The sequence below is a fragment of the Mucilaginibacter hurinus genome, assembly GCF_003324525.1.
Lineage (GTDB): Bacteria > Bacteroidota > Bacteroidia > Sphingobacteriales > Sphingobacteriaceae > Mucilaginibacter > Mucilaginibacter hurinus.
Genome location: NZ_QGDC01000001.1, coordinates 115,343 through 346,028 on the forward strand (window position 1 = coordinate 115,343; position 230,686 = coordinate 346,028).

Here is a 230,686-nt window from a genome sequence, read left to right on the forward strand (position 1 = left end):
GCAGCACCGCGCCCATTGAAGCGGCCATACCGGTGCAAATAGTTGCTACGTCATTAGATATAAACTGCATGGTATCATATATACCCAAACCTGCGTAAACAGAGCCTCCGGGTGAATTGATATATATCTGTATATCACGTTTGGCATCAGCAGATTGCAGGAACAATAACTGGGCCTGGATAATGTTGGCAATACTGTCATAAATGGCATCGCCCAAAAAGATGATACGGTCCATCATCAGGCGCGAAAAAACGTCCATCTGCGCTACGTTAAGCTGGCGCTCTTCAATGATATACGGCGTCATGCCGGTTGGCACATTACTCCGGTCAACCCCGGCAATAAATTTATCTACATAAAGGCTGTTAATGCGATGATGCTTTACAGCGTATTTTCTGAATTCATTTTTATCTGGTATGCTGCTCATGTTATTTTGTTTTTACGGTTTGCGCAAGGCGGTTGGCGTTAGCTCATCCCTGCAAATAGTTTATCTATCTATGTTAAAGCTTAGCAAATCAATTGAATTTGTGTACTCAACCGACTATACAATTATTTGTTTATTTATTATCAAATATCTTTTGAAAGATATTTCTGAAAGCTATTAATCTTCCGGGCTAATTTATTTAATTCCTCTAAGAAAAAAGTCAGTTGTTCATCAGAAATATACTTCCTTAGGTGAAGGAGAAACAAAATGTTCGCATTTTCAAAAACTGAACGGTGTGCATAATCTAAAAAACGAGAAAAATCTTTCTTTGAATTTGAGCCGCTGCCTTCAGCTATGTTATTAGATATGCTAAGAGCAGCCCCATTGAGCTGCTCTGCAAATCTGTATTTCTTTTTCGCCTCTAAAGCTTCGGCAATCTCGCACAACTGACTTCCTAACTCTATGGCCAACTGCCATATCTCCAGGCTTTGAAATCTGAATAAGTTCATGCGGCAAGATACTTTTTTCGATTAAAAAATCTTGAAGCATTCTGTTATGTTCAACACAACATGCACCGCGCGCCGCGCGCCAACCAACGCTATTATGCGTTCATCTTTGCAAACTCGGCATTAGTAGTCTCTTTATCATCTAAAGTGATAACACTTTTAATGTAATCGAAAACTTTCAATGCTTTAACCTCTTCAAATATCTTGTTAGCGGTTTCCTTGTTTTGCAGGTACTGCACCGTGTACTGGCCCAATTGCTCTTCTGTTAAGGGCTGCGGACTGTACATCCTGAACTGAGCGTCTAACCTTTGTTTAGCAACCGCGAAAACCTCGTCGTACTTAATTTCGATGCCGTTATCCCGGATGATTTTGTTGCTTATCAGCGTCCATTTAAGGTTTTTAGCAAAATCAGCATACCCATCGGCAAGTTCTTCATCGCTCAACTTTTCGTTAGTAGCTTTTAACCAGCGCTTTAAAAACTCGTCAGGCAATTCAAACTGAGCCTTGCCTGTAGCATAGTTATAAATATCGTCCTGCAGCTTACGCTCGGCATCCTGCTGCATCATACCTTCCAGTTCTTCAGTTATTTTCGCCGTAAAACCTTCTTCGGTAGTGACGTTACCTTCACCAAATAATTTATCAAAGAACTCCTGGTTCAGATCACTTTCTTCCAAACGATTAACATTTTTAACCGTCAGGCGGAATTTTGATTTAAGATCAGCGGCTGTTTCTTCGTCAACCTTTAACAGGCCGGCAATTTTCGCAGCATCGCTGCCGTATGCTTTCTGAATATCCAACTCTACCACATCATCTTTTTTCAGCCCTATTAGTGATGCCTTAACATCTGCATCAGTTACCTGGTCTAAACGTACCGAAGTGGTTTCGCTAATTCCACCCTCAAAAACACTACCATCCGGCGAAAGCTGCTCCAATTGCGCATAAAGCACATCGTCATCTGCCGATACGTCAGGGTTTGTCATTTTGCCATAAGCACGGCGAATATTTTTAGTACGTTCTGCCAATGTATCGGCATCCACTTTTATAACATAACGGGTTAGTTTGTCTTTCGATGAAAAGTCGACATCAACTTCAGGCGCCAGGCCTACTTCATAGTTAAATTCAAAGTTATCAGCAAAATCCCAGTTATACTCCCTGGTGTCATCTGTTTTTGGCAGTGGCTGGCCCAGCACTTCTATCTTTTGTTCTTCCAGGTAATTGTTCAAACTGTCTGACAGCAGGTTGTTTATCTCATCAACCAATATGCTTTTACCGTACATTTTTTTAATATGCGCGGCAGGTACCATACCCGGGCGGAAACCCGGCAGCTTCGCTTTTTTAGCATGGTCTTTTATCGCTTTATCAACACGTGGCGTATAATCGGCCGGCTCAATATTAATTTTCAGAATCGTGTTCAGGTTGTCAACTTTTTCCTGGGTGATGTTCATCGTTACTGCGGATATTTAATTAATCACTAAAGGCACTGTAAATAAAAAGCGCCTCAATTTGAGGCGCAAAAGTATGAATTTTATTTGAAATTGAACGGCTTATTGTTTAACCTGCTGATATTTCACAACCGGGTTACTAATAGGTTTAATTGTACGTAAATAAGCGTACATCGCCTCCAGGTCAGATACCTTCATGCCGCCATATTTCCACCAGGGCATAATGGTTTGAAACTCATTTGGCTTAACCGGATAAGCCTGCGCGGTACCATCAGCATACTGCCTGAAACGGGCAACAAACTGTTCTTTTGTCCAGGTACCTATGCCGGTATTTTTATCGGGCGTAATATTGGCTGAGCGTAACTCGCCGCCCGGCATCGGGAACATCCTGCCCCCGCCAAACTCCATACCGGGTACCAGCTTGCCTTTATCATCCTTAGTGTGGCAATCAATACATGCCGCTGCGGTAACCAGGTACTCGCCATACTTCAGCGTATCGCTTTCGGCAGGCCGCTTACCCAAAGCAGCCGGCTTTGGAAAAGTATTTACGAGCAGGTTAAGCGGAAAATCGAGCTTGTGCGGCGGGTAATTTTTTCCGTGAGGCTTTAACGAGCGTATGTACGCGATAATATCGTAAATATCTTCACGATCCATTTTAGAATAGTTTTGCCACGGCATAATGGGGAATATGGCGGAGCCATCTTTTTTTACGCCGGTGGTAATTGCGCGAAAAAGTTCGCCATCTGTGTATCGCTCAAGGTTTACCGGGGTAATGTTAGGTGTGTAAATTTCACCGGGTATCCCTGCGCGGAAGTCAAATAATTCGCCGCCTGCACCTATTACATCGTTGTTAATGGGGCCGGCAAACTTGGCCCAGTCGCGGGTTGAGTGGCAGTCAACACATACAGTTACGTGGTTAGCCAGGTATTCACCGCGGGCTATGCGTTCGGGTGTACGTTCTACTTTAATGTCTTCAGGATCGCCTACATCAGGCAGTGCAAGGCTTACGTAAGATACGCCTGAGATAACAATTACAACAACTAAAATCAGGATAATAGCTATCCATTTTTTGAACTTTTTCATTTTGTGATGGGTGGTTAATTCGTGTCAATTATATCTACGATACGCATATCATAGTGTATACGATACACGCACCTGAAAAAAAATCTACTCAATCTTTTTTATAGATGAGGCGCCCGACTCATCGTTTTTTACGGTTCGGGGATTTCCACGATACTGAATTGAAGAAGAACCGCTGGTTTTCACGATCAGGCTGTTTAGCACATTGATGCTGCTCTCGCTGGCGCCGGAAGTATTTATAGTATAGTTACCTACCACAAAATCAAGAGCTTCCACCTTACCTGAGCCGCTCATCTCTATTGAATGAGCGGTAGCCTGGCCTCTGAGTTTAAGTTCTGTTGCCCCGCTTGCCTCAGTGTAAACGTTAGCGGCATTCAAATCAAGGTCAACCTTACCCGATCCGGATAGCGATATAGACAGGTTGCCCGTAGTGAGCTTGCCCGCTGATGCGAAATCGACCGCGCCCGAACCGGCTATCTTTTCCAGGTTACGCACCCCGATAACCAACGTGCTGCTTTCAGTGGCGCAAATATTTTTGTTAGGTTTAATTGTTAAAGTACCGCCGCTTACCGATGTTTTTATATCATCAAACAAGTTATCGTCAGTAGTAATAGCTATTGATAAGGAGCTATCCTGTTTTAGTGTTACTTTGTAACCTCCACTTACTTCAATCTTGGTAAAGTCTTCAACTTTGCGGGTATCAGTGGCTATATTACCTGAGCCCTGCTTGCACGAGTTATTACATGAAGAGAATGCGGTGACAGCAATGCTTGCAATAAAAGGAATATATAAATAAGGTTTCATGAGTTTAGTTTGTTTTTTTTAGACGCCTATAGTTAATATGAAGTTACAATAAAAAATGAAAAGCCATCATGTATAATGATGGCCTATCGCAGAATATATGATGGACTTTTGCAAGTAATTGACTATAATATCGCCAGCTCTTCGCCGGTAAATATTTCGTTATTGCCCTTTTTTACGATATGCGAGCTGCCTGCAACTAAATTGGTATAGTTAACACTGGTTGAGCAGCCGTAGTTTAATTCATATTCGTTTACATTACCTCCAAGGTCGGCTTTGGCATTATCATTTACAGTAATGCTGGCATTGTAAGCAGCCAGGTTTAATTGCGCTGACGCATTATTATTCAATTGTACATCAAGGCTGATGGCTGAAAGTTCACCAAAGGATTTTATTACGGCGTTGTCATAAACTTTAATGCTGCGAAGGTCAGCTGCGGTTACCCAAACAACCAATTTTTTATCGGTGTATGATGTAATACGCAGCAGGCCCTCCTGGTTTTGTACCAACGCGCTTTCGGCGTAGTAGCTATTGTATACCTTCACCCTATCCTCAGCGCCGCCTGATACATATAACTCAACGTTACCGCGAACTTCAATTTTATTAATATTGGCGACGTCAGTAAGCACTGTAGCGGCAGCGTCAGTAGTGTTTTTTGCTGCTGATTCGGTTACTGTAGCAGTAGTTAATGAACAGATGGTTGCGATGGTGATGATGACAGTTTTCATGATTGTAATATTTTGACAGTTAATTATTTGCGTTATGTGTTCTTGTTTTTTAATACATCAATAAGACCATCATAACACAGCAAACGTTACAGGGATATGGCCGGTAATAGGTGTACAGTCGGGTATTATCGGCGAAGAGATGAAAATTGTCGGTGAAAACGGAATAGACTGACTAAATCAAACATTAATGAGTCACAAAACGAAATAGTTATGTGTGATACAGTGTGAAAAATTGGATTAAATTACCCCATCGAAAAATTCACGCAGCCGGTAACGGTATGATTAAATACAACACAGAAGGGAAATCTACAAATAGTACAACTCGCCGTTAGCCTTTATCCTACCGCTGTCCAACAAGGCACGTATGGCCTCTATCTTTTGGTTATCAGTTCCCTTCCTGATAGATGATACGAGTTGATTAAGCGCGAGCGGCTCAATGCTAAGCAACTGCGTGATATCGTCGCTGATGGAATCTACAATATTTTCGGCGTCGCGTAGGCGACGCTCGTCCAGGCATACATCGCATTTGCCACACTTGCGGGCGTTATATTCGTCAAAATATGCCAGCAGCATCTGGCTGCGGCATTTTTGGTGTGTGGCATATGCTAATACGGCTTCTATCTTGTTTTGATAAACCGTTTTACGCTGCTGTATATAGCGGTTATTAATATACAGTTCGTTGGCGTTAAGGCGGGGTTTTAAATAAGTTACCTGCGGTTGGTCGGTTTGTTGCAGGTAGGTAACAACGTTAAAATTTTGTAACTGCTGCAGGCCCTGTATTACCTGCTGTACACTCATGTTGGTACGGCGCGCTATATCAAACTCCTTAATGCGTACATAACTATCAAACGCCCCGCCGTATGACCGGAGCAGCGTTTTTATAAAAAGGTCCCACCCGGGGTTGGCTATCTGGAACTTGTATAACTCTTCGTTAACAACTTCAAACCTAAGGCGTGAGGGCAGGTACACACTTTCGTTAAATGAAAGGTACTCATCCTGCTCCAAAAACTTAAGGGCGTTTAAAGTTTTAAATATATCCAGTTTAAAACGGTTACAAAAACTGGTTACATCAAAATCAAAGCTAAGGCCGGCACCGGCGCCATACGCCAGCTGGTACAAATTGGCCAACTGATGGTAAACGAGTTTTATCTCATCAACCGACGGAAAGTTGGTAACAATTTTTCGCTCCTGTTTAGCCCTGTCGGCCGGATGGTACAATAATACAGCGTATGCCTTTTGCCCATCTCGCCCGGCCCGGCCCGCTTCCTGGTAATATGCTTCAAGGCTTTCAGGAATATCCTTATGTATCACAAAACGCACATCGGGTTTATCAATACCCATACCAAATGCACTGGTAGCCACCATTACCTGTACCTTGCCGCTCTTCCAATCGGCCTGGTGCCTGGCACGTTCCTCCATGGTCATACCGGCGTGGTAATTAGCCGCAATAATGCCGTTGTCATCATAAAAACGGCATATTTCAACGGTCTCTTTACGGCTGCGTACGTAAACTATGCCGCTTCCTTTAACTGCCTTTGCTATGCTCAACAGTTTGCGGTGCTTATCTTCCGTGTGCTGTACCACATAACCAAGATTTCGCCGCTCAAAACTTTGCTGAAATAGTTTGTAGCCTGGCTTAAACTCAAGTTTCTCAACAATATCATTCCTAACATCTATGGTAGCCGTCGCGGTGAGGGCCATTAACGGCACCTTGGGATGTATGGCCCGCAGGTCGGCTATATGCAGGTACGGGGGACGGAAATCATAACCCCACTGCGATATACAATGCGCCTCGTCGATAGCAAAAAGGTTTACCTTCATATAGGCTATCCGCTCGCGTACCAGGTCGCTCAACAGGCGTTCGGGAGATAAGTATAAAAACTTTACCGGACCATAAATGCAGTTATCAAGCGCGATATCTATTTCGCGTTTGCCCATGCCTGATACAATGGATACTGCTTCAATGCCCCTTGACTGCAGGTTTTCTACCTGGTCTTTCATCAATGAAATAAGCGGGGATACCACGATGCAGATACCCTCCATTGCCATAGCAGCTACCTGGAAGCAAATGGACTTGCCGCCGCCGGTGGGCAATAACGCAAGTACGTCGTCCCCGGCAAGTACCGTATTGATGATTTCCTCCTGTAAAGGGCGAAAGCTATCGTGCCTCCAGTACTGCTGTAAAATGCGGTGAATTGTCATTTAAATGTGGCAATCTCAAAACTATTAAAATGCATCAATATATTTAACTTCGTGCTGTAAACATTTTACCTGATGAAAAAAGTTTATCTGTTCATTATAACTGCCTTTATAACTACACACATCTATGCCCAGAAATGGAACGTTGAGAACACATCCGGCACTCCTAAAAAAGTAAGTATTACTACGGACGAAGGTACCTGGATGAACCTTGATGTAAGCCCCGACGGTAAAACCATTGTGTTTGATTTGCTGGGCGACATTTACAGCATGCCGATTACGGGTGGCAAGGCAACCATACTGGCTGGCGGCCGTGCTTTTGAAGTGCAGCCCCGGTTCAGTCCGGATGGCCGCTACATATCTTATACGAGCGACAAAGATGGTGGTGATAACATATGGATAATGGAGCGCGACGGCAATAATAAACGTGCTGTCACTAAAGAAAACTTCAGGCTGCTTAATAATGCTTCATGGTCGCCTGATGGCGATTACCTGGTGGCGCGAAAGCATTTTACAGGCACACGCTCATTGGGCGCTGGCGAAATGTGGTTGTACTATAAATCGGGTGGCGAAGGCATACAGCTTACCAAACGGAAAAACGATCAGCAGGACGCGGGTGAGCCTATTATCTCGCCTGACGGGAAATATGTTTACTGGAGTGAAGATGTTACCCCCGGCCCTATCTTTCAATACAATAAGGACCCATACGCGGGCATTTATGGAATAAAACGGCTAAACCGCGCCACGGGCGAAATCGAAACGGTTACCGGCGGGGCCGGCGGCGCTTGCCGTCCGCAATTATCTCCCGATGGCAAATTGCTGGCATTTGTAAAACGGGTGAGGCTTAAAACCGTGCTTTTTTTACATAATATGGATACCAACGAAGAGTGGCCCGTTTATGACGACCTATCGCACGACCAGCAGGAAACCTGGGCACTTTTTGGCGTATATCCAAATTTCGACTGGACACCGGATGGCCGAAACATCATTTTTTATGCAAAGGGTAAAATACGTAACCTTGATATTGGCACTCTTAACACTGAAGAGGTTCCGTTTGAAGTTACTACGCAGCAAATAGTATCAGAGTCGCTGCACTTTACCCAAAGAGTTTACCAGGATGAATTTCCGGCGCGGATGATACGCCAACTTACTACTTCGCCTGATGGCAAACTTGTGGCTTTCAACGCCGCGGGGTATATTTATATAAAGGAGTTACCAAACGGGAAACCTCAGCGGATAACCACAACGCCTGATTTTGAATATGAACCGAGTTTCAGTCCTGACGGCCGCTACCTGGTTTACGTTAACTGGACCGATGAACTGAAAGGGGCAATCAATAAAATAGACCTTACAACTAAGCTTGTTACACGGCTTACTGTTGAAAAGGGCTTTTACTATTCGCCCAAGTTTTCAAACAAAGGAGATGTTATTGTTTACCGCAAAGGGGAAGGCAACCCCGAAACTGGTTATGCATACGGCGCCAACCCGGGCATTTATACATTGCCGGCCAATGGCGGTACGCCGCGCCTTATTATCAACAGCGGAATAAGGCCGCAATTTTCGGCTGATGACACCAAGATATTTTACCAGGGCACCGAAGGCGACAAGAAAGCTTTTAAAGTAACGGATATAACAGGCGCGAATAGACGCACCTTATATACTTCAACTTACGCTACGCAATTTTGCCCCAGCCCCGATGGTAAGTACATGGCTTTTACGGAGCTTTACAACTGCTATATTACCCCTATGGCCACCAGCGGGTCGGCACAGGATTTATCGGCAACCAATAAAGCTTTGCCTTTAAATAAACTAACCCGCGACGCAGGCACTTACCTTCATTGGAGCAAAGACAGCCAAAAACTGATGTGGACGCTGGGACCCAAATACTATGTAAGGGACATCAAAAATGCTTTCCCTTACACTGACGGCATACCCGACCGAACACCTGCCCCGGATACCAACGCTACCGCGGATATTGGCCTGCGTTTAAAAACCGATGTCCCGCAAGGCAAAATAGCTTTCACCAACGCCCGCATAATTACCATGAAGGGCGAAGAAGTGATAGACAAAGGCACTATTTTGGTTACCGGCAACAAAATAACTTATGTAGGCAAAGTTGCCGATATACCAGTACCCGCCGATGCCAGGGTGTATGATATGGCAGGCAAAACCATAATGCCGGGCATGGTTGATGTACACGCGCACCTGCGCAGCAGTCCCGACGGTGTATCACCACAACAAAGTTGGAGCTATTATGCTAACCTGGCGTATGGCGTAACCACCGCGCATGATCCGTCTGCCAATTCTGAAATGATATTCAGCCAGGGCGAAATGCTGAAGGCGGGTAATATGGTGGGGCCGCGCGTGTATTCTACCGGAACTATATTGTATGGCGCAGATGGCGACTTTAAAACAGTAATCAATAGTTTAGATGATGCGCGGTCGCACCTGCGGCGGCTTAAGGCGCTCGGTGCATTCTCGGTAAAGAGTTACAACCAGCCACGCCGCGAGCAAAAACAGCAGATTATTGAAGCTGCCCGCGAGTTACAAATGGAGGTAGTACCCGAAGGCGGGTCAACTTATTTCCATAACATCGCGATGTTGCTGGACGGGCACACAGGCATTGAACATAATTTACCTGTTTGGCCTTTATACAAAGATGTAAAAGCTTTATGGAACGCTACGCGCGCTGGGTATACCCCTACCCTTATTGTTGCGTATGGTACCCAGTTTGGCGAAAACTATTGGTATGACCGCACCGAAGTTTGGAAGAATGATCACCTGCTAAGCTTTACGCCTCCGTCGGTTATTGATGCCCGGTCGCGCCGCCGTATCACATCTGAGTATGGCGATTACGGGCATATTGATGTAGCCCGAAGTGTAAAGCAGCTTGCTGATGGCGGCACCAAAATAAATTTAGGCTCGCACGGTCAGCTACAGGGTCTTGGAGCACATTGGGAACTATGGATGCTTGCACAGGGTGGCATGTCAAACTTACAAGTGTTGCGTTGCGCTACCATGAATGGAGCGGCTTACCTGGGGATGGATAAAGAGATAGGCTCACTGGAACCAGGTAAACTGGCAGACCTGATTGTATTGAACGAAGATCCGCTGGAGGACATACGTAACAGTGAAACCATAAAATATGTAATGGTAAACGGCCGCCTGTACGACACCGCTTCAATGAACGAAATTGGTAACACCGAAAAGCCGCGCCTGCGTTTCTGGTGGCAAATGGCCCGCGGCGGCGATATGATAAACCTGCCGGTTAATAATACCGAAACGTATTTATTTGGCGTGCAGGAAGGCGATTAAGCCGCTTGCTCTTATCTAATCGTCATTGCGAGGCACGAAGCAATCTCTGAACTTACATAGCATGACGGGATTGTTTCGTCGTTCCTCCTCGCAATGACGCATCGATTAATAAGGATTACTGAAAGCCTCATTGTAAGGCACCAAGCAATTTCTAAATTTGAAAGGCGTAATCACCTAACCAGATTGCTTCGTCGTTCCTCCTCGCAATGACGCAATGGGATGACTAATCCCTGATTTACAAAGCCCTGATCCCTACTTTACCACCCACTCGTAAAATCCGGGGAATGAACCGTTCCACTGCTTCTCGTTATGCTTCTCTCCCTTTAATACCAGGTAGGGAGACTGTGCTGCTGACCCGCCCTTAGCTTTTATCAGCGCGGCCATCTTTTGCATGTCGGGTACCATTTCCTTGTTTTCTTCATCGCCGCAGGCAAAGTAAAACCGGTTATAATCATTTAGCCGCTGCTTTTGGGCATAGGCAAAAATATCGGGTGCAAGCCAGTAAGCAGGCGAAAATACGCCCGCGGTGCCAAATACATCAGGATAGGTTAACACTGCATAGGTGGATATCAAGCCGCCCATAGAGCTGCCTGCAATTATAGTATGCCGCGCATCGCTCAAGGTACGGTAATTGTCGTCGATGTATGGTTTTAAGTTTTTCACCAGGAAATCAACATAAAGGCCGCCCTTGCCCTTACCATACTTGGAATCATAAGGATTGTACTCCGATATACGCTCGTTTCCGCCATGATCAATGCCTACAATAATGCATTGTTTAGCTACCGGGAACTTGTCCATAATCTCGTCAACACCCCACTCGCCGTAACCCGCTGTTGTTTGGTCAAAAATATTCTGCCCGTCGTGCATATACAGCACGGGGTATTTACGGCCGGATGTTGTATAATCTGCCGGCAGGTATATCCATATCCGTCGCTGGCGCATTAGTTGCGGCATGTTAAACCTTTCGGTAAGTATTTTTACATTCGGACTAATGGTATGCACCACAGGCTCGGGCACAAAACCATCCTTCCAGCCGTCGATATTTAAAACGATGGTAGTATCTTTACTTATGGTATACTCACGATTGCCTACCTCGCCGCCACGGGCGTTTGACTCTACGCCGTCCCAATCTCCTTTAGTTACCTTTAACTGATGGTTACCGGGCGTGAGCTTTTGAGTAAGCGTGTACCCCTTTCCGTCGGCTTTTAGCTGCCAATTTTTATCGCCGGGGTTCCAGTTATTAAAATCGCCTGCTATGTACAGGCCCGGCACAATACCTTCAACTTTAGGGAGTTTACCTGTTTTGAACGTAACATTTACCTGGGCGCGAACAACGTTCGACACAAATACCGATACGATGGTTAATAATATTATCTTTTTCATGTTTCCTGGAAATAAAAAACCCGGAGGATATCCGGGTTAAATATAAATGAAATATTATGCTTTAAAAGTTTACCTCTATCCGCTTTTTGAGGGCAGGCGAGGCTAACTATCTCTTGTCTATGTCCACATATTCCCTGTTTACCTCGCCGGTATATATTTGGCGCGGCCTGCCAATCGGCTCTTTATTCTCCTTCATTTCCTTCCACTGCGCTATCCAGCCGGGTAAACGGCCCAGTGCGAACAATACGGTAAACATGTCAGTAGGGAAACCTAATGCGCGGTAAATGATACCTGAATAAAAATCGACATTAGGATATAACTTACGTTGAACAAAGTACGGATCCTTTAAGGCTACTTCTTCCAGTTTTTTTGCAATTTGCAGCACTTCGTCGTCTATACCCAGTTTCTCTAATATATCGTCGCAGGCTTTCTTTATGATCCTGGCGCGCGGGTCGAAGTTTTTGTAAACCCGGTGGCCAAAGCCCATCAGGCGGAAAGGATCGTTTTTATCTTTGGCTTTAGCTATCCATTTATCAGTATCGCCACCATCCTGCTGTATTTTTTCAAGCATTTCAATAACGGCCTGGTTGGCACCACCATGTAACGGCCCCCACAGGGCCGATATACCTGCAGATAATGAAGCGTAAAGATTTGAATCAGACGAACCCACTATGCGCACCGTTGAAGCCGAGCAGTTCTGCTCATGGTCGGCATGCAGTATCAGCAACTTATTCATGGCATCTACTATCACCGGGTCTATCTCAATCTCCTCGGTACGCTGCCCAAAGGTCATGTACAGGAAATTGGTAACATAATCGTATTTATTACGCGGGTAGATATACGGATGACCGAGAGATTTTTTATATATCCATGATACCAGGGTCGACATTTTCGCCAGCGTTTTTACAATGCTCAGGTTTACTTCCTGCGCTGTTTGATTAGGCTTTAATGAGTCGGGGTAAAAAGCCGACATGGCACATACCAACGACGACAACTGCCCCATTGGATGAGAACCCTGCGGGAAACCGTCAAAAAACTTTTTCATATCTTCCTGTACCAGGGTATGGCGGCTAAGTTGATATTGAAAGTCCTTTAACTGCTCGGCAGTAGGCAGGTCTCCATATATCAGCAAATATGCTACCTCAATAAAGGTTGATTTTTCGGCAAGCTGCTCAATGGAATAGCCACGGTATTTCAAAATACCTTTTTCGCCATCCAAAAAAGTTATCGCGCTTTTGGTGGCGCCGGTATTTTTGTACCCGATATCAAGGGTAACATAACCGCTTTGATCCCTGAGCTTAGAGATGTCAATTGCTTTTTCATCTTCTGTACCCGTTATTACCGGAAGCTCGTATGTTTTATCACCTATTATTAATTGTGCAGTATCAGACATAGGAAAATTTAAGTGTATTGCAACAAATGTAAATAAATCTGCGTATTAAATGGCCTACAAACCCTTTGCTTTTGTAAATTTTATAGTGAAAAACACCACCAGTTTAGTTTCAACCACATATTTTTGACCTGCAACACATGTCATTCAATAGCCGCCTTGTTTTACTGATACATACCGATCACAGTATCTACAGACTGCTGCTTATTGCTATGGTAATTGCAAGCCCGGCGTTATATTTTTTATGTCATAATCAAACTTTTACCTCTTTTGACTCTTTCGCTCTTCGCATTATCAGCAGCCTGCTATGTCTGGTAACGCTGGCACTTTCATTTTTGCCCAACAGGGTGTTTTATAAGGCAGCACTTTATATTACTATTGCATCTTTTATAGTGGTAAACAACCACATATTGCTCCGCGAAAATGCTTTCGCCCCTATTTATACATTCAGTTCGCTAATCATTTTCATGGGCATGGTGTTTTTTTGCAAACGGCGTTATGAATTTGCCGGCTTAACCATACTCAATACCGCTGCGGTGTTGCTTGCTTATTTCGCGGCTAAGCGGCCCGATATAGGGCTTGCATCATTAGGCATATTACTGGCAACCTTTACTACTATAGCTTATATAAGCTTTATAGTACGCAAGGTGTACCGGCTAAAGTTTAAAAAAGCTGTTGCAAACTTAACCCAGCTCAACCATTCGCTGATGCATAATCAGCAAAAGTTACAGGAAAGCCGCAACCAGTTACATGCCGTTATCAACTCAATAAATGATATTGTTTTTGAAGTTGACGAAAACCGCACCTGCATTAATGTTTGGTACAATGAGCAAAACCCGTTACATTTTAACCCTAAAGAACTGGTTAACAAAAGGTTGCAGGACGTTATCGGCAAAGAAAAAGCCGAGCCTTTTATTGTTGCCTTTGATTATGTAGCAATGCATAAAAAGCCAACCTCCTTTGAGTTCCATTCAGTTTTTGGTGCTGATAAATGGTTTATGGCGCGGATGACCCCTCTTTTTGATAAGGAAGGACGTTACACTAAAAAGGTGTGCATAGCCATATCAGATATATCAGGGCAACGAAAATATGAACAGGCATTAAAACAAAACGAAGACCTTTTACATGAAGCACACTCAATAGCCCGTATAGGCAATTGGTGGTATGATGGCGATACCCGCGAGTATTATTGGTCAAGCACCCTTTACTCTCTGCTTGAGATAGACAACGTGCCCGATGGAACCGATAAATTCAATTACTACTTAAACCTGGTTCACCCTGATGACCTGGAAAATACAAAAAACTACTTCTCCAGCAAAAACACCAGTGCAGCACCTACGTTTGAGCATAAGCTGATAACCCCGCGTGGCAATTTAAAGTACATAAAAGTTATAAGGGGCGAAGTTGTACATCATAATAGCGGGCGTTTTAAACGTATATCTGGCATTATGCAGGATATAACTGAAATCAGGCTTTCAGAAAAGTCGGCCAAGGTTAGCCAGGCGGAATTGATTGAGGCCCAAACAATAGCCAGAATAGGCAACTGGAAGTGGGATGTGGTGCAACGAACGCTTTCATGGTCAGACGAGTTAAATAATATATATGAAACCAGCCATGTAAAAAACCACGCAAATAATTTTGTTAAGGTGTTTTTAAAATTTGTGCATCCGGCTGACAAACACATTCTGAAAAAACTTATTAAAAGCCCTGCCAGCGTAACCAACACCTCTTACGAGTACCGCATAATAACACCTAAGGGCCATATAAAACATTTAAGCATTATAGTGGGCAAACTACTTACCAGGGATGGCAGCATCCGTAAAATAATTGGCACCATACAGGATATAACCGAACGTAAAAAGGCCGAACTTGAGGTAAAAAGGAGCGAAAGTAAGTATAAGCTGGTGTTAGAGAGTGTTAAACTTGCGGCCGTAACCGTTAGCGGCGATGGAGTTATAATGTTTTGCAACCGCTACCTGGCGGACCTGCTTGGCTATGAGCAGCAAGAAATAATTGGATTGCACTGGATAGATAATTTTATACCTGAAAATTTCAAAGAACTGCTGCGTAACTCGGTAAGCAACAGATCGGTACGTACACATTTTACTAACCCTGTGATTTGCCGTAATGGCGAGCAGCGTGTGATACGATGGCAAAATACCCTAAGTTTTGACGAATTTGGTAATATAAGAGAAATAACCGCCATTGGCGAGGACGTTACTGACCAGCAGAAGGCCACGCAGGAATTAATATCAGCAAAGGAGCACGCCGAAAAATCATCCCGTTTTAAATCGGAGTTCCTGTCAACCATGAGCCACGAAATACGCACGCCCATGAATGCCGTGATAGGTACAACTAACCTGCTGCTGAGCGAAAATCCAAAACCTGAACAGCTTGAATACCTCAATACACTTAAATTCTCTGGCGAGAACCTGCTGGCGATTATTAATGATATATTAGATTATAATAAGATAGAAGCCGGCAAACTTGAATTGAATAAATCCCCGGTAGATATCAATCAACTTGCGCAAAAAATAAAGCGTTCGTTTGAGTTACGCGCCAGGCAAAAAAACATCGAGCTCAAGTTATCAACCGATAACAATTTACCGCAATTTGTATTAGGCGACCAGGTGCGTATAAGCCAGATACTTAACAACTTAATAGGCAACGCTGTAAAATTTACCGACAGAGGCAGTGTAGGCATAAATATTGACAAAACCGGCGAAGGCTTTAAGCAGGCCAGTATTAAGTTTACCATTACCGACACGGGAATAGGCATATCACCAGAAAAACTGAACGTAATTTTTGATCCTTTTGTGCAGGAAGCCCAACTGCACAACTACGGCGGCACCGGCCTGGGCCTGGCTATTACCAAGCGGCTTGTGGAACTGCACGAGAGCCGGATTGGTGTATTTAGCGAACCGGGTATAGGTACACGTTTTACGTTTACGATTAACTTTGAAATTGCCGAACAGCCCGACAAGGCGACAATGATACCAGCAGAGACGCTGAAAGACTTATCAGGGCTAAGAATACTTGTAGTTGACGATAATAAAATGAACCTTTTTATAGCGACCAAATACCTGCGTAAATGGAATGCTAAGGTTGATGAGGCACTTAACGGCCAAGTAGCGCTTGATATGGTTGAAAGCAATAACTACCACCTGATTATTATGGATTTGCAAATGCCGGTGATGGACGGGTTTGAAGCTACCAGCGTTATCAGGCAAACCAATACCACTATACCTATTATTGCGCTTACAGCCGATGCTATGCCTGATACCCACGCCAAAGCGTTTGCCGCCGGCATGAATGATTATCTTACCAAGCCATTTTTGCCCGAAACGTTATTTGAAAAAGTATCAAAACATACTGTTAAACCCTCGGATGTTGGGGTAGTACAGCGTTAGTTTTTCAACACTTCTTTAACTACACCACACTCTAGCATCGCATCGCCAAAATAAGGGTTACGTATCTCCTCTTTATCTGATAGCCAGTAACCGCCTTTATTGTCATTAGCCATAGGACAATATGCAACGTAGGTAGTTGTATTTGTTTTTATGCCTTTGGCCAGTGTTATCACCTCTTTGCTCAGGGTTAAAAATGCCTCGCGCTGCTCATCAACATTGGTGGTAGCGGCAATTTGCCTGGCCATATTTGCGGCTTCAGCACATCCTTTTACATCTATAAGTTCCTCTTCAAGTACAGCCGCCGCTTTTTGCCCGGCAGCGCCGTCAGATTTTACCAATTCGTTTTTAAGGGCTATGTAAGAGCTTAAAACTTTGCTAACATTGCCCGAATCCGGTAATGCCGCGTCGGCCTGTTTCGCGGTATCGGTAAGCGCGTCGGTACTTTGGTTGGATGATGGCTGGTTACAGGCCGTAGCTGCAAATAATGCGGTGCATACTGCAATGGTGAATATTTTTTTCATGATAGTAAAGTTAAAGTTAATTAGAACGTATTGCATCAACAGGCTTAAGTCTTGATGCGCCATACGCAGGTACTATCCCCGAAATTATGCCTATTGATACAGATATCAAAATACCCTGGATAATATTCTGCGTGCCAAGTATGATTTCGAGATCTGAAAATCCGCTAACAGCCAGCGTACCTAAATACACAAAAAACAGCCCTATAGCGCCTCCCATCAGGCAAAGCACAACTGCTTCAATTAAAAATTGCAGTAAAATAAAATAGTTTTTGGCACCCAGAGATTTTTGTATGCCTATAATGTTGGTACGCTCTTTAACAGAAACGAACATGATATTGGCTATACCAAAGCCGCCTACCAGTATTGAGAAACCACCAATAACAACCCCTGCTAGATTAACTATGCCAAAAAGCTGATCTAACTGGTTTGACACCAATGTTGATTTATTAAGCGCAAAGTTATCTTCTTCACCCGGTTTTAATCGCCTTATCGAACGCATCAGGCCCTGCAATTCGCTTTCAACCTCTGCCTCCGGCACCCCTTCTTTTCCCTTTACCACTATAGATAAATGATAATTTGGGTTTTTAAGATCAATAAGGTTGCGTACAAAGTTTATGGGCAGCAATATCTGCTTATCTGCCGATGTTTCCAGCAAATCCTGCCCCTCCTTTTTAAATACGCCGATAACCGATACGTTACGGCCCATTATCTTTATCTTTTTCCCGATAGCGTTGCCCGCCGGAAAAAGATGCGCCGCTATATCATGGCCGATGATGGCCGCGGGTGCGCCCGTACGCGATTCTACTTCGGTAAAAAAACGCCCCTCGGCGTACTCATAGGTCCAGGTTATGTTATGATCGTGCGATACGGCGTAAAGTACGGCACCGCTAACGGTATTACTTTTATATTTTACCTTACGCTGCTCAATAAATACCTCAAAGGATACGCCCGCCGCGGTTTGACTGCGCCTTTTCAATTCTTCAAAATCACGCTGGCTCGGCACGGGGCGCTGCATATACTTCCACCATGGGTAATCATTGCCAAACATCCACGGCCATTTTTGTATGTAAATGCTGTTGTTACCTAATTTATCTACACTGGCTTGTAAATTGCTGCGCAACGTATCAACAGCCGAAAACACAGCGATGATGGTAAATATGCCGATGGTTACGCCCAGTAACGACAAAATGGTGCGCAGCTTATTTTGGGTAAGTGCATCATAGGCAAACAAAAAGCTCTCGCGCAGAAGTTTTAAAAATATCATACCGGCAACTGTTAATTTTTAGACAATGTTGTTACCGTTTGGTTACATTGTTTACAAATTAAATATTTAACAAGGTAACACAAAGCGCCCTAATACCTGTTAAATATTACTAATAAATTTTTCGTACATTTGCGCCCTGAAAATCCAATAATATTAATATGAAATTATCGCAGTTTAAATTCAATTTACCTGAATCATTAGTAGCTAACTCGCCGGCAGAAAGCCGTGATGAGTCGCGTTTAATGGTGCTGCACCGCGACACTGGCAAAATTGAACATAAAATATTTAAAAACGTATTGGATTATTTTGATGATAAGGATGTGATGATCCTTAACAACACAAAGGTATTCCCAGCCCGCTTATATGGCAATAAAGAAAAAACCGGTGCCACCATTGAGGTTTTTTTGTTACGGGAGTTAAACAAAGAGCTTCGTTTATGGGATGTTTTGGTTGATCCGGCACGTAAAATACGCGTGGGTAATAAGCTTTACTTTGGCGATGACGACCTGCTGATAGCAGAGGTTGTAGATAACACCACGTCACGCGGCCGTACCATCCGTTTCTTGTTTGACGGCACCGACGAGGAGTTTCGCCGCAACGTAGAGATATTGGGTGAAACACCGTTGCCAAAATATATAAAACGTAAGGCTACGGCTGAAGATAAAGAGCGTTACCAAACCATTTTTGCTAAGCACGAAGGCGCTGTTGCCGCCCCTACTGCCGGGTTGCACTTCAGCCGCGAACTGATGAAACGCCTGGAACTGAAAGGTGTTGAATTTGCTGAGGTTACACTGCACGTAGGTTTAGGCACTTTCCGTGCGGTTGAGGTTGAAGACCTTACTAAGCACAAAATGGATTCGGAACAGTTTATTATCGAAGAGAAACAAGCCAACATTGTAAACCGCGGCATCGAGCGTAAAAAACGCATTTGCGCGGTAGGCACAACATCTATGCGTGCTATTGAGTCGGCCGTTTCTGCTAATAAAACGCTTAAGGCAGCTAATGACTGGACCAGCAAATTTATTTTCCCGCCGTACGAGTTTAGCATCGCTAACTCCATGATCACCAACTTCCATACCCCTGAGTCGACGTTGCTGATGATGATTTGCGCTTTTGGCGGCTACGAAAATGTGATGAACGCTTATGAAGTAGCCATTAAAGAAAAATACCGGTTTTACAGCTATGGCGACGCCATGTTGATTATATAAGCCCGGGTTTTAAACTAGTTATAATGAGATGTGAGCCCCGATAGCTATCGGGGTTCTTGCATCTCTTTTTTTTGTTCACCCCGCTTGTTAAGGATTTGATGCATACTGCAAATCGATTTAAATCCTTTACTTTGCACTAAAAATAACTTCAGCACCAAAACTGGTTAAGGTATACCGCATACCGGCAAACTTGCCTTAAGTGGTCGTTGAAAAATTTAGTATGACCTACAAACTTCATGTCTGATAGTTCAAATCTTAAGTTTAAAACAAAAGCTATTATTGTAGCGGGCGGCACAGGTACCCGCATGCAGACCGCAGTACCTAAGCAGTTTTTACTTATCAACAACCGCCCGGTATTGTTTTATACTATTGAGGCTTTTTATCAAAGTACTTATAAGCCCGAAATATTACTGGTATTGCATGCAGACTTTCATGACTACTGGAAGAGTTTATGTGTAGAACATAACTTTAATATACCTCATCATTTAATTGCAGGTGGGGAAACCAGGTTTCACTCAGTTAAAAACGCGTTGGACACCATTACCGAAACGGATAGTGTTGTCGCCGTGCATGATGCGGTGAGACCGTTGACTGATAAAAATATAATTGATGAAAGCTACCGCCATGCTGCGGAACATGGTAATGCCGTAACAGCCGTAAAAAGCCGCGATTCGGTTAGGCAGGTTAGAGATGGTTTATCAACCGCGCTGGTGCGCGACGATATCTACCTGGTACAAACCCCGCAAACCTTCGTCGCTACACAATTACACCAGGCATATGAGCAGCCTTTTGACAACGCATTTACCGACGATGCCAGCGTAGTTGAAAAAGCCGGGTTTAAAATAAACCTTACAAAGGGCGACTACACAAACCTTAAGATTACATTCCCGGAGGATATGGCAATTGCCCAGATGCTGCTAAACAAAAAGCCATCCTGAGTAAACAGAATGGCTTTTGTATTTTGTAAAAGGGTCACGCTCGCCTGATAACGCCTAATAGTAAGGCAACAATTGCTATAACCAATAAAACGTGGATTAAATTTCCTGCATTGTTAAAGAAAAATCCAAATATCCAGCCGATGACCAGGATAACAGCGATAATGTACAATAAACCTCTCATGTTGCAAAGTTTTTAGTTGATAAATGTTTAGTCAAACATCAACTAAAATCATTCCAAAAAAATCTAAATGTCGAAAAAACGGCCTATTGTAAAATTTATATCGCTACACGATTTTAATATTCGTCTTCGTTAAAAAAGAAATCATCCTTTGTAGGATAATCAGGCCAAATCTCTTCTATATTTTCATACGGTTCACCGTCGTCCTCTAAGGCTTGCAGGTTTTCAATAACCTCAACAGGTGCGCCTGATCTGATTGCATAATCAATTAATTCATCCTTAGTTGCGGGCCATGGTGCATCTTCTAAGTGTGATGCCAGTTCGAGTGTCCAATACATATGTTTTAAATATATTTAGTCGGTAAATTACTTTTTCGCAAAAGTATAATATTTTAAAGTTGATTATCAATATTTTTTTTCACATTGCTACACCCTCGGTACCCACTCATTTTCAGGCACTTCACTATCCGCAGCCAGCTTTCGAGCCAATGTAAAGAGGTAATCGCTCAGCCTGTTAAGGTAAATTATCACCTTTTCGTCAACCGTGCTCTCCTGGCTAAGGTGCACAACAATACGCTCAGCCCTCCGACACACGCAGCGCGCCACATGGCAAAATGATATACTGTTGCTGCCGCCTGGTAATATGAAGCTGCGCAATTCGGGCAACTGCAGGTTCATCTCGTCTATCTCCTTTTCAAGCAAATCTACGTCGGCTGTGTTCAAATCCGGTATTACCATACGCGACTTTTCGGGGTCGGCAGCAAGCGACGCACCTATTGTGAACAACCTGTCCTGAATATGCTTCAAAACATCCTTGTCACGTACGCTTAAGCCCTGGTCACGTATCAGGCCGATATATGAATTAAGTTCGTCAACCGTACCATAACTTTCAATACGCACGTGATGTTTTGGTACACGCATTCCGCCTATCAGCGAGGTATAGCCTTTATCGCCTGTTTTAGTATAAATTTTCATTTCATCGCAATTAAACAATTTCGGCGTTGTTATTATTAAAATGTGAGTAAATTACCAAATGTTTACATTTAAACAATTAGGTTTTGGCTATGATACTATTTAAAAAATACTGCCGGGTGTTAATACTGTTTACAATTGCATTTATGCTTTTTGCCTTTAAGTGCGGTAATGGCAAACCCGTGCATCAGCAACAAGACTTGCCGCAAAAAACCGTAAGGGACATCTTAACTGAAACGCACTATAATGAGCTGTTCCCGTTACGTGATAAATTTTATAGTTACAGCGCCTTAATGCAGGCCGTTAGCGAGTTAAGTGATATCAAAATAAAGATCACTAAAAGGGCCTACGAGGCGTTGCAAATACAGCGCATTGATAAAAAAACAGGTAAGGCCAGCATAGTACGACAGGACGAAGGCTTTAATGAAGATTGGGCCCGCTCAAAACCCGACAGTGTTTATTACATAGACTTTGCGCTGTTTTGCACCGAAAAAGATGTACAAACCAATAAAAAGGAATTAGCAGCCTTTTTTGCTCATATTGCTCATGAAACCCGTTTCGGTGAAAATGGCAAGTTTAACGATGGCCTGATGATAAGGCATGAGGCCGACACGAATTTGCAGTATATTGTACCCAACGACGAGTATCCGCCTGTACCCGGCAAAAAGTACTATGGCAGGGGACCCATGCAATTAAGCTATAATGGCAACTACGGTTATGCATCGCACTGTATTTTTGGCAATAAAGAAAAGCTGCTTAATAATCCCGAACTTATTGAACAGGATGCTGTTACCGCCTTTAAAACCGCTATTTATTTTTGGATGACCCCACAGTCGCCCAAACCATCGGCACATGATGCTATAACTGGCAACTGGAAGCCCAATGCAGCCGAGATAGCAAAGGGACGCGTGCCGGGCTTTGCCAGCACTACCAACATAATTAACGGCGCGCTTGAGTGCGGCAAAGGCGATGATAATGCCAACATGCTTGACCGCATAGGGTTTTACAAGCATTTTTTAACGCAACTGGGCACTAAAGATGATAACTGTGGCTGCTCATGCGGTAAGATGGTAGCTTACGCTTATTAATTTAAAAGCAACACAATTAATGATGCAGCGCCGGTGCTTAAAAAGTTAACTATATTATTCCCTATAATGCCCTTGCGCTCCAGCGTGGCCCCCAGTACCGAATCGGCAAGGTTTCCTACGGTGGCAGCAACTATAATGGTAACAAGGGCATAATTGTTTCCGAAGCCTATAACGTATATGGTAGCAATTATGGCACCGCCCCACGCCCCTATCAATGTTCCCTCTACACTTACTACGCCATCCATTCCTTTCTTATCGCGCTTAAAGGTGAGTATATTATAAGCGCCGCTGCCGTAAACCATGCCCAGTTCTGATGATAAGGTATCAGAGGTAGCCGAGGCCAGCGCACCCGCCATCATCAACTGAAATACTGACGCATGTGCAGGAAGGGCGTATGCAAGTACTCCCATCAGCGCCGCTACACCTGCGTTAGCCAGCACCTGTGATGTACGCCGCGTAGCGTCGGCGCGTTCAACCAGCTTCATATCCTCTTTTAATGACTTTTGCCACATGGTGGCGGCACTTCCCATCATAAAAAAGGCCGTAAGCATACTCACGCCTGTAAACCCGGCACCGATGAATACGGCAAGGCCGACGATCCCGCCAACGAAAGCGGCCCAAGGTGTAAGTTTATGCGTACGTATCGCAAAAACCATCCCCGATAACACTATAAGGCATAGTACTACATACTTGAAAGGCATTTAACCGGAAGCGTATTGGTTTGTACATCAAATATATATAAATGGCATACCTTTGCAAGCAATGGTTGATATTTTAGGACAGGCTGTTGATAACTATTACAGGCGCAACAGGCGTAAAAAATTGTGGATACATAATCGTTACGGCCCTAAGGAAGAAATGCCTGTAGCAACGTATTTCAGGGATGAAGATGATATGCCCGATCTTGAGTGGGCTGCGCTTGAACGGTGCCATGGCAAAGTGCTGGATATAGGCGCAGGCGCAGGCAGCCACGCGTTGGTATTGCAGGAGCGCGGTATTGACGTGACCGCCCTTGAGATATCGCCGCTGGCAGCTAAGGTGATGCTGCAAAGAGGCGTACAAAAAGTAGTGGTAACAGACATATTTAACTACCGCGCCGGGCAGTACGATACATTGCTGCTGTTAATGAATGGCATTGGGCTGGCCGGAACTATTGAGAACCTGCGCACTTTACTCCGCCATGCCAAAATATTACTTAAGCCCGGGGGGCAGCTGCTGTTCGACTCATCAGATGTGGCGTATTTGTATGAAGGCGACATGCCGGATGAAGAGTACTACGGCGAAATATGGTATCAATACGAATACGACGGGCAAAAAACCGAGTGGTTTAAATGGCTGTATATCGATGAAGCCACCCTGTTAAAGATAGCCGCGGGAGAAGGCTGGCAGGCTGAAGTATTGATTGAAGATGAGTTTGGCCAGTATTTAGTTAGGCTTAACTATTAACATTGTTAAACCGCATCGACATAAAGCATCTTTAAAAACCCATCAAACCGTTGGCAGAATCCGCCTTTTATCTAAAATATTTCGATGTGTTGGTGAGTCAAATATTAACTTTTTATATAAGTTTACGTAAACATTTTATCACCAAACCAGCGGTTTAATCTGCAATTAATAATTTCCTGTTCCTTAACATATGTCGACTAAAATACAGCCTCTGATTGATAAGCTTATAGGTAAACCCGCTGCTTTCGGCATGGAAGCAAGGGTGTTTCATGCTATATCCGTCATCACTTTAACAGGTCTGTTTTTTAACGTCTTTGTTAACTATCTCCTTAACAACCCGCTTCTTTCGCGATTGATGCTAGCCGGCTTTTTAATGATATCAGTATGCTACTACATTTCGCGGTTTAAAGGTCAGCTTAATATAAGTATCGTAATTTTCAACCTACTCAGTAATGTACTGCTAGTCGGCAACTTCTGTTATCACTCCGGTATTAACGGGCCCACGCTGCTTATTTTTTTATTATCAAGTTTTATTAACATATCTGTAGCACCAAAAAAGCAATATATTTACTGGATAGCACTTAACCTGCTTATCGTGGTATCATTATTGGCCTATCAGTATAACGATGCCGCAAATATTGTCTATTCCTATCGTGACAATCTAAGCCGGTATGTGAATCATGGCTACTCATACGTAGCAGCGGCGGTTATCCTGGCTGTTATTACTACCTATATACGCAACAGCTACCATGATGGCAAATCGCAGGTTGAACAAAAAGCACGCGAACTTAAACATGCCAATATCACTAAAAACAAGCTATTTTCTATACTGGCACATGATCTGCGCTCGCCGCTAAGTTCCATCCAGAATTACCTGGAGATACTTGCCGAATACAGGCTGGACGAAGCGGAGCGAAAAACACTTAACAATGATTTACTTAAAGCCACGCATAACACCCAACAAATGCTGTCAAACCTACTTATGTGGACAAAATCGCAAATGGAAGGCGTAAACGCCAACCTGGCGGTTGTAAACCTCAGGGATGTTTTAAATACCACCCTGCAGGTAAAAAAATCATCAGCTGACGAAAAAGGAATACAACTTACCAATAATTTAAAAAATAATGCACTGGTGATTGCCGATCCGGATATGCTGCAACTTACTGTACGCAACCTCATCAACAATTCAATTAAATTCACGCACCCGGGAGGCGAGATCGAAATATCATCGAACACGTCAAGTGAGGGAGAATGCCGCATTATAATAAAAGACACCGGCATTGGCATCCCCTACGCTATTCAGCAGGAAATATTTTCATTAAAAGTAGGTTCAACCTTTGGCACCCATAATGAAAAGGGCGTAGGCCTTGGCCTTATTTTGTGCAAAGAGTTTACCGAAATGCAAAACGGTAAAATATGGTTTGAGAGCGCCCCGGGCTGGGGTACCACGTTTTACCTTAGCCTAAAAACATTCAGGGATAATACAACTTTTAAAACCGAATTGCAGATAGCCAATAACAACTAGGGGGCAACGTTTATTGCTACGTTCCAAAAACTTCCGAACCGCCTCGCCGCCCTTTCAACCTCTGATAAGCCGGCAGGATTAAGGGGCTTAAACGTGTGCAGGTTTATACTCATTTTATTTTTAGTTACTGTACGTTTCCAGTTGCCGGCAATTTTGCCATTAATTACTACAGCAGGATCAAATATCAGGTATTTTGCCCGCCCATTTTGGTTCGTGTTTATATATGCGCTTCGGTCTTTATAGGCAACTGTTAACTCATCATAGGCCGGCAACAGGTAAGTGCCTGCGGCCGGCAACTTGGTATCTGGTAAGTGAGCCGCCATAAAATACTCAACACCTTTAATATCTACAGCTATCATGTCCTGCTTAATACCTTCAATACCTATTCTCGCATCAGTTATAGTAAGGCCGCTCCACCATGCAAAATCATGCACCGTAGCCGGCCCCCGGCTAGTAAAATATCTGCCGGCTAATTTAATTACCGCCTCTTCTTTGCTTAATGCCTTCGCAGCAGGCACACGATCGTCAAACAGCGCGTAAGTAAATTGCTTATCCTCACGGGCTCCACTGGTTATTACGCATTTCAGCTCGGCATATGCCATCAGGTGCATCATACGTTCGGTACCCGTTGACACACCGTTCTGTTCAAGTATTTCAGACAGTTGGTTGCGGGTAAGCTGCCGGCCGGCCAATGCTGCAGCAAGTATGTCATTACTTTTTTTGTAGGTGGCAGGGTCCAGCTTAAGCTCACGATTGCGGCCGGCACTTATCTGGTGTATACGCGGTGCAGTAAGTTCTGTCATCCAGCGTATATCATCGGGCACAACAAAATGCCAGGTGGGGCGTAATACATGTGTTCGCAGTATATCACCATCGGCCAGGGCTTTCTCAACAACATCGTCATTTGATTTGTTCAGCCGCATACCTAAAGCCCATTTGGCACCAGCATAATCCTGCGCCTGCACTGCACCCATATAGCTTACTATATCCCGCGGATTTTTGTATTGCCGGCGTGATAAATGCTGGTTAAACAGCCGTAAACGGATGATGTCCTTCTCTGTCATGCCATTTACTTCAGTATAGCCTTAGTAGCACCGTAGCCAAATTTTTCTTTTCGGGCGTCCATAAAAGTTTGCACTTTGCTGTGTTTGCTCAAAAGCTTATGTAGTTCATGCCGTAAAATACCATTACCTGCCCCGTGTATAAAAACAATCTCGGGCAGCTGTTGAACAACGGCCGCATCAAGCGTTTTATTAAAATGGTTAAGTTGTATATTCATAATATCCGCGCTGCTTAAAAACTGGTAGTCATCGCGCAGTTTCTCTATATGTAAATCTACCTCGCTCAATGGCTTCTCAATAGTGGTTACCTTTTCATTGGCAGCGGTATAAAAGCTTTCTTTTAACTTACCGGCATCTAATACCAGTTCTGGCTCATCTAACCGAAACAACCAACCCTGCTGCCCCAGTACCGGCAGTTTTGTTTTCGCTCCGGCGAAATCTTTTGCCTTAAACTTTTCGCTGTACAGCAGCGGCTCCGGGGGCTGTATGTTTTGGGGCGTATGGTAAATTATGTGCAGCGTTATTTTTGGCCAAAGCTGCAGGTCGGCTAATTGGGCTGAATATACCTGCGTAGCCGATTTCGGCGCTATAATACCTGAAAATTCACCTTTAAACTTTTCGCCGGCAACCGTAGTAAGCGAGACTAATAACTGAAAAGACGTTTGATTAAGTATATTAAAATGCACTACTGATGGAGCTTTGGCATCAGGCATAGCGCCTAAATAAACCCCTTTTAAAACAAACTCCGCGTCGGGTATAGTAGTTTCGGTTGACTTTTGCGTGTTTCCCTCGGGCTGTCCGCCGTTGTAGCCATGTACGGTAGTTACTTTGCTGGCCAACACCGGTATCTCAAAGTCGTCATCGCCGGTTACTCCTATCATTTGCTCGTCAATAATCCGGGTAACAAAGCCCTCCATCTTTTCATCTACAAACCTTACAAAATCGCCTAATTTATATTTCATGGTACTAAGGTAACCGTTTTAAAAAAGAAAAAGTTTAATTGTGATCGCTGTATACAAAAGGCCGTCTCTACAGGTGGATGATTTACTTGATAAAATAATTTACTTCACACAAAACTATATTAATTAACAAATCAAAAATCACTGCAAATGCATTGTAAATAACACTCCGTGGTTTATTTAAATTATTTTTATTTCCGTAATTATCCTCTTGTTAAACTTACTGCAACTACTCTATTGTAAAACAGATGACTGCTACCAACAAAGTTTTAAACGATGAGTTACTAAGGCAAGTGTTTATACACAACCTTGACAGGCTATACTTTGGCAAACATTACCTTGTTACACATATTGACGATCTTGTACGCAGGGCTTCGTTCAGGTCGCTTAAACTCGCATTAGATGAATTTGCAGACGATATAAAGTTGCAAATAAAACGTATGGACGAAATATACCGTTTATTGAACGTGTCGCCATCCGATGCAAATTGCAATCCGATAAAAGCAATTGTGCGCGATAATTTTTGCCTGGACGAACCTAAGTCGCTTGATATATTAACCGATACCGACATTATCCTGTATATACAAATACTGGAACATTTGAGCATTACGGCATGCCGGCACTTAAAAACTATTGCGGTTTCGCTTAACTTTAAAGAAGCCGACCAGCTACTTACCGAATGCTTTGATGAATCAGTTGATAACGATAACCTTTTTATGCTGATCAATAAAGAATACTACAAATCCTAAGTTAATACTTGACTGCGCTATCATAAACTTTTGCTTTTTTATAACTACCTTGGTAGTTAATATAACTGACCCTCATGAATTTTAAAAAAGTTATCCTCGTGGCTTTTTTAGCCACCGCTTTTGCAGAAACAGAAGCTCAAGGCTTATATATGCCACGTGATATTAAAGCTGCATATAAAAAAGAAACCCGCTCGCCCAACGGTAAACCCGGTAAAAATTACTGGCAAAACCGCGCCAAATATAATATCACTATTACCGCTATCCCGCCGGACAGAAATATAAAGGGCACTGAAAAAATAGTTTACTACAATAACAGCCCTGATACGCTAAAGGCGTTGAATATAAAAATGATAATGAATATTCATAAGCCCGGCGCAACCCGATCATTGCCTGCAAGTGAAGAATACCTGGCAACCGGTATTAAAATTGACAGGTTTTTGGCCGGTGGCCAAAGCGTTTCATATACTAATACCTCGCCCAGCACTAATAAAATTATAAAGCTTCCCTCTGCGCTATTACCCAAAGATTCCGTAGTACTGGACATCGACTGGCACTTTCAGCTATCTGTTGAAAGCGGACGCGAAGGTATGCTGGATCCTACCACTTATTTCCTGGCGTACTTTTATCCGCGGGTATCTGTTTATGATGATTACGCAGGCTGGGACAATATTGAGTTTATTGACCGGCAGGAGTTTTACAATGACTTTAATGATTATGTATTAAATGTAAAAGTGCCTAAAAACTTTGTTGTATGGGCAACTGGAACGCTGCAAAATACCCGCGAAGTACTGCAACCCGAATATGCCAAAAGGCTCGAAAAATCGTACACCAGCGACGCTACCATACGCATTGCAACCCCAAAAGACTACGAAAAGAAAAACATCACCGCGCAAAATGAGCTAAACACCTGGACCTGGACAGCTGATAACATCAGCGATGTTACGTTTGCCCTTAGCGATCATTATAACTGGGACGGCGCAAGCGTGGTTGTTGATCCAAAAACCAGGCGTCGTGCCAGCATGCAGGCGGTGTATGCAGATAGTGCCGCCGATTTTCATCAGGCAGTGCAATTTGGCCGCCAGAGTTTAAGGCTGCTGTCAAACACATGGCCGGGTATACCCTACCCTTTCCCTAAAATGACAACTGTGATGGGGCTTGCTGATATGGAGTACCCCATGATGTGTAATGACAGCCATAACGACGACCCTGATTTTACGCGTTTTATACAGGACCATGAAATTGCGCATACCTATATGCCGTTTTACATGGGTATAAATGAAACACGCTACGCGTTTATGGACGAGGGCTGGGCTACTACGTTTGAATATCTTATAGGGCAGCTTATATCAGGCAAACCTAAGGCCGACTCCCTTTATAAAAAATTCAGGGTGGAACGTTGGATTCACAGTACGGCTACGCACCAGGATTTACCTGTTATAACACCAAGTAACGAGCTAACCAGGGGTTACGGTAACAATGCTTACGTAAAACCGTCATTAAGTTACCTGGCCCTTAAGGATATGCTTGGCGACGATCTGTTTAAAAAATCATTGCATGGATTTATGGATCGCTGGAATGGTAAGCACCCTATCCCGTGGGACTTTTTTAATTCCATGAGTGATGTTTCGGGACGCGACCTCACCTGGTTTTTTAACAATTGGTTTTTTAGCAACCATTACATTGACCTTAGCGTGGAAAACGGCACTAAAACTAATAACGGATACACTATCAATGTACAAAATTTAGGCGGGTTTGCTATACCTTTTGACGTTAAAGTAACGTTTACTGACGGCACCACGCAAACCTTGCACCAGACACCTGCAGTATGGCAGGCTAATCAAAAAAAGGTATCGGTAACTGTACCCACTGCAAAAAATATCAAAACCGTGATTATTGACGGCGGCATATTTTTAGATGCAGACACAAGCAATAACAGCTTTACCATGTAAAACTGTAGTATTTTCAAATAAAAAAACCGGCTATTGCAGCCGGTTTTTTTGTTAGTATATAGTTTGCCTTAAGCGCCCTGCACTCTGTCATTTACGTGGTTAGCGCCGCTTCTTACAGCATCTTTGGCGTCCTCATATTTGTTTTTGGCCCTGGCAATGGTATCACCGGCTTCAGACCGCACAGTATCAACCAGCGTATCAGTATAGTCGGATGCATTGTCTACCGCGCCGTTAAACTTTGATTTAGCCTTATCCACAATACCGCTACCGTACTCTTTTGCATCGTGGGCAACAGTCCGGGCTTTTTCCTTGGCACCGTCTACCAGGTCGCTTAAATAATCTGCTATTTCGTCGCGTGTTGCTTTACCACTATCGGGGGCTAATAATAAAGCCGCTGTGGCGCCCGCTGCTGCACCTATTAAAAGTGCCGCAATTAATTTTGTCTGATCTTTCATGTCTTCTTCCTTTTATGTAGATGTTCCTATGTGTAACAAGATAATATAGTGTTGGTTTAGATTATTTTACAAAAACAGAACGCGGTTGTGAGATCGGGGGCGCTTATCATTTTAAAAGCCATACATAACCCATCATGGAGCGTCACGGACAATATCGCAACTAAGTTTAAAAACGCTGTAAATAGCCCATATGCGTTATTGACCAACCCGTGTTATTCAGATTCCTTTGCAACTATAAATCAAACAACAATTATCGTTATGACGAAAAAATTTACCTTAGCCGCATTACTGGCTCTAATTTTATTTGGCTGTTCAAAAAACAACAACAACCCCGGGCCCGAGGAAGAAAACCCAACCGGCGCCAACTCGACTGTTTTTTACGCCGACACCTTCAGGGTTTATAAAACTGATATGGCAGGCGGCGATCGCAAACTTGTTGTTGATGAGGACATCAAATCAGGCAATAATTATATTGGTTACTTAACCACTATTCCGGGTAAAGGTAAAGTGGTTTATACATATACCACCGGATACCAGGATGGCACAAGCATCCGCATTGTAAATGCCGATGGCAGTGAGAAAAAAATACTTAAAACGATACCTGCAGGCACCACTATTCTTTTTATTAAAGGTGTTGGCAACCAGATTTTTTACCGCACGGGTGTATATAACGGCACATCAGTTACCACCAAAACATATGCTATGGATGCCGACGGCAGTAATGATAAAGAACTGACTGGCATACCTAATGGCGGGTCGATTACTGAAACGCAAATAAGCAGCGAGGGCAAAGGCATTTTAAGCGACGATGGTTATTTTATGAAACTTGACAATGGCGTATTTAAGGAAGCAGAAAGTTTTTACGCCTTTAAAGCAGCCGACAAAACCGACATGTATGATATAGCAATTTCTGCCGATGCCAGCAAAGGGGCTTTTCTATATAAAATAACTGATACTAAATACGAAATACGGATTAAGGATTTATCCGCAACGTCGTCATTCAGTACGCTGTATACACTTAATTTACCGGCGGCCGCTTCCCGTTCAGTTAATATTTTGTGGGTTAACGGTAACAAAAACGTTATGGTTTACTGGGGCAAGTTCACAATTCCCACAGGTTCTCCGGACGATTACACCCAGTGTGAACTAATTGACGCTTCTACAGGTAAAGCAACCATCTGGAAATTTACCGGTGATGAAATAGGAAATGTAGTTGCAGACTAACTTTTTTATAGCTGCAAAGCTAAACACACCAAGCGCAAAGCTTTCTGCTTTGCGCTTGGTGTTATACCAGAACGACGGGATTTAATCCCACACAATATACCATTTGCCGTCGTCGGTTTTGGCGTAGTTTAACCCGTCGGTCATTTCATAAACATCACGCGCCTGCACGGCATCGTAATAATTCCGCTTCTCATAAACACGTATACCATTATTTTCGGCGGTAAGATGTACCATAAGCGCGTTTAGCGTTGGCGCCACATCTTCAAGCCTACGGTACTCTCCTTCTTTTACAAATGCTGAACTCATACTCTTCAGCATTCAAACAACGTACCAACATTTCAATTGATTAATTTTCAGGCTTCTAATTGTATAATCCAAAATATATACTGCTAAAGGTTTATTAGCTTTGAAAAAAAGATTTCAATATGGCAAAGCTTGTTACGGGGTTTGGTGGTTTTTTCTTCAGGGCTAATGATGCGGCGACACTAGGAAAATGGTACGAAGAACATTTTGGCATAAACAGTATGCAAAGCACCGATGTATGGCGGCAGGCTGAGGGCCCAACTGTATTCGCACCTTTTAAAAAGGATACTGATTATTTTGGTAATATGCAGCAGCAATTTATGCTTAACCTGCGTGTTAGTGATCTGGACGTCCTGTTGCAACAGCTTAGGGCCGCCGACGTGCGTATTGATGAAAAGACACACCAGGACGAGATAGGTAAATTTGCTTGGGTATATGATCCTGAAGGCAATAAAATTGAGCTTTGGGAGCCTGGCGAAAAATACCGTTAAACCACTCCTTCCTGATAACCTGGCTAACCTATAAGCCTCTGCTGACTTACCGGTTATAGGCAATCAATTAAGGGCTTATCAAAAAGATATTTATCCTGACATTATAACCGCATTATCAGCGTTATAGGCGTATACTTTTATTTTTTTTACTTTTGCCGCGCATGCAAAACAAATATATTTTCAATCTATTTTTCCTTATCGGCATTTTACTTACCCTGCCTGCCCAGGCTCAAAAACGTCATACCATAAGTGGTACGGTACGTGATGGGGCAACAGGCGAAACACTGATAGGCGCCAGCGTTCGTATCCAGGGTAATGCAGGCCAGTCTGTTACTATTACCAACAGTTATGGCTTTTATTCCCTTACCCAGCCGGATGGCGAATATGATTTGGTGGTAACTTATACAGGCTATCAAACCTATACCAAAAAAGTTAGCCTGGCGGCAAGTTCAACCATTAACATTGAGCTTACGGCCGGCTCAGAATTGCAGGAGGTGGTAATTTCAGCCAGCGACCGGAAAAACGAAAATGTACGCAGCCCGCAAATGGGCCTCGACAAGCTGAATATGAAAGATCTTGATAACGTGCCTGTGATATTTGGTGAAAAGGACGTATTGAAGACCATACAGCTGCTGCCGGGCGTAAAATCAGGCGGTGAAGGTACAACCGGTTTTTTTGTACGTGGTGGCGCGGCCGACCAAAACCTTATATTGCTTGATGAAGCAACGGTATACAATTCATCGCACCTGCTGGGTTTTTTCAGCACCTTTAATGCCGACGCTATCAAGGATGTAAGCCTGTATAAAGGCGGCATGCCATCGCAATACGGCGGTCGCCTTTCGTCAGTACTCGATGTAAAAATGCAGGACGGTAACAATAAGGAGTTTGGCTTTGAAGGTGGAATAGGCCTCATCGCGTCGCGCATAAAAGCCGAGGGTCCGCTGGTTAAAAACCGCGGATCGTTTATGTTTAGCGCCCGGCGCACTTATATCGACCTTTTGCTGCAGGCCTCGCCAGACTCGGCAGTTAAGGGTAACAAGTTGAATTTTTACGACATCAATGCTAAATTGAATTATAAGTTTGACGACAAAAACACCATTTATTTATCAGGATATTTTGGACGGGATAATATTGGTATAAAAAACCTTTTTGAAAACAACTGGGGTAATACTACTGCTACCATACGCCTTAACCATGTGTTTAACAGCCGCCTGTTCTCCAACACCTCATTCATTTATAACAAATACAACTACGCTGTAAGCCTGCTTGATGAGGATAACAATATCAACGTCACCTCGCTCATTCGTGACTTTAACCTAAAACAGGATTTCCAGTATTTTAGCGATAAGCACATACTCCGCTTCGGCTTCCAGGGCACGCATCATCGCATTGCCCCGTCAGATATTACTACATCAGGTAAATCCAGCTTTAACCCGCTAACCATTGAAAACCGTTACGGTATCGAGACAGCGCTATATCTTTCGGATGAATGGAAAGTTAGCGATCAGCTGCATTTTTTATACGGTGCACGTCTCAGCGGTTTTTCATTGTTAGGGCCGGGTACGTTTGACACTTACAATGCAGAGGGCGAAGTAACTTCGTCAAAAACATATAACAGCGGGCAATTTGTTAAAAGCTATTTTTACCTCGAACCGCGCTTTTCGGCCAGCTACAGTCTTAATGATGAAAATTCCATAAAGGCATCGTACAATCGGAACACGCAAAATATACACATACTTAGTAACGCTAACACCAGCTCACCTACCGACCAGTACGTGATGAGCAGCAACAATATCAAACCTGAAATTGGCGACCAGGTAGCTATGGGTTACTTTAAAAATGCAAAAGATAACACGTTTGAATTTTCTGCCGAGGTGTATTATAAATGGCTGCAAAACCAGATTGAGTATAAAAATGGCGCAGAGCTGATTGCCAATGCCAATGTTGAGTCTGAACTGTTATATGGTACAGGCAGGGCTTACGGATTGGAGTTATATGCCAAGAAAACAAAAGGCCGGCTTACCGGCTGGATAAGCTATACGCTGTCGCGTACAGAGCGTAAGTTTGATGAGCTGAACGGGGGAAACTATTTTGCAGCCCGGCAGGATCGCACGCACGATGTTGCGCTGGTAGGCATATTTAACCTTAACAAGCGTTGGTCTTTTTCAGCAAATTACATATATAATACGGGTAACGCGGTTACTTACCCGGCCGGTAAATATAATTTGGGCGGGCTAACAACCTATTATTACACCGAGCGTAACGCCAACCGCATGCCGCATACCACCCGTTTAGATATAAGTGCAACGCTTAAGGGAAAAGAAACGAAGAAATTTAAATCAAGCTGGTCTTTCAGCTTATACAACGCTTTAAACAGGCATAATCCTTACGCCATACAATTCCGGGATAAAAAGGACGACCCCAGCCGTACAGAAGCGGTGCAGATTGCCTTGTTCGGTATAATTCCATCAGTAACCTGGAACTTTAAGTTTTAACAGATGCTAAAGAAAATAATATATACGCTTTTTATGGCCGGCAGCGGCTTACTCTTTACCTCATGTGAGAAGGTGATAGACGTAGATATAAAAGAGCCGCCTAATCAGCTTGTAATTGAGGGAAATATTACCGATGTATCCGGCACACAAACCATAAAACTCAGCCAGTCTGTGCCGTATACCGACACCAACATTTACCCGCCGGTAAGCGGTGCCGTTGTAACCGTTAGTGATGATACCGGCAACACCTGGACGTTTACGGAAACTGAACCTGGCCAATATACTTTTGGCCCGCTGCAGGGCGTAGCAGGCCGTAAATACACTATGACTGTAACGTTAGACAACAAAACCTATACAGCTACATCAATCATGCCCCAGGCTGTGCCTGTTGACTCATTGAGCATTACGAAAATTAGCTTTGGCAGCACTGAAATAAAAACGGTAGCTGTACATTACACCGACCCCGCGGGCATAGCCAATCAATACAGGTATGTAATGCGTATTAATGGTGTTTTAACCAAACGCATATATGCGAGTAATGACCGGCTGCAGGATGGCAAACCTATAAAAGAACAGCTATTTTACGGAAGGGATGATGACAATAAGGAGCTTGAATCGGGCGATGTAGTTGAGGTAGAAATGCAGGGAATTGATATGCCGGTGTTTAAGTACTGGTTTACACTAAGCCAGCAAACTCAGCGTGGTCCGGGTGGCGGTGTAACCCCGGGCAACCCGCCATCAAATATAAGCGGTGGTGTGCTGGGTTATTTTAGCGCCCACACAACTCAAATAGAGAGCATTACAGTAGATTAAATGCCATAAAAAAAGCACCCTGCTAATAACGGGGTGCTTTGTACGATTTTAATGGTATATTATGATTATAATACTTTTACATTTACCGCATTAAGGCCTTTTCTGCCGTTCTCAACTTCAAATTCTACTTTGTCGTTTTCACGGATCTCGTCAATAAGACCTGTTGAATGAACAAATACGTCCTGGCCACCAGCATCCGGTGTAATAAAACCAAAACCTTTTGTTTCATTAAAAAATTTAACTGTTCCTTGTTTTTGCATTATATTATTATTTATTAAAGCGTGCAAGGTAGGTATAATAATCCGTATAAAAGCAAATATTAAATTATACTTGCTTTACTGCCTAACTCGCCGGGAGTGTTACGCCACAATTGACAAATGGCTCTGGATGGTTTCTTCGGAGTCTTTTACTATCATGCGTATCTTTTCATCAAGCTCATTGATGGTAGTTTGCATAATGCCCAGGTACTCCTGCTCGTTTTTTATATTTTCAGCCTGGTCAAGCTTTATCAGCTCCATAATACCCAGTAAGGAGGCTACCGGTCTTCGTAACTCATGCGATTGAATAATGGCAATGCGGGTAAGAGCTTCGTTCTGGGCTTTTATTTGTTCCTGGTGCATCTTACGTTCAGTAATGTCTACAGATGTAATTGCTGCGCCGATGATCTCGCCCGCGCCATTACGTATAGGAACAAATTTTATTTCGCGCCAGCCTGCATATTCAGTACCGGGCCTTATCATCAGCTCCTTTTTTAATGACCGACCGGCCATAGCCGAAAGCAGGCAGCGTGTTACCTGCCATGATACGTCCTCATCAATAAAATCTAAAATATTGTCGCCCAGTGTTGGCGCCTTTTTATAAATGTTATAAAAATACCCGGCCGCTGATTTATTAAATGCCAATATTTCAAAGTGTTTGCCTATCAGCATGTGCAAATCGTTGCTGCTATCAAACACAGCTTTAAGCTTTAACTCCGAATCGGCTATCTGCATAGCCTGCTGTATAGATTGCTTATGATGTATTTCAAGACTTTGCAAGCTCACATTCAGCTGCATAAGGTTCATAACTTGTTTTGACAGTACCTTTAAAGTTTTCAGCTGAAGATCATTAAGCGTTTTAGGTTCAAAATCAACAACACACAAACTGCCTACTGCGTATCCGTCATCAGTTATCAATGGCGAACCAGCGTAAAACCTCACAAAGGGCGCTGACGCTACAAGCGGATTGGCTGAAAACCTGTCATCAATTGACGTGTCAGGCACAATTGTCAATTCCTCTTGCTCAATGGTATGGTTACATAATGCTATCTCACGCGGGGTGTCTGTCATATCCACACCGGTACTGGCCTTAAACCATTGCATTTCTGCCCCTAATAAAGTAACCAGGGCTACCGGAGTTCCGCACACCTGGGCTGCCAGGTCCACAATGTCTTTTAAGTCCTGGGTGATGGACGCGTCCAGTTGTGTAAACCTGTCTACGGCTCTAAGGCGGCTATACTCGTTGTTCATTTAATATTTGTGTCGGTTAAGATTATTGACAGTCTTGTATATACAACTATACGTTAAATATATGTAATCAGATGTTATATCACCGATATCATATAAAATTTGCCCGATTCCTTTAAGGATAAATTAATAATTTCCTTTTTATCACAAAGAACTCCAGCTTGTAAACCCCTAACACTAATTTAGTTTAAATGTTTGGCTGACGCTTGTAATAAGCGGCGATACTGTTAGTGTTCTGAGTAAACGCTAAGTATCCTGTCTCTTAAATTATAGCCAGATGCCATTACTTCACCATAGGCACCAGCAGTGCGTATGGCTATCAGGTCGCCCCGTTGCGACACCGGCAACTCAACATCTTTACGGAAACAATCTGTGCTCTCACATATCGGCCCTACAACATCATATTTTGTGCCCGGTGCTTGTGCGTTATCCCGCCGGCTCAAATTTTCGATGGCGTGGTAGGCTTGGTATAGCATAGGGCGCATCAGCTCAGTCATGCCTGCGTCTAGTACTAAAAAGTTTTTCTTCTGCCCGTTTTTTACGTATAAAACGCTTGATATTAACGCCGCGCTTTGGGCCACAAGCACCCGCCCCAATTCAAAATGTACCTCTTGGCCCGGCTTTACATTTAAAAAGTCTTTAAACACTTTAAAATAACTTTCAAAGTCGCCAATGGTGTTGGTATCGGGGTTATAATAGTCTACACCTAAACCACCGCCGGTGTTAAGCACCTTCACTTTAAAGCCATGTTCTTCAAACCAATCCTGCATTTCGTTAATACGCAAGCAAAGGCTTTTATACACTTCCAGGTCTGTTATTTGTGAGCCTACGTGGAAGTGTATGCCTACAAACTGAATATTTTTAAGTGTACGCAAGGCGGTAGCCACATCATTCAGCTGCCATGTATTTATGCCGAATTTGTTTTCATCGAGCCCGGTAGTGATATAATGATGCGTGTGCGCGTCAACATTAGGATTAATCCGGATGGCTACGTTAGCTACTTTACCCTTTGCTGCAGCCAAATCGTCAATCACCTCCAGTTCTTGAACCGATTCAACGTTGAAGCAAAAAATATCGGCATCCAACGCGGCATTTATCTCTTTATCAGATTTTCCTACCCCGGCAAAAACAACTTTGTTATTATCAAAGCCATGTTCAATAGCTGCCTTAACCTCGTTCCCACTTACACAATCGGCGCCAAAACCAAATGATTGGATGGTATCAAGCACCCTGGGGTTAAAGTTAGCCTTCATGGCATAGTGCACATGGAAACCATACTTTGATGATGCCTCACGGCAAGCCGATAGTGTTTGGCGCAGCACATTAAGATCGTAGTAATAAAAAGGGGTTTCTGATTGCGAGAAACGGGTTATGGTATCGGTGTTGAACATTTTACTGTAATAAAGCGTCATTGCGAGGCACGAAGCAATCTCTTAAAGTATAATGCCTGAAGTAGCCTAAAAAGATTGCTTCGTGCCTTTGCGATAACGTAATGAGAAAATGAGGTGCTCTATCTAAAAAAGCCCCTTATGCAAACTTTGTAAAGCCTCGTTCTTATATTCGGTTTTTACAAGTACTGACAGGTTGTTACTGCTACCACCGTAAGATATCATGCGGATAGGAATATGTTTAACCGATTCCAATACACGGGCGCCGTAGCCTAACTGATCAGCCCCGAAATCACCAACCACGCATATAATGGTCTGGTCGCTGTCTATTTCTACCGAACCAAAGGTATTTAGTTCGTCAATGATATCTTTTATGTAGGTTGTATCATCAATGGTTAATGATACGGCCACCTCTGATGTGGTGATCATATCAATTGATGTTTTGTAACGCTCAAACACCTCAAAAACCCGGCGAAGGAAACCATACGCCAGCAGCATGCGGCTTGATTGTATTTTTATAGCTGTTATACCATCTTTTGCGGCAATAGATTTTATTTTGTTTTTTTCGCTGTCGTTAGTAATCAGTGTACCTTTTGCCTGGGGGTCCATGGTGTTGAGCAGGCGTACAGGTATTTTATATTTTTGGGCCGGGAACACACTTTGCGGGTGCAATATTTTTGCACCAAAGTACGCCAGCTCGGCCGCCTCGTCAAATGATAGCTGCGCAATAGGCTTTGTCCCTTGCACTACACGCGGATCATTATTGTGCATACCGTCAATATCGGTCCATATCTGTACTTCCTCACTGCGTATACCGGCTCCTATAAGTGAAGCTGTGTAATCGCTGCCGCCGCGGCGCAGGTTGTCAATTTCGCCAAAACTGTTGCGGCAAATATATCCCTGGGTAATAAACAGGTTGTTATCAGGGTGCGCCTCAAGCAACGGTGTTAAATGCGAAGTAATGTGTTCTACAACGGGCTCATTATCCTCGTCAGTTTTCATAAAGTCAAGTGCAGGCAACAATACTGATGGCACGCCTATCTCTTTCAGGTATACATGATACAGAGTGGTAGATAATAACTCACCCTGGGCCAATATTACTTTATCCTCTATCGGTGTAAACAAGTCGTTGGCAAAGCCGCTAAGCAGGCCAAAGTGGTAGTCTATCACTTCTTTACCCTGTGCCAAAAACTCGGGTTTTGCTAAAAGTTCCTTTATAAAAATTTCGTATTTATCTTTCAGGGCAGCAATTAATCCGGCCGCCTTAGGTTTATCCCCGGCAAGGTATGCCTGCCCTATTTCAACCAAACTATTGGTAGTGCCCGATACTGCAGACAGTACTACAATTTGCCTTTGCGATGCATTAACTATGTCCAGCAGTTTTTTCATCCTCTCAGGACTGCCTACTGATGTACCGCCAAATTTTAAAACTTTCATTATTTATACGTTCATTTTAGCCAAAAAACCGAGGTGTTGCTGCACCTTTTTTAGCGGCGCTAAAAATAGGATTTTTAGCGGGTTATAGCTAATGCAAAACCAAATTAAATTTGCAGCTTATTTGCGGCTATATGGTGTTGTTGCTATACCACAACAAAGGGTTATACATATTTTAAAACTTTAAGAAATAGTTTCCGTTTAGTGATAAATATTAATATTCTTGTATCAATTACGATACACTGAAACAAGGCTTTAAATATTCATCTCTGAACTATGATAAAAATAAAATTTGGTACCGATGGCTGGCGTGCGATAATCGCCGACGATTTCACCGTTGAAAATGTTAAACGCGTTGCCTATGCTACCGCATTATGGCTTAAACAGGAGTTTGAAAACCCAACCGCTGTGGTAGGCAGCGACCCGCGTTTTGCGGGGCCCTTATTTGCCGATGTTACAACACAGGTACTTGCCTCGCAGGGGGTTAAAGTTTTCCGGGCCTCAAACGTATTTGTATCTACACCTATGATATCATTGGGCACGGTACGTAAAGAAGCATCTGCGGGTATTATCATCACAGCAAGTCATAATCCGCCCGCTTATAATGGCTACAAAATAAAAGCTTCATACGGCGGCCCGGCCACACCGGACGATATTGAGAAAGTAGAATCGCAGATACCGGATACCATAGACCTAAAATTAAAAACCGTAAAGGAATATGAAGCCGATGGCCTGGTGGAATTTATAGACCTTGAAGATATGTACGTAAAACATGTTGAAGCCAGCTTTGACATGGATGCTATACGTAACAGTGGGCTTAATTGGGCTTATGATGGCATGTACGGTGCCGGCCAGAATGTAATGCGCCGCATATTACCGGATATCACCTTTCTGCACAGTGAACACAATCCCGGTTTTGACGGGCAGGCACCTGAACCTATTCAGCGTAATTTAAAAGAGTTTGAAGAACTGATTAAATTATCGGAGGGCGAAATAGCCTCGGGCCTGGTTACCGACGGCGACGCGGACCGTATTGGCCTGTATGACAGCCAGGGCAACTTTGTGGATTCGCACCATATACTGCTGATGCTGATACACTATATGTACAAAGTTAAAGGTCAGAACGGGGATGTATATTCAACATTTTCGTGCACCAGTAAGATACAGAAACTTTGTGATGCCTACGGTTTAAATAACACCGTAACTAAAATCGGCTTCAAATACATTTGCGACCTTATCGTTAACTCGGGCCGTCCGTTTTTGGTTGGTGGCGAAGAGTCGGGCGGTATTGCCGCAGCAGGCCATATCCCCGAGCGCGACGGTATATGGATAGGCCTTATTATTTGGGAGTTTATGGCAAAAACCGGCCGCAGCCTTACTGATATTGTAAATGAGATTTATGACGTGGTAGGCAAATTTGCAGTTGAGCGTTACGATTTGCACGTTACCGAAGAGCTTAAACAAAAGATAATAAGCAATAGCAAAGGCGGCGTTTACGGTGGCTTCGGCAGCCTAAAGGTGGTACGCACCGAAGACATGGACGGTTTTAAATTCTTCTTTGAGGATGACACCTGGGTTATGATACGCCCGTCAGGCACAGAGCCTGTATTGCGTGTGTACGCCGAAGCGCCAACCAGCGCAGATTCATTCAGGATATTGGATATGGTGAAAGCAGATTTGCTGGCATCGTAATATTTTAGTGTTTAAAGCAAAAGAAAAGGAACTTGCATAGCGGGTTCCTTTTCTTTTGGAACTTTTGTCCATTTTTATAATCGTCATTGAGCGCGAAAAAGTTGATCGAAAAATGATTCTCAGGATAAACTGATATAAGATAAACTTTACGACGGCAATATTCGGATGTTGAATAGCATGCCCTGCAGCGTAATACGCAGTTGTCCATCTTTCGCGGAAAAAAAGCCAAAACCACTTCAATCAAGTTGCCTGCAAACAATTTAATTAAAAGCAGGAAATGATTATGAGCTTGCCGAAGGGCAGGCTTTTTAACATTATAAATTATTCTGTTGATAAACAGTTAATTAAAAAAAACATTTCTAAACTCATCATGTATATACATAATAACATGCATATATTTGATACACCGTTTATAACCCGCCGGTTAATTAAAACTTACAAAAATTGAATTTGTATAAGCGACTGAAGATGCTGCTTTAGCTTTTCATTTGTATATGCATAAACAATCAACCATGTAAAATAACCACATCTATAAACCACAAATTACCAATGAACTATGAAAAAGAAACATTTGATTTTAGGGTTATCGTTTGCTGCCCTCGGCTTCTCGTCATGCCAAAAATCCGAACAACTATCCAAAAATCCCGCGTCGACAGACAGGGCTAAAGTTGCTAACGGTACCATTGTTGACGCCGCTTTTACCGGCTATTTCCGTCGTACCAGCGGCTGGACAGCAGGCGATGCTACCTTATCAATACCAGTAACCCAAATAGTACCACTAATTTCACCCACAACATTTGGCTGTTCGGCGATAGTCATTTAGATGGCATAAACACCGCCAACGAGCCTGATACACGCAACTGCATGTTTGATATCAACAACTGCATGATGCGGCAGTCCGGTTATGCGGATAACTTTACAACTGTTATAAGTTCGGGCACTGGTGGCGCGCGCACTACCTTCAAATTCCCCGAAAACAACTCCAATATCTACAACAATAACCGCCTGTGGCCGCACCACGGCTTTGAAAGCGGAAACACTGTTAGTGCATTTTTTGGCGCTTATAACGGTTCAATGCAGTTTCAGGGCAACTACCTTGCTGAGTTTAATTATAACATTACATCGTCATCGGGCATCACAATGACTAAATTAAATTACCTTAATACTTCGGGAATTGCCTGGGGACAGTGGACCATTTCGCAAGGCGATTCGGTATTTGTGTATGGTACCAAGCTATATGAAACCACCTACAATACAAGCGCGGCGTATGTAGCAAGGGTATTAAAAACCAAGCTAAAATCATCAACCGCCGGCGACTGGAAGTTTTGGACCGGCACGTCGTGGAGCAACTCGCCTACTGCCGCAGCGCCAATCAGAACCGGCTTATCTAACCACCTTAGTGTAGTAAAATTCCTTAACACTTCGGGCCAGGCCAGGTATGCTATTATAAACCAGGAAGTTAATTTTGGAACTTGTAATGCAGGCACTAAAATATATTCATACGGTTTAGCCAGTACACCTACAGGCCCTTTTAATACGCAAAAGGTGCTTTACACTATTACTGATAAATTGCCAGGCGCGCCAGCCGGATCAAATACTATGCTTACGTATGATGCGCAAGCCCATCCCGAACACGCGGGATTAGGTTTACTGCTGATATCATACAATGTGAACGGCGACTGTACCGGCACCTGCAACCCATGGACGCTCCAGGTACCTGCCGATGGTTACAGGCCTAAATTTATCAGAACCGACATAAAAGATATTGATGCAAGCCTGGCAAGCGTAGCACAAACCTGGTAATTAATTTAATATATATGATTAGCCGGCTGAACATTCAGCCGGCTTTTTTGTGCGTGTGCGTGTGCATTATTTTTTATTAATTTGCGGCATGAAACGCTTGCTACCGTTTTTGTTAATGAATATACTTTGCCTGCAATTAAGCGCCCAGGTAAAAGATACACTCCTAAAGCCAATTCCATCACAGCTTGAAAGCTTATCAAACGACACTTTACTTACCCGGCATAATCTATCGCAAATATGGCTGCAAACAAAAAATGCAGATGTATTGGGCTTTATTGGTGCGGATTACCAACGCATACACATAAAATTTATTGAGGTTAAAAAAAGCCAAACTGCACACGATATTTATCAGGTTTACGGAAAATCAATGGTAAAAAATAACGTGGCCGAATTTAGGGGTAAGCTTACCGTAACGCAGATATTTAAAAAAGCTAACTCACCACGCGGGTTGGCACGTTATGTACTTACAGGGGATTATGAATTTGCCGAAGATAAAAACTTACCGCACGCGGGCATTTTTAGGGGCTTTTTTGTAACCAAAATCTATGTAGATGCGGCGGGGAAAGCGCATTATGACGATCTGGAAAAGGCCCATTCTGACTATGCTAATAACCAGTTCTCGGGAGACTGGCTTAATTACGACAATATACAGGTGCAACGCTGCAACTGGGGCGACTACCGTATAGCCGGAGCCGGCGAACTTGATTCAGGCACCGCTAACTTTTTCCCTTACGCCAGATATGCTGATAAAGGCTGGCAAAATTTTGTAGAGGCCGCACAGGAAGGGCTTAAGGGCGACCAGGCAAAAAAAGAAGAAATCAGGGAATGGTGGAAATAAACCAAACCGTTAATATAAAAATATATGAGCCAGCAAGACAACGATTTAATTGCAGAGATATTTGACGCTTTGAAGCAAAAGTTCGACGTGGAATACACCGAACTACAGGACTTTGAACCTACTCAGTTTTCATCCTTTAACCAATATAACAAAGTTGGGGTAGTGAAAAAAATTGCCATAAAAAGGGCGGGTACAGGATACCTTTCGTTTATTAAAACACCTACCACGCTTTTACAGCTATGGGGGTCAGTGAAAATTAATAAAGACTTTGGGCACGTGTTGATACGGCCCGAGAAATTTGCTGACAAATTGCAAGAATTGATAAAACCGGTAGAGATAGACTTCCCGGACGATAAACTATTCAGCCAAATGAATTATGTAGTGGCTAATGACAGGCAAAAAGCAGTTGCAGCCGTAACCAGCGGTTTCAGGAATATTGTTGCCGAATTGCAGGAAGATGAGTTTGTGATAGAAATTATCAATGACCAGCTGATCATCAATATTAAAAGAGAGCCATCGCCGGAGGTTGCCAAAAAACTGTACAAGTTTATTGTTGCAGCGGCGTTACTGCATTAAGATAAGTAAGCTACAAAAAGCCGCGGCACTATCATAATGCCGCGGCTTTATTGTAAACGTTTTTTAGTTACAAAGGTTAAGTTTAACCGAAAAAACAGAACCCAAAGGTTTGGAGCTTTGCGGCCCATTCACTATGCCATTGGTGCCTGTGGGATCAAAATTAATGGTGCCGTTAAACACGCCCGAAGCATATAGCTTTCCGTTGCTGGTTACATGTAAACTCATTGGTATTACATATTGAATTACAAATTTAGTAGCGTAAGTAGTGTAGTCAAATAATGGCTTATTGAAACCCAAAGTACCGCCGGGGGTTACTTTTACTAATCGTGTGGAGTTTCCAAGGTCATAGTCTTCACGGTTAGATAAATATGTATTTCCGGCGTCATCTACCGTTACTGCTGAAAATTTGCTGTACAGGATATCTCTTTTCCATACCAGCGAACCGTTAGCTGCAAATTTGCTCAGTTCTTTTTTATAATGGCGATAAACGTTTGAGCTACCGTCAACATACAAGGTACCGGGGGCACCGCCCTGGGCTACATTATACACAGGTGAGGCTGTAGATGTGTATTTGGCAACGTAACCAACGCTTGATGCGCCGGTTTTTGTGTAAGGTACAATAAAGTTGCCTGCTTTATCAACCAATAGCTGGTATGCCCTATAAATAACCGGCGACGCTACTGCGCCTCTGAAATTACCGTCAGTGCTAAGTTTAACAATAAACCGATTTTTAAATGTAGTGGTCATGTTGAATACGCCCGGACCCGGATCAAGATCAGCACCGGGAGCTGAAAACTGGCCCGAAACATACACGTTATTGTTTCCGTCAGTTGCCAGCAGAGGTTCGTTCAACCCTGTCGGAATATTCAGGCTCTTTGTCCACGAATCTGCTCCGTTAGAGAGGTTGACTTTAGTGATTTGCAGGGTATAATTACCGTCTCTCAAAATGTAATAAAGACTATTGTCGCTCCCCAGCACGGTTGGGCAATTAGGCAGCGGCATTCTTCTAACCCATTTAAATGCACCCGAAGCATCCAGCTTTACAATATAATAAAAACGGCCTGTTATATTTACTACACCCGGGCCGGGGTCAACATCCGTAACGGCACCCTGTTCTGTAAGGGCACCCTTTACGTAAATATTCCCTGCATTATCTACATGAGCGCCGTAACCCTCCTGCCGGCCTGTGCTTTTAATCTTTTGCCCAATCAAACATGTTACATGAAGCAGCTGTGGTTTCAAGCGCAATAGGTTCGGGCTTTATTAAAGATTCTTCTTTTTTGCATGATAGAACTGACGCTACGCAAATAGCTATAATGGCTGGTGAAAATTTCTTAAACATATATAATAAAGATATTAGGATTAGTAACACAGTAATAATTACAATGTACAAAAACTTATCTTACCTTTTCAGTAAATATATTTGGAGTTTAACGTGGCTCTTTGGCAACGGTATGTATATCGCTATTCAGGTAGTCTTTCTCTATAAGCCCGTCGCGCATACGTACAATACGGTGGGCATGCTGGGCTATATCTTCCTCGTGGGTAACAAGTATGATGGTGTTGCCTTTGGCATGGATATCTTCAATAAGGCCCATTATTTCAATGGAGGTTTTGGTATCAAGGTTACCGGTAGGCTCGTCCGCTAGTATGATTGACGGATTATTTATCAGGGCGCGTGCTACGGCTACACGTTGCCGCTGACCGCCCGAAAGTTCGTTAGGTTTGTGGCTAACACGGTTGCCCAGCCCTACATTCTCCAACGCTTTTTGCGCACGGGCGGAGCGCTCCTGCTTGCCTATCCCGGCGTACACCAGCGGTAAAGCCACATTATCCAGCGATGTATTGCGTGGCAGTAAGTTAAACGTTTGAAAAACGAACCCTATTTCGGCGTTGCGTACTTCGGCCAGTTCGTTGTCGCTCATTTTGCTCACGTTAATGCCATTAAGTATATACTCGCCTTTGGTTGGGGTATCCAAACAGCCCAATATATTCATTAGCGTAGATTTGCCTGAACCTGATGGACCCATCAGTGCGACAAATTCGCCTTTGTTAATAGTAAGCGATACAGATTTTAGCGCGTGTATAACCTCTGTACCAATTACATATTTACGCCCAACATCTTTAATGGAAATAAGTGGCTGCATTATTTTTTGTGGTTAGACTAATGTATGGTACAGAATGTTACATGCTTAGTCCCGAAATTCAAAAGCAAAGTAAGTTGGATCCGTCATTCTGGCTCTTACGACATCCGGAATTTCGGACGACAACATTTATTTCTCAATTACCTTGGCTACCAAAAAGTGGTTTTCATCGTGCTTTGGCGCGTTGCTTAAAGCTTCATGCGTGGTAATGGTTTGTTTAATTACATCCTCGCGCAATACGTTTTTCTCGTCAGTCATGTACACCAGTGGCTCAACGCCTGAGGTGTCAACTTCGTTCAGTTTGGCCATGAAATCAAGTATGCGGCTCATATCTTTGATCATTTCCTGCTTTTCGTCCTCGGCAAGTTCCAAACGTGCAAGGTGAGCTATCTTATCTACAGTTTCTTTATCAATCGTCATGCGCTTTCCAGTTTTTGTTTGATAATGCCGTGTACCATATCGCGCAGCATATCTGAATCGTCAGGTGTTAAGTGTGCCGTTTCAACAGGCTTATGTACAAATATATTACAAACCCCCGGTTTACTGCCATATTTACGCCCATCGTCCCATAAAATTTCCCAGGTGTTTGTTGACGTTACCGGGATTATAGGTATTTTATGTTCTATAGCCAGCCGAAACGGGCCATTTTTAAACGCGATGAGTTGAGGCGGGTAAATATCAGATATGGTACCCTCAGGAAAAATCACCATGGTGGTGCCGGCTTGCAACCTGTCAGACGCGGCTTTAAAAGCACGGAATGATGACATTTTACTGTCGCGGTTAACAGGTATGTCAACCGTACGGAAAAATAACCCCGTAACCACACCTTTCAACAACTCGTCCTTACCCATAAAGCTGATGTTGTTTTTAAAAGCGATGCTAACCGCCGTTATATCAAGATTGGATGTATGATTAGGGCAGATGATATAAGTTTTGCTCCAGTCAATCCGTTGCTCAAACTCAATATGATAGGTTATACCCGCCAACAATGAACTGAGGAACCCCCAGATGCGGCGCATCTTGTTCATGTTTTTATACCGCGAAGGTTTACGTGAAAAGTAATACAAAAACGGCCATAACGCAAAATAAAAAAAGCCCACACTGTACCTGTAAAACTGGGTGTGCACTCTTTTCAATATCAATTTCATCGCCACCAAAAATATAAAAAATACTTACTTTCGCCCCTATGGAAACTGTTGTTAGTGGTATCCGGTCAACCGGCAACCTGCATTTGGGCAATTATTACGGCGCTATACAAAACTTTATAAAAATGCAGCACGAGTATAATTGCTATTTCTTTATAGCCGACCTGCACTCGCTTACCACCCACCCCACTCCTGAAAATTTGCATAACAGTGTAAAACAGGTGTTGGTTGAATACCTGGCCGCGGGTATCGATCCTGAAAAGGCTACGATATACGTACAATCAGATGTTCCGGAAATATCAGAACTGTATTTGTACCTCAACATGAACGCCTACCTGGGCGAACTGGAACGCAGCACATCTTTTAAAGATAAAGTACGCGCGCAGCCCGATAACGTTAATGCCGGCCTGCTCACCTACCCTGTGTTAATGGCCGCTGATATCATCATACACAAAGCTACCAAAGTGCCGGTTGGCAAAGACCAGGAGCAACACCTTGAAATGGCGCGTACCTTTGGCAACCGCTTTAACCGTTTATATAACAATGATTATTTCCCTGAACCCTTCGCTTTTAGCTATGGCGAAAGCCTGGTAAAAATTCCTGGACTTGACGGTAAAGGAAAGATGGGCAAATCAGAGGGAGAAGCCAATGCTATCTTTTTAGCAGACGCGCCTGAAGTAATCCGCAAAAAAGTAATGCGTGCGGTTACAGACAGCGGCCCTACCCAGGAAAATCAGCAAAAGCCGCAGGAGATACAAAACCTGTTTGACCTGATGAAAGTAGTATCGCTGGAAGAAACCGTTCAATACTATGATCACGCATATAACACAATGAGCATACGTTACGGCGACTTAAAAAAACAGCTTGCCGAAGATATGATTTTGGCTACCGCGCCTATACGGGAGAAAATAAATGATATTGCCGGCGATGCGGGTTATATTCGCAAAGTGGCACGTTTGGGGGCTGAAAAAGCGCGCGAAAGTGCATCAAAAACACTGCGCGATGTGCGGGAAATTATCGGCTTCAGAAGTTTTTAGTACGCAGTAGATGCTGATGAGCCACAGTCTGTGGGTTCCCTTGTATCGCGGATAGATCAAAGCGTGCAAACTATCGGCCATAGCGTACATACAATTAACTAAAACTATTATCTTTGGTTATGGTCTGTGGACCATCAACCATGGACTAACACATTTATTTATGCATATCGCTATCGTAGGAAACATAGGTGCCGGCAAAACCACACTGACAGAATTACTGGCAAAAAATTACGTGTGGGACCCGCTGTTTGAAGCGGTAGACAATAACCCCTACCTGGAAGATTTTTACAGTGATATGAAACGCTGGAGTTTTAACCTGCAGATATACTTTTTAAATAGCCGCTACCGCCAGATAATTGATATCCAGAAAATGGGCGGTAATATTATACAGGACCGTACCATTTACGAAGATGCTTACATTTTTGCAGAAAACCTGCACGATATGGGCTTGATGACCACGCGCGATTATGAAAGCTATCGCGCCATTTTTGATAATATCACCTCGTTTATAAAACCACCCGACCTGCTGATATACCTTAAGGCATCAGTACCTACCCTCGTAAATAACATACAGCGCCGCGGCCGCGAGTACGAAAGCGGTATAAGGCTGGATTACCTGTCAAAACTTAACGAAAAGTACCAGAAATGGATAAGTGGCTACACCCTGGGCAAAGTGCTTGTTGTAGATATGGACACGCTTGATTTTGCTAATAATACCGAAGACCTGAGCAGTATTGTGCAAATGGTGGAGAGGGAAATAAACGGGCTGTTTTAATTACAAAATACGATGTACGATTTACGGTTTCTCGGCAGCGTGTTGCAATGATCATTAAAATCCTAATTCGTAATCTAGAGTCATAAATGAATATACTTGGCATAATTCCCGCGCGCTACGCATCCAGCCGTTTCCCCGGCAAGCCGTTAGTTGATATTGGCGGTAAAACCATGATACAGCGGGTGTACGAACAGGCCCGGAAATGCGCGGCCCTGGCTGAGGTTATTGTTGCTACGGATGACGACCGGATATTTGACCATGTGATAGGATTTGGCGGCAATGCAGCCATGACCGCCGATAGCCATGAAAGCGGCACCGACCGTTGTGCAGAAGTGGCGCTGCAATATCCCGGTTACAACGTGATTATTAACATCCAGGGCGATGAACCTTATATAGATCCTGAACAGATAAACAAGCTGGCATCATGCTTTGCCGACAGCGGAACCCAGCTTGCTACCTTAATTAAAAAAATAAATACCACTACAGAATTGCTGAATATTAATTCGCCCAAAGTAGTGATCAATAGCTTACGCGAGGCGGTTTATTTCTCACGTTCACCGCTCCCCTTTCTGCGCGGTATCGAACCCGACCAATGGCTAACGCACCATAAATACTTTAAACACATCGGCATTTACGGCTACCGCGCGGACATTTTACAGCAAATCACCAAACTATCCGTATCATCGTTAGAATCAGCTGAAAAACTGGAACAATTGAGGTGGATAGAAAACGGCTACCGTATTAAGGTGGCTGAAACTGAGCTCGAAACCTTCGCTATTGACACACCTGAAGATTTGAATATTTTGTTGAACCGTTAAAGCCGGTGATTTACCAGGTTTAATTTGCATCAGCAATACTACTTGTTATATGATAGCTGGCAGGCGGGATTAGCCATGAGAATTTAGCTTATACTGTTGCAAAAACCATTTCCTGCCCGTTAAGGTTATACCTGCAAAAGGTATCAATATGTACAGCCGTAAAAAATCTGCTCTTAAGTTTTTTATTTTGATCACTACCGCCGCTATATGGGTATCCTGCAGCGACCAGGGCGGTATGGGTATATTTAAAAAGCAATCGCCGCACGAGGCTTACGGACAAAAGCTGAAAGATGCGGGGCTTGACCGAACAGCTATAGGCCGCAAATGGCTGTTACGCTCAACAGAAATACTTATCGCTCCGCTTAATATTACTATTCCTTACAAAGAAACAGGCTATTTTGCTGCTGACAAGCCAGGCGGTACAGCCTTACGGTTTGAGGCGATACGGGGGAAAAAATTAAACATCAGCCTGGAAAAAAAACCAGTGCAAAATTATAATGTTTATGTCGACCTGTTCCAGTTAAAAGAGAACAACACACTAAAACTTGTGGCCTCTGCCGATACATCTGGCCAGGCTTTAGAATATGAAATTAAGCAAGCCGGCAAATATGTCATCCGGCTGCAGCCCGAGTTGCTGCAAAGCGGCGAATATACCTTAACTGTGACGGCCGGACCTTCGCTCGGGTTCCCGGTATCAGAAACTGCAAAGCCGCGCATCGGTAGTTTTTGGGGCGATAACCGCGACGACAACGGCCGCAAGCATGAAGGCATTGATATATTCGCACCGAAGGGTACCCCGGCAGTTGCCGCGGCAAACGGAACCGTAAATAATGTCACCGAAAACACACTTGGCGGCAAGGTTGTATTCTTCCGTCCTGAAAATGCCGACTATACCCTTTATTATGCACACCTGGACGAGCAGTTGGTACAGCCCGGCCAAACGTTGTTAAAAGGTGATACGGTGGGGCTGGTAGGCAATACAGGCAACGCACGTAACACACCGTCCCATCTCCATTTTGGTATATATACATTTGGCGGCACCATTGACCCCCTCGCTTTTGTTGATAAAACTATCAAGCCCCCTCCTGCTATTATCGCTTCTACAACCCGTTTAAATGCCACCATACGTACAGATAATATCACCAACAAGCTGTATGATGCGCCTACTGAAAAAGGCGCCACCCTTTTAAACTTACCTAAACATGCGGTTTTAAACGTTGATGCAGCAGCCGGGTCATTTTATAAGGTGCAGCTGCCGGATGGATTGACCGGCTATATCAGCAGCCGGGCGGTTACGGACGCTAACATTTTGCGCAGCATTACCCTTAAAAACGGGCAGCCATTGCTTAATGCACCGGACAGCTTAAATGCCCCGCGTAAAAAGACATTGGCGGCCGGCAATAAAGTAGCTGTACTCGGCGCTTATAGAAATTATTATTTAGTAAAGGATGAGGGGGAAACGGGCTGGATATTGCAGTAACTATTCTTCGCTAAACACCCTATATTAGTCGTAAAAAAATTATGACTAAAAACCTTACTCTTGTCACGCTGATATTTTTTTCAGTATTAAGCGCATCAGCCCAAAAACGCGGATTTGTAGTTACAACCCAGGTCGATACTATTGCGTGTAAAATCAAAGTATCGATATTTGGCCAGGCCTCATACCAGCCCGAAAACAAGGAAAAATACATACCAATCACAGCGAAAACCATTAGCTACTACTGCAGGATAAAAGACAGCACGAAAAGACAGGCAGCAAGGGCAGTATTTATGCCCAAAGGTAAAAAGCGCGTTTTTGTTGATCTTGTGCAGGAAGGAGATATAAATATTTATGAGATTAACCGTGGCGGGTATAACACACCCAACACAAGTATGTGGTATGTAGATAAAGGAACAGATACCTTAAAAGAGCTTAAAACTAACGCTGTGATGGGGAAAAGAAAGCAGCGCAAAGAAATGTTTGCTGCGATGCTGAAAGATAAGCCTGCTATATACGAGAAATTTATGGCTGACGATAGTTTTGGATTTGAGGCGATCAGCGACATCGTTTACTTATATAACTCAACACCTCCGTATAAAAGCTCAGCATGGCGTAAAGACCAGTCATTATTTTTAAAGTGGCTTTACCGATAGTTTAATACTCCCAAAATAGCTACTAATGTTTTACTAAATATAAATATGAGTTTGCCCTCTGCAGAACAAACTCATATTCGTAGCAACATTACTTCGTTACCATCAGCTTGTGGGTATAAACCTTTTTGCCAATGTGCACTTTAACAACATATAGCTGACCGGCACTCTCAGGAGCCTGGAGGTCCACTATCTGCTTTAAGCTGCCTAAACCTTCTATACGTTTTATTTGCTTACCTGTAGGATTGTAAAACAATGCTATAATTTTATCGCTTGCCGCACCTTTGGCATCAACAGTTACTACGCCGTTTGAAGGATTGGGGTATAAGCTCACTGAATGATTGACCAGCGAAAGCTGCTCTTCGGCCGGCGCCGCTGTACCGGCCATACGGCCGCCTACTGCAGGCCACCGGCTAACAACTGCAGTAAGTGGCACGTCAATGTTACTTACCAGCGCCGCAGCTTGTGTACGCGAGGTTGCGGGCTTTAAAAAGAAGTTAGTTTCGGTAAGCGAGGCGTTTTGATAATTTGAACCGTCAAACGTTTGGCTTGCGTCGGTAAAGCGCGGATCGGTATTAGGGAGTTGATGATGCGGGCTGGCGTATGTAGCCTCCTGGTTAATATACATGCCGCTTGATCCCCAGGCCTTACCGTCGCCGCCGGTGCATTGGTAGGTAGCGTCTGCAGGGTTGGTTGACGGCGTGTTGGTATCCAGATAATATGAAGTTAACGCCAGTGGAGTTATGTTATGTGTTAATTTATAGTGCCTGAATATGGTACCCGATGCACTGCTCATCATTTGCCAGGTTAAGGGCCCGGCAGTTATCACATCCGGCGATCCGTCAACAGGTATGCCGGTTTGGCCGGTCACCGGATCAAGCGTACCGCCGGTAGTATTGTTGTTATTGCTGTACCGCATATTACCGGCCAGCGGGCTATAATCCCAAAAATCCATCATGCCCGGAATTTGGTGCACTCTCAAATCAGTTCTGATAACTTCAAACTGATCATAATATAAAAACTCGCGCTGCGTAAGCGGCCCGCTGCAGGCCCCCATGTGCGAACGTATTGCCCTCACCGGGCCCGATTTATTAACAATGTAAGCACCTGCGCAGGTTGTAAAATTATCTTCGTTATGGCAGCTGTTAATTTTAAATTGATTACGGTGCCTGTCCACCATGTCTACACCTAATGAGTTATCTACTGTAACCTTTACCACATCTTCAATCCACCTGTCTGAAAAACCGATCTGGTAAAACGGCGATGTTACCGTTGAATTTTCCGGGTGATGGCCGAAGGTGTAATTCGCCTTGTACTGCGCAGGACCATAAGATATAGTACCCACCTTAAATGAGAAGTTATAATTTACATAAGATTTTCCTGCCGATTGCTGCAGCCCACCGGTTGAGGATTTTTTGAATATATAGATGTACGATGCCGGCGCCGTAGGGTTATTACCGTCGGTAACCGTTATCATAGCACCGGCCGAAGCTTGCACACCTGTTGGGTACGATGCAGATACAGGTGCCTGGTCGCCGCCGGCGTCGCGGGCCATAAATACTACTTCATCATCATTATCAAAAGTTGTGGTAGCATCAGTACCAACCCAGGTGTTAGCATCGCAGTATTGCAGGCTGCTGAAAAGGCTGTATGGCTGCGACGACCAACCTTCGCGTGTAGTAGCGGTATTATAAATAGTGCCACCGTTAACGGTTTTTCTTTCGTCTACCTGCAAAGGCACCTGCTGCCAATTGCCAATACTGGCTTTGTAGATAAATGCAACCAGTTCATCAGCTGCAAATGTATTTACCGGGGTTGCCCCAAAATCGCTGCCCTTTAATACTACAGGCGTGCCATTACGCACACTGGTACCGCTGTACGTACCTCCTGGCGTACCACTTGGCGGGCCGCATGGCGAACCCGCCAAAGCACTGGGTTGATTTACAGTTACCGTTACCTGTTTAGGTGGCGAACAACTGCCGTAAGTTACGGTGTAAGTGGTAGTTGCAGATGGGCTTGCTACCACCGAAGCGCCGGTAGTAGCACTTAGCCCCGTAGCCGGCGACCACGTGTAGCTTGCGCTGCCTGTTGCAGTTAGCGTGGTACTGCCACCCGGGCAAATGCTTACATTGGGCGAAACAGTGGGTGTGCCGGTTATAGTGATAGTTTTATTATAAATTGCCGGTGCGCCAGTATAACAGGTGCTGTTGGGTACTGCCTCGCACCGTATAGTATGTGAACCTGCACTTAAACTGCTGGTTGTAAACGGTGTACCATAATAGGTAGATGTTTGAAAAACGTTATCAACATACCATCTGGTTGAATAATAATTATAAACGCCGTTAACCCATGGATAAAAGGTAACGGCCTCACCCTGGCAGGCCGTGCTTGGTGAGGTTACAGTAACGCTTGGATTATCCGGCGGATATATAGTGGTTGTTAATGTGAGTGAACCAGTGGGCTGACTTGCCGGGCCGTTAATATAATAAACGGTTAACGTGAATGTACCGGTTGCGATAGCGTTTATGGTAACACCGCTCCCGCTTAAACCCGATAATCCTCCGGGTATATTCGGCGAAACCGTCCAACTGGTAGCGGTAGCATTAAATATGCCCAGGTTGGTTGATGTACCGTAACACAAGTTACCCGATGTTATGGTAACATAAGGCGCCTGCGCCGCCGCGTTATTGGTAAAGCCATAAACTAATAAAACTGTGGCCAGCAATAACCGGCACAACCGCAGGTTAACGCGGCTTTGATAGGAGGTAGTTTTCATAAAATAATGATAGGTTATAAATAATTGAGTCAGCTAAAATAATTTAGCAACACCAGTTTTAACGATGGCCGCTGTTATAAGGTTACCATAATTTATCTGAATGCCGGATAACAGAATGCTTTTACACAATCACTATTTTCTCAACAACGTTTAAAAACACCGGGGGATTTTCTATCTTTGTATCCCGTACACAAACATTTGGTTTCGGCCTAAAACCGCTGCCAAAATTTCAAAAAACAACATGACCAAATACATTTTTGTTACGGGCGGCGTTACTTCGTCGTTGGGTAAAGGCATTATTTCCGCATCATTAGCTAAACTTTTACAGGCACGCGGTTACCGGGTAACCATTCAAAAGTTCGATCCGTACATCAACGTGGATCCCGGAACACTGAACCCGTACGAGCATGGCGAATGCTATGTTACCGAAGATGGTGCTGAAACCGACCTTGACCTCGGTCATTACGAGCGTTTTTTGAATACCCCTACTTCACAGGCTAATAATATTACTACCGGCCGTATCTATCAAAATGTAATTACCCGCGAACGCGAGGGCGCTTTTTTAGGTAAAACGGTACAGGTGGTGCCCCATATTACCGACGAGATAAAACGCAATTTCCAGATATTGGGCGAAAGCGGTGATTATGATATCGTAATAACAGAAATTGGCGGCACCGTCGGCGACATAGAGTCGTTGCCGTTTGTAGAAGCGGTAAGGCAGTTCAGGTGGGAAGTTGGCTCCAGTAACTCACTGGTTATACACTTAACGCTTATCCCATTTTTGGCTGCTGCCGGCGAGTTAAAAACCAAACCTACCCAGCACTCGGTAAAAATGCTGCTTGAATATGGTATACAGCCGGATATACTGGTTTGCCGTACAGAGCACCGCATTAGCCAGGACATCCGTAAAAAAATAGCCCTGTTTTGTAATGTTAATATCAACGCAGTTATCGAGTCGATAGATGCATCGACCATATACGATGTACCCCTGCTGATGTTAAAAGAGCAGTTGGATAAGACGGTATTAACTAAATTAAAGCTACCACTTAAACATGAGCCCGACCTGGAAAGCTGGAAAGACTTCTTAGGTCGTTTAAAAAACCCAACCTCAGAGGTGCGCATTGGTTTGGTTGGTAAATACGTGGAGTTGCCCGATGCATATAAATCTATAGTTGAGGCATTTATACACGCCGGCGCTAAAAACGAATGTAAGGTTAGGGTTGATTATATTCACTCCGAGCAATTAACTGTTGAGAACGCTGTTGAACGCCTTAAAGGGTTGCACGGCGTATTGGTAGCCCCCGGCTTTGGCGAACGTGGCTTTGAAGGTAAAATAGAAGCTATACGTTACGTGCGCGAAAATAATATCCCTTTCTTTGGCATTTGCCTGGGCATGCAATGTGCCGTGGTTGAATTTGGCCGTAATGTTTTAGGTCTGAAAGATGCCCACAGCATCGAGATGAATCCGGATACGAAAAACCCGGTTATCAGCATGATGGAAGAACAGAAAAAGATAACGGCAAAAGGCGGCACCATGCGCCTGGGCTCATACCCGTGCGACCTTAAACGCGGAACAAAAGCAGCTTCTATATACGGCAAAACCCACATCACAGAACGCCATCGCCATCGCTATGAGTTTAATAACGAGTATCTTAAACAGTACGAAAGCGCAGGTATGATTCCTTCAGGCATTAATCCGCAAAATAACCTGGTTGAGATAGTTGAACTTAAAAACCACCCTTACTTTGTAGGTTCGCAGTTCCACCCCGAATTAAAATCAACAGTTGATAATCCGCACCCACTTTTTATTAACTTTGTCGCCGCTTCGCTGGCGTATGCCCGCAAGAGTTAATTACGTACGATAAGATATAATGGATAGAAATACATTCACAGGATTATTCCTGATCATGGTGATAATGGTGGGAGGATTTTACTTTCTTCAGCCATCAGCCGATGAGATTAAAAAGCAAAAGGAAGTTCTGCATGCCGACTCAGTTAAAAAAGGCTTAATTAAAACTAACGCTACTGCCAAACAACCTACCGCCAACACCGATACAGCAGCGCAAGCGCAGGTAATTGACTCAGCTGCGTTAAAAGCACCGTTCGGCGCGGCTACCATAGGCACACAACAACTGGTTACCTTACAAAACACCGAAGTAAAAATACAACTCAGCACACTTGGTGGCAAAGTACACTCTGTTGAACTAAATGATTACAAAACGTTTGATAATAAGCCGCTTGTATTGTTTGACAGCGATGGCAATAAGTTTGGTTTTACGTTTGCAGCGGGTACCAGCAACATCAACACCAATAACCTGTATTTCGCGCCCGCAGGCACAGCTACAGATTCGTCGGTAACATTGCGCCTTACCTATTCGCCAACGCAGTATATCGACTATATTTATAAACTGGGCAAAGGCTTTAAGCTGGCGCTTACAATTAAAGCAACCGGTTTAGAGAATGTAATATCAAACCTTGGAACGCTTAATTTGAACTGGACCGCGAGCCTGCACAAGCAGGAAAAGGACATGAAACAGGAGCGTGAATACTCAACTGTATACTTTAAGGATATGGATGGGGAAACTGACCACCTGAGTGTGAGCGAAGATGAGACAGAAGATATCACTGACCGTAAGATACAGTGGGTGTCATTCAAGCAGCACTTTTTTTCAAACGTACTGATAGTAAAACAGGGTGCAGAAAAGGCTAAACTTGGTGTAAGCACCAACGTTAATGACACTACCGACATTAAGCAAATGAGCGCTAACCTGGCCATTGCACGCAGCGCCGACGGTACTTTCCCGATGGAGTTTTACTTTGGCCCTAATAAATTCACCTTACTTGAAGACCAGGGTTATGATCTGCAGGACCAGGTGGACATTGGCTGGGGACCTTTAAAATATATCAATCGTTATGCAGTGTTACCGCTGTTTAACTTTCTTAACCAGTTTAACTGGAACTACGGCTTAATTATATTAGTACTTACTATTGTGCTTAAGGTGGTACTATCTCCGCTTACTTACAAGTCATACCTTTCAATGGCTAAAATGCGTGTGCTTAAGCCGGAGATGGACGAGATTAAAGCCAAAGTGGGAGAAGACAATCCTACCCTTTTACAACAGGAATACTTAAAGCTATATAAAAAAGCAGGCGTTAACCCGTTGGGCGGATGTTTGCCGCTATTGCTGCAAATGCCTATTGTAATCGCTTTCTTCCGCTTTTTCCCAAGCTTGTTTGAGCTACGTGGGGAAAGCTTCTGGTGGATGCATGACCTATCCACTTATGACGCGATTATCACCTTTTCGCCGCTGCCCATAATCGGCTGGACACATATTAGCTTAATGTGCTTGCTGATGACCATATCAACGTTAATTTATACGTGGTTTAACAACCAGATATCGGGTGCAACAGGCCAGATGAAGTACATTGGGTACATTACGCCTTTAATATTCTTCGGAGTGCTAAACAGCTACCCTGCCGGTTTGAACTATTATTACTTTTTGGCCAACATGCTTACCTTTTTACAGCAGTACCTGATTAAATTTATGGTAGATGATAAAAAGATACATGCCCAGATACAAGAGAACAAAAAGAAACCGGAAGATGCCAAAAAGAAAAAATCAGGCTTTGCTGCCAAGATGGAAGAAATGATGCGCCAGCAGCAGCAAGTACAAAAAGGTAAAAATAAATAATTCAGCGATTAAGAGATCAGTTTATACTGGCTTAACGATATAACAAAGCGGCTCAACGGCCGCTTTTGTTATTATTAACGAACTTATATCACTGCTTACTAATCCATATATTTTACTATAATAATTAGCAAAATAATTCTACATTTGAATTATGTATGCGATAGTGGATATAGAGACGACAGGAGGCCACGCCAGTGCCAATGGCATCACCGAGATAGCCATATGCATACATGATGGCAGCAAAATAATAAAACGCTTTGAGAGCCTGGTTAATCCGCAGCGGGATATACCTGTGTATATAAGGGCATTAACCGGTATTACCAATGAGATGGTGCAGAACGCGCCTCTGTTTAAGGATATAGCCCATGAGGTATTTCAACTGCTGCACGGTAAAATATTTGTAGCACACAATGTTAATTTTGATTTCTCGTTTTTGCGTTATCATTTATCACAGGCGGGTTACGAGTTGCAATGTAATAAGCTGTGTACCGTGCGACTTGGCCGCAAAATTATGCCCGGATTTCCGTCATACAGCCTGGGCAAGCTTTGCACTCAACTTGGTATTATAAACAATAGCCGCCACCGTGCCATGGGTGACGCCGAAGCTACCGCTACCTTATTCAGCCTTTACCTTGAACGTGATGGCACCGGGCACATAACAAAGGCGCTTAAACAAAATTCGCGCGAGCAGGTGCTGCCGCCAAACCTGCCTAAAGCAGATATCGAACAATTGCCATATACACCCGGCGTGTATTACTTTCATGATAGCAAAGGCAAAGTAATTTATGTAGGAAAGGCCAAAAATATACGCAAGCGGGTATGTAGCCATTTTACCGGCAATAATCCCGGCCCGCAACGGCAAGAGTTTTTGCGCAATATCCACAACATCACTTATCAAATTTGCGGTACCGAACTTATTGCATTTGTATTGGAAGCGGTAGAGATTAAACGGCTATGGCCAAAATATAACCGCTCACTCAAACGGTTTGAACACGCTTATGCCTTGTATGATTACGTTGACCAGCGTGGCTATGTGCGGCTGGCTATAGATAAACACCGCAAATATCAGCAGCCATTATATACCTGCAACACATTGTATGAAGGGTACGGCCTGGTGAACCGCCTGATAGAAGAGTTTGAGCTGTGCCCTAAATTGTGCTTTATTCAAAAAAACAACGCGGTTTGCAACAGCATACATGCCGAAAACTGCGCCTGCTGCGGCGGCATGTCTGCCGATGATTATAATGCAAAGGTAAATGCCGCCGTTGACTCATTAAACGAAGCCTTACCCACTTTTGCTATACGCGATGAAGGCCGCACACATGATGAACACAGCTGTATTTTAATTGAAAAAGGACGGTTTTACGGTATGGGTTATATATCACATTATTTTAACGCCGATAATGTGCAGCAGTTAAAAAATCATCTTACCCCCTACCCGGGTAATGATTATATCAGGAACATGGTAGCCGGTTACGCATCCAGGTATCCTGAACGAAAGCTGATATTCAGCTAAGGCACACGGTTATCACCATTGAAATTCATCAATTTTTTGTATTTGCCTGATGTGTCGCGGCGAAAAGTTTGAAGCATCAGGCTATAACGCGGTTTAAATACCGAGTCGCCTACGTTTAACAATTGCTTTTCGCCCGGCATAAAAGATGCAGCCCAAAACCATCCGTTTTTATAATGATATTGGTAACCGCCACTATGATGTTCAACCTTAGTTATTGTGGCTGCCAGGGGGTCTCGAAGCAGGTGTGTTTCATACATGTAGTTCTTAAAATTAAAATACACCAAAACAGCCAACACAGGAAGTATAATCCACTTTACAAACTGCTGTATTTTTCCAAGCAATAAAAATAATGCAAAATATCTATAAATGAGAAGTCACTAAGAATTGTTATTATTGAAGTTAAAAAGTGGTAAAATACTATATTTACTAAATTTAAGCAAAAATGCAAGCGAACCAATATCATAAAGTCAAATTATCTGAATTGTATTTGGACCCTAATAATTACAGATTTATTGATAATGATAACTACGTCCGTATCACATCAACAGATATTTTAAGAGAAGACATACAGAAAAGAACTAAAAATTTTCTATATGGCAAAAATTACTCAGAAGTAAGCGATCTGATATCTAGTTTTAAAGCTAATGGCTATTTACCAGTGGATCAGATACAGGTGAGGAAATTGGACGATCAAAATCATTACTTAGTTTTGGAAGGTAATAGGCGCATTGCTGCATTGAAATACCTGCAAGAACAGTATCATAGTAATCACGATATTGGCAATTTATCACCGGAAATTTTTGATAACATTCCAATTGTAATCGCTAAAAACGTTAACGAAAACCATTATAAAATTTTAATGGGATTGAAACATATTAGTGGAAATAAAAAGTGGCCAGCAGTTAATCAAGCACAATTATTAAAATCTTTGATTGACGAAGGATTAACGGAAAGTCAAGTAAAGGCCTCGCTTGGAATTTCTACGGTAGCACTTAGAAGATATCTAAGAACCCTAGCTTTAGTAGAAATGTATAAATCTAGTGATTATGGCGATCAGTTTAAGACAGAGATGTTTAATATCTTTTCCGAAACCATAAAACAACCTAATATTATGCAATGGATAGGTTGGGATGATGACGCTTATAAAGCCAAAAATATCTCCAACCTTTCTAGGTTTTTTTCTTGGATTTCCGAAGATGAACGACCTATTAATGAAGAAAACGAAGAATTAGGGACAGAAAAATTAGAAAGGATAATTACAAAAGGGGATGATCTGCGAGAGTTATCAAAACTTATCAACGATAAGGATGCGATCGATAAAATAGAAAACTCTCGGTCCATTGCGCAAGCATATTTAAGTAGTGATAGAATTGGAATAGACAAGTTTGACAATACGCTAGAAGTTATCGATAAACATCTTTCCCAAGCGTTTGACTTTTCTAGGTATGCTACATCGAATAGTAAAGATAGACTTGAAGATATACGGAAAAAGTTCAATGCACTCCTACTGTCCAACGGCTTTTATGACGTCTTACAAAATAGCGACATACAAAGAAAGTTATACGTAGATGTCAGTGGTGCTCAATTCTCTAATATTGAGATACTTTCATACAAAAATATTTCAAATTTAAAAATCGACAAGCTTAATCAGATAAATATATTTGGAGGTGAAAATAACACGGGAAAAACATCTTTGCTGGAAGCTATATATTTATTGGTAACGCAAAATGACACTTACTCATTCATTGAAACACAGCGACGACGAGGAAAATTCCTAAATGATATACCTAATGTGTTGTTAAACTTCAAATTTACAACTGTTGATTTAAAAGGTTTTTTTTTAGGTCGACAAGCCTCTACCAAAATTTCACAAGAAATTGAGTCGGACAACTTTGATAAAACATCATACATCAGTTCAATTCTTTTTGAATCATATTATGATAATAAACTTTCGGAATCAAAAATCAGACTATTTGAGCATGATAGAAAAATGTTTTTCAAGCAACCTGTTAATTTATGCAATGTCAAATTTAGTAGTCCATTTGCAATACATACAAATACAGATTTAATTGAATGTCATGAGTTAAGCGTGCATAGTAAGTCTATTGATAAGATTTTGTCTTTTATACAAGAAAATATAGATCCTAATATTCAAAAAATAGAACTTGTCGGACAAGGCCCCTTACAACGATTTGTTGTGACAAACAAGATTAATAGTGAGACCGCTGACATTACCTCTTATGGTGATGGCCTACAAAGAATATTTTACATAACTCTTTTATTTGCTGCCTGCCATAATGGAATTGTGTTAATTGATGAAATTGAAAATGCTATTCACCATGAGCTATTTATAAAATTTACACGGTTTATACAAGAACTATCGAACGAGTTTAATGTTCAAGTATTTGTTACTTCACATAGCAAAGAATGTATTGATGCTTTCTTTAATAATGATTACGAAAACGACAAAATATCAGCCTATCGCTTGACAAAAAAAGATAATCAAATTGAGATACTTCATACGGAAGGGGAAAGATTCAGCCGATTGATAAAAAATTTCGATGCAGATTTAAGAGGCAATACTAAATGAAATTATTAATTGTAATTACAGAAGGTGCACATGATGTTGCATTTTTGTATAAGTTATTTAGATACGGTATAAAATCTACAGACGTAACTGCTAAAAAGATAAATGAATTTCCCGAACCATTAAAATCTCTTTTCATTTCTACATTTAAAAATTACGAGTATGAGAACTCAAATTTATTTGGGAGACCAGAAATCCCAACGATCTTAAGGCATGAAGACAAAAATATCTTTATATTATTATATGCCGCAGGAGGGGACAGCAAAATTCATATCTGGAAAGATCTAATCCAAAAATTTCAGGATTTATATTATTCCCCAGATTTGCCAACACAATTAACTATTTCCTTGTCATTGATGTTTGACGCCGATAAACTCGGACTTAAAAAAAGACAAGAATATTTGGTGGCGCGGTTTTCTTCTTTAATTCCCGAACTTACCGGAATAGATGTGGAAAATAATTCTAATATTATCTCAAGCAAAGAATTTAAACAATGTTGTATTTATACCTTTTGTAATGAGGATGGCTTTGGAAACTTGGAGGATATTGTGTTACCGCTCATGAAACAAGATAACGACGTTATGTTTGGCGACGCCGAAGGTTACTTAAAAAAAAATATCGATACGGCTAGACCTACATCCAAGAAGTTTACTGATAATTTTGACTTAAATAAGTCTATAATTGGTATAGCGGGGCAATTACAATTTTCAGGCATTGCTAATAATAATATAATCAAACAATGCGATTATATTAATGAAGAGAAAATCAATAATCACCCTAAATGTGAAGAGTTATTAATAGTTTTGAGAAAATTAATCGATAACTTGTAATTATAGATTTCAACCACTAATTAAAATTAATTCCAACAATATACTTTATCAACCGTTATCTCTATAACACTTACTTATTATAAAAACTGTTATGGATAGCATTAATGCAAATCAACCGGAAGATAATATCGAGAACCTGGAAGGCAACGAAGCCTGGAAGAAATTAAAGGAACTGGCTGAAAAAGCCGAAACCTGCTTTTTTTGCAGCAATATAAAAACAGGACTACCCTTTTCAACCCGTCCAATGTCGCCTCAAAAAATTGATGACAACGGCGACCTATGGTTTTTGAGCGCGAACGACAGCCATAAAAATGAAGAATTGCAGCAAGACCCTTTTGTGCAGCTATTGTTTCAAGGCTCAACGTACTCAGGCTTCCTTAATATTTACGGCATAGCCGAGGTTAGCGAAGACAAACAAAAGATTGACGAGTTGTGGGATCCCATGCTTAAAGTTTGGTTTACCGAAGGCAAGGATGATCCGCGCATCAGCGTAATTAAAGTTTCGCCTACGCAGGGCCATTATTGGGATAACAAGCATGGCAACGCCATAGCATTTGTTAAACAAGTAGCCGGTGCTATCATTGGCCAAACCTACGACGACTCTATCGAGGGAGATTTAAAGGCATAGCCATCATTAATTACCGACACTGAATGCTGAATATCGGACTGTTATAACACTCCGGTATTCAGCATTCAGTGTTATTATCACATCATTTTATATTACTCCGGCCTTTACCAATTCCTCTTCCATTTGCTGCTGAAGCTTTTTAGCTTCTTCGCGCGCTGCTTCGGCAAAGTTTTCGGTATTATCAGCATAAATTATACCCCGCGAGGAGTTTACAATAAGTCCGCAGTCTTTGGTTATGCCGTATTGGCAAACCTCCTGCAGGCTTCCGCCCTGGGCGCCTACCCCCGGCACCAGTAAAAAATTATCGGGCGCATATTTGCGGATGCCGGTAAATTCGGTACTCTTGGTAGCCCCTACTACATACATAATCCTGTCATCGCCCGCCCAGGTATTGGCTTTTTTAATTACCGTTTCATACAAATGTCCGTCAGGCGTTTCAATGTATTGGAAATCTTTACTGCCTGCAGATGAAGTGAGCGCCAGTATGATGATCCATTTGCCATCATATTTAAGGTAAGGCGTCACACTGTCATTCCCCATATAAGGCGTAACGGTTATAGCGTCAAAACCCATTCCCGAAGCAGCCTCGTCAAAAAATGCCCGTGCGTACATGTCAGAGGTATTGCCGATATCGCCGCGCTTGGCGTCGATAATGCTCAGTATATTTTTAGGAATATATTTCCAAGTGCTGATGAGGCTTTGCAGCCCCTTTACGCCATGGCTTTCATAAAACGCCGCGTTGGGTTTATAAGCTATACATAAATCGGCTGTAGCATCAATAATGCGCTTATTAAATTCAAATATAGGGTCGGGGTATGTCTTTAAAAATTCAGGGATTTTATTGATATCAGTATCAAGACCGACACATAAAAAAGACCTTTTTTGTTTAATCTGGCTAATAAGCTGGCTGCGCGTAATCATCAAATATTTATTTAGTGTCAAAAAAACTAAAAATAAGGGTAACTGTTACTGTGTTGAAGGATAAATATTTTTATTAATTTGAATTATGGAAATATTTAGGTAGAATTGCAATGTTTTCCTTTTGGATGTTTCTTGTACTAAAGAAATAATTCTAAAATTCCTTTTTATTTTGCTATACAAATACAAGGTTTAGTATTGATGCGCTGGAATGCTGGACAACACTCTTTCAAATACAATAACTCTTTTGAACTATAATCCAAATCATGTCTGATACTATTGAATTGAACGACAAACTCGTTTCTGAGTTGCGCGAGATTGCAAAAAGTTTAGGGATAAGCGAAGCTGACGATTTAAGAAAGCCCATGCTGATTAGCCGTATTAGCGAGCAACAGCAATTAATTGAGGCCGCCCGTGCACAGCAATCCGCTATTGAACAAAACTACAGTGAAAAAAATGCTCCTGCACCTGCCGAAGGTGGCGAAAGGACGCGTAAAAGAATACGTACGGTAAAGCCTTCACAACCTGCCCGCAGGACTGAAGTACCACTTGATGATACCAGGTTGTTTGACACTGCTGAAGAAGAAGCAACCGCCCCCGCAGAGGAACAGGTGCCGCAAACTACCGCCCCCGCCGAGCAGCAGGAAGGGCAGGCTGAAGCTCCTGAAACCGTTGTAGCTGAAAGCCGGCCGCAAAAGTTTGACCGTAAGGCAAACCAAGGTCAGCAGAAATCGCAGGAGCCAGCTATAAATCTTGATTTTGATAATGTTATAGTTAACGAAGGCGTTTTGGAAATTATGCCCGATGGCTATGGCTTTTTACGATCAGCAGATTATAACTATTTAACATCGCCCGATGATATTTATGTATCGCAGTCGCAAATTAAATTGTTTGGTTTAAAAACCGGGGATACCGTGCGCGGCAGCATACGCCCGCCAAAAGAAGGCGAAAAATATTTCCCGCTGGTACGTGTTGAGGCTATTAACGGCCGCATACCTGCCGAAGTGCGTGACCGCGTTCCGTTTGATCACCTTACACCCCTTTTCCCGTCGGAAAAACTAAGCCTGTTTACTGATCCTAACAATTATTCAACCCGTATTATGGACCTGTTCTCGCCTATCGGCAAGGGTCAGCGTGGTTTAATTGTGGCTCAGCCAAAAACCGGTAAAACCATGTTATTAAAGGATGTAGCCAACGCTATTGCCAAAAATCATCCCGAGGTTTACCTGATTATATTACTGATAGATGAACGCCCCGAGGAGGTGACCGATATGGCGCGCAGCGTACGTGCGGAGGTAGTGTCATCAACGTTTGACGAACCGGCTGAAAGGCATGTTAAAATAGCTAACATCGTATTAGAGAAAGCTAAACGCATGGTTGAATGCGGACATGATGTAGTAATATTGCTTGACTCTATCACACGCCTTGCGCGCGCGTATAACACAGTTGCGCCTGCATCCGGTAAAATCCTGTCTGGTGGTGTTGACGCTAACGCGCTGCACAAGCCTAAACGCTTTTTTGGTGCCGCCCGTAACATTGAGGACGGCGGCTCATTAACCATCATAGCGACAGCCCTTACCGAAACAGGCTCAAAAATGGATGAGGTAATATTTGAAGAATTTAAAGGCACGGGCAACATGGAGTTGCAACTGGATCGTAAATTATCTAACAAACGCATATTCCCGGCTATTGATATTACCGCATCAAGCACACGCCGCGACGACTTATTACTTGAACGTGATACCCTGCAACGGATATGGATATTGCGTAACCACCTTGCCGATATGAATTCGCAGGAATCAATGGAATTTTTGCAAAGCCAGATTCGTGGCACAAAAACCAACGAAGAATTCCTGATTTCAATGAATTCATAATAATTTTGTATGCATGAAGTTATAATTTACGTTAGTTGATGATAACTTCATGCATACTTTATAAATTCCTCATACCTTCATGCCGAAATGAAGAAAAGAGTAAGAAAACACCTTCCGAATTTTATAACCTGTGCTAACCTGTTCAGCGGTTGTATTGGCATTGTGTTTACCTTTACCGATAATTTAGTGTTTGCCTCGTACGCTATTTTTTTAGCGGCAATATTTGATTTTTTTGACGGACTAGCTTCGCGGGTGCTCCAATCTTATTCTGGCATAGGTAAAGATCTTGACTCATTAGCCGACCTTGTTAGCTTCGGCGTACTACCAGCCGTTATACTTTATGAGTTGTTTCAGCGGTCGCCGCAGGTGAGCCATGTGGGTATATATTTAAGTTTTATCGCTTTCTTAATACCCGTATTTTCGGCGTTGAGGCTCGCTAAATTTAATATTGATACACGCCAGGCCGATAGCTTTATTGGTTTGCCTACACCGGCCAATGCCATACTTGTAGCTTCTTTCCCGCTAATACTACAACAGCATGCAGATTTTTCAGGGTATATACTTAACCCCTACGGGTTAACTGCCTACGTTATTATAATGTGTGGCCTGCTGGTGGCCGAGTTGCCGCTGATGTCCCTTAAATTTAAAAACCGCGACTTTAACAAAAATATTTATCGCTATTTACTGCTGCTGCTGTCGGCTATATTAATACTATTTTTTAAATTTGCCGCAGTTCCGGTGGTAATCGTTTTCTATATCACCCTATCATTAATTCAATTAAAATTCGCAAATGGCAAAGTTTCAGGCTGAGATAGATGTAATGCCCAAAAAAGAAATACTTGACCCGCAAGGCAAAGCTGTAACCGGCAGTATGAAAAACCTTGGGCTGGCCGAAATACAAAACGTACGTATAGGCAAACACATTACATTGGAAATTGATGCCGACAGTGCCGAAGCTGCACATGCCAAGGTTGATGAGGCCTGTAAAAACCTGCTTGCTAACCTGATTATGGAAAGCTATAGCTTTAAGCTGGTACAAGCTTAAAGGCCGGTTTCTTTCTCCTGCTTAATTTTTTCAAGAGCAACCAAATTTTGCCCCAGCATTTGTTTTGCCTGGGTAAATTTAGTACGTATTGCGTCGGGGTCCTGCCCGCCTGCCTTACTCATTGATTCAATCTCCTGCAGTAAAGACTCGCTGTTAAGCATACCGAAAAATCCAAGATTAGGCTTAAGCTTGTGCGCAGCGGCAGCAGCAGTGGGCCAATCGCTTTGCGCAATGGCCGATTCTATACTATCAATTAATTCAGGGGTTTGCTGTAAAAACATCCCTACCGACTCTACAATAAACTCATCGCTGCCGTCGGCTATCTCATATAAAAATGACAGGTCAAGATCCTCGTTAGTTGACATTATAAAAGGTTTGTTCTATCAAAACTACAATTTTTTAACTATTAACACATCGTTCAAATCGTTTTTCAATTGCAAAACAGATTTTTTTTGAGTGGGATGTATAAAATCGGGCGCTATCTCAGCCAGGGGCTCCAGTGTAAACCGGCGCAAGTGCAAACGCGGGTGCGGGATATGCAGGCCCGGCTGATCAATTATTTTATCACCGTAAAATAAAATATCAAGATCTATCACACGCGACCCCCATTTTTCGCGGCGTTCTCTGCCTAAATCGTTCTCAATGTGTAAAAGCTTCGCCAGCAGATCAGCCGGGGGTAATTCAACTTTAATTAACACAACCTGGTTTAAATAATCAGGCTGACCCTCGTTTCCCCATGACTGTGTTTGATATACTGAGGACGCTTGAAGTACAGGCGCAATTTCAGATTCGATACGCCCTATAGCATCAGTTAAAAACTGCTCCCTATTGCCCAGATTACTGCCTAAAAGTAAAAAAACAGATGCCATGTGTAACAAATAATAATCGTATAGCTCTTAACATTATAAGCTATTGAATTACTAAGTTTGCATAGATAAACAGATTAAAATATTTAATGAAACAATTTTTCAAATTTGTGCTCGCTACCATGGTGGGTATTATACTTACTTCAGCCGTCATGGTGTTTATTGTATTCGCTCTTATTGCCGGCATTATGGCCTCGGCCAGCGGCGAAAAAGATGTACATGTTGACGCAAATTCCATTTTACTTCTAGAGTTTAAAGCCCCCATTGAGGAGCGGACACCGAAAAATCCACTTATAGATCTGGGCCTGTTAGGGCTCGATAAAGAAAAGAACATCGGCCTTGATGATATTTTGGCAAACATCAAAAAAGCTAAAACCGATGACAATATAAAAGGTATATTTTTAAACGAAAGTTACCTTATGAGCGGGCAGGCCACTACCGAAGAAATACGGAACGCCTTATTGGATTTTAAGCGATCAGGCAAATTTATTGTGGCATACGCCGAAATATACACACAAGCTTTTTATTACCTGGCATCGGTGGCTGACAAGCTTTACATAAACCCTAACGGCTATTTTGATTTGAGCGGCTTTAGCTCAGAAACTGTATTTTTAAAAGGCACCCTTGATAAATTGGGCATTGAAGCGCAAATTATTAAGGTAGGCACTTACAAAAGCGCCGTGGAACCACTGATTTTGACCGAAATGAGCGACGCGAACCGCAAACAGGTAACTGCGTACCTTGGCTCCATGTACGATCACTTTTTAGGCGGGATTAGCAAAAGCCGGGGTATTAATAAAGATTCGCTTTTTAATTATGCTAACAGGCTGGCCATACGTTACCCGGCAGATGCCTTAAAATACAAACTGGTTGATGGGTTGAAATACAAGGACGAAATTATTAACGACCTAAAGAAACGCACGGATACCGACCTTAAGGATGACCTTAACAGTGTTGCGGTTAATGAGTATACTCATGCCACAACTGGCGATGAAGACGAAGCTGAGGATAGCGGATCGCGAAACCGGATAGCAATGGTATATGCAACAGGCGATATCACCAGCGGCGACGGTGACGACCAGACAATAGGTTCGGAAAAACTTTCAAAAACATTGCGTAAACTCCGTCTGGATAATAAAGTTAAAGCGGTTGTATTGCGGGTAAATTCACCCGGTGGCAGTTCGCTTGCATCTGATGTGATATGGCGCGAGGTACTTTTAACGAAGAAGGAAAAACCGGTGATTGTATCAATGGGTGACGTAGCTGCATCCGGCGGCTATTACATAGCTTGCGCTGCTGATTCGATTTTTGCACAGCCCAATACGATAACAGGTTCCATAGGCATATTTGCGGTTTTACCTAATATGCAGAAGTTTTTTAATGAAAAACTGGGAGTTACTTTTGATAATGTTAAAACCGGTGAATACGCCGATCTGGGAGACATATCACGTCCGCTTACCCCTGCGGAACGTGCCATTTTACAGGGCCAGGTTAACACAGGTTACAATGTATTTACTAAGGTAGTGGCCGAGGGGCGGCGCAAAACTCAGCAGTATATCGATAGCATAGGCCAGGGCCGTGTTTGGACCGGTGAACAGGCGTTAAAAATTGGCCTGGTTGACCGCCTGGGTAATATTAATGATGCCGTTAAATCTGCAGCTAAAATGGCAAAGCTTAACAACTACAAAATAGTAAACTACCCTGAGCAGGAGAGCGCATTTAAGCAACTGGGGGCAAACTTTAGCGCCAAAATAAAAAACACTATGCTTAAATCAGAACTAGGCGAAAACTATTTATATTATGAGCAGGTGAATAAGCTTAAAAGCATTATGCGGGTACCGCAAGCACGCCTGCCATTCAACGTAGTAATAAAATAAAGCAAACATTTTATTTAAAAGCCGCCTTACATACAGGGCGGCTTTTGTATTTTTATTGCCGTATTACGCATGGAAAATAAACCTATATCCCGTACGCTTCGCTTCTTATCGCAACTGATGGAACTGCACAACATCAACCAGTTTAAAACACGCTCGGTTGCCAACGCAGCTTTTAAAGCTGACAAGCTGCCATTTGCCCTTGCCGGCAAAAGTGTTGAGGAGTTGGAGAGAATTGACGGTTTTGGTAAAAGCATCGCAACCAAGGTTGCCGAGTTGCTTGCCACAGGTACCATTGCCGAGTTGGAGGAGTTGCTGGCACAAACGCCTGAAGGTGTGGTTGAGATGATGAAGATAAAGGGCATCGGGCCTAAAAAGGTTGCCATAATATGGAAAGAGTTGGGGATTGAAAATACCGGGGAGCTACTATACGCCTGTAACGAAAACCGTCTTGTTGAAGCTAAAGGCTTTGGGCTTAAAACCCAGGAAGAGATACGTAAAGCCATCGAATTCCGGATGGCCAGCAATGGTAAATTTTTATATGCGCAGGTAGAGGAAGAGGCCAACGAACTACTTAAAAGTATAAAAGCGATTTTTCCTGAGGCGCTCAAAAATTTCGCGGGCGAATTTAGACGGGGCAGCGAGATAATTACAGAACTCGTAATAATTGTAGGCAGCACCGATCAACAAATGGCGCTTAACACAATAGCGCAATCCGAGTTACTTAAAAACCCTGTAGTGATTGACAACCATGTGAACGGCGAACTGGAAAATGGCCTTTTGGTTGATATTATATGCGTTGACAAAGGCGATTATTACGAACAATTATTTTTAAATACCGGCAATGACGACCATGTACAGGCGGTTATAAACCGCCTACCCGAAGGCCTTGAAGAACCTTCGTCTGAAGAAATGGTGTATAAAAAAGCCGGGCTTTGCTGGATTCCCCCTGAACTTAGAGAGGGCGACGCTTACATAGAAAAGGCTATTAATGATAAACTGCCTACGTTAATAACGTTTATTGACCTGAAAGGCACGCTGCATAACCACAGTACGTGGAGTGATGGCGTACACACCATTGAACAAATGGCGGCATACTGCCAAAATGAGCTTAACCTGCAATACCTGGGTATTTGTGATCACAGCAAAACGGCTGTATACGCTAAGGGCTTAAGTATTGAACGGATACTGCAGCAGCACGAAGAAATAGATCATCTAAACAAAAAGCTTATCGGCTTCCAGGTATTGAAAGGTGTTGAATCAGATATCTTGAATGACGGATCCCTGGATTATCCTGAAGAGATATTGCAGCGGTTTGACCTTGTAGTTGCTTCTATCCACTCAAATATGAAAATGGATGAAAACAAAGCGACCGCGCGGCTGATAAAAGCTATTGAAAATCCCTACACCACTATATTAGGGCATCCTACAGGGAGATTACTGTTAAGCCGTAAAGGGTATAGTTTCGATTATAAAAAAGTAATAGATGCCTGCGCCGCCAATGGCGTGGTTATAGAGGTTAATTCAAACCCGTTACGGCTTGATCTTGACTGGCGCTGGCACCAATACGCGCTGGATAAAGGTGTTTGGCTATCCATAAATCCTGACGCGCACCGCAACGAAGGCTTTTTAGATATGCAGTTTGGCGTAAATGCCGCACGCAAAGGCGGTTTATATAAAGAGAGATGTTTAAATGCCTTATCATTGCAGGAAATTAAACACTTCCTGGCGCACAGAAAGGCAGGGAAACTTATATAATGACAATAGCACAAAAAATCCAGGCACTGCAACAAACAGCCAAACGGCCGAATATACTGGTAATAGGCGACTTAATGATTGACCATTATATCACCGGAAGCGCCAGCCGCCTGTCACCTGAGGCCCCGGTGCCCATTGTTAATCTTAAAAACGAAAGCAATACACTGGGCGGTGCAGGAAACGTAGTACAAAACCTTGTTGCCTTAGGTGCATCGGTTACGGTATCAGGCATAATTGGTGATGATATGTACGGGCGCCGGCTTATCGAAATATTAAAAGCTGAAAACGTAGCTTCAGACAGCGTTTTAGTGGATGCACACCGGCCAACAACGGTTAAAACAAGGGTACTGGCAGGCGGACATCAACTATTAAGAATTGACCGTGAAAATTCTCGCGCGCTGACGCCGGCACTGCAAGCCGAACTGCTTGATAAACTCAAACCGGCAATACTCGACGCCGACATGGTTATCCTGAGCGATTATAATAAAGGCGTGTTCAGCCCTGAGCTTACACAGCACATTATTGGCTTTGCCAGTGAAAACAATAAAAAAGTTATTGTTGACCCCAAAGGGCTGGATTATTCCAAATACAGAGGTGCCTACATGGTGAAACCAAACCGTAAGGAGTTGGGCGAAGCGGCAAGGGTTGAAAGCGTTGCAACTTTTGAAGATGTACAGCAGGCCGCTAAAGTGATCTTTAAGCAAACCGAGGCCGAATACATAGTAGTCACCCTGTCGGAAGAAGGCATGGCAATATTAAGCGAACTCACTTATAAATTGCTGCCTGTTAAAGCCACCTCGGTATTTGATGTAACCGGGGCTGGTGATACAGTTGTGGCCGCTATTGCTTATTTTATGGCTATGGGTTTTCAAATCGATGAAGCCTGTGAAGCGGCTAATCATGCAGCAGCTATCGTAATCAAGGAAATAGGCAGTGCTACAACTACTGTTGAGCAAATAATAAAACATATGCAAGATACCAACCATGGTTAAAGACGAACTTTTTGCACACCAGCAAACTTTACAGAGGGTTATTGACACCCTAACGGGCGATATTGAGACAGCCTGCCAAATGGTGGTTACCGCAGTTAAAGCTGATAATATGATATTTTTGGCCGGTAATGGAGGCAGTGCCGCAGATGCACAGCATATAGCAGCGGAGTTTACAGGCAGGTTTGTAAAGGAACGCCGTCCGCTTCGCGGGATAGCGCTATCCACTGATACCTCAGCAATTACAGCCATTGCTAATGATTATGGGTATGACCAGGTATTTGCCCGGCAGCTGGAAGGTTTGGCGCGCCCGGGTGACCTTTTTATCGGCATATCAACAAGCGGTAACAGCCAGGGAGTGATTAATGCTTTCATATCAGCGAAAAAAATGGGCTGCATAACCCTAGGGCTGTCGGGCCGGGATGGAGGAAAAATGAACAGCGTTTGCGATCTTAATATTGTTATACCTACTGAAGTAACGTCACGCATACAGGAAATGCACATACTTATAGGCCATATATTATGTAAGGCCGTGGACGATATGTTTTGATAACGGGCTAGAAACAAAATTATGCGCACCAATTTAGAACAAACTCTGCTATCAAAAATTTGTACCGCTGATGAAGCTAAAACCCTTGTGTCAAGTTGGAAAAAGCAGGGCAAAAAGGTAGTGTTTACCAACGGTGTGTTTGACTTGTTGCATATAGGCCACATCACCTATATGGCCAAAGCGGCCGGAGAAGGTGATAAGCTTATTATTGGCCTTAACAGCGATAGTTCCGTAAAGCGCATTAAAGGCGAAACCCGTCCGGTTAATGATCAAAGCAGCCGCGCTGCCATATTAGCTGCCCTTTTTTTTGTGGACGCTATAGTGATATTTGAGGACGACACACCACTGGATATTATAAGCAATCTGCTGCCTGATGTGCTTATAAAAGGTGCGGACTATGCCATTGAAAACATTGTAGGCGGCAAGGAAGTAATTGCTAACGGAGGGCAGGTTAAAACAATTACTTTTGTAGAAGGATATTCATCTACTTCGATTATAGAGAAAATTAAAAACCAACATAAGGCCGGTTAACAATGAAGATCCTGGTTATCCGCTTCAGCTCGATGGGTGATATAATTTACACTACACCTGTTGTGCGTTGCCTTAAGCAGCAAGTGCCCAATGCCGAAGTACATTTTTTAACCAAAGCGGCCTTTAAATATATTTATGATAATAATCCGTATGTAGATAAACTGCTACTGCTCAAACCTACCCTTGCAGCCACTATACAGGATATAAAAGCCGAAAACTACGATTGTATTATTGATTTGCATAATAATCTGCGTACAGCTATTATTAAACTGCGCACAGGTATCCGGTCGTCCACCTATAAAAAGCAAACCATACGCAAGTGGCTCAGCCTTAAATTTAACCTGAAACTTGTGCCCCCTACGCATTTGGTAGAGCGTTACTTGCAGGCGGTTAAATTTTTAGGGGTAGAAAACGACGGCAAACCTATTGATTATTACATCAAAAAAGACTACCGGCTCAATGAGTTAGTGCCGGTATCACATCAAAACGGTTATGTAGCATTTATTATCGGTGCCACACATTTTACCAAGCGCATGCCTAACTACAAAATCGTAAACATATGCAGGGAAATACAGCTGCCTGTTATATTATTGGGTGGTAACGATGTTAAAGATAATGGCAATGAAATTGCTGCCGCGCTAAACGGCAAAGTTTATAACGCCTGCGGCAAAACTACTTTGGATGAATCAGTTTTCCTGGTATCGCAGGCTAAAAGCATTATTGGTTTTGATACAGGTCTTACCCACATTGCCGAGGCATTTAACAAACCCATAGTATCAGTGTGGGGCGGTACCGTGCCCGAACTGCTGGGCGTACAACCATATCACGTTAAAGACGCGATGGTTGCAGGTATCGAATTACCCTGCCGCCCCTGTTCAAAATTCGGGCTGCCAAAATGCCCGCTGGGTCATTTTAAGTGTATGGATGATCAGCCTGAAAATCTGATAACGAACTTTGCTAACCGAACCAGCTGATCAATTATAAATTGCAGCATTAACATTTATTTATAGTTTTGCTACAACATAAATCCATCACATTAAAATGAAAAAATATTTACTATCGCTGTGCTTCGTAGCACTCTTTTTGACCGCCTATAGCCAAAAAACTGAAGTTATCATCAAAGGAGGTATAAACCTCGGGCAATTCAGGTACCCTGGAAAACATAGTGACTTTGCTATTTCGGGTGAGACGGTAACCGGTTACCAGGCAGGTATTGCTTTGGATTTGGATATTAGCAATTCAGTTTCTGTTCAACCGGGTTTGTCGTTTATACGTACAGGTACCAAATACCGGTTGGGCGGGTATCCCAATAATTATGAAGACGGCACTATAAAGATAAACTACCTGCAATTGCCTGTGAATTTTTTATATCATTTACCGGTAAGTGCGCATGATATCCATTTTGGAGGCGGGCCTTTTATTGGCTACGCCCTTAGCGGGATTTTCAAAAAAACAAACCGTACTTATAACCCGGGATCAGACGTGCCGGTAGTAACTGAATCTGATGGTGATTTAAAATTTGGAGGTGACATAAATGAAAATTATAAGCGCTTAAACTATGGAATAGGGTTTACCGCAGGGATCACACTTAAAAACTCGCTGATGTTTAATATAAACTATGATATTGGTTTAACCAACATTAGTAACAGTTCAATAAAAGCCCACACAAATATTTTAGGGATATCCGTCGGTTATGTATTTAAGTAATACACATCATGATTCGCGGAACTATATGGTATTTTGATACCAGCGCTTATGAGTTGAATTTATATTTGAATAAGTAGAGATAGCCTAAGTAGAGCGAATACACTATTTCACGTTCAAACAAAATCTTAACTATATTAGTTTAAAAGAGGAGTTCGTCTCCTCTTTTTGTATTTTCAGGCCAAATGAAAAAATTACTGCTGATACGCCATGCCAAAGCTACTCACGAAGGTGGGTTCGAAGATTTTGAAAGGCCTTTAACTCCCGCCGGGATACAGGATGCGGATAATTGCTGAAAGGCTTAAAACCCAGGGCATTATTCCAGAATTGCTGGTATCAAGCCCCGCATTACGTGCTATAGCCACAGCCAATATTTTCTCGCAGCATTTCCCTATTCCGAAACCTTTAAAAAATAAAGCAGTGTATGATGCAAGCGAAAGCACCCTGCTACAGATTATCAATGAATTTCCGGATAATGCAGACTTCGTCGGACTGGTTGGCCACAACCCCGGACTAACACAAATACTATACTATCTTACAGGTTCATTGCAGGACATGGACACATCCGGCGTGGCACTTTTACAATTTGAAACGGACAGCTGGGGCGAAGTAAGCGGCGATACAGGTGATTTAATCAGCTATGAATCGCCTAAAACCTCTGCATAATTAACGGCCGAACCTGCTGTTTTATTCACTAAACTCAGTGCTCAGGGTCGCCCTCGCTTTTTCAACTTTTTTACGCCGATGCAACCACTAACTTAAGCGGTACATTTTACCGGGCAGCGAGTATAGATAACCCTGCATTTCCATATTTAGTAATGACATGGCCAACTTACTCATAGGCAAACTTGTTTTTATTGCCAGATCGTCAATTGCTAGCGGAAAGTTGTGTTGCAGCATCGTATCAAAAATCAGCTTCTCATCTGCACTCAAATCTATTGGGAAAGCGAGTTGTTTAACAGGGGTTACAGAATCCGGTTTCTGCCACCCTAAACTGTAAGGCAGATCAGCAGCGCAGGTGAGTAACGCTGCTTTATTATTGCGTATCAAAAAGTTGCAGCCCTCTGAATACTCGTCCCCTATCCTTCCGGGAAATGCATATACGTCGCGATTATATGAATTGGCTATCTCGGCAGTAATTAGTGCGCCCCCTTTTACTCCGGCCTCTATTACCACCGTGGCATCAGCCATGCCGGCTACAATACGGTTACGTGCCGGAAAATTCTCCCTGTCGGGAATAGTACCTGACGGATATTCAGTTAATATCCCGCCATTTTGCAGCATTTTTTCAGACGTGGGTCGGTTTTGGCTAGGGTATAGCCTGTCAAGTCCATGCGCTACCACGCCTATAGTTTGCATATTGAGTTTTAGTGCCTCTTTATGTGCTGCCACATCAATCCCGTGGGCCAGCCCGCTAACTATTAATACATTGTATTGCTGTAGTTCCTCAACCAGTTGTTTACATAATTGTCGCCCGTATTCGGTTGCATTTCGTGTGCCCACTATGCTGATAACATGCGGCGGGTTAACATCAAAATTGCCTTTGCCATAAAGCAATATCGGCGAATCAGCACAGTTTTTCAATCGCTTGGGGTAACGTGAATCAGTATAAAGAATAACTTCAACATTGTTCTCTTCAATAAACTTCACTTCTTTTTCTGCTTTTTGCAGGGCATCGGTAAAGTTTAACTGTTCTACGGTCTTCTCGCCTATCCCCGGCACTTTGAGCAGTTTGGCCTGCGGAACTGTGAATACCCGCTCCGCGCTTTCAAAATGGGTAAATAGCGCTTTGGCGCTTACCGGACCAATATTATTGAGAAATGTAAGGGCGATTTTATGGAGCAGCGACATAGTTTTTAAAAATATAAAAACCGCGTCATTAAACTCACAAAAGTTATTTATTGTTAAAACTATAAAAATAGTTTGCAAACTATAAAAATAGTTGTAAGTTTGTCTAACTATAAAACTAGTTTGTTATGGAGATAAGGGAATTAACAAAAGCCGAAGAACAAATTATGCAGATACTGTGGCAGTTAAAAGAAGCCATTGTAAAAGACATCATTGAGCGAATTGACGACCCAAAGCCGGCCTATAACACCGTATCAACCGTAGTACGCGTGCTGGAGAGCAAGGGGTTTGTGGATCATAAAGCTTATGGCAATTCGCATGTATATTTTCCGCTGATAAGTGAAGCGGCCTACAAAAAATTCACGGTAAACAAGGTAATGAGCAATTATTTTGATAACTCATACAAAAGCCTGGTATCGTTTATAGCTGATGAGAAAAAACTCAGCCTGAAAGAACTGGACGAACTGGAAAAAATGATAAAGAAACTAAAGGAGGGTAAAAAATGAGCTGGCTATATTACTTATTAGAGGCAAACCTTTACCTATGCCTGTTTTATGCAGGCTATTACTTGTTTTTAAGTAAAGAAACTTTTTATACAGCCAACAGGACTTATCTACTACTTAGCTGCGTTGCTGCTTTTACTATTCCGTTTTTACAGATTAGCTTTTTAAACTCCGCCGCCGATATAAACGTAGTCGGCAGTTATGTCACCGGCTCTGCATCCGCTATTAATACTGGTGTTGATAATACTCTAGTATTTACCTGGCAAAGTGCCCTGTTATTCTTATATATCGGCGGTATTGTAACTGCGTTTATATTATTCAGTATAAAAATTTATAAGCTGTTAAGCCTTATAAAAAAATATGAGGCCGTTCCCAAAAATGGCTATAAAGTGATTTACATTAATGAGGCAAATACCGCTTTTTCGTTTTTTAACTACCTGTTCATAAGTAAAAACACCGCAGGCGCCGATGTTATAACCAGCCACGAGGTGGTTCACATCAGGCATAAACATTCGTTTGATATATTGTTTATTGAACTGCTAAAAATATTTAACTGGTTTAATCCGCTGATTTACCTGCTGCAAAACAGCATAAAAACCTTGCATGAGTATATAGCCGATGACCAAACCGCGCGCATTGCCGACAACAAATTGGCATATTCCACCTTTCTGCTCAATAACGCTTACGGCGTTCAGGGTATGTCGCCATCTAACTCATTTTTTAATTATAACCTTTTAAAAAACCGTATTATCATGTTAAATCAAAAACGTTCAGGTAAATTAGCCAGACTAAAATACCTGGTGGCGATACCGCTATGCGGCGCCATGCTTTGCGCATCAACATTAAGTTTTAGTAAGGATTATGGGTTCGTGGATTTGCTGCCGCCAAAGGAAAGTGCAAAAGCTCTACATCAAGGTATCGCTGCAGACAGCACGCCTGCAAAAAGCAGCAAAAAAGCAATGAAGCCTGTAGTTACTGATATAAAACTTACGGCAAAAAATAAAACCAGCCTTAAAGATACTGTTGTTTACACCGAGGTAACATTATTGCCACCTGATGATCACGGCAAGCCTTTTGCTGAAAAACAAAAACCAGTAAAAGTAAACGTACAACTTTTATCGCCGCCTGAACCGAGAGACACAGCAACAATAGTAGTAAAAGCTATCGATCCGTTTGATAGCCTATTGAAGCATATGTCGCGGTTTACCCGCTACCCTGCGGTGGCCTTTGATAATAAAACGGTGGGAGCCGTAAACATAAATTTTGTTGTAGACGATAAAGGCAAAATTACCGATGTTAAATTATTTTCAGGTATTGGCGACCGTTGCGACGAGGAAGTAATTAGGGTTGCAAATAAATATACCGAAACCATTCACGCAAAGCCGGGTCCCTATACGCTGAGCGTGGTTTTTACATTAATTATAGATGATAACCGTGTTATAACCGGCAAACTACCTATACCTCACATTGCAGGGCAATCTGCAGGAGTAACTTACGTAAACGGTTTCCTTAAGAAATAATATACCCTATCCCCTTTATCAGATTATAAAAATTGCCGGCGGTTTCGTCAGGCAATTTGTTGCGCAATAACGTTTACGCCTTCACGTATATCACCTGCTTGGTTTCAAAAAACTCCTCTTCGAAGTAATCGTTAAGGTGATATTGCCTCACTTTCAAACCCGATTCGGCAATTTCTTCAGTAAGGTCTCCTCCCTTCAAATACAATATTCCGTTGGATAGTTTATTACAGCCTTGCTTGTAAAACTTACCTTTTACCCAAGGATAAAACTCTTTTAGCCGTGTCACTGCGCGCGATATTACAAAATCAAACTCTTCATTAATCTGCTCGGCGCGTGCATGGGTAGCTGTTACGTTTGTTAAGCCAAGCGCTTGGACAACCTCATTAACCACTTTAATTTTTTTGCCTATCGAGTCAACCAGGTGAAAGGTAGTTTCAGGAAACATTATGGCCAGCGGAATACCGGGAAATCCACCCCCCGTGCCCACGTCAAGCACCCGCTCGCTCGATTTAAAAGCCATTACTTTAGCGATGCCCAGTGAGTGCAGCACGTGCCGTTCATATAGTTGCTCTATATCTTTACGTGATATTACGTTGATCTGGTTGTTCCAAAACTCATACAGCCCCGGCAGTTGTTCATATTGCTCAACCTGCTTTGCTGTAAGATCAGGAAAGTACTTGGTTATGATATCAGATGTCATCCCGGTTATAACGGTTAATAATGTTACCAAGCAGGTAGCGGGCCCTAAAAAGCTGTGCCTTTACTGTGCCCAAAGGCAAATCAAGTTGCTGAGCTATTTCTTCGTATGATAACTCGTCAAAATAGCGCAGGGTTATCAGATTACGGTAACGCTGAGGCAGGCCTTCTATCAGTTGCTTTAACTCCTGCGTTTGCTGCTTTTTTATTGATGTTTCTTCGGGGTTAAGCACATCAGCCTTTATTTCCAATTGCCTTTCCTCACCGTCATCATCCATCATGCCGTGTATTGACGTGGTGTTGAGCTTCTTTTTACGGATAAAATCGATGCAATTGTTGGTGGCTACTCTAAACAACCAGGTACTAAAAGCATAATCGGGCTGGTATTTGTCTAACTTTTCAAAGGCTTTGGCAAATGTCTCCACCATAAGGTCCATGGCGTCTTCCTTGTTGTTCACCATTTTAAGCACCATAAAATATATGGAATCCTTGTACCTAACCATCAGGTCGGCGTATGCTTTTTGGTCACCCTGCCTGGCCCTTACAACAAGGTGAAAGTCATTTTTAGCGTTCTCGGTAAAATTGGCGTTTATTTCCATTGGGCAGTTTTTATAAAGGTCCCAATCAATCCAAACACGTTCAGATAGATGTAATATATCGGCTCTAAAACTGGTAAATAAAACAACATATCTTTTGCGGTAAGAGTTTTAAAAATTTTACTATAAATTAAAATTTGCATTAACAGCCTAAACAAATATAAGCCGAACGCCAGCAAAGGCTCAATACCCATTATAACGCACAGTGCAAGTAATATATAAAAAAGAAAACCGCTCACTGCATCCCAGCTAAGCATGCGGCGATGTTTAGCTTTATATAATTTACCTACCCCCATGTGCCGCGTCTTTTGTCTGAACCAGCCGCGCAGCGTTGTTTTAGCCGCAGTAAACATAAATGCATCCGGATGTATTTCAATGATGGTATTATCTGCCGTGGCGTTTTGATTAACAAAAAGGTCGTCATCTCCTGCCATAACATGCATATGCGATGCAAAACCCTTGTTACTAAAAAACAACGTTTTGGTATAGGCCATGTTGCGGCCTATGCCCATGTATGGGTCGCCTTTAAGCGCGGCCGACAAATAACTTACAGCAGTCTTTATCGTCTCGAAGCGCGAAAAAGTGTTTAAGAGCCCTCCGGTTTTATAAAATGGCGAATACCCCAGTACAATCTGTGCCTTGGTGGTAAAGTTAACCGCCATACGTGCTATCCAGTTGTGGGTTGCCGGCGCACAATCGGCATCAGTAAATAGCAAGTGCTCGTGGCTGGCCGCCTTGATGCCCATGGTAAGGGCGAATTTTTTTCCGGTTTTAAACCGCGGGTGCTCGGTTACCGTTACAATTTTTAGTTGTGGGTGGTTAGCCTGCAGCCCTAACAAATACAGGTCAGACCCGTCAGACGAGCAATCATTAACCACCACCACTTCAAAATCCGGGTAATCCTGGGCCAGTATGAGCGGCAAGTTAGCTTTAAGGTTCGCTTCCTCGTTACGGGCAGCTATAATTACTGATATCGGGATATTTACCTTCCGCAGATCGCGTAGTGGCTTGTAATAGGCTAGTTTGCTGTGGTTACTGACTAAATAATACAGTTGACTAATAAAACAAACCTGGAACAAAAGAAATAAAGCCTCGTAAATATATGTTTCCAAGTAATAAAATTAAACATGCAAATTTGTTAAAAATCGGCGGCAATTAGGCGTTGTGTTAATAAAATGTTGCCGATGCGGTACCGATTGCTTTTACCGGTGTAGACGGCATAGCATTTAAATACCGGATTTTGTATAGTTTATAATCATCGAACCTGTTACCTGCCACACTATCAATAATTAAGCGAATTGATGGCTTTATAAAACGGCAGGCACCAACGCCGTACGTCATCCGTAATTTTTCGTAATTTCGCGCTCTTATACATGAAATTCAGTTTAACAGCACAGGATAAATTATCCAAAGCCCGCGCAGGCACCGTTACTACCGACCACGGCGATATTCAAACCCCTATTTTTATGCCGGTAGGCACGGCCGGCACAGTAAAGGCCGTACACCAGCGTGAGCTTGCCGACGATATAAATGCCCAGATTATTTTAGGCAACACATACCATTTATATTTAAGGCCCGGCCTTGACATTATTGAGCGGGCCGGCGGCCTGCACAAATTTAACGGATGGGAAAAGCCCATACTTACTGACAGCGGGGGCTACCAGGTTTATTCGCTTACCGACGTACGTAAGATAAAGGAGGAAGGTGTGACCTTCCGTTCGCATATAGATGGTTCAAAGCACCTTTTCACGCCCGAAAATGTGATGGATATACAGCGCGTTATTGGCGCGGACATTATCATGGCATTTGATGAGTGCACGCCCTATCCATGCGATTACAACTACGCCCGCCACTCTATTGAAATGACGCACCGCTGGCTGCAGCGATGCTGCGACAGGTTTGATAATACCCAACCTAAATATGGCTACAACCAAACCTTGTTCCCTATCGTGCAAGGCTCGGTGTATAAAGATCTGCGTGTGCGCTCAGCGGAGGTAATAGCCTCTTTTGAGCGCGAGGGCAATGCTATCGGTGGTCTTTCGGTAGGTGAACCGGCAGAAGAAATGTATGCCATGACAGAAATTGTGTGCAATATATTACCGGAGCAAAAACCACGTTATTTGATGGGTGTGGGTACACCGGTAAATATTTTGGAGAATATAGCGTTAGGTATTGATATGTTTGACTGCGTAATGCCCACCCGCAACGGCCGCAACGGCATGCTGTTTACTAAAAATGGCATTATAAATATCAAGAATAAGAAATGGGAGGATGACTTTTCGCCCATTGAAGCTGATAGCGACCTTTTTGCTGATAAGGTTTATACTAAAGCCTATTTGCGGCATTTAATACACTCGGGCGAAATATTGGGTATGCAAATAGCTACTTTGCATAACCTGCATTTTTATATGTGGCTTGTTGGCCAGGCACGTGAACATATTATAGCCGGCGACTTTTACGACTGGAAGAATATCATGGTAAAACGCCTTGGGCAAAAAATATAAATGAAGGCTTTTTTTAAAAGGTACTTAAAGGTTATTGACTGGTATATTATCAATAAATACCTGGGTACATTTACGTTTACCCTTGGGATATTTATCGTTATAACGGTTGTATTTGATATCTCTGAACATATTGATAATTTTCTGAAATCAGAAAGCAGCGTGTGGGAGATAGCTACCGATTATTACGGCGGTTTTATTCCTTTTTATATGAATATGCTGTCGCCACTTATCAATTTCCTGGCGGTGATTTTCTTTACCGCTAAAATGGCCAACCAAACCGAAATTGTACCTATATTAACCAGCAAAGCCAGTTTTAACCGCTTTTTAAGGCCTTATTTTATTGCTGCTACGCTAATATTTATTGTATCATTTTTTGCTAATGTTTACCTGATACCCTACACTAACAGACTTAAAATAACCTTTGAAAATGAAAATGATTTTGCAGGCACCGGCGACCCCACCCGTACCGAGGTGCATATGCAAATAGACAAACGCACGTTTGTATACGTTCAGAACTTTGATAAAACCATTAATACCGGCTATACCTTTATACTTGAAAAATTTGATGGCGACCTGTTGCGTGAAAAGCTAACCGCTGATAAAATAGTGTATGACTCGGTTAAAAAAGTATGGTCGATTCAAAACTTTGAGGTAAGGCATATTAACGGGCTTAAAGAAACCATGCTGAGGCCAGCTATGCAAAAAGACACCGTGCTTGACATGCACCCTTCAGACTTTGTGCGTATAGATAATGAATATACTGCTATGCCGCTTAAAGAAATAAACACCACTATTGAGAAAGAAAAACTGCGGCGGCCCGAGGTTCTGCCATCGATATATTATGAAAAATATCGCCGTTTTGTTTATCCATTGTCAACCTATGTGCTAACACTTATCGGCGTCGCGCTTTCATCACGCAAGGTACGCGGCGGTGTAGGCTTGCCTTTGGGTATCGGTATCTTTTTATGTTTTACCTATATAGTGGTTGATAAATTTGCCACAGTATTTGCCATACAGGGCGGCGTGCCGCCCCTTCTTGCGGTGTTTATCCCTAACCTGTTATTTGGCTTGCTGGGTTACTACCTGCTGTTAAAAGCGCCCAAGTAATATGAATAATACTACCCCGGGAAGCAACGTTGCAAAAAACCTGCTCATACTGCATTTTACTGTATTCGTTTGGGGCTTCACCGGCATACTGGGCGCATTAATAACCGTACAAGCCATGCATTTGGTATGGTACCGGGTTATCATTGCTACCGCATCATTATTCATCTATTTTATATCCAGCAACATCAATTTCAGGCTTAACAAACGATCACTTTTAACCCTGATTTTTACAGGCGCTATCGTAGGAGGCCACTGGATATTGTTCTTCGCGGCTATCAAGCTTTCTACGGTTTCAGTAACACTGGTTTGCCTCTCATCACTCACTTTATTCACTGCTGTACTTGAACCGCTTGTGGGCAACAAGCGCATTTCAAAACTGGAAATCCTGGCAGGCATTCTTATCATCGCCGGCATTTTTATCATATTTAAATTCGAATCCCAATACACTAAGGGGATAATTTGCGGGTTAGCAAGCGCCTTGTTGGCAAGTATATTTTCCATTATAAATTCATACCAGGTAAAAAAACACGAAGCGCCCGTAGTAGCTTTTTACGAGCTATCGGGCGTTTGCATATGGCTGTCATTTTACTTCCTGCTCACCGGCGGTTTCAATAAATCCATGTTGTTAAGTAATGCCGATATATTCTATCTTGTGGTACTTGGCACTGTTTGTACAGCCGTTGCTTATGTTGCCGGCGTATCTGTAATGCGCGAACTATCTGCCTTTAGGGTGGCATTAATAACCAACCTTGAGCCTATTTATGGCATAGCCCTGGCCTTCTTATTTTTGGACGATATGCAAAAATTAACGGCTGGCTTTTGGTTAGGCGCAGGTATTCTATTAACTACCATCTTTCTGTTTCCTGTTGCAAAAAAGGAGGCCGCTAAACGACGTAGCCGTCGTTAGTTTACCATCTTTCATCTGTTTTTAACCATAGGGTAGGGCATTTACGCACTTTCCTTTTAACGCGTTTAAAGCCCTTATAGGACCTTTAAAATTCTAGGCATACTTCACCACTAAAAGTTAATTTCGATTCGACACAGCAAAAATTCATTTTTAACATAGTGTATTTAACAATCACACTGTGACTTTAGATCTTACCTCTTTATACCACAGACTTTTTAGTTCAAACGAACTAAAATTAATATAAAATGACATAAAATATTTTACTGATAATCAGTATAAAATATAAATTATTTGACATAATTATCCAAGTAAACAAATTGATTTAAAAAACTAAATACTAAATAATTTAGCAAACGCCATTTATTGAACAAAATAAATGTAACAAATAATTATTAATCAGTATTTTATGATGGCTTATATAAATTAATAGTTACACACTAACATGTATGAGTATTCAAGGGCGATAGTGTATCCAACCACAGATCGAAGAAACGCAGAAATTCGTGCATGTAGTGCCGTTTGTATACGACATGAAGAAAAATGCCGAAAGCGATTAGTTTTTCGCTTTATAGTTTTCTGGCATTGTAGGGAAAGTTTTGTGCTTTTTGGCGGAGACTGCGAGCCGATGAAATAACGCCCCGAATTAAAGACGGAACCAATAGCCCTAGGTATTACGCAATGACATTGCGCCTATCTTTTTTTTAATAACACCTCTACCCTCTCTTACGGTGCCTCTTTTTTATAAACACATAAATTGACGATATTGGTTATCTATATATAAACAACTTCATCATGAGTTTTAAAACAATCATTGCTCTCATCATCGCGGTACTGCTCACTATCGTCATCATGCAGAATGCCGACGAGGTACGCTTCACAATTTTGTTTAGCACCGTATACGCATCTAAATTAGTGGTGCTGGCGGGCGTTGCCGTGCTGGCTTTTATTTTAGGACTGATTGTGGGCAGGCCTAAGAAGACTAAATATGATATTGAAGGATACCATGACAACCTGCATGAAAAAAATACACCCAATACACTAAGTGACGAAGATCGCGACTACATCAGCTAATATTTATGGAAAAGAAAATTGGTTTTATAGGCCTCGGAAACTTAGGTATACCGATGGCAAAAAATTTAATTGAGTCAGGTTTTCATCTGCAGGTCTATAATCGCACGTTAAAGAAAGCGGAAGCACTTGACCAGGAAAAAATAACTATTTGTAACACGCCTGCCCGCGCTGCAACGGGCGTGGATATCGTGATCACAATAGTGTCTGAAGATGCGGTTCTGCATGAAATTGTTAGTGGCGATGACGGCATCCTGGCCGGGATGTCGCCCGGCGCTTTGCACATTTCTATGAGTACTATCTCAGCACAAACGTCAGAGCAATTAGCCCAAAATCACGCCCAAAACAATACACAATATTTAGCCGCGCCGGTTTTTGGCCGTCCGGAGGCTGCTGCTGCACGCAAGCTATGGATCTGTGTTTCGGGTCCACCGGAAGTAAAAAAATCTGCTACAGGGGTTTTAAATTCGTTGGGCCAGGGAGTAATTGATTTTGGCGACGCTATTGGAGGCGCTAATGTAGTAAAACTGGCAGGCAATTTTATGATTATGGCCGCCCTTGAGGCCATGGCTGAGGCTTATACCCTTGCCGAAAAAAGCGGGCTGGACCGTGAGCAAGTAGCAAACTTTTTCAGCGACACTTTATTTGCGTGTCCCATTTATCAAAACTACGGCAAATTTATTGCCGCTAAACAGTACCAACCTATAGCCTTTAAAGCGCGCTTGGGCTATAAAGATGCCCGCCTTGTACTGGACACCGCGCAACACGCTAAAATGCCGGCTCCCTTAATTTCATTAGCGCATAACCGTTTGCTTGCTGCGGTAGCCAAAGGCCGTGGCGACAATAGCGACTGGATAGCCGCCTTTGGTGAAGGTGTGAGTGAGGAGGCGGGTGTATAGCGGACGCTGAATCCGGTTAACTTTTATGCCCGGCTTATCTATCCGATAAACCCGCGCTACGATTGGATAGCTTACACGTTATAGAACACGGTGTTCTCACCTTCCAGATGCGATAAGTCGGGCATCTCGTTAAATATTCCAAACACGGATGCCCCGCTGCCGCTCATGCTGGCGTAAATCGCACCGGCATTATACAGCGCTGCCTTTACCCCCCTTACAACGGCGTGGTTTTTAAATACCGATTTTTCAAAATCATTTTTGATAAGCGTTTTCCACTCGGCAACAGGCAAGGATATTAATTCCTGTAATGAATTACCAGGCATTACCGGCGTAACCCCGCGGTAAGCCTCACCGGTTGATACATGCGCGGGCGGCATTACTAAAACAATCTTATAACCTGACAGGTCAAGGCCTACGGGATTAAACTCGTCGCCAATACCATAAGCAAATACAGGTTTACTTTCTATAAAGAATGAGCAGTCGGCCCCTAAGCGGCGTGTGTAAGCCATCATGTCATCTACCGAAAGGCCTAATTCAAACAACTGGTTCATCAGCCTTATAAAAAATGCGGCATCGGCCGAACCGCCACCAAGCCCCGCTCCTATCGGAATTTTTTTATGCAGGTGTATTTTTACAGGCGGCAGGTCATGATCTTTCTTCAGCAGGTGATACCCTTTAATGCACAAATTATCGTCAACCCTGCCGGGTATAGGAATACCCGAAGATTGAAAGGTTAATTGTTCACTCTCTATCACCTCCAATGCATCATGTATCTTTACTGGATAAAAAATCGTTTCAAGGTTATGGTAGCCATCGTGGCGGCGCCCGGTTATATTAAGGCCAATGTTTATTTTTGCGTTTGGGAAAATCAGCATAAAAACGATTAACATACGGCCTGTTTTTTTTAACATCCGTAGGATACCAAAAATAGATTATTTTTATTTGTATTGGCAAGGTGGCTTGGTAAGGGAATGGCGTAAAAGCAAAATCTTTACGCCCTATCGCGCTGAAGAAAACCAAGTATTTAAAAACAAATCAGTGTAACTCACAATAAAATGAAACAGTATTTAGACCTGATGCGCCATGTAATGGAAAACGGCACACAAAAGCATGACCGTACCGGAACGGGAACACTCAGTGTGTTTGGTTACCAGATGCGTTTTAACCTGCAAGACGGCTTCCCAATGGTTACTACCAAGAAGCTGCACCTAAAATCAATAATACACGAGTTGATTTGGTTTTTAAGTGGCGACACCAATATAAAGTATTTAAAAGATAATGGCGTACGCATATGGGATGAATGGGCAGATGCCGACGGCAACCTCGGGCCGGTTTATGGCTACCAATGGAGATCATGGCCTACCCCTGATGGCGGACATATTGACCAGATACGCCAGGTCATTGATCAGATTAAAACCAACCCCGATTCGCGGCGCATTATGGTATCGGCCTGGAATGTGGCTGATGTAAATAAAATGGCGCTGCCACCATGCCATAGCCTGTTTCAATTTTATGTGGCCGACGGCAAGCTATCATGCCAGCTATACCAGCGCAGTGCCGACATATTTTTGGGCGTACCCTTTAATATAGCATCGTACGCGCTGCTTACCATGATGGTGGCACAGGTTTGCGGTTTGCAATATGGCGACTTTATCCATACGTTTGGCGATGCACACCTGTATAACAACCACCTTGAGCAGGTACAACTACAGCTAAGCCGCGAGCCTAAGCCACTGCCCACAATGCGCATCAATCCTGATGTAAAGGACATTTTTGATTTTAAATTTGAAGATTTTACTTTGGAGAATTACGAAGCCTGGCCGCATATCAAGGGCGTGGTAGCAGTTTAGGTATAAAGAATTGTTCGCTTTCGCGAATGGTGACAGCTTCCGCATAACCAGCGAGCGGGTTAATCAAATAAAAATCGTCTTGTTCTGGCTGGTTTAATTTAACACAGTGATCTTATTCCAAATCCTCATTCACAATAATGATTGTCAACATCATCGTAGCCACATCGTCAAATAATGCCATCGGCAAAAACAACCAGTTGCTGTGGCATATGCCTAATGACCTGAAACACTTTAAAGAAAAAACTACGGGCCATACCATAATTATGGGCCGTAAAACCTTTGACTCGGTAGGTAAACCATTGCCGCGACGACGCAATATAGTTATTACCCGTCAGCACATAACCATTGAGGGCTGCGAAGTAGTGCATTCATTAGCAGGCGCGCTTGACCTTTGTATTGAAGAAGATGAGGTGTTTATTGTAGGCGGAGCCGAAATATACCGGCAAGCTCTTGACATTACCGACCGTATTTATCTGACCATTATACATGAGTTTTTTGAAGGAGACACTTTTTTTCCGGAACTGGATAACCTTGAATGGAAAGAGAGCACCCGTGATGACCGCCAGCCTGACGAAAAACATGCCTTCCCCTACTCATTTATAACGCTCGAAAGGCGTTAACAGCCTTGCGTTTATTTTGTTTTCAATTTAAATTTCTGGCTTGCGAAATTTTATTAGATTTGCCGTCTTATTAAAAAAGCTTATATAGACTTAAATTAATACATACTAGTTATATTCAAGATGCAAGGTAAAGGGATCATTAAATTTTTTGCAATACTGCTGGGGTTAGTCAGCATTTACTATCTCTCGTTTACATGGGTAGCTCAAAAGGTTGAAAGCGACGCGAGAGAATACGCTAAGGGCAACCCTGCTAAAGAAAAAGCCTATCTGGATTCAGTATCTGATTTACCAGCATACCCGGTATTAGGCCATACTTACCAGTACTGTAAAGACAAAGAGCTTGCCCTGGGTTTGGACCTTAAGGGTGGTATGAACGTTACCATGCAGGTTTCATTACGCGAACTGGTAAAAGCCTTATCAAATGACAATCCGGACGCTGCTTTTAACAAGGCCCTTGCTGATGCCGAAATAGCTCAAAAAAGCAGCCAGAAAGATTATATTACCCTGTTTGTTGAAGCTTATGAAAAATCAAATCCCGGCAGCAAGCTGGCAGCTATATTTGCTACCAGGGACAACCAGGCTAACTTAAAATACAATGCCAGCAATGCCCAGGTAAAAGCATACTTGCAAGATCAGGCCAACGCAGCAGTTAAACAAGCTTATACTGTATTAGACACCCGTATTAATCAGTTTGGCGTAGTGCAACCAAATATACAGTTGCAGCAAGGCTCAAACCGCATACTTATTGAGTTGCCCGGTGTAAAAGATCCTGAGCGTGTGCGTAAGCTGTTACAAGGATCGGCTAAACTGGAGTTTTATAAAACCTACGATAACAGGGAAGTTTACCCGTTACTGGCTAACCTTGATAAGTTACTTGCCGCAAAACAAACATCAACAACTGATACTGCAAAAACCGCCACAGCTGCCGCAACGGATACTGCCGCTAAAAAAGACAATTCCTTATTAGGAAAAGTTGAAAAAAGCGCAGCAAAAGACACTACCTTAAAAGGTAAGTCAAAAGCTAATGCCAATCCATTATTCTCAATTATGTCTCCGGCCGCTTATGGCGCCCCGGGCCAGGAGCAATTAGCACCTGGAGCGGTAGTGGGCTTAACTGAGCAAAAAGATACAGCTAAGGTTAATGCTTACCTTAACAGCGTTGAGGCAAAAAGCACTTTACCAAAAAACCTGAGGCTGTTATGGGGTGTAAAACCACGTGAAAAAACTAAGATATTTGAGCTGTATGCGATAAAACTAGCAGGCGCTGCAAACGGGCCGGTACTTTCAGGTGACGTAATCACTGACGCCAGAGACAATGTTAACGAAAAAGGGGATCCTGAAGTAAGCATGTCAATGAACTCAGACGGTGCTGCAAAATGGCGCACGGTTACTGCTGAAGCCGCTGCTTCACAGCCAAAGCAGTCAATTGCCATTGTGCTTGATAACATTGTTTACTCTGCCCCTACTGTTCAAAACGAAATATCAGGCGGTGTATCGTCTATATCCGGCAGCTATACGCAGGAGGATACAAAAGATTTATCCAACGTTTTAAAAGCGGGCAGGTTAAAAGCTCCGGCACGCATTGTAAACGAAGCAATTGTAGGCCCTTCATTAGGCCAGGAAGCTATCAGCGCAGGTTTATTATCCTGTATACTGGGCTTTGTGGTGGTACTTGTGTTTATGGTGGTTTATTACAATCGCGCAGGTACCGTTGCAGTTGTTGCGGTATTGATTAACGTGTTCTTCCTGATGGGTGTACTTGTAAGTTTAGGCGCGGTATTAACACTGCCGGGTATTGCAGGTATAGTGTTAACACTAGGTATAGCAGTGGATGCTAACGTGCTTGTTTACGAACGTGTACGTGAAGAAATGGCGCTTGGCAAATCGCTTAAACAATCAATCAGTGATGGCTTTAAACACGCTTTGTCATCCATTTTGGACGCCAACGTTAGCACGTTTTTAACGGCAACTATATTGCTGATATTTGGTTCGGGCCCTATCAAAGGCTTTGCAACTACATTAATGATAGGTATAATCACATCATTGTTTTGTTCGTTGCTTATATCAAGAGTTATTTTTGAATGGATGCTTGACAAAGGCTGGGATATAAAATTCTCGTACCCATGGAGCTCGCACACGTTTAAAAACGCACGATATGCCTTCGTTAAAAATCGCTTTAAATTTTATGCCTTCTCGGCAGTATTCATCATAGCAGGGCTGATCTCTATCTTCACACAAGGTTTTAATTACGGTGTGGATTTCCAGGGCGGCTATAATTATATTGTTGAATTTGAGGATAAAAACATCACTGCCGAGCAAACCCGCGAGGCTGTAGTGAAGTATTTTGGTGTTGGTAAAGCCGAGGTTAAAACCTTCGGTGCCGATAAACTGAGCATTACCACCAACTATAATATTGACGACAAGTCAGACGACGCGGATGCCAAGGTTGAAACTGCTTTAAGAAAAGGCCTTGATGAAGTATCACCAAAATATGCCATAGGCAGCAGGCAAAAGGTTGACCCTACCATATCAAATGACCTGAAAACCTCAGCAACGTTAACGGTGATTTTTGCAATACTGGTTATAGCGGCCTACATTTTAATAAGGTTCCGTAAATGGCAATACAGTTTAGGCGCCTTAATTGCAACAGCGCATGATGCCTTGCTGGTACTTTCCTTCTTCTCGCTGTTTAAGGACGTGCTTCCTTTCTCTTTGGATATCGACCAGGCATTTATTGCTGCAGTATTAACCGTTATTGGTTACTCAATTAATGATACAGTAGTAGTAATGGACCGTATACGTGAATTCCTTGCACATCATAATGCAAAAGGCGATTCTACAGAAACAGTTATTAATACAGCAATTAACAGTACGTTAAGCCGTACTATAATTACTTCGTTAACGGTACTGTTTGTATTGATAGTATTGTTTATCTTTGGAGGCGACGTGATCAGAGGATTCTCTTTCGCCCTGCTTATCGGTATCACCTTTGGCACATACTCGTCCATATGCGTGGCAACTCCGGTAATAGTTGACTTTGGGAAAAAAGGTCTTAAATAAAAAAATACATTTAAGTAAAGCCCCAAAGAACATTTGGGGCTTTTTTGTTTTTATACTTTTACAGTACATATTTAAAACATACCATATTATATGGATCTCGCACAAAATTCAAATTTTCCATTAGTAGTAGTAATTGGCGGCGGCTTCGGCGGTTTGGAAGTGGCCAAGGCGTTAAAAGACAAGCCTGTAAATGTATTGATGCTTGACAAGCACAACTACCACGGCTTTTGGCCCCTGTTATACCAGGTGGCTATGGGCAGTTTGGAGTGTGAATCCATTGCCTTTTCACTTCGTAAAAAGTTTGACGGACAAAAAAATTTCCGCTTCAGGATAGCCGAGGTAACCGGTATCAACCATCAAAATAATTATGTGGAAACCAATATCGGCGATATTGCTTATGATTACCTGGTTGTTGCAACCGGTTCAACCACCAACTTCTTCGGCAACAAGGATATTGAGCGCTTTGCTATGCCGATGAAAACAATACCAGAGGCGTTAAATATCCGTTACCTGATACTGCAAAACCTTGAAGCGGCAGTGCTAATTCCGTCAAAGGAAGAGCGCGAACCGTATCTTAACTTTGTACTTGTGGGTGCGGGGCCTACAGGGGTTGAGCTGGCCGGCTCGCTTGCAGAGATAAAAAACTACATACTTAACAAAGACTACCCCGAACTACGCAAAGAAGAAATGAAGGTTTACCTTGTAGATTTTCTGCCGAAAGTGTTAGGACCTATGTCTGAGGAGTCATCAAAAGCGGCCGAGAAATTTTTGCGCGACATGGGGGTTGAATTGCTGTTAAGCACCAAGGTGGAAAGCTACGACGGAGAAACGATTGTATTTGAAGGCGGTAAAAGCATACGTACTAAAAGCGTAATATGGTCGGCCGGCGTAATGGGGCAAATACCCAAGGGCTTAAATAATGACGTTATAGTGCGTGGTAACCGCATTAAAACAAACGTTTATTGCCAGGTTGACGGCCATACAAATATTTTTGCTATTGGGGATGTTGCAGCCAGCATGACCGAGAAAACCCCTAACGGCCATCCGGGCGTAGCACAGGTAGCTATGCAGATGGGTAAGAATGTGGCAAAAAACATCCTGAATATTATTGAAAACAAAACCATGGAGCCATTCAGTTATTTTGATAAAGGCTCAATGGCTACTATCGGGCGGAATAAAGCGGTAGTTGATATCGGTAAAATAAAATTCCAGGGTTTCTTTGCGTGGTTAACATGGATGTTTATCCACTTAATATCATTAATGGGCGGCCGTAACAAATGGATTGTGTTTATCAACTGGGTAGCCAGCTACGTAAGTTATAATGGCGGTAATCGTATAATTATCCGCAAGTTTGTAAAAGAAACGGCGGATGCCCAGAATAACGCCGTTACCAAGGCAGATCAATAGCGTTTTCAACAGAGCGGTTATAAAAAGCACATGTTGATACTATAGGCGTCATCTCGGTACAGGCGGGGATGACGCTTTTTTTATCAACCGCCTCCTACCCTGCCCATTTCATCAGCCGCGCTGCCGCTACCGCGTTTGCCGGTTTTATAAGCGTTACCAAAACGGTAAGTAAACGCTATAGTATATACACGGGTATCCCGCATCATTTTAAAATACTCCGTAGCGTTGGGGAATGTAGTAAAACCTTCCATCGCGTTGGTATAAAAAATATCCCGCACAGTAAATTTCAGCGTGGCTTTCTTTTTTAGTATCTGCCTTGACACGCCGGCCGAAAGCTGCCCTGTAGGATACAAAAGTTCGGCTACATCGTTACGTGCCCGTGTAGTATAGAAACCTGATAGCTCTGCTGTGTAATTGCCTATAATAAACTGATTATTGGCATTAATGCTCAACTGGTTTATGGTTGTAGTATAACTACTCCCGTTAAAGCCACTTAGCTTTTTATAATTGTATACCGCAGTAGCGTTCACATTCCACCATTTAAAAGGGATAGTAGTAATACTTTCGGTTAATCCCACTACATAGGTACTGCCTACATTGCCGTATGTATACAGCAATACATCTTTTTCGCTGTCAGCCAGAAAAAGCTGCGAAAAATAATTTGTAATCCGGCTGTATGATACGGCTGTGTTAAGTAGCTCCTTAAATTGGTGACTTAATTTAAACGTCCAGCTATACTGCGGTAAAATATAAGGATTGCCGGTTTGATAAGTGTACTTATTAATAATGAAGTAAAACGGGTTTAGATTTTGAAATGCGGGCCTGTCTATACGTCTGCTCACGGTAAGCGTGAAACTGTTTACCGAGTCCGCTTGATAACTTAAATAACCACTGGGGAACAGTCCGCCGTAATCTCGCTTAAATGCCGAATCGGCCTGTACAGTATTGCCCAACTGATGCGCCCTATAGCCTGTATGTTCATATCGCAGCCCGGCTTGCGCTGATAATTTGCCATACTTTTTCTCGGCCGATGCGTACAATGCATGAATATTTTCGTCATATAAAAAGTGATTGCTCTTCCGAAGGTCCTCCTGCCAGGTACCACCCGCGAAGTTCTGGTAAGAGGCCAGGTTATCTGTTTTGGTGAATGATGATTTCCAGCCTAATTGCAGTGAACCTTCCTTTTTGGCGCGTAGTGTATAATCTATCTTACCTGAAGCGATGCGTATGGTGGTAGGTATATTACCCCTTGATTGCTCATTGTACCCCACGGGTGCCGCCCGATTGTTGGTAAAGTTTTGTTCACTATTAATGGTGTAGTGCAGGTAATCGGCATCAAATGCAATATCCTGTTGTGCCGATATTGCATGACGACCGTTGAGGTTAATGGTACCATTTTTAAAGTAAGTATCGTTTATATTGTGCGTGTTTATAACCGAGTCTGCAATGCCTGACGGGCTGAGCCAGGTGGCTGTTGAACGGTTATTTCCGCTGCGTGGCACAATGGTGCCGCTTAATACCATGCCAATAGTTGTTTTAGGTGTAATGCTGTAATCAAACCCCGTTTTAACAGCGTTATTAAAAAAGGTACCTGCAAAGTAAGCCGGCTGGTCAAGCATCGATACCAGGTTATTGTCGCTATCATAATATTTGCGCAGGGCGTACAGATCCGTAAGATACTCCCCATAATTCATGGTATAATTTAAAAATGAATTAACCTTACCCGCGCGGTAATTAAGTATAATACTGTTATTGCTTTTGGGGTAAACACCATGTCCTGCAGAAGCCGTAAACGTACCATTGAAGCCCTGCTGCTTATTCTTTTTGGTTTTAATATTGATTATGCCTGCGTTGCCGGCGGCATCGTACCGGGCTGAAGGATTTGGCATAAGCTCTATCTTTGACACTTCTGATGAACTCATGCTGCTTAACAAATTGTTAAGATCGGCGCCTGACAGGTAAGTTGGTTTACCATCTATCATAATCAGCACGCCGGGTTTGCCTTGTAAGGATATACCGCCGTTACGGTCAACATTCACCCCGGGCGATTTCTCCAAAACTTCGAGTACAGTGGTGCCTGCATTGGTAACTGATGCATCAACATTTATTATCACCTTGCCCTGCGCATGTTCAATAGCCGGGGTTTTTGCCGTAACTGTAACCTGCTGCAACTGTGTTTTAGCGTTCTGCAGTATTATCGTATCGCTATTAACAGCAGACGGGGTATTATATACGCCCGTGTAAGGCAGGTATCCGGTAAAGCTTACCGTACATGTATACTGTCCCTTGTGTAAGTTGATAAAACTTATATTGCCTGCATCATCCGTTATTGCGGCTTTTACGGGTGCACCCCTTTTTAGTAGTTTCACTGTAGCGCCAACAGCCGCGCCGCCATCATCCTTTAACACAGTAAATGATAAGCCTGATGTACCCGCGGTAGGATTTTGGCTATACGTTGTTAAGCAAATCAGCTGGCATGCCAATACGCATAATACTTTTATGAGGTCAGTCATGGTAGCTAATTTATATACAAATTACACGCATTTTACAAGCTAGTTACACATTCACCCCTAAAGGGGGAGGATATTATCTTCGTCAATAGTCAAAATATTATCTCATTTTAGAGCATGAATAAACATATTGTTCTCGTCGTGCTGTTCTTTGCCGGTTTAATTATTTCGGCTATCCGCCCGCATGATTATTTCACCTGGTTGTTAGAAGTTTTCCCTGCAATTATCGGGTTTGTGGTTTTGGCTGGTACCTACAAACGTTTTGAATTCACTTATTTAACCTATGTATTTATACTCATACACTGTTATATTTTGTTCATCGGGGGTCATTATACATATGCCGAAGTACCCGCTTTCAACTGGGTGCGAGACGCCTTTGATCAAACCAGGAATAATTACGACAAAGTTGGCCACTTTGCCCAGGGATTTGTACCTGCATTAATAGTAAGGGAGTTGCTTATACGTATGCAGGTGGTGCAAAAACGGAGTTGGCTGCACTTTTTAATTGTGTGCGTATGTACCACAATCAGCGTGGTTTATGAGTTTTTAGAATGGCTTGTAGCTGTTTTAACAGGCGAAGCAGGAGATTCCTTTTTAGGAACACAGGGGTATGTTTGGGACACACAATCCGACATGCTATACGCCATGATGGGTGCAATTACAATGCTGATCCTACTATCAAAATGGCAAGACAGGGCGATAAGCGCAAAACGACTTGAATGATGCTTTATCGCTCAATAATGCAACGTTCGCCCTTTATACGCTCGATAGATTCGGCTATCTCAAATTCTGTTCTGATTTTCTTCGATTCCTTACGATATTCTTTCTTAAGATCTTTGCTGTATAAGGCCTCAAAAAAGCGTTCAATCTCTACATCCTTTTTAAGGATCAGGCCGGGCACCTGCACAGGTTCATGATTATCATCCATAGCTACCATGGTAAAATAACTGGTGTTGGTATGTTTTACCGCGTGTGTCTTTACATTTTCAGACTCTACCCGTATACCTATTACCAGCGATGTTCTGCCTACGTAGTTTACCGACGCCATTAGCGATACCAGTTCGCCAACTTCAACAGGCGCTAAAAAATCAATGGCATCTACCGAGGCTGTTACACAATACGCGTCAGCGTGCTTGGCCGCACATACGTAAGCTACTTTATCCATCAGGCTCATAATAACGCCTCCGTGTATCTTGCCGCCAAAATTAGCGTACGAGGGTATCATAAGTTCGGTTAATGTTGTTTGTGATTCAGCAACGGTTTTGAAATTTTCCATGGCTTAAAGATACAAATAGTGACCGGCGAGCTGTAAATAGAGATCAATTTTACGTATAAACAAAAGGTAGCTCAACGCTACCCTTTGTTTATACGAATTAGGCAGGTAATACCTCACTGACTACTACACAGTTGATGCTAATATTTTAAAATAATATATCCCGACTTGCGTTTTGTTTCGCTACCTGCCTTATACTCCAGCAGGTAAAAATATGTACCCTGCGGTTGCAGCGCGCCCGCGCGGTTTCTACCATCAAATACCTTTGCCTGGTTGTCGTATCCCGATATATAGATTACCTGGACGCCTTTACTGTTCATAATAGTCAAGCTGTTTGCCGGATAAGCTTCGATACCGTTGACGATCAATTGGTCGTTTATACCATCACCATTTGGCGAGAGGGCGGAATTTACCGTAACTTCAGGTAATGTGTTCTGCATTGGCGCCGCTGTGTTCATCTGCATCCGCATGGCACCCGGCCGGGTTATAATCAGCTGATAATTTTTACTCGCTCCGTTTTGAGCGGTTACGGTAACAGTCAGGTTGTTTTCACCTGCTTCTAAACTTATATCAGGGCTGTATCCGTCAATTAGCGGCATATTGTTAACTACTATTGCAGCGTTAGGGTCTTCGGCTAAAGGATGTACTTTAACTACGGCTGTTTCCGCATTTACCGCAGCCACATAATTGCCTGATTGGGTAGAAACCGTAAACTCAGGTGTTAGCGTTAAACCTGCAAGATTAGTGTTTGCTGATGCCCGGCGCGTTACAACTATACTATATGTATTAGTTGTAATTCCATCTGCGGCGGTTACCACCGTATTGATGATGTTGGCGCCAGGGTTTAGCGTAATAGGTTGCGACTGACCGCCCGAGGCAACTTCTTCACCATTTATACGAATAGTGGCACCGGCATCATGAACTGACGCGGTTACCCGTACTGTTGTTGCGTAGGTTGACGCGGTGTAATCCCTGAAGTTGCTGCCTTTCACCTTCTTCTTGGTTATACCCTGGTCAAGCTCCAGTTGTGACAGTAAAGCATTATCAGACAGTTTACGGGTTACAACAATACTATAAGTATTAATAGTTATACCATCCGCAGCAGTTACTACTACATTAACGTTATTAGCCCCATTGTTCAACATGATCGGTGAAGAGTATTCCCCTGAGGTAACAAGTTCGCCATTGATCCGGATTATTGCTCCCGGATCATGCGCTGACGCTAATACTCTGACGGCATTTGTATAGGCCAAAGCCGTATAATCACGGTAGTTTATGCCGCTTACCTTCTTCTTAGTTATGCCCTGATCCAGGTCCAGTTGGGATAACAATGCGTTGTCTGACAATTTGCGGGTTACAACAATGCTGTAGGTGTTGCTGGTAACTCCGTCGGCTGCTGTTACCACGGTGTTTATGGTGTTAGCACCTATAGTTAATGTTATCGGCTGCGATTGCCCCCCCGATGGCACTAATTCTCCGTTGATATAAATAGTTGCGCCAGAGTCCTGAGCAGATGCTGCTATACTTACAGCGTTTGTATAAGCCGTTGCTTTATAATCACGATAGTTGGGACCATTCACCTTCTTCTTGGTAATACCCTGGTCAAGCTCCAGTTGCGACAGCAAAGCATTTGTTGATGGCTTGCGTGTTATTACTACAGTATATGTTTTAGTGGTTACCCCGTCTTCGGCCGTAACTATGATTGACACGGTATTATTTCCAATGTTTAACGGTATCTCCTCAGGCTCGCCGGAGGTTACCTGGCTGCCGTTTATTGTTATTGCAGATGCAGGTAAGGCAGCTGTTGGCGTAACACTCAACGCCGTAGTTGTATTTAGCACAGCCACTGTATAAGAGGTATCTGCCGACGAGAAAACCGGGCTTAACGTCCCCCTGCTGATGGTTAGATTAGACAGATCTGCCATCGATTCAACTACCGTAATATTAACGGCGGCCTGGCCACTACCAAACCGGTTGTAAGTTGTTACCGTGTAATCCCGCGCGGGAGTTGCCAGCGCAGGTGTTCCACTAATAACGCCGGTGGTATCATTAATGGCAAGCCCTGCCGGTAAAGCCGGGGATATGTAATATCCGCCTACAGGATTGAAATATGATATACTGTTAATTACTAACTCCGAAATAAATAATTTGCCCTGGTTATTAAAGGCTATACCTCCCGGACTGAAAGCGCAGTAGCTGAACGTTTCAGCCTGACCGGAAGCTGTTACCTTTGTAATTTCACCATAATCAAGGCTTGTTACAAATACGTTATTAGCGCCGTCAACAGTAATACCTCCGGGCACGCCTAAATCATCAGCTAATAAAATAGAAGTGTGGTAATTATCCGCCGCAAGCAGTTTTTTTAACTCACCGTCGACAGTGGCAATATATATATTACGCGAGCCGTCAACAGCCATGGCTATTGCATGGTAAAAATCGCCGCCTAATGACACCACATCACCAGTTACCGCATTTATCTTCTTAATCTCACTATCAGCCACATATAAATTCCCGTAGTTGTCAGCCGCAATGGCTGATGGCGCTTGAAGCCCACTTGCCAATATTTGTGCCGGGCCACCGCCTGCAGGTATTTTCGCAATGCTTGTATTATTGTAGTGTGCCACGTAAAGGTTACCAGCTCCATCAGATGCAAGGCTGGCCTGGGCCTCAAAATCACTATTGTAAAGCGATGAAGTACCGTTTTTATCTATCTTAAATATAAGGCCTCCATCAAAACTCTGGGTATATAAGTTCCCCTGCCCGTCTGCGGTCAAGGCATACGGATAAACGATATCCGATGTCAAAGAGTCAGGCTGGCAGCTAAATCCGGGCGAACTTATGTTACTGCCGGTAGGTGTAAGCGGAGTTATCGTGTTATTGGTGACGTATACTTGCGGGCCGCTGTAGCTTAAAACAGGTGGTGCTGCTCCCCTGTTTACAGTAATGGTATAAGTTTTAGTTGTCAACCCATTCTCTGAAGTAACTACAACATTTATGGTATTATCGCCATAATTTAAACCAATATCCTGAGATGGTGCCCCTGACGGCACGTCACTACCATTAACTTTTATGCTTGCGGCCGCATCGTTAGCGTACGGCGTAACATTTATATTCGCTTCGGCAGAGTCAACTATAGCCGTGTACTCAAACTGCGACTGGTTAAAGGCAGGTGACAGGCTGCCGGCACTTACAACCAGGCTATCAAGCACAGCATTGCCGGCGGCCACTTCGATGTCAAATTCTGCTGAACCGGTACCAATTGAATTATTAGCAGTAACGAGGTAACTTGTAACCGGACTTATTGAACGTGGAGTGCCGCTTATAACGCCGGTGGTATCGTTAAAGTTAAGTCCGGCCGGAAGCGGTTTATCAATATAGTACCCACCAAGTGCCGCTGTAACACTCAACGTGCCTGCCATAGACGTAAAATACAAATATCCCTCGCGTGAAAGCGTAATACCCGTCGCCAAACCAACGTTTTCCGCTATCACAACCGGTGATCCTCCGCCGGCAGGTATCTTTGTTAACCTCTGTGTTCCGGCGTCAGCAACAAATAGATTACCTATAGGATCTGCCTTGATAGCTAAGGGATATTGCAGTTCCACAGCCAAAGTATCAGCTACCTGGTAATTTTCGGCTGCAAGCAGTTTTATCAAATTACCGCTTTGCGTTTCGGTTAAATAAACGTTATTATCCCGATCGAGCGCTAATCCAAAAACCGACGTAAAGCCTGTAGCAATTTCCTCAACCGTACTATATCCGTCGCCTGCTAATAATCTCTTGATTTTACCGCTTTCCTGTTCCGCTACGTATATGTTACCCGCAGTATCCAAGGCCAAACCAACGGGTTTACTAACGCTGTGCCCAATTGGCATAGCCGTAGTAGTGCCTGCAGCTACTTTAAATAAAGTTGTTTCCCCCCCAAACGCATCTGCCATAAACACATCACCCGCCGGGTTTATAGCTAAACCATAAAGCCCTGTATATCCACCAACAATCAACTGAGGGGTACCGCCGCCATAAGGCACTTTGTACAAACCCGGGTTTGCGTTTTGAGTTACTACGTAAGCATTCTCATCCTTATCTAACACTACATTGACGGCACCAGACAAATCACTGTTTAATGTGGTTGGCAACAAATACCCTGCTGTTATCGGATCCACATTTGCTGAAACGGGGGCAACCGGGGTGATAGGAACATCTTTGGTGAACGTGTAACCACTGTTGTAATTCACATCCGGAAATACAGGGGCAGCTTTATTTACTGTTAATACATAGGTTTTAGAGGTTACCCCGTCTGATGCAATCACATCAACGATAACGGTGTTCTCGCCCTCATATAAATTGTATGAAAAACCTTCTTCGCCTGACGGAGTTAAAAAATCGTCAACATATATTGTGGCATTTGAGTCAATAGCTGTAGGTGTAACGCCAATATAATCTACTTCAGGCCCTACATTTAAACTGTACGCTGTATCTGCCGTAGCAAAAGCAGGTGTCAATACCCCGTGGCTAACCGTCATACTTAACAAGCCCGCCTCGGTAGCACCATTCCTGTTTACATTTAACGTATATGTTTTTGAACTTGAGCTGTCGGGCGTCGTTACAGTTACCGTAATTACATTGGCACCTAATGCCAGTGGTATCTCTGGCGACGCGTCGCCCCAAGGAACTTCTACACCATTTACAGCTACCAGATTTGAAGGCTCGAAAGAAAGCGGGTATACAACGATGGTGGTTTTTGAGCCCCTTACTGTTATCGCATATGATGTTGAATCGGGATTAAAGTCCGGATCAAACGCTGCATAATCATCAATATCCAGGCTTTGAAGGTTTGTGTTTGCCGGCACATTGACATGTATATTGTAGTTCTTTTCAGTTACGCCGTCCTCTGCAATCACTTTTACTACGATCTGGTTAGCACCCGTGAACACCTCCACTGCAGACGAAGAGCAACCGCAACCAATATATTCATCGTTTACATATACCTGCTGCCCAGGATCCGATCCCGGAGTAACATATACATAGGACACCGGCCCGTTTGTTGTTGCCGTATAGGCTGTTTCAGTTGGCGAAAAAGCCGGTGTTAATGTGATGTTTGCGTGATCTTCGATAACCAGCCCAGTGAGGTTGGCATTGGTTGACGGGGCGCGTGTGGCGGTAATATTATATGTGACGGTATCACCAACCGCATTGGCTATTCTAACACTAATTAAGTTGTCACCGGTTACCAACGGCACTTCCGTCTCAAGTCCGGAGCTAACATTAGCGCCATTTATCGTTATGTTAATTGATGGCTCTGCAGTAGCACTGATATGTAATACAGTAGTATCACTGTTCACCAACAAGGTATAATTAAAAATGCCGGCGTCAAACGCTGGTGAAAGTCCCTTCTCGACCACGCTTAAACCCATTAGGGCAAGTATGTCAGCTTCTACTGTTATGGCAACTTGTTTCTCATTATATCCCGCTTCGTTCCAGGCGGTAACTTTATATTGTTTTTCAGCGGCAACTATTGCAGGCGTACCTTCAATAACACCGGTGTTGCTGTTTAAAGTTAACCCTACCGGTAAGTATTTGCTAAAGTAGCCACCGGTTGGCTGTAGCTTGGTTATGTATCCGGCAAATTGCCCCGCAGTATAAATATTACCGGCCGCGTCTAATATAACGCCCGAGGTATGGATTGACGAGGTATACAGCGTAGTTGGGGTGGTAAAGTTACCGGCATGGTACATCTTCAGGTCCTGTGCCTGTGAATCGGTGATTAACAGGTTGCCTGCGGCATCAACTGCCAATGCTGAAACACGCGACAGCCCGGCTAACACGAGCGACGGCGAACCGCCGGATGCTGATATTCGGTGGATATCATATTGTGTAACGCCTGATACTGTTTTATACGTAGTTACATAAACGTCGCTATTGGGCGCTATAGTAAAGTGTGCAATGTTGTCGCTAAAGGTAGCCAGACGTATCGTGTCCGTATTGGCTGCCGGTAATTTATAAACAGCTTTTTTAGTGAGGGAGTATACATACATGTTCCCGTCACCGTCCACACCTAACGAACCTGTGCCCGTTAACCCGCGCATGGACAAGGTTTGCGGTGCACCACTCCCGCCGGTGAATTTGAATACATCGCTAAGGCCCCTGATGTAAACATCGCCGGAAGCATCTACCGCCGTACCTTGCACCGGGCCGTCATTGTAAAACGTAGTAATACTGCTGTCAGCCGCGTTTACCCTTCTAACGCCGTTGCCCCCGTTGTCGTTAAAATAAATATCCCCGTTGGGTGCAACTGACATGGATGAGGCGCCCGTCATCATGCCCGAACCTACACGGTATTGAGTGGAAGCGTAATCGAATGAACCTACGTTTAAGGCGGTTGGAACTAACAGATTAATGGGTAACCCCTGTTTAAAAACGTTTGGCCCGGCATAGCTGTAATCCGGAAGTGCAGGACGTGTTATCCTGTAAGTTTTTTCCTGCCCCTGAGCGGCGGTCACCACTATCTGTATTATTGTTTCGGCGGCAGGTAAGTCAACACTTTGCGAAACTGCACCCGATGAAACCGCACTGCCATCAACTGTAATAACTGCCCCGGTTTCAGCTGCTGTCGGTGTAATAGTTACGGCAGAAGGGTGATTTAACTTCAGTTGATAATCAGTTACATCAGGATTGAATTCCGGAATCAACGTTCCTGCGCTGAGTATAAGGGACACCAAGTTAGCATTACCAGCTACTACCTTTATCTTAACAGTCTGACTAGTTGCGCCCGCTTCGTTCCAGGCGGTAACTTTATATTGTTTTTCAGCGGCAACAATTGCAGGCGTACCTTCAATAACACCGGTATTGCTGTTTAAAATTATCCCTGCCGGTAAGTATTTGGCAAAGTAGCCACCGGTTGGCTGTAGCTTGGTTATATATCCCGCGAATTGGCCCGCAGTATAAATATTACCGGCCGCGTCTAATATAACGCCCGAGGTATGGATTGACGAGGTATACAGCGTAGTTGGGGTGGTAAAGTTACCGGCATGGTACATCTTCAGGTTCTGTGCCTGTGAATCGGTGATTAACAGGTTGCCTGCGGCATCAACTGCCAATGCTGAAACACGCGACAGCCCGGCTAACACGAGCGACGGCGAACCGCCGGATGCTGATATTCGGTGGATATCATATTGTGTAACGCCTGATACTGTTTTATACGTAGTTACATAAACGTCGCTATTGGGCGCTATAGTAAAGTGTGCAATGTTGTCGCTAAAGGTAGCCAGACGTATCGTGTCCGTATTGGCTGCCGGTAATTTATAAACAGCTTTTTTAGTGAGGGAGTATACATACATGTTCCCGTCACCGTCCACACCTAACGAACCTGTGCCCGTTAACCCGCGCATGGACAAGGTTTGCGGTGCACCACTCCCGCCGGTGAATTTGAATACATCGCTAAGGCCCCTGATGTAAACATCGCCGGAAGCATCTACCGCCGTACCTTGCACCGGGCCGTCATTGTAAAACGTAGTAATACTGCTGTCAGCCGCGTTTACCCTTCTAACGCCGTTGCCCCCGTTGTCCCTAAAATAAATATCCCCGTTGGGTGCAACTGACATGGACGAGGCGCCCGTCATCATGCCCGAACCTACACGGTATTGAGCGGTACCGTAATCAAATGAAGCTACATATAAACTTGTCGGAGCAATTCCAGTAATGGGCTCGCCTGAAGTTAATATACTAACTGCCGACGGGTAATTAAGTACAGGCGCCGGTATAGTAGGTGTTACATTTATAGAATACGTTTTGCTATTAGCCGCGAATGCAGCTGGAGAAAAAACTTCGATTACATCGCCTGTATTAAATTTTTGAGCATCACGGTAGATAAAGCCTGGCGGGTGCGCCGAAGCATGCAATGCTGAGGTAAGCACTAAAAAACAAATGCAGGCTTTTATTACAATACTGTAAGAAAGTACCCGCGTCCGCGAACGATAGAAAGGTAAAAAACTATACATAAATAATGTGTCAGGTATAAGGTATACATATCCCATTCGGGGATATATCTATCTGTTATTAAGCTATTTGCTTAAATTATCATATCGCTGCCGCGAACGATATGCAATTGATATTACAGGAGCAACAACCGAAACAAACAGGTGCTCTGATTACCTATTGCTATATACAGCATTATAATTAATGATTTTTACCGGGCTTAAAGCTTTCCCCGTCTGTGGAAAAAAAGCAATTAAAATTCTTTGCAGGGTGTTGTAAATCTGTTTCATAATCAATCAGGGTTTTGTTAAAACGTGCATCCGAAACAGCGTCCCACTCGAAAAATCCGGAAATCAACCACTTTTGACTATAATAGAGTACACTTTTAACTGAAAGCCAGCAATTTACGAAATATTTTAATTTTTATATATTAAATAATAATCTATGCGACAACTTTTAACCAATTATGTGGTTAGTACGCATCTTCATGCTAAACGTGTAAGCATTTGTATTAATAATATAAAACAACAAACCTCCCGTATTCCCGTTTATTTAATGTACCTTTAAGAAATTCACTACGCCAGCGCATCTTCTCTTAGGCATTGCCAATTTTCTGACACGGCAGTATTTAAGCTTTTAAATTACATAATGAAATAACCGGCTCACTGCCGCAATGCATCATCACACACTTACATTAATAATCAGTACTATGAGCAAAGACAAAGGAAATAAAGAAACCAAAAAGGCACCTGCAGAAGGCCCAAAAAAAGCTAAGTCTGACTACCAGTCGGGCAAAACTTCAACGTCAAGTCTTGACGCTGCTTTTACAACCAAGAAAAAGAAATAATCATGGCAGACAAAACATTAGATTACCAGGCGAATGTGTACGTGTACGATTTAAATAATTGCGCACGTGAACACGGGTTTAAAGAGGATGACGTATGGGTATTAAACCTCGCCAGCGTTGACGAAAAAAAGGCGCTGGAAAAGAAATATATGCCTACCATTTCTGTTAAAGCATTACCCGAATTTTTATCACAATTGGGCCATGCCGTAAGAGATAAACTTATACAGGCCAAATCAAGCTTTGAAAAGCAGCTAAGCGATAGCGAGTCGCCCGGTAACGATCTTCAGTATCTTGTGGCTTATAGCCCCAAAAGGTTCAGATAATAACTCATATCCAGGCGCTCCTGTAACAACAGGGGCGTTTTGTTTAATGACATTTTTTTTAAGGTTAAGCGTCAGTTGCGCGCACAACCACCCTGCTATCGCCGAAAAGCAATTACAGTGTACCGGCGAGCTGTACCATTAGCCTGGCTTCATCCGGCGTTACATAATATTGTTCAACGCCTATTGTGCCTGGTTTAACGCCCGGCTGTTGCATCAACTCATTAAATATCCGGCCAAATTCATGTTCGTTGCCCTCCCATTTAAACAAAGTAGCCAGATATTTTCCTTTTGGTATTATATATTCGTCCAAGCCAAATGTGTCATCACCGCTCATTTTGTTTACACCGGCGTAGTAAACAATATTGCCGGCGCTCATTTTACTTATACCGTATAGCTGGCGCGGCTTGTCTGACCCGACTAACCGGTGCAGCTTATCATAAGCGTCTTTTATTCCTGCGGGAAATGAAGCAGCTTTAACGCAAATGGTTACAATGTCTTCTTTAATTTCAAATTCGCTGATTTCCATGATAATACTTTTATTCAAATTTCCGCAACCAACCGGTGTTGCACAAGTGCACATTGCGGCAAAATAAAGGGTAGTTTGCGACACTAAAAGCTTAATTCGAGATAATATACGCTTCATAACAACCAATTTCTTCTTTTTAATTACCCTGCACGTTGCCGTAATTTGTTGCAAACCAATTTGCCATGCTTTACAAAATTTTCGCTGCCGCACTTGCCGCTGCTTTTACTTTGCTGTTGTTGCCGGGATGCAAAGACCAGGCTAAACCTTCAGAAACTGCTGAAGTAATATACCATGTATGCCAGCGCAGTTTCTACGACAGCAATGGCGACTTTAACGGCGACTTAAACGGGTTGCGCGAAAAGCTTGACTATTTACAGGACCTGGGCGTAACATCAATCTTGTTACTGCCGCTTTACGAATCGGTATACCATCACAATTACTTCGCCAGTGACTTTAAGAAGATTGACCCGGAATTTGGCACCACCGATGATTACCTGGCCTTGGTAAAGGATATACACAGCCGTGGCATGAAACTGTATATGGATATGGAAACGCAATACGTTACACAGGAACATATTTGGTACAAGGATTCGTACAATAATCCCAAGTCAAAATACAGCAATTATATATTATACGATGATTCGGCCCAAACCAAACCTTCAACCATTGTTTTTGAGCTTAACAGCCTGAAGGGTTATGATGGTGTTGAGCACAAAATAACCACCGTTAACCTGAAGAACAAGGACGTCCTGGAATATAATTATGAACTGTTTAAATACTTTGCCGACCCTAATAACGACGGCAATTTTGACGACGGTGTAGACGGCTTCCGTTTAGATCATGCTATGGATACCCTGGACTTAAAGCCCCGCCTTACCGGGTTGTTTAAAGCGTTTTGGTCGCCGCTGCTTACAAGGCTTAAACAGGTAAATCCTAAATTAAACTTTGTAGCTGAGCAGGCAGATTGGTCATCGTTAGGAATAGATTACCTAACCAAAGCTAATGTTGACAGGGTATTTAATTTCCGCCTGGCTTTTGCTATACGCGAATTTGACCGCGACAAGATAATGGCCATGGCCGATTCTTCTTTCAGCGCTACCCCTGCCGGTAAGCAGCAGGTGGTTTTTATTGAAAACCATGATATGCCGCGGTTTGCTCAGGTTGTAAAAAAAAATGCAGGCAAAGAAAAAGTCGGTGCAGCGCTAAATATACTTATAGGCGGTGTGCCGTCTATTTATTACGGACAGGAAATAGGCATGGTAAACGGTGATAAGCCGGATAACGTATATGGGCCCACTGACGCTAACGGCATCCCGCTGCGCGAGGCTTTTGAATGGTACAGCGGTGAAACTGGCAAGGGCATGTCGGTTTGGTATAAAGATACCGGCCCATGGTGGACCGACCGCAACATGAAGCCCAATGACGGCATATCATATGAGGAGCAAAAGGGCAACAAAAACTCCTTGTGGAATTTTTATAAGACAGTTATCGCCCTGCGTAAAAATAACCAGGCTATAGGGCTGGGCCAATATCAAACGCTGCCGAACAGTAACAAGCAGGTGGTATCGTTTTTAAGGTACACTCACCAACAAGCTGTAATGGTACTGGTTAACTTGTCCGCCACCGCACAAAAAGCTGAAGTTTATCTATCGGCCAGTAAGGTACCCGTAAACAGGTTGGGTAGCCTGATGAGTAATAAATCAGCATCGGCAAAAGACAGGCGTGTAACCATTGAGTTGCCGGGATATGGCGTTGAGGTGTTTGATGTAAAATAACCTACTTCTTAAGAAAAAATACGCCGATCACGATGCCTATTACCGCGCTCAATACCAGCATAAACAACAGGCTGAGGATATATGACCACAATGCTTTTAACCCTATGATAACTTTTGATTCATTTTTAAATAACTGAATGAAACTCCATATGTATAACGCCAGGCCAATAGTTGATGCTACCATGGTACTTATGCCCGGCGCGGCAACGCTGTAATAATAGGTAAGCGGAAATAATAATAATGATACAACCAGCAATTGAGCGGTTAAAAACAAGTTGATAACCAGGTTCTGCACGTAATTATATCCGGACTTGCGGAACACCAGAAATGAGCCTAAAGCAAAAAAGGGCAGCATCATCACTACAGCAAGCGAATAATGGCTGCTGAGCCAGTCATTTGTTTTTGAAGTTGTTTGTACAAGCGTTCTATCGGCAGTAACCTGCGGAATATCGTTTATTTCGAAAAAATGATATAAAAAGCCGTATGCACCGGCAAGCACCAATACCAGTGCGAAAGGTTTAAAATGCATTACACGCTTGCCGTCAATAAACTCGCGAATGGCATGTCCCGGGCGCGTAAAAAGCTCTTTCAGGGTAAAGAAAAAGCCTTTGTCAACATGTAGTACGGTGTGCTGAACATCATGCCATAAATAATGAAAATTTATTGGATGGGTATCGGCTGTTTGGCCGCAATTGCTGCAAAAGTTACCGTGTAATGTATTGTTACAGTTTTTACATACAGGGTTAGTATGTAATGGCTTGTCGTCCCTCGTTTCCATTTATCCGGCCCGGTTAATAGTTAAAGGGTAAATATAAATTTCTTCCTTTTAATTATAAAACAGTACCAGTCTTAAAAGAAATTCAGCCGTTAACAGAAAATCCAAACTTTTGGAAGATAAGCACTGCAATAACCGCTAAAACTATAAATAATGTTACACTAAATACAATGGACAGCAATACCTGTAATACGGTTTTAAACTTGTTGCTGTGGCTAAATAATTGCAAATAAGCTATTACCTGCAGCACTACGCCAATTACACCAATTGATAAATTTACTATAGTGGTATGCCTGTTAAATAAATGGTTAAGCGGAAATAAAGCCAGGCATATAACAAGCCGTTGTGATACCAGGAACATGTTCAGTACTACGTGCTCGAGATAATTATACCCCTTACTACGAAAAACTATGAAAGAACAAGCGGCTACCAGTGGTATAAGTAAAATCTCGGCAAACGTAAAATGGTCCATGAGCCAACGTACAAGTCCGCCGCTTAATTCATTTGCCCCGCTGGTGTGTGCCTGAGTATTTACAGCATACATACCACCAAGCAATAAATAAGATCGAATGGCTTAAAATATTCAACCCGTTTACCATCAAGGTAATCTTTTATGGTATTGCCCGGCCGCACAAATAATCCATAAACGGTAAAAAAAAATCCTTTGTTTAATTTCAGGTATTTGTGTTGTAACGCATCCAGAAAGTAATGGATGTTGATCCTTTTGGTATCTGCGTCCTGACCACAATTATTGCAAAAATTTCCTTCAAAACGGTTATAGCAGTTTTTGCATTTAATGGCGCCTGTAACTTTTGAAGAATGCATGTTGGCTAGCTGCTTACAGATTTAAGCGGCTAATACCATCCTAACCTACCTACAACCTTGCCAGGTATTTAACCTCAACTATTGTATTTGCTGCCTGCTCATGCTCTTTTACCAGATCATCCAGCATCCTATTCAGCTTTTCGCGTACAACCGGCTGGTCAACGTCAATCTCAAAATCAACCGTTTCTGTATAAAGCAAGTGTTTTTCATCATAATAAAATTTAAACAGGTATACTGAGGGGGTTTGTGAGTCCGCTTCGACAGTCCAGAAACCTTTTTTACCTGGATCATCCATGCCCCTAACGGTAGTTATACCGGTCATCAAAACCATCAATATTAAAATTGCCTTTTTCACTATTTACTTTAAACAAATACTGTACCGTACAATGTGCTTTTACCTACCAAGACGCAACGCGAATGGAAAATGCTACATCCAGATTTAAAAACACAATAACTAGTCCCTTAAAATTCATAACAATCGATTGCAATACTGTTGAACTATCATATCTTTGCAACCTGTTATTATAAAAACCGCCAGCAATTATGTTAAAGTCGCTTTTTTTGTTCATCTCTTTTATCGCTCTGCTATGGTTCGGCCCAAGAAATATAGCCGAACGCACAGCCGATGTTAATTTAATTATACAGCAGAACGAAGCCGCAGGTACGATTAGCGTGTTGCGCGCGGACAATAAAGAAGTAGTATTAACGCAAATTGCCAAGGCTGATTTGAGGCCATACATACACCCTGTTACATCGCCTGATGGAAAAAGCACCATGACGGAGTTTAGCCCCGCGCACCACAAACACCAAACGGGTATATATTGGGGATTTACGAGCGTTAATGGCCGTAACTACTTCACTAACCCTGGTGCAGGGTATTGGCAGCGGGTATCAGCCCGCGTGCTTGAAAAAAGCGGCCCTGTTGTAAAATGGCAAACCGTTTATAATTTACTTGACGACAAAGGCACGGTTGTTATGACCGAGACGCAATACTGGGCCATGCAGCATGAAGATGGCAGGTTTTTGCTGAGCCTTGAGTGGCGGGGCGAGGCCAAAACCGACGTAACCATCGCCAAGTATCCATATGGTGGTTTATTTGTACGCATGCCGTGGAAACAGGGTATTGACGGCGATGTGATCAACGCGGCCCGTCAGCGTAATCAAAAGGCTGAAGGCCAGGCGGCCACGTGGGTAGATGTAGGTATGAAGCTGGACGGCCGGGAAGACAGGGCGCATATTGCGATACTGGATCATCCGGAGAACAAAGGATATCCGCACAAATGGCGTGTAGACGACCAGATGGGGGTAGGTCCTGTGCCTACGCATGATGCTGACCGTGTGATTAAAAAAGGCGAAAACGAAGTAATAAAACATCGCCTGGTAATTTATACCGGCCAGTTTAACGATATTAAATTAAACGAAGAGTGGGGAAAATATACCGGTAAGGATCCGATATGGGCGAGCATTGAGCTATGGAATGTAGCCAAGCGCGAAGCTATGGACGCCAAGTTTCTGACGCCTGACGAGGCTTTGAAGGCCATGACTTTTAAAGACGGATTTACCGCAAACGTATATGCTGCTGAGCCTGACATTACTCAACCCATGGCCTTTTGCTGGGACGATCGCGGACGACTTTGGGTAGCGGAAAACCGTGACTATGAGTCGCGTTTTACAGGCTATGCTAACGATGGCAATAGCCGCATACTTATACTTGAAGATACAGACCATGATGGTAAAGCCGACAAGAAAACGGTTTTTGCTGATGGCATCCCTTTCCCTGCGGCTTTAGCTGTTGGGTTTGACGGTGTATTTGTAGGAGCGCCGCCCAACTTACTTTATATACCCGACCGCAACCACGACGATAAAGCAGATATGGCCGACATTGAAGTACGTTTGACCGGCTGGGGTATACGCGACAGGCACGAAACGCTTAACAGCTTCCATTGGGGGCCTGATGGCTGGCTGTACGGCTGCCAGGGCTTTGCTACGCCGTCGCGCATACGTAAACCTGAAGGCAAGGGGAAGCTCTTTAAACATAAAGATCCTTTCCCTGAAGACGAAATTTTAAAAGGTCCCGGTGTTGATATCAATGGCGGCGTGTGGCGCTATCACCCTACCAAAGATAAATTTGAGGTAGTAGCACACGGACTTAGCAACCCTTGGGGTATTGACTATGATGCCAAAGGGCAGATATTTATCACGGCCTGCGTAATACCGCACTTGTGGTATATTATTCCGGGCGGTATTTACCTGCGGCAGGGCGGTCAGCATTTTAACCCTTACACTTATACAGACATCCAAACCATAACCGACCACAGCCACCGTTCGGCACATGGCGGCGCCAGCATCTATCAATCAGATGCGTATCCTATAGAGCAGCATGGACGTATTTTTATGGCCAACATACATGAACATGCTATACTTACCGATATACTCACGCCAAAAGGCTCGGGCTTTGTAGGCTCGCATGGCGACGACCTGATGTCAGCAAATAACGCGCAGTGGGTAGGCTTCAGTACCACGATAGGCCCTGACGGCGATTTGTACGTGCTCGACTGGCATGACGCCGATATTTGCGGCGGTTCTGTTTTAAATAAGGAAACCGGCCGGATATACCGGGTATCGCCAAAACAATCGCTTGCTAAAAACTTTACAGGCAGATATTCGGATCTTAATAAGATGAGCGACAGGCAATTGGTAAACCTGCAAACCAGCCCAAGCGACTGGCACTCACGCCGCGCACGCGTAATTCTGCAGAACCGGGCTTTCAAAGGAAAATTAAAGAAAAACACGCAGGATGAATTGCGCAGAATATATGATGAAAACACCAATGTAGATTACCGCCTGCGTGCATTTTGGGCATTATACGTCACTAACGGACTTGGCATCAAGGATCTTGAAGAAGCAATGGATGATAAGAATGAATACATACGGGGCTGGGCTATACAAATGGCCTGGGAAAGCGGAGCGGTGCAAGCATCAACCATTGCGCGCTTTGAGCACCTGGCCTTAATGGACCCGTCGCCGGTTGTCCGTTTGTATCTGGCCGCTGCGCTGCAACGTATTGATGCCGATAAACGCTGGAATATTGCCGCATCGCTTTCGCAATGCGAGGGTGACGAAAATGACCATAACTTGCCTAAAATGCTATGGTACGGTATTGAGCCCCTGGTTGCCAAAGATGCCGACCGTGCGCTTAGCCTTGCCGCAAACAGTAAGCTTAGCATCATTAAAAAATTTACAGCCCGCCGCGCCGTGGACGCCGATGCAATAAATACGCTGGTTACCTGGTTTGGCAAACAGCCTAAAGCGGATATAGTTATGCTTGAAGGTACACGTGATGCCCTTGAAGGCCGTACAGACTTGAAAACACCGTCTAACTGGAAAGACACTTATACCAGGCTGCAGCGCCAGAATGATAAGGTTAAGCAGCTATCTACAGAAATTGCACAATATTTTGGAGATACCGAGGCCGCCAACCAGTTTTTTGCAACCATGCGCGACAAAACTGCACCAGCGGATAAACGGCGCAAGGCACTGCTTGCACTGTCTGCACAGCAACGGCCCGAATTGATAAAGGAACTGCCCGGCTTGTTAAGTGATGATGTGCTGCGTAATGATGCCATACGCGCCATAGCCAGCTTTGAGGATGAAAAATTGGGTCAGCACTTACTAAGCATGTATCCTAAGCTGAACCAGAAAGATAAGGACGACGCCATACAAACCCTGGCATCGCGCCCTAAATATGGGTGGATACTAACACAGGCCATAAAAAATAAAACTATTGAAAAGCGTGACATACCTGCCGGCACCGCACGCCAGTTAAGGCGCGTGGTAGGCAGCGGATTTGTGGAGATATGGGGACCGATTGATCAGCTTCCATCCAATGAAATAGCTTACAAAAAATACCGCGAACTGCTGACGCCGAAAGCACTCGAAAATGCTGATCTGAAAAAAGGTCATGAAATATTTTTGCGTACGTGCGGTGCCTGCCATAAAATGTACGGCGAAGGCGGCACCATAGGGCCTGACCTTACGGGATCAAACCGGCAAAAAGTTGATTACTTGCTGTTTAATGTACTTGAGCCAAGTGGCGAAATACAAGATGACTACAAACTGGTGGTAATTACTACCCGCGACGGACGCACCTACTCAGGCAACATCGCTGCCGAAAATGAGCGCCAGGTAACCATGCGTATTGTTGGCCAGGAAGCGGCTGTTATCAATAAATCAAACATACAATCGCGCGAGGTTATGCCTATTTCGATGATGCCGACAGGGTTATTTCAAAACCTGAGCGATAAAGAAGTTATTGATATTGTGGGGTATTTGAGTAAGACGAAGTAACTTTTGAATATAGCTATAAACGACTTATTGCTGGCTAAAGGGTGGCTGGCCATTTAATTGCCGGTAAAGTGGTAAATCAGATCGCTCCTGTTCAGACTGACGGAAATTTTTACAGTAGTAAACCTGCAGGCGTAACTCCACTATACCGTTGCGAACAATATTAATATCAGGTAATTGGGTAACCGAGTCAAAAAAAGGTTTTACGTCATTATCAATATTCTCCTGATGCCTCTGGCCTATTATCACTGCATCATGCCCAGTCAGCTTTTTAGGATCAACCAGAAAAGCTATATTTCGCGGGTCACTGTTGAAGCACACTATGTCCTTCTTACCTTTTAAAGCCCAGTCTACTTTACCGGCAAGCCACCAGCGGGGGCTACCAACAAACAGTTTTTTATTATCCATCCAGCCTTCTTTTTCAAACCGGGTGTGTATATCTTCATAATCTATGCCTTGTATTGTAGGGTCGTCTATATCACCGTTAAGGCTCACTAACCATTTCGGGCCATAGGCTTGCCAAAAACCGGTTACCATATGCAAACTCAATACCGTTATAGTAAGCACGGTAAAGGCAACTGAGAAAGCAAGCCATTGACGTACTCTTTTCTGCTGCCTGTTATCGCTATTAAGCGCCTTATTTATAAAATATCCAAGTGGCATAAACAACATCATATAGCCGGGCGCCTGCCAGTGAAAATGATATTGCAGGTCGGCCCATAACGTTACTACGGTAAAAAATACAACCGGCAGTACAGCAGTCCAAAATACAAAGCTGTACACGGTTGAAGTAGTTCGTAACTTATAAGCAGTGAATAATTGCTTAACCACCGGGTACCATATCCACGGCAGCATCCATAATGCCTGACCGGCAATGCTCCTTAATAACCATTCGGGATGTAGCGTAAAATTTTCATCCGCACCGGCGCGTGAGCCCTGAAAAACAAATGAGGCCCAGTTATTTTGATAATTCCACCAAACTACCGGGAAGGATATCAGCAAAGTTATACCGACTGCGAGATACGGACCCGGATGTATAAGCCAATGCCAACGGTTTTTATCAGTAATCACATATAAAAACACACCGGCAAAAAGGAATAACACATGATACTTACTTAACGTAGCCAACCCCATCAATACACCGGTGAGCGTCCACCACAGGTAAACGTTGCGTTTTTGCGTTGAACCCTCCGATAATCTTACATCCAGCACCCGGGCAAAGCAATAGGCCGCAGCCAGCCAAAAGAATATCAACGGCGCATCGGGCTGAAACCAGGCCGCTACAGATATAGTAAATACGGCACTTAAATTCATTAATACTACGGCCCAAAAGCCGGCGGCGGCATTAAATAAATACCGGGTAAGTATAAACAGCAGCCAGCTTGAACCGGCAAACAGCAAAACCGCCGGGAACCGTAAACCCAGGGTTGTAATACCAAATAATTTAATGCTAAGCCAGCTAAGCCAAAAAAATAAAGGCGGCTGGTCAAAATAACTCCACTCTATGGTTAGCGCACCACGGAAGTAGTAGGATTCGCCCATGCCTAAACCAGTATAATGGGCAATAAGCAGGCGTATTATAAATGTACAGCCGATGATATAAAAGACATTTTTTGCTGCGTTCTGTTTGGTGATTTTCATGTGTTCCAGCAGTACAAATATTACTACTGTACATTAATTAAGTTTTAACGCAATTGTAAAATTCAAAAATGCCGTACTTTCATCATTACGTATAAATACGCATTTTTACTAAGCGCGGGTGATATTTTAATACAACAATGCACTTATATATAAAACCATAAATTATGGCAACTACATTGAACATACAAGCGTGGCGCGAGGAGCTTTTTATAACGCTGTACAAAAAAACGTTCCCCGCGTCGGCCAGGTACATTTGTAAAATGGGCGGCACTTTTGACGATGCAAAAGATATATTTCAGGACGCTTTGGTAATTTATTATGAAAAGGTAATAGCAGGTCCTGCGCAAATAAATAATTCAGATACCGCCTACCTGCTTGGAATTGCGCGCCACTTATGGTTAAAGCGACTCAAGCACAATGATTTGAAGCGGCCTTTAGATAACTACGATTTTGAAGATGAGCATGAGCAGGCGGCTTCAGCCAACGCGATAATGGCTTACCTTGAAACAGCCGGACAGCGGTGTATGGAACTGTTGCGGGCTTTTTATTATGATAAGCTCGCAGTTAAAGATATTGCCGCGTTATTTGGCTACGCGGGCGAACGCTCCGCAACCGTACAAAAATACAAGTGCCTGGAAAAGGTGCGTGTCACCGTTAAACAAAAAGCATTAACTTATGAGGACTTCCTTGAATAATATAAAACGCATTGAGGATTACATGGCGGGCCGGCTGCTGCCGGGCGACAAGTTGTTATTTGATGCAGACAGGATACTTAACGCGGAAACTGAGCACAACGTTTTAGCACAGCGCCACACCTATACACTTATAGAAAAATATGGCCGTAAAAAGTTAAAGGCAGAAATAGAAGCTGTACACCAGCAGCTGTTCACAAACAAAAAGTATCGCAATTTTGCACAGCGCGTGCTGCGCCTTTTCAGCTAATTTAAAGATATATCATAATGACTTATTTTAATGAATTCCGCAAATACGCGGCAGGGAACCGCTATGCAGGTACCTTAACCCTTGACAGCTATGCAGCGTACATAAACACTGCCGCTCTACCTGTTTGCATGACACCGCATATTATTGAAGAACGGCAGCTCAATGTGGCGCAAATGGACGTTTTTTCCCGCCTGATGATGGACCGTATTATATTTTTAGGGACGGCTGTTGATGACCAGGTAGCTAACATCATACAGGCGCAATTGCTGTTCCTGCAGTCTGCCGACCCCAAACGCGATATTCAACTGTATATCAATTCACCGGGCGGTTCGGTGTATGCCGGGCTTGGCATATATGATACCATGCAGTTTATATCGCCGGATGTGGCTACAATTTGCACCGGCATGGCTGCTTCCATGGCTTCGGTACTGCTTTGTGCCGGGGCTGCGGGCAAGCGTGCAGCGCTTAAGCATTCGCGTGTAATGCTGCATCAACCATCCGGCGGTGTGCACGGTCCGCAATCAGATATTGAAATAACTGCCCGGCAAATAGCCAAAATCAAGCATGAGTTATATTCAATTATAGCCCAGCACAGCAAACAAGATTATGAAACTGTACATGCCGTAAGCGATCGCGATCATTGGATGATAGCACATGAGGCAAAAGAGTTTGGTATGATAGATGAGATATTAGGGGAAAGCAAATAACGCCGCATCCGGGGGCTTACTGCTGTTTCCAAACCTTATTTTCTACCCCTATTCTTACATATAACATGGCCGCATTTAACAACGTAAAAATCACGGCAGTGTAGTACAGATGAAACACAAGGGGGATAATGGCAATCTCGCAAACAACTTCGGTATAATTAGGGTGTTTGAGCCATCTAAAGGGTCCCTTAGCTATCGGCTGAAAATTTGGTACGCGGTAAATGCGGGTATTCCAGTACCTGCCTAATGACGATATGACCCAAAATTTAAACAGCAGCAACGCAATTAAAATCGCAAGAAAATTATAGTTGACGGGCGGGCTATCACGCAGAACGTATTCGGTTATCAGCGACACAATAAACAGCGTATGCATGGCGACCATAAACGGGTAATGTTCGCGCCCGTACTCTATAGCCCCTTGTTGCAACAACCATTTTTGATTACGCGCGGCTATATATAATTCAGACAAGCGCTGTATGATGAACAGGGAGATAAAAATGGCAAAATCCATAGCCCTAACCGTTGGTCATTTGTAATAGTACCATTTCGCTCGAAAAGCCCGGCCCCATAGCCAGCATCAAGCCATATCCATCAGTAAAGCCCTTGTTCAAAAATTGTTCGAGCACATACAGCACGGTAACGCTCGACATGTTGCCATAGTCGCGCATTACCCCCCTGGTGTTATCTAAAGCGTGCTGGTCAAGTTCCAGCGCATTCATATAGGCATCCAATACTTTTTTACCACCGGGATGAAAGATGAAATTTTTTATATCACTTAATTGCAAGTTATGGCCTTTAAGGAAAGCGGTAATGTCATCTTTTATACGCTCGTTAATAAAGGTAGGTATATCCTTCGAAAATAGCACCTTAAAGCCGGTGTCCTGGAAATCCCAACCCATTACGTCCAGCGAATCATAGTACAGCTTACTGCCCGAAGTCACGTAGCGCACTGAACCACTTGCTGCATGATTATCTCCCTTAATAATACAGGCTGCTACGCCATCACTGAAAAGGCTTGATCCGATAAAATTGCTCTTGCTGTAGTCGTTTTTTATTAATGTTAGCGAACACATTTCTACCGCCACAAGCAGTACAACAGCATTTGGATTAGCTTTAGCAGCAGTACAAGCCTTTGCTAAGCCCGATACGCCACCGCCGCAGCCTAACCCCCATAACGGCGAACGATTGATATGCTGGTTTAAATGCATTTTATTGATGATCAATGCATCAATACTGGGTGTAGCCAGGCCGCTGGTTGATATAAAAAACAGGTCGGTAATGTCCTCTTTTTTTACTCCCGCTTTTAAAACGCAATCTTCTATAGCCTGTACCGAGTACTGCAACGATAGTTGTATGTAATCGTTGTTGCGCTCTTCGAAGGTATGAGCCTCGGCGTAATAACTTAAGGGTTTGCAAAAATTACGATATTGTATGCCTGTATTGTCAAAGGCATATATCAGCCTGTCAACCTGCGGGAAGTTGGCAGCGAACATTTCGCGCGCCTGCTCTTTTACTTCCATTTGGTCGGCTTTATCCGGCAGATCGATTTTAGATACTGAGGCTATATATGGCATGTTAACGTTTAGTAAATTTATGCAACCGTATTTGATGAGACATCCTGTTACCGTTGATAAACATCAGCTTTATTTTATTGTTTACAACCCTAATTTATTATGTAACAGATTTCACCGGTAATTGTAATACTGGCATCATCATTGTATGATAGATGTTACTAGAAAAACAAAACATTATGAACTTACTAAAATTTATTGCAATAGGTGCCGCCGTAGCTTACGGAGTAAACTACGTTACCAAGAAACAGTCAAACGGTCGTTCTATTTTTGACGACATGATGGATAAAGCCCCTGACCTGGCTGATAACCTTAAAAAATATGGGGAAGACGCTTTGTCTAAGGTATCGCAGCGCGTACAATCATAAAACACTGGCGTAAACAGTTTAACGCTGTAAAAAAAAACCCTGTAGCATGCTACAGGGTTTTTTTTTCTTAAAAGTTCATCCTTAAGGCTTGTTGTAATTAGGATTTAGCTCCTGGGTATATAACTTGTACCACTCGCGTTGTATGGCCGAACCTATATCTGGCTTCTTTTCAAGTTCTTCTATAGTCTCGCCGTGGTAATGCGCCATGTATCCCGCTGTATAACCTTCCTGTTGGGTTGTGTTTATAAACGTAGTCATATCTTTAAAGCCACCACCCCAGCTTGTTTCTTCTACAATAAGAGGCTTGTTGGATACGCTTGCTTTAATAATCTTTAGGGATTCAGGGATTTTACCTTCTTCAGGATAAATATGTATGCTGTTGTAGTCAAGCAGATCATTAAAATTGCTGATGTTTCCTAAACCAATAAAGCCCACTGTTACAGGGGTTCGGCTGTCCTCCTCCCTTATTGCTTTTTTGAGTTGGGTTATCCAGGCACGGGTTACGGTTAACCACGAGCGGCCTTTAGGTTCGCGGGTTAAATGCTGTATAAAGTAGTAACCTGCCAATGATTCGCCGGGCAGCCATATATCAGTACTTTTTGACGGGGTAACAGGCTCGTTCATCAGGTTGTAACAAAACACGTTGTTGTATCCGTTAGATGCCCTTGCCACTGCCTTCCAAAAAATAGCCTGTGTGGCCCAGCGGCCAGTCTCATTAAGATTGGTGTACCACGCCGGATCTTCATTAAAGTAGCTTGATAAGCCTGTTATGTCAACATATAAACCGATTTGGGCAGTAAATTCTATTAGTTCCCTAAGTCGTTTCAGGGCCTGTAAATTGGGGTTGTTTACCCCGTTCATAAAGTTATGATACTGAAGATGTATGCGTATTACATTCAGGTTCATGGCTTTCATTTCCCTGAAATCATTTTTTATAATTTCCCATTTGGCATCATCAAACCACTCGTCGTCCATCAATGGTATTTGGTGTGTGTTGGTGTAGTTTACTCCCCACGGTATAAATTTGCTGCCATTTGCATCAACAAAACCTGTACCCTGTACTTTTATCGGCGAAAGGTTATAAGGCTGTTCAACCACAGTTGCATCGCATTTTATAGGTTTCCCCTGGTAACTGCCGGGTACGCTAAATTTACCTACTACTGATAAGGGTGATTTGAGCTCGTATATTCTGCGGGTAACACGGCTGCCGGCGGGTAATACAACCTCACATTGCAGCTTACCCGGCCCACCCCTTAACTCGCCGGTTATACGCAGGTTACCAGGTAATTTAAGCACGTTATCGGGGTTATCATTAGTTGTTACCCAAAAGGTAAACTCATAATTATACTTGTCGCCGCCCACGGCATCAAGTTTTCTCACTGTGGCGTGTACAGTGTAGTTGTTTACAACAGCTTCCGATTTTAGCGATTGCTTTTTTTCACGCGTGACATCGCTTTTTTTGCAGCTTGAAAACAGTCCGCACAATGCAATAAATAGGATGAAACAGTAAAATTTAAATTTCATAATTAAAGGTTAATGCCACCGTATAGGCGATCAGGATTTAAAAAGGTTTAAGCCGGCCACAAAGTGCCGTACGTGGCAAATATACCATTGTTTGTACAAATAGCAGTAAAACAGAGTAATTTTAACGATACAATCACCTATAATTACGCATTTCATTTTCGATATACTTGCGTAATGCATACCTATTAGCATATAACTGTTTGAAGAGCTGTAACTGAGCCCGTGCCCGCTGTAAATTATGACCGGCAAATTTAACCTTGTAATAGGTATCGCCGTTCAGATAGTCGGTAAGAAAACGCACTGTTTGAGTATATGGCAGCACCATCACCCCTTTTATCAGCGAAGCGGTTTCTTCAGGGGTTATAAAGCCTGCCACCTCCTTCAAATATGCGGCGGTGTAAGCCTCAAATAGCGGCATATTAAGCTGGACATTCTCAATGTTGGCTTCGTCTTCCGCTGCCTTGTTGATGATGGTACGGATAGCATCGCCAAAATCAAATGCCAGGTAGCCGTCCATAACCGTGTCCAGGTCTATCACGCATTGCGCTTCGTCCTGCATATTTAGTAGTACATTATTACATTTGGTATCATTGTGCGTAACTCGTTTGGGCAGCTTTGATTGTTGTTCGGGCTGTTCAAAATATAGCATGGCAGATGCGTACCGCTTCACATAATCTATTTCGGGCGAAACTTCTTTTAACCGATGCAGCGGATCGTTTGCTATAGCCATATCTAATGCCTGTAAGCGCTTCCGGGCATTATGAAAGTCGGGTATAACCTCATGCAACACACCGGCTGGCATGTCTGACAGCATTTGTTGAAATCTGCCGAATGCTATTCCTGCCTGGCGGGCCTGCTTTTGAGTGCTAACTATGTCGTAAGTTTTGGTATTTTCTAAAAAGTAAGCCATGCGCCAATAGCTGCCATACTCATCTTTATAAAAATATTTACCGTCTTTACCCGGTATCAGGGTCATTACTTCCTTGTCCGGGTCGCCCCCTGCAGCACTCACCTTTTGTTTCAGATGGCTGATCACCCGGCACATGTTTTCTGTCAGCTTTTCAACATCGGTGAAAATTTGATGATTGATACATTGCAGCAAGTACGGAGAGCCACCCGGCAGTTCATTTTGGAGCCAAAAAGTATTATTAATATGCCCGGACCCGAATACTTTAAGCGTAGCTGTATTTGCAGTACAATGGAAACTACGTGTCACCTGGATTATATTATCAATGGATTGCATAGTAAAGATTTGTTCCGAAATGTTACAGCCAAAACGCCGCAAAGCCACGAGCCGATTGCACACTAAGTTATAATTTACTTTGGGTGCAATCTAAGAAATTCGCCAGAGATGCCCTGTTGTTAAGGATGATTTGAAATCTACAGTGCATGGTGAGGCAAGCATCTGTGGCACTTAAGTGATTTACGGTAGAAGGATTTGAGCGGTGTTTCGTATCTTTGCGGCCAAATGATCGCTATAAATAATCTTACTTTTGAGATAGGTGCAAGGGCATTATATGATGAGGCCAACTGGCATATTAAACCCGGAGAAAAAATCGGCCTGATAGGCGCTAACGGAACCGGCAAAACCACCCTTTTGAAAATGATAGTGGGCGAATATAAGCCTACTTCCGGTACCATATCTATGGCTAAGGACCTTACCATGGGATATCTTAACCAAGATCTGTTGAGCTATTCGTCAGACAAAAATATTCTGCATGTGGCCATGGAGGCCTTTGAGCGTCAAAACCAGCTGCACACGGAAATAGAAAACCTGCTTAAAAAACTGGAAACCGATTACAGTGAAGACCTGCTGCACAAACTAAGCGATAAACAAACTGAATTTGAAGCATTAGACGGCTACAATATTGAATATAAAGCCCATGAAATATTAGCAGGTTTGGGCTTTAGCGAGCGCGATACCCACCGCAAACTCAGTACATTTTCGGGCGGATGGCGCATGCGCGTTATGCTGGCCAAAATACTTTTACAGGCACCGGATATTTTGTTACTGGATGAGCCCACCAACCACCTTGACTTACCATCAATACAGTGGCTGGAAACATATTTGCGTGATTTTGAGGGGGCAGTGATCATTGTATCGCATGACAGGTGGTTTTTGGATAAGGTGATTAACCGTACGGTTGAGTCGCGTAAGGGTAAACTTACTGTGTATGCCGGCAATTATAGTTTTTACCTGGAAGAGAAGGCGCTGCGCGAAGAAATTCAACGCGGCGAGTTTAAAAACCAGCAATCAAAAATACGCCAGGAAGAGCGGTTGATAGAGCGTTTCCGTGCCAAAGCCTCTAAAGCAAAAATGGCGCAATCGCGCATAAAAATGCTTGATAAGATGGAGCGTGTAGATGATGTAGATGACGATAACCCCAGCGTTAACTTTGCTTTCCGTTTTTCAAAGCAATCCGGCAGGCATGTTGTCACTCTTGAAAATATAGTAAAGAAGTACCCGGCCATTGATATACTAAACGGCGGCGAAGCGGTGATAGAAAAAGGTGATAAGATAGCCTTGATTGGTGCGAACGGGCGTGGTAAATCAACCCTGCTGCGGATTATTGCCGGTGCCGATAGTGACTTTACGGGCACTGCGACTATAGGTCACAACGTTTCTACCACCTTTTTTGCGCAGCATCAGTTAGAATCGTTGCATTTGGAAAACGAAATTCTGGCCGAACTGCAATCATTTGCGCCCAAACACACTGATACTGAGCTGCGTACCATTTTAGGATCATTCCTGTTTACAGGCGACGACGTATTTAAAAAGATCAAGGTGCTATCGGGCGGTGAAAAATCGCGTGTTGCGCTGGCTAAAGCATTAACTGCCGATGCCAACTTCCTGGTGCTGGATGAGCCTACCAATCACCTTGATATACAATCAGTAAACATACTGATACAAGCTTTACAGCAGTATGAGGGCACATTTATCGTTGTATCGCACGATAGGTACTTTTTAGATAATGTAGCCAACAAAATATGGTTTATTGAAGACCAGAAGATAAAAATTTACCCGGGCACTTATGCCGAGTATGACGAGTGGTTTGCGAAGCGCAAATTCGAGCCTAAGGCTGCTATCCCCGCACCAAAAAAAGAAGAGAAAAAACCTGAGCCTGTTAAACAGCATGGCGATGATAAGCCTGCGCAGCTGAAAAAACTGAACCAGGACCTTGCTAAGATGGAACAACAAATTTCTGAATTGGAAAAGGCAGTTAAAGAGCTGGAAGCCCAGTTAGCTGACGATAAAATTTATACAGATAATAATCGTTTAAAAGAAGCTAATACGGCTTATCAGCAAAAGCAAAACGAATTGAAGACTGTAAAACAAAACTGGGAGAACTTAGCGGAGCAAATATTGGAACTGGAGGCATAGGCGCGGAATAGTTATCTGTAAATAAAGTTAACTCAGCGGGTAACTGCGGGATTACTAATCTGCCAGACTATAAGGATTAATAAACATATTAGAGGGATGTCACCCTTAGCATGTTGAAGGGCGCGAGTAAGGCCTTCGCTAACATGTTTACACAGGCATTAAGCATCTACGCACGATACGTCATTGCGAGGAACGAAGCAATCTCTTTTAGTTTGTATATTAAAACTTGTTAGGCTATGATGACATAACCTAAAAAGATTGCTTAGTTCCTCGCAATGACGATATGATATTTAAGAATTATGATGAAGAAATTAATATCCTTGTTGCTGTTCAATCTATCATTGACATTTGCCTTTGGCCAGCCGTATACCGAAACCGTCTACAAACCGGGGATAGCAAGCATTGAGTTTTATAACGAGAGCAAACAAGGCTCGATACCCATACTGCCCCTTAATTCAAACGAAAGGGTGGTGATAGCCTTTGACGACCTGAGCGGCCAAACAGGCAATTACTATTATACTGTGGAACATTGCGATGCAAACTGGAACTCATCGCGCCTATCACCTGCCGAATACCTTCAAAGCTTTACTGAGGACCAGTTTCTGACCTATAAATACTCTACCGGAACCTATCGTAAGTATGTGCATTACGAAATAAAATTCCCTAACGCCAATCTTATCCCTAAATATGCGGGCAACTATATCTTAAAAGTATATGAAGATGGCGACAAAAGTAAACTGGTATTTACCCGCAAACTGTATATCATCAATAGCAGGGTATCTATCAACGCTAATGTTGTGCAGTCAAACGATCCGCTGAAAAGGCTTACCAATCAAAAACTAAATTTTACGGTTGACTATGGGAGCCTGAGGGTGCAGAACCCTAATACAGATATGCGGGTATATGTTACGCAGAATCTGCGCCCCGATGCTGGTTTGCTCAACACTAAACCTACCTATATACGCGGCACTCAATTGGTATATAATGATGTAAATATCAATGATTACCCCGGGCGTAATGAGTTTAGGTTATTTGACATGCGCTCACTAAAGGCGGGTGCCCGGAATATTGAAAGGATATTTCGCGATACAGCTAATGTGGTGCTGCTTAACTTGGATATAAACAGGGCCAATGAGGCTTACAGCTTTCAGTATGACAATAATGGCAATTTCCTGATCATTAACCAGGATGGCTACGATACCCGGGTTGACGGAGATTACGCCTGGGTGTACTTTACCCTTGATGCAAAAAAAAATGGCGCCGATGGCTCGGCGTATGTAGTTGGCCGATTTAACAATTATCAGCTCAATGACAAGAGCAAACTCCGGTATGATCCGGAAGACGGGAGGTTCTTTACCCGGCAATTTCTTAAACAGGGCGTGTACGACTATGAATATATATGGGTTGACAGCGCCACCGGCAAAGCGAGTGACATAGTAATTGAAGGCAGCCATTATGAAACTGAGAACGACTACCAGCTTTTTGTGTATTACAGGCCGCCCGGTTCGCGTTGGGAAGAACTCGCAGGCTTTCAGCAGGTAAATACCGGCAGCAGGCGCTGAGGATGTATAAGGTGGTAAAGATATTTAAAGGCATGTGCTTAAGAATATTTTAGCGTCTTAGTATCTGACCATGAGCTTACAATAACATTGCTATATTTATAATATGAAAAATAAAACGCCATCTGACTCACTGACTGTTATGAACGAACTGGTATTGCCCAATGACACCAACCCCCTGCATAATTTAATGGGCGGACGTTTGCTGCACTGGATGGATATTGCCGCCGCCATAGCAGCGCAAAAACATTGTAACCGGGTGGTGGTGACCGCCTCTGTTGACAATGTATCATTTCAGAAACCCGTAAAACTGGGCGATGTTGTAAGTATAGAAGCAAGGGTGACGCGGTCATTCAATACATCAATGGAAGTTAAACTGGACGTTTGGGGGCAAAATATACCCTCGGGCACACACTTTAAGTGCAACGAAGCTTACTATACATTTGTGGCATTGGATGAGCAGGGCCATACCATACCTGTCCCTGAGATACATCCCGAAACTAAAGAAGAAAAAACCCTATATGCCGGTGCATTGCGCCGCCGGCAATTACGCCTGATACTCGGCGGAAAAATGAAACCCGACGACGCGACGGAACTGAAGGCTTTGTTTATGGAGAGTGGAAAAGACACGAATTAGTAGCGTATTGACGCACAAAAATGAAAACAAGATTAATTTGTTAATATTGGCCATCCTGCTTGGTGCATGTGCAGGCAAAAAATCAATAATTGCTGCTGATACCGTCAAGGCCGCTGCTCTAGACTATACTGTGCGCGACGGATCCTCTTATAAAAAAGCTATTATAATCACCCTAACCAATTCGCAGGAAGGAGTCAGGACAGAAATATGAATGGATATCACAAAATTACCCGGGACATAACGTTGTACGGCAATCATCGGCGTTTTATGACAAAAAGCCTTATGATATAATCACGGTAGTAACGTCAAATAAAAAAGAAAAATCGTTTTATTTTGAGATATCAAACTTCTTTGGCGAGTTTAATTAACTGCCTAACTCTACTACTCTGTCAAACTCTTCGCGCTTTAGTGGCATTACTGATAAACGGCCCTGCCTAACCAGGCTTATATCCTTTAAACGTTCATCAGCCTTGATTTGCTCAAGCGTTACCGGGGTTTTTAACGTTTCAACCGGCGAGAGGTCAACAACTACCCAGTTTGGGTCTTCCGTGGTTGGGTCTTGGTACGATTCTTTAACTATTTTGGCTATACCTACCACTTCCTTGCCGTCATTACTGTGATAAAAAAGCACAAGGTCGCCCTCCTTCATAGCACGCAGGTTATTACGCGCCTGGTAGTTGCGCACGCCGTCCCAAAATGTACGTCCATCCTGGTTAAATTTTTCCCAGCTATATTTTACAGGTTCACTTTTTACTAACCAGTAGTTCATGTCAAAAAATAATTAACGGTTGAATATCAAGGCACAAAATTAGGTAAAAACAAATAAAATTGAGATAGGATGCACTTTTTCACTGCCGCAAGCTCAAAATAATTACTCTGCCATCACCCGGATTTTATTTACCAGCATTTATTGTGTAAAATTACACAACTAAACAAATCCGTTAGATGATAAAAACTACCGCCATATCCCTTTTTACTATTTTGCTGATTATACCACTTTTGCTTACCCAATGCAGCAATAAAAGAAATATCGAAAAAAATAAGTTAAAAATAGGTGTGATATTGAGCCTGAGCGGCAATGGAGCGGTTACGGGCGATAACACACTAAAAGGCATCCAACTTGCTGTGCAGGAGCAAAACGCAAAAGGCGGACTTTTAGGCCGGCAAATCGAGCTAGACATACAAGACTCAAAAGGAGTAGCTGCTACCGGACTTGAACAGGTGCAACGCATGTTTAATACCAACAACAAACCTTTTATGGTGTGCACCAACACCAGCGATGTATCATTAGCAGTAAAGACTGAGACTGAAAAAAACAAAGTAATACTGGTTGCCAGCGCCGCCACCGACAAATTACTTGAGGGCAGTAATTATAGCGTACGCAATTATATCGAATCGGGCCAAACCTCTGACGATATACTGGAGTACCTGCGTGATGAACTGCGCGTTAATTCTACAGGTATTTTTTATGCCAACACCGAGTTTGGGAACAGCATCAACAATAAAATGAAAGAAAAGGCGGGCAGTTACGGCATAACCCTGCCGTTTGACGTGGCGTATGACGATAAAAGCCTTGATTATGGAAGGGTGATAACAGGCCAAAACACCGGCGCGGTATCAGCCATTTATGTTATAGGTTTGGGTAACAGCCTTGGAACGTTCATCAAACAATTGCGTGAAGCGGGTTATAAAGGCAGTATTGTAGCCGACCCTCAATTTAACAATCCGGCGGTAATTGCAGCTGCGGGTTCATCGGCCACCGATGTGACCTTTCTGGATTTTGACTTTGATCTTAACTCAGATGTTCCGGCAACCAAAGCGTTTATTGCCGCTTACAATAACGCTTTTAAAACTTCACCGCAAAACCTCGCAGCAATCACCTATGATGCTGTAAAAATTATGTTTGCAGGCGTTGAGCAGGCGCAAAGCTTAGATTATTTAAAAATACCTAAGCCAACAGAGGCTAAACAACATAACGGTGTTACGGGCTCTATCTGGGTTAATGGCGGGAATATTATATACCCTACAACGTTTAAAACGCAGCCTTAATCAGTGAAGTATTTTAAACATAAGCTCTTTCATAAGTTCACCGGGGCCAAGGGTAGACTCCACCCCTTTACTTTTGAGGTCATATTCCCTGAGCAAACTAATTATCTGCATGGTTTTAGCGTAATTATAGGTACGCGCTGCCTGTTCATAATCCTTTAAGAAATATGGGTTAACGCCAAGTTCTTTTGCCGCTTGTGATTTATCCTGTATGTAATGATAGGTAAGCACCTTACTAAAAAAGTTGTTGAGGTTACCAAATACAAGCACGACCGGATTAGCCTTGGGGTTAGCCTCGAAGTAATTAATAATCTGATTGGTTTTCAGCACATCCCGGCGTGTAAGCGCGGCTTGTAACTCAAACACATTATATTCTTTACTGATGCCTATATTATCCTGTATATGTTTCAGGGTAATCTCCTGTCCTTGTTGAACGTTCAACATCAGTTTTTCTAACTCGTTAGCTATTTTAGACAGGTCGTTGCCCAGGTATTCGGCCAACATAGCTGATGCCTGCTGGCTTATTTTATATTTCTTTTCACCTACAAAGCCCTCTATCCATCCCGGTATTTTATTATCATACAAAGGCGACGACTCAAAAACAAGCCCATTCTTGTCAATGGCCTTATACGTTTTTTTTCGTTTATCAAACTTGCCATATTTATAGCAAAAAACAAGTACTGTGCTAGGCAATGGATTTTCAAGGTAAGCCAATATTGGGTTGATGCCTTTTTTATCTTCATCGTCTTTTCCCCATTTCATTTCCTGGGCCTCTTTAACCAGTACAACCTGGTACTCGGCCATCATGGGGTAACGTTTAGCTGCGTTCAGCACGGTCATAATATCAGTGTCCTTGCCATAAAATACGGTTTGGTTAAAACCGCGTTCGGCAGGCGATAGCAACTCGTGCTCAACAAAATCGCTTATAAGGTCAATGTAATACGGCTCTTCGCCATGCAACAGGTACAAGGGTTTGTACTTACGGTTTTTAAAATCTTTAAGTATATCGGCGGCCGTCATGGTGCAAAGTCAAAAGTAAAAATTCAAAAGTCAAAAATAGCCGGCAGGTTCATATATTTTTAGCTTAAAGCATGGCTTATATATCTTATAGTATTATCAATGGCTCATGAAGGGGTATCAGTTTTAATTTTTTACTTTTGGCTTTGCATTAAAATGAACCAACTGCGTCCGCTTGCATTACCCCCCTATCCTTTTAAAATTACCGAAATTAACGGGCAGCTTACCATGTTTGATGAACTGCGCAAAAAAACCATTATTATCACGCCTGAAGAATGGGTACGGCAGCATTTTGTACAATACCTTATTAACCAAAAGCATTATCCAAAATCACTGATGCGGCTGGAGGGCGGATTAAGATATAACGGCATGGCAAAACGTACAGACATCGTGGTATTTAATAATGCGGGACAAAAGATTTTGATGGTAGAATGCAAAGCGCCATCCGTAACAATAAACCAAAAGGTTTTTGACCAAATTGCCCGTTACAACATGACTCATAAAATTGCGCTGCTCGCGGTTACTAACGGCCTAAAGCACTATTACTGCCATATAAATCATGAAAGCGGCGATTATAAGTTTATTGAAGCGCTACCCGGCTATGGGGAACTTTAGTGCGCTACAGTCACCAGGTTTTGCATCTTCTCAAACAATTCCGTTGGTTTAAACGGCTTGGATACGTAGTCATTCATGCCGGAGCTGTACACTTTTTCTCTTATATCAAATAAAGCCGATGCTGTAAGTGCAATAATAGGTATGTTGGCCTTACGCGGGTCAGGCAGTTTGCGTATTTCCATGGCTGCCTCAAAACCGTTCATCACCGGCATTTGCAAGTCCATCAATATCAAATCAAAATTACCATATTGAAGGAGTTGGATCGCACGTTCGCCGTTTTCGGCAATGGTAGGCGTTATTCTCCATTTTGAGAGGAGTTTTTTCATCAACATTACGTTCACCACATTATCCTCTGCTATCAGTATTTGCAAGTTGCTCAGGTTATCACTTTGCAGCAGCTCGCTTAATTCCTCTTTTTCCGGCACAACTTCCGTAGACACCGGGAATTCCATATTGAATGAAAATTCTGAGCCAATGCTTACCTTGCTGTTCACGTTCATATGCAGGCCCTGCAATTCCAGCAGGCGCTTTACAATGGCAAGCCCTAAACCGGTGCCGCCATACTGGCGTGTAGTGGTAACAGATTCCTGCGCAAAGGGCTCAAAAATCTTTTCCAGGTTATTCTGTTCGATACCAATGCCGGTATCTTTTACAGAAAATTTAACTGTGCTTGTATTATGGCGGTCTTCAATACACGCGGCGTTTACCCATATATTACCCTGGTGTGTAAATTTAATGGCATTGCTTACCAGGTTAAAAATTATTTGTGTAATACGTGTTGGATCGCCAATAAGCACTTTATTTTTAAGCCGTTGGTCTACATCAAGGGTAAATGATAAACCCTTCTCTTCAGCCTTAATTCTCAAGCCGCCGCAAATATTCTGCATCAGGTCGACCAGGTTAAAACGCGCATTTTCAAACACAACCTTACCTGATTCTATTTTGTTAAAATCAAGCACATCATTAACTATTGCCAACAAATTGGAAGCAGAAAATTTTAATATATCCAGGTTCTCCTTTTGGTCCGTTCGGGGTGAGTTCATCAGCATCAGGTTGGTCATGCCAATAACCGCGTTAAGCGGCGTACGGATTTCATGCGACATCGTGGATAAAAACTCCGATTTAGCTTGCGATGATTTTTCAGCCTTGCCTATAGCTTTCTCCAGCTTTACGTTCAGTTCGGTTTGCTCTTCGCTGCTCTCTTTAAACTGACGGATATTTGTTATAAAAGCCTCATAAAAATGACTTAGAATGAAGATGATCAGCCCGAAATTGGTAACCGTCATAATAATTACGGTAGACTGGTCTAATCGCTCGGGCTTAAAGTCTATAATATAATTGGTTTCATACTGTAAAATTAGAAACCCAAGTACCGGCAATACATTGGCCAGGGAGTAATACATTCCCCAGCGCTGGCCAAGCATATAAAACGAAAATACAATGACCAGTATGATCATCTGCATGCCTACCACATTTACATCCTGCAAAATCACATAAACGTCGGTAAGATTTGATAGCGTTGTTACAACCAGTATTGCATGCGATACGCGGTGCCAGTTAGGATCCCATGTTAAGTACTTAAATAAAGTTATAGCACTTATCAGCATAAAGGCTGCGGAATACGCCATCTTGGTTTGCTCCTGTACGTATACGTTTATTAGTACAAGGGCACCTGCCGCGGCAACGGCTAGTAAACCGTAATAAAGTAATTTTATACGGGCACGGTCAAGGATAGATTGTTCCTCGTCAAGTATTTTATAAAGTGAAAAATTAAAAAATCCCGCCTTCTTGTTACTCATTAGTTTTTTTGCAATAATACGTTGTTATGCCACACTATATTATCATACATTGATGAAATATAGTTATAGAGCAACAAAAGTATCTGCAATTAACCAGCCAAATCTTGGAGGCCCTTTGTAATTATTGCCAGTTTAGCCTCTGCATCTGCTTTTTTACGGCGCTCTGTTTCAATAATTTCAGGCTTGGCATTTTGAATAAACCGCTCATTAGTAAGCTTTGAATTAACTGATTTTAAAAAACCTTGCAGGTATTCTACTTCTTTTTCCAGCCTGATTTTTTCAGCATCAGGGTCTACGCTTTCGTTAAGCGGCACAAAAAACTCGTCTGTTTGGGCCAGGAAGCTTATTGCGCCACCAATTTTATCGCTCACTACATCAAGCTGATTGATGTTGCCTAACTTACCAATGATAGCGCCATAGGATGAATAATCAATTTTAGAATTAACTTTTACCGCAAGTGTAAGTGCCTCTTTAGGAGATATTTGCTTACTGTTGCGGATATTCCTGATTTGCGTAATAATTAGTTTAACTACCTCTGTATCTGATAAAAGCTGTGTATTAAATTCCCCATAACTTGGCAATTGCGCAACAATGCAACTGTCTTTTATACCGCGTTCGCCAAACAGTTCGTCATGCCATAGCTCTTCAGTAATAAACGGCATAAACGGATGCAGTATTTTCAGAATGTCTTCGAAAAACTTGATGGTACGTGTGTGCGTTTCCCTGTCGGTTGGTAGCTGTTTAAATATCCCATCTGCTGTAACCTGCCCCCCGGGTTTTATCATTTCCAGATACCATGCACAGAAATCGTCCCATACTAATTTATAAGTCGACATCAGCGCTTCAGACATCCGGTACTGCGAAAAATTATCTTCTATTTCGGTTAAGGCTTGGCTAAAACGGCTTTCAAACCACTCAATAGCTACCCGGTTAGTACAAGTCAGGCTATCGTCAACCTGCCAGCCTTTAACCAGTAAAAAAGCGTTCCATATTTTGTTGCCAAAACTGCTTCCCCACTTGCAATGCTCTTCGTCAAACATCAAGTCGTTACCGGCTGGTGACGAGCGGAGCATACCTATCCGTACACCGTCTGCCCCATATTTCTCAATCAAATCCAACGGGTCAGGCGAATTACCTAATGATTTAGACATTTTCCGTCCCAGCTTATCACGTACTATGCCTGTTAAATATACATTTTTAAACGGCACTTCACCGCGCCACTCCTGTCCCGCCATAATCATCCTGGCCACCCAAAAAAACAATATTTCCGGCGCCGTAACCAAATCATTTGTCGGATAATAATATTTAATTTCGGGATTATCGGGCTCAGCTATACCATTAAATACTGATATAGGCCACAGCCACGACGAGAACCAGGTATCAACCACGTCCTCTTCCTGTGTGAGGTCGTTAACAGTGAGTTGCGAGTACTTAGTAGCTAACTTCTTTGCTTCCTCAAATGCCTCTTCGCGGGTTTTAGCTACCACAAACTGGCCATCGGGCAGGTACCAGGCCGGAATTTGCTGTCCCCACCAAAGCTGGCGGCTAATATTCCAGTCGCGCACATTTTCCATCCAGTGCCTGTACGTGTTAATGAACTTTTCGGGTATTAAATTCACCTCGCCGTTAAGTACAGCATCAAGTGCCGGCTTAGCCATTTCTTCCATTTTGCAAAACCACTGCATAGACAGCTTTGGCTCAATTACCGCGTTAGTACGTTCGGAAAAGCCCACCTGCGATTTGTAATCTTCTGTTTTTTCAAGCGAGCCGGCCTCGTCAAGCATCACTGCTATTTTCTTTCGTGCAGCAAACCGGTCTTCACCCACCAAAATCTGTGCTTTATCATTCAGGGAACCATCGTCATTTAAAATATCTATAACCGGCAGATTGTGTTTTTGACCAAGCTGGTAGTCGTTTAAATCATGCGCTGGGGTTACTTTTAAACATCCCGTACCAAAGTCCATAGCCACATAGTCGTCCAGTATAACTGGTATCTCGCGATTTATAAGGGGCACCAATACCTTTTTGCCGTGTAAATGAACATACCGCTCATCATTTGGGTTGATACAAATAGCGCTGTCGGCCATTATGGTTTCAGGGCGGGTGGTAGCAATGGTTAAATATGAACTGTCAAGTATCGAGTCGTTAGGCTGTTCGCTGTGATCTTGATACTTAGTACTTGATACCTGATACCTGATATAGTACAACTTCTGGTTTACTTCCTTACGGATAACTTCCTCGTCAGACACGGCGGTTTTACCCTGCGGATCCCAGTTCACCATGCGTATACCACGGTAAATCCAGCCTTTTTTGTACAGATGGATAAATGTGTCTATAACAGCTTCGCTCATGTGCGGATCCATAGTAAAAGCTGTTCGGTCCCAGTCGCACGAAGCGCCCAGTTTTTTTAATTGTTCAAGTATTATGCCGCCGTACTTTTCTTTCCATTCCCAGGCATACTTTAAAAACTCTTCCCTGGGCAAATCTTTTTTATTGACGCCCTGCTCCTTTAACATGGCTACTACCTTAGCCTCAGTTGCAATACTGGCGTGATCTGTGCCGGGTACCCAGCAGGCATTTTTGCCTTTCATGCGGGCGCGACGAATAAGTACATCCTGGATAGTGTTGTTAAGCATATGCCCCATGTGCAGCACACCAGTTACATTAGGCGGCGGAATCACAATGGTGTAAGGTTCACGGTCATCAGGTACCGATGCAAAAAACTTATGCTGCAACCAGTAACTGTACCATTTATCTTCAAACTCGCGGGGCTGATATGTTTTAGAAATACTCATAAGGTTGCAAAAATAGTTATTTGATTGGAAGTTCACGGGGAGATATTTTAGTTGGTGATTTATGGTTAACAGCCCCTGGTTTAATACAGCTAAATTGCACCGCCGATGAACCGCCAACCATGCACTATGAGCAGCCAACACAATAAACAGTGTAAAAAAAGGTTATTATTAAGTAAGTATCATAACTATTATGAAAACACTGACGCTTAATCGTTTACTGCACGATCTGCTCAAAAGGTCGAAGATCGAGTTTCTTGTCAACTGGTTTAACAAGTAATTTGTTACACGCATAATAATTGCCGGGTTACGGCAATTGAGTAAATTTGCGCTTATTTTAACTGACATGAAAATTCCGGGTTCCATCCTCATGGGCACACTGTGCCTATCACTGTCTGCATTTGCCCAGGATTACGGCAAAAACAAAGCAGGCAGCAACACACCACAACATTTTATCGACACTGCCAACATGAATACATCGGTTAAGCCCGGTGATGATTTTTTTGAATATGCCAATGGCAGCTGGCTAAAACGCAACGCCATACCGGCGAAGCAAGTGCGCTGGGGAAGCTTTTTAATGCTCAGGCAAGAAAGCCTGGACCGCCTGGTTAGCCTGTTAAGTGAAGTAAGTAAAACTACCGATGCACCCAAAGGCAGCCTTAAACAGGGGGTGGGCGATCTGTATGCCAGCGCTATGGACAGTGCGGCTATAGAAAAATTGGGTTACCAACCCATAAAGCCCGACCTGCAACGGATTGAAAAGATTAATAACCTAACTGGTATTATCAATGAAATTATTTACCAGCATAGAAATGGGTGGGCCAGCCCGCTTTTCGGCATTGGGGTAAGCGTAGATGCCCGAAATGTTAACAACTACATGGTGCATTTAAGCCAGGGCGGCACTACCCTCCCCGATCGTGATAACTACCTGAAAAACGATGCCCGGTCACTAAAAATACAGGAAGCACTTAAAACTTATGTTGGCGCTTTGTTTACTTTAACGGGCTCGAAAGCTGAGGATGCAGCAAAAAAAGCAGCAACAATTTGGAATATTGAAAAGTCACTTGCAACGGCACAGATGTCGCGCACAGCAATGCGCGATCCTAACTTAACTTACAATAAGTTTACCACAACCGGTTTTAGTGAATGCACGCCTAAACTTAATTGGGCGGATGTTTTAATGCGCCTTGAAATGAAAGGTCAGGATTCGATAATCGTTCGTCAACCTGCATTTTTTAAAACAGCCGACTCACTACTGACTGCGGTACCGGTTGCCGATTGGAAAACGTACCTGCAATGGCAGGTGTTAAAAAATTCATCAGGTAACCTTAGTACACCGTTTGTAAAAGCCGGGTTTGCCTATAACAGTGTATTAACCGGCCAAAAAGAACTCGCGCCCCGTTCGGAACGTATGGCAAGCCAGGTAGACAACTACCTTGGCGAACTGCTGGGGCAGCTATATGTTGAAAGATATTTTCCTCCGGCAGCCAAAGATTACATGCAAAAGCTGGTTAACAACCTTAAAGAGACATATGCGGAGCGTATAAAAAAGCTTGACTGGATGAGCGACGAAACCAAGACGCGGGCGTTAAAAAAACTGGCAGCATTTAAGGTAAAAATTGGCTATCCCGACAAATGGGAAACTTATGACGGCGTAGTTATAAACCGCAATGACTATATGGCTAACATTCGCAGCGTACTGCTATGGAAGCAAAACGACAATACCAAAAAGCTGGGTAAACCGGTTGACAAAACCGTATGGAGCATGACCCCTCCTACTGTAAATGCCTACTACAACTCAGTGTATAACGAGATAGTATTTCCGGCAGGGATATTACAGTTTCCGTTTTTTGATTTCAAAGCAGACGACGCCATTAACTATGGCGGTATAGGCGGCGTAATTGGCCACGAGATAACGCACGGATTTGACGACAAGGGACGCCAGTTTGACGCGGACGGAACCCTGCGCGACTGGTGGACTAAAACAGATGCCGATAAATTTAAAGAACGCGCCGATAAGGTTGTTGCACAATACGAAGCACTTACCGTACTGGACACCATACACGTTAACGGCCAGCTTACCCTTGGCGAAAACCTTGCCGACCTTGGCGGCCTAAGCATTGCTTATGATGCCTATAAAAAAACAAAGCAGGGACAATCTGACGATAGGATAGACGGTTTTACCGGCGATCAACGCTTCTTCCTTTCGTGGGCGCAGGTGTGGCGCAGCAAGCAATTGCCGCAAACCGCAGCGCAGCGCATCCTAACCGATTCACACTCACCTGAAGAGCATCGTGCCAATGCCCCGCTTACCAATGTGGATGCATGGTATAAAGCATTTAACGTTAAAGAGGGCGACAAAATGTACAAGAAGCCGGAAGACAGGATAAAGGTTTGGTAGTTTAAAACTTCATAGTTGATGGCTCAAGGTTGATAGGCAGACTTAAAATTATCTCTATTTTCGCCCTGAACTTTCAACTATGAAACCCGAACTACAAATTGTACCAACCGCCGACGGCTCAAACACTATTTATAACCACCAGGTGGGCGAAAATTATCACTCGCGGCATGGTGCCCTGCAAGAGAGCAGGCATGTATTTGTAAATTCGGGGCTGCAATATTTTTTGTCATCAAACCAAACCGGGCATGTATCTGTACTGGAAGTAGGCTTTGGCACCGGCCTTAACTTTTTACTTACCGCTGATGCTTGCCACGCCGCTGAAATTAAGCTGAACTATAATGGCATCGAGGCTTATCCGCTGCCAATTGATTTGTTAAACAGCACTGGCTATAATCAATATTGCACGGATCAAACCTGGCGCGCTTTTACTGAACATTACCAGCAAGCACTTAAGGAAGCAGTAATGTTAAACGATTATTGCCGGCTGCAAATTACTAACTGTAAATTGCTAGATTTTAATTGGGCACAACAGTATGACTTGATTTATTTTGATGCCTTTGCAGCCGTACACCAGCCCGAAATGTGGGACGAAGGCGCCATAGCCCATACAATGCAGTTTTTAAAACCGGGTGGCGTATTTGTCACCTACGCCATCACCGGCAACCTGAAACGCACCATCAAAGCCTTAGGGCTTAAGGTAGAGAAAGCTCCAGGTGCCCCTGGAAAACGGGAAATGCTGCGAGCAATAAAGCCCTTGAACTATGTTGGTTAACAGTTTGCCATTATCTTTAGTCCGTTAATATCCGATTGGAATCGGAATCGCGATGCCTTGCTGGGAATTAAACGAACCAAACTCTGTAAATATTTAGTAATATGCCCTTAACTCCTCCTGCCTCCGCCTCTACCCCTGCCGCATCATTTGAACGCTTGCTGGCTATTATGGACGACCTGCGCGCTAATTGTCCCTGGGATAAAAAACAAACACTTGAAAGCATACGCCATTTAACTATTGAGGAAACTTACGAACTAAGTGATGCGATTTTGAGCGCCGACATGCCCGAAATTAAAAAGGAAGTGGGCGATATTATGCTGCACCTTGTTTTTTATGCAAAAATAGCTTCAGAAACCAACGCCTTCACTATTACGGATGTATTAAACGGCATTTGCGATAAACTGATAAACCGCCATCCGCATATTTACAGCGACACCGAAGTAAATGATGACGCCGATGTAAAACGCAACTGGGAGCAAATAAAGTTAAAGGAAGGTAATAAATCTGTTTTAGGCGGCGTACCTGCATCCTTGCCGGCATTGGTGAAGGCTTCGCGTATACAGGAAAAAGCCAGGGGCGTTGGTTTTGACTGGGAAGAGAAAAGCCAGGTATGGGAAAAGGTTGAGGAAGAGATGCAGGAATTTAAAAACGAGTTTAATGCTGAAGACGAAAACAGCATCGACCATGATAAGGCCGAAAGTGAATTTGGGGATTTGTTGTTTTCGCTCATAAACTATGCCCGCTTTATCAATATAAACCCTGAGGACGCGCTGGAAAAAACTAACCGGAAATTTATTAAACGTTTTCAATACCTTGAAACCCGGGCGCGTGAAAACGGCAAACAATTACAAGACATGACACTGGCAGAAATGGACGTTTTTTGGAACGAGGCAAAAAAACTGTAAATATTTGAGTTGTGCTTGTAGCGTTATTGCTCATATCGCCGTAAAGTAATTAAAGCGGAATAGATATGAGACAGAAAACGACAAAAATGCTTGCAGCAATAGCTTTAGTTGCCGGCATTATACTAACAGGATGTCTTAAAGAAGACAGGGATAATACACCTATACCAGCACCTGAAGGCAAGTTTAACGGTAAACTGGTAGTGATAAAAAGGAAGCACGTAACGGGGGCCGAATACAGGTTTGACACGGTAAAAACTGATATCAAGCTAACCATGAAGGTTGATAGCGGCTACCAGGTAACTGACACCACCGGTACACATGCGCCGAGCCGCGGAACATACGCTTATAACTACTATTATATACAATTTACGGATAAAACGCTTCCGGATACGTCTAAGAAAAGACATCTTAACGGCACTTACCAATATTGGTATGATGGTACACTGTTAAAAATAGGTGCTGCAAACGATACCATAAAAGTAGTTTATGATTTAAAGAAAACAGCAAATTAAAAACAGTGTCTTTACTTACCTTTGTACTTCCTGAACAGGATAGTCACATAAAGCACCGGGAACGTTTAATGCAGCAAACCAAAAGCATTACTGAGAGCGAGATAGTCAGTCAATGTAAAAAAGGCAGTATAAAATACCAGGAATTGTTGTACAAACAATTTTACGGGTATGCCATGGGTATTGGTTTGCGCTACAGCATTAACCGCGACGATGCACTTGAAGCGGTAAACGACGCTTTTATAAAGGTATTTAACGCCATACACACCTATAACGAAGATAAACCATTTAAAGCCTGGTTGCGCACTGTAGTAGTAAATACCGCGATAGACCAGCGCCGTAAAGGTTTGAAGTTTCAATTGAATACGGATATTGACGACGCGCCGCAAATTGCCCACAATGAAACTGCCGTTAGCAAAATGAACGCGCAGGACATTTTAAAGCTTTTGAAAGAGCTGCCTGAAATACAGTCGGCAATATTTAACCTGTATGAGATAGACGGGTATAACCATGACGAGATTAGCAAAATGTTAGACATCCCAGTAAGCTCGTCGCGGGTTTATTTGAGCAGGGCGAAGGAAAAATTAAGGAAAATTTTAAGTACGGAGGCACAGAGCTATGAGTGAAGAGCTTGATAACGACTTAAAAAGACGCATCAGTGAGGTTTTTGATAACTATGAAGACCATACCGCTGATGAAGGCTGGATGATGCTCAGGGAGAAATTCCCTGCAACAGCTAAGCATCGCGGTACTGCGTGGCTGTGGTGGGCTTCTGCAGCCGCGATGTTCCTGCTGTTCTTAGGCGTGGGCCTGTGGCTAAAAAATGAGCCTGGTAAGCCGGACAATGACACTTTCGCCCGGAAACCGGCAACCAGCCATAATGATATAACCACGCAAAATACTGCACCGTCGGCTGATCTTCCTGCTGTGGAAAACAGCCCTTCAATGGCAGGCAACATAACACCAACCGGCAGCAAGGTGCCGGCTAACAATCCAGGCGTAAAACCATTTGCACAACAAGAGATTAAGGTGCAACCTGAAGTAACCACCGCGCAGATTATGGCTGCTATCAAAAACATTCCGCCGCCGGTTGATCCAGTTACAGCAGACACGGCGGTAAATGTTGCCACTAAAGTACCGGCACAAGTGTATGCAGCCACGCAAAATCCTAATAGCTCTGTTGTTGAAAAAAAAGAAGCGGCAGTGCAGCGGCAAGCACCGCAGCAAAAATCTGCTATGGAAGCTATGCTTGAACGTGAAGCCATGGCTAATACCGGCAAAGTGGCAGAAAAGTCCAAAACCGACAAGGCTGTACACTTTGGTGTGTTTGCGGGCACACACATGAACTACGCCGAAGGAAGCGAGAACAAGTTAAACGTTGGCGCGGGATTTTCTTCAGATTTCCGTATTAGCAAAAACCTGAAGTTATCTACCGGCGTATCAATTGCGCAAAACTCATTTAACTACCAGGGCAGCAGCAATGATGTTCCAAAAGTTGCCGTTGAGGCCTCAATGGTGGCTAAAACTTTATCTAATAACAAGTTCTTTGATCCATCAGGTACATCGGCTGCACCTACGCTTAATAACTATAACGCCCGCTTAACCGGGTTGGATATTCCTGTGAACCTGAAATATGAGTTCAATCCTGAGAAAAGCGACACGTACATCTCTGCGGGATTAAGTTCAGGAACATTCATAAACGAGAACTACACCTACAGGTACGATTATCCGGCGCCTTTCAGCACGGCCGAAAACCAGGAGATGTTACAGGTTGACGAAAAAATAAATAATAGTTTCAACGGATTTTACTTTGCCCGTACACTAAATGTGGCCTTTGGAGTTGGTTATCCGCTTGGCAAAAATAACCGACTGGTTATTGAACCGTTTGTGAAATATCCCCTGTCGGGCCTTGGTGCTCAGCAAATACGTTTTGGTGCAGGTGGTATAAATCTTAAGCTGAACTTCCAAACGAGAAAGTAACTGCTTTAGATCTGACCGAAGGATAGACGTAGATAGCTTAGTTTTTCCCTTAATACAGGATAGGATATAAGGTTACTTAAACCTGATAGCTTTTACAGGAGATATTTTTGTAACCAATGTTGATGGCACTATCAACACAATAAGGCAAATTACCAGTGTGCCAATATTTAGCATCACTACATCTGTCCAGCTGATGCTAATAGGCACAAAACTCATATAATATGATGCCGGATCCAGTTTAAAAAAGTGTGTTTTTATTTGGAAAAAGCTTATACCAAGGCCAAATAAATTACCAAGTATCAGGCCCAGGCCTATCAGGTAAAAAGCATTATACAAAAATATCTTTTGTATGCTCCAGTTGCTGGCACCCATAGCCTTAAAAATACCTATCATGGCAGTACGCTCCAGTATCATGATCAGCAGGGCAGATATCATATTAATCACCGCGACAACAAGCATCAATATAAGCATTACACGATCATTAACATCAATCATGGTGAGCCATTCAAAAACAGTCGGGTAAATTTCAAGTATTGAGTACGACTTTAGCCGGATGGGCATTGTACGCTCTAAAAAATCATCCGCTTGCGCCAGCCTGTTAAAATCACTTATCCTTACCTCATACCCTCCTATCTCTTCGCGTCCCCAATCATTAAGGCGCTGTATAAGCGACAGGCTGCCTATCACATAAATTTTATCAACCTCATCAATACCTGCGCTGTATATGCCGCAAATGGTGAACTTACGTTTACGCAGGGGCTCCTGCACAAAATACATCAATAGGTCGTCGCCCACTTTTAGCTTCAACCTGTCGGCTATGCGGCGGGAAACCATGATCTGTTTTTGTGCCGCCAATGAGTCTTTAAAATCTATTACTTTCCCTTCAAGCGTGCCTTTGGTAAAAAAGCTCCAGTCATACTGCTTATCCACGCCTTTTAACACCACGCCTTCTATTTCGTCATTAGCTTTGATTATGCCCGGCTTTATAGCAAAAGGAACTATATAGTTAATCAGCTTATTTTTGCGCGCTTGTTTTACAAAATCATTATCAGCTATAAAAGGAGAATTTTCGTACGAATTGTTCAGATCAAACTTCACTACCTGGATGTCGCCCGAGAATCCGCGTATCTTTTCGCGTATTTCCTGCTTAAACCCTTGTACTATGGCCAGCGAAAGTATCATCACTCCAAGGCCCAGCATTATGCCAATAACGGCAATCCGCACAATCAGTTTAGAGAATGTGCGCCTTGACCTGAAGGTTATGCGGCCGGCTATGAAGGATGAAAAACTCAAACCTGTACGATTTTTGTAACTTCGCAAATATGCAGTTTTACTGTTAAATGTGATTATTTAAAATGTAACACGGAGGGTTTTATGCTATATACAACAATTTTTTCGCGAATAACTGTGCTCACCTGTATTGTGGCTGCCAATACCTGCGGCGGAGTTTCAACAAAAAGCCTGCAGGATACATTAAAAAAGGGCTCCGCTGTTACAGATTCGACAGAAAGTAGTCCTGTAAAAACCTTGATGCCCGGAGCAGACCGTACAGAACTTTATATAGATAGCCTTAAAGGCTTAAATGTTGGTATGGTGGTGAACCCGACATCAATTATAGGCAGTAAAAATACGTCTATTGTAGATAGCTTGTTAAGACGTGGTGTACGCGTAAAAAAAATATTTGGCCCTGAGCATGGTTTTAGAGGTAATGCTGCCGACGGTGCCGTTATTGGCAACAGTGTTGATAAGGCTACAGGATTGCCCGTAATATCATTGTATGGCAAACATTATAAACCTACACCTGCTGATATGAAAGGGCTCGACGTAATGATATTTGATATACAGGATGTAGGGGCCAGGTTTTATACCTACATCTCCACACTGCATTACGTGATGGAAGCCTGTGCTGAAAATAATGTTAAACTACTGGTGCTTGACCGCCCCAATCCCCATGGCTTCAGTGTTGACGGGCCGGTGCTTGATACTGCTTTCCGCTCGTTTGTAGGCATGCACCCCATACCCATCACCCACGGCATGACCATTGGTGAATATGCGATGATGATAAATGGCGAAAAATGGCTTAAGGACGGCATGCAATGTGCTCTGCAAGTTGTTAAAGTAGCCAACTATACCCATACATCAGCCTACACATTGCCTGTTAACCCGTCACCCAACCTCAACACACAGCAATCCATATTGCTGTACCCGCATATTTGCCTGTTTGAGGGAACCACTTTCAGTTTAGGACGCGGCACCAGGTTTCCTTTCCAGGTTATCGGGCACCCCCTTTTAAAAACTAAATATAAGTACTCGTTTACGCCGGTAAGCATACCAGGCATGAGTGATAACCCGCCACAAAAAGGCAAGGCATGTTATGGGGTAGACTTGAGGAATTTCGACACTAAAAATATCCAATTGTCAGGTAAACTTAATTTAACCTGGCTGCTACAATTTTATAATGAGTTCCCTGATAAAAAACAGTTTTTTAATGCGTATTTTACAAAGCTCACCGGAAGCAACCAGCTTAGAAAGCAAATTGAGGCCGGCTTAAGCGAAGCTGAAATAAGGCAAAGCTGGGAGCCTGCATTAAGCGAGTATAGGGTAATGCGAAAAAAATATTTACTGTACCCTTAAAGGCTTACAAAAATTGATGCTGGCTGCAAACAATTTAACGGTTCAATATTTATTCATACTGTATTCAACACCGAAAAAAATAGCGTATCATGAGAATTGTATTTATGGGTACCCCGCAGTTTGCAGTAGCATCATTACATGAGCTTATGCAAGCCGGCTGTGATATTGTTGCTGTGGTTACAGCACCCGACAAGCCAGCCGGCCGTGGGCAAAAAATAAGCGAGAGTGCTGTAAAGCAATATGGTATTGAAAAAGGTATTAAAGTACTACAGCCGGTAAAGTTGAAAGACCCTGAATTTCTGGCTGAATTAAATGCCATTAAAGCAGATTTACAGGTAGTAGTCGCATTCAGGATGTTACCGCAGGTGGTATGGAGCATGCCTCCTAAAGGCACAATTAATTTGCATGCATCTCTGCTGCCCCAGTACCGTGGTGCCGCGCCCATAAATTGGGTGCTGATAAACGGCGAAAAAGAAAGCGGCGTTACTACATTCTTCCTTAAGCAGGAAATTGATACAGGCGATATCCTGTTTACTGAAAAAGTTACCCTAACCGGCCATGAAACTGCCGGAGAACTGCATGATCGCCTGATGAATAAAGGCGCAGGGCTGCTGGTAAAAACAGTTAAGGCTATTGAAAGCGGCCGCTACCATGAACACCCTCAAGCTGAGATAGCCCCCGAAAGCGAACTGCAGCATGCCCCTAAATTAACTAAGGAACTTGGGAGTATTGACTGGACACAGCCTGCCGAAAAAATATACAACCTGATACGCGGATTAAGCCCGTCACCGGCAGCTTATACTATATTAAACGGCAAAAATCTGAAAATATATAAAGCTGAATACCAGGAAACCGAGCCTGCCATACAACCCGGAGGCTTTTTAACTGATAACAAAACTTATTTAAAGTTTGCCGCAGCCAACGGGTTTATTTGCCTTACTGATATACAGCTGGAGGGCAAGAAACGTATGGGGATTGAAGAGTTTTTACGCGGGGTAAAGTTGTAGCATGTTAACGCTATCTTTTACCCGCGTTGTCAACCGCAGTCGGCAAATTCCTAAATACTTTATATAAAGTTAAGCACCCTCCCTGCCCTCGAAACGTTTATCATATATGGGTAGTATGGTCGTTTCGCGCAGATTGCCCCTGATGTAGCTAAACGTGTTAAGCCTGTACACAAATAAAAATATCAGCGACGTGGCCACCATGCCAAATGCATGCCACAAAAAATGTGTACCCATAGGCCATGTTGAGCCGGCATCAACAATACGGCAATAAAGCGCCAGGCCAAAAAACACTAATGCCCCGGCCACTAACAAACCATTACGCCATCGAGTCTTTATTAGCAACATAAACAAGGGACCTACAATCATCAGCACCATTAACCCGTAATTAAGGCTGAACATGATGTGTTTATCATAAAGGAGGTATAATTCGCGCAATATCAATTCTATCGCTACAAACGCCACCAACGATAGTGCACCGTACTTCCAGCTGCCGGTAACCTTTACAATAAAAAATATGCTGGCCATCATGCAAAGCAGGGCAATTGGCACCCAATCCATATACATAAAAAAGCTCCACCGCCTGAAGCCATGGTACAACGTACTGCCAATACAACCTGTTAAAAGCAACCAAACGGCAACACTTAAAAACGTATGGCGCTTATCAAATCCCTTTAGTTTTATTATCCAGTATAACGCGGGTATTAAAAACAGCGCGGATGTCACCATATTCCAGGGTTCAGGAAACAAGTGAGCCATATTGGTTTCGGTATACGGCATTGATCCGTCGGGCGGCAAAAGTTGTAGCTGCATATAGGTCTTTTTATCCTATAACACAGCTTTCGGTTTAATGTTGGGCAATATGTTATTTACAACGGGTAATTGTTGTACCTACAGCTTGTTGAGTTCGTCCATTAGCCCTTTACTTAGCCTGTTAAAATAACGTTTAACGCCGTAGCCCATAACGGCCTGTATGCCACGACTGGCATTGGTTACAAATACTTCGTCAGCTTCATATAAAATGTCGGGCTTTATCTGCGCTTCGGTTATAGCAATTTTATTGTGTTTGGCTATATTAATAACCACCTGGCGCATTACCCCTTCTACGCAGCCCTCGCTTAATGCAGGGGTGTACAAGTGATTTTGATACCATACAAAAACGTTTGAACTACCCGCCTCGCATAAATTACCGTACTGGTTTAGCAGCAATACCTCATCAAGGTTGTGCTGCATTTTAAATAACCCGGCCATTACATAAGTAAGCGAATTACATGTTTTGATGTTTGACAAATAGTTGCAAGGCTTAGGCACATCAGTAAACACATCTACTATCAGGCCCTTTTCATTTAAAAAATATCGAGGTTCATCAGTAGGTATCAATTCAAGACAATAACCTGCTTTATTTTGGCTGGGGGCATACAATCCCTCAGCATCCCGGTAAACAGTTAAACGCAGGCGTGCGTGCTTTACCTTATTGCGTGCCGCGAGTTCTTCGGCCTTATGGTTTAGAAACCAGCTATCCATTTGCGAGTAACCATCCAGCTTCAACGCTTTCATTCCACGCTGCAGGCGGTCGGCGTGCAAGTCGGCGAACTTCAGCTTGCCCTTCATCATCCGCATACTCTCAAACAACCCATCACCATATTTAAATCCACGATTTGACACCGTAAACAACTTACTGTCTGCCGGCACTATTTCGCCATTAAAATTGATAAAAGGCATCATGCGATATAAACACTAAATTACTCGTTTTGGTCTGTTGTTGCTGAGATATATTTGCGCCATTTTTGCAACACGCCGTCAAAGTCCTGCGGTACAGGCGCTTCAAAATGCAAATATTTTTTTTGCGACGGATGCACAAAACCCAGTGTTTGTGCATGCAATGCCTGTCGCGGCATCAGCGCAAAGCAGTTTTCAACAAATTGCCTGTATTTGCTAAACACGGTGCCTTTTAATATTTTATCACCGCCGTAGGTGGCATCACTAAATAAGGGATGACCTATATGGCGCATATGCGCACGTATCTGATGTGTACGGCCGGTTTCTAACTGGCATTCTATCAACGTAACATAACTAAGCCGCTCAAGCACCTTGTAATGCGTCACTGACCACTTTCCTTTATCCGCGTCATCATATATCGACATCACCCGCCTGTCGGCCACGCTGCGGCCAATGTAACCTGTTACTGTTCCGTCTTCCGGCAGGTCGCCCCAAACCAGGGCGAGGTATTTGCGGGTAATGCTATGGTCGAAAAACTGCTTGGCCAGGTAATTCATTGACCGCTCGTTTTTACTTATAAGCAATAAACCTGACGTATCTTTATCAATGCGGTGCACCAACCCCGGCCGGCCGTCATTTCCGGGAAGAGTTGGCAGCTGCTGAAAATGATGAACCAGGGCATTCACCAACGTACCCGTATAATTATTATAGCCGGGATGCACAACCATACCGGCCTCCTTATTTACTACCAACACGTCGTCGTCTTCGTAAACAATATTCAGCGGAAGGTCTTCCGGGTATACCTCCGTATCGCGGGGCGGGTGCGGTAATACTACTGATATAACATCCAGCGGTTTTACTTTATAGCTTGACTTAACGGTTTTATCATTAACCAGCACATTACCCAATTCAATAGCGTTTTGTATGCGGTTACGTGAAGCATTTTCAACCCTAACCATCAAAAACTTATCAATACGCAACAGTGATTGTCCTTTATCAACAACTATGCGTAAATGTTCATAAAGGTCCTGCTCATCCTGTTCTATAAGTTCGGTATCTTCTGCCATTTGCAGCAAAAGTAATCGTTTTTTATGGTTGCTTACACGTAATATTGCAATACCATATATGTTGTGTTAGGTATGCCCGTTAACCTTAATTTTTTTAGTCCTGTAGAGCAAATCAAAAATGCTATTTTTGATGAACATGGCGTTGAAGTATTCATTAAGCGCGACGACCTGATACATCCGTTTATTTCGGGCAATAAATGGCGTAAACTTAAGTATATATTAAGGGAGGCACAGGCCAAAAATAAAACACACCTGGTAACATTTGGCGGCGCCTATGCCAATCATCTGTTAGCAACGGCGGCCGCTGCGGCTAAATTTGGTTTTAAAGCCACCGGTATTGTACGCGGCGAGCAGGTATTTAATGATACATTATTTTTATGCAGCATGCATGGCATGCAGCTACTATTTACCAACCGCGACAGCTACCGTGATAAAGCCGGGCTGTTTACCAAACATTTTGGTGATGATACAACAGCTTTTTTTGTAGATGAGGGGGGCGCCTGTGAGGAAGGTGCCAGGGGCTGCAGCGAACTGATAACCGAGCTATCAGAAACTTATGACGATATTATTTGTGCTGGGGGTACCGGAACTACCGGCGCCGGGATCATCAACGGCATTTTAAAACATCAGCTTAACACCCGCATGCATATAATTCCCGTTTTAAAAAACGGAGAATTTTTAAGACCGGGCATTGATAAATATTTAGCCGGACCAGCCGAATACCATTTGCATACCGCGTATCACTTTGGCGGTTATGCCAAAGTAACGCCTGCACTAGTTGAATTTATAAAGCAATTCACTTCATCAACAGGTATTATGCTGGAGCCTGTTTATACCGGCAAAATGATGTACGCTTTGTTTAATTTAATAGAAAAAGGACATTTCAAAAAAGGCAGCCGGATACTGGCCGTGCATACAGGCGGGCTATTGGGTATTTTGGGGATGAAAGAAAGATTTAATTTCACCGGGTGAAGTGCGCTTTAGTATTTATTAAGGCTGCCTTGGCATTTTAGGCAAGTGCAAGCCATTGGCCGAGATTCGCAGTATATAACATGATAATGTAAACAAAAATAGCAGGCACCTAGGTAGCCCGCTATTTTTGAACACGTAGTATATTTAGTTGGATACCGAGAAAGGCATATCCTCATCGGCAATACCGCGCTGCATGTTGGGTTTATCGCCCATTTTTAATACCAGCGTCCCGCCATCCGTAATATCTTTGTGAGTGATAAAGTTATGTGAATGCGGCTTACCATTTAAGGTAGCCGACTGAATGTATACATTAGTTTTGCTGTTATTTTCGGCAATAACCGTGAATTTTTTGCCATTTTCCAATGTTACGGTAGCTTTATTAAATACCGGGCTACCAATTACATATTGATCAATACCAGGTGTTACACTGTATATACCTAACGCACTGATTACGTACCATGATGACATTGCCCCCTGGTCTTCATCGCCCGGGAAGCCTTTAGGCCCTGCATTGTACAATTTATCCATTACCGCACGAACACGGTGCTGGGTTTTCCACGGCTGCCTTAAGTAATTGTATAAGTAACCAACGTGCATACAAGGCTGGTTACCATGTGCATATTGACCCATGTTAGCCAGTACCATTTCAGTCATTTCATGTATCTCCTGCTTGTATGATCCTACTTTGAAGTCACTTGTGGTATTAAAAAATGTATCCAATTTGGTTTGTACTGCCTTTTCGCCACCCATTAGCTTAACCAATCCTTTTACGTCATGAAAAACGGACCAGCTGTATTGCCATGAGTTACCTTCTGTAAACGCGCCGCCCCATTCTTTAGGATCGAAATTTTCGGGCACCCATTTTCCTTCGCGGGTGCGGCCGCGCATAAACCCTACTGACGGATCGTAAACATTTTTATAATTAAATATCTGGCGCTCAAACATGTTCTCATGAAAACTATCACCAGACATTTTAGCCAGGTTGTAGGCGCAAAAATCGTCATAAGCCAATTCCAGTGTTTTCGCAGTAGACTCGCCAACTTCATTTGTAGGGATAAATCCGGCAACGAAATAATCTTTCCATCCGTCGCGTCCACTTGAACCACCAAATGGACCTTTATTAGTAACCTCATGCACATATCCAACTAATGCCTGGTGCGGATCAAAGTTGCGTATTCCCTTTGCCCATGCATCTGCAAGCAAGGACATAGCGTGATTGCCCAACATTACTCCTGACATACCCGGATTTGACCATGCCGGATAAAAGCCAAATTGCTGCTGCGCGTCAATTAAACTTTGCATGTACCTACCCTGCATAGTTGGATGAAGAATATTGTTTAGCGGGAACTGCGTGCGGAAGGTGTCCCAGAAACCGTTATCGGTATACATATAACCCTTATGTATTTTTTCATCGTAAGGGCTGTAATAGTATGGCTCGCCCTTTTCGTTTATTTCATAAAATTTCCGCGAGAACAGGTTTGATCTGAATAAACATGAGTAAAAGGTAGCCTTTTCCTCTTCAGTGCCTCCCTCAACAGCAATACGGCCCAACAGGTTGTTCCATACTTTGCGGGCCGCGTTCCTGGTTTGCTCAAATGTTGTTTTAGGCTTTATTTCAGTTTTTAGTGTAAGGTAGGCCTGCTCCTGGCTGATGTATGAAGTAGCCATTTTAGCTACAACTTTAGCGCCTTTTTTAAACTGAATATAGGCACCCACAGCTGTACCGGCTAATGCCTTGCTACCGGCATTTACGGTTTTACCCTTGTCGGCCCATGTACCATAACCTATAATAGGCTGATCAAATTCTATTACAAAATAACCTTTAAAGGTATTGGGGATAAAAGTACCATTACGCACCCAACCAATTATTTTGCGTTGCTCGGGCAATATCTGGAAGTCGCTGGTTTTAATAAAGCCGTCAAATACCAGGTAGGCATCATCTTTCCCGGTAAAGGTAAAACGCATTTGCGCACCTCTTTCAACCGGAGTTATTTCTGTAGTTATACCATTGTCAAACTTTACTTTATAGTAGTCAGGTCCGGCCTGCTCATTTTCGTGCTTAAATGCTGATGCCCGCTCGTCTTCATTAGCAACCATCTTACCTTCAACAGGCATTAACGAAAATACCGCATAATCACCCATCCACGGGCTGCATTGGTGCACTTGCTGAAAACCGCGTATCTTATCAGCCTGGTACTGGTATTTCCAGCCATCACCGTTTTTTCCGGTTTGAGGCGAGTAAAAATGCTGGCCATGAGGCAAGCCAACTGTAGGATAAGTGCTTCCGTATGAAAGGCCCCAATGCGAATATGTACCTTGCAAGGTGTTAACATATTTTACGTAATCCTGGCCAAACGCGCTGTAGCTTAAAAATAGTAAAGCTGCGATTAGCATCTTGTAATTTTTCATTCAATTTAAGTTAATTTGATACATTGGAATAACAAGGTGTAAATATATGCTAAATCGTTACACTAAAAAATTTTATGCAGCGATGAAGTAATCACATTTTCGTTACAAATATAGCCGGGCAAAGATGGATATAGCCACCTGACTAAAAAACTATTGCCCCGATAAAAGGTAACTATCGACCAAATTTACTTCGTAAACCGGGCAATAAATACCCGGAGCTACAAAAACCCGAATGCAATTTGGTACAAAAGATAACTTTAAACAATTTAAAGCACTTTATTTCAGATGCAGTTCAAAAAGCGCCTCAATTGATTAATTTCCCTGTTTTTTGTAAGTTTGTTTAAACCGATAAGTATATGTATGAGCTCCGGATATCCCCTGAAAATGTTCAGGCCGCACTACAAAAGCATGTGTTGGCCGATGGCTACGACCTCACCTTTGACATGGAAAAAAGCGCCGGGGTTTATATATACGATTCAAAAAACAAACGGACCTTATTAGATCTTTTCACCTGCTTTGCATCAGTACCATTAGGCTATAACCATCCTAAAATGCTAGCCGACGAAGCCTTTAAAAAAAGCTTGTTACTGGCGGCGCTGACTAACCCCTCAAACTCTGACATTTACACTACGCAATACGCCCAGTTTGTGGATACGTTTGCCAAAGTTGCCATTCCGGATTACTTGCCGCATGCTTTTTTTATTTCGGGCGGGACACTTGCTATTGAGAATGCGCTTAAAGCAGCTATGGACTGGAAGGTGCAAAAAAACTTTGCTAAAGGATATACCAGTGAAAAAGGCCATAAAGTGCTGCACTTTGACCACGCTTTTCATGGCCGGTCCGGCTATACACTAAGCCTTACCAATACCTTGCCGGTGAAAACCAAGTGGTACGCCAGATTTGACTGGCCGCGCGTAACATTCCCGGCGGTTGATTTTACGCATGCTAATGACGGTAATGAAGATTTGATTAAAAGGGAAGCGGCATCAGTTGCGGAAATACGAAAAGCCTTTGAAGAGAACAAAGACGACATCTGCGCAATTATTGTTGAACCTGTGCAGGCAGAGGGTGGTGACAGGCATATGCGCAGGGAGTTTGCCGAGCAATTGCGTAAACTGGCCGATGAGTATGACGCATTGCTTATTTACGATGAGGTACAAACCGGTGTTGGGCTAAGCGGTAAATTCTGGTGCCATGAGCACTTTGGCGAAAACGCGCGCCCGGACATCATTGCCTTTGGCAAAAAAATGCAGGTTTGCGGTATGCTTGCAGGGCGCAGGATTGATGAAGTAGAGAATAACGTATTTAAAGTGTCATCACGTATTAATTCAACCTGGGGTGGAAATTTGGTTGATATGGTACGCGCTACCAAAATACTTGAAATAATACATGAGGACGACCTGTGCGGCAATGCCGATAATATGGGCAAGTATTTACAGAGTGAACTACATAACATAGCCAGCGATACACCTGCTATCAGCAATATAAGGGGAAAAGGCCTGCTTACCGCTTTTGATTTTAAGGATAAAGATACCCGTGATAGCTTCATCGCGAAGGGGTTACAACACAACGTTATGTTTTTGGGTTGTGGCGAAAAAAGTATACGTTTCCGGCCTGCGCTTATTATTGAGAAAAAACATATTGATGAGGGGCTTAGCATACTCAAAAAAATATCTTCACAATTTTAACCAATAGTGTAATAATATTGCTACAAGCGTCCGTTACGCCCTGTTTCGGTCAGTTTTTTTCTGTACTTTGTACTAAAACGGCTTTAATACTGTTAAATAAATAATATTTGATAAGTTTCACAATATTTAAATTTTTACTGTTAAGCTAATTTAAAACGCAAGTACTTTATGCTTTCATCTCCTAAAACCGCACCTATCATGAATAAACAAATCGAAAAATTAAAAAAGCAATTGGCAGAGATATCTGAAGTGGTTAACACTTTTAAATCTGAAGCTGTGCAGGTAAAGATTGCCGAAAAATTATTTGATGTATTGATAGATGTAGACAGAGTTGATACCGAAGGTGGCGAAGCCTACAAACGCAGCCGTAAACTAAAGGCAGATAACGGCGCTGAAGTTTATGGTACACAGGTTAAAAAAAAGCCAGGAGCTACACGTGTTTTAAACCAGCTGTTAGCAACGGATTTTTTTGATGTGCCACGCTCCATTTCAGCTATTGCCGATCATTGCAGAGAACACTACGATTCAAATTTTAAAACATCTGAATTATCAGGTATACTTTTAAAGCTTGCAAATGAAAACAAGCTAAAACGCGAAAAAAGCAAGGATAATAATCGCTTTGATTATTTGAAGCCCTAACCGGATATTTAATATTCAATTGGGTAAACCCTATTTAGGATTGCTGAAATTTGTTACCTCAGGTTAAAAAGGTTATCAACGCCTAATAATTTCACTGATGTAAAGCCTTCGGCATATTTTACACCAATGCTTTTACCAAACTCAATAGCGCGGGCCTCTGTTGTTTTTATAAACTCGGGCGACGAAATATAAGTTTGTGGTTCATCTGCCCATTCAGGATTATAAAATTGAGATTTAAACGCCATTATACTCTCTACCTTTTTATCCCAATGTTCAGTAACGTCAACTAAAATATCCGGCTCAATGTAGCGGTCTTGTATAAAATGCAATACCAGTTCCGGCCGCCAAGGCTCTTGTAACTCTCCATCATGCCTCGTTTCTATCTTGCGTAATCCCGATAAAAAAACCGCGGTTTCAACAAGTTCATTAGCCCGGCCGTGGTCAGGGTGTCTGTCATGGTAAGCGTTGGTAATTACAATATGGGGCTGAAACTTGCGTATAACCTCAATCACTTTTACCTGGTTTTCACGTGTATTTTGAAAAAACCCATCTGGCAATCCTAGGTTTTCGCGGACAGCAAGTCTTAAAATATTCCCCGCATCGTTGGCCTCCGCTTCACGTATCTGGGCTGTACCGCGCGTACCTAACTCACCGCGAGTCAAATCAACAATACCGGCCTTTTTGCCCAGCGCTATGTGTTTCAACAGAGTGCCTGCGCAACCTAATTCGGCGTCGTCCGGGTGTACTGGTAAAACCAGTATATCTAATTTCATACTACAATCTTTATTTGATGGGATTTGATAATAGTCGGGTTATTTTTTTTCGCACTTTTGATGATGTGGGCTTGGTAAACGGATAAAAGTAATCAATTACCTTGCCTGACCTGTCTACTAAAAATTTATGGAAGTTCCACTTTGGTACGGCGTTAAATACACCATTCAATTTTTTGTCAGACAGAAACTTAAATAAGGGATGTGCGTAGGGTCCGCGTACACGTACTTTATTAAATACCGGGTAGTTTTTAACGTTGTTGCGGCAAAACGATTCCAATGCCTCTCCTTCCAGGGGTTCCTGTCCGCCAAAGTCGTTTGAAGGGAACGCAAGTATCTCAAAATCCTGGCCTGCATAAGTCTCCTTTAATTCAGCCAGATCCTTCAATTGCGGAGTAAAGCCGCATTGTGAAGCGGTATTAACAATTAACAGAACTTTGTTTTTGAAGGCCGAAAGGCTTATCTCTTCACCATCCATTTTTTGGATAGTGTATTGGTAAATATCGTTACTAAACATTACTAATTATAGTAAGTATCTAACCCCGATTGCTGGATAATGGCTTCAATATCCCTTTCAACCTCCGGGTCGTACTCTTCCTTTAAGTTATGCCCAAAAATACGGGCGGCAGACTGCATCATAAAGGCGGTTAATCCACCTTTAAGTTCTTTAAGCATGGCAAAACTGCTGTTGCCGGTTTCCCGGTCTATCAGCTTTATCAATACCTCACCTTGGCTGATGGTCAAATTTTTTATTTCGCGGTTAAACAGGTCTTTTATCTCCTTTTCACACGCTTTTACCAACTTCTTTTGTTGCTTTTTATCTGCGGTTAAAGCCAATTCGCGCTGCAACTGCCTGTACCGCTCACCCGCGAACCGGGCATAGGGCATTACTTTATAAACATTATAACGCAAGCGCCGGTATTTCAACCTGTCTTCTTCGCTGGCAAAAATGCGGCTATCAACAATTTTTACCTCATGTAAAACTATCCAGGGTATTAACTCCCCGTTCAGTTCGGTAAGGTAGGTTTTAACCGTGTCGTTTTTACCCAGTACCGGTGCCTTCGGCTTAATATCTATTGTTTGCGCATTTACCACAAGCGGTAAACAACAATACAATGACAGTATTAAACCAATAAATTTCATAATTTTACTTAGGACAAAAATAAGGTAAAACAATATAGGTTTATTTGCAGAACTTGCAAAATACAAATTTGTTACAAGTTTATGATAATTAAATTATTTGGCTATAGATGAAAGATTTAGTGATTGACCTGGAAGCTGAAAAAACCGAGATACTGAAACGATACCGGGCTTTGCTGCGTGCCTGTAAATCTACCTTGCAAAAGGGCGATAAACGCATGATACGCAAGGCTTTTGATATGGCGCTTGAAAGCCATAAAGATATGCGCCGTAAATCGGGCGAGCCTTATATATACCACCCTATAGCCGTTGCCCAGATTGCCGCCGAGGAAATAGGGCTGGGCACTACATCAATTGTGTGCGCCTTGCTGCATGATGTTGTTGAAGATACCGACGTTGCACTGGATGATATCGAAAGGGAATTTGGTAAAAAAGTTGCCAAAATCATTGACGGCCTAACTAAAATATCAGGCGTTTTTGATACCAATAGCTCGTTGCAGGCCGAAAATTTCCGCAAAATGCTGCTTACCCTTGCCGATGATGTGAGGGTGATTCTGATAAAGCTGGCCGACAGGTTGCACAATATGCGCACCATGGAATTTATGCCGCGCGACAAGCAACTTAAACTCTCTTCAGAAACTGTTTACCTGTACGCACCGCTGGCGCATCGCCTTGGCCTATACGCCATTAAATCAGAACTGGAAGACCTGTCTATGAAATACATGGAACGGGAAACTTACCAACTGATAAAACGCAAGCTTAACGAGAAGAAAGCCGAGCGGGAAAAGTTTGTGCGTGACTTTATCGAACCTGTTAAAAAAACACTGATAGGCCAGGGTTTGGAGGCTGACATTTTTGGCAGGCCCAAATCAATAAATTCCATCTGGAACAAGATGAAGAAAAAGGCCATTCCTTTTGAGGAAGTATATGACCTGTTTGCCATTCGCATTATTTTAGACAGCCCTCCCGAACATGAGAAAGCTGACTGCTGGAAAGCCTATTCCATAGTAACAGATCTTTATCGCCCTAACCCCGATCGCCTTCGCGACTGGATATCGTCGCCCAAGGCAAATGGCTATGAGTCATTACATACTACGGTGATGGGGCCTAAAGGGCAATGGGTAGAAGTACAGATACGTACCACCCGGATGAACGAGATTGCCGAAAAAGGTTTTGCCGCGCACTGGAAATATAAAGAATCATCGACCGACAGCGGACTTGACCAATGGGTACAGAAAGTAAGGGACATGCTGAAAAACCCTGACTCCAACGCGCTTGACTTCCTTGACGATTTTAAGATGAACTTGTTTAGCGACGAGATTTTCATCTTTACACCAAAAGGGGCACTGATACAATTGCCATCCAATGCCACTGCGCTTGATTTTGCATTTGAAATACATACCGATGTTGGTGCAAGCTGTATTGGCGCTAAGGTTAACCATAAACTGGTGCCGCTGAGCTATAAGCTGCAAAACGGCGACCAGGTAGAGGTAATTACCTCGGGCAAGCAAACACCTAAAGAAGACTGGCTGAACTTTGTGGTAACCGCCAAGGCTAAAGCAAAAATAAAGTCGGCCTTAAAGGAAGAAAAGCGAAAGATTGCCGAAGACGGGAAAGAGATACTGGAGCGCAAACTAAAGTCGCTTAAAATCACCTACAACTCGGATAATATACATAAGTTAAGCTATTACTTTAAGCTGCCATCAACCCAAGATCTGTTTTACAATGTCGCCAAAGGCGTTATCGACATGAAGGACCTGAGGGAATACCAGGCATCAGAAAAAGTGATTGAAAATAAACCGCAGGAAAAAATAGAACAGGAACAGGTACAAAGCCTGCTGCGCAGCATAAAAACCAAAGACAGCGATATGCTGCTTATTGGTGAAGACATGCAAAAAATTGATTACAAGTTAGCCAACTGCTGCAACCCTATTCCGGGCGATGATGTTTTTGGTTTTATTACCGTAAGCGATGGCATCAAGATACACCGTACCAACTGCCCTAATGCCGCTAAGTTAATGGCCAACTATGGCTACCGCGTGGTAAAGGCACGCTGGACCAACCAGCAGGAACTGGCATTTTTAACCGGGTTGCGTATACGCGGAATTGACGATGTAGGGTTGATAAATAAACTTACCACCGTAATATCAAATGATTTTAAGGTGAATATGCGCTCTATAACTGTAGATAGCGATAACGGGATATTTGAAGGTTCAATTATGGTGTATGTAAATGACACACAACACTTGGAAGACCTGGTGAAAAAGTTAAAACAAGTACGTGGAGTAACTTCGGTGGACCGATTTGATTCGGTTATTGAAAAGGCATCTTAAAAAGATCGTACTCACTGAGATTAAAAAACAAGAAGCGGCAGTCAGAATAAAGTAACAATCAATCTCTATTCTTGCTGCCTGGCTCTCGTTTCTTACAAAAAATAATAACTTTACTTTTTATTTCATCGGCATCCTCATTATGCAGCAGCAGGAAACTATAGCACTGGTTAAAAAAATATTTGAAGCCTATTTGGAAAACAAGGCTTTACGGAAAACTCCGGAACGTTTTGCCATCCTGGAGGAAATATACTCAAGAAGCGACCATTTTGATGTGGAATCATTGTACATCCACATGAAAAATAAAAAATACCGTGTTAGCCGTGCCACCGTATATAACACACTGGAATTACTGGTATCATGTGATTTAGTGACCAAACACCAGTTTGGCAAAAACATGGCCCAGTTTGAAAAATCATATGGCTACAAGCAGCACGATCATATTATATGTATTGATTGTGGTAAAGTAGTTGAATTTTGCGACCCGCGTATACAGCAAATACAAAGCATGATGGGCGAACTGCTTAAGTTTGACATCAAACACCACTCTTTAAACCTGTATGGCAATTGTGTAAAACTTAAAGAAGGCTATTGTGACAGAAAAGTTTAACTTTGCCGCCTTTCAAACAATATTGCAATTTTAATAATGGCTGTTGATGTATTATTAGGCCTCCAGTGGGGCGACGAAGGTAAAGGAAAAATTGTTGACGTATTAAGCGCCGAATATGACCTTATAGCACGCTTTCAGGGCGGGCCAAATGCGGGGCATACTTTAGAGTTTGACGGCAAAAAGTTTGTATTGAACACCATTCCTTCCGGGATATTTTTTGATAAGCCCCTTAATCTTATCGGCAACGGCGTGGTTATTGACCCAATTACCCTAAAAAAAGAACTTGATAAGCTAAAAGATGCCGGCCATGACCTGCTGGCTAAAAAAAACCTGGTTATTGCTAAAAAAGCACACCTGATATTGCCTACCCACCAATTACTTGATGCTGCATCAGAAAAAAAGATGGGCGAAGGTAAAATCGGTTCTACCTTAAAAGGTATAGGCCCTACATACATGGACAAAACCGGGCGTAACGGCTTACGTATAGGCGATATCACCCTACCCGACTTTAAGGAGCGTTACAATAAACTGGTTGAGAAACATACGTCAATGCTGCAATCGCTTTATGGCGAAGTAGCTGATTTCAGCGAGCGCGAGCAATTATTTTTTGAAGCGATAGACCTTATCAAACAATTTCCGCTGGTTGACTCGGAACATTTGGTGAATGACTTTATAAAGCAAGGCAAAAAAGTTTTAGCCGAAGGTGCACAGGGCGCTATGCTTGATATTGACTTTGGCTCATACCCTTTTGTAACCTCATCAAATACTACAGCCGCTGGTGCCTGCACCGGTTTGGGCATTGCACCAAGACAAATTGGCGACGTAATAGGCATTTTTAAGGCTTATTGCACCCGTGTGGGCAGCGGCCCCTTTCCTACCGAATTGCATGACGAGACTGGTGAAGAACTGCGCAAAATAGGCCATGAATTTGGTGCCACCACCGGCAGGCCGCGTCGTACAGGCTGGATAGACCTGCCTGCATTAAAATACGCTATTATGCTTAACGGGGTTACCCAGTTGGTGATGACCAAAGCCGACGTATTGAGCGGTTTTGAGAAAATATATGCCTGCACCCATTACGATTATGCCGGCGAGACCATCAACTACATGCCATATGATATTTGCACCATTGAACCAAAACCTGTTTACAAAGAGATTGATGGCTGGCATGAAGACCTTACCGGTATTACCGAACTATCACAGATACCTGCCAGGCTGCAAAGTTATATCGAATTTTTAGAAGCGGAACTGGAAGTTCCTGTTAAATGGCTTTCTGTTGGGCCCGACAGGGTTCAAACGTTGGTATTGCATTAACGATTTATCGAAAAAAGTCTTTTTATGTACATTGTTGCATAGTTCATTGCAGTGACGCTGTGGATGTGTCTCGGTTATAATCTCCTATTTTTGCGGTGTGGTTGTACAAATAAGTGATATTCCATTATTTAAGCAAAAAGCGTTAAGATGGGCTAATGGATTTGATGTAGCCTGTTGCCTTGACTCGAATAATTTTACCGACCGCTATACTAAATTTGATGTACTAATTGCCGCCGGTGTTAAAGATGAACTCACTGTCAACGCAGGCACGGCGTTTAATAAGCTAGAGGCTTTTCGCGAAAAACATAAAGGTTATATAACCGGCTTTATGGGATACGATCTGAAGAATGAGATAGAAAGCTTAACTTCAGAAAATGTCGACGGCCTTGCCTTCCCCGACCTGTATTTTTTTGCACCTGAATTTATCGTCAGGATAAATGGCGAGGAAGTAAACATCATTGGTGATAATGCCGATATCGCTTTTTCACAAATCCTAAACATAAACATACCTAATAGCGAAACGGCTCACCCTGATATTGACTTAAAAACACGCTTTACCAGGCAACAATATTTGGATACAGCCAATAAAATTAAAAAGCATATCAGCCGCGGCGATATTTATGTGACTAACTTTTGCCAGGAATTTTACGCCGAAGGTGCAGATATTGACCCGCTGGCTACTTTTTTTAAACTCAACCATATTTCGCCAAACCCATTCAGCTGCTTTTTTAAGCTGCGTGATAAATACATCCTTTGCGCTTCGCCTGAGCGTTTTTTGGCCAAACGCGACACTAAGTTAATATCGCAGCCCATCAAGGGAACTATAAAACGTGGCACAAACGCCAGTGAGGATCTGCAGAATAAACAGTTATTAAAAGAGCACGTTAAAGAGCTCCAGGAAAATGTGATGATTGTAGATCTGGTACGGAATGACCTGACCCGCTCAGCCAGCCCGGGAAGCGTGAAAACAGAAGAGCTATTCGGCATCTATTCATTTGCGCAGGTGCACCAGATGATATCGACAGTGGTGTGTGAGCTCGATATAAATATTTCGGCCGTACAATCGATAAAGAACGCGTTTCCGATGGGCAGTATGACGGGGGCACCCAAAGTAAGTTCCATGAAATTGATGGAGCAATACGAGTTAAGCAAAAGGGGCGTGTATTCAGGCGCAATAGGATACTTTGACACCGAGGGCGACTTTGACTTCAATGTGGTGATACGCACGTTACTGTATGATGCTGATACCAGGTATCTGTCATTTCAAACCGGCAGCGCTATCACTATTAATGCTGATACTGAACAGGAATATGAAGAATGCTTATTAAAAGCAAAAGCTGTATTGGAGGCCCTGGGAAAAACAGGAATATAAAAAATCCCGCCGAAGCGGGATTAAGATTTATTTTTTGTAATACTTCATGGCTTCAGGTATCGCACGTTCAATGTTTCTTATACGTGTCGCGTCTGATGGGTGCGTGCTTAAAAATTCAGGCGGGGCACCACCCTGTTTGGCCGCCGCCATCCTTTGCCAAAAGTAAACAGCTTCCCGCGGGTCATATCCAGCCATTGCCATAAAGGTTAAACCAAGGCGGTCAGCCTCATTTTCTTTATCACGGGAATATTTTAGCAATGCTCCCTGTCCTAACACGCCGTATGCCTGGTTAATAATCTGCGAATTTTTTCCGATAGTAGCGCCAACAGCAGCTCCACCTGTCTCGGCAAGCATTTGCTGTGACATGGCTTCTGCCGAATGCCTGGCTATAGCGTGCGCAATTTCGTGGCCCATCACGGTAGCCAGTCCCGCGTCGGTTTTTGTCACAGGCAAAATGCCACTGTAAACGGCTACTTTTCCACCGGGCATACACCACGCGTTTATTTCCTTGCTTTGTATCAGGTTAAACTCCCATTTGAAATTGTACTGACCGGCATAACCGTTGGCCTGTAAATATTTTTCGATGGCAACTGCCAGCTTCGCGCCTATGTTTTTTACACGTTGCGCGTCTGTGGTACCTGTAACAACTTTAGTTTGAGGACTGGACAGCAGTTGGGCATAACTTTGCGCTGCCGCGGCATTCAATTGATCGTCTGATACCAGGTTAAGCTGCCTACGGCCGGTAAGTGGTACTGTGGCACAAGAATAAATTACGATACATGCAGTTATCGCAAAAAGGATCGGTTTTAATGTTTTCATGGCAATGTTTAAGTAGCTTTTTTCTTGAATAAATTTACTTTTGACTCTTTGCCTTTTAATAAACGCTCAATATTTTTTTGGTGAGTAACTAATATCAATATACATATACACATTCCGTATATTATGACTGATTTTATATACACCGGGAATATAAATGTAACCCCGATAGGATAGGTAAAACCAGCAGCTATAGAACTTAGTGATACATATTTAGTTATTAGCAGCACCGTTATAAATACTACAACGCAAAGCAGAGCCGCGTGCATGTTAATAGCTAATATCATTCCAAACAATGTAGCTATACCTTTTCCACCCCTAAAACCGGCGAAAACAGGGAACAAATGACCCATTACCGCCGCAATGCCTAAAGCAAGGGCGTAATTGGTAAATACAATAGAGTTGTATGGCCCGGTAGTAGATGTACCGATAAAATATGCCAGGTTGGTAGCAGTCCAGCCCTTTAAAATATCAATAAGCATTACAGGAATGCCAGCCTGCTTACCCAGCACCCTAAAGGTATTGGTTGCACCGGCATTACCGCTTCCGTATTCCCGCACGTCAATACCGTAAAAGGATTGCCCTATCCAAACCGCGGTTGGGATGGATCCACACAGATAAGCCAGTATAAGAGCAGAAACTGAATAAATGGATATCATATACCCCTAAAATAACTAAAGTGATAATGGATACTGCTAATTTCTATCATTATTTAACAGCTTTTAAGCTGAGATCTAAACTTTTAACTGAATTGGTTAAAGCTCCCATTGATACGTAATCAACACCGCAGGCGGCAAAGTCTATTACGTTATCAAGTGTTATGCCTCCTGATGCCTCGGTGATGTAACGTCCGTCAATCATGTTTACCGCTGTTTTCAGGTCTCTGTAGTTAAAATTGTCAAGCAATATACGGTCAACACCGCCGCTTTGCAAAACCTGTTCAAGTTCATCAAAGTTACGCACCTCTATTTCAATAGCTAACTTTTTGTTGCTGCGGAGGTACTCATGCGCATTTTCAATGGCCTGGCGCACACCACCAGAATAATCTACGTGATTATCCTTTATTAAAATCATATCATATAACCCAAAACGGTGGTTAACACCTCCGCCAATCCTTACCGCCCATTTTTCGATATAGCGTAACCCGGGCGTTGTTTTGCGGGTATCCAAAACCCTGGTGTTTGTGCCTTTCAGCAGGTCAACTATCTGTCGGGTTAAGGTTGCTATGCCCGACATGCGCTGCATGCAGTTTAACACCAGGCGCTCAGCAACAAGTATGCTATGTACACTTCCCTCAACCTCAAAAGCTATATCTTTTTGTTTTATAACGACACCATCCTGCAAAAAAACATTAAGCGTTAGTTGAGGGTCAACAACTTTAAATATTTCGGCAGCCAGCTCAACGCCTGCTAATATGCCTTCATCCTTGACTAATAATTTTGCTTTGCCCTGCGTACCGGCCGGTATAGTGGCCAACGAGGTATGATCGCCGTCGCCCACGTCTTCGCGTAACGAATTGGTAATAAATTGCTTGATCAGTTCTGCGTCCAATTTTTCTGTTTTATGGGCTCAAAAATAAAAACAATTGCCAATTATCCGCCCTTTTCGGCCTCAATACGCAAGTCTATAATTTGTAACGCGCCATTATTAATGCTGTTTAAAGTAAATGATAACCGGTAAGTACCTCTATCGGTGCTGATTAACAAAACGCCAAACCGGTAAGTATTACTTGTATTTACTTTATGCAGTATTTTAACATTTCTTAGCTTATTTTGTGTGAAAAATTTACTGACGACGATTGCGGCCTGCGTGTTAGAGAAAATATTTTCATCCTTTAAAATAGTAATATCAACACTCGGAGCAAAGTGCTTTTCCAGCTCGCTATGCTTGCCTGCCTTTATAAGCTCCGCAATTTCCCCTATTGGATCAGCGTTAACAGCCAGCGGAATCAGGTAAAAGGTAAGCAGCAAAAAAATACTGTAAGTTTTCGTCATGATATTACTAGAGCAATTTACCAACAAAAAATTGCATTAAAAAAAACTTATCCCAACTATATTTATAAAGTTGCCGCGTTGCCTTTATATTTGCAACGTGGAAACAAATAAAAAAGTAGTATTGATGATACTTGACGGCTGGGGTTATGGCCGTCATGATCAATCGGACGCGATATATAATGCGAAAACCCCATTTTTTGATTCGCTGCTGCAAACGTACCCTAACGCCCGGCTTGAGGCATCAGGCGTTGCTGTAGGGTTACCTGCCGGCCAAATGGGCAACTCAGAGGTAGGCCACATGAACCTGGGCGCAGGCCGTGTAGTATACCAGGAGCTTGGCCGCATAAACAAAGCGGTTGACGAAAAGGAATTGCCAACCATTGGCGTTATAAAAGACGCATTTGAATACGCTGTACAGAATGACAGGGATGTGCATTTCATCGGCCTCGTTTCTGACGGTGGTGTACACTCGCACATTTATCATTTAAAAGGGCTGGTTGATACAGCAACGCAGTTAGGTCTTAAAAAAGCGTATATCCATGCATTTCTGGATGGCCGCGATACCGACCCGCAATCAGGTTTGGGCTTTATAACGGACCTGGAACAGTATATAGAACAGACGCCTGTAAAACTGGCGTCAGCTATCGGCAGGTATTTTGCCATGGACCGCGATAACCGCTGGGAAAGGGTAAAAAAAGCCTACGATTTATTGGTGAATGGCACAGGCGCTGCAACGCAAAGTATTACCGAGGCTATAAGTGCCTCATACCTTGCCGGTGTTACAGATGAGTTTGTTGAGCCTATTGTACGAGCTGATGCTAACGGCAACCCGCCCGCGGTTATCAAAGAAGGCGACGTGGTAATTTGCTTCAACTTTCGTACAGATCGCGGACGCGAGATAAGCCTGGCACTAACCCAGAAGGCTTATCCTGAATATAACCTTCACCCGCTCAACATCAGGTATATCACCATGACGCAGTATGATGAGACGTTTAAAAATGTAGATGTTGTATTTCATAAAGACGATTTAACCAATACCCTGGGTGAGGTACTTGAAGCTGCCGGAAAAAAACAAATACGTATAGCAGAAACTGAAAAATATCCGCATGTCACCTTTTTCTTTTCAGGTGGACGTGAAAAGGAATTTGAGAGTGAGCGCCGCTTACTGGTACCATCACCTAAAGTAGCTACTTATGACCTACAGCCTGAGATGAGCGCGCAAGGCATACGCGATGCCATCATTCCGGAATTGCAAAACCAATGGCCCGATTTTGTTTGCCTTAACTTTGCAAATACGGATATGGTTGGCCATACCGGTGTATTTGAAGCTGTAGTTAAAGCGGCCGAGACAGTTGATGCCTGCACACAGGCGGTTGTGGAGACCGGCCTGAAAAACGGTTATTCGTTTATAATTTTAGCAGACCATGGTAATGCCGACTTTATGATTAACGATGACGGATCGCCCAATACAGCGCACACCACCAATTTAGTGCCGGTGATTGTTATTGACCGTGATGTTAAAGCTGTTAATGACGGAAAACTTGGCGACATAGCCCCCACGGTTTTAAAAATAATGGGGATTGATATCCCGGAGGTGATGACCGGAAATGTACTGGTATAAGCCCTCGCGAATTTTTATTATATTTATTACTATAGCCGGCCTGCAGGCATGCAGGCCGGGTGTAGATGCCGCCTCGGCTAACTTTTTTGATTTAAAAGGTTTCTTTGAAGCCGATTCTTCAAGGCTTACCCGTTTGAACCCCCTGGTAAATAAGACAGCTAAGCACAACGGAAAAACCGAGACAAAAAGAGTACACATTAAAAACTGGGGAGAAGAACTGGCTTTATTTATTAACTCGGATATAAATAAACCGGCCTGGAAAAGCAGTTACGCCACTGTTGAAAATGATACAATAGTGCATTACAAAGCCATTGAGCCTGAGCTTAAAACACGAGAAATTGTGATTAAAAAACTTGGCAAAAAGATAATGAGCATTGGAATTACCAATCATACTGAAAACTTCCTCTACACAAATACCGAAAAACTTATTTACTACCCGGATTCGCTTTACAGGATAAACAAAACCCAGCAGGTACGCCTGATTGGGAAAAATGTTTATGTAATTGAGGGCCGCTTAGCGCGCTGAAGCAAGCTTTTCTTTAGAAAGATCAATAAGCAATGAAATATCACTACGGCCCGGGTTGCTGTTCAGCACCTTTTCAAGATCATTTATAGAAGCCTTTAAGGAACTGATGCCCCTGTTTTTATCTTGTTGTTGCGCCGCATGCTGCAGTTTAAAAATGCCGTATTCGCGGTAGGCTATACCCCTGTTTTGATAAAGTTTGCTATCGTTTGGATCGGGGCTAACCGCAATAGCTTTAGTGAGATCATGAATGGCGCCTATTAAATGCTTTTCTCTTTCGACCGCAGGTAACTGGCTATCTTTACCTAAAAAACTCTTGGCACGAGCTCTGTAGTAATATGCCGAAGCATCAGTAGGTTTAATGGCTATTACCTTACTATACGCAGTTACCGACTTTTTATAATTCTCGCTGTGATAATAGGAATAACCCAGCATCCATTGGGCATTAGCGTTGGTTGAATCAACCAGGCAGGCTTTTTCCAACTGCTTTACAGCGGCTTTAAAATTACCGTCCATTAATGCCTGTTCGCCCAATTTCATATAAGCGCTTTGCGCCATACTCTCAATGGACGAAATAAGCAATAACGATACGATAGCCGTTAACTTCATGTGAAACACACAACTTTAGTTGTACAACAAAATTAATACAACATTAACTAACTTTACCTTATAATATTATACACATTTGCACATTAATTGGAATTTGTAATCAGTATAAACAATAAAAAACATGACTTTTTTTCACATTACGGGTAATCGTTACCCGGTTTCGTAATAGTTGATTAAAAATCACAGTATGCTTATAGTCAAATACTTGAAGCTAATTAATAACAGTTTACGTATATTAACGCATATTGGCACAGGTGTTGACCATATATAATACAACAAAATAAACACGTTAAATTGTAACGCACTCGTAAGCTGTGTGACATTATGACGGTTGCTATATCATAAACGGAGATTATTGATGAGTTTCGATCCATTTGATTTTAAACATACTTTACCCATAATAAACGAGGATTCTGAATTTTTCCCGCTCATGTCATCTGAAGATGAAGCGGAAATGAACAACGAGGAAGTTCCTGATTTTTTGCCTGTTTTGCCACTTCGTAACACCGTATTATTCCCCGGCGTGGTGATACCCATTACCGTTGGCAGGGATAAATCAATTAAATTGATACGTGATGCCAACAAGGGCGACAGGATGATTGGCGTGGTGGCTCAAACAGATGTATCTATTGAAGATCCGCTGTTTGATCAATTGCACAGGGTTGGTACAGTAGCCGTTATTATTAAGGTACTGCAAATGCCTGATGGTAATACCACCGTTATATTACAGGGCAAAAAACGCTTTATATTAAAAGATGAGCTGCAAAGCGAGCCTTATATAAAGGCCACAATTGAACCGTTCAGGGACAATAAAGCCAAAGAAGACAAAGAATTTAAGGCAATGATCTCATCTGTAAAGGATATGGCGATGAGCATTATACAGCTATCGCCCAATATACCAAGCGAGGCGGCAATTGCCATACGTAATATAGAGAGTACATCGTTTTTAATCAACTTCATATCATCAAACATGAATGCTGATATGACGGTTAAACAACGCCTGCTTGAAACGCCCAACCTGCGTGAACGTGCAAATATTGTGCTGGAGCACCTTACACTTGATTTACAGATGCTGGAACTAAAAAACCAGATACAAACAAAAGTGCGTGTTGATTTGGACAAACAGCAGCGCGATTACTTTTTAAACCAGCAACTTAAAACCATACAGGAAGAATTGGGCGGCACATCGCCCGACCTTGAGATTGAGAACCTTCGGCAGCGTGCAGTAAAAAAGAAATGGAATGTTGAAGTAAAAAATCATTTCAACAAGGAACTTGAAAAGCTGGCCCGCACCAATCCTGCCGCTGCCGACTATTCCGTTCAAATCAATTACCTGGAGCTTTTGCTTGATTTGCCCTGGAATGAATTTACGAAAGACAACTTTGATCTTAAACGCGCGCAAAAGGTACTGGACAAAGATCACTTTGGACTTGATAAGGTAAAAAAACGAATAATTGAGTACCTGGCCGTACTTAAGCTTAAACACGATATGAAGGCGCCTATACTTTGTTTGGTAGGCCCGCCGGGAGTTGGTAAAACCTCGCTTGGCAAATCAATAGCTAAAGCATTGGGACGTAAGTATGTAAGGATGGCGCTGGGCGGTATACGCGATGAGGCTGAGATACGCGGCCACCGGAAAACATACATCGGCGCCATGCCCGGCCGTATCATACAATCGGTAAAAAAAGCCGGAGCGGCAAATCCTGTATTTATATTGGACGAGATAGACAAGGTAGGTAACGATTTCAGGGGCGACCCATCATCTGCCCTGCTTGAAGTGCTTGACCCGGAACAGAACAGTACTTTTTACGACCATTACGTAGAAATGGACTTTGATCTGTCAAACATCATGTTTATTGCTACGGCCAACTCATTAAGCAGCATACAGCCGGCCTTGCTTGACCGTATGGAAATTATCGAGGTAAATGGTTATACCATTGAAGAGAAGATTGAAATAGCAAAACAGCACTTATTGCCTAAGCAACGCGAAGCACATGGCCTTAAAACCAAAGACGCAATATTAAAAAGCGACGTGCTGGAAAAAATCATAGAAGATTACACCCGCGAGTCGGGCGTGCGTACGCTTGAAAAAAAGATTGGCTCGGTGGTGCGTGGCCTTGCTAAAAATATAGCAATGGAGGAGCCTTATAATCCTACAGTTAATAAAAAAGACGTTGAAACTATTTTAGGCGCTCCGATTTATGACAAGGATTTGTATGAAGGCAATGATGTTGCCGGTGTAATTACCGGGCTGGCCTGGACACAGGTTGGTGGCGATATACTTTTTATTGAGGCCAGTTTAAGCCCCGGCAAAGGCAAACTTACCTTAACAGGCAGCCTTGGCGACGTTATGAAAGAGTCGGCCACTATAGCTTTAGCCTATTTGCGCGCGCATGCATCCTATTTTAATATAAACCCAAAGCTGTTTGATTTGTGGGATGTACACATACACGTACCGGCAGGTGCAACGCCCAAAGATGGGCCATCAGCCGGGATTACGATGCTGAGCGCCTTAACGTCGGCATTTACCCAGCGCAAGGTAAAGCCTCATTTAGCGATGACAGGCGAGATCACCCTACGCGGACGTGTACTGCCGGTTGGTGGTATCAAAGAAAAAATACTGGCTGCTAAACGTGCCAATATTAAGGAGGTTATTTTAAGCAAATCAAACCAAAAGGATATCCTGGAAATAAAGGAAACTTACATTAAGGACCTAAAATTCCACTACGTAACCGATATGCGCCAGGTAATTGATCTCGCTCTGCTAAATGAGCAGGTAGCGGAACCGCTTGACCTTACGATAAAAGAGGATATCAAAGCAGTATTGAATTGATAATGTATTGTTTGCATTTCCATCAGGTTAAGTTATGCGCTTTGTAAGTGGCGTTAAATTGCTTATATTCATAGCTTAAACAATACACATGCAAGCCAGAACTTTACTATCACTAACAATCACTGCTTTATTAAGCATCGTATTTTTAAATACTGCCAGCGCCCAGACAGGCAAACGCGCCCAAAATGTATACCTGGAAGTAGGCGGCCCGGGATTATCAATCTCAGCCAATTATGACACCCGCTTTGGTGACCACCGGGACGGATTGGGCGGACGTGTTGGAGTAGGATATTTACCCGCGGCATTTTTTTCCATAGTTGCCATACCTGTGCAGTTAAACTATCTATTGGGCAAAAAAAGTCACTTCCTTGAGCTAGGTGCTGGTGCAACCTACTTAAAAATCGGAGATGATAACGGGAATGACAAAGACAACAAATTTTTGTCATTTAATGCTATAACCGGGGTTATGGGTACAGCAACCGTTGGCTATCGTTATCAGCCTGTAAATGGCGGCTTCAACTTTCGAGTGAGTGCTAATCCGATAGTTGAAGAAACTGTACAGTTTACTGGCGGAATAAGCGTAGGCTGGACATTCTGATAAACATGTCAAACATCAGTCTGATTATTGAAGAAAAGGCAGCCAGTATTGGAAAATTTATGGTTGGCCGCTTGTTGCCCTTCCGCCAGAAAAGAATGATAGGCCCTTTCATTTTTATCGATCATATGGGACCGGTTAAGCTAAATGAAAGAGAGAATTTCGACGTGATGCCACATCCGCACATCGGCCTGTCAACGCTTACCTTTTTGTTTGAAGGAAGCATTATGCACCGCGATACCCTGGGTACTGAAATTGAAATTAAACCCGGCGCGGTTAACTGGATGACTGCCGGGAAATGGATAGTTCATTCTGAGCGAACGCCCGACTACTTGCGTCATTCTGATAAACTCATGCACGGTTTACAGATATGGGTAGCCTTACCCAAAGATCTGGAGCAAATGGAGCCTGAGTTTTGCCATATTAACAAAGAAGATATTCCGGCATGGACCGACGGTGGCATTCAATACCGGCTAATAGCCGGAGAGGCATTCGGCAGAAAATCACCGGTTCCGGTATACAGTAAGCTGTATATGATAGAGCTAAAAAGTACAACAGAACAAGTGGTTGACTTAGGGAAGCACCTGTATGGCGAATCAGGGATTTATATTTTGAACGGGGCTATCCAAAGTGAAGAAAATGTGTATGCGGCCAAGCAATTGCTGGTAGCGCATGACAGTACCTTGTGTACATTTACTATCGGGGCCAACACCACCATCTATATTTTTGGAGGAGAACCCTTTAAAGAAGAACGCTTTATTGACTGGAACTTTGTTTCGAGCGATAAGGAATTGATTCGCGTGGCGAAGCAAAAATGGCTTGAGCAGGATTATGAGGGTATAAAAGGCGACGACACTGAATTTGTACCATATCCAACATTTAATACATCCCTGAAAACCAAGTAGTATATGGCAAAAATATCAGCAATCACAAAGCAGGAAAAATATAAAGTTGAGATACACTCCTTAACCGGCAATAGCCTTATTGCTGATGAGCCTGTGGAAATGGGGGGAATGAACATGGGATTTTCACCCAAAGAATTATTGGCGTCATCACTTGCAGCCTGCACCTCTATAACCCTTAAAATGTATGCGGCACATAAAGCATGGGATTTAAAGGAAGTGAAAGTTGATATTGCGCTAGATTTTTACGCAGGTGAAAACAAGACTGTAATCAACAGAAAAATTGACCTCACCGGTGATTTAGACGAGGCCCAGAAAAGGCGCCTGCTCGCAGTCGCTAATGCTTGTCCTGTTCATAAAATGCTGACGAACCCGGTTGAAATAAGTACCATTATAACAGATTTAAAACTGTAAGGGCGTGTACGGCTGCCCAATGAAAATAATAACGATATTATTATGCAGGAAAACACTACCATGCCTGCCTGAGATTTTATAAGTATTCCACCACATGCGCCTTAAAATAATTTTAGCTGTACTCGGTATAGCTTTAGCTTTAAACACATCTGCACAAACACACGCCAACGAGTTTGGCTTCCAAAGCGACAATGACTCCTTTTTGGCACAAGGAAGTGACAGGTATTATACCAACGGATTATTTGTGCATTATCGCCACGCACTTACCGTTAATAGCGATAAGCTAAGAAATAAAGTATTGGGCTTTGAACTGGGTCAGAAAATATTTAACCCCCGTACAGGGCAAATACCCGATAGATCGTATATAGACAGACCTTTTGCAGGTTACCTGTATATCGGGGCAAATATCAATTACTTATACGCGGATGAGAGCAACCTAAAGCTAGGCCTGCGTACGGGCGTTGTAGGCCCTTCGGCTCTTGGCAAGCAGTCGCAATCTGTTATTCATAATACCTTTGGCTTTTACACATTAAGAGGTTGGGAATACCAGATACAGAATAACTTTCAGCTCAACCTGTCAGCGGAATATAACCGGCTGCTTACCCGTACCACTGTCGCCGATGTATCGTTAGCAACCAACGCACAACTGGGTACCGGTTTTACAGGCGCCGGCGCCGGGGTAATGCTACGGCTGGGTAATTTTAATCAATTATTTAATTCAGTCAGTACACAAAGTACTGCTATGCGCAACATTAACCATACGCCATTGCATCGTTACGAGCTGTTCTTTTACTATAAACCGTCGCTAAACTTCATAGCTTACGACGCCACCATACAGGGAGGCCTGTTTAACGGCAGCATGCAGCAAGGTAATGAGGTAACGCTTACAAAAAATCCCCTTGTTGTAAGCAATGAGTTGGGCATTAGTTATGGCGGCAAACGATGGGTATTAGGCCTGTCGGCTATTTTCAACAGTCGTGAGGTGAAACAAATGGTAAGATCACACCAGTGGGGCTCGGCTACGGTATTGTATCGTTTTAATTAATATCGAAATTCTTTTTACGCATTTGCTTCTTGGTCGATAGCATTTTTTTGTTGTCTAACCGGGCTGCTTTAGCCGCTTTACTCACTTTAACTTGCTTCCGTACTTTAGGCACATGCAAAGCTTTAGCAAGTATGGTTAGCAATTTTTCCATCGCCTTTTCTTTGTTAAGATATTGACTACGTTCTTCATCACAAATTACCTGCACGAAACCATCCCTGTTTAACCGGTTTTGCAATTTTTCTAACAGTCTTTGCTTTTGCTCATCGGTAAATAGCAGCGAAATTTCTACAGAAAACAATAGCTCCACCTTGGTAGACACTTTATTTACGTTTTGGCCACCTTTACCGCCGCTGCGTGATGTTTTATAGAATATCTCTTTCTGCAAATCAGACTTGTTCATACTCATGAGTAAATATATAGTATATGTTACAGCAAAAGGTTTGTTTTTGTACCTTAGTTACCTATGAGCAACAACATAGTCGTAGCTATTGATGGGTATTCATCATGCGGTAAAAGCACTCTGGCAAAAGCGCTTGCCAATAAACTCCGCTTTGTTTACATAGACACCGGCGCTATGTACCGGGCGGTTACCTTATACTTTTTGCGTAATAACATTGATACCACAGATACCGGAAAGGTGACCCATGCGCTTAATGATATTCACATTTCTTTTAAACCATCGCCAGATGGTGTTAGGGTGCTGTTAAATAATGAAGATGTATCTGATGAGATACGCCAGATGGAAGTAGCCTCAAATGTAAGCACTGTAGCCGCGATACGGGAGGTTAGGCAGGCCATGGTAAAATTGCAGCAACTGATGGGGAAATCCATCGATGTGATTATGGACGGACGCGATATTGGCACCCAGGTATTTCCACACGCGCAGGTAAAACTGTTTATGACTGCAGACCCACAGATCCGTGCCGAAAGGCGATATAAAGAATTGCTGCCAAAAAATCCCGCGATTACCATGGCTGAAGTTTATGATAATATTGCCAAACGTGACCATGATGACACCACCCGCGATGAAAGCCCCTTGGTACAAGCTCCGGATGCCATAGTATTAGACAATAGTTACCTGACACCTGATGAACAGTTGGCGTTTACTTTAGGAAAGATTAAGCCTTTACTTGAGGGACCAAAATAACAATGGTTAAAGGCATTTTAAAGACGATTGTAGTTATTTGCTGCCCCTTATTAAGTGCCGGGCAGCTTTCGGAAAAGATTTCTGATAAAGTGAGTATTGGAGTTAATAAGAATATAGAGACTTACTTTATAGCTGAGAAACTTGCAGTTGAACATATAGATCACTATGTTTTCAGCAACAACAAAAATGACTTTTCACATCAGCCAATCGTATACTTTGCTCAAACTCGTTTTGCCAACTGGCGAGACAGTGCGGTTATAATGCGTATTGCGCATATTTTAAGGCAAATGCGCGATGTTCAACATGATAACTCTCAGCAGCTTGAGTACCTTACCTATCTTAAAGAGTTTCCGAAAACCGGCTACCGGTGGCCTGTACCAGGAAACCTGCCAATGTTCGATAGTGCCCGTTATCCAGGATCTAGGGAGTTAGGTATTGAACTAGCAGACAGTTTAAGATCATTTTATAATAAGGCAAATTTAGAAGCCTTTTTTAGCCAGAATAAATCATTTTACCAGGGTGCTATTAAAGAAGCAAAGAAACACATTGACCCAAAAATTATTCCTGCAATGGAGAAATGGTACGGTCAACATTTTGCAGGTTATGAATTATACCTAATGCCTGGTATGCCCATACCTTCGGGAAAAGATAATTACAGGGCCTTCGGACCTATGCTAACCAGCCCAATTGGGAATGTTTCGGCAATGGTATTTAGTACAACTCAGGACTTGGCTTTACTGAAATCGCTAGCGGAATACCAACATTTCGGCTTTGATAATCATGACGTTATAAAATTCCTGACGGTTCACGAAATCGGGCATTCCTTCGTCAACCCGTTGATTAACAATTTTAAACCCGAAATACAACGTGATACTTCCCTCTTCACCCGTACTCTCGCGGAATCTTTAAAAAATTCATACATACATAATTGGGAGGTTTGTGTAATTGAACATTTGGTTAGGTTGGGAGAGATTAGAATTGCCCACGCTGCTGGAAACTATAAAGAGGAAAGTCGTCTGCGGCACATGCATGTTAAAGAGTCTGGCTTTATTTTGATCCCTTTACTTGAACAACGCATAAAAGAATTTGAAGCCAACCGTAAAAAATATGCTGCATTTAATAAGTTCTTACCTGAAATATTTAGATACTTGCACAGCATCACTAAAGAAGAAATTGATCAACTGGTTTCGAAAAATTCCCGTTAACCCTGAGATATAGCTTGTTAAAGCTCTTGCCTGAACCTCACTGCTTCGACTCCGAAACGGTTTAAAAAATCAACGCCCTCATCATTTGGCAATCCCTTAAATTCGGCATAAGAGTGGTTGTAAAACACCTGTTTTATTCCTGCCGAAAAAATTAGCCGGGCGCACGGTAAGCACGGCGATAATGTTGTGTATAATGTGGAACCTTCTAGATTTGAGCCGTTTTTAACCGCGTAGAGTATAGCATTTTCCTCGGCGTGTAAAGCCAGCGAACAGCTTCCGCGCGCGTCTCGCGGGCAACCTGTTTCGGGCCACACCTCATCGCAGTTATGCGTGCCTGACGGCGGCCCGTTATAACCAATAGATATTATGCGTGTATCCTTAACCAACACCGCCCCTACCTGTGCTTTTACACAATGTGAGCGCAGCGCAAGGTCGGCCGCCAGGTTCATAAAAATATTGCTAAAACTGGGTTTGGTCATCTTCAATGTGGTGACTGGTAATTAAATGCGAGTGACTATGTCACCTCACACTTAAAAAATCTCTGATAAAATTAACAGAAATAGCGGCAGGTTCAACCCACCGCTATCATCTATATTTAGTTTAAAAATAGTTAAAAACACCAATCTCTGATCTCTATCAACTGATAGCTGCAAAATTAGTGGTTACCCTGTACCTCGATATTATCAAAATCAATACCCTGCGATTTAAGGATGCTTTTTGCTTTGATAGCGTAAAATGCCAGGTAAGCAAAACAAGCCACACCAACCAGGTACGACCACTGAATGCCCAGTATTGCATCGTCAGCAACAACACCTTGCAGCAAGCTAATAAAACCACCACCCATTATCATCATTATCAGGTAGCCCGAACCTTCGTTAGAGTGTTTACCCAAACCGGTAACAGCCAGTGTATAGATGCATGGCCACAAGGTAGAGCAAAACAAACCTACACTAATGAACGCGTAAACGCTTACCATACCCGATCCTATCATGCCTATAAACAGCGCGATGATAGCCATCGCCGAAAAGATCAATAACTGGCGGGCAGGGTTTCCTTTGCTCAGCATATCACCTACTATCATGGCCACAATTACAAACGCGTACACATAAAACGGTGTAAGATCATGTTGTGCCAGTTTGTTAACCGCCAAAAACACACCGAAAGCCACGTAAGGCACCACCACATTCAACACTTTTTTCATACCGCCGGTAACGTTAAATGCACCTATAGAGGCCGTCCACCGACCTATCATTAAACTGGCCCAATATAACGACACATAAGGTGCTATATCCTGCGTAGCGGTACCTAAGCGTTTCTGCATAAACTCAGGTAAATTACTTGCGGTCGATACTTCAACACCCACATACAAAAAGATGGCTATCATACCCAGCGATAGTTGCAGATAGTTAAGCGCTCCTTTCTTCTGGCCTTTTACCGCTATGTGCGACACATCTGTAGGGCTGCTCAGGTCTTCGGTATCAACATCTGTTTCTATTTTATTGGGTATAGATGAAAATTTGAACACAATAGCCACCACGATGAACAGGGCGCCCAAAACAAGGTATGGGAACTTTACGGCGCTTATACTGGCTTCGGTATTACCACCGGCTACCGAACCAAAAATAGCCACACTTACCAGCAGTGGGCCAATAGTTGTACCAAAGTTGTTTACACCACCCGCAAGGCTTAAGCGTTGAGCACCTGTTTTAGGGTCGCCGAGTGCCACGGCAAGCGCGTTGGCGGCAATTTGCTGTAAGGAGAAACCTAAACCTACGATGAACAGGCCGGTTATCATAATATAGAATGAAGCGGTTTCAGCAGCGGGATAAAATAGCAATGTACCCAGTGCCGAGATAACTAAACCCAGAGCAATACCGTTGCGGTAACCCATCTTGTTCAGTACATCGCCGCCTAATTGTTTAGATACGAATGTATATATCAACGAACCCACGGTGTATGCCACATAAAACGCAAATGATATCATTTGCGACTGCCATTGCTCAAGGTTAAGTTTTTCTTTAAATACAGGGATGAGGATATCATTGCTGGCTGCAACGAAGCCCCAAAAGAAAAACACAGAAATCAGCGTATACAATGCCGACGTATTTTTTTTGGTATTGTTTTGTTCCATTGTTTAATTTGGTTGTACTAAGGAGAATATATTCGGCCGCTAACATAAATCAATTTTTATAATTTCCTGTTATAAGTTTACATTAAAAATTGCGGGCAGATATTATTCTTTGTTTACTAAGATAAAATTGCATATTCGCATGTTTCAAAACAATACTGATCTAAGGATATAATTAATGTTAGAGGCTATTATTTCAGGAATTGGTATTGGACTGGTACTTACCTTCATTACAGGTCCAGTATTCTTTTCGTTAATAAAAACCAGTATTGAACGGGGATTTCACGCGGGTGTGTATTTTTCGTTGGGGGTGGTTGCTGTAGACGTTGTATTTGTAGGGGCTATACTCTTTGGCTCGCAACTGGTAGACATAACGCCTAAGTCAAAAATCATTGCCGGTATTATCGGCAGCCTCATCCTTTTTATCGTCGGCATTTTCTACCTCTTTAAAAAAGCTGATGTTAACTACAATAACAATACACCTTCTACCATCAGGCGTACCGGTTACTTCTTAAAGGGTTTTTTGATGTGTATATTTAACCCTACCATACTTTTCCATTGGATGATGGTAATAGGTACAGCCAGCACAACCTACCACGAAGGTGTTGCTAATCGTGAGTTGAAAATTGCCATTATGTTTCTTACGGTGTTGCTGGTACAATTCGGGCTCGACACGCTTAAGGCTTTTTATGCTAACAAGCTGCGCGCAAAAATATCTGTGCACCTGGTACACCGGCTTAACCAGATAGCGGGTGTAGCGCTCATTATAGCCTCATTTATCTTGTTTGACAGGTTAGTGACCCACTACGTTTTTTCGGCAGCTGCCGGCACCTAAGATTAAATTACAGCAACGCAAAAAATGCTGAACCCGGATGACTGACGAGTGTTAGCTCCGGCATCCATATTCAGCATTTTAAATCCAATTATTGGGCCTTCTGTAATGCTATAATTACATATACGCTCTTTGGTTCTTCCCTTCCATCCAATTTACAAACGCGCGGTTCACAACCTTATTACCACCCGGAGTTGGGTAATTGCCTGAAAAATACCAATCGCCTGTATGGCCGGGGCAGGCCACATGCAGGTTATCCAACGTTTGGTAAATTACCTCTACCTTGGCATTGGTCTCTTTCGGTGTAATAATTTTCGCTATACGGTCAGATATCTGTTGATCAGTAAATGGCTCGTAGATGGCCTTTACATAATTCACAACTTCTTCTTTGGGCAGTTTGGCACTGTCTTTACATTGCTGGTAAACCTTCAGTATCACGTCTTCTTTACCAGCCTCCTTTAGCAAGCTTATAGCCGCTTCAAAAGCCACAAACTCACCCATACGAGACATATCAATGCCATAACAGTCGGGGTAACGTATTTGCGGAGCTGATGAAACAACCACTATCTTTTTGGGGCCCAGCCTGTCTAATATCTTTAGGATACTCTGTTTAAGGGTAGTACCACGAACAATTGAGTCGTCAAGAACTACCAGCATGTCTTTATCCTTTTTAATCAGGCCGTAGGTAGTATCATACACGTGTGCAACCATCTCGCTACGGTCGGCGTCCTGTGTAATAAACGTACGCAGCTTTACGTCTTTTATGGCTATTTTTTCAACCCTTGGCGCAAGCTTTAAAACCTCAGTAAGTTCTTCATCCGTTATTTTATCTGCACGGTTAAGCAACTTATCGCGCTGATACTTCTTGATGTATTTGTGCACACCCTCAACCATCCCGTAAAAAGCCACTTCGGCGGTATTAGGGATATACGAGAATACAGTATTGTGCACATCATGATCAACGCACTTAAGTATCTGGTCGCACAGCAGCCTTCCTAACTGTTTACGCTCGCGATAAATTGAGGCATCGCTACCACGCGAAAAGTAGATCCGCTCAAACGAACATGACTTTTTCTCTTTAGGCTCGCTGAACATATCCACGCTCACTTTACCGTTCTTTTTTACAATAAGCGCGTGGCCGGGATCAATTTCCTTTATATCCTCAAGCTGAATGTTAAAAGCTGTTTGTATAGCCGGGCGCTCAGACGCGGCTACCACTATCTCATCATTATAATAGTAAAACGCCGGCCTTATGCCCGACGGATCACGCATTACAAAAGCATCACCGTGGCCCATTATGCCGGCAATGGTATATCCCCCATCCCAATCACGGGCCGATCTGCGCAACACGCGCTGCACGTTAATATTATCAGCTATAAGCTTGCTTATTTCAATATTATCGTCATTGCCTTCACTCTTGAAATGGTCAAATAAATTCTGGTTTTCGGTATCAAGGAAATGACCCATTTTTTCCAATACGGTTACGGTATCGGCCTTTTCTTTAGGGTGCTGGCCTAAATCGTACAACTGCTGCAGCAACTCGTCAACATTGGTCATGTTAAAGTTACCTGCAATAACCAGGTTCCTGGTTTTCCAATTGTTTTGTCGCAGAAAGGGATGGCAGCTTTCTATTTTATTTTTACCATGCGTACCGTAACGCAGGTGGCCCAATAAAACCTCGCCGGTGAAGCTCATATTCTCTTTTAGCCATACCGCATCAGTGAGTTTTTCGGGGGCCTCCTTTTGTACCTCGGCAAACTTTTTTTGGATGTACTCAAATATATCTGCAACAGCGTTAGATGCCATGGAGCGGTGCCGGCTGATGTAACGCTTACCGGGCTCAATATCAAGTTTAATAGTAGCAACACCTGCGCCGTCCTGACCGCGGTTGTGTTGTTTCTCCATTAAAAGATAAAGCTTGTTTAGTCCGTAAAGCGCAGTGCCGTACTTTTGCTGATAATATGAAAGTGGCTTTAGTAAGCGGATAAAGGCCACACCGCATTCATGCTTAATCTGATCGCTCATGATTTGTAATGAGCAGGCAAAAGTACGACTTTTAAATCGTACTTTTTGCCTGTATATTGTCATTAAATTGCATAAAGTTGATGGAAACTTAACGCAATTTTAACGTCACAGTTTTTCGCCGTGCTGGCTGATGTCCAACCCTACAATCTCCTCTTCCATTGATACGCGCAAAGGCGAAATCATATCAGTTATCTTAAGCAGCAGCAAAGATCCAACGAAAGCAAATATAGAGGTACCTACCATGGCTGCCAACTGCACTAAAAACAGTTTTGACTCTCCAAAGAACAAGCCGTTAACTGTTACGCCCGGATTAATGTTTGCATGAGCGAACACACCGGTTAACAGCATACCTACCATACCGCCTACTCCGTGGCATGGAAACACGTCCAGCGTATCATCAATTGAAGTACGTGTGCGCCATTCCACTACCAGGTTACTTATCACGGCTGATATAATACCAATTGCGAGAGAGTGCGGCACCGACACAAAGCCCGCTGCGGGGGTAATGGCAACCAAGCCTACTACCGCACCTATACAAGTGCCCATAGCCGATGGTTTACGTTTGCGAAGCATGTCAAAAAATATCCAGGTGATACCGCCCGCCGCAGACGCAGTGGTGCTGGTAGCTAAAGCCGAAACAGCCAGCGGGTTAGCGCCCATAGCCGAGCCTGCATTGAAACCAAACCAGCCAAACCATAATAAGCCGGTACCTATAATTACATAAGTAACACGTGCAGGTGAATGGCTTGCCTCGTTACGACGCTTAAGATAAAGCGCAGACGCTAATGCAGCCCAACCTGCCGACATATGTACCACAGTACCGCCGGCAAAATCAAGTACACCCAGGTTAAAAAGTAAACCATCAGGATGCCAGGTGGAATGCGCCAGCGGCGAGAAGATAAGTATTGAGAATAGTATAAGAAATATAATGTATGAATTAAAGCGTATACGCTCAGCAAACGCGCCTGTTATAAGAGCAGGAGTAATAATGGCAAACTTAAGCTGGTACATGGCAAACAATAATATGGGAATTGTGGGTGCCAGCGGCCAGCTTGCAGTTCCCAGCATACCTTTCATCATGAAAAAAGTGCCGGGATTACCTATCACCCCGCCAATACTTTCGCCAAAGGCAAGGCTAAAGCCAAATATGCCCCACATTACCGTAATTATAACCATACAAACAATGCTTTGCAGCATAGTTGATATCACATTTTTTTTGTTGACCATACCGCCGTAAAAAAAAGCGAGGCCCGGCGTCATGATAAGCACAAGTGCGGTTGACATCAGCATCCAAGCTATATCCCCCTTATCAAAGTTCGATTCAGCGGAATTATTTAATTCAACCGATGGAAATAGGAAAGTTAGAACTAAAGCTATTACAATAAGTAAAAATGGAACGTAGCGTTTCATAGTTTCTATTAATATTGGGTTTAAAACGGCGTGAAAATATGATTTTTATTATAAAAAATGCAAATTAACTGTCAATTTTTTATAATTAGCTTAAAAATCACCTTGTGTTAGAATAATCTGTACAGATATCCGGGAAAAACACCAATAAAAACCAACAGCAATGCGATAACACTACAAAAAATCAGCAAACCATATTGGTTATACTGCACTATTTCGCTGGTTTTACCTTTCCGCAGAAATAGATTAAGCGGTATTTTGATGTAATAAAATAGCGCAACAACCGTAGTAGCCGCGCCAGTTATCAATAAAAACAGCAACCATATGTCATTATTTTGGTGATAAATGGCGTAAACGTTTGAAAACACAAATAATTTGGCTGTAAAACCTGCCGTAACGGGCAAACCTGTTAATGATATAAGCACTATAACAAAACTTACCGAAGCTACCGGGTATTTTAATCCTAAACCTTTGTAATCGCTGGCGTTTTGGGCACCGGCAGTATTGGCAAAATACGTAGCAAGGGCAAGTGCGGCAACATTTGCTAACGCGTATACCAGCAAGTAATAAATCAATGAGCTTATCCCCTGTTCAGAAAATGTTACAATTGCCATTAAAGCAAAGCCGGTATGCCCGATACTTGAGTATGCAAGCATGCGTTTAACATTATTTTGGGCTACCGCGGCAAAGTTGCCGGCAACCATGGTAACGATACCTGCAAGCGATAAAATAAGCCGGAAATCAAATACGCTGTTTTGACTAAAGGAAATAAAAGGCGTTAAAAAATTTATAAGCAAGGCAAACGCAGCTATCTTAGGCACTGTTGAAAGATAAGCCGTTACAGGCGTTGACGCGCCCTGGTAAACATCAGGCACCCAAAAATGTACCGGCACAAATGAAAGTTTGAAGCCTATGCCTGCTAACACCAAGCCCAGCGCAAGTGTTACCACCGATACTTCAGTTTTACTTAGCTGCGACATAAAATCGGGCGAAAAAAGATCAAGGGTGCCGGTAAAACCATATAACAGCGAAATGCCATATAGTAATACAGCCGAGGAAGCTGCCCCGAACAATACATACTTTAAGCCAGCCTCAGTACTGAAAGCATTTTCGGACCGATAAGCAACTAACAGGTATGATGCGATAGACACAAACTCGATTGACATGTATATGGATAGCATGTTTACCGCCATTACCATTAAATGCAAGCCAAGGATTGAGCCAATAGTGATTGTGTAAAGATCAGATAAGCCCTTAGGATGTGCTTTTAGTTTATTGTCCCACGGAAAATAAGTAAGCAGCAATAAAGCTAAAAAGTCAATAACCATTTTAAAAGCTAAACCTTTTGCATGCAGCAATAACATGCCATTGGAAATGAACCTTGTTCCGGGCACCTTTAACAGTTGATATTGCTCGTAGTCTTTAAACAACACCAGTACTATACCCGCCAGCGCTATAGCCCTGCAATAATTTCCGGATTTTTTGCCAATAATAAGATCAGCCAGCAGCACAATGACAAACAGCGCTGTTAGATAAACTTCAGGGAGAAAGTAGGGTATATCACCTAAAATTTGACTTAGCTGTTGGGGAATATATGGCAGCAGATCATTCATTTATTGTACTATAACCGATTGATTTTTGGGATATTTAACGCTATATTTTACTCGCACCTTTTTTTCCTGCTGCGAATTTAACATAAAAGTCCACGAAAGTTTCCCGGTAACAGCATCCAATTTAGCTCCGGAAGTTTCATGGGTCTCAACCTCAATGGCAGAATTTTGCGAAACAGGCACCTGATCTTCCAATAAAAGCGAAATCTTCTGGCTCTTCCGGTTCTTTATAGTAATCAGCCAATCACGGGTCTCCTTTTTTGTGGAACCGAATACCTTTTTCTCTTCCATATCCCGTTGCAGGGTACGGGTGACTACTATGTTTTTGTCGGTACCTAATGATAAGCTCAGGGTGTCATTAGCATTATGTGTATCTATTAGTGATTTACCTATATATGTACCTTCAAAAAAGACGTTGGCTTCACCGGACAGGAAATTATATTTATTCCAGTCGGTTATCGTCGCTGTTAAAAACACATCGGTGCTAAGTTTCGGCGCTGTATAGTATTGGTATTCAGCTTCGATATTTATAGTATTAATCTCAACGGTGTACTGCTTGCCATCACTGGGTACCGAATAAGGATTCTCTATATTGAACTCAACGTTTGTTTGGTTTTCTTGTTGCTGAACTTGCACAGGCACTGTAGCAAGACCTTTTATAGCTTCGCCATCTGCGCTTAACATCGCGTTATCGGCCCTTCTTTGCTTATTTCCGGAACCATACCCTACCACCACAACTTCGTTTAATGATTGTACAGACGCGTTAAGCTTTACATCTATCCTTTCCCTGTTTGCTGCCTGTTCCTGCGGTTGATACCCCACGTAAGTAAACATTAAGGTTTGCGGCCCGGCCGGAATCTGTATCGAATATCTACCGGCCGCATCAGTAACCGCCCCTATAGACGTACCTTTAACATTTACAGCGACGCCCGGCAAAGCGGCACCTGTGTCATCAGCCACTGTACCTGTTACACGGGTAATACTTCCGGCCGGTGCAGCATAATACATGCCTAACGTTAAATAATTGGGGTTTAAGCTTGGTTTGCCGCCACTTAAAGCAGGATTACCGGTAGAAAGCGTGAGCTTTACATTTTTCCATTCTTCACCGCATCGTTGTGATACATTGGCCTTGTAAGCTATGGCAACCGGGGCGTTCACATTTTTAGCACGGATATCATACGTAGGGTACCAGGCGGCATTACGTACCACGTAGCTTATTGTAAATCGCGACTGTGTTGCCGCTTTTGACGACACTGTAACCAACACATTACTGGTGGCTTTTGAGTCGCCCCTGCTAACATCGGCTATTTGCTTATCATATTTCTGTAATTCGATATTCAGCGCGGCAATTTGTTCGTTAATCAGTTGCTGCTTCTTTTTTAACTCGGTTAAACGCGCTGTTTGAAAATCGAGCGCTTGCCGCAGCCTTACCAGGTCGAGATTGCTGTTATCACCGGTTATGGTTTGATTTTTCAGCATCATGTTTTTTTCTTCCTGGTATATCTCTGATAAGCTGTTCTGAATGTCCAGCTTGTTTTGCACCACCTTTCGCTGGTTCATTATCTCCTGCACACGGCTTGCCCTTAATTGCTCGTTAACAAAATCCAGTTCTTGGTTTACCGACAGAATGGTAAAGTCGCCCGCGGCACGAACCTGCAGGCTTTGCACATCGATATCCGGCGAAATGCCGTCAAATACAAGCGAAGTTGTGCCTGCACTGATATTTACCAAAGCAGTACGCGTTACCTGGGCACCATTTAAAAATACAGTTACCTTTTCAACTTTGGATGCTATCTTTTGATTTTCGTAAGCGTGCGCGTAGCCGGTGGTAAAAATGGCGTAAATGATGAATATGAATTTCCTGATCATGACTAACTAAATTTAATAAGTACAACTGTGTTACTCATTTTAAGGATGCATGATCAGTCTTGTTTCCATAAGCGGCACCTCTATCCTACTTTTAAAAAGTTTGCGAACGCCAACACGCTATCATTAATTACATTAAATACCAGCGAGGGCATCAAGCCAAGTAAGAGTGCCATGATAGCTAATGGTACCAGCGTGATAATTTCGCGCGCAGTAATATCGGTTAAAGCAATCTTCCAAACCTCGCCGCCTTTGAAGGATACACTGCCAAAGAACATACGCTGCAAGGTCCAAAGGAAGTAAGCCGCACTTAGCAATATACCTACCGCTCCGCATATCGACATCCAATAGGGCAATAAACCATTAACAGATTGCGATTTAAATGCCCCCACAAGCGTAAAGGCTTCTGCCACAAATGCCGAGAAGCCCGGCAGACCTAATGACGCAAAAAAAGCAATCATTACAAATGCTGTGTATTTGGGCATAAGGCTGCCCAGCCCTCTGAAATTATAAATATCACGATCGTGCACGCGGTTGTAAACCACGCCAACCAGGAAAAATAGCATTGACGATAAGAAACCGTGACTTACCATTTGCAGCATGGCGCCGCTTATCCCCTCGGCCGTCTGCGAGGCGATACCTAACAAAACGAACCCCATGTGCGATACTGACGAGTATGCTATCATACGTTTCAGATCGCGCTGAGCCAGTGCGTTAAGCGCCCCGTAAAGTATAGACACCACGCCTAATAAGCCAAGCCAATAAGCACCTGAGACAGCCACGTCCGGAAATATGCTAAAGCATATCCTGATAATACCGTATCCCCCTATTTTCAAAAGCACTCCTGCCAGGATGATAGATACCGGTGTGGGCGCCTCAACGTGCGCTACCGGTAACCAGGTGTGCAAGGGTACTACCGGTACTTTAATAGCAAAAGCAATAAATAAAACCACAAAGCCAACAACCCGTGCAGGCATGCCTAAAATTGTTGCCTGACTAACCGTGGAAAAAACAGCGCCATCGGCATAATTAGCCGGGTTCATCATTTGTACTATGTTAAATGTGTGGCTGCCTGTAACCGGATCTGTAACCGAAAGATATAGCCCTATCATTACCAGTAACATGAAAACAGAGCCAAACAACGTATAGAGAAAGAATTTTATGGCTGCAAATTCGCGCCTTACACCGCCCCACATACCGATAAGGAAATATAACGGTAGCAACATTAGTTCATAAAACAAGTAAAACAAGAAAAAGTCGAGTGCGCAAAACACGCCCATTACTGCCATATCCAATAACAGGAATAATGCAAAAAAGCCCTTAAGGTTACTTTTAATTTCCCATGAGGCTAGTGTTGCAATAACCATTACCAGGGCTGACATCACCAGCATAGGCAGGGATATACCGTCTATACCGACAAAATAATCTATTTGCATTTTACCCATAACACCCAGATCAAGGTGTATCCAGGGTAACTTTTGCATAAATTGAAATTCACCCTCGTGGTTGATGCCACCAAAGGCAGCGCCCGTTTTAAAGTTAACGTACATCCAAACACTTATGGCAAGCTGCACAAGTGTAGCCAGCAGGGTGATATATTTATAACTTGCGCGCCATTTTGAGGGCATAAGCAGGATGAGCACGCCAAACAGCACAGGTATAAATATCAATAGGGTTAAAATGTTCATCGCGTTCAGATCATCGATTTTAAAATGAATAGTATCAGCACCGCAGCCAGCATACTGTATAAATAATATTGTACCCGGCCAACCTGAAACATGCGCACAAAGTTGCCCGTACGCCGCACAAGTACAGTAAGCAAATATATAACACCATCAACAATATACCGGTCGGCCCAGGCAGACAGAGCTGCGAGTGCTTTTGTGATGCTACTGAATAGATTTATAATTCCGTCAATTATATTACGGTCAAACCAGTACAATGCATTACTTAACAGCAGCACCCCTTGTACAACAAACTTGTTATAATCTTTATCAACATACCATTCGTTATACGAAACCCTGAACAAGGGACCACTATGTGCTGAAGCCTTAGATCTTATATAAAGAAAGAAAGCGGTAGCTATTACCACCAGGCTCGACGCTGTTAACACTCCCGGAATCAGTGAATGGTAAACGCTTTCGGTATCCGCATATCCTATCTTTCCCAAACCCTCAAACAACCACGAATCTTCATACTGCAGCCAGTTTGATGAGAACAGTGGAAATAAGCTGCAAAGCGCCAATGCTATCAGCGGTAATACATAATTCCAACCTCCGTCGCTAATGTGGAATTTAAGGTTAGGGTTAACAAGGCTCAATTTAAAGTCGCCAAAAAAAACTTTTGCAATAAGCCGGGTTACATAAAAGGCGGTAAGTAATGCCGTGATCAAAGCCGTAATCGGCACGAGCTTGAAATAAGCGCCTTTACTATCAGACCATTCAAAAGCCTGTATTAAAATACTGTCTTTTGACAAATAACCTGAAGTGCCGGGTAAGCCTATCAGCGCCATAGCGCCTATGATAGCGGCTATACAGGTAACGGGTAATTTGCCGGACAAACCACCCATATATAGTATACTTTGCGGATTTATATCCAGTTTATTTTCTTCCTTAATGTGCTGCATTTCGTGTATCACCACGCCTGCTGCCAAAAACAACAGGCATTTAAAAAACGCGTGTGTAACCAGGTGAAATAACGAAGATTGGTAAGCACCTACACCCATTGCCATCACCATAAATCCTAGTTGCGATATGGTTGAGTAAGCGAGTATTCTTTTAAGGTCGTTTTGTGTGAGGGCTATGGTGGCTGCCATAAACGCGGTAAAGCAGCCTATAATGGCAAAGGCGTCCAATTCTTCGGCTGTGAATAAAGGATAAACCCTGCCTAATAAAAATACCCCGGCTGCCACCATCGTTGCAGCGTGTATAAGCGCCGAAACTGAAGTGGGGCCTTCCATCGCGTCGGGCAGCCAGCTGTGCAAAGGAAATTGCGCCGACTTGGCGGCGACAGCCAAAAATATCCCGGCATATACAACGTAGTGCCATGCCACAGGTAAATTGCTGTTGGGCGCTATCCACAGGTGATTAAAAATGGCAGCGTTGGCAACCAGTCCATCTTCGCCGAACAGGGCGACCATATCAAAGGTGTGAAAATGACTAAAAAGGATAATGATAGCGGCTAATAAACCCACATCTCCAATACGGTTCATAATAAACGCTTTTTTATTGGCCTGCACAGCAGCCTCGCGTGTGAACCAAAAGCCGATAAGGAGGTACGACGAGAAACCTACCAACTCCCAAAAAGCATAAAACAAAATCAGGCTATCTACAACCACCAGGGCCAGCATGCTGAAACAAAAGAAACTGAGATAAGTAAAATAGCGGTTAAAGCGTGCGTCGTGGTGCATATAAGCTATGGAGTAGATATGCACCGGCAGTGCTATAAGCGACACCAAGCCAAGCATCATCACTGATAGGTTATTGAGCCAGATACCTGCAAAAACTTTGGTATCGCCTATGCCAAACCAAAGTTGCTGTACATGGAAAGTTTTATTTTCCCATATATGTATAAATAAAATAGCCGCCATTGCAGCGCTGGTTAAAACAGCACCGGTAGATACCCATCCCGCATGCTTACGGTTAGCAGGAAGGCAAAAATTAATTATTGCCGCCAGCAAAGGCGCAAACACCGCGATAAGTGTGTACAGCAGTAAATCATTTTCCGTACCAGGTATAAATTTTTCCAATTTATCGCTTAGCTTTCTTTTTGTTTTTTGTAGTGATGATAATAGCTCCGTGTATTGCACTGTTACCGTAAAGCGCGGTAGCTAAACTATCCTTATATACATTTACTTTTTCTATATCCTTTTCGTTCAGCTTTTTAAATTCAGCTGCAGTTATGGTGTTATCATCCAGAATAATCATCGGACCAGCTTCCAGATCAAGCGGGCCAATACAATAAACACCCTGGAAACCACCGGTGGTATCACGTTTAAATCGTGTTGGCTGCGCAAATAACGTTACTGCAGGTAATAACAAAATAAACAGCATGCACACTTTTCTCATCCTTACTCTCCCATGGCGTTAATTTTACCAGGATCGATAGTTTTGTACCGCCGGTAAACATTTAATATTATAGCCAGTGCCACCGCAGTAGTTGCAGCGGCTAATACAATAGCAAACAGGGCAAATATTTGCCCGCTGTTATCCACCCTATCATACATGCCAAATGCTACCAAATTGAGTATGCCCGCGTTTAGCATCAGTTCAATACCTATAAGTATTTGTATCGCGTTGCGTTTTGATACGATCATATACAGGCCGATGCAAAACAGCGCCGCGCTTATTATTAAAAAGTCTGACAAGGCTATCATGCTTCCTGCTCCTTTCTTGACAGATGGGCCGAGCCAACAAGCGCGATCATCAGCAATACCGAGATTGCTTCGAAAGGCAGCAGGTATTTGGTCATCAAGTTGACGCCTATATTACCGATTAACACTGTACCAGGTTTAATTACTTTCCCTGATTGTACAGCGGCCTTTACCCATGCCGGCTCAACATTATTGTTAAGTGCGTTAAACATCACTATAAAAAACAAACCCGCCAGCAGCAGTGCAGGTAAATTACCCAGGTTAATAATTTTGCTCTTTTGCCGGGTGGCAGCATCAAGCGACTGCTTGCCTGATAGCATAAAGGCGAAAAGGATAAGCACCAAAATGCCACCCACGTAAATAACTACCTGGGTAACGGCAACAAAATCGGCCAGGGCAATAACGTATAAGCCCGCCAGTGCAAACAACGTTACAAAAAACATAAATACCGAGCGCACAAGGTTTTTTGTGTAAGCGGTGTACAAAGCCGAACCTATAGCAACGCAAGCCATGATGTAAAACAGTATTTTCACAATATTCATTTCCCCTCCTCCTTCTTATTCATCGCGGCTAATTTTGCGGCCTGCTTTTCAGCCTGCTGTTTTTCAAGCAAGGCCCGTTTTTCGGCCGCTTCCTCGGCGCTCATGTCCGAAAATTCATAAACAAGGTGGTTTAGTTCAAATACCGTTTTATCATACGTATTAGTCATGATAATACACTCGGTAGGGCAAACTATGGTGCACAGGCCGCAATACATGCATTTGGCCATATCAATGTCGAACTGTGCAGCATAAAGTCTTTTTGTAGTACCGTCAGAGGTTTGCCCTATACCGCCGGGCTCAGTAGACTTTATTGATTCAATAGTTATACAATCAACCGGGCATATTTTTGCGCATAAGTCGCAAACTATGCAGTCGTCTATCTCCACGTCCAGCTGGTAACGGCCAACCTCCGGCACCGGTAAACTTTGCTTTGGATATTGTATGGTATTGGTACCGTGGTCCAGTTGTTTAAAGTAATTGTCATCACTAACGTGAATAACCTCTCTCTTTTCTGTCGAGGCAAATAAATGGCGTACCGTAAGGGCTAAACCCTTGCAGGTAGTAATAAATCCATTTATTGCTCTTTTAAACATATAATTTTCTAATCTTTTGTCCTGCTGCGATGTGTACCATCTATTTATTAAACTCTCCGCTTTGGCTCAGAATGACAAATTTTTTTCTTTACACTTTGCGCCCGACGTCAAACACCTTTCTATCACATAAGCCATAACCGCCACACGCCCGATATCAACATACATATAAATCCAAGCGGGGTTAATACTTTCCATGCCAGTGTCATCAGCTGGTCAACCCTAAAACGTGGTATGGTCCAACGTATCCACATTTGGACCCCTACCAACAGCAGGGTTTTAATTGTTATCCAAAATATACCCCAGCCTATACCAGTAGTTAGCGTAGCCAATTTAGCGCCGCCAATATTTGGCAAAGGCGTATTCCAGGCGCCCAAAAACAGTATAACCCCTATCATGGATACCAAAAACATCATCGCGTACTCCGCCAAAAACACAAATGCGAAGCTGAGGCCGGTATATTCAGTATGAAAACCTGATACCAACTCCGATTCAGCTTCCGGAATATCAAACGGCGCACGGTTTGATTCAGCCAGCGACGCGATAAAATAAATAACAAAAGCGACGATCAAATGCGGCGCCCTGATAATGTTCCAGCTAAATATACCACCAACCTGGGTAGTGTCCCAAAAACCAAGCGCGAGTATACGCTCGGTTGACAATACGCCTTGCTGGTTAGCTATGGCTTGCAAGTCAAGCGATTGTGCTATCATCACGGCGGATATGATTGCAAACCCCGCAGGTATTTCGTACGAAATGATTTGCGCGGCCGATCGCATAGCGCCCAACAACGAATACTTGTTATTTGAACCCCAGCCGGCCATTAATATGCCTAATGTTTCAACAGAGATAATGGCAAAAACATAAAACAGGCCAATATTAATTTTAGATGGCACCAGACCCGGCCCCCAGGGCATGGCAGCAAAACCCATGTAAACCGCTACAAAAATAATTACGGGGGCGAGTAAAAACAGCCACTTATCAGCAGCAGCCGGCACAATCACTTCCTTTTGTATCATCTTCAGGATATCGGCGATGGTTTGCAACGACCCGAATTTACCTGTTTCAGTGGGTCCCAGCCTGTCTTGTATAAATGCAGATATTTTCCGTTCAGCATACACACCAAAAAGTGCAAATACGGCAGCAAAACCGAATAGCCCTATTGCAATAAAAAAATATGTGATGTAGAAATCCAACAGATAAATTCCCTTTTGTGCAAACTTAACAAATGCACGGGTAATATGCTACGTAATTAGTAGATTATAGTTGATATGAAATTTTGAATCGCTCGTTTCAGGTTTATTTTACTGTTTGTTAACATTGATTGAAACGCAGTACCATACACCCTCAATTACTTTACAGAAACATATTTTGATTTTACCGGTGCAGAAAAGAACATGGAAGCATGATGGTCAAAATCCGCGGTATCGTCTGAGGTAGTATAAAACTTCCTGCTCTGGGTTTGAGTGAGTTTTTCATTAATCTCAGGATGCCGCTTAACGTAATCAAGCAGGCTTTGGGCTACAATATCACCCTGTGAAACAATATTAATATGAGCCGGTAAATGCGCCCTGATTTTATCAATCAGGAGCGGGTAGTGTGTACATGCCAGCAGCACGGTATCAATTTTAACAGACCGGGCAAGCAACTGATCAAGGTATAATTTAACATAATAGTCAGCTCCCGGGTCGTCATACTCCCCTGTTTCAATGAGCGGCACCCATAGCGGGCAAGCTTGCTGATGGACTTTTACCTCCGGAAAAAAATGCTCAATCTCCAAAAGATACGAGCCTGACTGTATTGTGCCATCGGTTCCCAATACGCCGATATCGTTGGTTTTGGTATAATTACCGATTACCTCGGCAGTCGGCCTGATAACGCCAAGCACTCTTTTTTCCGGATCATTTTTTATATCCCGTTGCTGTATGGTACGCAGCGCTTTGGCAGATGCCGTGTTACACGCAAGTATCACTAACGGGCAGCCTTGCTTAAACAGCCATTGCACACATTCCCATGTATAATCATGTATGGTTTTAAATGAGCGGTTACCGTAGGGCGCCCTGTTGTTATCGCCCAGATAAATATAATCATACTGCGGTAACTGATCTATTATTGAACGAAACACGGTAAGGCCACCGTAACCGGAATCAAAAATGCCTATAGGTTTATTATTTAGCACAGGGTAAAAATAAAAAAAGCGCACCGTAAACCGGTGCGCTTCCTGGCAAATAATATTTCAATTATTTTAAACCTAATTTAAGTTTTACAGCCGCAAGCAGGTCATCAGCATCAGGTGAAACCAATAGTTCAATCTGTGATGAATCGAGCACGTAAGCGTAACCTTTTTCTTTGGCAACCTGGTTAATGGCAGTCTTAGCTTTTGTTAAAAGCGGTTTTGATAATTCGCTGCTTTTAGCCTCAACCTTACCTTGTGCATCGCGTTGAAACTCCTGTAAACGTTTTTGCATGTCTTGCAATTCAGTTTCAGTAGCCGTTTTAGTGGCGTCAGTCATGCTGGCTTTTTTCGACTCGTATCCTTGTACCTTGGTTTGAAACTCATTAGTCATTGTAGTATACTGGTCAATAAACTGCTTTTGATAAGCGTCAAGCTGAGTTTTAACCGTTTTAGTTTCTGGCATCTGATCAATAAGTGCGTTAAAGCTTAAGTGACCGATTTTAGCCTGTGCTTTGGCATAGTTCCCGGCAAATAATACACATAATGCCACTAAAGCAACTTTCAATAGTTTTTTCATTTTTCTGTTCTGGTGTTTAATAATAGTGCTGTTTTATCTAAATAATTTACTTTGCAAATGTACCCGGTTTTAAACCTAAACGCGTTATTACGTCGTCGCTTTTGTTATACCGCGGGTTGGCGTAAAGCATCAAAACTTCGCTGTTTTTATCAAAAATCATATCAAGGTTTTCGCTCTCTGCAACTGCTTGTATTGCTTTTGACACTTTATCCTGGATAGGTTTAATCAACGATGTGCTTTTTTGCGCCAACTCGCCGTCAGGCCCAAATTTCTGCCGCTGAAAATCCTTCGCTTCTTTTTCTTTGCCTACAATCTCTGCTTCACGGCGCTTTTTCATATCAGGTGTCATCAGCACCTGGTCTGCCTGGTAAGCTTTGTACAAACGGTCAATTTCTTTAAAACGTGCATCCGCTTCTTTCTGCCATTGCTCTGACTGTGCCGAAAGCTGTTTTTGTACTGATATATAATCAGGTATATGTTTCAGAATATAGTCTGAATCGACATAAGCAAAGCGCTGTGCAAAAGCGCCTGTAAATGCGGTAAACGTTAAAATTAATAATAAAATTACTTTCTTCTTCATTGTTATGCTTTTCAATTAATTAAACCCGCCGTTCAGGGTTTGTGCTATTGAGAAATGGAACTGGCCCCTGTTTGCATCAGGTGCACCCGGTATGCGGTCAAAACCATAACCATAATCCAACCCAAGTAAGCCAAATATAGGTAAAAATATCCTTGCTCCCATACCTACCGAACGTCTTACATTAAACGGATTAAACCGGCTAAAAGTATCCCATGTGTTACCGCCTTCAGCAAAAGCTAACAGGAATATTGTTGCCGATTGGCTGGCAATAACCGGGTGCCGCAGCTCAAGGGTGTATTTGTTATAAATAGCACTGCCGGGTGTGTTATTGGCGTTATAATTTGATCCTACCGGCACTATCGAGAAGTTTTGATAACCTCTTAAACCGATGATCTCGCTGCCTTGTAAGAACTGGTAAGTTTGCATACCGTCGCCACCAACTTTAAACCGCTCAAACGGCGACTGGCCTACAAGCGAATTGTAGTAACCTAAAAATCCGAAACGCACTTGCGACATTAATACCAGTTTGCCTGTAATGCGCTGATACCACTGCGCATCAAATTTCCACTTATGATATTCAACAAACTTGTAGCGTACTTCTGGCGGCGCTATTTTATAATTAACATTGTTAAACAACGAATATGGCGGGGTCACCTGTATAGTGAACCTGATGTTTGAACCTGATGTTGGATAAATAGGCGCGTCAAGCGAGTTACGGCTAAGCTCCTGTGTTAACTTTAAGTTGTATGATGTACCGTTTGAGAAGAGGTAACCGCCGTAGTTATCAAGTGTATAATGGTCAAAGTTTAATGAGTAATTAAGCTGGAAATAGTTGTCGGGCCAGTTTAACCGCTTACCAAGCGTAACACCTATACCGTTTATGCGCAGCTTGTTATAATAAGGGCTCGACTTGGGATAGTATTGTCCGGTTGAGCTTCCCTGGGTGTATGCAGACAAGCTAAAGAATATAGGCTTTTTGCCCCCTAGCCATGGCTCAGAAAAAGTGAACGAAAAATTTTGATATGTACGCCCGCTCGACTGTCCCCTTAAGCTAAGTTTTTGTCCGTCGCCCTTTGGCAGCGGCCTGTAAGCTTTTAAATTGAACAGGTTACGTAACGAGAAGTTGTTAAACGAAAGCCCTAGCGTACCTACCAGCTGCCCGCCGCCAAAGCCGCCCGAAAGCTCTATCTGATCTGACGGTTTTTCAACAACGTTATATATAATATCTACCGTACCATCAGCCGGATTAATGTTAGTTGGCCTTGGTTCGGTTTTTTGCTCATCAAAACTACCCAGTTGCGAAAGTTCGCGGGTACTCCTTATCAATAATTCTTTATTAAATTTCTGACCAGGCTTGGTGCGTATCTCGCGCATTACAACCTTATCGTTGGTTACGTCGTTACCTTTTACCGATACCCTGTTTATGGTGTATTGCGGGCCTTCATACATCCTGATGTCAAGGTCTACAGTATCATTGTAAATACGTGTTTGTACCGGATCGGCGTTATAGGTTAGGTAACCATCATTTAAGTACAGCGATGATATATCGTCGTTGCTCGGCGTCGGGCCGCTAAGCCTTTTGCTCAGCTCCTCTTCACTAAATACATCTCCCTTTTTTATCCTCAGTATCCTGCTCAAAAATTCGGAAGAATATTTAGCATTCCCCGAGAACCTGATATCGCCGAAATAATACTTCGGCCCTTCGTATACGGCTATTTTCACATCAACGCTGGTGGCATCATGGTCGGTAACACTGTCGCTTAAAATCTGCGCGTCACGGTAACCTTCGGCCTGCATCCTTTCTATCAGATTTTGCTTATCCTCCAGGTAAAGATCCTCTTTAAATTTTTTAGACCCGAAAATGTTATAAAACTTTTTCTCACGTGTTTTTTTGAGGAACTTTTTTAACTTCTTGTCAGAAAAAGCCTTGTTGCCTTCAAACTCAACACTGTTTATTTTTACTTTACTTTTCTTATCAACTACAACGTTCAATACTACCGTACTGCTATCGCCCGGATCAGGCCTTTGCCGTATATCAACAGTGGTATTACGATAGCCTTTCTCGTTAAAATGCCTTTTTATGATTGCTGTAGTTGTATTAAGCAGGTTTTGATTTACAATTTTGCCGGTTTTATCGTTCAGCTTTTTCTGCACATCCTCTACCTCACCTTTACGTATACCCGTTATGTTAAGCTTTGATAAACGCGGCCGCTCCACCACGGCTATCTCCAGGTAAACGGTATCAAGATTTATTTTGGTGATATTAAGCTGTACGTCGTCAAAAAGTCCTTGCGAGTACATATCCTTTACTACCCTGGCATTAGCTTCGCCGGGCAAGGTTAAACGATCGCCTTTGTTTAATTTTGATATAGTTAACAAAGCATCTTTATCCAACGCTTTTACACCACTTATAGTTACACCGCCTAAAATGTAATCTTTAGGGTTAAGGTAGTTTAAACTATCGGTGGGTTGAGAGAACTGCTCGGGCTGGCTGCCTGTAACCTGGGCCTTTACAGCGGAGGCGCTAAACACTATGAAAACTAAAGCAAAAATATATTTATACATTCGGATATTTTAGTGGGCTAAAAATAATTTAAACAGTTGTTAAATAGTGTTAAAAGTAAAAATTTAGTTTAACTGCTCGCTGGTCATTCCAAAACGGCGCTCACGTTGCTGGAAATCAAGAATGGCTTCATACAAGTCTTCTTTCCTGAAATCGGGCCAAAGCTTATTGGTAAAATAGAGTTCGGCATAAGCTATTTGCCATAGCAGATAGTTGCTTATACGGTATTCGCCGCTGGTTCTTATCAGCAGCTCAGGGTCGGGCATGTTATGGGTAAACAAGTTATTCCCGAAAACTTCCTCATTGATGTCATCAACATTTAACTCGCCGCTTTGTACCTGGCGGGCTATATTTTTAGTGGCATGTACAATCTCGCGTCTTGAGCTGTAACTTAACGCAAGCGTTAATACCAGGCCCGTATTACCTGATGTACGTTCAATGGCTCTTTTCAGTTCCTTATGAGCGCGTTCCGGCAACATGTCAAGGTCTCCAATGGCATTTAAACGCACATTGTTTTTCATAAACCTGTCTATCTCGTTATGGATGGTGCCTACCATCAGCTCCATTATGGCCATAACCTCCAGTTTAGGGCGGTTCCAGTTTTCAGACGAGAATGTATATAAGGTAACGTATTTCAGCTTCAGTTCGCACGCGCCGGTAACAACGTCCCTAACAGCAAGTACGCCATTATGATGGCCAAATACTCTTAATTTACCTTTGCTTTTTGCCCATCGGCCGTTACCATCCATTATAATGGCAACATGCGCCGGCAACTTCAATAAATCAATCTGATCTTTATTTATCATTCCTGCTGTGTAAATAGCGCATTGTTTAATAAATTACGTTTCAATGTTTTAAGTTCAAAACAGTTAAACGTACCAGCTATTTAACAAAATATGCCAATTTTTTCAGGGTACAAAGGTAAAACTTACTTTGTATTTTTTTAGTATGCAACGCGAAAAGAAAAAAAAGGATTTTTTACGCCTCAATTCGCAAAATACAGTTGCACAGCGGCTTAAAATAAGCAGCCAACAGCAGAGGCCGGTAGCACACCAGCCCTACTATTGGCTATCAGTTTTAATATATCCCGTTTTGTTTAAGTAATCCTTCATCAACCGGCGATATATCCGCAACGGCGTATGATGGCACCTTATTGATATCCATTTCATCAATTGTATTAACGAGATCTTCATAAACAGAGCTGTTTGCGGGCTTTATAATCACTATCAGGGTTTTACCGGTGGTCCGTTTAACATAGTCAGCTGCTTCCGTAATACCTTTCCGTATACCATCAGCGCCATATCCGGCCACCTTGGGCGGCAGTATAGGTTTTTCGGCAAGTCCCAGGTACCATAGGGCCTTGTTATCGTCGCCTAAACAAACCGTCATCGTGCGCTTCTCCGACACTTCGCCGCCGGGCCCATCAACAGGCATAGCAACAGGCATAATTTTAGGCTTATTAAAGGTAGTCGTCATCATAAAAAACGTGATCAGCAGAAAAGCGAGGTCGACCATAGCGGTAAGATCAACGCGAGGGGGAGGCATCCTTTTACGGTTTTTTCTGCCGGCATTTCCGGCAGCAACATTCATTTCAGCCATAACATTAAGATTTTAGGTTAAACAATTGGTTACCAGTAGGTGTACTGTTACCTATAAAACGCTTACCGCAAACCTGTTGTTGTGAAAACAGGAATAATTTTATATTCTGATTTACTACCTGCTTTGCTCGTAATAGCAACGCTCGGTAACAAACGTAAAGGAGATAGAAAGATTAAGAAACAAATACTGATCACGTTTGCGCAGGTCGCCGCGCTGCGTGTTGGGTAAACCAATAAACGTACCCGTTTTTTCGCCTGAACGGTCAGATAGCGCTATCGCGATACTCCTGCGGTCGCCCGAAGCAAGCTTGTCAACCTCAGGATACAATCCGCTTACATCGTCAATGTAGTCTGTCATAGCATAACGATAACCTAAATCAGCTATAAGAGTCCACTTACCCCCAATATTATACTTAATGCCCGCTCCATATGGTACTGCAATAAAAGAGTTGGCATAAGGGCTGTCCTGCCCTTCAGTTTTTAACGGGCGCAGACCATAAGCTGTGCCCCTATATATTGTGCGTGGGGCATGTTCAGTTATTGCTATGCCAGCGTAAACAAACGGCGTCCACCAGTTTTTACCAGCGTCGGGTACGTAATGCAAAAAATTAAATTCACCCACCAGGCTAGCCTCTTTGAGCCTATTGTAAAAACTCAGGTTACGGTCGCGAAACTGTTGGTTATTTGAATTACTGTCGGCTGCGCCGATACGGCCATAACTAAGCGCACCTTTTATTGACAGGTAACCATTAAAATTGCGTTTGATGAACCCGCCGAAAGTTCCACCGCTAAGCTGAAAAGGATTATGTTGGTTAAGGTCACCCATATAGCCGGCTCCGCCCCCTGATAAGCCGATTTCCCAGGTTTGCGCCCTCAAACCAATTGATGCAAGTAAAAAAAATACTGTAAGTAAAAATTTAGGCATCCGGTGATATTAATAGTTACGGGTATCCAGTCCCCACAATAGTTTATGCCTTAACGTTGATAAGTAGCTTTCATTATTTAAACGTATCAAATTTAAGTGAAAACCGGCTTTACGCACGTTAAACCGTACGGTTTTATCTAATACAGCCGTCCGCGAGTCGCATGATACAAGGTAATTAGCGCTGCGGCACTCTACCTCAAACGACAGCTTGCTGCTGTCAGGCAGTACAACCGGCCTTACATTTAAATTGTGGGGCGATATAGGCGTAATTACAACGCTATTTGATTGCGGGAAAATAATAGGCCCGCCGCAGCTTAATGAATAAGCTGTAGACCCGGTAGCTGTTGATATAATAATACCGTCGCTCCAGTAAGAGTTTAAAAAATTACCATCCAAAAAAGTGTGGGTAGTTATCATGGCTGAATCGTCGCGTTTGTGGATGGTAACCTCGTTTAAAGCAAAGTTGTCGTCACCAAAAACTTTTGAGTCTGACTCGATACGGAGCAAAGTGCGGCTATCAAGCGTAAATTGTTTGTTAACTACAGCGTGAATGGCGGCGGCAATATCATTTTTGTTGATGCTGGCCAAAAAGCCCAGCCTGCCAAAATTGATACCGATTACCGGTATGCCCGAATTGCGAATAATGGTAACCGTATCCAGCAACGTACCATCGCCACCAAGCGTTAAAAATATATCAATAAAGCCTTTTATGGATTGTCCATGTTCCAATACCTGGTAATTAACCGATGTAAGGCGTCCTTCCAGGTTATCAAACAGCATACGGTGCACGTAAATATCAACCCCATGCTGGGCCAGATTATCAAATATCTGTTGTATAAATGGTAAAGCTTCCTGATCGTTAAACTGCCGCCCGTATATCGCTATCCTCATTGGCTACAAGTTTAAGTAATTCATCAGCGAGTCGTAGCGGTCCTTGGAGTTATCGCGCTCATTATAATAGTTAAAAGTAGCTTTTACATCATAATCGTGCCGTATAAAACTGGCAAGTATTGATGATATATCCTGCTTATTTACTTTTAATGTAACTTCAATACGCGTTGAATCGGCAAAAGCGCGGATGTAGGAGCTTAACACCTGGGCATTATCTGATTCTACTATCTGGGCCATATGTGCCAAAGAGTTGTTACGATTGCTTATCTCAAGTACTATTATGCCGCCCGGACGCGATACCGAAGTTATTTCAGCAAAATATTCGTTAAGGGCATTGATGGATACCAGGCCGGAGTAATTCTTTTTGGCGTCAAGCACCGGAACTACGCTTACCCGCTGCTCATTAAACAAACGGATAACATCATAAATGTGCTGCTCTTCAAACACGTATGGGTTAACCAGGGAAAGATTTAATGCTCCTACCGGCGTGTTCAGGTCCGGCTCCTGTATCATGTCTTCTTCTGACAGCAGGCCCAAAAACTGATCTTCGTTAACAATTGGCAGATGGCTTACCTTAAACTCCGCCATCCGGTCCATTACCTTCTGTATCGTATCAGAAGTATGAACCGGCGGAATTACATCGGCCACCATATCAATTGCAAGCATGGTTTATTTCTTTATTTTATCTAAAAATTGCTTTAAAAAACTATTAAACTTTTCAGGCTGCTCCATCATTGGCGCATGGCCGCATTCGTCTATCCAGTGCAACTCAGAGTTAGGTAACAACTGGTGGAACTCCTCGGCAACCTCCGGTGGTGTAACCTTATCGTTTTTACCCCATATAAGCGCTACCGGGATATGTATCTTATACAAATCCTTGGCCATATTATGGCGTATAGCTGATTTAGCCATAGCCAATATACGTATAACGCGATGACGATCATTTATAGTTTGAAAAACGTCGTCAACCAATTCTTTTGTTGCCGTAGCCGGATCAAAAAATGTGAACTCAACCTTTTGCTTGATAAAATCGTAATTTTCACGTCGGGGGAATGAGCCGCCAAAAGCGTTTTCATACAATCCCGAGCTGCCGGTGAGCACCAGCGCTTTCACATACTCCGGGTGTGCCAGCACATAAATAAGCGCTACGTGACCACCCAGCGAGTTACCTAAAACCGTAATATTTGACAAGCTTTTGTGCTTAACAAATTTGTGCACGTACTTGGTTAAAGTTTTTACACCGGTGGTAAGCAACGGAAGATCATAAATAGGCAGCATGGGTATAATTACACGATACCTGTCTTTAAACTCTTCTATTACATCGTCCCAATTACTAAGGGCCCCCATTAACCCATGTAACAACAGCAGCACTTCTCCTTCGCCTTCATCAATATAGCTAAACCCTTTTTCTTTTTTAAGTGCGAACTTCATATATGCTGTGCCAGTTAGTAAATATGGGGCAAGTTTAGTTATTATCCCCGTAATACGCTATAAAAATAGTTTATTGCATGCTACATCCAATAGGTATAACCGATAATTATCCCAAAAGTTGCTTCACTACTTCAGATATGGTTTTGCCGTCGGCTTTGCCTGCCAATTCCTTATTAGCGGCACCCATTACCTTACCCATATCTTTAACAGATGTTGCGCCAACACGCGTTAACAAGTCTTTTAAATAAACCTCAATAGCATCGCGGCTCATCTGCTGGGGCAAATAAGGTTCAATTACCGCCATTTCTGCAGCCTCAATCGCGTACAGGTCTTCACGGTTCTGGGCTTTATAAATATCTGCCGACTCCTTCCGTTGCTTGATAAGCTTTTGTAAAACCTTTATCTCGGCTTCGGTGGTGAGTTCTTCGGCTGCTCCTTTTTCTGTTTTTGTCAATAGCAAAGCCGATTTAATAGCACGTAATCCGCGCAATCTGTCAGCATCCTTGGCCAGCATGGCCTGTTTAATATCCTGGTCTATCTGTAATGTTAACGACATTTTATTTGTTGATTTATTGAGGGCAGCGTATTTTTATTACCACCGCTATATTTCTATGCAAAACTGCTAATTTTTAAATTATGTCCTCATTTTTATTTTATCTCAGCATAAAAGAAACACACATACTGTTATCGCCATATCGTAACCCGATTCGCAGGTTAGTCTCTCTTTCTTATAATATTACTGGCCGTAGCTTGTGCAGCAGGCATAATAAGCATATCGTTTATGTTGACATGTGCCGGCCGTGACACGGCGAACCATATGGCTTCGGCTATGTCCTGCGCTACGAGCGGCTCAAACCCGTCATAAACTTTTTGTGCTCTTTCTTCATCACCTTTAAAGCGCACTATTGAAAACTCCGTTTCAACAGCGCCCGGATGTATTGCGGTTACCTTTATGCCGTAAGGCAACAAGTCAGTTCGCATTGCCTTGCTCAAAGCGTCTACCGCATGTTTAGTAGCACAATATACATTACCGTTTGGATAAACTTCCTTACCGGCTATAGAGCCTATGTTAACTATATGCCCGGCACCGCCGTCAACCATCCAGTTAGACACAACGCGGCTTACATAAAGCAAACCCTTAACGTTTGTATCTATCATAACGTCCCAATCATCATAGTCACCTTTATGAACAGGGTCAAGGCCCAAGCTTAAGCCGGCATTGTTAATCAGCACATCCACCTGCTTCCATTCGTGCGGTAAACTTTCCAGGCTGCTTATTACGGCCTCCCTGTCGCGAACATCAAATGACGATACTGCTACTTCTGCGTTATGTTGTTCGTTAAGTGACGATGCCAGGTTTTCTAGCCTGTCCAGTCGGCGCCCGGTCAGGATAAGTTTATAGCCCTGGTAAGCGAAAAGATTTGCACAAGCTTCTCCAATACCCGAAGTTGCACCGGTAATTAATACAGTTTTTGACATAATAGATGATAACTATTGCGGCTAAATTATGTTTTCTGGAAGAATAGGTACTTACTATTCAAAATACAGGCTGAATTGCACTGTATGTAACGCTAAGCCTGAAAGCGGCCTGGAATATGGATGATTCTCCGGTCTTAGTATATTGCCAAAGGAATTGGATATCTTTATTTCAGGCGAAAGCTTAAAAAATTCAAAATAAATATCAAGCCCTATACCTGCCTCGTAAGACGCGAAGTACTGCTGCGTTTTAACCAGCTTATCAATAAGGTCTTTGCTTTTATCATCGTTCTTTTTTGATCCGATACCTGCGGTAATTTTTGCACCACCTATAAGGTATCCCCGGAAATCGCCTATACGGTCTGATTTTAATTTAAGCTGTAGCGGGATATCAAATGCTGTAGTGGTTATTTGCCTTACCTTGTCCTCCACTGTAGCGTCCTGGTATTTATAAATAAGTTTCCTATCGGCAAAAACCAGCGAAGGTGTGGTACGCACTTCCAGGTGGTCGTTAATACGGTAGCGCGTTAAAAAACCCACTGCAAAACCAGGTGCGTCAGGCGAACTGATACTCGCTATTTCGCCGGTAACAGTGCGACCGGTTTCCGGATCAATAAAAGGCAATTGCCAGTCGGGCTGCTTATTGATTTTTAAATAGCTGCTTACATATGTAAACGAAAAACCGAAACTCAGGTCGGTAACATCTGCCCCTCCGCCCCATGCAGGCGCCTTTTGTGCATGTAAAAGATTACTGCAGCTTAAAAGGCAAATAACGGTAAGGTAAACGGTTTTTATCATTTAGCGCCGGTGTATATAGAACAGATACCAAACGCTAAAGGCCGTATTTTGGTATTCTTGAAGCCCACTTTATCCATTACCGCGGTAAAGCCTTTGCCATCAGGGAAAGCGGCGACCGACTCGGGTAAATATGAGTATGCCCTGGAATCTTTAGAGAAAAGTTTACCAATGCCCGGTGTGATGTATGAAAAATAGAAATTATACAATTGCATTACCGGGAAAATTTTTGGTTTTGAAAACTCAAGCACCACCGCTTTACCACCTGGCTTTAATACGCGGTATATATCGGCCAGACCAGCTTCGAGATTTTCAAAATTGCGAACGCCATAGGCCACGGTAACCGCATCGAAGCCGTTATCATTAAAAGGCAGCTTTTCAGAGTCGCCCAATTTAACTTCAAATTTATCGCCCAATCCACGTTTCGCTATCTTTTGTTTGGCAATTTCAAGCATGCCCTGCGAGATGTCTACCCCGATGATTTTTTCGGGTTTGAGGATTGACAAAGCCTCAAACGCAAAATCGCCGGTACCGGTAGCCACATCCAAAATAAGCGCCGGTTTATCCGCCTTAAGTTCATTAATCGCTTTTTTGCGCCATATAATATCAATACCTAACGATAAAAAATGATTTAAAAAGTCGTATGTTTTTGATATGTTGTTAAACATGTCGGCCACCTGCTCCTTTTTAGTGCCTTGCTCATTTTGGTATGGTATTATGGTCTTGCTCATCAGTGCGGTAAAGATAGGGCTTAATGTCTGAAGATAAAAACAGCCTTTATCAGCATATTAGGCATGTAAATGTAGTTACGCCAGGCATGCAACAATTTTAACGCACTTACACATTAGTAAAATAATACACTATTTTTACCTAACCAATTTTAAATAAATTATACACTTCAAATGATAGAAAAAGAGAATGACCGCCGCGGCTTCTTAAAAAAACTTGGAACAACCGCAGCCGCACTTGCGGCAGGTTCTGCTGTATTTGCAGCAGAAAAAAACACGCCCTTCACCTATTTAAAAAGGGACCGCCCTTTTAGTGCTAATGATGCTATCAACATAGCGCTGATAGGGGCCGGCGGCATGGGCACCCAGGATGCGGTTGTAGCGCTGCAGGTGCCCGGGGTAAAACTTGTAGCCGTGTGCGACTTGTATGACTCCCGCTTAAAAGACGCTAAAGCCCGTTGGGGAGCAGATATATTTACTACCCGTGTTTACAAAGAGATATTAAGTCGTAAGGATATTGATGCCGTTATTATTGGCACAACCGACCATTGGCATCAGCAAATATCAATTGATGCCATGCGCGCCGGCAAGCATGTATATTGCGAAAAGCCAATGGTGCATTCTGTTGCTGAAGGCCCGGCAGTTATTAAGGCTCAAAAAGAAACGGGCAAAGTGTTTATGGTTGGCAGCCAGGGCGTATCATCACTGGGCAATGAAAAAGCACGCGAGCTGCTAAAATCCGGCGCCATCGGACAGCTCAATTATGCTGAAGGCTTTTGGGCACGCCGTAACCCGGTGGATGTTTGGCAATACCCAATTCCGGCTGACGCCTCGACAGAAACCGTTGACTGGGAAACCTATGTAAGTAACACCAAAAAACGGCCTTTTGACGACAAACGTTTCTTTCGCTGGCGTAATTATACTGATTACGGCACCGGCATGGCGGGCGATTTATTTGTACATCTTTTTTCAAGCCTGCATTTTATAGCCGACTCTGTTGGGCCTGACAAAATATATGCTTCGGGCGGGCGGCGTTTTTGGAACGACGGGCGTGAGGTGCCTGATGTGTTGCTGGGTACATTTGATTATCCGAAAAGCACGGCGCACCCGGCATTCAACCTATCATTACGTTGTAACTTTGTTGACGGCACCAGCGGCACTACCTATTTGAAGTTGATAGGCAGCGAAGGTTCAATGGATGTTACCTGGGATACTGTCACTCTAAAGCGAAATCAAACGGTAGCGACAACAGATCCTTTTTTAATTGAGCAGCAGCGTAAGGCCGGCAATACCAGTGCCGCACGAAAGCAAATACTGCCGCCGGCTGAGTTTACCTACGCAGCAGAAAAAGGATATATGGGCGGACCATATGATCATATGGTCAACTTTTTTGATGCGATAAGGAACAATAAAAAGGTGGTAGAAGATGCCATATTCGGCTATCGCGCGGCAGCACCCGCTTTATTATGCAATGATAGCTACTATCAAAATTCCCCTATACTTTGGAACCCGGATAAAATGGAGATAATAAAAAAATAATATTTTATGAAAAATAAACTGAGAGCGATTGCTGTACTGGCTGCTGCCGGTCTTGCAGGTACCGCGTTGATGTCAAACACTAGCGTAGAAGATACTAAAGTTGTGAAAACGATGGCAAAAGACGGATGGCTGAGCCTTTTTGATGGCAAAACCCTTAATGGCTGGCATGGTTATAATAAAACAGTTAAAATTGACAACTGGATAGCGAAGGACGGTGTACTGGAGTGTGTTGAAACATCTTTTGAAGCGGTAAACGCAGATATTGTTACCGATAAAGAATACGGGGATTTTGATTTAACCTGGGAGTGGCGCATAGGCAAAGGCAGCAACAGCGGGGTGATGTACCATGTTGTTGAAAATGCCAAACATCCATACACTTTTGTTACGGGCCCCGAATACCAATTAATTGATGAGGTGAACTGGCCGGGACAACTGGAAGACTGGCAAAAAGCAGGTGCTGATTATGCCATGCACCTGCCTAATGAAAAGAAAACCCTTAAACCCGTTGGTGAGTGGAACAGCAGCAGGATAGTATTTAACAAAGGCCACGTTGAACACTGGCTGAACGGGGCTAAAATACTTGAGTTTGAGGCATGGTCGCCGGAGTGGATGGCAAAAAAAACCGGTGGTAAATGGAAAGATACGCCCGATTATGGCATGGCCAAAAAAGGCCGGATAGCCCTGCAGGCACACGGTGGTAAAGTGGCTTTCAGAAATATAAAGATAAAGGAATTGTAACCCGCCATGTGATGCAATGAACGAAGCGATGTAGGTAGATGTTATACCGCCGAACAGGCGGCGTACGCGGCATTACCCGCTTCGTTCATACTAACCCGTTAATTATTTAGCCAAGGCAAGCAGCCCTTCCATATCCAGCCTGTTTGTATACATTTCCAATTGCCCATTTTTATCCAGCGGCCATTGGTCACGCGGGCGATCCCAGTATAACTCAACACCGTTTTTATCCGGATCATCTAAATAAATAGCTTCAGATACGCCATGGTCAGACGCCCCGGTAAGCGGATACCCGGCATCAAACAGGCGTATCACAATGGCGGCCAGATCCTTCCGCTCCGGGTAAACTATGGCAGTGTGGAATAATCCGGCCGTATTTACAGGTGCGGGGTTACCGCCTTTGCTATACCAGGTATTTAAACCTATATGATGATGATATCCTCCTGCAGAGATAAATGCAGCCTGATCGCCGTAGGTTTGCATCAGCTCAAAGCCCAGCAATCCGCAATAAAAATCAAGCGAACGCTGCAAATCGCTCACTTTTAAATGCACGTGACCTATGCGTGTTTTAGCAGGAATCTGATAATTATCCATAATCAAAGTTAATAATTAGTTGTTGTCTATTCGTCATCGCAAGAGCGAACCACTCTGTGAACCATCCGGGTAAACTATTACAGGCCTAAACCTTTTTTGGGTGTTGGTTCGTTTCTCGCAATGACGCTTTGCGAACTATCCCTAATCACTAAATATGTATCTTTGTCCGCATGATTGTTAAATCCGCCGAATTTATTTGCAGTAATACCCAGGTTTCAAAGCTTCCGGCACCAGTAATGCCTGAGTACGCCTTTATCGGCCGCTCAAACGTAGGTAAGTCGTCGTTAATAAATATGCTGGTATCAAAAAAGGGGCTTGCTAAAACATCGCAAACGCCTGGCAAAACACAGCTTATAAATCATTTTTTGATAAATGAAAACTGGTACCTTGTTGACTTGCCCGGCTACGGTTATGCGCGCATCTCAAAAAGCAAGAAAGAAGACTGGGATAAATTCATACGCGCTTACCTTGATAAGCGCGAAAGCCTGCAATGCGTAATGGTACTGGTTGATAGCCGGCTTGAACCGCAAAAAATAGACTTGCAGTTTTGCAATTGGCTTGGCGAAAAAGGTTTATCGTTTGTTATCATCTTCACTAAGGCTGATAAGCAGTCGGCAATAAAAACTGATCAGAATGTGGCAAAATTCAAAAAAGGCCTTTTAGCTACTTTTGAAGAAATGCCCCCTTATTTTATCACTTCGGCCGAAAATCAAACCGGCCGGGATGAGGTGCTGGGCTTTATTGATGAAATAAACAAAGGATTCGAGATACCGGAGTATAAACAGTTTTAAATATTAAACGCTGAGGTTAAATGATGATGTCAAAACACATCACCATTCTGCATACCATATTCGATATAAATATAAATGAAGAAATATTTCTCTTTAGTAACTTTTTCACACACCATATTCGCCATGCCATTCGCTTTTATCGGCTTCTTTTTGGCGATTACCACCACTGATTATGCTTTTGAATGGGACAAACTCATTATGATGGTGCTTTGCATGGTATTTGCGCGTAACGCGGCCATGGCTTTTAACCGTTATCTCGACCGGGACATTGACGCGCTTAATCCACGCACACAGCAGCGTGACATACCTGCAGGCCGGATAACCGCGCGTAACGCGTTGCTGTTTACCGCTGCCAATTGCATGTTGTTTATAGCTACTACCTGGTTTATTAACCCATTGTGTTTTTATCTTTCCCCGGTGGCTCTGCTGGTAGTACTAGGATATAGTGCTACCAAACGCTTTACTGCACTGTGCCATTTGGTATTGGGGCTGGGCTTGTCACTCGCCCCTATTGGCGCCTATTTGGTAGTAACGGGTGAGTTTGCCTTAACCCCAATCTTTTTTTCGCTATCGGTGCTCTGTTGGGTAAGCGGCTTTGATATTATTTATGCCTTACAGGACGAAGAATTTGACCGCAGCCAGCAGTTACACTCTATCCCTGCTTATCTTGGTAAGGTGCGGGCGCTTCAACTGTCGACATTTTTGCATGTGCTTTCGGCAGCATTTATTGTAATGCCGGTTTTTGTTACAACAGTTGGCTTATTATATTACACCGGCATAATATTCTTCTGCGGCATGCTGATATATCAACATTGGTTGGTGAAGCCATCCGACCTGAGCCGCGTGAACTTTGCGTTTATGACCACTAACGGTATTGCCAGCGTAGTATTTGCTGCCTTTTTCCTGCTTGACAGGATGATGCTTTAATAATATTGATTTTAAAATTCTTGTCAAAGTATAAAGCACCCAGGAAACTAAAAACAAAACATTCTGTTAATCTAAATTCTGGTTAAAAATGATACACAAAAAAACACGAAAATACATTCCACAAGATCTCGACATCAAATGGGAAACTCTTGAGCCCATTTATAGCGAGTTGTTAGCACGCCCCATAAATTCAGCAAACGAGTTGGAACAGTGGTTACAGAACCGGAGCGAACTGGAGGCGGCTTTGGAAGAGGATTTTGCATGGCGTTATATCCGCATGACCTGTGATACGGCGAATGCTGAGCTATTGCAAAATTTCCAGTACTTCGCTACTGAAATAGAACCCAAAACCGCGCCGTACAGCAACGAGTTGAACAAAAAACTGGTTGAAAGCGAATGGATCAATCAACTGGATGAAAACAAGTTTTTCATTTATTTACGCGGGGTGCGTAAAGCATTAGAGCTTTTCAGGGAAGAAAACATTCCGCTGCAAACTGAGATACAGGTAGAGCAGCAAAAATACCAGGGCATTACAGGCTCCATGTCTGTACACATTGGCGATAAAGAATATACGCTTGAGCAGGCATCTGCCCTGTTAAAAGATACTGACCGCAGCAAAAGACAGGAAGCTTGGGAAAAGATAACTGCCCGGCGCCTGCAGGATAAGGATAAACTGGACGAACTGTTTAATCACCTGCGCTCGTTAAGGCATAAAGTAGCGCTGAATGCCGGCTTTGAAAACTTCAGGGATTACATGTTCCAGGCGCTTGGACGTTTTGACTATACCCCCCAGGACTGCTACGCTTTTCATGCCGCTATTGAAACTGAAATTGTGCCTATTTTGCGCGATCAGGCCGAAAAGCGCAAAGAAGCACTAGGCCTTGAGGAATTAAAACCCTGGGATGTTGACGTTGATATATCAGGCAAACCTGCCCTTAAGCCTTTTAAAGATGGTAATGACCTGATAGAAAAATCAATTCAGTGCTTCAGTAACATTAACCGCTACTTAGGTGAACGGCTGGAGATTATGAAGGACAACAACCTTTTTGATGTGGAAAGCCGGAAAGGCAAGGCGCCCGGTGGCTACAACTACCCGCTATCAGAAACCGGGGCACCTTTCATCTTTATGAATTCGGCCAATACCTTTCGCGACCTTACCACCATGGTACATGAAGGCGGCCACGCGGTACACACCTTTTTAACTGCAGACCTGGAGCTCAACGATTTTAAGCACTGCCCGAGCGAAGTGGCTGAATTGGCTTCGATGTCAATGGAGCTTATATCGATGGATAACTGGAATGTGTATTTTGATAACGAAGAGGACCTGAAACGGGCCAAACGCGACCAGTTGTTTGATGTTTTGAAAACTTTACCGTGGGTAGCCGTGGTTGATCAGTTTCAGCATTGGATATATACCAATCCTGATCATACAACGGAGGAGCGCAAAGATGCATGGATTAGAATATACGAACCGTTTGGCGCCGGGTTTGTAGATTGGAGTGAGCACCCGGAAGCCGAACAAAACCTTTGGCAAAAACAACTGCATATTTTTGAAGTACCCTTTTACTATATTGAATATGGAATGGCTCAGCTGGGCGCAATTGCTGTTTGGAAAAATTACAAGGAAAACCCTGAGAAAGGATTACAGCAGTACCTTGATGCATTAAAACTTGGGTATACCAAAACTTTAAAAGAAATATATGAAACCGCCGGTATCAAGTTTGATTTCAGCGCGGGATATGTGCGAGAATTGGCAGAATTTGTTAAAAACGAAATGGATAAACTGTAAGTTTACATCAACTGATTAAACATAAAAAGCCTGGTTCACACCAGGCTTTTTATGTTAATGCAATGTATAGCACCTGCCGGAACCCTGTGATCTGCCGGGCTGGTTGCAAAAAGGTATATACTAAACGCTACTTGTCCGGAAAAATCGCCGGCTGATTCGTCAGGGAGAAATATTCATATTGGCATGGTTATGGCAATATGGACGTTATGAAAAAGATAATTTCAATATTCAGCATATTAGTATTTAGCGTGTCGGCTTATAGTCAAGGACTTAAGCCTGTTAAAATAGACAGCCTCGTATCAGTATTAATGCCGGTAAAGTATGACGTAAAAGATACGGCCGGACAAAAGATATTTACCGGGAACGGCAATATGGGCTACATGATCGTTATCCGATCAGCTAACAATAACCCGGCGTTAAAAAAAGAAAAAGATCTTAATAAAGTATTTAAAGAGTATATCAAAAAGGTACACGCGCAGTCCGCAGGAAGTATTATGGACTCCCGGGATACCACCATTGGCGAACTTAAAGCAAAGGTTTTTGGACTTGAAACCAATGATCAGAATGGTGTTGAAATAAGAAACTTTACCGTGCTTTACACCAAAGACGCGCTTTATACCTTTGAATATGTTTACCCGGCAAGCCGCAAGGATCTGGTGCAAAAAGAAAATAAAGCATTTTTTAGTTCCATAAACGTTTCATCAACCCTGCATCGTACCGACCAGTATACAAACACTACGCCCGCAGGTATGTCATCAACCGCAAGGATTGCATTATTTGGCGGCGGCGGTTTGGTATTGTTATTAGCAGGATATTTCATCTACCGTAAAAAAACTGAAACGGCGATGTCATGATAAAGCAGACAAATAACGGTTTGAAAGCGGGTTCAGGCCCGCTTTTTTATTGCGCTTTGCTGCCATTTATGCCCATGCAAAAACGGCTTGCTGTCCAGCCAGCTCAACCAAAATGCAGTTACTATTACCCCTATTATTGAGCCGGCCACCACATCTTCAAAAAAGTGCGCGCTAAGATACATGCGCGAGTACCCGGTGACAACCGCTATCACTAAAAAAACAAGGCCCCATGCACGTTGCCGGCAAAAGTAAGTTAACACTACCGCTGTAGAAAATGCAGTAACCGAGTGTCCTGAAGGGAAGCTGTGCAGGCTGGGCACAAACATATCATCAACAAAATGGATGCGGGTAAGTTCATCTGCAAAAAACAACTTTGGCCGGGGCGCATCAAAAAAATGCTTTAATATTTGTGCAAGGATAGATGTGACACCGTAGCTGGTTATCAGCAAAAATGCTTTTCGGTAGTTATAAAAGAGCGCAAGCACAACAGCTATAGTTACCGTTAACAGGCCATCACCAAAATTTGTAAAATATCTGAAAAATTGGTCGGCTGCGCGGGTGTAATAGCTGTTGACTGTAAAATAGATTTCCTCACGCGTAAACAGCAATTTAACAACTAAACAAGCCGATAAAACAATAAGGTAGGGTATAAAAAACAGGCGTATACGGTTTAATACATCTTTTACTCCCATTTTCATTGGTGCAAATTAAGCATATACTCATGCAATGCAAAAAAATGGTTATGTTTGGTTTTGATTGACCTTCAAACAAACACTACATGGCTAAAGACCTGTTCCGTAGAAAATCTGTTGCAAAAATATTGGCCGATGTTCAAAGCGGCTTTAGCGACAGCGAACATCCAGGCACCGCACAACCTCACCTTACCAGAACATTAACCGTACGTGACCTCACCTTAATGGGCATAGCTGCCGTTGTAGGTGCCGGCATTTTCAGTACCATCGGCGAGGCAGCCTTTAATGGCGGACCCGGCGTAAGCATTTTGTTTGTAATAACTGCTGTTACCTGCGGCTTTTCAGCCTTGTGTTATGCCGAATTTGCCTCGCGGATACCGGTAGCTGGCAGCGCTTATACCTACGCTTATGCCTCGTTTGGCGAACTGATAGCCTGGATAATTGGTTGGGACTTATTGATGGAATATGCTATCGGCAACATAGCCGTAGCCATATCGTGGAGCGAATATTTTGTAAACCTGCTGGAAGGGTTTGGCATTAATATTCCCTCCTACCTTACTATGGATTACCTGTCGGCTGCTAACGCACACACCCAGGTGCAACAGTTAACAGCAACCAGCGCCCTTGCAGATATAACCGACAAACTACGACACGCCGCAGCAGCATGGGACACAGCCCCAGGGGCCGGTAATTTTAAGTTAATAGCAAACTTACCTGCATTAGCTATAACCGCTGCGATCACCTGGCTGGTTTACATAGGCATTCGTGAAACCAAAAAAGCTACCAATGCAATGGTGATCTTAAAAATAGCCGTAGTAATATTTGTCATCATAGCCGGGTTATTTTATGTGACGCCAGCCAACTGGCACCCATTTTTACCTAACGGATTTAGCGGCGTGATGAAAGGGGTATCGGGCGTATTTTTTGCCTATATAGGCTTTGACGCGATATCAACCACAGCCGAAGAATGTAAAAACCCGCAGCGCGATCTGCCCCGTGGCATGATTTATTCGTTAACTATTTGTACCGTGCTGTACATATTGATAGCCCTGGTGCTAACCGGCATGGTAAATTATGAAGAATTACAGGTTCCCGACCCGCTGGCGTATGTGTTTGAGCAGGTTGGGCTGCATAAATTAAGTTATATAATATCGGTGAGTGCGGTTATTGCCACCGCCAGTGTACTTCTGATATTTCAGATGGGGCAGCCGCGCATATGGATGAGCATGAGCCGGGATGGCTTGCTGCCGAAGGCATTTTCGCGCATACATCCCAAGTATAAAACACCATCATTCGCCACCATTGTGACCGGGTTTGTGGTGGCCATACCGGCCTTGTTTTTAAACCTTACTGAAGTAACTAATTTAACCAGTATAGGTACACTGTTTGCCTTTGTGCTGGTATGTGGCGGCGTGCTGCTTTTACCACGTGAAGAAGCCGTTAAAGGCCGTTTTAAACTACCCTACATCAATTCTCAGTGGATAATGCCGGGGCTATTTATTGCAGGCCTTATCGCCTTTTGGGAACCGGCAATAAATATGTTTGCCGATGATAACGTACATCATAAATTTCCGTTTATGCTGTTCATACTTCTATCAGTTGCATTAACTGCGGCTTCCTTTATCAAGAAATTGTCGCTGATACCTGTATTAGGGCTGTTAAGCTGCTTTTACCTGATGGCCGAACTTGAGTATGAAAGCTGGATACGCTTTTTGATTTGGCTTGGCGTTGGTTTGGTGATATATTTTACTTACGGCTATAAGAATAGTGCGTTGGCTAAAGAGAAGGTGGAGTAACCGTTCAATAGCTGGCGAATATCTTTATCATAACCAGTAGCAGATCTTCAGATTCGTAAGATATTACTACAACAGATTAGTCAGAAATAGTTAATTGCTGGTAAAAGTATGCCGTCTCAGGTATCGTCTTTAAGCCTGGGAGTTCGCAAGTTACTACACTCCTCCAGTCTCCATGCAGCAAATGACCGATGACTACCTATGCGTTGGTGTGACTCTTTCCAGGTCTACGCTTTCAGGCGGGGTAAGCATCAGCGGCACTTTCTCAACCGTAACAAAGCTCAGGTCCAACCCGAAACCGCGCTCTTCGGAGATACTCATCTTTTTAAGCTGCTGGTAAATATCCATAATCAACTGCTCGTAAAACGAGAGGTTGTATGATTTGGACAACGCCTTTTCAATAACCACGAAACGGAAGTCACCGACGATATTGTGCTTGCTTAACGATTTGTATTTACTGGTAATGTTTACTTCGCCGTTCTTCACCAGGTCTTCAACCACCTTGCGGAATAGAACGTTTATTTGCTGCTCTATCCTGAACCCGAGTTTAAAGTCGATGCGAATAAGTTTACCGGGCACTAAAAAGTCCACCTCGTATTCGCGGGTATACGGCTCGTCTACTACATCTACGTGTACCAGCCAGTACACGTCTGCCCGCTTCGGTTGCTTTTGCAGTATGGAGTATACTATTTTTGATTCAACCTCTGAATTAAAGTTAGCGCTGGTTAAATATACAAGCTGCGATGCGTATTTAGGCACACTCTCATCTTCGCTCAACTCATTGATGATCTTGTAATAGTCTTCTATTTCAATAAATTTAACGTACCGGTTACGTATTTTACGTGCGGTATGCCAGGCCCACATGACTATAAATAATATTACCCCCAGCGAAAGCGTGAACCAACCGCCATCGATAAACTTATGAAGGTTACCTAATAAGAAGGCTATTTCAATAATACCGTACGCTACTACAAAGGTTACAATGAGGTAAGTAGGCACCTTGCGGCGTTTTAAAAAGAACCACATTAACACAGTGGTCATCATCATGGCCATGGTAATGCTGAGGCCATAAGCACCCTCCATCCTCTCCGACTTTTGGAACAGGGCCATCACGCCAAAACAGCCCGCGCATAAAATCCAGTTAATACTGGGCACATACAGCTGCCCTTTTTGTTCGCTCGGGTAAACTATCTTTACTTTCGGCCAAACATTTAATCGTACGGCCTCGGCAATTAAAGTAAATGAACCTGATATAACAGCCTGGCAGGCAATAATTGCCGCGCATGTAGCAATGGCAATACCATATATCAGGAACCACTCGGGCATCAACTGGTAAAAAGGGTTAAGCTGGTTAAGGTCCATGCTTTTACCCTCTTGCTGCATTAGCCAGGCCGCCTGGCCAAAGTAGTTTAACAACAGCGCCGTTTTAACATATATCCAGCTTACACGTATATTTGACCGACCGCAGTGCCCTAAATCTGAGTATAACGCTTCGGCACCGGTAGTACACAGGAAAACAGATCCTAAAATGATGAATGCATTAAATGTTTCGCTGGTTAGCAGGTTATAAGCGTAAACCGGGTTAATGGCTTTTAAAACAGACGGCATTTGCACTACATAAGTTAACCCCAATACGCCTATCATGGTAAACCACAGTAGCATAATAGGGCCGAAGGCTTTACCCACCTTTGATGTACCGAATTGCTGGATAATAAATATAACAGATATAATACCTATAACAATGGGCACTGTGGGCACATTCGGGTAGCGCAGTTCCAAACCCTCTACTGCCGACGATATGGTGATTGGCGGAGTAATAATACCATCAGCCAGCAGGGCGCAGCCACCTAAAATGGCGGGTATAATCAACCACTTGGCCTTACGGCGAACCAGGGAAAACAAAGAAAAAATGCCCCCCTCACCTTTGTTATCCGCCATTAGGGTAATCAATACATACTTAACTGTGGTTTGCAGGGTGAGCGTCCAAAATATGAGCGATACACCGCCGTATACCAACAATTCAGTAATCGGGTTTTTGCCAACAATGGCTTTAAACACATATAATGGTGATGTACCAATGTCCCCGTAGATTATCCCCAGGCTTATCAGCAGCCCGGGAAGGGTCAATTTTTGCAGGTCTTTATGATTTGACACTATAGTATGATAGAGAAGGCAAAAGTATTAATTTTTTCCATTTACAAACTTAAACTATTTACAAACGTATAAGTCAGTAAGATACACTAACATAATAAACTGTTTTGTTAAAATTTGTTAAATATTAAATAATTAAGGTAACTGTTTGAATAGCGTGACCTTAATTTATACTTTTGTAATAACTGGTAAAGTATGAAGAAAAAATTTACGCATTTTCATTTATGGACGATTGTTATCGCTATAGCGGTATCCATAAATTTTGCATTTGCGGAAACTACTTCACTACAAGACACTACCTCTTTACTGCGCAAATCAAAAAAAAGTAAAAACTCGTATTTAAAAAACGGGCTGCCTTTTACACTGCCGCCCATTAAACCGGGCGTAGTTTCAACAACAAAATTTGCCGTTAACAAGCCTGATGATAAACTGTTAAGTAACGTTGACATTTATCCGAACCCGGTAACTGTTACCGACCAGCTTAACCTTAAGTACGAAGTATCACGCAACACCAACGTAACCATAAAAATTGTTGATGTGCTGGGTAATGACCTTGTTACTATCTTTTCGCAAAGGGTTGAATCCGGTGACCAAAAGTTCTCTTACCTGCTTAATAATAAGCTTAGCCGAGGTTTCTACTTCGTACGGATAATTGCCGGAACTGAGTCCGCTATTAAAAGATTATCTGTATTATAATTCAGGATCACAATAATTTATTTTTTTACTTCGATCCGGCTACCTCGGTAGCTGATGGCTTTCAACTTAATATGGTGAGGTGACATTTCAGCGAAATCAATCTCAAATCCGCAAAATCAACCGTAATTAAGTAGCTTTGATACAATGAAAATCATCGCTATAGGGCGCAACTATGCCGAGCATGCAAAAGAGTTGAATAACCCGGTGCCTGCCACACCTGTTATTTTTATGAAGCCGGATACTGCACTGTTGAAAGATAACCGCCCCTTTTATCATCCCGACTTTTCTGAAGATATACATCACGAAGTAGAGTTGGTGCTTAAAATAAGCAAAGAAGGCAAACACATTAGCGAAAAATTTGCGGCGAAATACTATGAGGAGGTGGCGTTGGGTATTGATTTTACCGCCCGTGATGTGCAACAGCGGCATAAAGAAAAAGGACTGCCCTGGGAACTGGCTAAAAGCTTTGATAATTCGGCACCTGTAAGCACATTCGTACCAAAAACAACCTTTGCTGACATATACAATCTAAATTTCAGGCTTGACATAAACGGCGAAACCCGGCAAAGCGGAAATACCAGGGATCTATTATTTTCTTTTGAAAGCATAATCACTTTTGTATCGCGTTACATCACGTTAAAAAAAGGCGACCTGATTTTTACCGGCACACCCCAGGGCGTTGGAAAGATTAACATAGGCGACCGGCTGGAAGGTTATCTGGAAAATGATAAACGGCTCGATTTTTATATTAGGTAGGGCATGATACAAAAAACCCTTACTATACTCTTTTATTGCCTTATTTATTATACATCTGCCACCGCCCAGGACATCATTATTAGCAGGTATTATCCTGATGACACTTTTCGCTACCCGCTTGATCTCCCGCCCAGCACAGCCGGTTCATTTGGCGAAATGCGGCCTAATCACTTCCATTCGGGGCTTGACTTTAAAACAAACCAGCGCGTGGGCTACCCGCTGTTTTCGGTATATGATGGTTATGTATCACGCGTGCGTATACAATACGGAGGCTTCGGACGAGCAATTTACATTACACATCCCAATGGCTATACATCAGTTTACGGCCACCTGGAAAGTTTTACGCCTGAAGTAGAACGCCTTGTTCGCCAGTATCAATACGAAAAGCAAACGTATGAAGCAGATTTTTACCCGCTGGACTTTCAGATACCCGTGCGCAAAGGTCAAAAAATAGGCGTTGCAGGTAACGCTGGCGCATCGGCAGGGCCGCACCTGCATTTTGAGATACGCGATAGCAAGACTGAAGAAACCATCAACCCGCAACTTTTCGGTTTAACCATACCTGACAAGGTGCCCCCTACCATATTAGCCGCAGGGATATATCATCTTAACGGTGCACCTTTTAGCGAGAAAACCAAGAGACAATTTTTAAATGTTACCGGGGCAGGCAGCACCTACCGTTTGGCAGGTGCTCAAACGCTGCAATTGAGCGGCGAAGTTGGTTTTGCGCTAACAACGCATGATATGAACAGTGTATCGCCAAACCGCAATGGCATTTACCAGGTTGAGTTGAAGCTTGATGGCAAAACTATTTATACTTACGCCATTGAGCGTTTTGCATTTAACCAAACGCGTGCTATCAACGCTTATATTGACTATCCTGCCTACCTGTCATCGCGCAGGTGGATGCAAAAATGCTTTGTGCCTCCGGGTAGCAATGCCGGTATTTATCCGCAATCAATAAATAATGGTATTATTAATTTTAATGATGATGCGTTGCATGAAGTAGAATATGTAGTTAAAGATGTAGCCGGCAACACGTCAAACCTTGTTATTAAAGTGCAATCAAAGGCCACCGTACCTGCGCCATTTAAACCGGAGGGTATACTTTTTAAGTATAATAATGTAAATATTTTTACCAATGATAAAATAAAAGTAACCATAGATACCGGGAACCTATACGACGATCTGGACTTTAAGTACGTGAGGCTGCCGCGTAAACCGGGCGCGTTATCTGAAACCCATCGCATACACAATAAATTTACACCGCTGCACGAGGGATTTAATTTATGGATTAAACCCGATAGTACTATTGGCAGGTATGCAAATAAGGCTGTACTGGTAAATACGGCCGGCAATGTTGCACCCGGAATTTACGAAGATGGTTATGTAAAAGGTAAATGTCGCTTTTTTGGAGATTATTATTTAAGGGTAGATACAGTCGCACCCGTGATCACGCCTATCAATATCACGGATGGCGCCAACTTAAAAGCAGCCAAAACAATATCGCTTAAAATGAGCGACAACCTATCGGGGATAAAAAAATATTCGGGCAAAATTGACGGCAGGTGGGTGTTAGTTGAACATGATTATAAAAGCAAACAGTTAAGATATTACTTTGATGCTGATATTAGTGCCGGAAAGCATACATTTGAACTGACTGTTACAGACAATGAGGACAATGTAGCCCACTACACAGCCGACTTTTACAGATAAATATTATGACAATACTTAAAGAGGGCGATAAGGCTCCGGGCTTTAGCGCAAAAGACCAAAACGGTAAAACCGTTTCATTAGCAGATTATGCCGGCAAAAACGTGATCCTGTATTTTTATCCTAAGGATGATACGCCAGGCTGCACGGCCGAAGCATGTGATTTCAGGGATAATTATCAATCGCTGCTGGGAAAGGGTTTTGAGGTGATAGGTGTAAGTACAGACAGCGAAAAATCGCACAAAAAATTTGAAAAAAAGTACGATTTGCCTTTTGTGCTGATAGCTGACGAGAGCCAGGAGATTGTACAGGCTTATGGCGTTTGGGGCGAAAAAAACATGTTTGGCAAAAAGTATATGGGCACCATTCGTAAAACATTTATTATTGACGGCGAAGGGGTTATAAAAAAGATTATTGATAAAGTAAATACCGAGAACGCGTCTGAACAGGTGTTAGCGATTTTCAAATAAAAAACATACTTCCCTTTTTATATTTATTTTTGCGCAAAATTAAACCTGTTTAATGAAACAAGACTTAGAACAACTACAGAAGACAGCAAGCCAGGTAAGGCGGGATATTGTCAGAATGGTACATTCATGCCAGTCGGGGCATCCCGGCGGCTCATTAGGCTGTACCGATTTTTTAGTGGCTCTTTACTTTTCGGTAATGAATCACAACCCCAAATTTAATATGGATGGCGTTGGTGAGGATTTGTTTTTCCTTTCTAACGGGCATATATCACCAGTATTTTATAGTGTATTAGCACATTCCGGCTATTTTGACCCTAAAGAACTTGCCACTTTCCGTAAGCTTGATTCGCGTTTACAGGGCCACCCTACTACGCATGAGCATCTCCCGGGCGTTCGTATTGCTTCCGGCTCGTTAGGCCAGGGCCTGTCCGTAGCCATCGGTGCCGCATTGGCCAAAAGGCTAAACGGCGATAAGTCATTGATTTACAGCCTGCATGGCGACGGTGAATTACAGGAAGGCCAGATATGGGAAGCGGCCATGTTTGCCCCGCATAATAAGGTCGACAATTTAATTGCAACTGTTGATTACAACGGGCAGCAAATAGATGGGCCTACCGAAATGGTATTATCACTTGGTAACCTTAAAGCTAAGTTTGAAGCCTTTGGCTGGGATGTTATAGAAGGTGAAGGTAACGACATAGCTAAAGTACTAAAGGTATTGGAAGAAGCTAAAGGCCGTACGGGCAAAGGAAAACCGGTAATGATACTGCTGAAAACAGGCATGGGCTACGGGGTTGACTTTATGATGGGCAGCCATAAATGGCATGGCGTAGCGCCTAATGATGAGCAGTTAGCCGTAGCATTAGCACAATTAGAAGAGACTATAGGGGATTATTAGTTAAGTTGTGAGTTATAGTAGCTTATTGCATGCAACTCACAACACGCAACTTACAACACAATGAAGAAATACACTTACACAGATAAAAAAGACACGCGGTCGGGATTTGGTGACGGGCTTTTAGAGGCGGGAAAGCGTAACGAACAGGTTGTTGCCCTTTGTGCCGATCTTGTTGGCTCATTAAAAATGCAGGATTTTATAAAGGCCTTTCCTGAACGTTTTATACAGGTGGGTATTGCCGAAGCTAACATGATGGGTATTGCCGCCGGTTTAACCATCGGGGGTAAAATCCCTTTCACCGGCACCTTTGCTAATTTTAGCACCGGCCGTGTATACGATCAGATACGCCAGTCGATAGCTTACTCTGATAAAAACGTAAAAATTTGCGCATCACATGCCGGCCTTACGCTGGGCGAAGATGGCGCTACGCACCAGATACTGGAAGACATAGGGCTGATGAAAATGCTGCCTGGCATGACGGTTATTAACCCATGCGATTATAACCAGACCAAGGCGGCTACCATAGCCATAGCAGAACATGAAGGTCCTGTTTATTTACGCTTTGGCCGGCCGGTTGTGCCTATTTTTACCGATGCCGATCAGAAATTTGAAATTGGCAAGGCATGGATGGTGAACGAAGGTGCCGATGTATCAATTTTTGCTACAGGCCACCTGGTATGGGAAGCCATCCAGGCAGGTGAAAAACTGGCCGAAGAAGGTATTGACGCCGAGATTATCAATATACATACCATTAAACCTTTGGACGCAGAAGCTGTCCTAAAATCAGTAGCAAAAACAGGTTGCGTGGTTACGGCTGAAGAACATAACCGTTTGGGCGGCTTAGGTGACAGCATAGCACAATTGCTTGCCACTAACACCCCGGCTCCGCAGGAGTATGTGGCTGTTAACGACAGCTTTGGCGAAAGCGGAACTCCGGCGCAGCTGATGACCAAATATGGTTTAGATGCCGCGCATATTGTAGCTGCCGTTAAAAAAGTAATGGCCCGCAAAAAACAAAACGGGTAAGTTCTTTATTTAAGGATTAAAACTACACCAGATGCCCGCACAGGCTGAAGACGAAGAAATATTAAGTAAATTTCGGGACGAAAAAACCAGGAATGAAGCCTTTAACCTGTTACTTAAAAAGTACCAGCAGAAACTGTATTGGCATATCCGCCGCATGGTAATTAATCATGACGACGCGGATGACCTGGTGCAGGATGTATTTATAAAGATCTGGAAAAATCTTCCCGGCTTTCGTAATGACGCGCAGCTGTACACCTGGATGTACCGCATTGCCACCAATGAGTGCATCACTTTTTTAAATAAAAAGAAACTGAAGAACAACGTCCCGCTGGACGATGTAGCCTATGAATTAGCTGAATCGTTAGCTGATTCAACGTATTTTAATGGCGATAAGGCGCAAATGAAGCTGCAACAGGCTTTACTAACCTTGCCAGATAAGCAGCGGCTGGTATTTAACATGAAGTATTTTGATGATATGAAGTATGAAGAAATATCAGATGTACTTGGTACCAGTGTTGGCGCTTTAAAGGCGTCCTTTCACTTAGCAGTGAAAAAAATTGAGGCGTATTTGTTAAACAATGAATAATTAAAAAATTGTTGTTAAACCTTTGTAGAATATTTTAATCTAATGAGGGTATGAAGAACGATATGGAGAACAAGGATTGGCTAAATGAATTTGAAACATTGAAACAGGTTAATGCAAATAACCCGTTTACAGTGCCTTCAGGGTATTTTGGTGACCTTACTGAACGTATCATTTCCCTTAAAAACATAGCTGCATCACACGCCGGACATGAGGGTTTTGTTGTGCCGGAAGATTATTTTAGTACGCTAAGCGATAACATACAAAGCCGTGTAAAGGTCGAAACTGCGGCAGGCGCGCACAATGCCGGCTTTGAAGTGCCCGTAAACTACTTTGACGAACTAAGTGCTAATATTCAAAGCAGACTGACGCTTGAAGGTGCAGCGCGTAATGAGCATGCCGGGCTTGAAGTGCCGGAAGGTTATTTTGAGAACCTGCATCAGCAGGTTACGGCACGTGTAGCTATAGAAGAAGCGCTTAATGCACCTGCAGAAAATACGTTTGATGTTCCTGCGGGGTACTTTGATCGCCTGAATGAGGCTATTTTAGAGAAGACGGTAAATACCGAAACACTTGAAGTTACTGGCCAGCCTTCGCAACCCCGGGGTATTGTACGACGGATGTTTGCATCCAATATTTACAAATATGCCGTGGCTGCCTGTGTAACAGTTGCTATAGGGGTAACCTTTATTTTAAATTCAAATAAAAGTATCGCCCCTGCCGAACAAAATGCATCTTCATATTTGCATAGTCGTTTATCAGATATTCCTGTTAGCGAAATAAAAAACTATGTTGAGCAGAATTTAGATGCAGGCGAGACACAAACAACGTTGGTTAGCGACGAAAACATTAACGACGACGAGATACTTGATTATATAGATACGCAACTTTAATAATGAATAAGCTGGCCAAATTTATATGCTTTATAATATTTGTGCTGGGTGTTAGTTATCATGCCTTTGCACAGGTGCCTGGCGCCGCACAAGGTCTCAGGGATAACTATCAGCACCGCGGTACTACGGGAAAGCAACCCGGAAGCAGGCTGGCTTTAATTAAGAAAGAGTTTTTGAGCAAACAGCTTAATCTTACACCAGAAGAGTCGAAGAAATTCTGGCCGTTATACCGCCAATATCAACAGCAGCTTATTAATATACGCAGGCTAAAAAGGCTTAACAGCAGCGATGCGCAGGCCAACGGAACCGAGCAGTTAAAAAAAGAACTGTACTATGAAACTGAAATGGTTAATATCCGCAAACGCTACCAGGAAGAATTTTTAAAAATTCTATCTGCCGAAAAAGTAAGCGAGCTGTATAAAAGCGAACGCGAGTTTAACGATGAGGTAATTAAGCAGCTTAGCGAACGCAGCGAAAGAGCCGGTAATTAGTACCGGTATTAGGTGGATGTGTTGCAGCCACATTATTAAGTTCCCACACACTTCTGATAAGATTAGTTAACTTTGTAGGTTAAACAATTAACTTTAGCGTCTGCTGATTAATAACTATGTCCACCCTTCGTCAATTATTTCTGGCTAACAACGCTCAAACCACAAATTTCCCGTTACTGCTGGAATTTGTACGTGCAGAAGGAATTTACATGTATGACGCGCAGGGAAAAGCCTACATCGACCTGATATCCGGCATCGGTGTAAGCAATTTAGGGCACCGGCATCCGGCGGTGGTTGACGCGATAAAGGATCAATTGGATAAATATATGCACCTGATGGTATACGGCGAATACGTGCAAACACCACAGGTGCGTTTTGCCGAAAAGCTGGTATCTATACTGCCGGATAATCTTGAATCGGTATATTTTGTTAATTCGGGCGCTGAAGCGGCAGAGGGTGCGTTAAAACTGGCAAAACGCTTTACCGGCCGCAGAAAAATAATTGCCTGCCATAATGCATATCACGGCAGCACACACGGCGCCCTCAGTGTTATGGGCAATGATGAGTTTAAGCGCGGGTTTGGCCCGCTTTTGCCTGATGTTAGCTTTATACGCTTCAACGATCAAACTGACCTGCAACATATTACCGAACAAACAGCGTGCGTAATCATAGAGACTATACAGGGCGAAGCCGGTATACACCCTGCTACTCCAGCTTATATGCAGGCGTTATATGCACGGTGTAAACAAACGGGCACGCTGCTAATACTTGACGAGATACAGGCCGGCCTGGGCCGCACCGGTAAACTATTTGCCTTTGAGCATTATGGCATTGTGCCGGATATACTCCTGTTGGCAAAAGCACTTGGCGGCGGTATGCCGGTTGGTGCCTTTATTTCATCAAATAATATAATGGGGGCACTTAAGGATAATCCTATACTTGGCCACATCACTACTTTTGGCGGGCACCCTGTTTGTTGTGCGGCCGGATTGGCAGCACTAAATGTGCTACTAGACGAAAAACTAATTGACCAGGTTGCCGACAAAGAGATGCTATTCCGGTCATTGCTTGTTCATCCGGCCATTAAAGCCGTGCGCGGCAAAGGCTTGATGCTGGCTGTAGAGTTTGAAAACTTTGAGCTGAATAAAAAAATAATCGATTGTTGTATAGAAAATGGTATAGTAACCGACTGGTTTTTACATTGCAGCAATGCCATGCGTATAGCTCCTCCACTAATAATTAGTCATGATGATATAAAAAAATCCTGCGACATTATCATCAAATGCATCAATCAGTGCAGCCAATAATACTGATATACAAATAAATACCTTCCCGGCGCCCGGTATCACTAAAATGCGGTTGACAACCACATTTTTATTTAGAGTTAATTGGTACGATTTATGTAAAATACTACCTGACCAATAGGATGTAGTCCTTTACCTGCGTTTAAACGCAATTTATTCGTACACGATGCCCTGTTTTCTGGTCATTATTTAATACATCCGGCTCAACGTTGTATTTAATTAAAAGTATAAAAAGTATAAAAAACATACATAAACATGAAAATTGCCTATATATCGACCTATCCGCCGCGTGAATGCGGTATAGCAACCTTTAATCAAAATTTGATGCGTGCAATAAACTCAAATTTTCCTGAAAGGCAGAAGTTATCAGATGGGGGGTATATTGTAGCATTGAATGATTCAGAGGGTTTGGATGAATACGAATATCCGGAAGAGGTAAAATATGTAATTCGTCAAAATCATCAAAAGGATTATATACGCGCTGCAAACTATATTAATACGAGCGCAGTTGATGCCTGCATTTTAGAGCACGAGTTTGGAATTTACGGTGGAGAGAGCGGGATTTACATATTGCCGCTGATCAATCGTTTAGAGAAACCATTGATATCTATATTGCATACGGTTTTAAAGGAACCAAGCTATGTACAACGTATCATTATACGTGAGATTGCTGAGCAGTCGGCAAAAATTATTGTGATGAGCCAGCGCGCTGTTGAGTTCCTGACAGAAATATACGAGGTGCCGGTTGAAAAAATACAAATTATTGAGCACGGTGTACCGGATTTGGAAGCCCCGGTTAACAATCCCGTAAAATCGTTGTCAAGCTTTAAAAACCACCGCGTATTATTAACGTTTGGACTTTTAAGCCGCAACAAAGGGCTTGAAACTGTTGTAAAGGCGTTACCTAAAATTGTTGAAAAGCATCCTGATGTAATGTATGTGGTACTAGGTAACACCCATCCTGGTGTGTTAAAAAACTCAGGCGAGGAATACCGCGATTCACTGAAAAGACTGGCTGCCGATTTGGGCGTGTCAAAAAATCTATCATTCATCAACAAATTCGTATCTGAGGAAGAGCTGATTAACTATCTTACAGCCTGCGAAATATATGTAACCCCGTATCTAAACGAAGCACAAATTACCAGTGGCACGCTCTCCTATGCTGTAGGATCAGGTGCGGCTGTAGTTTCAACACCTTACTGGCATGCACAGGAATTGTTGTCACATGATCGCGGAAGGCTTTTTGATTTTAAGAACTCAGAAGGATTGGGGGACATCATAAATGAATTATTGGATGATGAGCAAATGCTTAAGACCTTAAAGCAAAACGCCTACCAATACGGGTTACATCTGCGTTACCCTGTAATAGGCGCGGAGTTCATAAAAGTTGCCCAGGAGGCGGCTATTGAGCACGACTTCAGCGAGAAAGTGCTTAAAAACAGCATCGTAGATCCGGAAATATTACCCAAATTCAGCCTAACGCACGTATTGCGTTTAACTGACGATACCGGTATTGTGCAGCACGCTAAGTATGGTATACCCAATTTAAAGGAGGGATATTGCCTTGATGATAACGCGCGCGCATTAATAATGGCACTAATGGCTTATCAGCGTAATAAAAGCAACGAAGCGTTTGAACTGCTGCCGGTGTACCTGAGTTACATCCACTACATGCAGACAGACGATGGTAACTTCCGCAACTTCCTGAGTTTTGATCGGCGCTACCTTGATGAAGTTGGATCTGAGGACTCATTCGGGCGTACAATATGGGCGTTGGGCCACCTAATAAATTGCGCGGCGAGCAACTCATATCGTGAATTTGCGCTGGAGATATTCCAAAAATCATATCCGCATTTTAAATCTTTAACATATTTACGAGGTATGGCCAATACCATAATTGGTATTAGTTTATATCTGCAGGCAGTGCCTACCGATGAAGGTATGCAACAGGAACTGATTCGTTTAACCCAACCGTTGATAGACGCGTTTAATAAAACTGCGAGCGAAGACTGGCAGTGGTTTGAGGAAGGCATGACCTATGATAACGCCATACTACCGTTGGCCTTACTACATTCATGTGAAATAACGGGCAATGAAGAAGCCCGGGAAGTAGCCATGAAGTCGATGGCATTTTTAGATAAGCTAACGCTATCCAATGGATACTTGAGTCCTGTAGGTAATGATGGCTGGTACTACCGTGGTGGTTCATTCCCTACTTTTGATCAGCAGGCTATCGAAACAATGGCCATGGTACTGATGCATTTCCAGGCATACAAAATTTTCCGCACGCCGGAGTACATCGAAAAGATGTTCTTAAGCTATCGTTGGTTCTTAGGCGAGAACACCCTGCGTGCTCCGCTTTATGATCACGAGACCAAAGGCTGTTGTGATGGATTGCTACCTACCGGCATTAACCGTAACCAAGGCGCCGAGAGTACATTGGCGTATTTAATATCGCACTTAACGGTATTGAAAGCGTTTGAGTTGGAGTATGAATACAACAAGTTTGGGCAAACTGTCGAGATTTGTTAAATGAAAGTTGCTGTATTAGCCCCCGTTGCCTGGCGTACACCGCCCAGGCACTACGGGCCATGGGAACAGGTAGCATCAAACATTGCCGAAGGAGTTATAAAACTTGGTGCTGAAGTAACACTGTTTGCTACCGGTGACTCTATTACCGCAGGTAAACTCGAATCGGTTTGCGAAACGGGTTACGAGGAAGATCGTAACCAGGATGCCAAAGTTTTAGAATGCCTGCACATTAGTAACTTAATGGAAAAGGCCGGAGATTTTGACATAATCCACAATAACTTCGACTTTTTACCCCTAACCTACTCGGGTTTGGTC

209 protein-coding genes (2 of these 209 cut by a window edge) are annotated in these 230,686 nt (G+C 43.0%); 109 read left to right on the plus strand and 100 right to left on the minus strand.

Annotated features, from left to right (window positions below; translation table 11 throughout):
• The 7 genes from clpP to DJ568_RS00465 form a co-directional block, all read right to left on the minus strand.
• Positions 1–424: the 5' portion of an ATP-dependent Clp endopeptidase proteolytic subunit ClpP gene (gene clpP, locus DJ568_RS00435; protein WP_114003260.1), read on the minus strand. It extends 284 nt beyond the left edge of the window; only the first 424 of its 708 coding nucleotides appear in the window; its start codon is at positions 422–424; its stop codon lies off the left edge, out of view.
• Between the two features lie 140 nt (positions 425–564).
• On the minus strand, positions 565–930 hold the full coding sequence (locus DJ568_RS00440; RefSeq protein ID WP_114003261.1) for a four helix bundle protein: 366 nt from the start codon (positions 928–930) through the stop codon (positions 565–567).
• Positions 931–1,022: 92 nt separating this feature from the next.
• Positions 1,023–2,372 (minus strand): trigger factor, encoded by a 1,350-nt coding sequence (gene tig / locus DJ568_RS00445; protein ID WP_114003262.1) that lies wholly within the window; start codon positions 2,370–2,372, stop codon positions 1,023–1,025.
• 99 nt (positions 2,373–2,471) lie between these two features.
• Positions 2,472–3,452: a c-type cytochrome gene (locus tag DJ568_RS00450; RefSeq protein WP_114003263.1), complete on the minus strand. Its 981-nt coding sequence runs from the start codon at positions 3,450–3,452 to the stop codon at positions 2,472–2,474.
• A gap of 84 nt (positions 3,453–3,536) precedes the next feature.
• Positions 3,537–4,253: a head GIN domain-containing protein gene (locus DJ568_RS00455; RefSeq protein WP_114003264.1), complete on the minus strand. Its 717-nt coding sequence runs from the start codon at positions 4,251–4,253 to the stop codon at positions 3,537–3,539.
• Positions 4,254–4,375: 122 nt separating this feature from the next.
• Positions 4,376–4,978, minus strand: a complete 603-nt coding sequence (locus tag DJ568_RS00460; protein ID WP_114003265.1) for a GIN domain-containing protein — start codon at positions 4,976–4,978, stop codon at positions 4,376–4,378.
• A gap of 306 nt (positions 4,979–5,284) precedes the next feature.
• Positions 5,285–7,180, minus strand: a complete 1,896-nt coding sequence (locus DJ568_RS00465; RefSeq protein ID WP_114003266.1) for a RecQ family ATP-dependent DNA helicase — start codon at positions 7,178–7,180, stop codon at positions 5,285–5,287.
• Between the two features lie 72 nt (positions 7,181–7,252).
• On the opposite strand from DJ568_RS00465, the gene DJ568_RS00470 reads away from it, so the two are divergent.
• Entirely contained in the window at positions 7,253–10,492 is a 3,240-nt protein-coding gene (locus tag DJ568_RS00470; protein ID WP_233496597.1) for an amidohydrolase family protein, read from the plus strand.
• A gap of 252 nt (positions 10,493–10,744) precedes the next feature.
• On the opposite strand, the gene DJ568_RS00475 is transcribed toward DJ568_RS00470, so the two are convergent.
• Both DJ568_RS00475 and DJ568_RS00480 read right to left on the minus strand, forming a co-directional pair.
• On the minus strand, positions 10,745–11,875 hold the full coding sequence (locus DJ568_RS00475; RefSeq protein ID WP_114003267.1) for an alpha/beta hydrolase-fold protein: 1,131 nt from the start codon (positions 11,873–11,875) through the stop codon (positions 10,745–10,747).
• Between the two features lie 106 nt (positions 11,876–11,981).
• Positions 11,982–13,268: a citrate synthase gene (locus DJ568_RS00480; RefSeq protein WP_114003268.1), complete on the minus strand. Its 1,287-nt coding sequence runs from the start codon at positions 13,266–13,268 to the stop codon at positions 11,982–11,984.
• Between the two features lie 137 nt (positions 13,269–13,405).
• Here DJ568_RS00480 and DJ568_RS00485 point away from each other — a divergent pair, with 137 nt between their 5' ends.
• Positions 13,406–16,675 (plus strand): PAS domain S-box protein, encoded by a 3,270-nt coding sequence (locus DJ568_RS00485; protein WP_114003269.1) that lies wholly within the window; start codon positions 13,406–13,408, stop codon positions 16,673–16,675.
• Here DJ568_RS00485 and DJ568_RS00490 read toward each other — a convergent pair.
• On the minus strand, positions 16,672–17,196 hold the full coding sequence (locus DJ568_RS00490) for a DUF3347 domain-containing protein (protein WP_158534842.1): 525 nt from the start codon (positions 17,194–17,196) through the stop codon (positions 16,672–16,674). The genes DJ568_RS00485 and DJ568_RS00490 overlap by 4 nt on opposite strands.
• 16 nt (positions 17,197–17,212) lie before the next feature.
• On the minus strand, positions 17,213–18,460 hold the full coding sequence (locus DJ568_RS00495; protein WP_114003271.1) for an ABC transporter permease: 1,248 nt from the start codon (positions 18,458–18,460) through the stop codon (positions 17,213–17,215).
• Between the two features lie 158 nt (positions 18,461–18,618).
• Here DJ568_RS00495 and queA point away from each other — a divergent pair, with 158 nt between their 5' ends.
• Positions 18,619–19,668: a tRNA preQ1(34) S-adenosylmethionine ribosyltransferase-isomerase QueA gene (gene queA / locus DJ568_RS00500; RefSeq protein ID WP_114003272.1), complete on the plus strand. Its 1,050-nt coding sequence runs from the start codon at positions 18,619–18,621 to the stop codon at positions 19,666–19,668.
• Between the two features lie 236 nt (positions 19,669–19,904).
• On the plus strand, positions 19,905–20,606 hold the full coding sequence (locus DJ568_RS00505) for a 2-C-methyl-D-erythritol 4-phosphate cytidylyltransferase (RefSeq protein ID WP_114003273.1): 702 nt from the start codon (positions 19,905–19,907) through the stop codon (positions 20,604–20,606).
• A gap of 34 nt (positions 20,607–20,640) precedes the next feature.
• On the opposite strand, the gene DJ568_RS00510 is transcribed toward DJ568_RS00505, so the two are convergent.
• The 3 genes from DJ568_RS00510 to DJ568_RS00520 form a co-directional block, all read right to left on the minus strand.
• Positions 20,641–20,787: a lmo0937 family membrane protein gene (locus DJ568_RS00510; protein ID WP_114003274.1), complete on the minus strand. Its 147-nt coding sequence runs from the start codon at positions 20,785–20,787 to the stop codon at positions 20,641–20,643.
• 113 nt (positions 20,788–20,900) lie between these two features.
• Positions 20,901–21,122, minus strand: a complete 222-nt coding sequence (locus tag DJ568_RS00515) for a DUF2795 domain-containing protein (protein ID WP_002996718.1) — start codon at positions 21,120–21,122, stop codon at positions 20,901–20,903.
• A gap of 87 nt (positions 21,123–21,209) precedes the next feature.
• A complete protein-coding gene (locus DJ568_RS00520) occupies positions 21,210–21,758 on the minus strand; it encodes a cob(I)yrinic acid a,c-diamide adenosyltransferase (RefSeq protein WP_114003275.1) in 549 nt (182 codons plus the stop codon).
• A 143-nt stretch (positions 21,759–21,901) separates the two neighbouring features.
• Here DJ568_RS00520 and DJ568_RS00525 point away from each other — a divergent pair, with 143 nt between their 5' ends.
• Complete coding sequence (locus DJ568_RS00525; RefSeq protein ID WP_158534843.1) at positions 21,902–22,843, plus strand: chitinase; 942 nt, start codon at positions 21,902–21,904, stop codon at positions 22,841–22,843.
• Here the strand turns inward: DJ568_RS00525 and DJ568_RS00530 are convergent.
• A complete protein-coding gene (locus DJ568_RS00530) occupies positions 22,840–23,544 on the minus strand; it encodes a DUF92 domain-containing protein (RefSeq protein ID WP_114003277.1) in 705 nt (234 codons plus the stop codon). The two genes, DJ568_RS00525 and DJ568_RS00530, sit on opposite strands and share 4 nt — an antisense overlap.
• A 61-nt stretch (positions 23,545–23,605) precedes the next feature.
• Between DJ568_RS00530 and DJ568_RS00535 the strand changes: the two genes are divergently transcribed.
• On the plus strand, positions 23,606–24,289 hold the full coding sequence (locus tag DJ568_RS00535) for a class I SAM-dependent methyltransferase (RefSeq protein ID WP_114003278.1): 684 nt from the start codon (positions 23,606–23,608) through the stop codon (positions 24,287–24,289).
• Positions 24,290–24,479: 190 nt separating this feature from the next.
• On the plus strand, positions 24,480–25,814 hold the full coding sequence (locus tag DJ568_RS00540) for a sensor histidine kinase (RefSeq protein WP_114003279.1): 1,335 nt from the start codon (positions 24,480–24,482) through the stop codon (positions 25,812–25,814).
• On the opposite strand, the gene DJ568_RS00545 is transcribed toward DJ568_RS00540, so the two are convergent.
• Positions 25,811–26,878 (minus strand): winged helix DNA-binding domain-containing protein, encoded by a 1,068-nt coding sequence (locus tag DJ568_RS00545; RefSeq protein WP_114003280.1) that lies wholly within the window; start codon positions 26,876–26,878, stop codon positions 25,811–25,813. The two genes, DJ568_RS00540 and DJ568_RS00545, sit on opposite strands and share 4 nt — an antisense overlap.
• A gap of 5 nt (positions 26,879–26,883) precedes the next feature.
• The gene (locus DJ568_RS00550; RefSeq protein ID WP_114003281.1) at positions 26,884–27,837 is read right to left on the minus strand and encodes a Smr/MutS family protein; all 954 of its coding nucleotides are present in this window, start codon (positions 27,835–27,837) and stop codon (positions 26,884–26,886) included.
• Between the two features lie 245 nt (positions 27,838–28,082).
• Here DJ568_RS00550 and DJ568_RS00555 point away from each other — a divergent pair, with 245 nt between their 5' ends.
• Together DJ568_RS00555 and DJ568_RS00560 are read left to right on the plus strand one after the other, a co-directional pair.
• Entirely contained in the window at positions 28,083–28,583 is a 501-nt protein-coding gene (locus DJ568_RS00555; protein ID WP_114003282.1) for a DUF892 family protein, read from the plus strand.
• Between the two features lie 74 nt (positions 28,584–28,657).
• Positions 28,658–30,532: a M1 family metallopeptidase gene (locus DJ568_RS00560; RefSeq protein ID WP_114003283.1), complete on the plus strand. Its 1,875-nt coding sequence runs from the start codon at positions 28,658–28,660 to the stop codon at positions 30,530–30,532.
• Positions 30,533–30,600: 68 nt separating this feature from the next.
• On the opposite strand, the gene DJ568_RS00565 is transcribed toward DJ568_RS00560, so the two are convergent.
• The gene (locus DJ568_RS00565; RefSeq protein ID WP_114003284.1) at positions 30,601–30,987 is read right to left on the minus strand and encodes a YtxH domain-containing protein; all 387 of its coding nucleotides are present in this window, start codon (positions 30,985–30,987) and stop codon (positions 30,601–30,603) included.
• Positions 30,988–31,245: 258 nt separating this feature from the next.
• Here DJ568_RS00565 and DJ568_RS00570 point away from each other — a divergent pair, with 258 nt between their 5' ends.
• Entirely contained in the window at positions 31,246–32,211 is a 966-nt protein-coding gene (locus DJ568_RS00570) for a hypothetical protein (protein WP_114003285.1), read from the plus strand.
• Positions 32,212–32,292: 81 nt separating this feature from the next.
• On the opposite strand, the gene DJ568_RS00575 is transcribed toward DJ568_RS00570, so the two are convergent.
• Positions 32,293–32,517 carry a hypothetical protein gene (locus DJ568_RS00575; protein ID WP_114003286.1) on the minus strand — a complete coding sequence of 75 codons (225 nt, stop codon included), beginning with the start codon at positions 32,515–32,517 and terminating at the stop codon, positions 32,293–32,295.
• A 119-nt stretch (positions 32,518–32,636) separates the two neighbouring features.
• On the opposite strand from DJ568_RS00575, the gene DJ568_RS00580 reads away from it, so the two are divergent.
• From DJ568_RS00580 to DJ568_RS00590, 3 genes are all read left to right on the plus strand, one after another.
• A complete protein-coding gene (locus DJ568_RS00580; RefSeq protein WP_114003287.1) occupies positions 32,637–33,005 on the plus strand; it encodes a VOC family protein in 369 nt (122 codons plus the stop codon).
• Positions 33,006–33,166: 161 nt separating this feature from the next.
• A complete protein-coding gene (locus tag DJ568_RS00585) occupies positions 33,167–35,500 on the plus strand; it encodes a TonB-dependent receptor (protein ID WP_114003288.1) in 2,334 nt (777 codons plus the stop codon).
• 3 nt (positions 35,501–35,503) lie between these two features.
• A complete protein-coding gene (locus DJ568_RS00590; protein ID WP_114003289.1) occupies positions 35,504–36,313 on the plus strand; it encodes a DUF4249 domain-containing protein in 810 nt (269 codons plus the stop codon).
• Positions 36,314–36,378: 65 nt separating this feature from the next.
• Here DJ568_RS00590 and DJ568_RS00595 read toward each other — a convergent pair whose 3' ends face one another.
• The 4 genes from DJ568_RS00595 to DJ568_RS00610 form a co-directional block, all read right to left on the minus strand.
• Entirely contained in the window at positions 36,379–36,573 is a 195-nt protein-coding gene (locus DJ568_RS00595) for a cold-shock protein (protein ID WP_114003785.1), read from the minus strand.
• Positions 36,574–36,672: 99 nt separating this feature from the next.
• Entirely contained in the window at positions 36,673–37,821 is a 1,149-nt protein-coding gene (locus DJ568_RS00600) for a GAF domain-containing protein (protein ID WP_114003290.1), read from the minus strand.
• A 224-nt stretch (positions 37,822–38,045) separates the two neighbouring features.
• Positions 38,046–39,209 (minus strand): diaminopimelate decarboxylase, encoded by a 1,164-nt coding sequence (lysA, locus tag DJ568_RS00605; RefSeq protein ID WP_114003786.1) that lies wholly within the window; start codon positions 39,207–39,209, stop codon positions 38,046–38,048.
• A 123-nt stretch (positions 39,210–39,332) separates the two neighbouring features.
• Positions 39,333–40,643 carry an aspartate kinase gene (locus DJ568_RS00610; RefSeq protein WP_114003291.1) on the minus strand — a complete coding sequence of 437 codons (1,311 nt, stop codon included), beginning with the start codon at positions 40,641–40,643 and terminating at the stop codon, positions 39,333–39,335.
• 273 nt (positions 40,644–40,916) lie between these two features.
• Between DJ568_RS00610 and DJ568_RS00615 the strand changes: the two genes are divergently transcribed.
• From DJ568_RS00615 to DJ568_RS00635, 5 genes are all read left to right on the plus strand, one after another.
• Positions 40,917–42,332 carry a phosphohexomutase domain-containing protein gene (locus tag DJ568_RS00615; protein WP_114003292.1) on the plus strand — a complete coding sequence of 472 codons (1,416 nt, stop codon included), beginning with the start codon at positions 40,917–40,919 and terminating at the stop codon, positions 42,330–42,332.
• Positions 42,333–42,888: 556 nt separating this feature from the next.
• Complete coding sequence (locus tag DJ568_RS00620; protein ID WP_114003293.1) at positions 42,889–43,155, plus strand: hypothetical protein; 267 nt, start codon at positions 42,889–42,891, stop codon at positions 43,153–43,155.
• A 62-nt stretch (positions 43,156–43,217) separates the two neighbouring features.
• A complete protein-coding gene (locus DJ568_RS00625; protein WP_114003294.1) occupies positions 43,218–44,135 on the plus strand; it encodes a hypothetical protein in 918 nt (305 codons plus the stop codon).
• An 88-nt stretch (positions 44,136–44,223) separates the two neighbouring features.
• The gene (locus tag DJ568_RS00630; RefSeq protein ID WP_114003295.1) at positions 44,224–44,973 is read left to right on the plus strand and encodes a hypothetical protein; all 750 of its coding nucleotides are present in this window, start codon (positions 44,224–44,226) and stop codon (positions 44,971–44,973) included.
• Between the two features lie 24 nt (positions 44,974–44,997).
• Entirely contained in the window at positions 44,998–45,549 is a 552-nt protein-coding gene (locus tag DJ568_RS00635; protein WP_114003296.1) for a hypothetical protein, read from the plus strand.
• Positions 45,550–45,612: 63 nt separating this feature from the next.
• Here DJ568_RS00635 and DJ568_RS00640 read toward each other — a convergent pair whose 3' ends face one another.
• From DJ568_RS00640 to DJ568_RS00655, 5 genes are all read right to left on the minus strand, one after another.
• Positions 45,613–46,761 carry an NHL repeat-containing protein gene (locus DJ568_RS00640; RefSeq protein WP_114003297.1) on the minus strand — a complete coding sequence of 383 codons (1,149 nt, stop codon included), beginning with the start codon at positions 46,759–46,761 and terminating at the stop codon, positions 45,613–45,615.
• Positions 46,742–46,891 carry a hypothetical protein gene (locus tag DJ568_RS17135; protein ID WP_158534844.1) on the minus strand — a complete coding sequence of 50 codons (150 nt, stop codon included), beginning with the start codon at positions 46,889–46,891 and terminating at the stop codon, positions 46,742–46,744. Before DJ568_RS17135 ends, DJ568_RS00640 begins: the two co-directional genes overlap by 20 nt.
• A gap of 88 nt (positions 46,892–46,979) precedes the next feature.
• Complete coding sequence (locus tag DJ568_RS00645) at positions 46,980–47,696, minus strand: ABC transporter ATP-binding protein (RefSeq protein ID WP_114003298.1); 717 nt, start codon at positions 47,694–47,696, stop codon at positions 46,980–46,982.
• Between the two features lie 126 nt (positions 47,697–47,822).
• The gene (gene gatC / locus DJ568_RS00650) at positions 47,823–48,113 is read right to left on the minus strand and encodes an Asp-tRNA(Asn)/Glu-tRNA(Gln) amidotransferase subunit GatC (RefSeq protein ID WP_114003299.1); all 291 of its coding nucleotides are present in this window, start codon (positions 48,111–48,113) and stop codon (positions 47,823–47,825) included.
• Positions 48,110–48,841 carry a lysophospholipid acyltransferase family protein gene (locus DJ568_RS00655; protein ID WP_114003300.1) on the minus strand — a complete coding sequence of 244 codons (732 nt, stop codon included), beginning with the start codon at positions 48,839–48,841 and terminating at the stop codon, positions 48,110–48,112. Before DJ568_RS00655 ends, gatC begins: the two co-directional genes overlap by 4 nt.
• A gap of 38 nt (positions 48,842–48,879) precedes the next feature.
• On the opposite strand from DJ568_RS00655, the gene trpS reads away from it, so the two are divergent.
• From trpS to DJ568_RS00680, 5 genes are all read left to right on the plus strand, one after another.
• The gene (gene trpS / locus DJ568_RS00660; RefSeq protein WP_114003301.1) at positions 48,880–49,875 is read left to right on the plus strand and encodes a tryptophan--tRNA ligase; all 996 of its coding nucleotides are present in this window, start codon (positions 48,880–48,882) and stop codon (positions 49,873–49,875) included.
• Between the two features lie 160 nt (positions 49,876–50,035).
• Positions 50,036–50,650: a deoxynucleoside kinase gene (locus DJ568_RS00665; protein WP_114003302.1), complete on the plus strand. Its 615-nt coding sequence runs from the start codon at positions 50,036–50,038 to the stop codon at positions 50,648–50,650.
• Positions 50,651–50,736: 86 nt separating this feature from the next.
• Positions 50,737–51,468, plus strand: a complete 732-nt coding sequence (kdsB, locus tag DJ568_RS00670) for a 3-deoxy-manno-octulosonate cytidylyltransferase (protein WP_114003303.1) — start codon at positions 50,737–50,739, stop codon at positions 51,466–51,468.
• A 187-nt stretch (positions 51,469–51,655) separates the two neighbouring features.
• Entirely contained in the window at positions 51,656–52,948 is a 1,293-nt protein-coding gene (locus DJ568_RS00675) for a M23 family metallopeptidase (protein WP_158534845.1), read from the plus strand.
• Between the two features lie 41 nt (positions 52,949–52,989).
• Positions 52,990–53,601 carry a hypothetical protein gene (locus tag DJ568_RS00680; RefSeq protein ID WP_114003305.1) on the plus strand — a complete coding sequence of 204 codons (612 nt, stop codon included), beginning with the start codon at positions 52,990–52,992 and terminating at the stop codon, positions 53,599–53,601.
• Positions 53,602–53,689: 88 nt separating this feature from the next.
• On the opposite strand, the gene DJ568_RS00685 is transcribed toward DJ568_RS00680, so the two are convergent.
• Positions 53,690–56,374 carry a T9SS type A sorting domain-containing protein gene (locus DJ568_RS00685; protein WP_114003306.1) on the minus strand — a complete coding sequence of 895 codons (2,685 nt, stop codon included), beginning with the start codon at positions 56,372–56,374 and terminating at the stop codon, positions 53,690–53,692.
• Positions 56,375–56,615: 241 nt separating this feature from the next.
• Between DJ568_RS00685 and DJ568_RS00690 the strand changes: the two genes are divergently transcribed.
• The 3 genes from DJ568_RS00690 to DJ568_RS00700 all read left to right on the plus strand — a co-directional run bounded on the left by DJ568_RS00690 (position 56,616) and on the right by DJ568_RS00700 (position 61,582).
• Entirely contained in the window at positions 56,616–58,226 is a 1,611-nt protein-coding gene (locus DJ568_RS00690) for a CTP synthase (RefSeq protein WP_114003307.1), read from the plus strand.
• Between the two features lie 19 nt (positions 58,227–58,245).
• A complete protein-coding gene (yidC, locus tag DJ568_RS00695; protein ID WP_114003308.1) occupies positions 58,246–60,066 on the plus strand; it encodes a membrane protein insertase YidC in 1,821 nt (606 codons plus the stop codon).
• A gap of 151 nt (positions 60,067–60,217) precedes the next feature.
• Positions 60,218–61,582 carry an exonuclease domain-containing protein gene (locus DJ568_RS00700; RefSeq protein WP_114003309.1) on the plus strand — a complete coding sequence of 455 codons (1,365 nt, stop codon included), beginning with the start codon at positions 60,218–60,220 and terminating at the stop codon, positions 61,580–61,582.
• Here DJ568_RS00700 and DJ568_RS00705 read toward each other — a convergent pair.
• Positions 61,579–61,839 carry a hypothetical protein gene (locus DJ568_RS00705; RefSeq protein ID WP_147238679.1) on the minus strand — a complete coding sequence of 87 codons (261 nt, stop codon included), beginning with the start codon at positions 61,837–61,839 and terminating at the stop codon, positions 61,579–61,581. The genes DJ568_RS00700 and DJ568_RS00705 overlap by 4 nt on opposite strands.
• A gap of 185 nt (positions 61,840–62,024) precedes the next feature.
• Here DJ568_RS00705 and DJ568_RS00710 point away from each other — a divergent pair, with 185 nt between their 5' ends.
• The 3 genes from DJ568_RS00710 to DJ568_RS00720 all read left to right on the plus strand — a co-directional run bounded on the left by DJ568_RS00710 (position 62,025) and on the right by DJ568_RS00720 (position 65,627).
• A complete protein-coding gene (locus DJ568_RS00710) occupies positions 62,025–64,172 on the plus strand; it encodes an AAA family ATPase (RefSeq protein WP_114003311.1) in 2,148 nt (715 codons plus the stop codon).
• Positions 64,169–64,999 carry a DUF3226 domain-containing protein gene (locus DJ568_RS00715; RefSeq protein ID WP_114003312.1) on the plus strand — a complete coding sequence of 277 codons (831 nt, stop codon included), beginning with the start codon at positions 64,169–64,171 and terminating at the stop codon, positions 64,997–64,999. The genes DJ568_RS00710 and DJ568_RS00715 overlap by 4 nt, the downstream gene beginning before the upstream one ends.
• Positions 65,000–65,090: 91 nt before the next feature.
• Positions 65,091–65,627: a pyridoxamine 5'-phosphate oxidase family protein gene (locus DJ568_RS00720; protein WP_114003313.1), complete on the plus strand. Its 537-nt coding sequence runs from the start codon at positions 65,091–65,093 to the stop codon at positions 65,625–65,627.
• Positions 65,628–65,714: 87 nt separating this feature from the next.
• On the opposite strand, the gene pyrF is transcribed toward DJ568_RS00720, so the two are convergent.
• Entirely contained in the window at positions 65,715–66,545 is an 831-nt protein-coding gene (gene pyrF, locus DJ568_RS00725) for an orotidine-5'-phosphate decarboxylase (protein WP_114003787.1), read from the minus strand.
• 266 nt (positions 66,546–66,811) lie between these two features.
• On the opposite strand from pyrF, the gene rho reads away from it, so the two are divergent.
• From rho to purS, 3 genes are all read left to right on the plus strand, one after another.
• The gene (gene rho / locus DJ568_RS00730) at positions 66,812–68,419 is read left to right on the plus strand and encodes a transcription termination factor Rho (protein ID WP_114003314.1); all 1,608 of its coding nucleotides are present in this window, start codon (positions 66,812–66,814) and stop codon (positions 68,417–68,419) included.
• Positions 68,420–68,506: 87 nt separating this feature from the next.
• Complete coding sequence (gene pssA / locus DJ568_RS00735) at positions 68,507–69,229, plus strand: CDP-diacylglycerol--serine O-phosphatidyltransferase (RefSeq protein ID WP_114003315.1); 723 nt, start codon at positions 68,507–68,509, stop codon at positions 69,227–69,229.
• Positions 69,210–69,464 (plus strand): phosphoribosylformylglycinamidine synthase subunit PurS, encoded by a 255-nt coding sequence (gene purS, locus DJ568_RS00740; protein WP_114003316.1) that lies wholly within the window; start codon positions 69,210–69,212, stop codon positions 69,462–69,464. Before pssA ends, purS begins: the two co-directional genes overlap by 20 nt.
• On the opposite strand, the gene DJ568_RS00745 is transcribed toward purS, so the two are convergent.
• Both DJ568_RS00745 and folK read right to left on the minus strand, forming a co-directional pair.
• Positions 69,461–69,829: an Hpt domain-containing protein gene (locus tag DJ568_RS00745; RefSeq protein WP_114003317.1), complete on the minus strand. Its 369-nt coding sequence runs from the start codon at positions 69,827–69,829 to the stop codon at positions 69,461–69,463. The genes purS and DJ568_RS00745 overlap by 4 nt on opposite strands.
• 24 nt (positions 69,830–69,853) lie before the next feature.
• A complete protein-coding gene (gene folK, locus DJ568_RS00750; protein ID WP_114003318.1) occupies positions 69,854–70,333 on the minus strand; it encodes a 2-amino-4-hydroxy-6-hydroxymethyldihydropteridine diphosphokinase in 480 nt (159 codons plus the stop codon).
• Between the two features lie 86 nt (positions 70,334–70,419).
• Here folK and sppA point away from each other — a divergent pair, with 86 nt between their 5' ends.
• The 8 genes from sppA to DJ568_RS00790 all read left to right on the plus strand — a co-directional run bounded on the left by sppA (position 70,420) and on the right by DJ568_RS00790 (position 78,402).
• Positions 70,420–72,207, plus strand: coding sequence for a signal peptide peptidase SppA (gene sppA, locus DJ568_RS00755; protein WP_114003319.1), 1,788 nt, complete (start codon positions 70,420–70,422; stop codon positions 72,205–72,207).
• A gap of 69 nt (positions 72,208–72,276) precedes the next feature.
• Positions 72,277–73,962: a DNA polymerase/3'-5' exonuclease PolX gene (locus DJ568_RS00760; RefSeq protein WP_114003320.1), complete on the plus strand. Its 1,686-nt coding sequence runs from the start codon at positions 72,277–72,279 to the stop codon at positions 73,960–73,962.
• Positions 73,962–74,954: a D-glycero-beta-D-manno-heptose-7-phosphate kinase gene (rfaE1, locus tag DJ568_RS00765; RefSeq protein ID WP_114003321.1), complete on the plus strand. Its 993-nt coding sequence runs from the start codon at positions 73,962–73,964 to the stop codon at positions 74,952–74,954. The genes DJ568_RS00760 and rfaE1 overlap by 1 nt, the downstream gene beginning before the upstream one ends.
• Positions 74,947–75,501, plus strand: coding sequence for a D-sedoheptulose 7-phosphate isomerase (locus DJ568_RS00770; RefSeq protein ID WP_114003322.1), 555 nt, complete (start codon positions 74,947–74,949; stop codon positions 75,499–75,501). Before rfaE1 ends, DJ568_RS00770 begins: the two co-directional genes overlap by 8 nt.
• Positions 75,502–75,522: 21 nt before the next feature.
• Positions 75,523–76,032: a D-glycero-beta-D-manno-heptose 1-phosphate adenylyltransferase gene (gene rfaE2, locus DJ568_RS00775; RefSeq protein ID WP_114003323.1), complete on the plus strand. Its 510-nt coding sequence runs from the start codon at positions 75,523–75,525 to the stop codon at positions 76,030–76,032.
• Between the two features lie 2 nt (positions 76,033–76,034).
• On the plus strand, positions 76,035–77,006 hold the full coding sequence (locus tag DJ568_RS00780; protein WP_114003324.1) for a glycosyltransferase family 9 protein: 972 nt from the start codon (positions 76,035–76,037) through the stop codon (positions 77,004–77,006).
• A 67-nt stretch (positions 77,007–77,073) separates the two neighbouring features.
• A complete protein-coding gene (locus DJ568_RS00785; protein WP_114003325.1) occupies positions 77,074–77,739 on the plus strand; it encodes a porin family protein in 666 nt (221 codons plus the stop codon).
• Positions 77,740–78,015: 276 nt separating this feature from the next.
• Complete coding sequence (locus tag DJ568_RS00790; RefSeq protein WP_114003326.1) at positions 78,016–78,402, plus strand: SixA phosphatase family protein; 387 nt, start codon at positions 78,016–78,018, stop codon at positions 78,400–78,402.
• 87 nt (positions 78,403–78,489) lie between these two features.
• On the opposite strand, the gene dprA is transcribed toward DJ568_RS00790, so the two are convergent.
• Complete coding sequence (gene dprA / locus DJ568_RS00795) at positions 78,490–79,587, minus strand: DNA-processing protein DprA (RefSeq protein ID WP_114003788.1); 1,098 nt, start codon at positions 79,585–79,587, stop codon at positions 78,490–78,492.
• 125 nt (positions 79,588–79,712) lie between these two features.
• Between dprA and DJ568_RS00800 the strand changes: the two genes are divergently transcribed.
• The gene (locus tag DJ568_RS00800) at positions 79,713–80,090 is read left to right on the plus strand and encodes a BlaI/MecI/CopY family transcriptional regulator (RefSeq protein ID WP_114003327.1); all 378 of its coding nucleotides are present in this window, start codon (positions 79,713–79,715) and stop codon (positions 80,088–80,090) included.
• On the plus strand, positions 80,087–81,607 hold the full coding sequence (locus DJ568_RS00805) for a M56 family metallopeptidase (RefSeq protein ID WP_114003328.1): 1,521 nt from the start codon (positions 80,087–80,089) through the stop codon (positions 81,605–81,607). The genes DJ568_RS00800 and DJ568_RS00805 overlap by 4 nt, the downstream gene beginning before the upstream one ends.
• A gap of 73 nt (positions 81,608–81,680) precedes the next feature.
• On the opposite strand, the gene rsmG is transcribed toward DJ568_RS00805, so the two are convergent.
• Genes rsmG through DJ568_RS17140 form a run of 4 tightly spaced genes read right to left on the minus strand, consistent with a single transcriptional unit; the run spans position 81,681 to position 84,240 of the window.
• Positions 81,681–82,307 carry a 16S rRNA (guanine(527)-N(7))-methyltransferase RsmG gene (rsmG, locus tag DJ568_RS00810; protein WP_114003329.1) on the minus strand — a complete coding sequence of 209 codons (627 nt, stop codon included), beginning with the start codon at positions 82,305–82,307 and terminating at the stop codon, positions 81,681–81,683.
• Complete coding sequence (locus DJ568_RS00815) at positions 82,297–82,902, minus strand: RNA polymerase sigma factor (RefSeq protein ID WP_114003330.1); 606 nt, start codon at positions 82,900–82,902, stop codon at positions 82,297–82,299. Before DJ568_RS00815 ends, rsmG begins: the two co-directional genes overlap by 11 nt.
• A complete protein-coding gene (locus tag DJ568_RS00820) occupies positions 82,893–84,011 on the minus strand; it encodes a glycosyltransferase (RefSeq protein ID WP_114003331.1) in 1,119 nt (372 codons plus the stop codon). Before DJ568_RS00820 ends, DJ568_RS00815 begins: the two co-directional genes overlap by 10 nt.
• Before the next feature lie 55 nt (positions 84,012–84,066).
• A complete protein-coding gene (locus DJ568_RS17140) occupies positions 84,067–84,240 on the minus strand; it encodes a hypothetical protein (RefSeq protein ID WP_158534846.1) in 174 nt (57 codons plus the stop codon).
• A gap of 32 nt (positions 84,241–84,272) precedes the next feature.
• Between DJ568_RS17140 and tgt the strand changes: the two genes are divergently transcribed.
• From tgt to DJ568_RS00845, 5 genes are all read left to right on the plus strand, one after another.
• The gene (tgt, locus tag DJ568_RS00825) at positions 84,273–85,403 is read left to right on the plus strand and encodes a tRNA guanosine(34) transglycosylase Tgt (protein WP_114003332.1); all 1,131 of its coding nucleotides are present in this window, start codon (positions 84,273–84,275) and stop codon (positions 85,401–85,403) included.
• Positions 85,404–86,510 (plus strand): LptF/LptG family permease, encoded by a 1,107-nt coding sequence (locus DJ568_RS00830; protein WP_114003333.1) that lies wholly within the window; start codon positions 85,404–85,406, stop codon positions 86,508–86,510.
• Between the two features lies 1 nt (position 86,511).
• Positions 86,512–87,417 (plus strand): DMT family transporter, encoded by a 906-nt coding sequence (locus DJ568_RS00835; protein WP_114003334.1) that lies wholly within the window; start codon positions 86,512–86,514, stop codon positions 87,415–87,417.
• 792 nt (positions 87,418–88,209) lie between these two features.
• Complete coding sequence (locus DJ568_RS00840) at positions 88,210–88,488, plus strand: hypothetical protein (RefSeq protein WP_147238680.1); 279 nt, start codon at positions 88,210–88,212, stop codon at positions 88,486–88,488.
• A gap of 5 nt (positions 88,489–88,493) precedes the next feature.
• Positions 88,494–89,384: an NAD(P)-dependent oxidoreductase gene (locus DJ568_RS00845; protein WP_114003336.1), complete on the plus strand. Its 891-nt coding sequence runs from the start codon at positions 88,494–88,496 to the stop codon at positions 89,382–89,384.
• Between the two features lie 71 nt (positions 89,385–89,455).
• Here DJ568_RS00845 and ispE read toward each other — a convergent pair whose 3' ends face one another.
• Positions 89,456–90,259, minus strand: coding sequence for a 4-(cytidine 5'-diphospho)-2-C-methyl-D-erythritol kinase (ispE, locus tag DJ568_RS00850; RefSeq protein WP_114003789.1), 804 nt, complete (start codon positions 90,257–90,259; stop codon positions 89,456–89,458).
• 180 nt (positions 90,260–90,439) lie between these two features.
• Between ispE and DJ568_RS00855 the strand changes: the two genes are divergently transcribed.
• From DJ568_RS00855 to DJ568_RS00870, 4 genes are all read left to right on the plus strand, one after another.
• Positions 90,440–91,234, plus strand: a complete 795-nt coding sequence (locus tag DJ568_RS00855) for a thymidylate synthase (protein WP_114003337.1) — start codon at positions 90,440–90,442, stop codon at positions 91,232–91,234.
• Between the two features lie 137 nt (positions 91,235–91,371).
• Positions 91,372–91,854 (plus strand): dihydrofolate reductase, encoded by a 483-nt coding sequence (locus DJ568_RS00860; protein ID WP_114003338.1) that lies wholly within the window; start codon positions 91,372–91,374, stop codon positions 91,852–91,854.
• Between the two features lie 120 nt (positions 91,855–91,974).
• Positions 91,975–94,914, plus strand: a complete 2,940-nt coding sequence (secDF, locus tag DJ568_RS00865; protein ID WP_114003339.1) for a protein translocase subunit SecDF — start codon at positions 91,975–91,977, stop codon at positions 94,912–94,914.
• Between the two features lie 90 nt (positions 94,915–95,004).
• A complete protein-coding gene (locus tag DJ568_RS00870; protein WP_114003340.1) occupies positions 95,005–96,321 on the plus strand; it encodes an NAD(P)/FAD-dependent oxidoreductase in 1,317 nt (438 codons plus the stop codon).
• An 83-nt stretch (positions 96,322–96,404) separates the two neighbouring features.
• Here the strand turns inward: DJ568_RS00870 and DJ568_RS00875 are convergent, their stop codons facing one another.
• Complete coding sequence (locus DJ568_RS00875; RefSeq protein WP_114003341.1) at positions 96,405–98,834, minus strand: outer membrane beta-barrel family protein; 2,430 nt, start codon at positions 98,832–98,834, stop codon at positions 96,405–96,407.
• 114 nt (positions 98,835–98,948) lie between these two features.
• On the opposite strand from DJ568_RS00875, the gene DJ568_RS00880 reads away from it, so the two are divergent.
• Positions 98,949–99,554, plus strand: a complete 606-nt coding sequence (locus DJ568_RS00880) for a DUF2238 domain-containing protein (RefSeq protein ID WP_114003342.1) — start codon at positions 98,949–98,951, stop codon at positions 99,552–99,554.
• A 4-nt stretch (positions 99,555–99,558) separates the two neighbouring features.
• Here DJ568_RS00880 and DJ568_RS00885 read toward each other — a convergent pair whose 3' ends face one another.
• On the minus strand, positions 99,559–100,107 hold the full coding sequence (locus DJ568_RS00885) for an acyl-CoA thioesterase (RefSeq protein ID WP_114003343.1): 549 nt from the start codon (positions 100,105–100,107) through the stop codon (positions 99,559–99,561).
• A gap of 137 nt (positions 100,108–100,244) precedes the next feature.
• On the minus strand, positions 100,245–108,101 hold the full coding sequence (locus DJ568_RS00890; RefSeq protein ID WP_158534847.1) for a cadherin-like beta sandwich domain-containing protein: 7,857 nt from the start codon (positions 108,099–108,101) through the stop codon (positions 100,245–100,247).
• Between the two features lie 686 nt (positions 108,102–108,787).
• On the opposite strand from DJ568_RS00890, the gene DJ568_RS17325 reads away from it, so the two are divergent.
• Together DJ568_RS17325 and DJ568_RS00895 are read left to right on the plus strand one after the other, a co-directional pair.
• Positions 108,788–108,925: a hypothetical protein gene (locus DJ568_RS17325; protein WP_199560817.1), complete on the plus strand. Its 138-nt coding sequence runs from the start codon at positions 108,788–108,790 to the stop codon at positions 108,923–108,925.
• 2 nt (positions 108,926–108,927) lie between these two features.
• Positions 108,928–109,248, plus strand: coding sequence for a hypothetical protein (locus DJ568_RS00895; protein ID WP_114003345.1), 321 nt, complete (start codon positions 108,928–108,930; stop codon positions 109,246–109,248).
• A 112-nt stretch (positions 109,249–109,360) separates the two neighbouring features.
• Here DJ568_RS00895 and DJ568_RS00900 read toward each other — a convergent pair whose 3' ends face one another.
• Entirely contained in the window at positions 109,361–109,774 is a 414-nt protein-coding gene (locus DJ568_RS00900) for a GyrI-like domain-containing protein (RefSeq protein WP_147238681.1), read from the minus strand.
• A gap of 182 nt (positions 109,775–109,956) precedes the next feature.
• On the opposite strand from DJ568_RS00900, the gene DJ568_RS00905 reads away from it, so the two are divergent.
• The gene (locus tag DJ568_RS00905) at positions 109,957–111,549 is read left to right on the plus strand and encodes an alpha-amylase family glycosyl hydrolase (RefSeq protein ID WP_114003347.1); all 1,593 of its coding nucleotides are present in this window, start codon (positions 109,957–109,959) and stop codon (positions 111,547–111,549) included.
• A 1-nt stretch (position 111,550) separates the two neighbouring features.
• On the opposite strand, the gene DJ568_RS00910 is transcribed toward DJ568_RS00905, so the two are convergent.
• The 4 genes from DJ568_RS00910 to DJ568_RS00925 form a co-directional block, all read right to left on the minus strand.
• Positions 111,551–112,327, minus strand: coding sequence for a DUF3667 domain-containing protein (locus DJ568_RS00910; RefSeq protein ID WP_114003348.1), 777 nt, complete (start codon positions 112,325–112,327; stop codon positions 111,551–111,553).
• Positions 112,328–112,409: 82 nt separating this feature from the next.
• A complete protein-coding gene (locus DJ568_RS00915; protein ID WP_114003349.1) occupies positions 112,410–112,868 on the minus strand; it encodes a hypothetical protein in 459 nt (152 codons plus the stop codon).
• On the minus strand, positions 112,856–113,149 hold the full coding sequence (locus tag DJ568_RS00920; protein ID WP_114003350.1) for a DUF3667 domain-containing protein: 294 nt from the start codon (positions 113,147–113,149) through the stop codon (positions 112,856–112,858). Before DJ568_RS00920 ends, DJ568_RS00915 begins: the two co-directional genes overlap by 13 nt.
• Before the next feature lie 49 nt (positions 113,150–113,198).
• A complete protein-coding gene (locus tag DJ568_RS00925; RefSeq protein ID WP_114003351.1) occupies positions 113,199–113,504 on the minus strand; it encodes a hypothetical protein in 306 nt (101 codons plus the stop codon).
• A gap of 188 nt (positions 113,505–113,692) precedes the next feature.
• Between DJ568_RS00925 and DJ568_RS00930 the strand changes: the two genes are divergently transcribed.
• Positions 113,693–117,496, plus strand: coding sequence for a PVC-type heme-binding CxxCH protein (locus DJ568_RS00930; protein WP_114003352.1), 3,804 nt, complete (start codon positions 113,693–113,695; stop codon positions 117,494–117,496).
• Between the two features lie 24 nt (positions 117,497–117,520).
• On the opposite strand, the gene DJ568_RS00935 is transcribed toward DJ568_RS00930, so the two are convergent.
• Complete coding sequence (locus DJ568_RS00935; protein ID WP_114003353.1) at positions 117,521–119,134, minus strand: ArnT family glycosyltransferase; 1,614 nt, start codon at positions 119,132–119,134, stop codon at positions 117,521–117,523.
• 164 nt (positions 119,135–119,298) lie between these two features.
• On the opposite strand from DJ568_RS00935, the gene DJ568_RS00940 reads away from it, so the two are divergent.
• The 3 genes from DJ568_RS00940 to DJ568_RS00950 are packed head-to-tail and all read left to right on the plus strand — an operon-like array spanning position 119,299 to position 120,783.
• Positions 119,299–119,829 (plus strand): RNA polymerase sigma factor, encoded by a 531-nt coding sequence (locus tag DJ568_RS00940; protein WP_114003354.1) that lies wholly within the window; start codon positions 119,299–119,301, stop codon positions 119,827–119,829.
• On the plus strand, positions 119,810–120,076 hold the full coding sequence (locus tag DJ568_RS00945; protein ID WP_147238682.1) for a hypothetical protein: 267 nt from the start codon (positions 119,810–119,812) through the stop codon (positions 120,074–120,076). The genes DJ568_RS00940 and DJ568_RS00945 overlap by 20 nt, the downstream gene beginning before the upstream one ends.
• A 17-nt stretch (positions 120,077–120,093) precedes the next feature.
• The gene (locus tag DJ568_RS00950; RefSeq protein WP_114003356.1) at positions 120,094–120,783 is read left to right on the plus strand and encodes an ATP-dependent Clp protease proteolytic subunit; all 690 of its coding nucleotides are present in this window, start codon (positions 120,094–120,096) and stop codon (positions 120,781–120,783) included.
• 16 nt (positions 120,784–120,799) lie between these two features.
• Here the strand turns inward: DJ568_RS00950 and DJ568_RS00955 are convergent, their stop codons facing one another.
• Positions 120,800–121,294 carry an isoprenylcysteine carboxyl methyltransferase family protein gene (locus tag DJ568_RS00955; RefSeq protein WP_114003357.1) on the minus strand — a complete coding sequence of 165 codons (495 nt, stop codon included), beginning with the start codon at positions 121,292–121,294 and terminating at the stop codon, positions 120,800–120,802.
• 4 nt (positions 121,295–121,298) lie between these two features.
• On the minus strand, positions 121,299–122,357 hold the full coding sequence (locus DJ568_RS00960) for a type III polyketide synthase (protein ID WP_199560818.1): 1,059 nt from the start codon (positions 122,355–122,357) through the stop codon (positions 121,299–121,301).
• Between the two features lie 176 nt (positions 122,358–122,533).
• Here DJ568_RS00960 and DJ568_RS00965 point away from each other — a divergent pair, with 176 nt between their 5' ends.
• Positions 122,534–122,722 carry a YtxH domain-containing protein gene (locus DJ568_RS00965; RefSeq protein ID WP_114003791.1) on the plus strand — a complete coding sequence of 63 codons (189 nt, stop codon included), beginning with the start codon at positions 122,534–122,536 and terminating at the stop codon, positions 122,720–122,722.
• Positions 122,723–122,803: 81 nt separating this feature from the next.
• On the opposite strand, the gene DJ568_RS00970 is transcribed toward DJ568_RS00965, so the two are convergent.
• Positions 122,804–124,246: a glycoside hydrolase family 5 protein gene (locus tag DJ568_RS00970; protein WP_114003358.1), complete on the minus strand. Its 1,443-nt coding sequence runs from the start codon at positions 124,244–124,246 to the stop codon at positions 122,804–122,806.
• Between the two features lie 133 nt (positions 124,247–124,379).
• Positions 124,380–125,489, minus strand: a complete 1,110-nt coding sequence (locus tag DJ568_RS00975; protein ID WP_114003359.1) for a phosphotransferase enzyme family protein — start codon at positions 125,487–125,489, stop codon at positions 124,380–124,382.
• Positions 125,490–125,714: 225 nt separating this feature from the next.
• On the opposite strand from DJ568_RS00975, the gene DJ568_RS00980 reads away from it, so the two are divergent.
• The 3 genes from DJ568_RS00980 to DJ568_RS00990 all read left to right on the plus strand — a co-directional run bounded on the left by DJ568_RS00980 (position 125,715) and on the right by DJ568_RS00990 (position 129,824).
• Positions 125,715–127,628: an ABC-F family ATP-binding cassette domain-containing protein gene (locus DJ568_RS00980; RefSeq protein ID WP_114003360.1), complete on the plus strand. Its 1,914-nt coding sequence runs from the start codon at positions 125,715–125,717 to the stop codon at positions 127,626–127,628.
• A 299-nt stretch (positions 127,629–127,927) separates the two neighbouring features.
• On the plus strand, positions 127,928–129,190 hold the full coding sequence (locus tag DJ568_RS00985) for a type IX secretion system plug protein (protein ID WP_114003361.1): 1,263 nt from the start codon (positions 127,928–127,930) through the stop codon (positions 129,188–129,190).
• 103 nt (positions 129,191–129,293) lie between these two features.
• Positions 129,294–129,824: an acyl-CoA thioesterase gene (locus tag DJ568_RS00990; protein ID WP_114003362.1), complete on the plus strand. Its 531-nt coding sequence runs from the start codon at positions 129,294–129,296 to the stop codon at positions 129,822–129,824.
• 364 nt (positions 129,825–130,188) lie between these two features.
• Here the strand turns inward: DJ568_RS00990 and DJ568_RS01000 are convergent, their stop codons facing one another.
• Positions 130,189–130,593: an EVE domain-containing protein gene (locus DJ568_RS01000; RefSeq protein ID WP_114003364.1), complete on the minus strand. Its 405-nt coding sequence runs from the start codon at positions 130,591–130,593 to the stop codon at positions 130,189–130,191.
• Positions 130,594–130,769: 176 nt separating this feature from the next.
• On the opposite strand from DJ568_RS01000, the gene DJ568_RS01005 reads away from it, so the two are divergent.
• Positions 130,770–131,873, plus strand: a complete 1,104-nt coding sequence (locus DJ568_RS01005; protein ID WP_114003365.1) for an ABC transporter substrate-binding protein — start codon at positions 130,770–130,772, stop codon at positions 131,871–131,873.
• On the opposite strand, the gene holA is transcribed toward DJ568_RS01005, so the two are convergent.
• Positions 131,874–132,890 carry a DNA polymerase III subunit delta gene (holA, locus tag DJ568_RS01010; protein ID WP_114003366.1) on the minus strand — a complete coding sequence of 339 codons (1,017 nt, stop codon included), beginning with the start codon at positions 132,888–132,890 and terminating at the stop codon, positions 131,874–131,876. It abuts the gene before it with no gap.
• 153 nt (positions 132,891–133,043) lie between these two features.
• On the opposite strand from holA, the gene DJ568_RS01015 reads away from it, so the two are divergent.
• Positions 133,044–133,502 carry a type I restriction enzyme HsdR N-terminal domain-containing protein gene (locus tag DJ568_RS01015; protein WP_114003367.1) on the plus strand — a complete coding sequence of 153 codons (459 nt, stop codon included), beginning with the start codon at positions 133,044–133,046 and terminating at the stop codon, positions 133,500–133,502.
• Here DJ568_RS01015 and DJ568_RS01020 read toward each other — a convergent pair.
• Both DJ568_RS01020 and DJ568_RS01025 read right to left on the minus strand, forming a co-directional pair.
• Complete coding sequence (locus DJ568_RS01020) at positions 133,499–135,301, minus strand: ATP-binding protein (protein ID WP_114003368.1); 1,803 nt, start codon at positions 135,299–135,301, stop codon at positions 133,499–133,501. The genes DJ568_RS01015 and DJ568_RS01020 overlap by 4 nt on opposite strands.
• 89 nt (positions 135,302–135,390) lie before the next feature.
• On the minus strand, positions 135,391–138,096 hold the full coding sequence (locus DJ568_RS01025) for a valine--tRNA ligase (RefSeq protein ID WP_114003369.1): 2,706 nt from the start codon (positions 138,094–138,096) through the stop codon (positions 135,391–135,393).
• Positions 138,097–138,439: 343 nt separating this feature from the next.
• Between DJ568_RS01025 and DJ568_RS01030 the strand changes: the two genes are divergently transcribed.
• The 6 genes from DJ568_RS01030 (at position 138,440) to DJ568_RS01055 (ending at position 144,660) form a co-directional block, all read left to right on the plus strand.
• Positions 138,440–140,494 carry a M13 family metallopeptidase gene (locus DJ568_RS01030; RefSeq protein WP_199560819.1) on the plus strand — a complete coding sequence of 685 codons (2,055 nt, stop codon included), beginning with the start codon at positions 138,440–138,442 and terminating at the stop codon, positions 140,492–140,494.
• 79 nt (positions 140,495–140,573) lie between these two features.
• The gene (mnmD, locus tag DJ568_RS01035) at positions 140,574–141,266 is read left to right on the plus strand and encodes a tRNA (5-methylaminomethyl-2-thiouridine)(34)-methyltransferase MnmD (RefSeq protein WP_114003370.1); all 693 of its coding nucleotides are present in this window, start codon (positions 140,574–140,576) and stop codon (positions 141,264–141,266) included.
• Positions 141,267–141,367: 101 nt separating this feature from the next.
• Positions 141,368–142,171: a nucleoside triphosphate pyrophosphohydrolase gene (gene mazG / locus DJ568_RS01040; protein ID WP_114003371.1), complete on the plus strand. Its 804-nt coding sequence runs from the start codon at positions 141,368–141,370 to the stop codon at positions 142,169–142,171.
• A gap of 65 nt (positions 142,172–142,236) precedes the next feature.
• Positions 142,237–142,683 carry a hypothetical protein gene (locus tag DJ568_RS01045; RefSeq protein ID WP_147238683.1) on the plus strand — a complete coding sequence of 149 codons (447 nt, stop codon included), beginning with the start codon at positions 142,237–142,239 and terminating at the stop codon, positions 142,681–142,683.
• A gap of 5 nt (positions 142,684–142,688) precedes the next feature.
• Complete coding sequence (locus tag DJ568_RS01050) at positions 142,689–143,306, plus strand: RNA polymerase sigma factor (RefSeq protein ID WP_233496598.1); 618 nt, start codon at positions 142,689–142,691, stop codon at positions 143,304–143,306.
• A complete protein-coding gene (locus DJ568_RS01055; RefSeq protein ID WP_114003373.1) occupies positions 143,299–144,660 on the plus strand; it encodes an outer membrane beta-barrel protein in 1,362 nt (453 codons plus the stop codon). Before DJ568_RS01050 ends, DJ568_RS01055 begins: the two co-directional genes overlap by 8 nt.
• A 72-nt stretch (positions 144,661–144,732) precedes the next feature.
• On the opposite strand, the gene DJ568_RS01060 is transcribed toward DJ568_RS01055, so the two are convergent.
• Positions 144,733–145,980 (minus strand): ABC transporter permease, encoded by a 1,248-nt coding sequence (locus DJ568_RS01060; RefSeq protein WP_262510656.1) that lies wholly within the window; start codon positions 145,978–145,980, stop codon positions 144,733–144,735.
• Positions 145,981–146,034: 54 nt separating this feature from the next.
• Here DJ568_RS01060 and DJ568_RS01065 point away from each other — a divergent pair, with 54 nt between their 5' ends.
• Positions 146,035–147,294, plus strand: a complete 1,260-nt coding sequence (locus tag DJ568_RS01065) for an exo-beta-N-acetylmuramidase NamZ family protein (RefSeq protein ID WP_114003375.1) — start codon at positions 146,035–146,037, stop codon at positions 147,292–147,294.
• A gap of 89 nt (positions 147,295–147,383) precedes the next feature.
• Entirely contained in the window at positions 147,384–148,301 is a 918-nt protein-coding gene (gene fmt / locus DJ568_RS01070) for a methionyl-tRNA formyltransferase (protein WP_199560820.1), read from the plus strand.
• A gap of 69 nt (positions 148,302–148,370) precedes the next feature.
• On the opposite strand, the gene DJ568_RS17075 is transcribed toward fmt, so the two are convergent.
• From DJ568_RS17075 to DJ568_RS01090, 3 genes are all read right to left on the minus strand, one after another.
• Positions 148,371–149,111 (minus strand): ceramidase, encoded by a 741-nt coding sequence (locus tag DJ568_RS17075; protein WP_147238684.1) that lies wholly within the window; start codon positions 149,109–149,111, stop codon positions 148,371–148,373.
• Positions 149,112–149,189: 78 nt separating this feature from the next.
• A complete protein-coding gene (locus tag DJ568_RS01085; protein WP_114003379.1) occupies positions 149,190–150,023 on the minus strand; it encodes an aminotransferase class IV in 834 nt (277 codons plus the stop codon).
• A 17-nt stretch (positions 150,024–150,040) separates the two neighbouring features.
• Complete coding sequence (locus DJ568_RS01090) at positions 150,041–151,084, minus strand: RluA family pseudouridine synthase (protein ID WP_114003380.1); 1,044 nt, start codon at positions 151,082–151,084, stop codon at positions 150,041–150,043.
• A 72-nt stretch (positions 151,085–151,156) separates the two neighbouring features.
• Between DJ568_RS01090 and DJ568_RS01095 the strand changes: the two genes are divergently transcribed.
• Positions 151,157–152,056, plus strand: coding sequence for a 1-aminocyclopropane-1-carboxylate deaminase/D-cysteine desulfhydrase (locus tag DJ568_RS01095; protein ID WP_114003381.1), 900 nt, complete (start codon positions 151,157–151,159; stop codon positions 152,054–152,056).
• A 144-nt stretch (positions 152,057–152,200) separates the two neighbouring features.
• On the opposite strand, the gene DJ568_RS01100 is transcribed toward DJ568_RS01095, so the two are convergent.
• Positions 152,201–154,465, minus strand: a complete 2,265-nt coding sequence (locus DJ568_RS01100; RefSeq protein WP_114003382.1) for a GH92 family glycosyl hydrolase — start codon at positions 154,463–154,465, stop codon at positions 152,201–152,203.
• 356 nt (positions 154,466–154,821) lie between these two features.
• Here DJ568_RS01100 and lat point away from each other — a divergent pair, with 356 nt between their 5' ends.
• Both lat and DJ568_RS01110 read left to right on the plus strand, forming a co-directional pair.
• The gene (lat, locus tag DJ568_RS01105) at positions 154,822–156,153 is read left to right on the plus strand and encodes an L-lysine 6-transaminase (protein WP_114003383.1); all 1,332 of its coding nucleotides are present in this window, start codon (positions 154,822–154,824) and stop codon (positions 156,151–156,153) included.
• A gap of 198 nt (positions 156,154–156,351) precedes the next feature.
• Positions 156,352–156,792, plus strand: a complete 441-nt coding sequence (locus DJ568_RS01110; RefSeq protein WP_147238685.1) for a hypothetical protein — start codon at positions 156,352–156,354, stop codon at positions 156,790–156,792.
• Between the two features lie 53 nt (positions 156,793–156,845).
• Here the strand turns inward: DJ568_RS01110 and bshB1 are convergent, their stop codons facing one another.
• The 3 genes from bshB1 to DJ568_RS01125 are packed head-to-tail and all read right to left on the minus strand — an operon-like array spanning position 156,846 to position 158,705.
• On the minus strand, positions 156,846–157,565 hold the full coding sequence (gene bshB1 / locus DJ568_RS01115) for a bacillithiol biosynthesis deacetylase BshB1 (protein ID WP_114003385.1): 720 nt from the start codon (positions 157,563–157,565) through the stop codon (positions 156,846–156,848).
• A gap of 10 nt (positions 157,566–157,575) precedes the next feature.
• Positions 157,576–158,079, minus strand: a complete 504-nt coding sequence (locus DJ568_RS01120; RefSeq protein WP_114003386.1) for a glutathione peroxidase — start codon at positions 158,077–158,079, stop codon at positions 157,576–157,578.
• 2 nt (positions 158,080–158,081) lie between these two features.
• Positions 158,082–158,705: a DUF4294 domain-containing protein gene (locus DJ568_RS01125; protein ID WP_114003387.1), complete on the minus strand. Its 624-nt coding sequence runs from the start codon at positions 158,703–158,705 to the stop codon at positions 158,082–158,084.
• Between the two features lie 107 nt (positions 158,706–158,812).
• On the opposite strand from DJ568_RS01125, the gene DJ568_RS01130 reads away from it, so the two are divergent.
• From DJ568_RS01130 to DJ568_RS01145, 4 genes are all read left to right on the plus strand, one after another.
• On the plus strand, positions 158,813–161,035 hold the full coding sequence (locus tag DJ568_RS01130) for a RelA/SpoT family protein (RefSeq protein WP_114003388.1): 2,223 nt from the start codon (positions 158,813–158,815) through the stop codon (positions 161,033–161,035).
• Positions 161,036–161,174: 139 nt separating this feature from the next.
• Complete coding sequence (locus DJ568_RS01135; protein WP_114003389.1) at positions 161,175–161,642, plus strand: Fur family transcriptional regulator; 468 nt, start codon at positions 161,175–161,177, stop codon at positions 161,640–161,642.
• Positions 161,643–161,678: 36 nt separating this feature from the next.
• Complete coding sequence (locus tag DJ568_RS01140; protein ID WP_114003390.1) at positions 161,679–162,956, plus strand: adenylosuccinate synthase; 1,278 nt, start codon at positions 161,679–161,681, stop codon at positions 162,954–162,956.
• A 97-nt stretch (positions 162,957–163,053) separates the two neighbouring features.
• A complete protein-coding gene (locus DJ568_RS01145; protein ID WP_114003391.1) occupies positions 163,054–164,328 on the plus strand; it encodes an anthranilate synthase component I family protein in 1,275 nt (424 codons plus the stop codon).
• A 27-nt stretch (positions 164,329–164,355) separates the two neighbouring features.
• Here the strand turns inward: DJ568_RS01145 and DJ568_RS01150 are convergent, their stop codons facing one another.
• Genes DJ568_RS01150 through DJ568_RS01165 form a run of 4 tightly spaced genes read right to left on the minus strand, consistent with a single transcriptional unit; the run spans position 164,356 to position 167,138 of the window.
• The gene (locus DJ568_RS01150; protein ID WP_114003392.1) at positions 164,356–165,147 is read right to left on the minus strand and encodes a M48 family metallopeptidase; all 792 of its coding nucleotides are present in this window, start codon (positions 165,145–165,147) and stop codon (positions 164,356–164,358) included.
• 8 nt (positions 165,148–165,155) lie between these two features.
• Positions 165,156–165,803 carry a glycerol-3-phosphate 1-O-acyltransferase PlsY gene (gene plsY, locus DJ568_RS01155; RefSeq protein WP_114003393.1) on the minus strand — a complete coding sequence of 216 codons (648 nt, stop codon included), beginning with the start codon at positions 165,801–165,803 and terminating at the stop codon, positions 165,156–165,158.
• 49 nt (positions 165,804–165,852) lie between these two features.
• Positions 165,853–166,695 (minus strand): carboxylating nicotinate-nucleotide diphosphorylase, encoded by an 843-nt coding sequence (gene nadC / locus DJ568_RS01160; protein WP_114003394.1) that lies wholly within the window; start codon positions 166,693–166,695, stop codon positions 165,853–165,855.
• Between the two features lie 41 nt (positions 166,696–166,736).
• Complete coding sequence (locus DJ568_RS01165; RefSeq protein ID WP_114003395.1) at positions 166,737–167,138, minus strand: DUF4783 domain-containing protein; 402 nt, start codon at positions 167,136–167,138, stop codon at positions 166,737–166,739.
• Positions 167,139–167,262: 124 nt separating this feature from the next.
• On the opposite strand from DJ568_RS01165, the gene gpmI reads away from it, so the two are divergent.
• Both gpmI and DJ568_RS01175 read left to right on the plus strand, forming a co-directional pair.
• Positions 167,263–168,759 (plus strand): 2,3-bisphosphoglycerate-independent phosphoglycerate mutase, encoded by a 1,497-nt coding sequence (gene gpmI / locus DJ568_RS01170; protein WP_114003794.1) that lies wholly within the window; start codon positions 167,263–167,265, stop codon positions 168,757–168,759.
• Positions 168,746–169,285, plus strand: a complete 540-nt coding sequence (locus DJ568_RS01175) for a hypothetical protein (protein WP_114003396.1) — start codon at positions 168,746–168,748, stop codon at positions 169,283–169,285. Before gpmI ends, DJ568_RS01175 begins: the two co-directional genes overlap by 14 nt.
• On the opposite strand, the gene DJ568_RS01180 is transcribed toward DJ568_RS01175, so the two are convergent.
• Positions 169,274–169,891: a tetratricopeptide repeat protein gene (locus DJ568_RS01180; RefSeq protein ID WP_114003397.1), complete on the minus strand. Its 618-nt coding sequence runs from the start codon at positions 169,889–169,891 to the stop codon at positions 169,274–169,276. The genes DJ568_RS01175 and DJ568_RS01180 overlap by 12 nt on opposite strands.
• A 358-nt stretch (positions 169,892–170,249) precedes the next feature.
• Here DJ568_RS01180 and lon point away from each other — a divergent pair, with 358 nt between their 5' ends.
• From lon to DJ568_RS01205, 5 genes are all read left to right on the plus strand, one after another.
• Positions 170,250–172,724, plus strand: coding sequence for an endopeptidase La (lon, locus tag DJ568_RS01185; RefSeq protein ID WP_114003398.1), 2,475 nt, complete (start codon positions 170,250–170,252; stop codon positions 172,722–172,724).
• Between the two features lie 88 nt (positions 172,725–172,812).
• On the plus strand, positions 172,813–173,322 hold the full coding sequence (locus tag DJ568_RS01190) for a hypothetical protein (RefSeq protein WP_114003399.1): 510 nt from the start codon (positions 172,813–172,815) through the stop codon (positions 173,320–173,322).
• A 5-nt stretch (positions 173,323–173,327) separates the two neighbouring features.
• Positions 173,328–174,224 carry a pirin family protein gene (locus tag DJ568_RS01195; protein WP_114003400.1) on the plus strand — a complete coding sequence of 299 codons (897 nt, stop codon included), beginning with the start codon at positions 173,328–173,330 and terminating at the stop codon, positions 174,222–174,224.
• 3 nt (positions 174,225–174,227) lie between these two features.
• Complete coding sequence (locus DJ568_RS01200; RefSeq protein ID WP_114003401.1) at positions 174,228–174,635, plus strand: OsmC family protein; 408 nt, start codon at positions 174,228–174,230, stop codon at positions 174,633–174,635.
• A 94-nt stretch (positions 174,636–174,729) separates the two neighbouring features.
• Positions 174,730–175,680: a lipid A deacylase LpxR family protein gene (locus DJ568_RS01205; RefSeq protein WP_114003402.1), complete on the plus strand. Its 951-nt coding sequence runs from the start codon at positions 174,730–174,732 to the stop codon at positions 175,678–175,680.
• Here DJ568_RS01205 and arfB read toward each other — a convergent pair.
• Positions 175,673–176,086 carry an alternative ribosome rescue aminoacyl-tRNA hydrolase ArfB gene (gene arfB / locus DJ568_RS01210; protein ID WP_114003403.1) on the minus strand — a complete coding sequence of 138 codons (414 nt, stop codon included), beginning with the start codon at positions 176,084–176,086 and terminating at the stop codon, positions 175,673–175,675. The two genes, DJ568_RS01205 and arfB, sit on opposite strands and share 8 nt — an antisense overlap.
• 57 nt (positions 176,087–176,143) lie before the next feature.
• Between arfB and cmk the strand changes: the two genes are divergently transcribed.
• Entirely contained in the window at positions 176,144–176,827 is a 684-nt protein-coding gene (gene cmk, locus DJ568_RS01215; protein ID WP_114003404.1) for a (d)CMP kinase, read from the plus strand.
• Positions 176,828–176,829: 2 nt separating this feature from the next.
• Positions 176,830–178,032 (plus strand): DUF4932 domain-containing protein, encoded by a 1,203-nt coding sequence (locus DJ568_RS01220; RefSeq protein ID WP_114003405.1) that lies wholly within the window; start codon positions 176,830–176,832, stop codon positions 178,030–178,032.
• Between the two features lie 17 nt (positions 178,033–178,049).
• Here the strand turns inward: DJ568_RS01220 and DJ568_RS01225 are convergent, their stop codons facing one another.
• On the minus strand, positions 178,050–178,511 hold the full coding sequence (locus tag DJ568_RS01225; RefSeq protein ID WP_114003406.1) for a deoxycytidylate deaminase: 462 nt from the start codon (positions 178,509–178,511) through the stop codon (positions 178,050–178,052).
• Between the two features lie 176 nt (positions 178,512–178,687).
• Complete coding sequence (locus DJ568_RS01230) at positions 178,688–180,163, minus strand: MFS transporter (RefSeq protein WP_114003407.1); 1,476 nt, start codon at positions 180,161–180,163, stop codon at positions 178,688–178,690.
• 175 nt (positions 180,164–180,338) lie between these two features.
• Between DJ568_RS01230 and DJ568_RS01235 the strand changes: the two genes are divergently transcribed.
• Positions 180,339–180,995: a LysE family translocator gene (locus tag DJ568_RS01235; protein ID WP_114003408.1), complete on the plus strand. Its 657-nt coding sequence runs from the start codon at positions 180,339–180,341 to the stop codon at positions 180,993–180,995.
• Between the two features lie 114 nt (positions 180,996–181,109).
• Here the strand turns inward: DJ568_RS01235 and DJ568_RS01240 are convergent, their stop codons facing one another.
• From DJ568_RS01240 to ubiE, 25 genes are all read right to left on the minus strand, one after another.
• Positions 181,110–183,017: an amidophosphoribosyltransferase gene (locus DJ568_RS01240; RefSeq protein ID WP_114003409.1), complete on the minus strand. Its 1,908-nt coding sequence runs from the start codon at positions 183,015–183,017 to the stop codon at positions 181,110–181,112.
• 105 nt (positions 183,018–183,122) lie between these two features.
• On the minus strand, positions 183,123–184,427 hold the full coding sequence (locus DJ568_RS01245) for an ammonium transporter (protein WP_114003410.1): 1,305 nt from the start codon (positions 184,425–184,427) through the stop codon (positions 183,123–183,125).
• A 107-nt stretch (positions 184,428–184,534) separates the two neighbouring features.
• Positions 184,535–186,037 carry an NADH-quinone oxidoreductase subunit N gene (locus DJ568_RS01250; RefSeq protein ID WP_114003411.1) on the minus strand — a complete coding sequence of 501 codons (1,503 nt, stop codon included), beginning with the start codon at positions 186,035–186,037 and terminating at the stop codon, positions 184,535–184,537.
• On the minus strand, positions 186,038–187,903 hold the full coding sequence (locus tag DJ568_RS01255) for a mucoidy inhibitor MuiA family protein (protein WP_114003412.1): 1,866 nt from the start codon (positions 187,901–187,903) through the stop codon (positions 186,038–186,040).
• 80 nt (positions 187,904–187,983) lie between these two features.
• Positions 187,984–189,588: a complex I subunit 4 family protein gene (locus DJ568_RS01260; RefSeq protein ID WP_114003413.1), complete on the minus strand. Its 1,605-nt coding sequence runs from the start codon at positions 189,586–189,588 to the stop codon at positions 187,984–187,986.
• Between the two features lie 5 nt (positions 189,589–189,593).
• Positions 189,594–191,648: an NADH-quinone oxidoreductase subunit 5 family protein gene (locus DJ568_RS01265; RefSeq protein WP_233496599.1), complete on the minus strand. Its 2,055-nt coding sequence runs from the start codon at positions 191,646–191,648 to the stop codon at positions 189,594–189,596.
• A 1-nt stretch (position 191,649) separates the two neighbouring features.
• On the minus strand, positions 191,650–191,967 hold the full coding sequence (locus DJ568_RS01270) for a SusC/RagA family TonB-linked outer membrane protein (RefSeq protein ID WP_114003414.1): 318 nt from the start codon (positions 191,965–191,967) through the stop codon (positions 191,650–191,652).
• 2 nt (positions 191,968–191,969) lie between these two features.
• Complete coding sequence (nuoK, locus tag DJ568_RS01275; RefSeq protein ID WP_114003415.1) at positions 191,970–192,275, minus strand: NADH-quinone oxidoreductase subunit NuoK; 306 nt, start codon at positions 192,273–192,275, stop codon at positions 191,970–191,972.
• A complete protein-coding gene (locus DJ568_RS01280; protein WP_114003416.1) occupies positions 192,272–192,814 on the minus strand; it encodes an NADH-quinone oxidoreductase subunit J family protein in 543 nt (180 codons plus the stop codon). The genes nuoK and DJ568_RS01280 overlap by 4 nt, the downstream gene beginning before the upstream one ends.
• Positions 192,811–193,407, minus strand: a complete 597-nt coding sequence (locus DJ568_RS01285; RefSeq protein WP_114003417.1) for a 4Fe-4S dicluster domain-containing protein — start codon at positions 193,405–193,407, stop codon at positions 192,811–192,813. The genes DJ568_RS01280 and DJ568_RS01285 overlap by 4 nt, the downstream gene beginning before the upstream one ends.
• Positions 193,408–193,529: 122 nt before the next feature.
• Positions 193,530–194,600: an NADH-quinone oxidoreductase subunit NuoH gene (gene nuoH / locus DJ568_RS01290; RefSeq protein ID WP_114003418.1), complete on the minus strand. Its 1,071-nt coding sequence runs from the start codon at positions 194,598–194,600 to the stop codon at positions 193,530–193,532.
• Between the two features lie 155 nt (positions 194,601–194,755).
• Positions 194,756–195,583 carry a glutamate racemase gene (gene murI, locus DJ568_RS01295; RefSeq protein WP_114003796.1) on the minus strand — a complete coding sequence of 276 codons (828 nt, stop codon included), beginning with the start codon at positions 195,581–195,583 and terminating at the stop codon, positions 194,756–194,758.
• A 61-nt stretch (positions 195,584–195,644) separates the two neighbouring features.
• Positions 195,645–196,157 carry an OmpH family outer membrane protein gene (locus DJ568_RS01300; protein ID WP_114003419.1) on the minus strand — a complete coding sequence of 171 codons (513 nt, stop codon included), beginning with the start codon at positions 196,155–196,157 and terminating at the stop codon, positions 195,645–195,647.
• 46 nt (positions 196,158–196,203) lie between these two features.
• The gene (locus tag DJ568_RS01305) at positions 196,204–196,737 is read right to left on the minus strand and encodes an OmpH family outer membrane protein (protein WP_114003420.1); all 534 of its coding nucleotides are present in this window, start codon (positions 196,735–196,737) and stop codon (positions 196,204–196,206) included.
• A 15-nt stretch (positions 196,738–196,752) separates the two neighbouring features.
• Positions 196,753–199,302, minus strand: coding sequence for an outer membrane protein assembly factor BamA (bamA, locus tag DJ568_RS01310; protein WP_114003421.1), 2,550 nt, complete (start codon positions 199,300–199,302; stop codon positions 196,753–196,755).
• A gap of 63 nt (positions 199,303–199,365) precedes the next feature.
• The gene (locus DJ568_RS01315) at positions 199,366–200,106 is read right to left on the minus strand and encodes an isoprenyl transferase (RefSeq protein WP_114003422.1); all 741 of its coding nucleotides are present in this window, start codon (positions 200,104–200,106) and stop codon (positions 199,366–199,368) included.
• 271 nt (positions 200,107–200,377) lie between these two features.
• Positions 200,378–200,899, minus strand: coding sequence for an ExbD/TolR family protein (locus tag DJ568_RS01320; RefSeq protein WP_114003423.1), 522 nt, complete (start codon positions 200,897–200,899; stop codon positions 200,378–200,380).
• Between the two features lie 114 nt (positions 200,900–201,013).
• The gene (gene porG / locus DJ568_RS01325) at positions 201,014–201,823 is read right to left on the minus strand and encodes a type IX secretion system protein PorG (RefSeq protein WP_114003424.1); all 810 of its coding nucleotides are present in this window, start codon (positions 201,821–201,823) and stop codon (positions 201,014–201,016) included.
• Positions 201,824–201,832: 9 nt separating this feature from the next.
• The gene (locus DJ568_RS01330; RefSeq protein WP_114003425.1) at positions 201,833–202,714 is read right to left on the minus strand and encodes an NAD kinase; all 882 of its coding nucleotides are present in this window, start codon (positions 202,712–202,714) and stop codon (positions 201,833–201,835) included.
• A 3-nt stretch (positions 202,715–202,717) separates the two neighbouring features.
• Positions 202,718–203,380, minus strand: coding sequence for a CBS domain-containing protein (locus tag DJ568_RS01335; protein WP_114003426.1), 663 nt, complete (start codon positions 203,378–203,380; stop codon positions 202,718–202,720).
• A 3-nt stretch (positions 203,381–203,383) separates the two neighbouring features.
• Complete coding sequence (locus DJ568_RS01340; protein ID WP_114003427.1) at positions 203,384–204,145, minus strand: alpha/beta fold hydrolase; 762 nt, start codon at positions 204,143–204,145, stop codon at positions 203,384–203,386.
• Positions 204,146–204,251: 106 nt separating this feature from the next.
• Positions 204,252–204,701 carry a GatB/YqeY domain-containing protein gene (locus DJ568_RS01345; protein WP_114003428.1) on the minus strand — a complete coding sequence of 150 codons (450 nt, stop codon included), beginning with the start codon at positions 204,699–204,701 and terminating at the stop codon, positions 204,252–204,254.
• A 158-nt stretch (positions 204,702–204,859) separates the two neighbouring features.
• A complete protein-coding gene (locus tag DJ568_RS01350; RefSeq protein ID WP_114003429.1) occupies positions 204,860–205,624 on the minus strand; it encodes an SDR family oxidoreductase in 765 nt (254 codons plus the stop codon).
• A gap of 54 nt (positions 205,625–205,678) precedes the next feature.
• A complete protein-coding gene (gene porT / locus DJ568_RS01355; protein ID WP_114003430.1) occupies positions 205,679–206,419 on the minus strand; it encodes a type IX secretion/gliding motility protein PorT/SprT in 741 nt (246 codons plus the stop codon).
• On the minus strand, positions 206,416–207,147 hold the full coding sequence (ubiE, locus tag DJ568_RS01360) for a bifunctional demethylmenaquinone methyltransferase/2-methoxy-6-polyprenyl-1,4-benzoquinol methylase UbiE (protein ID WP_114003431.1): 732 nt from the start codon (positions 207,145–207,147) through the stop codon (positions 206,416–206,418). The genes porT and ubiE overlap by 4 nt, the downstream gene beginning before the upstream one ends.
• A gap of 171 nt (positions 207,148–207,318) precedes the next feature.
• Here ubiE and DJ568_RS01365 point away from each other — a divergent pair, with 171 nt between their 5' ends.
• Together DJ568_RS01365 and DJ568_RS01370 are read left to right on the plus strand one after the other, a co-directional pair.
• On the plus strand, positions 207,319–208,683 hold the full coding sequence (locus tag DJ568_RS01365; protein WP_114003432.1) for a Gfo/Idh/MocA family protein: 1,365 nt from the start codon (positions 207,319–207,321) through the stop codon (positions 208,681–208,683).
• Between the two features lie 6 nt (positions 208,684–208,689).
• Entirely contained in the window at positions 208,690–209,421 is a 732-nt protein-coding gene (locus tag DJ568_RS01370; RefSeq protein ID WP_114003433.1) for a 3-keto-disaccharide hydrolase, read from the plus strand.
• Between the two features lie 102 nt (positions 209,422–209,523).
• Here DJ568_RS01370 and DJ568_RS01375 read toward each other — a convergent pair whose 3' ends face one another.
• On the minus strand, positions 209,524–210,012 hold the full coding sequence (locus tag DJ568_RS01375; RefSeq protein ID WP_114003434.1) for a VOC family protein: 489 nt from the start codon (positions 210,010–210,012) through the stop codon (positions 209,524–209,526).
• A 170-nt stretch (positions 210,013–210,182) separates the two neighbouring features.
• Here DJ568_RS01375 and yihA point away from each other — a divergent pair, with 170 nt between their 5' ends.
• The 4 genes from yihA to DJ568_RS01395 all read left to right on the plus strand — a co-directional run bounded on the left by yihA (position 210,183) and on the right by DJ568_RS01395 (position 214,373).
• A complete protein-coding gene (yihA, locus tag DJ568_RS01380; RefSeq protein ID WP_114003435.1) occupies positions 210,183–210,803 on the plus strand; it encodes a ribosome biogenesis GTP-binding protein YihA/YsxC in 621 nt (206 codons plus the stop codon).
• 75 nt (positions 210,804–210,878) lie between these two features.
• Positions 210,879–211,730, plus strand: a complete 852-nt coding sequence (locus DJ568_RS01385) for a UbiA-like polyprenyltransferase (RefSeq protein WP_114003436.1) — start codon at positions 210,879–210,881, stop codon at positions 211,728–211,730.
• 88 nt (positions 211,731–211,818) lie between these two features.
• Positions 211,819–213,519 (plus strand): M3 family oligoendopeptidase, encoded by a 1,701-nt coding sequence (locus DJ568_RS01390; RefSeq protein WP_114003437.1) that lies wholly within the window; start codon positions 211,819–211,821, stop codon positions 213,517–213,519.
• Between the two features lie 206 nt (positions 213,520–213,725).
• On the plus strand, positions 213,726–214,373 hold the full coding sequence (locus tag DJ568_RS01395) for a hypothetical protein (RefSeq protein WP_147238686.1): 648 nt from the start codon (positions 213,726–213,728) through the stop codon (positions 214,371–214,373).
• A gap of 32 nt (positions 214,374–214,405) precedes the next feature.
• Here the strand turns inward: DJ568_RS01395 and DJ568_RS01400 are convergent, their stop codons facing one another.
• Positions 214,406–215,071 carry a phosphatase PAP2 family protein gene (locus DJ568_RS01400; RefSeq protein WP_114003439.1) on the minus strand — a complete coding sequence of 222 codons (666 nt, stop codon included), beginning with the start codon at positions 215,069–215,071 and terminating at the stop codon, positions 214,406–214,408.
• 80 nt (positions 215,072–215,151) lie between these two features.
• On the opposite strand from DJ568_RS01400, the gene DJ568_RS01405 reads away from it, so the two are divergent.
• Positions 215,152–216,861: an APC family permease gene (locus DJ568_RS01405; protein ID WP_114003440.1), complete on the plus strand. Its 1,710-nt coding sequence runs from the start codon at positions 215,152–215,154 to the stop codon at positions 216,859–216,861.
• Between the two features lie 192 nt (positions 216,862–217,053).
• Here the strand turns inward: DJ568_RS01405 and DJ568_RS01410 are convergent, their stop codons facing one another.
• Positions 217,054–219,012: a KUP/HAK/KT family potassium transporter gene (locus tag DJ568_RS01410; protein WP_114003441.1), complete on the minus strand. Its 1,959-nt coding sequence runs from the start codon at positions 219,010–219,012 to the stop codon at positions 217,054–217,056.
• A gap of 192 nt (positions 219,013–219,204) precedes the next feature.
• Between DJ568_RS01410 and DJ568_RS01415 the strand changes: the two genes are divergently transcribed.
• The 12 genes from DJ568_RS01415 to DJ568_RS01470 form a co-directional block, all read left to right on the plus strand.
• Positions 219,205–219,705 (plus strand): T9SS type A sorting domain-containing protein, encoded by a 501-nt coding sequence (locus DJ568_RS01415; protein ID WP_114003442.1) that lies wholly within the window; start codon positions 219,205–219,207, stop codon positions 219,703–219,705.
• Positions 219,706–219,849: 144 nt separating this feature from the next.
• A complete protein-coding gene (locus tag DJ568_RS01420) occupies positions 219,850–220,461 on the plus strand; it encodes a fumarylacetoacetate hydrolase family protein (RefSeq protein WP_114003443.1) in 612 nt (203 codons plus the stop codon).
• 3 nt (positions 220,462–220,464) lie between these two features.
• On the plus strand, positions 220,465–222,177 hold the full coding sequence (locus DJ568_RS01425; RefSeq protein ID WP_114003444.1) for a M23 family metallopeptidase: 1,713 nt from the start codon (positions 220,465–220,467) through the stop codon (positions 222,175–222,177).
• 5 nt (positions 222,178–222,182) lie between these two features.
• Complete coding sequence (gene bcp / locus DJ568_RS01430; RefSeq protein ID WP_199560822.1) at positions 222,183–222,644, plus strand: thioredoxin-dependent thiol peroxidase; 462 nt, start codon at positions 222,183–222,185, stop codon at positions 222,642–222,644.
• A gap of 52 nt (positions 222,645–222,696) precedes the next feature.
• Entirely contained in the window at positions 222,697–223,542 is an 846-nt protein-coding gene (locus DJ568_RS01435; protein ID WP_114003446.1) for a transketolase, read from the plus strand.
• Between the two features lie 60 nt (positions 223,543–223,602).
• Positions 223,603–224,568 (plus strand): transketolase family protein, encoded by a 966-nt coding sequence (locus DJ568_RS01440; RefSeq protein ID WP_114003447.1) that lies wholly within the window; start codon positions 223,603–223,605, stop codon positions 224,566–224,568.
• A gap of 31 nt (positions 224,569–224,599) precedes the next feature.
• Positions 224,600–225,154 (plus strand): RNA polymerase sigma factor, encoded by a 555-nt coding sequence (locus DJ568_RS01445; protein WP_114003448.1) that lies wholly within the window; start codon positions 224,600–224,602, stop codon positions 225,152–225,154.
• A gap of 50 nt (positions 225,155–225,204) precedes the next feature.
• The gene (locus DJ568_RS01450; RefSeq protein ID WP_114003449.1) at positions 225,205–226,044 is read left to right on the plus strand and encodes a hypothetical protein; all 840 of its coding nucleotides are present in this window, start codon (positions 225,205–225,207) and stop codon (positions 226,042–226,044) included.
• A gap of 2 nt (positions 226,045–226,046) precedes the next feature.
• Positions 226,047–226,535, plus strand: a complete 489-nt coding sequence (locus tag DJ568_RS01455; protein ID WP_114003450.1) for a hypothetical protein — start codon at positions 226,047–226,049, stop codon at positions 226,533–226,535.
• Between the two features lie 116 nt (positions 226,536–226,651).
• Positions 226,652–227,842 carry an aspartate aminotransferase family protein gene (locus tag DJ568_RS01460; protein WP_114003451.1) on the plus strand — a complete coding sequence of 397 codons (1,191 nt, stop codon included), beginning with the start codon at positions 226,652–226,654 and terminating at the stop codon, positions 227,840–227,842.
• Between the two features lie 252 nt (positions 227,843–228,094).
• Complete coding sequence (locus DJ568_RS01465; RefSeq protein ID WP_114003452.1) at positions 228,095–230,371, plus strand: glycosyltransferase family 4 protein; 2,277 nt, start codon at positions 228,095–228,097, stop codon at positions 230,369–230,371.
• Positions 230,372–230,686 carry the 5' end (the start) of a glycosyltransferase family 4 protein gene (locus DJ568_RS01470; protein WP_114003453.1) on the plus strand. The gene runs 693 nt beyond the window's last position, so the window shows 315 of its 1,008 coding nt (coding positions 1–315); the start codon lies at positions 230,372–230,374; its stop codon lies off the right edge, out of view. It abuts the gene before it with no gap.

Coding starts and splice junctions, on each gene's coding strand:
- DJ568_RS01425 (WP_114003444.1), top strand. CDS start 220,465: ATGATACAAAAAACCCTTACTATACTCTTTTATTGCCTTATTTATTAT.
- DJ568_RS00550 (WP_114003281.1), bottom strand. CDS start 27,837: ATGAAATATAAATTAGGCGATTTTGTAAGGTTTGTAGATGAAAAGATG.
- DJ568_RS00530 (WP_114003277.1), bottom strand. CDS start 23,544: ATGCCTTTCAAGTATGTAGTACTATGCCTTATAGTGTTATCGGGGATG.
- DJ568_RS01135 (WP_114003389.1), top strand. CDS start 161,175: ATGCAGCAGCAGGAAACTATAGCACTGGTTAAAAAAATATTTGAAGCC.
- DJ568_RS00680 (WP_114003305.1), top strand. CDS start 52,990: ATGACTAAAAACCTTACTCTTGTCACGCTGATATTTTTTTCAGTATTA.
- DJ568_RS00980 (WP_114003360.1), top strand. CDS start 125,715: ATGATCGCTATAAATAATCTTACTTTTGAGATAGGTGCAAGGGCATTA.
- DJ568_RS00780 (WP_114003324.1), top strand. CDS start 76,035: ATGAAGATCCTGGTTATCCGCTTCAGCTCGATGGGTGATATAATTTAC.
- bamA (WP_114003421.1), bottom strand. CDS start 199,302: ATGTATAAATATATTTTTGCTTTAGTTTTCATAGTGTTTAGCGCCTCC.
- DJ568_RS00840 (WP_147238680.1), top strand. CDS start 88,210: ATGAGTTTTAAAACAATCATTGCTCTCATCATCGCGGTACTGCTCACT.
- DJ568_RS01390 (WP_114003437.1), top strand. CDS start 211,819: ATGATACACAAAAAAACACGAAAATACATTCCACAAGATCTCGACATC.
- DJ568_RS00705 (WP_147238679.1), bottom strand. CDS start 61,839: ATGTATGAAACACACCTGCTTCGAGACCCCCTGGCAGCCACAATAACT.
- DJ568_RS01440 (WP_114003447.1), top strand. CDS start 223,603: ATGAAGAAATACACTTACACAGATAAAAAAGACACGCGGTCGGGATTT.
- DJ568_RS00985 (WP_114003361.1), top strand. CDS start 127,928: ATGATGAAGAAATTAATATCCTTGTTGCTGTTCAATCTATCATTGACA.
- DJ568_RS00555 (WP_114003282.1), top strand. CDS start 28,083: ATGACTGCTACCAACAAAGTTTTAAACGATGAGTTACTAAGGCAAGTG.
- DJ568_RS01460 (WP_114003451.1), top strand. CDS start 226,652: ATGTCCACCCTTCGTCAATTATTTCTGGCTAACAACGCTCAAACCACA.
- DJ568_RS00955 (WP_114003357.1), bottom strand. CDS start 121,294: ATGGATTTTGCCATTTTTATCTCCCTGTTCATCATACAGCGCTTGTCT.
- DJ568_RS00960 (WP_199560818.1), bottom strand. CDS start 122,357: ATGCCATATATAGCCTCAGTATCTAAAATCGATCTGCCGGATAAAGCC.
- porG (WP_114003424.1), bottom strand. CDS start 201,823: ATGCCTAAATTTTTACTTACAGTATTTTTTTTACTTGCATCAATTGGT.
- DJ568_RS00610 (WP_114003291.1), bottom strand. CDS start 40,643: ATGAAAGTTTTAAAATTTGGCGGTACATCAGTAGGCAGTCCTGAGAGG.
- bshB1 (WP_114003385.1), bottom strand. CDS start 157,565: ATGAAATTAGATATACTGGTTTTACCAGTACACCCGGACGACGCCGAA.
- DJ568_RS01085 (WP_114003379.1), bottom strand. CDS start 150,023: ATGATGCCTTTTATCAATTTTAATGGCGAAATAGTGCCGGCAGACAGT.
- DJ568_RS00945 (WP_147238682.1), top strand. CDS start 119,810: ATGAGGACTTCCTTGAATAATATAAAACGCATTGAGGATTACATGGCG.
- DJ568_RS00510 (WP_114003274.1), bottom strand. CDS start 20,787: ATGAGAGGTTTATTGTACATTATCGCTGTTATCCTGGTCATCGGCTGG.
- DJ568_RS00690 (WP_114003307.1), top strand. CDS start 56,616: ATGACCAAATACATTTTTGTTACGGGCGGCGTTACTTCGTCGTTGGGT.
- DJ568_RS00580 (WP_114003287.1), top strand. CDS start 32,637: ATGGCAAAGCTTGTTACGGGGTTTGGTGGTTTTTTCTTCAGGGCTAAT.
- DJ568_RS00790 (WP_114003326.1), top strand. CDS start 78,016: ATGCGGATAATTGCTGAAAGGCTTAAAACCCAGGGCATTATTCCAGAA.
- DJ568_RS01305 (WP_114003420.1), bottom strand. CDS start 196,737: ATGAAGAAGAAAGTAATTTTATTATTAATTTTAACGTTTACCGCATTT.
- DJ568_RS17075 (WP_147238684.1), bottom strand. CDS start 149,111: ATGCAGCTACAACTTTTGCCGCCCGACGGATCAATGCCGTATACCGAA.
- DJ568_RS01190 (WP_114003399.1), top strand. CDS start 172,813: ATGCAAGCCAGAACTTTACTATCACTAACAATCACTGCTTTATTAAGC.
- DJ568_RS00835 (WP_114003334.1), top strand. CDS start 86,512: ATGAATAATACTACCCCGGGAAGCAACGTTGCAAAAAACCTGCTCATA.
- DJ568_RS00975 (WP_114003359.1), bottom strand. CDS start 125,489: ATGCAATCCATTGATAATATAATCCAGGTGACACGTAGTTTCCATTGT.
- DJ568_RS00935 (WP_114003353.1), bottom strand. CDS start 119,134: ATGAAAATCACCAAACAGAACGCAGCAAAAAATGTCTTTTATATCATC.
- DJ568_RS00520 (WP_114003275.1), bottom strand. CDS start 21,758: ATGAAAATTTATACTAAAACAGGCGATAAAGGCTATACCTCGCTGATA.
- DJ568_RS01315 (WP_114003422.1), bottom strand. CDS start 200,106: ATGATAAATAAAGATCAGATTGATTTATTGAAGTTGCCGGCGCATGTT.
- porT (WP_114003430.1), bottom strand. CDS start 206,419: ATGATAAAAACCGTTTACCTTACCGTTATTTGCCTTTTAAGCTGCAGT.
- lon (WP_114003398.1), top strand. CDS start 170,250: ATGAGTTTCGATCCATTTGATTTTAAACATACTTTACCCATAATAAAC.
- DJ568_RS17135 (WP_158534844.1), bottom strand. CDS start 46,891: ATGTTTAAGAAATTTTCACCAGCCATTATAGCTATTTGCGTAGCGTCA.
- pssA (WP_114003315.1), top strand. CDS start 68,507: ATGAAGAAAAGAGTAAGAAAACACCTTCCGAATTTTATAACCTGTGCT.
- DJ568_RS01055 (WP_114003373.1), top strand. CDS start 143,299: ATGAGTGAAGAGCTTGATAACGACTTAAAAAGACGCATCAGTGAGGTT.
- DJ568_RS01450 (WP_114003449.1), top strand. CDS start 225,205: ATGAAGAACGATATGGAGAACAAGGATTGGCTAAATGAATTTGAAACA.
- DJ568_RS01330 (WP_114003425.1), bottom strand. CDS start 202,714: ATGAGGATAGCGATATACGGGCGGCAGTTTAACGATCAGGAAGCTTTA.
- DJ568_RS01340 (WP_114003427.1), bottom strand. CDS start 204,145: ATGAAGTTCGCACTTAAAAAAGAAAAAGGGTTTAGCTATATTGATGAA.
- DJ568_RS01225 (WP_114003406.1), bottom strand. CDS start 178,511: ATGACCAAACCCAGTTTTAGCAATATTTTTATGAACCTGGCGGCCGAC.
- DJ568_RS01335 (WP_114003426.1), bottom strand. CDS start 203,380: ATGCTTGCAATTGATATGGTGGCCGATGTAATTCCGCCGGTTCATACT.
- DJ568_RS00540 (WP_114003279.1), top strand. CDS start 24,480: ATGTCGACTAAAATACAGCCTCTGATTGATAAGCTTATAGGTAAACCC.
- DJ568_RS00830 (WP_114003333.1), top strand. CDS start 85,404: ATGAAGGCTTTTTTTAAAAGGTACTTAAAGGTTATTGACTGGTATATT.
- DJ568_RS00855 (WP_114003337.1), top strand. CDS start 90,440: ATGAAACAGTATTTAGACCTGATGCGCCATGTAATGGAAAACGGCACA.
- DJ568_RS01345 (WP_114003428.1), bottom strand. CDS start 204,701: ATGTCGTTAACATTACAGATAGACCAGGATATTAAACAGGCCATGCTG.
- DJ568_RS00490 (WP_158534842.1), bottom strand. CDS start 17,196: ATGAAAAAAATATTCACCATTGCAGTATGCACCGCATTATTTGCAGCT.
- DJ568_RS00890 (WP_158534847.1), bottom strand. CDS start 108,101: ATGTATAGTTTTTTACCTTTCTATCGTTCGCGGACGCGGGTACTTTCT.
- DJ568_RS01015 (WP_114003367.1), top strand. CDS start 133,044: ATGAACCAACTGCGTCCGCTTGCATTACCCCCCTATCCTTTTAAAATT.
- rfaE1 (WP_114003321.1), top strand. CDS start 73,962: ATGACAATAGCACAAAAAATCCAGGCACTGCAACAAACAGCCAAACGG.
- DJ568_RS01405 (WP_114003440.1), top strand. CDS start 215,152: ATGGCTAAAGACCTGTTCCGTAGAAAATCTGTTGCAAAAATATTGGCC.
- DJ568_RS01435 (WP_114003446.1), top strand. CDS start 222,697: ATGAAACAAGACTTAGAACAACTACAGAAGACAGCAAGCCAGGTAAGG.
- DJ568_RS01465 (WP_114003452.1), top strand. CDS start 228,095: ATGAAAATTGCCTATATATCGACCTATCCGCCGCGTGAATGCGGTATA.
- DJ568_RS00710 (WP_114003311.1), top strand. CDS start 62,025: ATGCAAGCGAACCAATATCATAAAGTCAAATTATCTGAATTGTATTTG.
- DJ568_RS00625 (WP_114003294.1), top strand. CDS start 43,218: ATGATGCGGCAGTCCGGTTATGCGGATAACTTTACAACTGTTATAAGT.
- DJ568_RS01140 (WP_114003390.1), top strand. CDS start 161,679: ATGGCTGTTGATGTATTATTAGGCCTCCAGTGGGGCGACGAAGGTAAA.
- DJ568_RS01150 (WP_114003392.1), bottom strand. CDS start 165,147: ATGAAAACATTAAAACCGATCCTTTTTGCGATAACTGCATGTATCGTA.
- DJ568_RS00770 (WP_114003322.1), top strand. CDS start 74,947: ATGGTTAAAGACGAACTTTTTGCACACCAGCAAACTTTACAGAGGGTT.
- DJ568_RS01375 (WP_114003434.1), bottom strand. CDS start 210,012: ATGGATAATTATCAGATTCCTGCTAAAACACGCATAGGTCACGTGCAT.
- dprA (WP_114003788.1), bottom strand. CDS start 79,587: ATGTCGCTGCTCCATAAAATCGCCCTTACATTTCTCAATAATATTGGT.
- DJ568_RS00805 (WP_114003328.1), top strand. CDS start 80,087: ATGAGCTGGCTATATTACTTATTAGAGGCAAACCTTTACCTATGCCTG.
- DJ568_RS01245 (WP_114003410.1), bottom strand. CDS start 184,427: ATGAAACGCTACGTTCCATTTTTACTTATTGTAATAGCTTTAGTTCTA.
- DJ568_RS00700 (WP_114003309.1), top strand. CDS start 60,218: ATGTATGCGATAGTGGATATAGAGACGACAGGAGGCCACGCCAGTGCC.
- DJ568_RS01000 (WP_114003364.1), bottom strand. CDS start 130,593: ATGAACTACTGGTTAGTAAAAAGTGAACCTGTAAAATATAGCTGGGAA.
- DJ568_RS01300 (WP_114003419.1), bottom strand. CDS start 196,157: ATGAAAAAACTATTGAAAGTTGCTTTAGTGGCATTATGTGTATTATTT.
- DJ568_RS00860 (WP_114003338.1), top strand. CDS start 91,372: ATGATTGTCAACATCATCGTAGCCACATCGTCAAATAATGCCATCGGC.
- DJ568_RS00455 (WP_114003264.1), bottom strand. CDS start 4,253: ATGAAACCTTATTTATATATTCCTTTTATTGCAAGCATTGCTGTCACC.
- DJ568_RS01165 (WP_114003395.1), bottom strand. CDS start 167,138: ATGACGAAAACTTACAGTATTTTTTTGCTGCTTACCTTTTACCTGATT.
- fmt (WP_199560820.1), top strand. CDS start 147,384: ATGAGAATTGTATTTATGGGTACCCCGCAGTTTGCAGTAGCATCATTA.
- DJ568_RS00665 (WP_114003302.1), top strand. CDS start 50,036: ATGCATATCGCTATCGTAGGAAACATAGGTGCCGGCAAAACCACACTG.
- arfB (WP_114003403.1), bottom strand. CDS start 176,086: ATGAGTATGAACAAGTCTGATTTGCAGAAAGAGATATTCTATAAAACA.
- DJ568_RS01030 (WP_199560819.1), top strand. CDS start 138,440: ATGAAAATTCCGGGTTCCATCCTCATGGGCACACTGTGCCTATCACTG.
- DJ568_RS00655 (WP_114003300.1), bottom strand. CDS start 48,841: ATGAAATTGATATTGAAAAGAGTGCACACCCAGTTTTACAGGTACAGT.
- DJ568_RS00745 (WP_114003317.1), bottom strand. CDS start 69,829: ATGTCAACTAACGAGGATCTTGACCTGTCATTTTTATATGAGATAGCC.
- DJ568_RS01420 (WP_114003443.1), top strand. CDS start 219,850: ATGAAAATCATCGCTATAGGGCGCAACTATGCCGAGCATGCAAAAGAG.
- DJ568_RS00600 (WP_114003290.1), bottom strand. CDS start 37,821: ATGAACAACGAGTATAGCCGCCTTAGAGCCGTAGACAGGTTTACACAA.
- DJ568_RS00535 (WP_114003278.1), top strand. CDS start 23,606: ATGGTTGATATTTTAGGACAGGCTGTTGATAACTATTACAGGCGCAAC.
- secDF (WP_114003339.1), top strand. CDS start 91,975: ATGCAAGGTAAAGGGATCATTAAATTTTTTGCAATACTGCTGGGGTTA.
- DJ568_RS00595 (WP_114003785.1), bottom strand. CDS start 36,573: ATGCAAAAACAAGGAACAGTTAAATTTTTTAATGAAACAAAAGGTTTT.
- ubiE (WP_114003431.1), bottom strand. CDS start 207,147: ATGAGCAAGACCATAATACCATACCAAAATGAGCAAGGCACTAAAAAG.
- DJ568_RS01285 (WP_114003417.1), bottom strand. CDS start 193,407: ATGTTTAAAAGAGCAATAAATGGATTTATTACTACCTGCAAGGGTTTA.
- DJ568_RS01200 (WP_114003401.1), top strand. CDS start 174,228: ATGGCAAAAATATCAGCAATCACAAAGCAGGAAAAATATAAAGTTGAG.
- DJ568_RS01220 (WP_114003405.1), top strand. CDS start 176,830: ATGGTTAAAGGCATTTTAAAGACGATTGTAGTTATTTGCTGCCCCTTA.
- gatC (WP_114003299.1), bottom strand. CDS start 48,113: ATGACGATTGATAAAGAAACTGTAGATAAGATAGCTCACCTTGCACGT.
- DJ568_RS01240 (WP_114003409.1), bottom strand. CDS start 183,017: ATGAGCGATCAGATTAAGCATGAATGCGGTGTGGCCTTTATCCGCTTA.
- DJ568_RS00525 (WP_158534843.1), top strand. CDS start 21,902: ATGCTTTTTGCCTTTAAGTGCGGTAATGGCAAACCCGTGCATCAGCAA.
- DJ568_RS00905 (WP_114003347.1), top strand. CDS start 109,957: ATGCTTTACAAAATTTTCGCTGCCGCACTTGCCGCTGCTTTTACTTTG.
- DJ568_RS00930 (WP_114003352.1), top strand. CDS start 113,693: ATGTTAAAGTCGCTTTTTTTGTTCATCTCTTTTATCGCTCTGCTATGG.
- DJ568_RS00895 (WP_114003345.1), top strand. CDS start 108,928: ATGGCAGACAAAACATTAGATTACCAGGCGAATGTGTACGTGTACGAT.
- DJ568_RS00950 (WP_114003356.1), top strand. CDS start 120,094: ATGACTTATTTTAATGAATTCCGCAAATACGCGGCAGGGAACCGCTAT.
- yidC (WP_114003308.1), top strand. CDS start 58,246: ATGGATAGAAATACATTCACAGGATTATTCCTGATCATGGTGATAATG.
- DJ568_RS00545 (WP_114003280.1), bottom strand. CDS start 26,878: ATGACAGAGAAGGACATCATCCGTTTACGGCTGTTTAACCAGCATTTA.
- trpS (WP_114003301.1), top strand. CDS start 48,880: ATGGAAACTGTTGTTAGTGGTATCCGGTCAACCGGCAACCTGCATTTG.
- lysA (WP_114003786.1), bottom strand. CDS start 39,209: ATGTTCAACACCGATACCATAACCCGTTTCTCGCAATCAGAAACCCCT.
- DJ568_RS01025 (WP_114003369.1), bottom strand. CDS start 138,096: ATGAGTATTTCTAAAACATATCAGCCCCGCGAGTTTGAAGATAAATGG.
- sppA (WP_114003319.1), top strand. CDS start 70,420: ATGAAACAATTTTTCAAATTTGTGCTCGCTACCATGGTGGGTATTATA.
- DJ568_RS00485 (WP_114003269.1), top strand. CDS start 13,406: ATGTCATTCAATAGCCGCCTTGTTTTACTGATACATACCGATCACAGT.
- DJ568_RS01270 (WP_114003414.1), bottom strand. CDS start 191,967: ATGAGAAAAGTGTGCATGCTGTTTATTTTGTTATTACCTGCAGTAACG.
- DJ568_RS00965 (WP_114003791.1), top strand. CDS start 122,534: ATGAACTTACTAAAATTTATTGCAATAGGTGCCGCCGTAGCTTACGGA.
- DJ568_RS00915 (WP_114003349.1), bottom strand. CDS start 112,868: ATGTATGCTGTAAATACTCAGGCACACACCAGCGGGGCAAATGAATTA.
- DJ568_RS00900 (WP_147238681.1), bottom strand. CDS start 109,774: ATGGAAATCAGCGAATTTGAAATTAAAGAAGACATTGTAACCATTTGC.
- purS (WP_114003316.1), top strand. CDS start 69,210: ATGGCAAAGTTTCAGGCTGAGATAGATGTAATGCCCAAAAAAGAAATA.
- nuoK (WP_114003415.1), bottom strand. CDS start 192,275: ATGATAGCCTTGTCAGACTTTTTAATAATAAGCGCGGCGCTGTTTTGC.
- DJ568_RS00715 (WP_114003312.1), top strand. CDS start 64,169: ATGAAATTATTAATTGTAATTACAGAAGGTGCACATGATGTTGCATTT.
- DJ568_RS00800 (WP_114003327.1), top strand. CDS start 79,713: ATGGAGATAAGGGAATTAACAAAAGCCGAAGAACAAATTATGCAGATA.
- DJ568_RS01400 (WP_114003439.1), bottom strand. CDS start 215,071: ATGAAAATGGGAGTAAAAGATGTATTAAACCGTATACGCCTGTTTTTT.
- DJ568_RS00970 (WP_114003358.1), bottom strand. CDS start 124,246: ATGAAATTTAAATTTTACTGTTTCATCCTATTTATTGCATTGTGCGGA.
- DJ568_RS00990 (WP_114003362.1), top strand. CDS start 129,294: ATGAAAAATAAAACGCCATCTGACTCACTGACTGTTATGAACGAACTG.
- rsmG (WP_114003329.1), bottom strand. CDS start 82,307: ATGACATCTGATATCATAACCAAGTACTTTCCTGATCTTACAGCAAAG.
- DJ568_RS01005 (WP_114003365.1), top strand. CDS start 130,770: ATGATAAAAACTACCGCCATATCCCTTTTTACTATTTTGCTGATTATA.
- yihA (WP_114003435.1), top strand. CDS start 210,183: ATGATTGTTAAATCCGCCGAATTTATTTGCAGTAATACCCAGGTTTCA.
- DJ568_RS00910 (WP_114003348.1), bottom strand. CDS start 112,327: ATGGAAACGAGGGACGACAAGCCATTACATACTAACCCTGTATGTAAA.
- DJ568_RS00575 (WP_114003286.1), bottom strand. CDS start 32,517: ATGAGTTCAGCATTTGTAAAAGAAGGAGAGTACCGTAGGCTTGAAGAT.
- DJ568_RS01205 (WP_114003402.1), top strand. CDS start 174,730: ATGCGCCTTAAAATAATTTTAGCTGTACTCGGTATAGCTTTAGCTTTA.
- DJ568_RS00920 (WP_114003350.1), bottom strand. CDS start 113,149: ATGCATTCTTCAAAAGTTACAGGCGCCATTAAATGCAAAAACTGCTAT.
- DJ568_RS01175 (WP_114003396.1), top strand. CDS start 168,746: ATGTACTGGTATAAGCCCTCGCGAATTTTTATTATATTTATTACTATA.
- DJ568_RS01230 (WP_114003407.1), bottom strand. CDS start 180,163: ATGGAACAAAACAATACCAAAAAAAATACGTCGGCATTGTATACGCTG.
- DJ568_RS01455 (WP_114003450.1), top strand. CDS start 226,047: ATGAATAAGCTGGCCAAATTTATATGCTTTATAATATTTGTGCTGGGT.
- DJ568_RS00870 (WP_114003340.1), top strand. CDS start 95,005: ATGGATCTCGCACAAAATTCAAATTTTCCATTAGTAGTAGTAATTGGC.
- DJ568_RS00560 (WP_114003283.1), top strand. CDS start 28,658: ATGAATTTTAAAAAAGTTATCCTCGTGGCTTTTTTAGCCACCGCTTTT.
- rfaE2 (WP_114003323.1), top strand. CDS start 75,523: ATGCGCACCAATTTAGAACAAACTCTGCTATCAAAAATTTGTACCGCT.
- DJ568_RS17140 (WP_158534846.1), bottom strand. CDS start 84,240: ATGACGTACGGCGTTGGTGCCTGCCGTTTTATAAAGCCATCAATTCGC.
- DJ568_RS01180 (WP_114003397.1), bottom strand. CDS start 169,891: ATGAAGTTAACGGCTATCGTATCGTTATTGCTTATTTCGTCCATTGAG.
- DJ568_RS00570 (WP_114003285.1), top strand. CDS start 31,246: ATGACGAAAAAATTTACCTTAGCCGCATTACTGGCTCTAATTTTATTT.
- rho (WP_114003314.1), top strand. CDS start 66,812: ATGTCTGATACTATTGAATTGAACGACAAACTCGTTTCTGAGTTGCGC.
- DJ568_RS00515 (WP_002996718.1), bottom strand. CDS start 21,122: ATGTATTGGACACTCGAACTGGCATCACACTTAGAAGATGCACCATGG.
- DJ568_RS00815 (WP_114003330.1), bottom strand. CDS start 82,902: ATGGAAATAAACGCCAATTTTACCGAGAACGCTAAAAATGACTTTCAC.
- mazG (WP_114003371.1), top strand. CDS start 141,368: ATGCCCTTAACTCCTCCTGCCTCCGCCTCTACCCCTGCCGCATCATTT.
- DJ568_RS00465 (WP_114003266.1), bottom strand. CDS start 7,180: ATGACAATTCACCGCATTTTACAGCAGTACTGGAGGCACGATAGCTTT.
- DJ568_RS01065 (WP_114003375.1), top strand. CDS start 146,035: ATGCTATATACAACAATTTTTTCGCGAATAACTGTGCTCACCTGTATT.
- DJ568_RS00645 (WP_114003298.1), bottom strand. CDS start 47,696: ATGCAGCCACTTATTTCCATTAAAGATGTTGGGCGTAAATATGTAATT.
- tgt (WP_114003332.1), top strand. CDS start 84,273: ATGAAATTCAGTTTAACAGCACAGGATAAATTATCCAAAGCCCGCGCA.
- DJ568_RS00685 (WP_114003306.1), bottom strand. CDS start 56,374: ATGAAAACTACCTCCTATCAAAGCCGCGTTAACCTGCGGTTGTGCCGG.
- DJ568_RS01350 (WP_114003429.1), bottom strand. CDS start 205,624: ATGTCAAAAACTGTATTAATTACCGGTGCAACTTCGGGTATTGGAGAA.
- DJ568_RS01250 (WP_114003411.1), bottom strand. CDS start 186,037: ATGAATGATCTGCTGCCATATATTCCCCAACAGCTAAGTCAAATTTTA.
- DJ568_RS00505 (WP_114003273.1), top strand. CDS start 19,905: ATGTCTGATAGTTCAAATCTTAAGTTTAAAACAAAAGCTATTATTGTA.
- DJ568_RS00590 (WP_114003289.1), top strand. CDS start 35,504: ATGCTAAAGAAAATAATATATACGCTTTTTATGGCCGGCAGCGGCTTA.
- mnmD (WP_114003370.1), top strand. CDS start 140,574: ATGAAACCCGAACTACAAATTGTACCAACCGCCGACGGCTCAAACACT.
- DJ568_RS00635 (WP_114003296.1), top strand. CDS start 44,998: ATGAGCCAGCAAGACAACGATTTAATTGCAGAGATATTTGACGCTTTG.
- tig (WP_114003262.1), bottom strand. CDS start 2,372: ATGAACATCACCCAGGAAAAAGTTGACAACCTGAACACGATTCTGAAA.
- DJ568_RS01370 (WP_114003433.1), top strand. CDS start 208,690: ATGAAAAATAAACTGAGAGCGATTGCTGTACTGGCTGCTGCCGGTCTT.
- bcp (WP_199560822.1), top strand. CDS start 222,183: ATGACAATACTTAAAGAGGGCGATAAGGCTCCGGGCTTTAGCGCAAAA.
- DJ568_RS00940 (WP_114003354.1), top strand. CDS start 119,299: ATGGCAACTACATTGAACATACAAGCGTGGCGCGAGGAGCTTTTTATA.
- plsY (WP_114003393.1), bottom strand. CDS start 165,803: ATGATATCCATTTATTCAGTTTCTGCTCTTATACTGGCTTATCTGTGT.
- DJ568_RS00495 (WP_114003271.1), bottom strand. CDS start 18,460: ATGATATTTTTAAAACTTCTGCGCGAGAGCTTTTTGTTTGCCTATGAT.
- DJ568_RS01415 (WP_114003442.1), top strand. CDS start 219,205: ATGAAGAAAAAATTTACGCATTTTCATTTATGGACGATTGTTATCGCT.
- DJ568_RS01120 (WP_114003386.1), bottom strand. CDS start 158,079: ATGTTTAGTAACGATATTTACCAATACACTATCCAAAAAATGGATGGT.
- DJ568_RS01385 (WP_114003436.1), top strand. CDS start 210,879: ATGAAGAAATATTTCTCTTTAGTAACTTTTTCACACACCATATTCGCC.
- DJ568_RS01095 (WP_114003381.1), top strand. CDS start 151,157: ATGCCCGTTAACCTTAATTTTTTTAGTCCTGTAGAGCAAATCAAAAAT.
- DJ568_RS01195 (WP_114003400.1), top strand. CDS start 173,328: ATGTCAAACATCAGTCTGATTATTGAAGAAAAGGCAGCCAGTATTGGA.
- DJ568_RS00875 (WP_114003341.1), bottom strand. CDS start 98,834: ATGACTGACCTCATAAAAGTATTATGCGTATTGGCATGCCAGCTGATT.
- DJ568_RS00470 (WP_233496597.1), top strand. CDS start 7,253: ATGAAAAAAGTTTATCTGTTCATTATAACTGCCTTTATAACTACACAC.
- DJ568_RS00785 (WP_114003325.1), top strand. CDS start 77,074: ATGAAAAAATATTTACTATCGCTGTGCTTCGTAGCACTCTTTTTGACC.
- DJ568_RS01365 (WP_114003432.1), top strand. CDS start 207,319: ATGATAGAAAAAGAGAATGACCGCCGCGGCTTCTTAAAAAAACTTGGA.
- cmk (WP_114003404.1), top strand. CDS start 176,144: ATGAGCAACAACATAGTCGTAGCTATTGATGGGTATTCATCATGCGGT.
- gpmI (WP_114003794.1), top strand. CDS start 167,263: ATGATACTTGACGGCTGGGGTTATGGCCGTCATGATCAATCGGACGCG.
- DJ568_RS01320 (WP_114003423.1), bottom strand. CDS start 200,899: ATGGCTGAAATGAATGTTGCTGCCGGAAATGCCGGCAGAAAAAACCGT.
- lat (WP_114003383.1), top strand. CDS start 154,822: ATGTATGAGCTCCGGATATCCCCTGAAAATGTTCAGGCCGCACTACAA.
- DJ568_RS00440 (WP_114003261.1), bottom strand. CDS start 930: ATGAACTTATTCAGATTTCAAAGCCTGGAGATATGGCAGTTGGCCATA.
- folK (WP_114003318.1), bottom strand. CDS start 70,333: ATGGCATCTGTTTTTTTACTTTTAGGCAGTAATCTGGGCAATAGGGAG.
- DJ568_RS01235 (WP_114003408.1), top strand. CDS start 180,339: ATGTTAGAGGCTATTATTTCAGGAATTGGTATTGGACTGGTACTTACC.
- DJ568_RS01100 (WP_114003382.1), bottom strand. CDS start 154,465: ATGAAAAATTACAAGATGCTAATCGCAGCTTTACTATTTTTAAGCTAC.
- ispE (WP_114003789.1), bottom strand. CDS start 90,259: ATGCTGATTTTCCCAAACGCAAAAATAAACATTGGCCTTAATATAACC.
- DJ568_RS01130 (WP_114003388.1), top strand. CDS start 158,813: ATGAAAGATTTAGTGATTGACCTGGAAGCTGAAAAAACCGAGATACTG.
- DJ568_RS00630 (WP_114003295.1), top strand. CDS start 44,224: ATGAAACGCTTGCTACCGTTTTTGTTAATGAATATACTTTGCCTGCAA.
- DJ568_RS00885 (WP_114003343.1), bottom strand. CDS start 100,107: ATGGAAAATTTCAAAACCGTTGCTGAATCACAAACAACATTAACCGAA.
- DJ568_RS01045 (WP_147238683.1), top strand. CDS start 142,237: ATGAGACAGAAAACGACAAAAATGCTTGCAGCAATAGCTTTAGTTGCC.
- DJ568_RS00585 (WP_114003288.1), top strand. CDS start 33,167: ATGCAAAACAAATATATTTTCAATCTATTTTTCCTTATCGGCATTTTA.
- DJ568_RS01090 (WP_114003380.1), bottom strand. CDS start 151,084: ATGGCAGAAGATACCGAACTTATAGAACAGGATGAGCAGGACCTTTAT.
- DJ568_RS01125 (WP_114003387.1), bottom strand. CDS start 158,705: ATGAAATTTATTGGTTTAATACTGTCATTGTATTGTTGTTTACCGCTT.
- DJ568_RS01255 (WP_114003412.1), bottom strand. CDS start 187,903: ATGATCAGGAAATTCATATTCATCATTTACGCCATTTTTACCACCGGC.
- DJ568_RS00760 (WP_114003320.1), top strand. CDS start 72,277: ATGGAAAATAAACCTATATCCCGTACGCTTCGCTTCTTATCGCAACTG.
- DJ568_RS00480 (WP_114003268.1), bottom strand. CDS start 13,268: ATGTCTGATACTGCACAATTAATAATAGGTGATAAAACATACGAGCTT.
- DJ568_RS01260 (WP_114003413.1), bottom strand. CDS start 189,588: ATGAACATTTTAACCCTATTGATATTTATACCTGTGCTGTTTGGCGTG.
- DJ568_RS01445 (WP_114003448.1), top strand. CDS start 224,600: ATGCCCGCACAGGCTGAAGACGAAGAAATATTAAGTAAATTTCGGGAC.
- DJ568_RS01110 (WP_147238685.1), top strand. CDS start 156,352: ATGAATAAACAAATCGAAAAATTAAAAAAGCAATTGGCAGAGATATCT.
- DJ568_RS17325 (WP_199560817.1), top strand. CDS start 108,788: ATGAGCAAAGACAAAGGAAATAAAGAAACCAAAAAGGCACCTGCAGAA.
- DJ568_RS01280 (WP_114003416.1), bottom strand. CDS start 192,814: ATGAATATTGTGAAAATACTGTTTTACATCATGGCTTGCGTTGCTATA.
- kdsB (WP_114003303.1), top strand. CDS start 50,737: ATGAATATACTTGGCATAATTCCCGCGCGCTACGCATCCAGCCGTTTC.
- queA (WP_114003272.1), top strand. CDS start 18,619: ATGAAATTATCGCAGTTTAAATTCAATTTACCTGAATCATTAGTAGCT.
- DJ568_RS00460 (WP_114003265.1), bottom strand. CDS start 4,978: ATGAAAACTGTCATCATCACCATCGCAACCATCTGTTCATTAACTACT.
- DJ568_RS00880 (WP_114003342.1), top strand. CDS start 98,949: ATGAATAAACATATTGTTCTCGTCGTGCTGTTCTTTGCCGGTTTAATT.
- DJ568_RS00615 (WP_114003292.1), top strand. CDS start 40,917: ATGATAAAAATAAAATTTGGTACCGATGGCTGGCGTGCGATAATCGCC.
- DJ568_RS01020 (WP_114003368.1), bottom strand. CDS start 135,301: ATGAGTAACAAGAAGGCGGGATTTTTTAATTTTTCACTTTATAAAATA.
- DJ568_RS01395 (WP_147238686.1), top strand. CDS start 213,726: ATGAAAAAGATAATTTCAATATTCAGCATATTAGTATTTAGCGTGTCG.
- holA (WP_114003366.1), bottom strand. CDS start 132,890: ATGACGGCCGCCGATATACTTAAAGATTTTAAAAACCGTAAGTACAAA.
- DJ568_RS00845 (WP_114003336.1), top strand. CDS start 88,494: ATGGAAAAGAAAATTGGTTTTATAGGCCTCGGAAACTTAGGTATACCG.
- DJ568_RS00475 (WP_114003267.1), bottom strand. CDS start 11,875: ATGAAAAAGATAATATTATTAACCATCGTATCGGTATTTGTGTCGAAC.
- DJ568_RS00565 (WP_114003284.1), bottom strand. CDS start 30,987: ATGAAAGATCAGACAAAATTAATTGCGGCACTTTTAATAGGTGCAGCA.
- DJ568_RS00450 (WP_114003263.1), bottom strand. CDS start 3,452: ATGAAAAAGTTCAAAAAATGGATAGCTATTATCCTGATTTTAGTTGTT.
- DJ568_RS00720 (WP_114003313.1), top strand. CDS start 65,091: ATGGATAGCATTAATGCAAATCAACCGGAAGATAATATCGAGAACCTG.
- DJ568_RS00620 (WP_114003293.1), top strand. CDS start 42,889: ATGAAAAAGAAACATTTGATTTTAGGGTTATCGTTTGCTGCCCTCGGC.